This window comes from Pseudomonas sp. TE3895, from assembly GCF_056278855.1.
Map to the genome: position 1 here is coordinate 2,276,997 of NZ_JBWBQE010000001.1, position 223,797 is coordinate 2,500,793.

Below are 223,797 nucleotides of genomic sequence, written 5' to 3' on the forward strand. Positions count from 1 at the left end.
GTGGCAGGAAACCACCTTGTTGGCAGAAGCGCTGAAGGCCAGCTATGGGGCCGACAAGATGAACGTGGCTACCTTGGGCAACGTGGTCAGCCAGTTGCACATGCATGTGATCGTGCGCCAGCGCGACGACGCCGCGTGGCCGGCACCGGTATGGGGCAAGTGTGCGCCTGTGGGCTACACCGATGATCAACTGCAAGCCGTTCGCCAGCGCCTGCGCGGGCTACAACTTGCTGGTTACCAAGAGGCCTGAGATGACACTGGAAATGCGGATGGTCGAACTGGAAACCCGTCAGGCGTTTCAGGATGACGCTATCCAGGCGCTGAATGACGTGGTGGTGGAGCAAGCGCGTGTGATCGAGCGGCTGCAATTGCAGATGGCCGAGCTGATCAGGCGCCATGAAGAGATGGTTGGCCAGTATGGCAGCGAAGGGGAAGAGGCCCCGCCTCCTCATTATTGAGTTGTTCCCGGCTGCTATCGCCGGCAAGCCAGCCCCCACAGGTATGATGCTGCCTTCAGTCGTGCAGCACAGCCCTTGTGGGCGTTGGCTTGCCGTCGATAGCGTCGGCCGGTCAGCCGTTGGTCAGCGGCGGGTTACTGCAACCACGTCTTCGGCCTGCAGGCCCTTGTCGCGGTGCATCACCGAAAACTCCACGCGCTGGCCTTCGACCAGAATGCGGTGGCCCTCGCCGCGGATGGCCCGAAAGTGCACGAAAATGTCATCACCCGAGTCTCGGGAGATAAAACCAAAGCCTTTCGATGTGTTGAACCATTTGACGGTGCCGGTATCACGGTTGCCGGCATCTTGTGCCACGTGTTGACTGCCGCGTGCCTTGCGCGGGCTGCGGGCAAAGCCCACGGCCAGATGCAGGGCCACGGCCAGCGCCGCACACACCAGGGCTGCCAGGTTGCCCATTTCCGGGCGGGCCAGTAGCGTCAGGGTCTGCAGCACGACGGCGACCACCAGCAGGGCGCAGGCCAGGTGCTGCAGTTGTTGCCGCGCGCCGCGATGATACAGCGGCACGACCGGGGCCAGCACCAGATTGAGCAGGCCGAGAAGGGCCAGGTAGACCGCGTCGGGTTGCTGCAGGAAGGGTGTCGCATCGGTTTTCAGGCTGGGTATGAGCGATAGCAGCAAAGCTGCGACGCCCGTCACCAGATGGACGATCTTGAACATGGGGTTGGCTCACTGTTGATAAGGCCGATCACAGGAAGAGCTGGCAGCACGGTGCGCATGAGATATAGAGCGCGAACACGTGGCAGGCCAGCCTATGCACCCGGCAATGACAGTCCGCACGGGTGGCACAGTGCCTATTTAACAGTAAAGCCACAGCCTACTCAAACCGCGGGCCGCCCAGTGGCGATGTATTGCGCCATGTCACATGCGGGATGCGACAAGTGTTGCTACAGTGGTCGGCGCCCGCTTGAGTCTCAAGCCTTATGGAAAGGGGAGCTTCATGGCAATCGATATCGGTATCAGTGAAGAAGATCGCAAGTCCATCGTCGATGGGCTGTCCCGCCTGTTGTCGGATACCTACGTGCTGTATCTGAAAACCCATAACTTTCACTGGAACGTCACCGGCCCGTCGTTCCGCACCCTGCACCTGATGTTCGAAGAGCAGTACAACGAACTGGCGCTGGCAGTCGATTCGATCGCCGAGCGCATCCGTGCCTTGGGCTTCCCGGCACCGGGTTCGTATGCATTTTATGCACGGCACTCGTCGATCAAGGAGGAGGAAGGCGTCCCCCCGGCAGACGAGATGATCCGCCAGTTGGTTCAGGGGCAGGAGGCCGTGGTACGCACTGCGCGCAGCATTTTCCCTGTGGTGGACAAGGTCAGTGACGAGCCGACCGCCGACCTGCTGACACAGCGCATGCAGGTACACGAGAAAACCGCCTGGATGCTGCGGGTACTGCTCGACGGCAAGTAACCGTTGCTCAAGGCGGAAAGCTTGCGCAACCTCTGTGGGAGCGGGCACGCCCGCGAACACCGGCGCAGCCGGTGCCCACCATTCATCGGCAGCCGCCTGCCAGGTGCAGTGCGTTATACCTTGGTCGACGGGCACCTCTGCCACAAGGCCTGAGTAACCCCTGTGGGAGCGGCCTTGTGTCGCGATAGGGCCGCAAAGCGGCCCCAGCAATCTATGCATGATGCCGAGATCCTGGGGCCGCTGCGCGGCCCTTTCGCGACGCAAGGCCGCTCCCACAGGCTCCGCCTGGCAATCCGGTATTTGCGAAGGAACATTTTGCCGCTGCTTTAAGCTCGCCCGTCAGCGCTTCATAGGCCACCTGGTACCTGTGACGAGGAAGTGTGGCGCATGATGCAAGCGAGCAAACGTATGGCTGGCCAGGGCAGCTGGCCAGGAAAACAGTGCATCGACCCGTTCAAGGCGGACTTCGACATGTTGCAGACGCAGCCGGTGTCACGTTCGGTGCGGCTCAACGGCTTTTCTACCTGTTTGCGCCTGGAGGCTGTCTACTGGGGTATCCTTGAGCGCATCGCTGCCGCCAACCGTTGTTCGGTCAGTGCGGTGTTGTCCTACGTGGACCGTGAAGTGCACCTGCGCCAGGGCGGAGTGCGCAACTTCAGCGGGCTGATCCGGGTAATCTGCGTGGCGTGGCTGCAGGACCCGCCAAGTGTGCGCTGATCGCCAGGCGGGCTGCGCAGTGCTTGCTAACCATATATAATCCCGCTTTTTGCTGCCCCCCGGCAGCCAGCGTTATGGTTGACGAGAGACACCCATGCCCCTTTATGACTATCAATGTGCGTCCTGCGAGCACCGCATGGAAGTGCTGCAGAAGATCAGCGCCGCGCCGCTGACCGATTGCCCGGCCTGTCAGGCGCCGGCACTGAAAAAGCTGCTGTCGGTGCCAGGCTTTCGCCTGAGCGGTAACGGTTGGTACGAAACCGACTTCAAGACCGGGGCGAAAAAGAATCTGGCAGGCGGCGACAAGGCCGACTGAGTTGAATGCTGTGACCGGGTCTTGCAGTATTAGCCCTCCGGGCGGCCAAGGCCTCCACCGAATACACGAATCACGAGAAGCGAAACCACCATCATGATGCGCAGCCATTATTGCGGCCAACTGAACGAGAGCCTGGACGGCCAGGAAGTCACCCTTTGCGGCTGGGTCCATCGTCGCCGCGACCACGGCGGGGTGATCTTCCTCGACATCCGTGACCGCGAAGGCATGGCCCAGGTCGTGTTCGACCCGGATCGCGCCGAAACCTTCGCTGCTGCCGACCGTGTGCGCAGCGAATACGTCGTGCAGATCACCGGCAAGGTCCGCAAGCGTCCTGAAGGTGCAGTGAATGCCAACATGGCATCCGGTGCCATCGAGATCCTCGGCTACCAGCTGAACGTGCTCAACGAAGCGGAAACCCCGCCGTTCCCCCTGAACGAATACTCCGACGTCGGCGAGGAAACCCGCCTGCGTTACCGCTTCATCGATCTGCGTCGCCCGGAAATGGCCGACAAGCTGCGCCTGCGCTCGCGCATCACCAGCAGCATCCGTCGCTTCCTCGACGAAAACGGCTTCCTCGACGTCGAAACCCCGATCCTCACCCGAGCCACGCCGGAAGGCGCGCGCGACTACCTGGTGCCAAGCCGTACCCACGCCGGTAGCTTCTTCGCCCTGCCGCAATCGCCACAGCTGTTCAAGCAGCTGCTGATGGTCGCTGGCTTCGACCGTTACTACCAGATCGCCAAGTGCTTCCGTGACGAAGACCTGCGTGCCGACCGTCAGCCGGAATTCACCCAGATCGACATCGAGACCAGTTTCCTCGATGAAAGCGAGATCATGGGCCTGACCGAAAGCATGATCCGCAAGCTGTTCAAGGAAGTGCTCGACCTGGAATTCGGCGAATTCCCGCACATGACCTTCGAAGAGGCCATGCGCCGCTACGGCTCCGACAAGCCAGACCTGCGTATTCCGCTGGAGCTGGTTGACGTTGCTGACCAGCTGAAGGATGTCGACTTCAAGGTGTTCGCCGGCCCGGCCAACGATCCGAAGTGCCGCGTTACCGCCCTGCGTCTGCCAGGTGGTGCCAGCATGCCGCGCAGCAAAATCGACGAGTACACCAAGTTCGTCGGTATCTACGGTGCCAAGGGGCTGGCCTACATCAAGGTCAACGAGCGCGCCAAGGGCGTCGAAGGCCTGCAGTCGCCGATCGTCAAGAACATCCCTGAGGCCAACCTCAACAACATCCTCGATCGCGTTGGCGCCGTAGACGGTGACATCGTGTTCTTCGGTGCCGACAAGTTCAAGGTGGTCAGCGAAGCCCTGGGTGCGCTGCGTATTCGTCTGGGTCACGACTTCGAGCTGCTGACCTGCGAGTGGGCGCCGATGTGGGTCGTCGACTTCCCGATGTTCGAAGAGAACGAAGACGGCAGCTTCACTGCATTGCACCACCCGTTCACCGCGCCGAAGTGCACCCCGGAAGAGCTCGAGGCCAACCCGGCCACGGCCCTGTCTCGTGCCTACGACATGGTGCTGAACGGTACCGAGCTGGGTGGCGGTTCGATCCGTATCCACCGTAAAGAGATGCAACAGGCGGTATTCCGTCTGTTGGGTATCGAGGCAGAAGAACAGGAAGAGAAGTTTGGCTTCCTGCTCGACGCTCTGAAGTTCGGGGCACCGCCTCACGGTGGCCTGGCGTTCGGCTTGGACCGTCTGGTCATGCTGATGACCGGCGCTCAGTCGATCCGTGAAGTGATCGCGTTCCCGAAAACCCAGAGCGCCGCATGCGTCATGACCCAGGCCCCTGGCATGGTCGACGCCAAGGCCCTGCGCGAGCTGCACATCCGACTGCGCGAACAGACCAAGGTCGAGTAAGCAGTCCCCGGGCGCATCCACATGGATGCGCCTTTGCGTTTCGACGCAGGTATTTTCCCGTCCCGCCCCGTCATGGGGCGGGGCTGTTTGTGATTCAAAGGATTCGGAGTCGTTATGGCTGGTCATTCCAAGTGGGCGAACATCAAGCACCGCAAAGAGCGCCAGGATGCCAAGAGGGGCAAGGTCTTCACCAAGTGGATCCGCGAACTGACGGTCGCTGCCAAGCAGGGTGGCCCTGATCCGGCATCCAACCCGCGCCTTCGCCTGGCGCTGGACAAGGCGTTGGGCGCCAACATGAGCCGCGACATCATCGATCGTGCCGTGGCCCGTGGTGCTGGCACCAATGAAAGCGACAATGTCGAAGAGCTTAGCTACGAAGGTTACGGCCCGGGTGGCGTGGCGATCATGGTCGAAGCCATGACCGACAACCGCAACCGTACCGCCGCGGCCGTGCGCCATGCCTTCACCAAGTGTGGCGGCAACCTGGGTACTGACGGTTCTGTGGCCTACCTGTTCGAACGCAAAGGCCAGATCAGCTTTGCTCCGGGCGTGGAAGAGGACGCGTTGATGGAAGCGGCAATGGAAGCCGATGCCGACGACGTGGTCGCCAACGACGACGGCTCCTTCGACGTGTTCACCTCGTTCAACAGCTTCTATGCCGTGCGTAATGCCTTGGAAGAGGCTGGCTTCAAGGCCGCTGACGCGGAAATCGTCATGCAGCCGACCACCAGCGCCGAACTCGACCAGGACGGTGCCGAAAAGGTGCTCAAGCTGATCGACATGCTCGAAGACCTGGATGACGTGCAGAACGTTTACTCCAACGCCCAGATTTCCGATGAGATCATGGAAAACCTCGGCTAAGGTGATTTGGCATTTTGTGCCAACTCTGAGCGTTTGATAGCGCCTGTGCCGGCCCTTTCGCGGGTAAACCCGCTCCTACAGGTATTACGCCCATTTCAAATGTGGTGCAGTACCTGTAGGAGCGGGTTTACCCGCGAAAGGGCCGGCGCAGTTTGTAGAGATGCATCATTTTTTCGACGGGCTTTATGACTCTGATTCTAGGTATCGACCCCGGCTCGCGCATCACCGGCTATGGCGTGGTACGCCAGACCGCCCGTGGTTGCGAGTACGTGGCGTCGGGCTGCATCCGCACCGGCAGCGGTGAGCTGCACGAGCGGCTGCAGATTGTTTTTCGTGGTGTCAGTGAAATCATTGCCCAGCACGGCCCGGTGACCATGGGCATCGAACGGGTGTTCATGGCCCGCAACGCCGATTCGGCGCTCAAGCTTGGCCAGGCACGTGGCGCGGCTATCGTCGCCGCCGCCGAGGCCGGCCTGGAGATCGCCGAGTACAGCGCCACCCAGGTCAAGCAGGCCGTGGCCGGCACGGGGGGGGCCAACAAGGAGCAGGTGATGATGATGGTCATGCACCTGCTGAAATTGACGCAAAAACCGCAGATCGACGCTTCCGATGCCCTGGCCATCGCCCTGTGCCACGCCCACACCCGCTCCAGCCTGGTGCCGCATGGCTTGAGCACAGCGCGGCGACGCGGCGGGCGCTTGCGTCTGTAAGCGCTTCATGCGCTGATACACATTTTGTTCGGGTGATGCATTCACCTGCTGCATTTGCTGATAGGGTTGAGCGGTCTTTGACCGGCTCCCCGAGAGGAAGGATCGGAACGTGATTGGACGTTTGCGCGGCACCCTGGCGGAAAAACAACCGCCTCACCTGATTATCGACGTCAACGGCGTGGGTTACGAACTGGAAGTTCCCATGACCACGCTGTACCGTCTGCCCAAAGTGGGTGAAACCGTCACGGTGCATACCCACCTGGTCGTGCGCGAAGATGCCCACTTGCTCTACGGCTTTGCCGAAAAACGTGAGCGCGAGTTGTTCCGCGAGCTGATCCGCCTGAACGGCGTAGGGCCTAAGCTGGCCCTGGCGCTGATGTCCGGCCTGGAAGTGGATGAACTGGTGCGCTGCGTGCAGGCCCAGGACACCTCAGCCCTGGTGCGCGTGCCGGGCGTCGGCAAGAAAACCGCCGAGCGCTTGCTGGTCGAGCTCAAGGACCGTTTCAAGGCCTGGGAAACCTCGCCGGCCATGTTCACCCTGGTGTCCGATGGGCCTTTGCCGGTTGCCAGCGAGTCCAGTGCCGAGGCCGATGCAGTCAGTGCCTTGGTCTCGCTGGGCTACAAGCCGCAGGAAGCCAGCAAGGCAATTGCCGCGATCAAGGACAAGGCCGGCCTGAGCAGTGAAGAGCTGATCCGCCGCAGCCTGAAAGGGATGATTTCCAAGTGATCGAAGCCGACCGCCTGATCGCCGCCAGTGGCCGCGACCGCGAAGAAGTCCAGGACCGTGCGATTCGCCCGCTGAGCCTGGACGAGTACATTGGCCAGCCGGTGGTGCGCGAGCAGATGGCGCTGTTCATCCAGGCCGCCCGCGGCCGCGGCGAATCGCTTGACCACACGCTGATCTTCGGCCCGCCCGGCCTGGGCAAGACCACCCTGGCCAACATCATCGCCCATGAAATGGGCGTGTCGGTGAAGAGCACTTCGGGGCCGATTCTCGAGCGCCCCGGCGACCTGGCAGCCATGCTGACCAACCTCGAGCCGCACGACGTGCTGTTCATCGACGAAATCCACCGGCTGTCGCCTGTGGTCGAAGAAGTGCTTTACCCGGCCATGGAGGACTTCCAGCTCGACATCATGATCGGCGAAGGCCCGGCAGCCCGTTCTATCAAGCTCGATCTGCCACCCTTCACCCTGGTGGGGGCTACTACCCGTGCCGGCATGCTGACCAACCCGCTGCGTGACCGCTTCGGTATCGTGCAGCGCTTGGAGTTCTACAACGACAAGGATCTGAGCACCATCGTCAGCCGCTCGGCCAACATCCTTGGCCTTGCCATCGAAGACCAGGGGGCCTACGAGATCGCCCGTCGTGCCCGTGGCACGCCGCGCATCGCCAACCGCCTGCTGCGCCGCGTGCGTGACTACGCCGAGGTGCGCGGCAAGGGCCAGATCACCAAGGCCGTGGCTGACATGGCGCTGAACCTGCTGGATGTCGACGAGCGTGGTTTCGACCATTCGGACCGTCGCCTGCTGCTGACCATGATCGAGAAGTTCGACGGCGGCCCGGTGGGCGTGGACAACCTGGCTGCAGCCATCAGCGAAGAGCGTCATACCATCGAAGATGTGCTTGAGCCGTACCTGATTCAGCAGGGCTACATCATGCGCACGCCACGCGGCCGCGTGGTCACCCGGCATGCCTACCTGCACTTTGGGCTGAATATTCCCGGGCGCTTGGGGGAGGGGGGCGATTTTTCCGAGCCAGGCGATGAATGACAGATCAAAAGCGACTTTTCGTGGTCCTACCGCTGGCATGCCCTGGGTGCGCTGGCAATAAGACATTAATGAAGAAAAAACAGTTGCCACAGCGGATTGGCAAGCTGAGGAGTAAGCACTAGAGTATGCGCGCGCAAAATCAGCTCGAACCGTTCGCACACCGGTGTCGCGTCTATTACGAAGATACCGATGCGGGCGGCGTGGTGTATTACGTCAACTACCTGAAATTCATGGAGCGCGCGCGCACCGAACGCCTGCGGCACCTGGGCTTTTCCCAGTCGCAGCTGGCTGAAGACAACCTGCTGTTCGTGGTCCATTCCAGCGAAGCGCGCTATCACGCGCCGGCGCGGCTGGATGACGAATTGCGGGTGACCGCGCAAGTACTTGAACTCAATCGCGCCAGCTTGCGTTTCGTACAGCAGGTCTGGCGGGAAAAGGATGAAACGCTGCTTTGCGAAGGGCAGTTCCTGGTGGCTGCCGTGCGCGCCGACACTTTCAAACCCCGAGCCCTACCCCCCCAGCTGCGCGACGCCTTTGCGGCGGACGGCTCGGGTAATCAATCGAATGCAGGAGAATAAGCGTGGAAGCTAACGTCGTCGACCATACCTCCATGTGGAGTCTGGTCAGCAATGCCAGCGTGGTGGTACAGCTGGTAATGCTGACCCTGGTGGCCGCCTCGGTCACCTCATGGATCATGATCTTCCAGCGCAGCACCATGCTGCGCGCCGGTCGTCGTGCGCTGGATGCCTTCGAAGAGCGTTTCTGGTCAGGCATCGACCTGTCCAAGCTGTACCGCCAGGCAGGCAGCAACCCTGACCCGGACTCCGGCGTGGAGCAGGTGTTCCGTGCCGGTTTCAAGGAGTTCTCGCGCCTGCGCCAGCAGCCGGGTGTTGATCCGGACGCTGTCATGGAAGGTGTTGGCCGTGCCATGCGTGTGGCCATCTCGCGCGAGGAAGAAAAACTCGAGCAGAGCTTGCCGTTCCTGGCCACCGTTGGTTCGACCAGCCCGTACATCGGCCTGTTCGGCACCGTATGGGGCATCATGAACTCCTTCCGCGGCCTGGCCAGCGCCCAGCAGGCCACCCTGGCCACCGTTGCGCCGGGCATCGCCGAAGCACTGATCGCTACCGCCATCGGCCTGTTCGCGGCAATCCCGGCTGTCATTGCCTACAACCGTTTCGCCGCGCGCAGTGAAGTACTGATCGGCCGTTACTACACCTTCGCCGACGAGTTCCAGGCGATCCTGCACCGCAAAGTGCACACCAGCGAAGAGTAATCAGGTAGAAGCCCATGGCCCGAGTTCGCCACAAACGCAAGCCCGTCGCCGAGATGAACGTGGTGCCCTACATCGACGTGATGCTGGTGCTGCTGGTCATCTTCATGGTGACGGCGCCCATGCTCAACCAGGGCGTGAAGGTCGACCTGCCCAAGGTTTCCAGCGAAGCCTTGCCGCAGGACAACAACGTCCAGATCCTCACCATCTCCATCAAGGCCGATAAAACCTATTACTGGAACCTCGGCAGTGAAGTCGATACCGACAAGCAGATGGACAAGGCCATGACCTTGCCGGCCATGACCGACGCCGTCACCAAGATCATTGCTGCCGGCCGTGACCAGGGCAAGCAGACCCAGGTGTTCATTCGTGGCGACAAGGCTGTCGACTATGGCGCGGTCATGGGTGCCATGGGCGGGTTGCAGAAGGCCGGTGTCGGTAACGTTGGCCTGATTACCGAGGCGCCCTGATGCAACAGCGAGAGCCATCCGCCTCGGAAAGCTACTTCTGGCCCAGTGTCTGGGCCATCGGCCTGCATGTGCTGGTGTTCGCCCTGCTGTTCGTCAGTTTTGCCATGACGCCGGAGCTGCCGCCTTCCAAGCCGATCGTTCAGGCTACCCTGTACCAGCTCAAGTCCAAGAGCCAGGCAACCACCCAGACCAATCAGAAGATTGCCGGGGAGGCGAAGAAAACCGCTTCGCGCCAGACCGAAGTCGAGCAGCTGGAACAGAAGAAGGTCGAGCAGGAGGCCGTGAAGGCCGCGGAACAAAAGAAAGCTGACGCCGCTCAAAAGGCCGAAGAGGCCCGCGAAGCCGCCGAGGCGAAAAAAGCCGAGGATGCTGCCAAGGCCGCTGAAGCCGCCAAGGCTGCCGAGGCCAAGAAAGCTGCCGAAGCCAAGAAAGCCGACGAGGCGAAGAAAGCCGCCGAGAAACAGCAGGCCGACATCGCCAAGAAGAAGGCCGAGGACGAAGCCAAGAAAAAAGCCGAAGAAGAGGCCAAGAAAGAGGCCGCTGAAGAGGCGAAGAAGCAAGCCGCCGAGGAAGCCAAGAAAAAGGCAGCCGAAGAGGCCAAGAAGAAAGCAGCCGAGGACGCCAAGAAGAAAGCGGCGGCCGAGGACGCGAAGAAGAAGGCAGCTGAAGAGGCCAAGAAAAAGGCCGCTGCAGATGCCCAGAAGAAGAAGGCACAGGAAGCGGCCCGCAAGGCGGCAGAAGACAAGAAAGCCCAGGCACTGGCCGAGCTGTTGTCCGATACCACCGAGCGGCAGCAGGCGCTGGCCGACGAGCAGGGTGACCAGGTGGCCGGCGACTTCGACGACCTGATCCGCATGCGCGCGGCCGAGGGCTGGGCACGTCCGCCTTCCGCGCGCAAGGGCATGACGGTGGTCCTGCAGATCAACATGTTGCCGGACGGTACCATCACCAGTGTCAGCGTGGCCCGGTCCAGTGGTGACGGCCCGTATGACAGTTCGGCGGTGGCTGCGGTGAAGAACATTGGTCGTTTGACCGAGATGCAGGGTATGAAGCCGAGCGATTTCAACCAATATCGTTCGTTCAAGATGACATTTACACCTGAGGATCTAGCGTTGTGATTAAACGTCTGAGAGGACTGCTGGTCATGCTCTGCTGCGTGGCAGGCATGGCGGTGGCAGAAGAAAAGAACATCCTGGTTACCAGCGGCAGTGATCGGGCCACGCCCATCGCGGTAGTGCCGTTCGGTCTGCAGGGCGGCAGCGTGCTGCCAGAAGACATCGCCGACATCATCGGCAATGACCTGCGCAACTCTGGCTACTACTCGCCAATTCCGCGGCAGAACATGATCAGCCAGCCGTCGCAGGCCAGCGAAGTGATCTTCCGTGACTGGAAAGCGCTGGGTGCACAATACGTGATGGTCGGCAGCATCGTGCCGTCGGGCGGTCGCCTGCAGGTGCAGTACGCGCTGTTCAACGTCGCCACCGAGCAGCAAGTGCTGACCGGCAGCGTGGCGGGCAGCACCGACCAACTGCGCGACATGGCGCACTACATTGCCGACCAGTCGTTCGAGAAGCTGACCGGCATCAAGGGCGCGTTCTCTACGCGCATGCTGTACGTGACGGCTGAGCGTTTTTCCACCAACAACACCCGCTACACCCTCCAGCGTTCGGACTACGACGGTGCGCGTGCGGTGACCCTGCTGCAATCGCGTGAGCCGATCCTGTCGCCGCGCTTTGCGCCAGATGGCAAACGGATCGCCTACGTTTCGTTCGAGCAGAAGCGCCCACGTATCTTCGTGCAGAACATCGATACTGGCCGCCGCGAGCAGGTGACCAACTTCGAAGGCCTGAACGGTGCGCCAGCCTGGTCGCCAGACGGTTCGCGCCTGGCGTTCGTGCTGTCCAAGGACGGCAACCCGGACATCTACGTGATGAATGTGGCCTCGCGCCAGATCAGCCGTGTTACTGCAGGCCCGGGTATCAATACCGAGCCGTTCTGGGGTAAAGATGGCAACACCCTTTACTTCACTTCCGACCGTGGCGGCAAACCGCAGATCTATAAACAGTCGGTCAGTGGTGGTGGTGCCGAGCGCGTAACGTTCGTGGGTAACTACAACGCCAACCCGAAACTTTCGGCGGACGAAAAGACCCTGGTAATGATCCATCGCCAACAGGGCTTTACCAACTTCAAAGTGGCGGCACAGGACTTGCAGCGCGGAAGTGTAAAGATTCTGTCTGAAACAAGTCTTGATGAGTCTCCCACTGTTGCGCCAAACGGCACCATGCTAATCTACGCCACCCGCCAGCAGGGCCGGGGAGTCTTGATGCTCGTGTCGCTTAATGGCCGCGTGAGGCTCCCACTTCCTACCGCTCAAGGCGAAGTCAGAGAACCGTCCTGGTCCCCTTACCTGAACTGATTGCGGCGTAATACATTTTGCTTAACACACTGGGGTTTCATTAGGAGTTTCACGATGGAAATGCTGAAGTTTGGTAAATTTGCTGCGCTGGCCCTGGCCATGGCCGTAGCTGTAGGTTGCTCCTCGAAGGGCGGTGATAACGCAGGCGAAGGCGCTGCTGTAGATCCTAACGCTGGCTACGGTGCCAACACTGGCGCTGTTGACGGCTCCCTGAGCGAAGAAGCCGCCCTGCGCGCAATCACCACCTTCTACTTCGAATACGACAGCTCGGACCTGAAGCCAGAAGCCATGCGCGCTCTGGACGTTCACGCCAAGGACCTGAAAGCCAACGGCAACCGTGTTGTTCTGGAAGGTAACACCGACGAGCGCGGCACCCGCGAGTACAACATGGCTCTGGGTGAGCGTCGTGCGAAAGCCGTTCAGCGCTACCTGGTTCTGCAGGGCGTTTCCCCTGCTCAGCTGGAACTGGTTTCCTACGGCGAAGAGCGTCCAGTTGCTACCGGCAACGACGAGCAGTCCTGGGCTCAGAACCGTCGCGTAGAACTGCGTAAGTAAGTTCTTATGCGTATGTGCCGCCGTGTAGTAACCGTCCTCGCACTCAGCCTGCCGCTTGCGGCCTGGGCTGAGGTCCCTGTAGTAGATGACAACGCAGGCAGCTATCCGCCTGCGGGTTATGGCACGAGCGGCGCCTATGCCGGGTCAGGGGCTTCGGCCCCTGCCTCTGCACAGGGCCAGCTGTTCATGCAGCTGCAACAGATGCAGGATCAGCTTTCCCGCCAGCAAGGCATCATCGAAGAGCTGCAAAACGATGTGTCGCGCATGAAGCAGGAAAACCTGGAGCGTTACCAGGACCTGGACCGTCGCATCAACAGTGGCGCTGCGCCTGCCGCAACCCCTGATAATTCCTCCGGTGGTGGTGCGTCCAATGCCGCCCCCGATGCCGCAGCAGGTGCTGCTGCGCAACAACCGGCCGGCAGTAGCCAGCCCGGTGATCCGGCGAAAGAGAAGCTCTATTACGACGCAGCTTTCGACCTGATCAAACAGAAAGACTTCGACAAGGCCAGCCAGGCGTTCAACGCCTTCCTGCGCAAGTACCCCAACAGCCAGTACGCCGGTAATGCCCAGTACTGGTTGGGTGAAGTGAACCTGGCCAAGGGTGACCTGCAAGGCGCCAGCCAGGCCTTTGCCCAGGTCAGCCAAAAGTACCCGAAGCACAGCAAGGTGCCAGATTCGCTGTACAAACTGGCTGATGTCGAGCGCCGTATGGGCCATACCGACAAGGTAAAAGGCATCCTCCAGCAGGTCGTCACCCAGTACCCCGGCACCTCTGCCGCTCAACTGGCCCAGCGTGACCTGCAGAAGCTCTAGGCGTTGTCGCTGTACCGCTCGAAAGAAACCCGCGCCAGTCGCGGGTTTTTTCGTTAGAATCACTGCCCTTTTTTCGTAAACACGCTGCTGCGGATAACGCGATGTCGAGTCCGCGACAGTGCCTGACGGAGGCGGACAGCCTGTTTAGCTGTCACGCCCGTGGCGAGCATGCAAGACACATTACGCATCACCGAAGTCTTTTACTCTTTGCAGGGTGAGACGCGAACGGCCGGGCTGCCTACGGTATTTGTGCGCCTCACCGGTTGCCCCCTGCGTTGCCAGTACTGCGACAGTGCCTATGCCTTCAGTGGCGGTACCGTTCGCACCCTTGATTCGATCCTTGAGCAAGTGGCCGGCTTCAAGCCGCGCTACGTCTGTGTCACCGGTGGCGAACCGCTGGCCCAGCCCAACGCCTTGCCATTGCTGCAGCGGCTGTGTGACGCCGGTTACGAGGTGTCGCTGGAGACCAGCGGCGCGCTGGATATTGCCGGCACCGACACCCGCGTCAGCCGTGTGGTCGACCTGAAAACCCCAGGCTCCGAAGAGTCGCACCGTAACCGCTACGAGAACATCGAGCAGCTGACGCGCAACGACCAGGTCAAGTTCGTCATTTGTTCCCGTGAGGATTATGACTGGGCGGTATCCAAGCTGATCCAGTACAACCTGGCAGAGCGTGCCGGTGAGGTGTTGTTCTCACCCAGCCATCATCAGGTGAACGCCAGTGACCTGGCTGACTGGATCGTTGCTGACAACCTGCCCGTACGCTTCCAACTTCAGCTGCACAAGCTGCTGTGGAACGACGAGCCCGGACGTTGATTGAGGAGCACGTACACATGACAGAAAAACGCGCAGTAATCCTGTTGTCCGGCGGCCTGGACTCGGCCACCGTGGTTGCCATGGCCAAGGCCGAAGGCTACAGCTGCTACACCATGAGCTTTGACTACGGCCAGCGTCATCGCGCCGAGCTGAACGCCGCTGCCCGCGTGGCCCGCGACCTGGGTGTGGTCGAGCACAAGGTGATTGGGCTGAACCTCGACGGCATCGGCGGTTCGGCATTGACCGACAGCAGCATCGACGTGCCGGAAGCCCCGGGTGAAGGCATTCCGGTCACTTATGTGCCGGCGCGCAACACCGTGTTCCTTTCGCTGGCGCTGGGTTGGGCAGAAGTGCTGGAAGCGCGCGACATTTTCATTGGCGTCAATGCCGTGGATTACTCCGGCTACCCGGATTGCCGTCCCGAGTTTGTCGAGGCCTTCGAGCGCATGGCCAACCTGGCGACCAAGGCTGGCGTAGAAGGGCAGGGTTTCCGCATCCAGGCGCCGCTGCAGAACATGAGCAAGGCGCAGATCGTGCAGGCCGGTATGGCCCGTGGTGTGGACTACAGCCTGACCGTTTCCTGCTACCAGGCCGACGATGACGGCCGCGCCTGTGGCAAATGCGACAGCTGCCGCCTGCGCGCCGACGGTTTCAAGGCCGCCGGTATCGAAGACCCGACTCGGTATTTTTGAAAAAATCGTGATGGGGTGTTGAATTCTCGTTAGAAATCAGTATTATACGCGCCATCAAATGGGTCGTTAGCTCAGTTGGTAGAGCAGTTGGCTTTTAACCAATTGGTCGTAGGTTCGAATCCTACACGACCCACCATACGCAGTCCGTGAAAGCCCGCTACCAGAAATGGTCGCGGGCTTTTTCGTTTGCGCTACGGGTTTCGGAAAAAGGGCGCAGAGCGCCCACACATTACTCGGCCCATTCCGGGTCGCCAGTGAACACCACTGTCAGCCAGCGGTCCGGCCCTTCGCCGCCTACCGCGTCGCCAATCTCGTTGCGCCAGGCATCCCATTCATCGATGGTCTTCGCCGCCATGGTTTTGGGCACGATGAAATACAGCTCAATCTCCCGCGAACGCCCGACCTTGGCGACATAGGCGCGGTAAGACTGCAGGCCGTGGCGAGCGACGAAGGCCTTGGCCACCTCATCTACGTGCAGCTTGAGGTCGCCAGGGGTGACCAGGAAGATTTCAGACAGCGCCTGACGCACCACCGACATCGGCAACGGCACGATCACCAGGCACACCAGCGCCAGCACCGCCGGGTCAATATAGGGTGATACCCATTCCAGCGCAGTGCCTTGCACGGCATAGCCAAAGCAGAAGGCGATCAGCAGTGCGGCCGTGATGCTGGCTGACATTACCCAGCCCTTGACGTCCATGCGCACGAAGTCTGACTTTAGTTTGCGGTTGGCGCGGGCCTCGATGACGGCGATGGTCACGCAGGTGATCACCGTCAGCGCCGCGTAGACCATGGCAATGCCGAACTCCAGGTGGCGCCCGCCTTGCAGCAGGCTGCTGACGGCATTGATCAGCGCGTAGATGGCCACGCCGCCGAGCAGAATGCCGTTGAGCGCCAGTACCATGGGCTCCAGGTGCCAGAAACCCATGGTGAAGCGCTCGCGCAGCTTGCGTGACATCTGCACGCTGGTGGTGTGCGAAGTGATCAGCTTGACCACCACCAGCGACAGCCCGCTCATGCTGGCGTCGACCAGCGAGTACACACCGTCGAAGACGATGGAGAACGAGCCGGAGGCAAGGCCGAAGGCGATGCCGATAGTGGCGATGAATAGGGTGGCGGCGATCGAGGTGCGTAAAAGCCCTTGTTCGCTGGTGATGTCGAAGAAGGTGGATCGGGTTGCGGTTTGCATGAGTAGTGCTCAGTAAAAACGATGATGCTGTTGTGTCTGTGCCGGCCTCTTCGCGGGCAAGCCCGCTCCTACAGGGGCTGGCGCCGCCTACAAGAGCAGTGCAAATCCCGTGTAGGAGCGGGTTTACCCGCGAAGAGGCCCTCACAGGCTAGACGCGAAACTGCTCCATCAGCGCTTGCTGCTGGTTGGCCAGCCGGTTCACGGCTTGGCTGATGCGTGCCGATTCATCGGCCTGCCCGGCCAACGATTCTGTCACGTCTCGAATGCCGGCCACGTTACGGTTCACTTCCTCGGCCACCGCACTCTGCTCTTCCGCCGCCGAGGCAATCTGCAAGTTCATGTCGCTGATCACCGCCACGGCCTCGCCAATACGCTGCAGTGCCGGTAATGCCTGCTCCATGCGTGCGGCGCTGTCCTGGGCCTGGCGTTGGCCTGCATGCATGGCCCCGACCACGTCCTGGGTGCCTTGCTGAAGGCCTTCGATGACCTGGCGAATTTCCTCCACCGAAACCTGCGTGCGCTGGGCCAGGCCGCGCACCTCATCGGCAACCACGGCGAAGCCGCGCCCGGCTTCGCCTGCGCGGGCCGCTTCGATGGCGGCATTCAGTGCCAGCAGGTTGGTTTGCTCGGCAATGGTGCGGATCACTTCAAGCACTGAGCCGATTTGCCCGCTGCGGTCTTCCAGTGCACGGGCCTCGTCCATGGCAGTGTTCATGCCTGCGGCCAGGCGGTCGATGCCCTGGCGCGTGCTGTCCACCAGTTGCAAGCCTTCCTGGCTGGCCTGATCCGCGGCGCGTGCGGCCTGGGCCGCCTGCGAGGCGTTGTGGGCGACATCTAGAGCGGTGGCGCTCATTTCATTGGCCGCTGTGGCCACCTGTTCGATTTCGCGATGCTGCTGCTGCATGCCGTTGCTGGTCTGGCTGGCGATGGCGGCCGATTGGTCGGCGGTGTCGCGGGCCTCCTGCAGCGACCCTTTGACCTGAGCAATGACCGGTTGCAACTTGTCGAGGAAGCGGTTGAACCAGCCGGTGAGTAGGCCCAGTTCATCCTGGCGGGCGTAGTCCAGGCGACGGGTAAGGTCGCCTTCGCCACTGGCAATGTCTTCCAGGCGTGCAGCCACGGCCAGGATTGGCCGGGTAACGCCGCGCGCGGTCAGCCACACCAGCAGCAAACCGGCGATGGCCGTGCCAAGGCCTATCAGCAGGCTGGTGAGGTTGGCGTTTTGGTTATGGGCATCAAGGCGCTGGTTGAGGGCTACGGCAGGGGCCTGCAGCACGCTTTCCGGCAGTTCCAGCAATACCTGCCACGGGGCTGTGTCAGGGATTGGCGTGAAGGGGTGGGCCACGCGCAGCATGCCGTCGGCTACCGCCTTGTCCATTGGCTTGCCGAGCGCGCTGTCGTCGCGGCTGTTGCCCGCCAGCAGGCCGGCGGCGGTGGCGATACTCACCTGGCCCTGGCCGTCGAACAGGTCGCGGCGGCCGTCCACACTCAGTTGCTGCAGGTTGGCCAGGCCGATGTCCAGGCCGACCACGCCGACTACCTTGCCGTGTTCCAGCAATGGCAGAGCGATGCTGGTCATCAGCACCTGACGGCCGTTGACCTCGTCGAGGTACGGTTCGAGCATGCAGGTCCTGGCGGTGTCCTGCGGGCAGGTCAGCCAGCGGTTCTTCGCCGCGCCGTTGCTGCCGATGCTGGTGTCGCCGAGCATCGTTTCCGGCATGGCTTCAAGTTCCAGGGTGCCGGGGCTTGGTTGGGACCAGTACAGCGAGAAACGCCCGCTCTCATTGCTGCCCATGGCGTCCTGCCCGAGGTAGTGGCTGTCCTGCTGGTCCAGGGCATTGGGTTGGAACACCAGGTACAGGCCAATCACATCCGGGTTGCCGGCCAGGCTGGCACGCGCCTGGCGGGTCAGTTCGGCGCGCAGGTCGCTACCACCACGGTCCTTCAGCACCTGTACCAGGCGGGCAAAGCCATTGCCGTACTGGTAGGCGTCCATGAAGTAGCGCTGGATACGCAAGGCCTGGGTTTCGGCGTGGGCCTGCAGGCGCTGGCGGGCGCTGTCTTCGAGCATGGCAGTGTTGGCCTGGTTGACCAGGGCGGCGCTGCGATGGGCCTGGGTCAGCGAGGTGGCTACCAGCAAGGCGACAATGGCCAGCAGGCACAGGCCGGCGAGGAGTGTGATCTTCCACTGGATGGAGAGGCGACGCAGCGGCATGAGGGCTTTCCTTTTCAAACAAATACAACGCCCGCGATCAGGCGCGGGCGTTGTTGTCAGCGTGGGTCATTCGGCGACGTAGTTGGGCGGTGCCGCACGGAAGGCTTTGGTCAGCCAGCCCAGGTAGACCAGCCCGAGCGCAGCCCAGATGCCGCCAAACATCAGCGAATGTGCGTTCAGGTCCAGCCACAGCGAGACGATGATGCAGAAGCCGATGGTAGGCAGAACCAGGTACTTAAACTGGTTGCTCAGGCCTTTGCGATTGCCTTCACGCAGGTAGCAGTGGTTGATGACCGACAGGTTGACGAAGCTGAACGCGACCAGGGCGCCGAAGTTGATGATGGAAGTGGCGGTAACCAGGTCGAAGAAGATCGCCGATAGCGAAATCAGCCCTACGACTGCAATGTTCAGCACTGGCGTCTTGTAGCGCGAATGCAGGCGGGCGAAGACGCTGGCCGGGATCACGTTGTCGCGGCCCATTACATACAGCAGGCGTGACACGCTGGTTTGCGAGGCCAGGCCCGAGGCGATGGTGTTGATCACGGTGCAGGCAATGAAGATCGACTGGAAGAGCTTGCCGCCAACGTACAGGGCAATTTCCGGCAGGGCTGCTTCATGGTCGTGGAAGCGGGCCATGGTCGGGAAGTAGGCCTGGATGAAGTAGGACACGGTGATGAACACCACACCGCCAATCAGTGCGGTGAGGAAGATCGCCCGGGGAATGGTCTTGGCCGGATCGCGGGTTTCCTCGGACAGGCAGGTGACCGCGTCAAAGCCCAGGAACGAGAAGCACAGGATGGTCGCACCGGCGGCCAAGGCGCTGAACTGGGTCTGGCTGTCGGCGAACGGTATCAGGCTCCAGGTGGTACCCAGCCCTTCACCCTGGTCCAGGCCGCGCACGCACAGGTAGATGAACACGGCGATGATCGCCACCTGTACACCCACGAACAGCAGGTTGAAGTGGGCCACCAGGTTTACGCTGCGCATGTTGATCAGGCTGATCAGGGTGACGAAGCCGGCGACCCACATCCACTCAGGTACTTCCGGGAACATGGCCGAAAGGTACAGCTTGGCCAGTAGCGCGTTGACCATCGGCAGCAGCAGGTAGTCCAGCAGTGAAGACCAGCCCACCAGGAAGCCCACGTGCGGGTTGATCGCGCGCTGGGTGTAGGTGTAGGCCGAGCCCGACTGCGGGAAGCGTTTTACCAGGGTGCCATAGCTCACCGCGGTGAACAGGATGCCGGCCAATGCCAGGATGTAGGCGCTGGGTACATGGCCAGCGGTGATCCCGCTGACGATGCCGAAGGTGTCGAACACGGTCATCGGGGTCAGGTAAGCCAGGCCGATGATGATCACGTGCCAGAGGCGCAGGGTCTTGCGAAGTTGGCCGTTGCCGGAAGCGCTGTGGTCAGGCTGCATGCTGGCATGGCTCCTGCTGCTGGGCGTAAACGACAGGCACGGTGTATTGCGCATGCGGCAAGGGCGAGCGGGTGGGCTCCATATTGTTCACCTTTTATGTTGGAGCGGCGGAAGGCGCGGTGGGGCGCGCAAAGTGGTGAAAATAAAAAACGATGGGTAGGTGGGTGTCAAGTTAAACATGACAAGATGTTGCAAAATTGAAATATTTATCGATTAAATACGGGATTTGTTCGGTTGTTGCGCGTTTTTTTGCGATTCTGATCAGTTTGAGTGTTCGTAAAAATTAACGAGTCCTTTGCTTGTTTCACCTGGCTGTCGGATGTGTCCGAAAAATGGCATTTCTCGAGCTGGGCCAGCACTCGGCCCAATCGGGGGTGGTACTCTTCGATTTCTGCGTGGCCTCTGGCCGCCTTCGAAGCCCTTACGGACAGCAATCGGTTCTATTCATGAAGAAATCAGTTGGCATCCTTTCCGGCCTGGCTATCGCCATTGCCGTCGCAACCACCGCAGGCGCCTGGTACACCGGCAAGCAGCTGCCGGCGGAGCTGGACAACGCCCTTGCACGCAGCAACGCCGAACTCAAAAAGGCCCTGGTCAGTACCGGTGGTAGCATGAGCATCGAGCGTGTGTCGCTGGAGCAGCATCTCTTCAGCAGCACTGCCCAGTACCGGCTCAAGGCTCGCGACATCAACGTGGGGCAGGGCGAGGTGATCAATTTTGACGTGGGCGTGACCGACCAGATCGAGCACGGCCCGTTTCCCTGGTCGAGGGTCAGGGCACTGAAGCTGATGCCGGTAATGGCGGTCAGCAACAGCACGCTGCAGAAGGATGAAGCCGTCGCGCCATTGTTCGCCGCTGCGGGTGAAAAGGCCCCGATCAGCGCACAGACCAGCCTGGGTTACGGCGGCAGCGTGGTCAGCCAGGTTCAGCTGGCGCCGCTCAAGATTGACGAAGCGGATGGCAACACCTTCGACTTTTCGGGCATGCAGTTCGAAGTCAGTGGGGACAAGGAGGGCAAGGCCTCCAAGTTCCGCGGCCAGGCCGACAGGCTGGTGATGAAGCGTGTGCATGACGACCAGCCGCCGGCCACCTTCGAGCTCAAAGGGCTGACGTTTGGCGGTAACCTCGCAGCCACCGCGCACGATGCCATCTATGTCGGCAACGTCGATCTGGCGTTGGCCGAAACCAAGGTCACCCTTGGGCCGAAACAGCAGGTGCTGCTGATCAAGGGCCTGGAACAGAACGCCTTGCAAACCCTCGACGGCACGGACACCGTAGGTGGCCGCGCGGCGTACAAGGTCGGTGACATCAGCTGGGATGGCCGCGCGGTAGGCAAGGCGCAGATGGCGGTGAGCGTGACTTCGGTAAACGCCCCGGCGCTGCAGGCCTTGTCGAAGTGGTACCAGTCGCACTTGCCGGAGTTCGAGGCCGCCAGTGCTGCTGGCCAGCCGGTGCCGCAGATCCAGATGGACGACGCCGAAAAGGCCCGCTTCCAGGGTGACTTGCAGAAATTGCTGGCCGCCAAGCCCAAGCTGGCGGTGGAAAACCTGTCGTTCAAGACCGCCAATGGCGAGAGCCGCTTCAACCTGTCGATGGACCTCGCCGCGCCGGCCAGCTTCGACCTGCCGCCGGACCAGCTGAGCAAGCAGATTATCACTGAGGTGAAAGGCAAGCTGTCGCTGTCCAAGCCGATGATCGGTGACCTGGCGACCTTGCAGGCCTTGCTGGATGGCCAGACCGATGCGCAAGCGATTGCCATGCAGTCGAGCCAGGCGGGGGAGATGGTCGGCATGATGGCGCTGCAGAGCGGCATGGCCACCGTGCAGGGCGATGATGTGGTCAGCAGCCTGCACTATGCCGATGGCATGGTCGATTTCAATGGCCGAAAAATGACCGTGGAAGAATTTGCCATGTTCATGGCGGCGCATCTGGCGGCCCTGTCGCCGCAGGGGTGACGGTTTCTCCTGTTGCAGCCTCTTCGCGGGTGAACCCGCTCCTACCAGGATTTCACAGTGTAGGAGCGGGTTTACCCGCGAAGAGGCCAGCACAGGCAACACAAAAACCCCTTTAGTAATCGCTGGATTGTCTGTAGCCTTCGGCCTCCGATAATAATCCGCGCCCGCAGAGGGCCGTGGCGGTCACCATGCCGTCCGGCACCCTTAGCCGATCTGCCAGGGCCGGGTGATACACTCGATTTGACGCGCAAGCGCGCCTGCAGGTCCAGCGATCATGACCCAGATTTCCGAACGCCTTTTGGTTCAGGCCCACCTCGACGCCAAGCAGCCCAACCCGCTGACAGCCGAGCAGGAGGCCGAATACCGTGCGGCCATCGCTGCCGAGCTCAAAGCCCAGAATGCCGTGCTGGTTGCCCATTACTACTGCGACCCGGTCATCCAGGCGCTGGCTGAAGAAACCGGCGGCTGCGTGTCCGACTCGTTGGAAATGGCCCGTTTCGGCAAGAACCACCCGGCCGAAACAGTCATCGTGGCCGGTGTGCGCTTCATGGGCGAGACGGCAAAAATCCTCACCCCGGAAAAGCGCGTGCTAATGCCGACACTGGAGGCCACCTGCTCGCTCGACCTGGGTTGCCCGGTGGAAGAGTTCTCGGCCTTCTGCGACCAGCACCCAGAGCGCACCGTGGTGGTCTACGCCAACACGTCCGCAGCGGTGAAGGCGCGCGCCGATTGGGTGGTGACTTCGAGCTGCGCGCTGGAAATTGTCGAAAGCCTGATGGACAACGGCGAAACCATCATCTGGGGCCCGGACCAGCACCTGGGCCGTTACATCCAGAAGCAGACCGGTGCCGACATGCTGCTGTGGGACGGTGCCTGCATCGTTCACGAAGAGTTCAAGTCGCGCCAGTTGGCTGACATGAAGGCGCTGTACCCGGATGCTGCGATCCTGGTGCACCCCGAGTCGCCGGAAGCGGTGATCGAGTTGGCCGACGCGGTGGGTTCCACCAGCCAGCTGATCAAGGCTGCCCAGACCCTGCCGAACAAAACCTTCATCGTCGCCACCGACCGCGGCATCTTTTACAAGATGCAGCAGCTGTGCCCGGACAAGGAATTCGTCGAAGCCCCCACCGCCGGCAACGGCGCGGCATGCCGCAGCTGTGCGCATTGCCCGTGGATGGCGATGAACACCCTGGAGCGGGTGCTGGATTGCCTGCGTAACGGCACCAACGAAATTTTCGTTGACCCGGCGCTGGTGCCCAAGGCGATCAAGCCGCTTAATCGCATGCTGGACTTTACCCAGGCGGCGCGGCTGAAGCTTTCCGGTAACGCTTGAGGTTGCCGGGGCCGCGTTGCGGCCCTATCGCGACACAAGGCCGCTCCCACAGGGATCGCGCCAGCTTTTAGAAATTGAGCAAGACAGCTGCTCCCACATGGCCCTGCAGACGCCTGTGGGAGCGGCCTTGTGTCGCGATTGGGGCGCAAAGCGCCCCCAAAATCCTCAGCGCCCCATCATTTCCTGAACCATGCGCCGTTGCTCCATGATCTCGCGCTGGCGCTGGTCAATCTGTGAGGCCAGCGGGAAGTTACCGCCCGCCCGACGCTTGGCGTAATCCAGCTGCTGGATTGCCTGATCAAAGTCGCCGACCAGCGTGAAGTACTCGGCACGCGCCCGGTGCAAGCCAATGGTATTGCCCGACAAGCCACGCACCTCGGCCATGTCGTACCACACATCCGGGTCATCCGGCCGACTCTTCACCAGCTCGTTCAACACCTTCTCGGCCTCAGCCGGCTTGTTCTGTTTCACCAGCAGATCGGCACGCACCTGTTTCAACGGGTAGTTGCCTGGGTACAGCCCCTGCATCCGTTCGGCGCGCTGCTGGGCGTCGGCAAGACGGTTGTTGGTGATGTCCAGGTCGATCTGCGCCAGGTTGTAGGTGATGTCGTTGGGCGCCTTGGCCAGCAGCGGCTTGAGCATTTCACGGGCCTCGTTCAATTGCCCGCCCTTGATCTGTGCCAAGGCCAGGCCATAACGTGCGGCATCCAGTTTTGGGTCTTCGTCCAGCTGGGCGCGGAAGCGCTTGGCGGCAAGCCCCGGCGTGCCTTCGTAGGTCAGTGCCACCCGGGCGCGGATCAGCTGGTAGCGCATGCTGTCTTCAATACCACCCTGGGGCGCCTGGTCGGCGCGGTTACGGGTGTCGGCAATACGTGATTCGGTCACCGGGTGGGTCAGCAGGAACTCCGGCGGTTTTGCGTCATAGCGATACTGGCGTGCCAGGCGCTCGAACATGGTCGGCATGTTGCGCGGATCGTAGCCGGCCTTTTCCAGGTTCTGGATACCGATGCGGTCAGCTTCCTGTTCATTCTGGCGCGAGAAGCGCCGTTGCTCCTGAATGGCCGCCGCCTGGGTGCCGGCAATCATGCCGATGCCCGCATCGCCGGCGCCACCTGCGGCCAGCACGATGCCGGCCAGCAGCGCTGCCATCATCGGCAACTGCATACGCTGCTGGGCCTCGACACCCCGCGCGAAGTGGCGTTGCGACAAGTGCGCCAGTTCGTGGGCCAGTACCGAGGCATATTCACCCTCGGTCTGGGCGTTGAGGAACAGCCCGCCGTTGACCCCGACAATGCCACCCGGGGCGGCAAAGGCGTTCAGCTCGCGGCTGTCGATCAAGATGAACTCCAGGCGCCGGTCCTGCAGCTGGCTGGTTTCGGCCAGCTTGTACACGCTGGTTTCGACGTAGTCCTTGAGCTGTGGGTCGTTGAGCTGATTGACCTGGCCGCGCAGCAGGCTGAGCCAGGCACGGCCCAGTTGGTGCTCCTGTTGCGGCGAGACGATCGCAGAACTGGCATCACCCAGTGATGGCAGGTCGTCAGCATGGCCGGGAAGGGCCATCAGGCAGGCCAGCGTCAGCAGGGTAGGGCGCAGTAGATTCATGCATGAAGCTCGCGTCGGATCAAAGATACCTACTGTAGCGGGCTCACACGTTGACGACCAGTGGCGCTATCCTAGCCAGCCATGCCAAGAAGCACCCTGGCGATGCCTTTGGAGACCCTGCGATGAGTAACACCCTGACCTGCGACGCCGAACTGGACGCCAGCGGGCTGAATTGCCCTTTGCCACTGCTCAAGGCCAAGATGGAGCTCAATCGCCTGGCCAGTGGTGCGGTGCTCAAGGTAATCGCCACGGACGCAGGCTCCCAGCGCGATTTCCGCACTTTCGCCCAGTTGGCCGGTCATACCCTGCTGCAAGAAACGGCCGAGGCCGGTACCTACACTTACTGGCTGCGCAAGGCCTGAGTCTTTTCCAAGGATCGTCAATGTTCAAAGTGCTTCGCGACTGGGTGCAGCGCTACTTCTCCGATGAGGAAGCGGTGGTGCTGGCGGTCCTGTTGTTCCTGGCTTTTACCGCCGTGCTCACCCTGGGCGGCATGCTCGCGCCGGTGCTGGCGGGCATGGTGCTGGCGTTTCTGATGCAGGGGCTGGTCAACGCCCTGGAGCGCGTGCGCGTACCTACACGGCTGGCGGTGATGCTGGTGTTCGCCTTGTTCATGGGCGCACTGGCGGTGTTCATGCTGGTGCTGGTACCGCTGCTATGGCACCAGCTGATCACGCTGTTCAACGAGCTGCCGGGCATGCTCGGCAAGTGGCAGTCGTTGTTGCTGCTGCTGCCGGAGCGCTATCCGCACCTGGTGTCGGACGAGCAGGTATTGCACGCCATCGAGTCGGTGCGCGGTGAAATTGGCAAGTTTGGTCAATGGGCGCTGACCTTCTCGCTGTCCAGCCTGCCACTGCTGGTCAATGCCATGATCTATCTGGTGCTGGTGCCGATTCTGGTGTTCTTCTTCTTGAAGGATCGCGAACTCATTGGCCGCTGGGTCAGCGGCTACTTGCCGCGCCAGCGCACCTTGCTGAACCGGGTGGGCAGCGAGATGAACCGGCAGATCGCCAACTACATCCGCGGCAAGGGTATCGAGATTCTGATCTGCGGCATTGCCACTTACATCGCCTTCATCAGCCTGGGGCTCAATTACGCAGCGCTATTGGCGTTGCTGGTGGGGCTGTCGGTGGTGGTGCCTTACGTGGGCGCGGTGGTCGTGACCGTGCCGGTGACCCTGATTGCGCTGTTCCAGTGGGGCTGGGGCGACCAGTTCATCTACCTGATGACGGTGTACGCGATCATCCAGGCGCTGGATGGCAATGTGCTGGTACCGCTGCTGTTCTCCGAAGCGGTGAGCCTGCACCCGGTGGCGATTATCTGCGCGGTGCTGCTGTTTGGCGGGCTATGGGGGTTTTGGGGGATATTCTTCGCCATCCCCCTGGCGACGCTGATCAAGGCCGTGCTGGATGCGTGGCCCAAGCAGGAGCCTAGCGTTTCACCGATGCTTTGAATGTAATTGGGGCCGCAGAGCGGCCCCATTCAATTTCAAGCCTTGTTCAAGGCTTGGGCGGCCGCCAATACGGCATCCACATGCCCGGGCACTTTCACGCCACGCCATTCCTGGCGCAGCACCCCGTCCTTGTCGATCAGGAAGGTGCTGCGGTCAACGCCCATGTACTCCTTGCCATACAGCTTCTTCAGCTTGATCACGTCGAACAGCTGGCACAGGGCCTCGTCCTTGTCGCTGATCAGCTCGAACGGGAAGCCTTGCTTGGCCTTGAAGTTCTCGTGCGACTTGATGCCATCACGCGACACACCGAACACCACGGTGTTGGCCGCGGCGAAGGCGTCGTGCTGGTCGCGGAAGCCCTGGCCCTCGGTGGTGCAGCCTGGGGTGCTGTCCTTGGGGTAGAAGTACACCACCACCTGCTGGCCCTTGAGTGCGGCAAGGCTGACGGTTTGCCCACTGGTGGCCTGGGCCTGGAAGTCGGCGACAGGTTGGTCGAGTGCTACAGCCATGATCGGTTTCCTTACATTGGGTTCTGGGGACGCCATGGCTCGATCAGTGCGTCGAGGTTCAGGGCATCGGCAAAGTCCAGGAACTGGTCGCGTAGCCAGCTGATCTGCGTGCCGGCCGGCAGAATCACGGTGAACTGGGCGTTGAGCATGCTGCTACCGGTTTGCGGCGCCAGGTAGGTGTCGCAGGTCATGGCTTCCAGCTCGACGCGGTGGTCAAGGAAGAACTGGCACAGCTCGTTGATGATGTCCGGGCGGTAGGCAGCGCTGACGTAGGCTACATACGGAAGGGCCTGCGGGCGCACTTCCTGGTCCGCGCTGCGGACCACGTCGAGGGTCAGACCGTGCTTCTTGCCCAAGCCTGGCAGGGTGGACTCGAGACGTGCCAGGGCGTCCCAGCTGCCGCCCACCTGCAGCACCAGGGCGCTGGTCTCGCCGTGGCGGCTCAGGCGCGAGGTGACCACCGCGCAGCGGTTTTCGAAGGCAGCGCGGCTGAGGACGTTGGCCAGCTCCATGGGGTTCGGGCCCAGGGCACTGATGACAAGGAATTGTTCGCGGACGGTGGGGGTGGACATGCAGCATTCCTAAAGCGATGAGCGGTCGGCACAGGACGGGCAAAAGCCTCCTGTCGGCAGGGCCCGGGGCTCGCATGCGAGGTCTTGGACGCTGGCGGGGAGCAAGGTCGACGGCCCGGCGGGCCGCGCTGCACCGATCAAAGGGCCAAGGGTAGCGAAATAAGCCGCCGAGGGGAATGCTCCACCCGCCTGCTTCGCTTGTGCAAGGTCGATGCCCCCAGTACCATTACCGCTCTCTTTTTCCGGCAGGAGCAGTTACATGATTGCGGGCAGTATGGTGGCATTGGTCACACCCATGGATGCACAAGGGCGTGTTGACTGGGGCAGCCTCGACAAACTTGTAGACTTCCACCTGGAAAACGGCACCCATGCGATCGTCGCTGTCGGCACCACCGGTGAGTCGGCCACGCTGGATGTCGAAGAACACATCCTGGTCATCAAGCACGTGGTCGAGCGCGTCAAACGCAGCGCCAAGCCGATTCCGGTCATCGCCGGCACCGGTGCCAACTCCACCGCCGAAGCTGTGCACCTGACCCAGAACGCCAAGAATGCTGGCGCCGACGCCTGCCTGCTGGTTGTGCCGTACTACAACAAGCCAACGCAAGAAGGCCTGTACCAGCACTTCAAGCACATTGCCGAAGCCGTCGACATCCCGCAGATCCTCTACAACGTTCCCGGCCGTACCTCCTGCGACATGCAGGCCGAGACCGTGATCCGCCTGTCGACCGTGCCGAACATCATCGGCATCAAGGAAGCCACGGGCGACCTGGCCCGCGCCAAGGCCATTCTCGATGGCGTCAGCAAGGACTTCATCGTCATGTCTGGCGACGACCCGACTGCCGTCGAGCTGATCCTGATGGGCGGCAAGGGCAACATCTCCGTCACCGCCAACGTCGCTCCGCGCGAAATGGCGGACCTGTGCGAGGCCGCCCTTGAGGGCAATGCCGAGAAGGCCCGCGCAATCAACGAAAAACTCATGCCGCTGCACAAAGACCTGTTCTGCGAGTCCAACCCGATCCCGGTGAAATGGGCGCTCGTCGAAATGGGCCTGATGCAAAAAGGTATTCGCCTGCCACTGACCTGGCTGAGCGAAGGCTGCCACGAAAAAGTCCGTACTGCCTTGCGCCAGTCCGGCGTACTGGTTTAAGAGGAAGTACACCGCATGAAGCGACTGGCTGGTCTTTCCGCCCTTGCCCTGATTATCTCCACCACCAGTGGGTGTGGCTGGCTGTGGGGCGAGGATGGCTATTTCCGCGACCGCGGCAGTGACTACCTGCAGGCGCACCCGACCGCGCCGATGCAGCTGCCGCCGGACGCCAGCAACGTCAAACGCCTTGACCCGCTGCTGCCGATTCCGCGTAACGTCGCTGACGATACCGTCAAGGGTGAGTTTGAAGTGCCTCGCCCGCAACCGTTGACGGGCGGTGCCGCCCAGGTCACCGACTACAGCCTGCAGCGCAGCGGCAGCAGCCGTTGGGTGCTGGCCCAGCATTCGCCAGCCGAAGTGTGGCCGGTAGCCCGGCAGTTCTTCGAGGATAACGGCTTCCGCATTGCTGAAGAGCGCCCGCAGACGGGCGAGTTCAACACCACCTGGCAGCGTTTCGACGAACTGTCGGCATCGCTTGGCCAGCGTCTGGCCAGCACTGCCAGCAGCGGCGACAGCGAGGTGCGTGTCCGTGTGCGCATGGAGCCTGGCGTGCAGCGCAACACCTCCGAAGTGTATGTGGTCAGCGTCGAGCGCCCGGCCGGCAGCACTGCCGAGCCTGCGTTCCCGTCCAGCTCCAGCAATACCGGCACCGATGCCCTGCTGGTCGACGAAATGCTTGCCAGCATGAACCGCAGCGCCGAGAAGGGCGGTTCGGTGTCGCTGCTGGCCGCGCGCGATTTCGACGCCCCAAGCCGCGTCAGCCTGAGCGAAGACGGCAGCGGCAACCCGGTGCTGTACCTGGGCTCCGACCTGGACCGCGCCTGGTCTGGCGTGGGCCGTGCGCTGGAGCAGGGTGGCGAATGGCGTGTTGAAGACATCAACCGCAGCCTGGGCCTGTACTACATCAACCTGTCCGAAAAGCCTGACGACAAGCAGAACGAGCCTGGCTTCTTCAGCCGTCTGTTCGGCAGCGAACCGACCAAGGAAGAGCGTGAAGCCCGTGCCGAGCGTTATCAGGTTCGCCTGAGCAAGGTGGGTGAGAGCGTGCAGGTCACGGTCGAGAAAAACATCAACACCGTGGCTCCGGCCGATGTCGCCCGCCGCGTGCTGAGCGCCATTCAGGACCACCTGGGCTAAGTGCGCTTCGCGGTACTCGGAAGCGGCAGCCAAGGGAACGGCACGCTGATCGCCAGTGGTGACACGTTCATCCTGGTCGATTGCGGCTTTTCCCTGCGTGAAACCGAGCGGCGCCTGGCGCTGCTCGGGGTTTCTGCCGCTCAGCTCAGTGCAGTGCTGGTCACCCACGAACATGCCGACCACGTGCATGGGGTCGGCTTGCTGTCACGGCGCTACAATGTACCGGTCTACCTCAGCCAAGGGACTTTGCGCGGCATGCGCAAGCCGGTGGAGGTGGCCGGTTTTCTCGCGTGTGGCCAAAGCCTGCGTATCGGCAGCCTGGAAGTAACCGCAGCGCGGGTCGAGCACGACGCCTACGAGCCGTTGCAGTACGTGGTCAGCGACGGCAAGCGGCGCTTTGGCATGCTGACCGACCTGGGCTCTTACGACGCGCTGTTGCTGGAGCGTTATCAGGGCCTGGATGCACTGCTGATCGAGGCCAACCACTGTCGCGACCTGCTGGCACGTGGTCACTACCCGGCTTTTCTGAAGCAGCGGGTGGGTGGCATGCAAGGGCATTTGAACAACCACCAGGCTGCGCGCCTGGTGCACGAGTTGGGCTGGAACAACCTGCAACACCTGGTGCTGGCCCACCTCAGCAGCAAGAACAACCTGCCACACTTGGCCCGCCAGTGCTTTGTCGACACCCTCGGGTGTGACCCGGACTGGCTCCAGGTGGCGAATCAGGAACACGGGCTCGACTGGCGCGAAATCGCCTAGCCCAACACCTCAAGCAAGCGGAGCCCAATCATGGAAAAACGCGAAGAACTTTACCGCGGCAAGGCCAAATCGGTTTACAAGACCGATGACGCCGACCGCTTGATCCTGCTGTTCCGTAACGACACTTCGGCGTTCGACGGCAAGCGTATCGAACAACTCGACCGCAAAGGCATGGTGAACAACAAGTTCAACGCCTTCATCATGCAGAAACTGGAAGAAGCCGGCGTGCCGACCCAGTTCGACAAGCTGCTGGGCGACAACGAGTGCCTGGTGAAGAAGCTGGACATGATTCCGGTCGAGTGCGTGGTGCGTAACTACGCTGCCGGCAGCCTGGTCAAGCGCCTGGGCGTGGAGGAGGGCATCAAGCTGGAGCCGTCCACCTTCGAGCTGTTCCTGAAGAACGACGAGAAGGGCGACCCCTTCATCAACGAATCTCACGTTGTCGCGTTCGGCTGGGGCACCGCCGAGCAACTGGTGGAAATGAAGAAGCTGTCGTTGAAGGTCAACGAAGTGCTGAGCAAGCTGTTCGATGACGCCGGCCTGCTGCTGGTCGACTTCAAGCTGGAGTTCGGCGTATTCCACGGCCAGATCGTGCTGGGCGACGAGTTCAGCCCGGACGGCTGCCGCCTGTGGGACAAAGAAACCCGCAAGAAGATGGACAAGGACCGCTTCCGCCAGGGCCTGGGCGACGTGATCGAAGCCTACGAAGAAGTTGCCAAGCGCCTGGGCGTGCCGCTGTAAGCGGCACGTTCACGCAAGCGCCTGATACCACGCGATTTTTTTGAAAAAAAGATTTGCGTTTTAAAAGAACGCTGGTATGATGCGCGGCATTGGAGAGATGCCGGAGTGGTCGAACGGGACGGATTCGAAATCCGTTGTACTGGCAACAGTACCTAGGGTTCAAATCCCTATCTCTCCGCCATACGCGAAGTAGTCGAAGCCCCCGAAAACGTTGATGTTTTCGGGGGCTTCGTCGTTTCAGGGGTTTCAGTTAGAGCAGATTTGGGGCAGATTTGCGACCTTTCTTGACATTCAAACCTTCGGTTCAGAGAGCTGGTAGAGCTGGAACCAAACCTGAGTCTTCAAGTGGCACTCAGTCGTGCTCAAATCGTACACGTCGGATTTTAAGTCCGGACGCCTTCCACCCCTCGAGTTTTTTCAGGTGGCTTTTGACGTAGGCCAAGGTGTCAAAAGGCGTTAGATAATGACCGCTTTCGTTATTTAGCTGAATAACCCCGTCCTTTATTGTAAGCATGCCAGCAGAAATCGTTGTGGGATGCGAAATTTTAGATTTTGCAGCAATGGCCACTATGCTTGAGTGCGACGGGTCAGTACCTGAGGCATCATCGTAGCTGCCGATAATGAATTTATTATCCTCTGTCATTACCCATTTATGCTTCTGCTCCGGGCGGATGTCATTTTTGAAAAAATTCACATGCGTAGGCATATTAATCTGTGCCTTGTTATCGTCCATATAGCCTTTCATTAGCTCGACCTCACTGCTGAGTTTTCCTTGTTTAACATCTATCAATGGACGAGGTTTTTTGGGGCTGCCCCAGCTATAGCCGCTAGGGTCAGTTCTGTTCACCGGGTCACAAGCGCAATAGGCATATGCATTTAAGCCGCCACGATGAAATGGGCTGAGCGGGTCTGGATTTAGAAAGCGCATCAGAACGGGGCTGTAGGCTCGCTTGCCATTGCCGAGTAGATAACAATTGATCCTTGTCAGTATATGTTCGCTATTAAATGCAAGCTGCGTTGAAATTCCAGGCGCCAGTGTGTGGTATCCGTAGGGGCTGTAGGTCCGGCGCAGTAAAAACGACGCTTCCGTGCTGCTTCGAGTGTTGCTCATAACGGATGGCCCCTTTCGATTTTCGTCACTGACGGTTGCTGAGGTTATTATGTGTTATCTCTAGTGACTTGCTGAACTGGCAGAAATACCAGGGTTTAGCTGCTTCGGGGTGGGTCCGCTATGCCCCCTAAGGCCAGCATCAACTGCTGCACCGTGGAGCCGCCTGTTTTATCCATTCCCGATTACCGGCTGCACCTTGCGCAAGATATTCATGCCTTGGCTTTCACCTCTTCACCCAAAGCAAACACTAAGGTTTGAGCGTCATTAGCCTTCGTTGTATCTGCCAGAAAAGCCCCGATGGCCTCGGAGCTGTCGAGAAAGCGGCAAGCCTCGAAGCGCTTGGTATTGCTCAAGTCCAGTTCAAGGATGGGCATATCCTGGGGGGCATGTGTCGCTCTTAGTTGTTTGCCTCGTAACGCATCAAGAATTTCCTTGGGTCGGTTAGGGGCTCCGATTCGATCCGATTTATCGCTACGCTTGAGCATCAGGTAGCCAGTCAAGCCCGTTCGTACGAAGTATTTCCGATATTCGGCGCAACAAACGGGCTATTGGGTTGACCTTACTTTTTCATCATCCCCAACTCAGCATCATCCAGCAGCGCCTTGGCCATCGCGCTCAGGTAATGCGAGGCCCAGATCAGTTTCTGGTCGCCGTCCATCAGGCCGGTGATGATCAGGTCGCGCACGTAACCCATCAGTTCGGAAGCCTGTTCGCGGGCGTCCTGGCAGGGGATGCCGGGTTCGATGCGGAACAGCGGGTGAGTGTTGTTTTCGCCTTGGTAGAAGCAGGTCTTGCCGACTGTGGTGGGTTCTGTTGTGTTGTCGGTGGGCATTGTTTTGTTTCCCTGGATTCTGGGTTGCCTGGGCTGGCCTGTTCGCGGGCTCGCCCGCGAAGAGGCCTGACCTGCTAATGCAAGGTGTAAGGCTCTGTGGGTAAATGCGGCCGCATCTGCAACTGCATCAATGCCGACTCGACCAGCCCCTGTACCGCTTCCATTTCATGGATCACGGCCTGCATCACGATCGAGCTGTGGGCGGTAGGTTTGAGTTGCACGGATTGACGCGCGACGGACAGGGCGCAGAGCACGTACTCTGAGGACTGGACCAGGGTGTCTTGCAGGATCTGGGTGGAATGGGGGGAGTAGGGTGGATCGGGGACTGTCTTGCGCATGTAAGCTCCTTGGGTAGTGGAGCCGCCTGGCAACGCTGTCAAACGAATGGAGGCAGCTATACATGGGTTGACAGACCGGTACCCAAGGACCCGGCGCACACGAATGTGCCCCATGCACAGCTGCCATTAAGCGCTGCAACGGAAACTTGAGTAGTCGGCCTGTCAAAGCCGGTCGCTGATTTCACAACGACGAGCCGAGACTAGAGCGCGACCGAATCCGTCGCAACCGTTTGAGCGGGTTGGCAGTATGTTTGGGAAACGCCCTACAAGGAAGGGGATAATTCTGAGTACAAGCTGTAGGACGGATTTCTACTAATCAATCAGACAGGCTTCCTGCAACATTTTGTCTTGAACTGCCAATGGCACCTTGGGCTACAATGCGGCCCTCTGATACGCCACTCACGCCCAGGCCACACGCCGTAATGATTACGCGCGCTGGGCGATGAACTCTTCCTGACATGGATTCGTTGGATGCTTTGCGCCGTACTGGTCTCCCCCTGCGCCCCTCGCTGGACGGCTGAATTGTCGTCTGCGGCCAGTGCTGCACACTTTCTGAAAACCCCGCACAAACTCGAATGCTGCCGCCAACCATTGGCTGCGGTACGCGGCTGTGCGCCCCACCGAAAATGGAGTGCTCCACTTGCGTAAGAAATTCGTCGCGTCCCTTCTGGCGGTCGCCATCGCCTCTACCACGGCCTGTGCACAGCTCGGGATCAGCAAAGAGCAAGCGGGCACCGTGATCGGTGGCCTGGCCGGTGTGGCCATCGGCTCGACCATGGGCAGTGGCAACGGCAAGATCGCCGCGGCGCTGATCGCAGGTGGCATTGGCGCCTACGTGGGCAACCGCATCGGCCACATGCTCGATGAAAAGGACCAGCAAGCCCTGGCGCTGCGTACGCAGGAAGTGCTGAGCCAGCAGCAAACCACTGCCAGTGCCCAGCCAGTGACCTGGAAGTCCGACCATTCCGGCGCCACCGCGCAGATCGTGCCGGGCAAGGAATACACCAAGACCAAGCAGGTCGAGGTCAAGCGCGCGCCGAAGATCCAGGCGGTGCCGTCGATGAAGCTGATCAACGAGCCGTATGTGACCATCAGCGACAACCTCAACGTGCGTGCTGCGCCTAACCAGGCTGGCGAGAAGGTCGGCAGCCTGAAGAACCACACCGAATTCACCGCCGTGGGCTCCACCGGTGACTGGATTCTGGTCGGCCGCAAGGGTGTGACCGTGGGCTATGTGCACAAGAACTACGTCGAGCCCAAGGCACAAGCGGTTGCCAAGCGTGTAACGCCAGCCGTCAACCTGGACGAGCTGGACGTTGCCGCCAGCAAGGAAACCCAAGGCTTCGACCTGGACTCGGTGCAGTCGCTGCCAACCCAGACAGTTGCCGCCGAAGCGGCCTGCCGCCCGGTCACCGTCAGCCTGAAATCGCAAAGCGGCCAGACCGAACAAGAGCAGAACACCTTCTGCAAACAAGCCAACGGCACCTGGGAACTGATCTGAGGAACTCCATGAAAAAGCACGCGCTCGCGCTGGCTGTGATCGGCGCTTGTGGTCTGGTACCGCAGGCGTTCGCCCACGAGCTGGCCTTTTCCAAGAAAGACAACATCAAGGTCGAAGTGCCCGGGGATGCCACCACCTGGTGCAAACCCCAGGTCGACCTGACCATTACCCGCCCGGCCTGGGATAACCAGGAACTGCTGGCGGGCCTGCTGACCAAGCTGCCGTTCGTGTTCGCCAAGGACTGCTCGACCGCCAAGGTGAGCTGGAAGGCGGTCGATGCCAAGGGCAACCTGTACGCCAGCGGCTCGGGCAATGCCAGCAACCTGGGGCTGGTGACCCTGGCTGCTGCGCCTGCCACTGCCGCCCCGGCGCCGGCTGCAGCAGCTGCACCCGCTGCACCCGCTCCGGCACCTGCGCAGCCAGAAGCACCGGCTGCTGCTGCACCGACACCGACACCTGCTCCGGCCCCAGCCCAAGCCCCTGCTGCTGCAGCGGCGCCGGCAGTGGTCGAAGCCGCACCTGCGCAGGCAAAACCCGCTCCGGCCCCCGCGCCGGCGCCAGCCGTAGCTGCAGAGCCAGCCCCAACCCCCGAAGCCCCGGCAGCCGCCCCTGTTGTGCCGCCCGTCCCGGCACCTGCCACAGCAGTCGCCGCAGCCCCCACTTCGGACTTCGGTCGCTCGGTGGTCCTGGAAAACCGCAACCTGATGCAGGTAACGGACGGCACCGGCTGCAAATGGGTGCTCAGTACCTCGATCATCGGCGATGGCGACACCCTGTCGTTCGGCACCACCCCGGCCATGCCGTGCCCGGCGTCCGGCTTTGGTGAAGGCAGCTTCGACAAAATCAGCTGGAAGGCTGTGGGTACCTACCGGGGTGATAACTGGACCCGCGTTTATGCTCACCCGAGTGGTTTGATCTTCAACAAGAACCTTGAGCCTGCGGTAAAGGACAAGGCCGTTTCTTATCTCACGCCGCAAGCTGACCAGGCCGCGTTCCTGGTCGGCGAGATCCCAGGCCGGCAGATGAAGGTGTACCTGACGTTCACCCGCTCCAGCTACGGCGTGCTCCGCCCGTTCGGCAGCGACCCTTACTACGTCGCGGTCACCCCGGACGAGTCGTTTGCCCTGGACGCGACCAAGTACAAGGAAGCTGCGCTGGAAATCTTCGACTTGATCAAGACCACCTCGCCGACCACCACCGATGTGGCCAACCTGTTCATCGTCAAAGACCTGTCGGCGATCTCGAACAACATCTGGGGCAACGACGCGCAGAAAATCACTCGCAACCGCATCGGCATCAACCGCCAAGGCCTGTTCTTCGATGTGCGCGACGGAGCCAACTGGGCGGTACAGCGCGAGCAGCAGCGTGTGCGTGAGCAGCGTCAGCGCCAACAGGAACTGGCCCGCGTGCACACCCGTGTGCTGGAACGTTACCAGCAGTTGCAGGACGGCATGAGCGACTTCAAGGGGCGCGAAACCGAGGCGTTGGCGCAGATGGCCGGTATCAAGGTGCGCTTCGCTTCGCCACTGGAGCAGCAAAACCCTGCGACCTCGGCCAGCGTAGTGCCGATGATGGTGCACGTTACCGGCAAGAAAGGTGACTTCTACAGCATCGACTTCCCGAGCAACGGCCGCCTGGTTGCGGACGAGGAATACAGCGAAGGCTGGTACGTGACCCAGGTGGCCAACGCCACGCCGTACTACCCGCTGGACGACGGCCGCGCCGTGCCTACCTACCGTGCCTACAGCGCCGGTGAACCCGAGGCCTGCAAACAGGACCACTGTGCCGACCGCGTGTCGTTCGGCGCCGTGCTGGCCAAGGAATTCCCCAACGCCGGTATCGATTTCAGCTGGACCCCCGAGGTCTCCCAACAGTACGTGAACGACTGGAACAACGCTTCCGCCATGGTCCAGTGAGGCAAACACCATGATCAAACAGATGAACAAGAAGCAGCTGCTGATTGGCGGTGTGGCCGCAGCGGTGCTGGTGCTCGGTGGTGGCTATGCGATGGTCGCCAGCTCGGGCAAGAAGGCTGCGCTGGCCTACTACGACGACTTCAAGGAGCGCTATTTCCTTGAGGATGTGCTGTCGGAGGGGGACATTTCCTACTCGGCGTTTTCCGGCAACCTGACGGTAGCCGACCCGGAGATCCGCGTGGCGGCGGCGCAGACCAATGGCGCCCAGCAGTTCATGCGCGGCCTGTCGGGCTTGATGGAGTCCGTACAGGGTGGTTCGGCTGAAGAAGGCCTGGCGGGCTGGGCCAAGTACCAGCTCAATGTCAGCCGCAATGTGGCCGGGGTGTACCTGAAGGCTGATGCGCTGAAGCTGGCCCATGACGGAGACAGCAAGGATGGCAGCATTCATATCCAGTTGCTGGGCATGCAGATGGCCAACCCTTACGTTGCCAGCAAGGGGGCTGAAGTCGTGCTGGTGGCGGATGTCAGCGACGAAGTCCAGCCACGTGCCGAGCTGGCCGCCAATGGTCGGGCCGCCCCGTCGAACTTCACCTGGGGCGCCAACATGGCGGTGCGCCAGCCAGTAACCGGCGCGTTTCTGGTCAGCAGCACCGGTGACTTTGGTACCACGGTCGACCTGGACTTCACCATCAAGCGCTCCAGCGATGGCGAAGGCTCGATGGCGTTCGTGGTCACCCACCGCAACGACGGCTCCAAGGTGGGGGAGATCGTGCGCAAGGCCGACTTCCAGTCGCTGCCGGAACTGGACGATGTCGAAACCCAGCTCAAGAGTGCCCTGAGCGCGATGCTGATTGGCGCGTACAGCTCGTACACCGGCCAGGCGGTGTTGGCTGAAGCGGTCAGCGGCTTTGCCCGCAAGGCCAAGGTCGAGAACTACTCGGTGAGCTACAGTGGCTTCAAATCGCTGAAAGAGGCTTTCAGCGATTACCAGCAGCAAGTCCCCAAGGCGAAGTTCGCGGCCTTCTGCCAGGAGGTTGGGCTGTCGTCGTGGAGCAGTGACTTTGGCGCCAAGGCCAAGAACCACAGCGATTCGGAATGCGCCATCGGGCAGAAGCTGGTCGAAGACGGCAGTTTCGAAGAGCAGTACACCTTCAAGGAAGGCAAGAGCCTGTTTGCAGCGTTGTTCGTGAGCAAGGCGTATCAGCTGGAAACCAATTGATTGGGTAATGGCTGAGTGAACAAGCCCCCGGGAACCCTGAGTTGCCGGGGGCTTTTTTTGCTGTCAGGTGTGCCCGGACCCTGTCGGGCTTGGGATCAGCGCATCGCCGCCAGTTTGATGCCGAATCCCACCAGGCAAGCCCCCGCCAGCCGCTCGAACATATTGGCAATCCGCGGGCTGGCGCGCATGCGCTCGGCCAGTTGATGGGTCAGCACCACGGCAATCAGCCCATACAGGAAGGTCACCACCGCCACTGTCGCCGCCATGAAACCGAACGTCACCAGCCCTTGGTGTTTCACCGGGTCGACGAACAGTGGGAAAAACGCCATGTAGAACATGATCGCCTTGGGGTTGAGCAGGGTGATCATCATGGTCTGGCGCAGGTACTGGCCGTTGTCCATGCGGCAGGTGTGTGCTGCACCACCGGGTTTGCTCAGCAGCATGCGCAGGCCCAGGTAGGCCAGGTATGCAGCCCCCGCCCACTGCACCATATGAAAGGCGGCAGGGTAGGTGGCCAGCAGGGTGGCGACGCCGGCTACCGCCAGCCACAGCAGCACCTGGTCACCCACGATCACGCCACAGGTCGCGGCCAGGCCTGCCTTGATACCGCCCTTGCCGGTGGCGGTGATCAGGGCGAAATTGCCCGGGCCGGGGATGGCCAGAAGAATAAGGAAGGCGATGACGAATGCGCCGTAGTCGGTGACGCCAAGCATGGTGAGTTCCTGTTGGGCATTGCGAAGGCAGTGCTCTGAACTATCGTCGCCAAAGGCGCGCTTTTCAACCTGTTGTTGCACAGTTGCAAAGAACCTGTGCCAAGCGCGGCTTGGATCCAATGCCTGGAGTCTGTATGATTCCGCGGCCATCAGACGATGGTCGAAGATGATTCATTTAAAGGATTGAGTAATGAAAAAGCTGTTCAAGGCCACCGTAGCCGTTGCCGTCGTTTCGGGTGTTGCCCTGCTGTCGGGTTGCACTGGCCAGGTTTACAACCAACCGAAAAACTGCACCTACGACTACCTGTTCCACCCTTCGGTTTCCATCTCCAAGATCATCGGTGGCTGCGGCCCGATCGATAAACTGCCTCAGCAGCAGTAATCTTGGCGGTACCCTGATCGCGACGCTTGCGGCGTGATCCAAGGCCCCCGGTCATGCACATGGCCGGGGGTTTTTGTTTGTGACGTGACAAACTGCCGCTGGGGCAACCGGTCGCCTTGACGCTCCGGCCTGCAATTTGTTTGTGCTGGCATTTCAGATACAATCGGAAAAACGATTCAGCCTTGTCGGTCAATTCGACCAAAGGCCGAGCCGTTTTCTGGTTCTCTGGCTGCTGAACAATGATCAACAAAAAGCCTGCGCTGAAGAACACGCTTTACCGGGGCCAGCCACAGGCCCTCCCTCTGTTCTCCTGACTGGAATTGATCAATGTTCAAGAAAGCTGGCAAGACCTTGCTGGGTCTGGCGGTCGCTGCAAGCGTCATGCAAGCGCACGCTGCAGAAACCAAGAAAGTAGACGTGCTGCTGGTCGGCGGCGGCATCATGAGCTCCACCCTGGCTGTGTGGCTGCACGAGCTGGAGCCAAGCTGGTCGATGGAAATGGTCGAGCGCCTGGATGGCGTGGCCGAAGAAAGCTCCAACGGCTGGAACAACGCCGGTACCGGCCACTCCGCGCTGGCCGAGCTGAACTACACCCCGGAAGACAAAGACGGCAACGTCAACATCGCCAAGGCCATCGAAATCAACGAAGCCTTCCAGATTTCCCGCCAGTTCTGGTCGTGGCAAGTACGCCAGGGCGTGCTGAAGAACCCGCACTCGTTCATCAACACCACCCCGCACATGAGCTTCGTGTGGGGCGATGACAACATCAAGTTCCTCAAGAAACGCTACGACGCACTGCAGGCCAGCCCGCTGTTCCGTCCGATGCAGTACTCCGAGGACCACGCGCAGATCGCCAAGTGGGTCCCGCTGATGATGGAGGGCCGCGACCCGAACCAGAAGCTGGCCGTGACCTGGACGCCGATCGGCACCGACGTCAACTTTGGCGAGATCACCCGCCAGTTCGTTGGCCACCTGCAGACCCAGAAAGGCTTCGAGCTGAAGCTGTCCAGCGAAGTGCAGGACATCACCCGCAACAAGGACGGCTCCTGGCACGTCGAGTACAAGAACCTGAAGGACGGTACCGAGTCGGCCACCGACGCCAAGTTCCTGTTCATCGGTGCCGGCGGCGGCGCGCTGAAGCTGCTGCAGAAGTCGGGTATTCCGGAAGCCAAGGAATACGCAGGCTTCCCGGTGGGTGGCTCGTTCCTGGTGACCGAGAACCCGACCGTGGCCATGCAGCACATGGCCAAGGCCTACGGCATTGCCTCGACCGGTGCGCCACCCATGTCGGTCCCGCACCTGGACACCCGCGTGCTGGACGGCAAGCGCGTCATCCTGTTTGGCCCGTTCGCTACCTTCTCGACCAAGTTCCTGAAGAACGGTTCTTACCTGGACCTGCTGAGCAGCACCACCACCCACAACGTGTGGCCGATGACCAAGGTGGGTGTCGACCAGTATCCGCTGGTCGAGTACCTCGCTGGCCAGCTGATGCTGTCTGACGATGACCGCTTCGAAGCCCTGCGCACCTACTTCCCGAATGCCAAGAAGGAAGACTGGCGCCTGTGGCAGGCCGGCCAGCGTGTGCAGATCATCAAGCGTGATGCCGACAAGGGCGGCGTGCTGAAGCTGGGTACCGAAGTGGTGGCTTCCGAAGACCGCACCATCGCGGGTCTGCTGGGTGCCTCGCCAGGTGCTTCGACCGCTGCGCCGATCATGCTGAACGTGCTGGAGACGGTGTTCAAGGAGAAGGTCGCTACCCCAGAGTGGCAGGCCAAGATCAAGGAAATCGTGCCGAGCTACGGCACCAAGCTGAACGACTCGGCAGCGGCCACCCAGAAAGAGTGGAACTACACCGCTGAAGTGCTGCAACTGGGTAAACCACCTGTGATCGACGCCAGCGTTGAATTCGGTGGCGCGGCAAGCAAGCCGGTTGAGAGCAAGCCTGAGAACGACATGGCGCTGTAACCGGCCATTGTTGTGAAAGAAAGCCACGGGGGAGACCTCGTGGCTTTTTTGTTGCCAAGCCCAGCGCAGCCCTCAGGCTTATCGCCATCCCTGGTAGGAGCGGGTTCACCCGCGAAGAGGCCTGCACAGGTATCACTGCTGGCGCAGTATGCACTCCAGCAGCCCGGGAAACCGCTCGCCCAGCATCTCGCTGCGCAGCGAATTCATATGGGTAGTCCCCACATTGCGGGTTTGCACCAGCCCTGCATCACGCAACACACGGAAGTGGTGGGACATGCTCGACTTCGGCCGGCCTCCGTCCAGCTCGCCACAGCTGGCCTCGGCCACGCCGGCCAGGTGGCGGACGATTTCCAGGCGCACGGGGTCGCTGAGCGCATAGAGCAGGCGTTCAAGGATGAGGTCGTCGGGGTTGGGATGTTTATAGGCTCGCATGGTTGACATGATAACGGGGGTTTCATTAATTGCCATAGTTCGATTATGATCGAACAACAGTATTCAAATGAACCCGGAGTTTCCCATGTCCGCACTGTTCGAGCCCTACACCCTCAAAGACGTCACCCTGCGTAACCGTATCGCCATTCCGCCGATGTGCCAGTACATGGCCGAAGACGGCATGATCAACGACTGGCACCACGTTCACCTGGCCGGCTTGGCCCGTGGTGGTGCCGGCTTGCTGGTGGTCGAGGCCACTGCTGTGGCGCCGGAAGGGCGTATCACCCCCGGTTGCGCCGGTATCTGGAGCGATGCCCACGCTCAGGCGTTCGTACCGGTGGTGCAGGCCATCAAGGTTGCCGGCTCCGTGCCGGGTATCCAGATCGCCCACGCCGGGCGCAAGGCCAGCGCCAACCGCCCGTGGGAGGGTGATGAGCACATTGCCGCCGACGACGCGCGCGGCTGGGAGACCATTGCCCCGTCTGCCATTGCCTTTGGCGCGCACCTGCCGAAAGTGCCACGCGAAATGACGCTGGACGATATCGCCCGGGTCAAGCAGGACTTCGTCGATGCCGCCCGCCGTGCGCGTGATGCCGGCTTCGAGTGGATAGAACTGCACTTTGCCCATGGCTACCTGGGCCAGAGCTTCTTCTCCGAGCACTCCAACAAGCGCACCGATGCCTACGGTGGCAGCTTCGAAAATCGCAGCCGCTTCCTGCTGGAAACACTGGCCGCCGTGCGCGAAGTGTGGCCGGAGAACCTGCCGCTGACCGCGCGCTTTGGTGTGTTGGAATACGATGGCCGCGATGAGCAGACCCTGGAAGAGTCGATCGAGCTGGCCCGCCGCTTCAAGGCCGGTGGGCTCGACCTGCTGAGCGTGAGTGTCGGCTTCACCATTCCCGACACCCACATCCCCTGGGGGCCAGCGTTCATGGGGCCGATTGCCGAGCGCGTGCGCCGCGAAGCGAAGCTGCCCGTGACGTCGGCGTGGGGCTTTGGTACGCCGCAGTTGGCGGAGGCCGCATTGCAGGCCAACCAGCTGGATCTGGTTTCGGTAGGGCGCGCGCACCTGGCCGACCCGCACTGGGCTTACTTCGCGGCCAAGGAGCTGGGGGTGGAAAAAGCGTCCTGGACCTTGCCAGCGCCTTATGCGCACTGGCTCGAGCGTTACCGCTGAGGCTTGGAGGGGCTGCTTTGCAGCCCATTCGCGGGCAAGCCCGTCCCCACAGAGACACCACAGGTGTCAGATACTGCACCCTCTCTGTGGGAGTGGGCTTGCCCGCGAATGGGCCGGTAGAGGCTAAAACCGGTCCAGTCGGTATGCGCCCATCTCAGGCCCACCAGCCTGCTCAGCCAACCGCCCCACCCATTCCGCCGTCACCGCCGCCTGGGTCAACCCCAGGTGCTGATGCCCAAACGCCAACAGCACCCGCCCATCGCACACCCTGTCGATCACGGGCAATGAGTCCGGCAACGAAGGCCTGAAACCCATCCACGGCGTTGCCCCTTCGACGCTCAAGTCGTGCCGGAACAACCCCTTGCTCAACCGGTGCAACTGCCACGCCCGCTGCATGCTCGGCGGTGCCTGCAGCCCGGCAAACTCCACTGTGCCCGCCAGGCGCAAGCCTTCGGCCATGGGCGTCATGATGAATTTGCGCTCAAGCGAGGTGACTGCAAACGGCAGGCGCTGGTGCTCACCCGGCAACATCAGGTGGTAGCCGCGTTCGGTATCCAGCGGCACTCGCGTGCCTGTCAGCGCGGCAGTCAGTTTTGCAGAATGGGCGCCACAGCTGACAAGCACCTGGCGGGCATTGAGCATGCCTTGGTCGCTGGCAAGGCTCACGCCGGCACTGTGCAACTGCCCGCCATCGACCTGCGCCTGGACAAAGCGCACCCCACTGGCCTTGGCCGCTTCGAACAATTCGCACACCACCCGATAAGGGTCGATGAAGTGCCCGGTGCGCGGGAAGAACAGCCCGCCCAACAGTGACGGGCTGAGTTGCGGCGCCGCTTCGCGCACGGTTTCGGCCGACCAGAAGTCCACCGGCACCGCCTGCTGTTGCATGCGTGTGCGCAACGCCTCCAGCGCTTGGCGTGACTCCGGCTTCTCGAACACCAGCAACGAACCATCCTCTTGAAACAATTCGCTGCGCCCGATCGAGCCCAACAGCCGTTGCCAGGCGCCTAGGCTGCCTTCGTTCAGCGTGCGAATGCCCGCCACGCTGCGCTGGAACGGCGCCGGGCGCAGGTTGAGCAGCAGCCGGGTGAACCACGGCATGGCCTTGGGCAGGTACTTCCAGTCCAGGCGCAGCGGGCCCATCGGGTCGAGCAGCATGCGAGGCAGGCGCTTGAGGATCGACAGGTCGGCAATGGGGAACACTTGCTCGGTTGCCAGGTGCCCGGCATTGCCGAAGGACGCGCCCAGGCCGGGCGCCTGGCGGTCGACCAGGGTTACCCGACGGCCCTGGCGGGCCAGTTGCAAGGCACAGGCGACGCCGACGATGCCTGCGCCGACCACGGCGATATCGGTTTCAGCGGTTTCGACCATGCTCAGTCTTCCCGTTTACCATCAAGCAGGCGCCGCAGTTGCAGCGGGTTGTCGTGTTTCAATGCCTGCGGCAGCAGCGCATCGGGGACGTCCTGATAGCAAACCGGGCGCAGGAAACGCAGGATCGCCGCGGTGCCCACCGAGGTGGTGCGGGCATCGGAAGTGGCCGGGAACGGCCCGCCGTGGACCATGGCATCGCACACCTCGACGCCCGTCGGCCAGCCATTGACCAGAATGCGCCCGGCCTTGCGCTCAAGGGTGGGGAGCAGGGCGCGAGCGCTGTCGATGTCGGCCTCGTCCAGTTGCAGGGTAGCGGTCAGCTGACCTTCCAGGTGTTCGGCTACCTGGCGGACCTGCTCAGCGTCGGTGCAGGCAACGACCAGCGACGCTGCACCGAACACTTCAGCCTGCAACGCCGGGTCGGCGAGAAACGCTTCGGCCTGGGTCACGAACAACTGTGCCTGGCACTGGTTGGGGCCCTGATCGGTTTGGCCACTGGCGATGGTTTGGGCGCAGGGGTTGTCTGCCAGGGCTGCGATACCGGCCTGGTAGGCACTGAAAATGCCGGGGGTGAGCATGGTTTGGGCGGGGGCCTGCTGCACGTAACCGGCGGCTGCAGTGATGAACCGCTGCAGGGCCGGCCCCTGCCGGGCGATTACCAGGCCAGGGTTGGTGCAGAACTGGCCGGCGCCCTGGGTCAGCGAGGCGACGAAACCTTGTGCCAGTGCTTCGGCACGGGCTTGCAGGGCGGCGTCGAACAGGAACACCGGGTTGATCGAACTCATTTCGGCATACACCGGGATGGGCTCCGGGCGCGCCTGGGCGGCTTGGCACAGCGCCATGCCACCGCTGCGCGAGCCGGTGAAACCAACGGCCTTGATACGTGGGTCGCTGACCAGGGCAATGCCCACTTCGCGGCCCGAGCCATAAAGCAGCGAGAACACACCCTCCGGTAAGCCGCACTGCTTCACCGCTTGCGCCACTGCCTGGCCGACCAGCTCACTGGTGCCGGGGTGGGCACTGTGGGCCTTGACCACCACGGGGCAGCCAGCGGCCAATGCCGACGCGGTGTCACCACCGGCCACCGAGAAGGCCAGCGGGAAATTGCTGGCGCCGAACACGGCGACTGGCCCCAGGGCCACCTGGCGCTGGCGCAGATCAGCGCGGGGGAGGGGCTGGCGCTCAGGCAGGGCGCTGTCGACCCGCACGTCCAGCCATTCGCCGGCCCGCACTGTACGGGCAAAGGTGCGTAGCTGGGTGCAGGTACGGCCACGCTCGCCCTGAATGCGCGCCTTGGGCAGGCCGGTTTCGGCCACGGCGCGGTCGATCAGGGCATCGCCGAGGGCCTCGATCTGTGTGGCGATGGCTTCAAGAAAGTCTGCTCGTTGTTCGAGCGAGGTTTCGCGGTAGGCGTCGAATGCCGCCCAGGCCAGCGCGCAGGCCTGGGTCACGTGTTCGCCGGTGCCGCCGAGGTAGGCCGGCTCCAACGTCTGACCGGTGGCTGGGTCGATGGCACGGATGGCGTCGCGGCTGCCGGTTACCGGCCTTTGGCCGATCAGCAGGTTGCCTGTGAGGGGCATGTAGCCTCCTTGGAAATCGAATGCAGATGCATGGGGGATTACGACCCCTGTAGGAGCGGGTTCACCCGCGAACACCGGCGAAGCCGGTGCCATGCACCGGGACGCCTGATTCGCGGGCACGCCCGCCCCCACAGGGAGAGCGGTGGCTGCTCAGGCGATGTTCTGCTCAGCCGACCAGCTGGCGTACCAGCTGCGGAACAGCGCGTACTGCTGTTCGGCATAGTTGCGCTGGGCGTCGGTCAGGACGTCGGTCTCGTTGAAGTGCAGGCTGTACTCGGTGTCGCCGTTGAGCACCATCAAGTGCTTGTAATACAACACCAGGTCGCAGCCTTCATCGAACGACGACAGCACCGCCAGCGCCGCTTCCAGCTCGCGCGCCAGGCGGCGGGCACGGGCGTCGCCTTTGGCGGCCTGTTTGCTCAGGCTCACCAGTTGCAGCACTTCGCGCGGCAGCGCATTGCCGATGCCGGTGATGGCGCCGGTGGCGTTGCAGTTGACGAAGCCATGCACCACCTGGGTGTCGACACCGACCATCAGGGTGACATCGTCATCCTTGGAGGTGATGTGCTCGGCGGCATAGCGCAGGTCGGCGCCACCGCCGAACTCCTTGAAACCGATCAGGTTGGGGAACGCGCTACGCAGTTCGAAGAACAGGTCGGCGCGGGTGGCAAAACCGTAGTAGGGGCTGTTGTAGATCACCGCCGGCAGCTTCGGCGCGGCAGCCAGGATGGCCGAGAAGTGATGCTTCTGGGCGATCAGCGAGGCGCCGCGGCTGAGCACGCGAGGGATGACCATCAGGCCGGCGGCACCGACCTTGGCGGCGTGGGCGGCATGCGACACTGCCTCACGGGTGTTGACTGCGCCCGTGCCGACGATGGTCGGGATACCGGCCGCCACCAGGCGCGCCACGCCTTCCTGGCGCTCGGCCTCGGTCAGCAGCGGCCAGTCGCCCATCGAGCCGCAGTACACCACGGCGCTCATGCCGGCTTCGATCAGTTCGCGGCCCTTGCGCACCAAGGCGTCGAAGTCCGGCTTGCGCTCGGCGGTGCATGGGGTCATCAGGGCGGGCATGGTGCCGGTGAAAATGTTGTTGGTCATTGTTGTTACTCCTGGCGAAATTGGGTTTGGTCAAAAGGCCGTGGGCTCAGATGCCCCAGGCGAACGGGTCCTGTTCGTCGATCAGCAGGGTGCTGTCGGCGGTCATGTGGGCACGGCCGGTGATGAACGGTCGAATACGCTCGCCGTCGCGCTCGTAACGGCCGTGAAACTGGCTGCCGGTGATGCTGGCCTGCACCCAGGTCTGGCCTTCGGCAAGCTTGCCGTCGGCGGCCAGGCAGGCCAGCTTGGCGCTGGTGCCTGTGCCGCATGGGGAGCGGTCGTAGGCCTTGCCGGGGCACATCACGAAGTTGCGGCTGTCGGCGTTGGGGTCGTCGGCGAACAGCTCGACATGGTCGATGGGCGCGCCGTTTTCGCCGGTGATGCCTTGGGCTTCGAGCGCCTTGAGCATGGCCCAGGTGTACTCGGTCAACACCTCGCGGTTATCCAGCTCGATGCGCTGGCCGTGTTCGGCAACGAGGAAGAACCAGTTGCCGCCCCAGGCGATGTCGCCGTGCACCACGCCATGGCCGGGCACATTCACCGCCACATGCTGGCGGTAGCGGTAGGAGGGCACGTTGGCGACGGTGATGGCGCCGTCTTCATGCAGGGTGGCGCTGACCTGGCCGACCGGGGTGTCGATCTTGTGCACACCCGGTGCGATCAGGCCCAGGTGCTGTAGCGAGGCGACCAGGCCGATGGTGCCGTGGCCGCACATGTTCAGGTAACCGGCGTTGTTGAAGAAGATCACCCCGCAGGTGGCGTCGGCCGACACTGGCGGGCAGTACAGTGCGCCAACCAGCACATCGTTGCCGCGTGGCTCCAGCAGGCAGGCGCGGCGCCACCGGTCGTGCAGCTCGCGCAGTTCGTCGCGCTGTTCGGCCATGCTGCGGCCGTGCAGTTGCGGAAAGCCCTTCATCACCAGGCGGGTCGGTTCGCCGCCAGTGTGGGAGTCGATGACGTGAATCTGTTTCATGGGCTTGTCCCTTGCGTAAAAGATCAGGAAGCGACGGCAGCAGGGCGGCCGGTATAGGTTTCAGCGCAGGCTTCGCTTTCGTCCTCGCCTTCCAGGCGCACCAGGTGGGCAGGCACGCCAGTGGCCGCGCCCCAGTAGTAGATGCCCAGCGCGCAGGCCGCCACGACCACGGTGTCGAATGGGTGGCCGATGACGCCCAGGCCGCCGAAGCTGCCCAGCCACGACAGCAGGATGGTCAGCGCATAGAACCCGATCAGCCACGCCGACGAGCGAACTTGCTGGGCCAGCGAAAGGTGCTGGGTGGGTACGAAACGGCTGCACAGCAGGTACAGCACGAACATCACGATCTGCAGGGCCAGCAGCCACGACACGGTGTTCCAGCCCGACCAGTACACGATCAGCGCGGCGATGATGAACGACAGCGGGCCGAGCACAGCCATGCCCTTGACCCGGAACGGGCGCGGCATGTGTGGTGCATTGCGGCGCAGGGCGGCAACACTGACCGGGGCCACGGCGTAGCTCAGTACCAGAGCGGCGGATACCACGTTGATCAGCGCTTCCCACGACGGGAAGGGCAGGGTCCAGAACACCGACAGGCCGAACGTCAGCCACAGGGCCGGGCGCGGGATGCCGGACTCTGCATCGATGCGGGTGAAGTACTTGAAGAAGGTGCCGGTCTGCGCCCAGCCATAGATCACGCGCGGGGTGGCGTTCATGTAGATGTTGCCGCAGCCGCTTGGCGAGATCACTGCGTCGGCCACCACCAGGTAGGCCAGCCAGCCCACACCCAGCGCCAGGGCGATGTCACGGTAGGGCAGGGCCAGTTCCTTGGTCACGCTGGCCCAGCCGTTGGCCAACATTTCGGTCGGCACGCTGCCGAGGAAGGCCAGTTGCAGCAAAGCGTAGATCGCGGTGGACAGCAACACCGAAAGAATCAGCGCAATCGGGATGGTGCGCTGCGGGTTCTTGACCTCGCTGGCCACCGAAATGATCGGCGTCAGGCCCAGGTAGGCGAAGATGATGCCGCCGGCGGATACGGCCATTTCCACCCCGGACAGGCCGAACGGGGCAAAGCCCTGGACCTCGAAGTTTTCCGGTTTGAAGAAGGTGAACAGCACGCCTATCACCAGCAGCGGCACGATGAACTTGAACACGCTGACCAGGTTGTTGGCCTTGGCGAAGGTTTTCACGCTGCGGTAGTTGAGGAAGAAGAACAGCCCCAGCAAGGCGAACTGCACCAGCCAGCCGAGCACGGTCGGGTCGCTGGAGCCGGCCTTGGTCAGCCCGGGAAACCAGGCGGCGGCGTATTGGCGTGAGGCAACCACTTCGATGGCGATCAGGCTGGAAAAGGCGATCAGGGTGATGAAACCCATCAGGTAGCCGAGCAGTGGGCCGTGCGAGTAAACCGGGTAGCGCACCACGCCGCCGGCACGTGGCAGGGCGGCGCCCAGCTCGCAGTAGACGATACCCAGCAGCAGTACGGCGAACCCGCCGAGAAACCAGGAGAGGATGCCGGCCGGGCCGGCGATGGCCGACACGTGGCTGGCGGCGAACAGCCAGCCGGAGCCGAAAATGGCCCCTAGGCCGATGAAGGTGAGGTCCAGCAGTGATAACTGTTTTTTGAATTTGCCTGACATGGGTTCGCCTTTTTGTTGGTTATTGGATAGGCAGGTCTGATGTCACGAGATGCGGCTTTTTGGGCCGCGCTCTTGTAGGACTTGGGCGGCTTGCGTGGGGCATAGAGTGAACCGGTCGGGGCGGCGGTTCTTGATGGTTTTCTGCAAGGGGGATGACGAAATCGGCACAGTTGCAGAAAAACAGTGGTAAGGCGCAAAGCGGGGGGATAGGCTCAAAGCCATACCGGATAAGGGTTTGAGAGATGCAGTGCTAGTGCCGGCCCTTTCGCGGGTGAACCCGCTCCTACAGGTACGGCGCAGAATTCAAAATCTGTGGGGGCCCTGTAGGAGCGGGTTCACCCGCGAAGAGGCCGGCCCAGCCAGCAGAGAACCGACAGATGACCGACACCCCCCTGGCAACCCTCTACCAGTCCCTCGACCAGCACCGCCCCGCCACCCTCGAGGCCCTGCTCGCCGGTGTATCGCTGTTGCTGCCGATGCTCGACGCCATCCCCAACGCCGCAATCTTCATCAAGGACCCGGCCGCCCGCTACGTGCTGGCCAACAACACCTTGGTCCAGCGCTGCGGCCTCAAGCGCTTGCAACCGCTGCTGGGCAAGACCAGCGCCGAAGTGTTCCCGGCACAGCTGGGCCCCGGCTACACCGAGCAGGACCGCCGGGTGCTCAAGGAAGGGATGGTGCTGGAGGACCAACTGGAGCTGCACCTGTACGGCAGCCGTGAACCCGGCTGGTGCCTGACCCACAAGCGCCCGCTGTACAACCAGGCGGGCGAAATCATCGGCCTGGTCGGTATTTCGGTCGACCTGCAGTCAGCCGCCGACAGCCACCCCGCTTACCAGCGCCTGGCTGCGGTGGACGAGCACATTCGCCAGCATTTTCACCAGCCGATCAGCATGGGCGAGCTAACCCGCATCGCCGGTATTTCCGTGGCCCAGCTGGAGCGCTATTGCAAGCGGGTGTTCCACCTCACGCCCCGGCAGATGATCCACAAGGCACGCCTGGAGCACGCACATCGCCTGCTGCATTCGGAGCTGCCGATCACTGAAGTGGCGATGCGCTGCGGCTACACTGACCACAGCGCTTTCAGCCGCCAGTTCAAGCAACTGACCGGTTTTACGCCACGCCAGTATCGCCAGGCTACCGCCGATCAGGTGGCCTGAAACAGCCCCCGCGCCTCGGCAAAGCATTGCTCGGCAATCGCCGAGCGCGGCTCGCTGCGGCGCAGCAGCAGGCCGACCGGGCTGTGGATGGCGGCGTCTGCCACCGGTACGATGCGCAGGTGCTCGCTGAGGTCTTCCAGGCCGCAGTCCAGTGGCATGATCGCGCAGCATATGCCGGTGTTGATGGCCTGGATAAGCTGGAAGCTCGAGTCGCTCTCAAGCACCGCATTGGGCTCCAGGCCACGGCTGCGGAAGCTCAGGTCCAGCGACTGGCGGTAGTGCATGCCTTTGCTCAGCAGCCCCAGCGGAATATCGCCAAGCTCGTCCCAGCGCAGCCGGTCGCTGGCGAACTGGAAGTGCCGTGTATCGTGCAGCAGGCCCATGGTGGTGGTGCCGAGTTCGATCACTTCGAAGAAGCTGGTGTTGACCTGGTCCAGGTAGCAGATACCCAGGTCGAGCTGGTTGCGGCTGAGGCCGTCGATGACCTGTTCCGAACTCAGCGAGCTGAGCTGAAAGTGCAGTTCGGGGTATTTTTCGCGCAGGGGCAGCAGCAGGTGCATGGGGTTGAAACTGGCCAGCGGCACCGTGCCCAGGCGCAGGCTGCCGACCACCTGGCCACGGCAACTGGCAGCCTCGGCCTGCAGGCCGTCATGGGCGGCGAGCAGGGTACGGGCCCAGGCCAGGATGCGCTCGCCGGCCTCGGTGAAACCTTCGAAGCGCTGGCCCCGCTTGACCAGCACCAGGTCCAGTTCGTCTTCCAGGTTGCGCAGGCGCATGGACAGCGTCGGTTGGGTGATATGGCACAGCGCCGCCGCCTGGCCGAAGTGGCGGGTCTGGTCGAGGGCGATGAGGAACTTGAGCTGCTTGATGTCCATGGAAGTGCCTGGCGTCTGGTTATGCAGACCTTAACCCACGTCTGCGATAGATGTCATTGATCGGCCGGTACGTCATATCGATTGGACGCCTCTGGGGGTATGCCTCTAGCGTGGTGAAAATGCCCTTCAAGGAGCTTCACCGTGCGCGTCCAACTTGATGCGGTCTTCGTACCGCTGAACATCGCCGTGCTGACTGTCAGCGACACCCGTACCTACGACAACGATACTTCCGGCGCGCTGCTGGCCAACCGCTCGGTCGAGGTCGGTCACCGGCTGGTGGCGCGAGCGCTGCTCAAGGACGACCTGTACAAGATCCGCGCTCAGGTGGCCAGCTGGATTGCCGATGAACAGGTGCAGGTGGTGCTGATCACTGGCGGGACCGGCTTTACCGGGCGCGACAGCACACCCGAAGCGGTCGAGTGCCTGCTGGACAAGCGTATCGATGGGTTTGGCGAGTTGTTCCGGGCATTGTCGATTCTCGATATTGGCAGCTCGACCGTGCAGAGCCGGGCGTTGGCCGGGTTGTCCAACCGCACGTTGGTATGTTGCCTGCCGGGCTCGACCGGAGCCTGCCGCACCGCCTGGGAAGGCATTCTGGCCGAGCAGCTGGATGCACGGCACCGGCCATGCAACTTCGTCAAACACCTGTTGCCGGTGTAGGAGCGGGTTTACCCGCGAAGAGGCCAGAACAGGCAACCACCCACCGTCAGCTCAACACATACCCCACCGGCAACAAGGCAGGAGGCAGCTGCTGTTCCCCCAGCCCGGCCAGCACATCGCGCTCCACAGTCCGCACCATGGCATCGGTCGGCAGATCGTTCTCATCGCGCCCGAACGGGTCTTCTAGCTCGTTGCCTATCGCATCCAGCCCGAAGAACGTGTACCCCACGATGGTGGTGAAAAGTGGTGCCAGCCAGCCCAGCGGCTCGGCCAGGGCAAACGGCAGCAGCAGGCAGAAAATGTAGATGGTACGGTGCAGCAGCAGCGTGTAGGGGAACGGCAAGGGTGTGCCCTTGATCCGCTCGCAGGTGGCTTGCACTTCGGTCAGGCCCGCCAGGCGTTGCTCCAGCAGGTTGTAGCGCCATTCGCTGATCTGTTGCTGTGCGGCCAACCGTGAACAGTGGTCGCCGATTTCACGCAGGATGCCGTCGCACACATTGTGCGGGCTGATCGCATCGGCCCTGGCCAGCCACGGTCTGGCAGCTGCCCGTTCGTCCTCGTTACGCAGCCGGGCATTGAGTGCATGGGCGAAACCACACAGGTTGCGCAGCAGTTCGGTGCGCAGTGTTTCGTCGGTAATCGCCACGCTTTCCCGCACGAACGAGCGGGTTTCGATAATCAGTTTGCCCCAGGCCTTGCGCCCCTCCCACCAACGGTCATAGCACGCGTTGTTGCGAAAGCTCATGAAGATCGACAGCGACAGGCCCAGCAAGGTGAACGGCGTGGCGCTGACCGGGTAGAAATACGTCGGGAAATGTCGCTCGACCAGCACGATCAGCGCGGCCAGCAGTGTCACCATCAGGCAACGCAGGGCAATGCGTTTGACGATCGACCCCTTGAGGGTGAACAACACGCGCAACACATCGGTGGAGGGGGGGACGATCATGGAAATCCAGAGACGGCTGCTCAGCCGCCGGTCATGTTCATGAAGCGCAGGATCTGCACATCGCCACCGACTTCGAAGTGATGGCGATAGGGCTTGAGGTGCAGCGAATCGCGAATGGCCTTTTCCAGGCGTTCGGGGTTGCCAGGGTGGGCGCGCAGCACGTGCTTGAGGTCGACCGAGTGTTCGTTGCCCAGGCACAGCAGCAGGCGGCCTTCGACGGTAAGGCGCACGCGGTTGCAGGTGGCGCAGAAGTTGTGGCTGTGCGGGGAAATGAAGCCGACCCGGGTGTTCGCGGCTTCGGCCAGGCGCCAGTAGCGGGCCGGCCCCATGGACGACTCGGTCGATTCGACCAGCGTGAACTGCTCGGCCAGGCGTGCCCGTACTTCATCACTGGAGCAGAACGATTCGCCACGTTCATGCTCGCTTATCACCCCCAGCGGCATTTCCTCGATGAAGGTGATGTCCAGCTCGCGTTCGATGGCAAAGCGCACCAGATCGACCAGTTCATGGTCGTTGCGGCCTTTGAGTACCACGCAGTTGAGCTTGGTGCGCTTGAAACCGGCCTGGCGTGCGGCGTCGATGCCGGCGATTACCTGGGCAAGGTCGCCGGTACGGGTCAGCTGCTTGAAACGGTCGGCATCCAGGCTATCCAGGCTGATGTTCAGGCGTGTCACCCCGGCGTCGAACAGCGGCTGAGCCAGGCGCCCAAGTTGCGAGCCGTTGCTGGTCAGGCACAGCTCGCGCAGGCCGGGCAGGGCGGCGATGCGCCCGCACAGGTCGACGATGCCCTGGCGTACCAGTGGCTCGCCACCCGTCAGGCGGATCTTTCGGGTGCCCAGCGCGACGAAGCGTTCGGCCACCTGGAACAGTTCTTCGAGGCTGAGGATTTGCTGGCGCGGCAGAAACTGCATGTCTTCGGCCATGCAGTACACGCAACGGAAGTCACAGCGGTCGGTGACCGACATCCGCAGGTAGTCGATTTTCCGGTTGAAGCCGTCGATCAGGGCCCGGCTGTTCTGTTCCACGTTCGCACTCGAATGGGTTGGGACATGACTCCAAGCTATAACCTGGCCGCAAGGCCGTCAAATTGCTTTGCCTGACCGGTTGATCGATGGCCTCTATCGCTTGGTATAGCCTCTGGCAGCCATGATCGAAACCGCTTATCACGCCGTAAGATCTTTCGATTGGACGCCCCTTCCCACGCTCCATAGGCTGGAAAAAAGCATCGAAGCGTGAGGATTCATCGCATGAGCCAGGACGAACATATCAGGGACTACAAGGGCGCCGCTGCCGGCTGGGGGGCGCTCAAAAGCGTGACCAAGAGCTGGCTGGGCAGCGACAACGCCTTCAAGAACCTGCGGGCCATGCTCAAGACCAACCAGAACGGCGGTTTCGACTGCCCCGGCTGTGCCTGGGGCGAGTCGCCGGAAAGCGACATGGTCAAGTTCTGCGAAAACGGCGCCAAGGCGGTCAACTGGGAAGCCACCGGCCGCTCGGTCGACCCGGCTTTCTTCGCCAAATACAGCGTCAGCGCGTTGAAGGAGCAGACCGACTACTGGCTTGAATACCAGGGCCGCCTCACCCACCCGATGCGCTACGATGCCGCCACCGACCACTATGTCGAAACCACCTGGCAGGAGGCCTTCGAGCTGGTCGCCAGGCACCTGCGTGCGCTGCAGTCGCCGGATGAGGCCGAATTCTATACCTCGGGCCGGGCCAGCAACGAAGCGGCGTTCCTTTACCAGCTGTTCGTGCGTGCCTACGGCACCAACAACTTCCCGGATTGCTCGAACATGTGCCACGAAGCCAGCGGCGCGGGCATGTCGGAAACCCTCGGGGTGGGCAAGGGCACCGTGGTGTTCCACGATCTGGAGCTGGCCGACGCGATATTCGTCATCGGGCAGAACCCCGGCACCAACCACCCGCGCATGCTCGAACCCCTGCGCGAAGCGGTCAAGCGTGGCGCTCAGGTCGTCTGCTTCAACCCGCTGAAAGAGCGAGGCCTCGAGCGCTTCCAGCACCCGCAGCACCCGTTCGAAATGCTCAGCAACGGCTCCGAGCCGACCTCCAGCGCCTACTTCCGCCCGGCCTTGGGTGGAGACATGGCGGCAATGCGCGGTATTGCCAAGTACTTGTTGCAATGGGAGCGCGAGGCACAGGCCAAGGGCGAGCCGGCGGTATTCGACCATGCCTTCATCGCCGAGCACACCAGCGGCGTCGACGATTACCTGGCGGCGGTGGATGCCACGTCCTGGGAGCACATCGTCAAACAGTCGGGCTTGACCTTGGCCGAGATCGAGCTGGCCGCACGCATGTATCGCAAGGCCGAGCGGGTCATCATGTGCTGGGCCATGGGCGTCACCCAGCACCGCCATTCGGTGCCGACCGTGCAGGAAATCGTCAACCTGCAGCTGCTGCGCGGCAACGTCGGCAAACCCGGCGCAGGCCTGTCGCCGGTGCGTGGCCACAGCAACGTGCAGGGGGACCGTACCATGGGCATTGACGAGAAGCCGTCGGCGGCGCTACTCGATGCCATCGAACAACGCTTCCAGTTCAGTGTGCCGCGTACCCATGGGCACAACGCGGTGTTGGCCATCAAGGCTATGGAAGAGGGGCGGGCCAAGGTGTTCATCGGCCTGGGCGGCAACTTTGCCCAAGCCACCCCGGACACCGCGCGCACCCACGCGGCGCTGCAGAACTGCGCGTTGACCGTGCAGATTTCCACCAAGCTCAACCGCTCGCACCTGGTCACCGGCCGCGATGCGCTGATCCTGCCGTGCCTGGGCCGTACCGAAATCGACCTGCAGGCCGAAGGGCCGCAAGGCGTGACCGTGGAGGACACCTTCAGCATGGTGCACATCTCCAACGGCCAGTTGCGCCCGCGCTCGCCGCATATGCGCTCGGAACCGTGGATCATTGCCGGCATGGCGAAGGCCACGCTGGGCAACCAGCCGATCGACTGGGAGTACGCGGTGGCCGATTACAACCGCATTCGCGACATGATCGCTGACGTGATTCCGGGCTTTACCGGTTTCAATGAACGCTTGAACAGCCCCGGCGGGTTCCACCTTGGCAACAATGCCGCCGATCGCAACTTCCGCACGGCCACGGGCAAGGCCCGCTTCATGCCCCACGCGCTGCCCGAGGAACTGGTCAACGCCAAGGTACTGGCCCGTGGTGACAAGCCCGACCTGATTTTGCAGACCCTGCGTTCGCACGACCAGTACAACACCACCCTGTATGGCCTGGACGACCGCTACCGTGGGGTGTTCGGCCTGCGTGAAGTGGTGTTTGTCAACGAAGCCGACATCCGCCGCCTGGGCTTCGAACCGGGTGAACAGGTAGACCTTGTGTCGCTGTGGGAGGATGGCGTGGAGCGGCGGGTGTCGGGGTTCCGCCTGGTGGCGTATGACGTGCCTGAGGGGCAGGCGGCGGCGTATTACCCGGAAACCAACCCGTTGGTACCGCTTGAAAGTTATGGCGAGGGGACCTATACCCCGACCTCGAAATTCGTGGCGATCAAGGTCGTGAAAGCCAAGGCGGGGAACCGCATTGCGGCGGTGTTGGCCTCGGATTGATGGGGTGCCTGTGCTGGCCTCTTCGCGGGTGAACCCGCTCCTACGGGACCCCACAGCGCTTGAGGTTGAGGTGATCCTGTGGGTTTGCCCGCGAAGAATCCAGCACCAGTCAGGCGCGATGCACCGGGTAAGCCGTGGTGTACTTCATCTGCTCCATGGCAAAACTGGAGGTGATGTTCGATAGCCCATCGGTACGGGTAATCAGCTTTTTGTAGAACCGGTCATACGCCGCAATATCACCCACCACCACCCGCAGCATGTAGTCCCAGTCCCCGGACATGCGGTAGCACTCCATCACTTCCTCGAACCCGGTCACGGTCGCAGCAAACTGCTCCAGCCAGGCGCTGTCGTGGCGCTGGGTCTTGAGCTGGACGAACACGGTAAGCCCCAACCCCAGCCGTTCGGGGTCCAGCAGGGCGACGCGGCCGAGGATGTAGCCGTCTTCCTCCAGGCGCTTGACCCGCTTCCAGCACGGTGTGGTGGACAGGTTGACGGCCTCGGCCAGGTCCTTCAGCGAGATCGAGGCATCACGCTGTAGCAGGGTAAGAATGTGCTGGTCAAAACTGTCCATATCGCGCGCTGGCCGTACAGGAAAATATTTCACAGATTACCCCAAGGCCAGACGATTTGGGTTGTGCGATAGTTGCAGCTTTCACTCTGCCAATGGGCCTGACCATGTCTGACAAGCCGCGCAATTTCGCCACCCGTACCATTCACGCCGGCGAGCAGTTCAGCGTTGCCGATAACGCCATTTTTCCGGCCATCGTCACCGCCAGTTCGTTCACCAAGCGCAGCCTGGACGATAAGCCGGAATATTCCTACAGCCGCGTCGGCAACCCCACCCGGCATGCCTACGAAACCTGTGTCGCTGCCCTGGAAGAAGGCGTGGGCGCTGTGGCCTGCGCCTCGGGAGTCAATGCCACCGCAACCGTGCTTGAGCTGCTGCCCAAGGATGCCCACGTGGTGGTGATGAACGGCGTGTACGGTGGCACGTTCCGCATCATGGAAGATTACCGCAGCCGCACCTCGGGGCTGACCACCACCTATGTCGATCTCAACGACCTTGAAGCCGTAGCGGCTGCGATCAAGCCGGAAACCCAGCTGATCTGGATCGAGTCGCCGACCAACCCGTTGCTGCACCTGGTCGACATCAAGGCGGTGTGCGACCTGGCCAAGGCCAAGGGCATCCTCACCTGCATCGACAACACCTTCTGCTCGCCGTGGAACCAGCGTCCGATCACCCTGGGTGTGGACCTGGTGATGCACTCGGCCAGCAAGTACATCGGTGGCCACTCCGACCTCACCGGCGGTGTGGTGGTGGCGGCCAATGATGCGTTGCTGGCACGCCTGCGCCGTATCAGCATGGCGATTGGGGCGGTGCAGGGGCCGTTCGACTGCTACCTGGCCCTGCGCGGTCTGAAGACCCTGGATGTGCGCATGGAGCGCCAGTGTGCCAATGCCCTGCAGGTGGCGCGCTTCCTGGAAGGTCACGCGCAGGTCGAGCAGGTGTATTACCCAGGGCTGGAAAGCCACCCTCAGCATGAGCTGTGCAAACGCCAGATGCGCAGTGGCGGGGCGGTGGTGGCGATGAAAGTGAAAGGCGACCGCGCCGCGCTCAACCGCCTGGTGGAGGCGCTGCAGATCTTTGTCCTGGCCGACTCGCTGGGTGGGGTGGAAAGCATGATCAACCATTCCTGGAGCATGTCGCACTGCTCGCTGAGCCCAGAACAGAAATGGGTGATGGGGATCAGCGAGAACCTGCTGCGGTTGTCGGTAGGGATCGAGGATTACCGTGACCTGGTCGAGGACCTGGATGGAGCGTTGAAAGCGCTGGTTGCTGTGTAGGGCTGCAGGCCTCTTCGCGGGCTCGCCCGCTCCTGCAGGTGGTAGGAGCGGGTTTACCCGCGAATACGGTAGCGGCGAGAACGGTGAACGGCCAGGGGCATTGGCCAGCAGGCCCGGCCCTTTCGCGGGTAAACCCGCTCCTACGACGGTCTGCACATTGGCGTAGGAGCGGGTTTACCCGCGAATACGGTAGCGGCGGCAACGGTGAACGGCCAGGGATACTGGCCAGCAGGCCCGGCCCTTTCGCGGGTAAACCCGCTCCTACGACGGTCTGCACATTGGCGTAGGAGCGGGTTTACCCGCGAATACGGTGGCGACGGCAACGGTGAGCGACCAGGGACATTGGCCAGCAGGCCCGGCCCTTTCGCGGGTGAACCCGCTCCTACGACGGTCTGCGCATTGGCGTAGGAGCGGGTTTACCCGCGAATACGGAGGCGACGGCAACGGTGAGTGGCCAGGGACATTGGCCAGCAGGCCCGGCCCTTTCGCGGGTGAACCTGTTTCTACGACGGTCTGCGCGTAGGGGGGTACCCGCGAATACGGTAGCGACGGCAACGGTGAACGGCCAGGGATACTGGCCAGCAGGCCCGGCCCTTTCGCGGGTGAACCCGCTCCTACGACGGTCTGCACATCGGTGTAGGAGCGGGTTCACCCGCGAAGAGGCCGGTGGATTCAATAAATGCCTGTCAGGATTTGGGCGGATGAATGATCCGTTCGATCTTGTCCTTGATCAGCAACCTTTCCTTGCGCAGGCGGTTGACGGCCTCGTCGTTGGTGCCGTTGCCTTCGGCGGCTACCACCTCCTTGTCCTTGGCGTTGTACTCCTTGTGCAGTTTGTGCAGGTCCTGATCCTTCTCTATGAGTGCCTGGAATGCATCAGCGGTAACGTGCAGGTCAGCGAGCAGATCGTGCGGAACTGGCATTTCTTCACCTCTGTCAGGGTTGTCGGTAAGGTCCTGACCATTGAGGATAGCTGTCTTTGCGCAGGCTTGTGACGGCGGTTCAGGCTGAATGGCAGCTGAATGGTTTTGAGATAATTGGTAAAAGACGCACCCTCACGAAATTGTTACCGACTTTTTCACAAAAAATTGATGACGTGCTTTCTAGAGTTCGCCCAACTTTCCCACAGTGCCATTTGGCCTGGGGGTGATAATCACTCTTGATTGCGAACGCTAATGCTCAACTTCAAATCCCTGCGGACTGAATGGGTCACGCTGCTGGCCAGTCTTTACCTGCTGATCGGCTTCAACATGTTCCTCTGGGAGCATCTGCAAGCGGCGGTTCCTGCCGGCCTGTCGGGGTTGTGGCTGAGTCTGGCGTTTGCTGTGCTGATGCTGTTCGCCTTCAATCTCATACTCACGTTACTTGCCTTCCGGTATGTATTGAAGCCGGTACTTATTGTGTTGTTCATCAGTGGCGCGGGCGTGGCTTACTTCATGAACCAGTACGGCGTACTTATTGACGCCGCGATGTTCCGCAATATGGCCGAGACCAATGTTGCGGAAGTGCGCGACTTGATGTCGTTCAAGTTTGCCGCGTATATCCTGCTGCTGGGCGTGCTGCCATCGGTGCTGCTGTGGAAGGCGCAGATCGCCTACCGCCCCTGGCACCGCGAGCTGCTGGGCAAGTTGGTGGTCAGTGGTGCCTGTGTGGTGACCATCGGTTCGGTCGCGTTGGTCAACTATCAAGGGCTGTCGTCGCTGTTTCGCAATCACCATGAATTGCGCCTGATGCTCACCCCCAGCAATATCGTCGGGGCCTCCATTGGTTATGTCGGCGAGCGTGTCGGTACGGCCTCGCGCCCGTTCCAGCATTATGGCGAAGATGCCAAGCGTGATGCGGCCTGGCAAAAACATGAGCGCAAGTCGCTGACCGTGCTGGTGGTCGGGGAAAGTGCCCGGGCAGACCATTTCGGCGTGCTGGGCTATGACCGCGATACCACGCCCAATCTCGCCAAAGAGCAGGGCCTGCTGGCGTTTTCCGACGTGCACTCGTGCGGTACGGAAACGGCGGTTTCGGTGCCTTGCATGTTCTCGGGCATGAAGCGCAAGGACTACGACGCCCGCGTAGCGAAGAACCGCGAAGGGCTGTTGGACATCCTGCAGCGTGCCGGCCTGGCCGTGCAGTGGCGTGACAACCAGTCGGGCTGCAAAGGCACCTGCGATCGCGTGCAGTTCATCGACGTCAGCAACCTCAAGGACCCGCAGCTGTGCGCCGATGGCGAATGCCATGACCAGATCCTGCTGCAAGGCCTGGACGCGTTGATCGACAACCTCGACAAGGACACCGTGCTGGTGCTGCACCAGATGGGCAGCCACGGCCCCGAGTACTTCAAGCGCTACCCCAGTGATGGCGAGCGCTTCACCCCGGTGTGCCAGAGCAACGCGTTGAACCAGTGCAGCGAGGAGGAAATCATCAACGGGTACGACAACACCCTGGCCTATACCGATAAGGTGCTGGCCTCGCTGATCGATACCCTGCGCGGCAAGCAAGACAAGGTCGATACCGCGATGATCTACCTGTCCGACCACGGCGAGTCGCTGGGCGAGTACAACCTGTTCCTGCACGGCACGCCCTACGCCATCGCTCCCGAGCCGCAGAAGCACGTGCCGCTGCTGACCTGGTTCTCCGACAGCTACAAGGAGGACTTCGGCGTCGATACCGACTGCCTGGCACGGCTCAGCGATGCCCCGCTGTCCCAGGACAACCTGTTCCACTCGATGCTTGGCCTGTTGCAGGTACATACCGAGCTCTACCAGCAGTCGCTGGACATGTTCGCCAGTTGCCGGCCCTGGCTGGCGGCCAAGCGCTGAAGCCCTGTGGGAGCGGGCAAGCCCGCGAACCCGGGCAAGCCCGGGTCTTACACCGTATTGCCTTCATTCGCGGGTGCGCCGGCTCCCTCAGGGTGGACTGCCCCCGAAAAGCGGGACAGTTTCACCCGCAGTGCCCGCGCCGTATATACTGCGCGCCAATGTTAGTGGGAGAGCCTTGTGGCCATCGAAATTCACTGGATCCGTGACGACCAGAGCCTGGCCGAACACTGCCGCGACTGGCACCAGCTGCCCTTCGTCGCCGTCGACACCGAATTCATGCGGGTCGACACCTTCTACCCGAAAGCCGGGCTGATTCAGATTGGCGACGGCCAACGCGCCTTTCTGATCGACCCGCTGCTGATCGGCAACTGGCAACCCTTGGCCGACCTGCTGGAAGACAGCGGTGTGGTCAAGGTGCTGCACGCCTGCAGCGAAGACCTTGAAGTGCTGCTGCGCCTGACCGGCAAGCTGCCTCAGCCGCTGTTCGACACTCAGCTGGCCGCCGGTTACCTGAACCTGGGCTTCTCCATGGGCTATTCGCGCCTGGTGCAGGAAGTGCTGGGCATCGAATTGCCCAAAGGCGAAACCCGCTCCGACTGGCTGCAACGCCCGCTCTCGGAAACCCAGGTCAGCTACGCTGCCGAAGATGCCGTGCACCTGGCCGAGCTGTTCAGCGTGCTGCGCCCGCGGCTGAGTGACGACAAGTATGCCTGGGTGCTGGAAGACGGCGCCGAGCTGGTAGCTGCGTTGCGCCGTGAAGTCGAGCCTGAAAGCCTGTACCGCGACGTCAAGCTGGCCTGGAAGCTGGCGCCTCAACAACTGGCAGTGCTACGTGAGCTGTGCGCCTGGCGCGAACGCGAAGCGCGCAACCGCGATGTGCCGCGTAATCGTATCCTCAAGGAGCACTCGCTGTGGCCCATGGCCAAAAGCCAGCCGAACAACCTGTCGGCCTTGGCCAAGATCGACGAGATGCACCCGCGCACCATTCGTCAGGACGGTGAGTGCCTCATCCAGCTGATCAAGCACGCCGCCAGCCTGCCGGCCGAGCAATGGCCAGCGCCCTTGCCCGAGCCGCTGCCGATCGAGGCTGCTGGCCTTCTCAAGCAGCTGCGTGCCATCGGCCAGGCCGAAGGCGAGCGCCTGGGGATTGCGCCCGAGTTGATGCTGCGCAAGAAAGCCCTGGAGGCGCTGCTCAAGAGCGGATACCCCAATGGCCCTTATCAACTGCCCGATTCGCTGCGCGGCTGGCGCCGTGAGCGCATGGGCCAGGCCCTGCTGGACAACCTGGCAGGTGCCGGAGAAACCCGATGAAACGCATTTGCTCGATCTACAAGAGCCCACGCAAGAACGAAATGTACCTGTACGTACTCAAGGCTGACGGCCTGGAACGCGTGCCTGAAGGGCTGCTGCCGTTCTTCGGCACCCCCGTGCACGCTTTTGACCTGGTGCTCAGCCCTGAGCGCAAGCTGGCCCGCGAGGACATCACCAAGGTGCTGGAGAACCTCGAAAGCCAAGGCTACCACCTGCAGATGCCGCCGCTGGAAGATGAGTACATCGAGCACCTGCCCGAAGAGCTGCTGCGCCGAAACGACCCCGTCTGACCATGCGTGTACTGATCGCTGAGCATGACCATGCTCGATACGCCGGGCTTTTGCGCGCCGCCGCGCCAGAAGTGGAAGTGTTGACCAGCGGCGACTCTGCCGAACTGGCCCGCCAGGCACCGCAGTGTCCGGTGTGGCTGGGCCAGCCGGACTTGCTGGCCAGTCTGCTGCGCCAAGGCCACAAGCCTGGCTGGATACAGTCGACATGGGCGGGTATCACGCCGTTGCTGGCCGACGGCCTGCCGCGTGATTACCGCCTGAGCCGCGCAGTAGGCATCTTCGGGCAGGTGATGGCCGAGTACATGCTCACCTATATGCTAGGCCATGAGCGTGAGGTGCTGTCGCGCCTGGTCAGCCAGGTTGAGCGGCGCTGGGATGACCGCCCGGGGCGCAGCCTGGAAGGGCGCAAGGTCCTCATTGTGGGTGTAGGCGACATTGGTCAGCGTGTGGCCGAGTTCCTGCAGCCGTTTGGTGTGGCGCTGTACGGCGTTGCCAGCAGCGCCCGTGAGCAGGCACCGTTCGTCGAGGTGGCGGCGCTGGCCGACCTGCCGCGCTTGGTTGGCCAGGTCGACTACGTGCTGAACCTGCTGCCGGATACCCCGGCGACTCATGACCTGTATGACGCCGCGCTGTTCAAGTGCTTCCAGCCCTCGGCCTTGTTCATCAATGCCGGACGTGGTGTGGCGGTGGTTGATGCCGACCTGGTCGAGGCGTTGAAGGAGGGCCATCTGGCCGGTGCGGTGATCGATGTGTGCCGCCAGGAGCCGCTGCCCAAGCAACACCCGTTCTGGACCGCCTGGGGCTTGCTGCTGACCGGGCACAGCTCGGCGCCCACCTCGCCGGCGGCGATGGTGCGCTTGTTTGCGGAGAATGTGCGAGCGTATGCGGCGGGGCAGGGGTTGCGTGGCGAAGTCGATTTCGCCCGGGGCTACTGATTGCTGTGGCCTGTACCGGCCTCTTCGCGGGTAAACCCCTCCAGCACAGGGTGGTGATATCCCCGTAGGAGCGGGCTTGCCCGCGAAGAGGCCAGCACGGCCAACACAAACCTTACAGGCTGAAATCGCCTTCAGCAGCCAGCTCGCTCAGCGGCTTGCGCGGGCTTGGCACTTCACGCGCCTGCAGGGCTTCATCCAGGCTGGCCTTGTCCCCCAGCTTGCCGATCGCCACCATGGCATGCAGTGCGTAACCTTCGGGAATCTTCAGTTCCTGACGTGCCAGGTCCTGATCGAAGCCGGCCATGCCATGGGTATGCCAGCCGCTGATGCTGGCCTGCAGGGCCAGGTGCCCCCAGGCAGAGCCCGTGTCGAAGGTGTGCCACAGGGCCGGTTTTTCTTCCGTAGCGCCCGGGGCCGCGAAGGTAGTCTTCGAAATGACCAGCACCAGCGCCGACGCTTGTTGCGCCCAGCTGCGATTGAAGGGCACCAGCAGGCTCAGGTAACGCTCCCAGTTCGGCGTGTCGCGGCGGGCATAAAGGAAGCGCCAAGGCTGCGAGTTATAGGCCGAAGGTGCCCAGCGGGCGGCCTCGAGGAAGCTCAGCAGGGTTTCTTCGCTGATCGGCTCGGCGGTGAAGGCGCGTGGTGACCAGCGGTTGATGAACTGCTCGTTGATGGCGTAATCGGCAATGCGGGGGTTGGCGCTCATGGCGGCTCCTGCAAACGGACGGGAAAAGCGCACGCTACTGCGTGCCGTCGCGACTGACAAGCGGTCTGGCTTTGCCGAAGGCCAGGCTCTAGACTGGCGCCGCCGCGCGCCGTGGCCCCCAAGATGAAGGCAGGAACCCTGTGTGATGATCGCTGAAAACGCGCCGTTCTGGCGGCGCAAGACCCTCGAACAACTCAGCCAGCAAGAGTGGGAGTCGCTGTGCGATGGCTGCGGCCTGTGCTGCCTGCAAAAGCTCGAGGACGAAGACGACAACAGCGTCTATTACACGCGCATCGCCTGCAAATTGCTGGACCTGGATACGTGCCAGTGCAGCGACTACCCCAACCGCTTCGCCCACGTGCCAGACTGCATCCAGCTTACCCCGGGCAAGGCCGACCAGTTCAAGTGGCTGCCGAGTACCTGCGGTTACCGTCTGGTCAGTGAGGGCAAGGACTTGCCTGCCTGGCACCACCTGGTCTGTGGCGACCGGCAACAGGTTCATGAACAGCGCATTTCCCAGTCGGGGCGTATGCTCAGTGAACACGATGTGCACGAAGACGACTGGGAAGACCACCTGATCTTTCGCGCCAGCTGACCGGCGCGGCCCGCTGCCTCGGGGAAACAAGGAGTTTCTGTATGCGTTGCCAGCTGTTGTTGCTGTTGGGCCTGATGGCCAGTTCGCCGGCCTGGGCGAAGAAGGTCGACCTCCACTACCAGGTGCGCTTGCTGCCTGCCAGCGGCCAGGCCGAGGTCCGCGTGACATTGGCCGAAGGCAGCGCCGTGCGCAGCCTGGACTTCGACTTGGGCAAGGCTGGGGCCTACAGCGGCTTCCAGGCCGATGGGCAATGGCAGCTGAAGGGGCAGCGTGGTATCTGGCAGCCAGCGGCCGGCAAGACCAGCCTCAGCTACCGTGTGCAACTGGACCAGAAGCTGGCCAGCGGCGCCTATTCATCACGCATCACCCCACACTGGGCACTGTTCCTCGGCGACCAGCTGATACCCCCTGCGCGCCTCGACCAGCAGGATGGTACCGAGCTGGTGGCGCGCCTGGCTTTCGACCTGCCCGAGGGCTGGAAGAGCATCGAAACGTCCTGGCCGCGTATCGGCAAGGGGAAGTTTCGCATCGACAACGTGTCGCGCTTGTTCGATCGCCCGACCGGCTGGATGCTTGCCGGCGACCTGGGCAGCCGCCGCGCTCGCCTGGGCGAGACCGAAGTGACCGTGGCCGCGCCGGTGGGGCAGGGCATGCGGCGCATGGACAGCCTGACCTTGCTCACATTCGTCTGGCCACAACTACAAGCTGTGTTCCCGCGTAACCCGCCCAAGCTGCTCTTGGTCGGGGCGCGTGACGGCATGTGGCGAGGGGCTATGGCTGCGCAGGGCTCGTTGTACCTGAACAGTGCCCGGCCCATGGTCAGCGAAAACGGCAATAGCCCGTTGCTGCGCGAATTGGTGCAACTGTTCGCGCAGATTCACGGGCGTGACGGCAGTGACTGGCTGGTAGAGAGCCTGACCGATTATTACGCCAACGAGTTGCTACGCCGCTCGGGCGGGATGAGTGATGACCGTTACCAGGTCTGGCAGGCGCGTCTGAGCAAGCAGGGCGCCAAGGTCAACCGGCTCAAGGGTGAACGCGCAAGCCCGGCCCAGGTGGCCCGCGGCGTGATGCTGTTGCAGGCGCTGGACAAGGAAATCCGCATTCACACCCAGGCCAAACGTTCGTTGGACGATGTGGTGCGGGGGCTGATGCGCCTGCCCAGCGTCAGTACCGAAGACTTTGTGCAGATCAGCGAGAACGTGCTGGGGCGGCGTTCCGATGTGTTGCAGAGCAAGGTGCTGCACTAGGCATCCCTGCGCCTGACAATCGGCAGGGCGGCATCGTCTGCAAGTCGCATTTCAAGCGTATCAAGTCGTACCTGGAATACACCGCCGAGCAGAAACTCAGCATTGTTCACGGGGCGAAACCGAGGTTGGGGAGCGTGCAGCCAACCATCGTCGGCAGCGTTGATCGCGACAACCCATGGTTTGTCGAGGCAATGTTCGGCCCGGTTTCGGTGCTGTTCTGACGGAGCTCAGCACTCGGTCGCCCTGTGTTGGCAGGTCTGTCCTGCCGCCGCAGTGGCGGCCTTTTTATTTGAACTTGGGCCCCGAGCGGGTATTCAGCCCCTTGGCCAAGCGGTCGTACAGCACCACATTCACCGTTGCCGCCAGGTTCATACAGCCCTCGGTCGGGATGTAGATAGTCTCTTCACACCATCCCCGCACCTCTTCGCTTAACGAGCCATCCTCTGGCCCGAAGATGTAAATGGCCCGATCCGGATGGGTGTAATCCGGCAATGGCCGCGCACCCTCCACCAGTTCTACCGCTACTGGCGTGCAGCCCAGCGGGATAATGCGCTGCAGGTCGTCGATGCCGATCAACGGGATGTCGTAGTGCACGCGCTTGGTGTCGGTGACGAAGTCACGTGCGCGTTCATAGCGTTTGCCCGTGTAGAACACCGAATTGACGCCATAGCAGCCCGCTGCGCGCATCACAGAGCCGACGTTTTCTGCCGACTTGGGGTTGAACAGGCCGATGCAGCTGTATCGTTTGTTTGCCACGTACCGGGGCCCTTCGCGAAAAAAAGTGCGATTATACGGGCTGCCCGGTAGCAGCGGGGGGCGAATCGATGGTCAGTCTTTCTTCAGCATGCCCGCCAGCCCGGCAAACGGGTTGTGCGTAGCCTTGGCAATGCTCGGGGTGCTGGTGGAGCCTTCGCTGAAGTACTGCTGGTCGGTGTAGCGCGAGTGTTCGTTGTCGTGGCAGTACAGGCACAGCAGCTCCCAGTTGGAGCCGTCCTGAGGATTGTTGTCGTGGTTGTGGTCACGGTGATGCACGGTCAGCTCGCTCAGGCGCTTGCCGGCGAACTCGCGGGCGCAGCGGCCGCATACGTGCGGGTACATTCTCAGGGCCTTGTCGCGGTAGCCCATTTCCTTGTCGCGCTTGGCATCGGCCAGGATGCGGTCGAGGCGCGCGGTGGCGGCGGCAGAAGAGGTGGAGCTCATGGTGTTTCCTTTGTTCTGATCAGGCAAGTGACGGTTATGCCATTGAGTCTAGCGCGCTTGCAGGTCAGGCGGACAGGCGAAAGCGTTGAATTAGGCGTAGCCTGTAGAAAGGTTCCCGACAGGAGGTTGCTGATGTTTCACGCGATCCTCGCCGCGCTGTTGATGGCTGGCCTGCCCTTGGCAGAAGCTGCCAGTACGCCACCCAGGCTCACGCCGCCAGTACCCGGCGCGCCCGGTACGCCGACGCCTACGCCATACCCGCAGATTACCCCGAGTACGCCGCCCAAGGCTTATGACAGCCAGCCGGGGGCGCCCTTGTTGCCGCCGATGCCAGTGCCCGGCCCGCCGAAGGATCAGCCATTGCCCGGGTTGCGACAGGACCCGCCAAAGCCGGTTGTGGAGGATGATTGACGGGCGGGAGCTGAGGGCGTCTGGGGCTGGACTGCCCCCCAAAAGTTGGACAGTTTTAAGCTGCAGCCTGAGCCCTGTACTCCACAGGGCTCAGGCCATTGAGCCTCAGCTTGATGCGATCATGGTTGTAGTAGTGAATGTACTCATCCAGACCCGCTCTCAGCTCATCAATGCTCTCGAAACGCTTCAGGTAGAAAAACTCAGACTTGAGCGTGCCGAAGAAGCTTTCCATGGCCGCGTTGTCCAGGCAATTGCCTTTTCGAGACATGCTCTGCTTTACCCCACATTCGCTTAGCTTACGGCGGTATTGCGCCTGCTGGTAATGCCATCCCTGATCCGAATGCAGCACGAGCTTCGGTTTCTCTCCCAGGCAATCGAGCGCTTTGCCAAGCATGTTCCCAACCAGGCTATAGCACGGGCGGCTGGCCATTTCGTAGGCCACGATTTCGCCGTTGTACAAATCCATCACGGGCGACAGATAGAGCTTCTGCTGAGCTACTTTGAACTCGGTTACGTCAGTCACCCACTTTTGGTTTGGGCGTTGAGCGATAAAATTTCGCTCCAGTACATTCGCTGCCACTTTACCGACGGTACCTCGATAGGAGCGATATTTCTTGGGGCGCACTACTGATTTCAATCCCTGCTCAGCCATCAGCCGTTCAATGACCTTCTTGTTCACCCGCTTTTCCTTCCTGATTACGAGTGCGATACGGCGATAACCATAAAGCCCTTTCTGCTCGTGGTAGACGCGATGCACCAATGCCTTGAGCTCAGCATGCCGATCTGGCTTCTGCTGAGCTTTGAGCTGGTAGTAGAAGGTGCTGCGCGCCAGCTCGACCAGTTGAAGGAGGTCAGGCAAAGGAAATCTGCGCTTGAGTTTGGAAACGATCAGGGCTTTTTCCCGCGTGTTCGTTCCTTTTCCTCGCGCAGAGCCTTGAGCTCCTTTAGGACAGCATTCTCCATGCGTAGGTACTCAAGTTCAGCCATCAGCTGATCTCGAGACTTCTGATCATCATTGGTATCGGTGGGTTTGGCAGGCTTGATCTTCTTCGACACGTCGATTGGCTTTCTTGGCTTGATGGCAGTAGAGGGTGCAGGACTGCCACTGTAGTACTGCCGCTGCCAAATGCCTATCTGAGAGGACTGCCCAAGACCAAAGTGGGCAGCGGTCTGGCGCAGCGAAAGCCGATGCTCGTGCATATAGCTAAGCACCTGCTGTTTGAAATCACTGGTATAGCGCCGCCCATGCGAGCCTGGACCAATGCCATTATTGGCCTGATAACTGGCCACCCAGCGTCGAAGCAGGCTGAAATCGATACCTAAGTGTTGAGCCACCTTTCGGAAACCGTTGCTGCCATCCAGGTAGGCTGTGATCGCTGTGAGCTTGAATTGCTCGGTGTACTTACCCATAGATCCCCCAAGGGTTGGATTGGTGTCCAACTTCTTGGGGGCAGTCCATCCTGTGGGAGCGGCCTTGTGTCGCGAAAGGGGCGCAACGCGCCCCCCGCTCTCTCAAAGGATACCCAGCTCGCCAAACACGAACGCATACTCCAGGGCCACATCCTTCAACCCTTGGTACCGCCCGCTCATCCCGCCATGCCCAGCCCCCATCTCGGTCTTGAGCAGCAGCAGGTTGCTGTCGGTCTTGAGTGTGCGCAACTTCGCCACCCATTTGGCTGCCTCCCAATACTGCACGCGGCTGTCGTTGTAGCCCGCCACCACCAGCATCGCCGGGTAGGCCTGCGCTTTCAGGTTCTCGTACGGCGCATAAGCCTTGATCCGTTCATACACCTCCGGCTCCTCAGGGTTGCCCCATTCGTCGTACTCGGTCACGGTCAGCGGCAGCTCCGGGTCGAGCATGGTGTTAAGCACGTCGACGAACGGCACTTCGGCAATGGCGCAGCGGAACAGCTCAGGGCGCAGGTTGAGCACCGCGCCGATCAACAGGCCGCCAGCGCTGCCACCACTGATGGCCAGGCGGTCGGCGGCCGTCACGCCCTGGCTGATCAGGTGCTCGGCGCAGGCGATGAAGTCGCTGAACGTGTTGTGCTTGTACTCCTGCTTGCCGGCACGGTACCAGGCCTCCCCCAGTTCGCCACCACCACGCACGTGGGCGATGGCAAAGGCCACGCCGCGCTCCAGCAGGCTCAGGCGCGCATGTGAGAACCAGGGGTCGAGGCTTTCGCCATAGGCACCATAGCCGTACAGGTACAGTGGCACGGTCTTGCCCAGGTCCTGGCGGCGGCGTACCAGGCTGATCGGCACCTGGGTGCCGTCCGCTGCGGTTGCCCACAGGCGCTCACTGACATAGTCATCGGCATCGAATGCACCGAGCACCGGGGTTTGCTTGAGCACCACCTGGGCGCCCGTGGACAACGCCAGCTGGCGCACCTGGGCCGGGCGGTTGAGTGCTTCGTAGCGCAAGCGTATGCGAGTGCTGGCAAATTCCAGGCTGTCCTGCACGTACAGGCTGTAGGCGGCGTCTGGCAGTTCGACGCGGTAGGCCGGCAAGCCCTGCGGGCGTACTTCGATGATCGGCAGGCCGCCTTCGCGCAGGCTCAGGGTGAGGGCACCGGTGTTCAGGCTGAGGCCTTCGAGCATGACCGCGTCGCGGTGCGCCACCAGCACCTGCCACTGTTCGCGGCTTGGCACTGGAGCGGCTGGCGCGTGGTACAGGGCGAAGTTGATGCCATCCTGGTTGGTGCGGATGAACCAGCGCCACTGGCCGTCGAGTTGGCCATGGTCGGGGAAGTATTCGTGGCCTTCGACGCGCGGCGCCAGGCAGGTGAACGGCGCCTGCGGGGTTTCGGCGTCCAGCACCCAGGCCTCGCTGGTGGTCTTGCTGTTCAGCAGCAGCACCAGCTGACGCTCGGAACTGGTGCGGTAGCAGTGCAGGAAGAAACGCCCGTCTGGCTCTTCGAACACGGTGTGCGCGGCGTCGGTGCCCAAGGTGTGGCGACGCAGGCGCCATGGGCGGTGGGTGTCGTCCAACTCTGCGAAGAATAGCGTCTGGCTGTCGTTGGCCCAGGTCAGGCTACCGTCGCAGTCGTCGAAAGGCAGGGCAGTGACACGGCCACTGGCCAAGTCTTTGACGTACAGGGTATAGATTTCGTCGCCGCTGGTGTCGAGGCTGTAGGCCAGCAGGCGGTGGTCGGGGCTGATGTTGAACGCGCCGAGGGAGAGGAAACCGCCGTTGGCCAGGGCGTTGGGGTCGAGCAGCAGTTGCTCCTGGCTTTCATCGACGGTGTTCGAATCGTGGGCCGGACGTGGGCAGCGGTAGTGACGCGGGTATTCGTCGCCGGCGGTGGTACGGGTGTAGTACAGGTAGGGGCCCCAGGGCGCCGGCAACGAGAGGTCGGTCTCCAGGATGCGGCCTTTGATCTCTTCGAACAGTTGCTCACGCAACGGTGCCTGGTCGGCCAGGCAGGCTTCCTGGTAGGCGTTTTCAGCGTGCAGGTAAGCGAGTACCTCGGGGGTATCGCGCTGTTGCAGCCAGGCATACGGGTCGGTGGCCTGGTCGGCTTGGGCAATCGGGGGTTGGGGCTTGGCTGGCATTGAAGATCTCTTGATTGGGGTTGTCTGTGCCGGCCTCTTCGCGGGTAAACCCGCTCCTACCTCGGTGCGATCCCGGTAGGAGCGGGTTTACCCGCGAAGAGGCCGGCACAGGCAAACACTGTCTGCGCCCGGAAAAGTGTTTATCATAGGCATCTCTTTGCCTGGCTTGCACGAACACCATGACCGAGAACGACTACACCTTCGCCTGGGGCTTGTACGCAGTAGCCGCCTTAGGGTGCCTGCTGGTGGGCTTCAAGCTCACCGGCTGGATGTGGCGCTGGCTGCGCGAACCGCTACGGGTGGTGCTGGCGGTGCTGCTGCTGACCCCGACCATCGTCGACCCGGTCAAGGACAGCTTCGCCCCTGCAATCGCCATCACTGCGCTGGATGTCGCTTTCAAGGTCGGCAACAACGCCTGGCGCGCTGTGTCCGACTTCGCCATGTACGGCATGATCGCCTTCGGCCTGTACTTCCTCTTCGTGCTGCTGCGCTGGCCGCTCGAAAAGCGCGCGCACGCACGCCGTGAGCAGGCCGAAGCCGCCGCCAGGCGTCAGCGGGCCGAGGATGACCAGCTCGGCACCCAGGCGCCGCTGGCTGCCGAGCGCAGCGACCGTTACCGTGACGACTTGCCGCCAGCCGCTACGCGTGGCGCAGGCCGGGTCGAGCCTCGTCTGTAAACGGAGACACGCCTATGTGCGAACTGCTGGGCATGAGTGCCAACGTCCCTACCGACATCGTTTTCAGCTTCACCGGCCTGATGCAGCGGGGCGGGCGTACCGGCCCGCACCGTGACGGCTGGGGTATCGGCTTTTACGAAGGCCGCGGCCTGCGCCTGTTCCAGGACCCGGCCGCGAGCAGCGAGTCGGAAGTGGCCAACCTCGTGCAGCGCTACCCGATCAAAAGCGAAGTGGTGATCGGTCATATCCGTCAGGCCAACGTCGGCAAGGTGTGCCTGTCCAACACCCACCCGTTCGTGCGGGAAATGTGGGGCCGCAACTGGTGCTTCGCGCACAACGGCCAGCTGGGTGACTTCAAGGGCCTGGCCAGTTTCTACCGGCCAGTGGGCGACACCGACAGCGAAGCGGCCTTCTGCGACTTGCTCAACCGCATCCGCAGCGCCTTCCCCGAACCGGTGCCGGTGGAACAGCTGCTGCCCGTGCTGGTCGAAGCCTGTGCCGGCTACCGTGGTCAGGGCGTGTTCAACTGCATGCTCAGCGACGGCGACTGGCTGTTCTGCTTCTGCTCGACCAAGCTGGTGCACATCACCCGCCGTGCGCCATTCGGTGCCGCACGGTTGAAGGATGTCGACCTGATCGTCGATTTTCATACCGAAACCACCCCCAACGACGTGGTCACGGTGATTGCCACCGAGGCCCTGACCGAGAACGAGACCTGGCACCGCTACGCGCCGGGTCAGTGGGCCCTGTGGCGGCACGGCGAGTGCGTGGCGCACGGCCAGAGCTAAGGACGCTGCATGTTCAGAAGTTACCTGCGATTGCTGTTGTTCACCTTCGGCCTGCTGGCCGGTATCCAGGTCCCGGGGCTGGTCAAGGACTATAGCCAGCGGGTCGAGGCGCACCTGTTCGAATCGCGCGAGGCACTCGATGGGTTCCGGCAAACGGCCGAGCGCTTTTTCAAGGGCGACTTGCAGGCACTGCTGCAGCACTACCGCAGCAGCGACGACCCGGTATTCAACAGTGATGCCAACAGCATCGAAAGCCTGATGATCCGCAACGAACTGCTGGAAAACGAATGGCAGGTGCTGCAAGGGTCATGGGCTGAGCGTACCTGGCATGTGCTGGTACAGGCCGACCCGCAGTTGCGTGAAGAAACCCTCAATGGCTACAGCTACCAGATTCTGCTGGTGCCCGAGGCGATTGGCTGGGGTGTGGGTGCCGGTTTTGTGCTGGCCTTTGTGGTCGAAAGCCTGTTGCTGGGGATTGGCTGGCTGATCCTGGGCGGGCGGCGCAGGGTGGTGAAAGAGAGCTGGCGCTAAGTTCTGCTGTACCTGTACCGGCCCTTTCGCGGGCAAGCCCGCGAAAGGGCCGGTACAGGCAGAGACTGTTGTTCAGACCAGCACGATCCGCTGCCCCCCCACATCCCGCGCATACCGCTCCAACACCTGCCGGCAAACCCCAACCACCTCATCGACCAACGCCACCCCGGTCTGCCACGCCACCACCAGCTCAAGGCTCGGCGGCGGCTGTAACCCTTCCAGCAGCACCAGCTCGCCCCGGCCCAACTCGGCATCCACCAGCGCCGGCGGTAGCGCGCCAATGCCAAAACCGTCGCGCAACAGCCGGGTAATCGCCGCCACCGAGTTCACACAATTCAACCGCGGCGCCTCTGCCCCCGCAGCCTGCAGCAAGCTCAGCACCTCCTGGTGTGGCCGTGAATTCTTCGAGAAGGTGATGATGCGCTCGCGCCCAAGTTCGGCCAGCGACGCATAGTCCCGGTGCTGGTGGGCGCCTGCGGCCACCACCCAGCCCATTGGGTAGCGCGCCAGGTCGAGGCTGCGGATCGATTGCTCGCGCAGCAAGTCGGTCTGCAAGATCACGTCAAGAAAGCCCTTCTGCAGCTGCTCGCGCAAGTTCAGCGCGGTGTCGGCCACCAGTTCGATTTCCACCTGCGGGTAGCGCTCGGTCAGCTCCGCCACCAGCGCGCTCATCCAAGTGTGGATCACAGTATCCATTACCCCGATGCGAATGCGCCCGACCTTGGTCCGGTCGCTGTCCAGCGACTGCTTCATGGCCTTGGCGGTTTCCAGCATGCGTTCGGCGTATTCCAGTACCTTGCCGCCCTCCGGGGTCAGGCTGACGCCGCGGGAGTCGCGCAGCAGCAGCTTCACGCCCAGGTCAGCCTCCAGTGCGGCAATACGGCTGGATACCGAAGCCTGGGTGGTGAACAGCTTTTCTGCCGTCAGGCGGAAGCTCTTGAGCCGGGCGACCCAGACGAAGGTTTCGAGGAAGCGAAGGTTCATGATCAGTTTTTCTTGTTCCAGACCGGCGGTTTTTTTCGTTGGACGCAGGCGAGGTGGCCTCTGAACAATGGCGCCCAGGCCGCGACGCTTCATGTCGCCCATAAAACAATACCAACAAGCCGAGGCATCCATGAACCCCACCGGCGTGCAACAGCAGGTCAGTTCCCTCCGTTCGTCCGGGCCTTTCGCCTGGTACCGCGACATCGACAAACAGCAACGACGTACCTTCTGGAGCTGCAAGATTGGCTATGGCCTGGACGGCATGGACACACAGATGCTCAGTTTCGTCATCCCTACGCTGATCATGCTGTGGGGTATCACCACCACTGAAGCCGGGTTGATCCACACCAGCACGCTGATCGCCTCGGCTGTAGGAGGCTGGGTGGCCGGTATCCTGTCCGACCGCATCGGCCGGGTGCGTACCCTGCAACTGACGGTGTTGTGGTTCGCCTTCTTCACCTTCCTGTGCGGCTTCGCTCAGAACTACGAGCAATTGCTGATTGCCCGAACCCTGATGGGCTTTGGCTTCGGTGGCGAGTGGACCGCCGGTGCGGTGTTGATCGGCGAGGTGATCCGCGCCCAGGACCGCGGCAAGGCGGTGGGCATGGTGCAGTCCGGCTGGGCAATCGGCTGGGGCCTCACAGCCATCCTCTATGCGCTGCTGTTCTCTTGGCTGCCGGCAGAGCAGGCTTGGCGTGCGTTGTTCCTGCTGGGGCTGGTACCGGCAATCTTCGTGATCTTCGTTCGCCGCCTGGTCAAGGACCCTGAGGTCTATCGTAAGGCCAAGGCAGTGGAAAACGCCGAGGCACCCTCGCGCTTCTACGAAATCTTCGCGCCGGGCATGCTCTGGACCACCGTGCGGGCATCCTTGCTGACCACCGGCGCGCTCGGCGGTTACTACGCCATCACCTCGTGGCTGCCAACCTTCCTGAAGAACGAACGCGGCCTGAGTGTGCTGGGCACGGGTGGCTATCTGGCCATGGTGATCGTCGGCTCGTACGTGGGCTATGTGGTCAGTGCTTATCTGTCCGACCTGCTGGGGCGCAAGAAGAACTTCATCCTGTTCGCCGTGGGCTCTTTCGTCATTGTGCTGTTGTACACGCAGATGCCGGTCAGCGATGGCGTGATGCTGTGGCTGGGCCTCCCGTTGGGCTTCTTCGCCTCGGGTATCTTCAGCGGCATGGGGGCGTTTCTGACCGAACTGTTCCCCACGCGCATTCGGGGTTCGGGGCAGGGCTTCTGTTACAACATCGGCAAGGTCATTGCCGCGCTGTTTCCGTTGATGATCGGCATGCTCGGCCAGAATGTTCCGCTGGGCCTGGGTATCGGCGTGTTTTCTGCGGTGTCCTACGGCATTGTGATCGTGGCGGCCTTGAGCTTGCCTGAAACCCGCGGCAAACAGCTGCAGGCGCGGTAAGGTAGGCCTATGCACAACGACAAGGGAGACCGCGTGGTGGAACGCCTGCTACTCAATTGCGACATGGGTGAGAGTTTCGGCAGCTGGCGCATGGGCCTGGACGCCGAGGTCATGCCTTACATCGATTGCGCCAATATCGCCTGCGGCTACCACGCTGGCGACCCCGGTATCATGCGTCGCACGGTGACGTTGGCGCTGGAGCACGGGGTGATTATCGGCGCGCATCCGGCCTACCCGGACCTGGTCGGCTTCGGCCGCCGTTCCATGGCCTGCAGCCCGGAAGAAATCCGCGACCTGCTGCATTACCAGATCGGTGCGCTGGATGGCATCTGCAAAGTGCTGGGTGGTCGTGTGGCCTATGTGAAGCCCCATGGCGCGCTGTACAACGACATGATGGCCGACCCGCTCAAGCTGCGTACCGTGCTGGAGGCCGTAGCGGCCTATGACAGCAACCTGCCATTGATGCTGATGGCCACCGCCGACAACCGTGCCGCCCAGGCACTGGGCGATGAAATCGGCGTGCCGCTGTGGTTCGAGGCGTTCGCAGACCGCGCCTACACCGCCAGCGGCCATCTGCTGTCGCGGCGCCTGCCGGGCGCGGTGCATCACGACCCGGCGCGGGTGGTGGAGCAGGCGGTGCGTCTGGCCCGAGGCGAAGCGCTGTTGGCTGACGATGGCAGTGCCTTGCAGCTTGCCGCCCGCACCCTCTGTGTGCATGGCGACAACGACAGTTCGGTGGCGGCGGTGCGGCAGATTCGCCAGGCCCTCGATGGGCTGGAGGTGTGATGAAGCCGCGAATTGAAGTGGTCGCCATCGACAGCCTGATGGTACGCCTGTTCGACCGTATCGATGAGGCCAACATGCCATGGATGCTCGCCGCCAGCCGGCGCTTGAGCGCGGCGTTCGGCGAGCACCTGCTGGACCTGGTGCCGTCCTACACCACGCTGATGGTGCAGTCTGCCCTGCCGCCGGGCGAGGCCAGGGCGCGAATCGCTCAGGCGCTGGACGGCTTGCAGCCTGACACCGGCAGTGGCGGCCGCCGACACGAGATCCCGGTGTGGTACGACGCCAGTGTCGGCCCCGAGCTGCCTGTGCTGGCGGCCCGCAGCGGCTTGAGTGAAGCGGAGATTGTTCGGTTGCACGGCGAACGTGATTACCCGGTGTTTGCCCTGGGCTTCGCGCCTGGTTTCGGCTTTATGGGCCTGGTCGACGAGCGCCTGGCCAGCCCTCGTCTGAGTACCCCGCGCAAGCGCGTGGCAGCGGGCAGCGTGGGTATTGCCGAGCGCCAGACGGCGGCCTACCCGGCAGTATCGCCGGGTGGCTGGAACCTGATCGGGCGCACCCCGGTGCGGTTGTTCGACCGTGAGCGTGAGGGTTACAGCCTTTTGCAACCCGGTGACCGGGTGCGCTTCGTGCCGGTTTCGCGCAGCGAATTCCTGGCCATGGGTGGTGATGTGGAGGCGCAGGGATGAAGCAGTTGATGATTGAGGCCAGTACGCCGTTGTGCCAGTTACAGGATGCCGGGCGCTTCGGCGTGCGCCACCTTGGCGTGACCCAGGGCGGGGCGCTGGACTGGGTGGCGATGCACTGGGCCAACTGGCTGCTGGGCAACCCGTTGGGGGCGCCGGTGGTCGAGGTGGCACTGGGTGGTTTTTGCGTGGTGGCTGAACAGGATTGCGTGCTGGCCCTGGCCGGTGCCGACCTGGATGCGTGTGTCGATGATCAGCCGCTGGCGCCATGGCGCAGCTTTGCCCTGGCCAAGGGGCAGCGCTTGACCCTGAAGCAGCCCAAAGTGGGTGTGCGGGCGTATCTGGCGGCACCGGGTGGGTTCCTGGGCGAGGAGGTGCTGGGCAGTTGTGCCACCGTGGTACGTGAAGCACTGGGTGGCATCGATGGCCTGGGTGCTGCGCTGGCTAAACACCAGGCATTGGCTTTTACCGGTAGCAATGCCCCCCTGCGCGAAGTGCCGCAAGCGTTGTGCCCGCAGTTCGCCCAAAAGCCGGTGCTCGACCTGGTGATGGGCGCGCAGATTGGTGAGTTCAGCGGTACCAGCCTGTTCGAGGCATTCAACCGGGAGTGGACGCTGGACAGCCGGGCCGACCGCATGGGCATCCGGTTGTTGGGGCCGCAGCTGGTGTACCAAGGGGCGCCGATGATCTCCGAAGGGATCCCGCTGGGGGCGGTACAGGTGCCGCCGGATGGGCAGCCGATCGTGTTGCTCAATGACCGGCAGACCATTGGTGGTTACCCGCGGCTGGGCGCGCTGACGCCGCTGGCGCTGGCGCAACTGGCGCAGTGTATGCCGGGGGCGGTGGTGCGGTTCAGGGCGGTGGTGCAGGACGAGGCCTGGCGAGAGCAGCAGGATTACCTGAACCGTTGGCGGTAGAGCGGGCGGCCTCTTCGCGGGTAAACCCGCTCCTACACACGTGCTGTGCATGCCTTGACGGCGATGTTGGAGCAGGCAACCTCACTTGGACAGGTAGCGCATCCCGTCCTCCAACCCTTGCAGGGTCAGCGGATACATCTTGTCCTCGATCAGGTCGCGCACCAAATGGGTCGAGGCGGTGTACTCCCAGGCCTGCTTGGGGTACGGGTTGATCCAGATGACCTTCCTGAATTTTTCCATGAAGCGCTGGATCCACACATACCCGGCTTCTTCGTTCCAGTGCTCTACGCTGCCACCCGGCTGGGTGATCTCGTAGGGCGCCATGGCCGCGTCACCGACGAACACCACCTTGTAGTCATCGCCGTACTTGTGCAGCAGGTCGAAGGTGGAAAAACGTTCGGACGTGCGGCGCAGGTTGTTCTTCCACACCGACTCATAAACGCAATTGTGGAAGTAGTAATACTCCAGGTGCTTGAACTCGGTCTTGCAGGCCGAGAACAGCTCTTCGCAGACTTTGACGTGGGCATCCATCGAACCGCCAATGTCGAGCAGCAACAGCAGCTTCACGGTGTTGCGCCGCTCGGGGCGCATCTGGATATTCAGCAACCCGGCATCACGCGCGGTGTGGTCGATGGTGCCGTCGATGTCCAGCTCTTCGGCGGCGCCTTCGCGGGCGAACTTGCGTAGCCGGCGCAGGGCCAGCTTGATGTTGCGGGTGCCAAGCTCGACCTGGTCGTCGAGGTTTTTGTATTCGCGTTGGTCCCAGACTTTTACTGCCTTGCCCTGGCGCTTGCCGGCCTCACCGACGCGGATGCCCTCGGGGTTGAAGCCACCCGAGCCGAATGGGCTGGTGCCGCCGGTGCCAATCCACTTGTTGCCGCCAGCGTGGCGTTCCTTTTGCTCTTCGAGGCGCTGCTTGAATGCCTCGATAAGCTTGTCCAGGCCGCCCAGCGACTGGATCTGTGCACGTTCTTCATCGGTCAGCGTGCGCTCGAATTCCTTGCGCAGCCAGTCTTCGGGGATCAGCGCCTCGATGTGCCGGTCGAGGTTTTCCAGGCCCTTGAAGTAGGCTGCGAAGGCACGGTCGAACTTGTCGAAGTGGCGTTCGTCCTTCACCAGGATGGCGCGGGCGAGGTAGTAGAACGCGTCCATGTCGGCGAACACCACGCGCTTTTGCAAGGCCTGGTGCAGGTCGAGCAGTTCACGCACCGAAACCGGCACCTTGGCCGCACGCATCTCATTGAACAGATTGAGCAGCATGGCCCTGCTCCTGTCAGCGGTTGCCGCGCCGGCTCATGAAGGCCAGGCGCTCGAGCAGTTGTACATCCTGCTCGTTTTTTACCAGCGCACCGGCCAGCGGCGGGATGGCCTTGGTCGGGTCGCGTTCGCGCAGCACCGCTTCACCGATGTTGTCAGCCATCAGCAGCTTGAGCCAGTCGACCAGCTCGGAGGTGGACGGCTTTTTCTTCAGGCCCGGCACCTTGCGCACGTCGAAGAACACATCCAGCGCCTCGCTGACCAGCGACTGGCTGATGTTCGGGTAGTGCACGTCGACAATCTGCTGCAGGGTAGTGCGGTCGGGGAAGGCGATGTAGTGGAAGAAGCAGCGGCGCAGGAAGGCATCCGGCAGCTCTTTTTCGTTGTTCGAGGTAATGATGATGATCGGACGCTGTTTGGCCTTGATGGTCTCGTCGATTTCGTAAACGTAGAACTCCATCTTGTCGAGTTCTTGCAACAGGTCGTTGGGGAATTCGATATCGGCCTTGTCGATTTCGTCGATCAGCAGGATGACCCGTTCGTCGGCCTCGAAGGCCTCCCAGAGTTTGCCCTTTTTCAGGTAGTTGCGCACATCGTGCACCTTGTCCACGCCCAGCTGCGAATCGCGCAGGCGGCTGACCGCGTCGTACTCGTAGAGCCCCTGGTGGGCCTTGGTGGTGGATTTGATGTGCCAGGTGATCAGGCGCGCCCCGAACGAGGCTGCCAACTGCTCGGCGAGCATGGTTTTGCCGGTGCCCGGTTCGCCCTTGACCAACAGCGGGCGTTCGAGGGTAATGGCCGCGTTTACCGCCAGTTTCAGGTCGTCTGTGGCGACGTAGTCGCGGGTGCCTTCGAACTTCATGGGGGTTTGTCCTCTATTTAGGGCTTTGCGGGCCTCTTCGCGGGTAAACCCGCGCCTAATAACGTTGTAGGAGCGGGTTTACCCGCGAAGAGGCCCGAACAGGCAGCACATAATCCGGATTTGTTTCCGACTATAACGCGGGGCCAGGCGGCTGCAAACGCAGACCAGGTATTCAGTCCCTGAATGCCCCGTCACGCTGTCTCAGTCAGACTTCGGCGCTGGTTGCTCATAGCGCGCATTGAATGCCTGGACAAACCCGTTGCGCAGGATCTGCAGGAACGCCTCGAAGGCACTGACATCCTGCTTGCGCACACTGCCGCTGAGTTCCACCCGAGTGGCGAACTGGTTTTTCGGCTGGTTCTTCAGCACCGTCTCGGTCGCACCCACCAGGGCCTCCCACACCGAGCGGAAGAAACCCTTGTCCTTTTCCTCGACGTCCTGTTGCCAGTCGAACACGTCGACATCGCGCAGCAGCGGTTTTATATAGCCGTTCAGCCGGCCGTTTTTCTGCCTGGGCCTCGATGACCACGTCACCGTGCCCGGCATTGAAGTCGAATTTGCCGTAGGCGCTGGCAAAGTCATTTAGTTTTCGCAGCTCGATGCCGGTGGCGCGAAGCCTGAATTCGAAGTCGTCGAAATCACTGAAGGGGTCGAAGGTGGCACGGCTTTCTACCTTCGCATCCCCCGCGATGAGCGCCGTACCTTCGAAACTTGCGTCACGACGGCCTTGCTGGTCGCGCACGTTGGTCAGGTTGCGGATGCTGGCGTTCAACCGGGTGGCCTTGAGGTCGACCGGTGGCTTGGAATTGAAGTTGCGGAACGTCAGCACGCCCTTGTCGATACGCACTTCGTTGAGGGTGATGGGCAGGAGTTTTTCCAGCTGCTGGCGCCAGTCGGTACCTTGGCCGGTCTGCGATGCCTGTTTGCTACCACCGTCGACAAAGTTCAGCTCGGGGTGCACGAAGGTCACCTCCGCCACCACCGCCTTGTCGTACCACAACGAATGCCAGCTCACCGAGAGGTCGATCAGTGGTGCGTCGAGAAACGGTACGGGCACCTTGCCGGTGGTCTTGACGATTTTCAGCCCATTTATCTGATAGGCACCGCGCCACCAGGCCAGGTCCACGTCGGCTACCTGGCCGCGGTAGTCACCCATATCGGCCAGCTTGTCGTTGAGGTAGTCGCGCACCAGGTAGGGCAGGGCCAGGTGCAGCGCCACCAGCAGCACAATCAGGCTGGCCAGGCCGACCAGCGGCCAGCGATAGCGGGCTTTCATGAGGCTGTCTCCAAGGCGGGATGTGCGGTTGACCGCAACGTGCCGGGCTGAGTTCGAACAGGCTTTACGGGCCACCGCAGCAGGCTTACCCTTGAGGCATTTCCCTGCTTTTTCATGCCAAGGACCCCTGCCATGAGCCGTATCTTTGCAGACAACGCCCACTCCATCGGTAACACGCCGCTGGTGCAGATCAACCGCATCGCCCCGCGCGGTGTGACCATCCTGGCCAAGATCGAAGGGCGCAACCCCGGGTACTCGGTCAAGTGCCGCATCGGCGCGAACATGGTCTGGGACGCCGAGAGCAGCGGCAAGCTCAAACCGGGCATGACCATCGTCGAGCCCACCTCGGGCAACACCGGTATCGGCCTGGCCTTCGTCGCCGCCGCCCGCGGCTACAAGCTGATGCTGACCATGCCCGCCTCGATGAGCCTGGAGCGCCGCAAGGTGCTGAAGGCACTGGGCGCCGAGCTGGTATTGACTGATCCGGCCAAGGGCATGAAGGGCGCCATCGAGAAGGCCAACGAAATCGTCGCCTCCGACCCGGAGCAGTACTTCCTGCCGGGCCAGTTCGAAAACCCGGCGAACCCGGCCATTCACGAGAAAACCACCGGCCCTGAGATCTGGAACGACACGGACGGCGCCATCGACGTGCTGGTGGCGGGCGTGGGTACTGGCGGCACCATCACCGGCGTGTCGCGTTACATCAAACATACCCAGGGCAAGGCCATCCTGTCGGTGGCAGTGGAGCCCGTGGCATCGCCGCTGATCAGCCAGACCCTGGCCGGCGAAGAACTGAAGCCAAGCCCGCACAAAATCCAGGGCATCGGCGCCGGCTTCGTGCCGAAAAACCTCGACCTGTCGATCGTCGACCAAGTGGTGACGGTGACCGACGAAGAGTCCAAGGCCATGGCGATTCGTCTGATGCAGGAAGAGGGCATCCTTTGTGGTATTTCCTGCGGTGCGGCAATGGCGGCAGCGGTGCGCCTGGCCGAAAAACCGGAAATGCAGGGTAAGACCATCGTCGTAATCCTGCCCGATTCGGGCGAGCGATATTTGTCGAGCATGCTGTTCAGCGACATGTTCAGCGAGCAGGAAAACCAGCAGTAATCGGCCTTCCCGCTGATCCGGCGCAACGATCGGCGGCCTGGTTTATTGCAAAATCTTCATGAATGCGATCCCGCCCGGGTTGTTTTTACCGCGGCGGGATCGGTTTATGATGGCAGGATGATTTTCTGGAGAGCAGGCAGCGCAGCCCTGACTCTTCCTCAAGGAGTGAAAGCATGACCTTTTCCTTTGCAGCCAAGGCGGGTGTCTTGCTGGTGTTTTTCGGCAGCGTGCTGTTCGTGCACTTGCGCGGCAAGGCCCGCCTGCCGGTGTTGCGCCAGTTCGTCAACCATTCGGCGCTGTTCGCCCCCTACAACGCGTTGATGTACCTGTTTTCCGGCGTGCCGTCCAAGCCCTACCTGGATCGCCAGCGCTTCCCCGAGCTGGACGTGTTGAAGGACAACTGGCAGGAAATCCGCGAAGAGGCCATGCGCCTGTTCGACGAAGGCTATATCCGTGCCGCTGAGAAAGATAACGACGCCGGCTTCGGTTCGTTCTTCAAGAAGGGCTGGAAGCGCTTTTACCTGAAGTGGTACGACAAACCGCTGCCTTCGGCGCAAACCCTGTGCCCGCGCACTGTCGAGCTGGTCAGCCGCATCCCCAATGTCAAAGGCGCAATGTTTGCCCTGCTGCCCGGCGGCAGCCACCTGAACCCGCACCGCGACCCGTTCGCAGGCTCGCTGCGTTATCACCTGGGGCTGTCCACGCCCAACTCCGACGCATGCCGCATCTACGTGGACGGTGAGCAGTACGCCTGGCGTGATGGCGAAGACGTGATGTTCGACGAAACCTACGTGCACTGGGTCAAGAACGAAACCGACGTAACCCGCGTGATCCTGTTCTGTGACATCGAGCGCCCGCTGAGTAGCCCGCTGATGACGCGCATCAACCGTAAGGTCAGTGCCTTCCTCGGCCGCGCCACCGCGCCGCAGAACACCGACGACGAGCGCGTGGGCGGGATCAACCAGGCGTACGCCTGGAGCAAGCGCTTCAGCAACAGGATCAGCAGCCATGTGAAGCAGTTCAAGCGCGCCAACCCCAAGGCTTACCGCGTGCTGCGGCCGGTACTGGCGGTGGTGGTGGCGTATCTGTTGTATCGCTGGTTGTTCTGATTTTTTCTGCTCTAACCGGCCTCTTTGCGGGGCAATCCCGCTGCCACCGGTGCGCCTGATCCTTCAAGGACGAGGGTGCGCTTGTGGCAGCGGGGTTGTGCCGCGAAGAATCACTCGCTATATTCCAGAACATTCACTTCCTCAAAGACCCCGTTCATGCCAGCCATCCCTTCCACCACACGCTTTGCCATCGCGCCAGTCGCGGGCTTGGTCGTGCGTGGTAGCCAGCAGCCGGTCATGATCTGTCACTCCCCACCACCTGTCAGTGGCGTCGTAGGCGGCGTAGCTCCGCCTCATTGCGTGGTTGTGCTGGGCTGATCGGCTTCGTGCCGCAACCCTTCGCACGCGCAACGTACTGAACACGGTCGGCTACTGCTCACGTTGAAGCGCACGCCGTCCGTTTGGCTTATCTGCCTACTATCAGGTGGCAATTCATGTCTGTCTTTACCAAAACGTCCGTGGCCTCGGCGGCCACTACCTGCTTGTTCGTCCTGCTGTGGAGCAGCGGGGCGATCGTCTCCAAGCTCGGCCTGGCGCATGCCAGCCCGTTCGCCTTCCTGCTGTTGCGCTCGGCGCTGGCCCTGGCTGGCCTGTTGCTGATCGGCCCGTTGCTAGGGCTGCGCTGGCCGCGTACTCGCGGGAGCATTCTGCGGGCCCTGGGTACAGGGTGTGTGTTGCTCGGTGCCTATCAGATCTTCTATCTGTTGGCGCTTGATACCCATGTCACCCCCGGCGTCATGGCCACGGTGATGGGGGTACAACCGATCCTCACCGTGGTGCTGATGGAACGCCAGCGTTCCTGGAACCGTTTGTTCGGCCTGGGGTTGGGGTTGGGCGGCTTGATCATGGTGGTCTACCAGGGCATCAACCTGGGCGGGGTATCGCTGGCGGGCATGCTGTTCGCCCTGCTGGCGCTGGTCAGCATGACCTTTGGCTCGATCCTGCAGAAGCGCATTACCGACAACCCCATGGGCACGCTGCCGCTGCAGTACCTGGCCGGCTTTGCCATGTGCGCGCTGTTCGCACCTCTGCAACCGCTTCATGTCGAGTGGACCGGCAGCTTCGTCGGTGCGCTGCTGTGGATGGGCCTGGTGGTCTCGCTGCTGGCAACCTTGCTGCTGTACCGGCTGATCGCCAAGGGCAACCTGGTCAATGTCACCAGCCTGTTCTACCTGGTGCCGGCAGTGACTGCGGTGATGGACTTGCTGATCTTCGGTAACCGCCTGGCACCGCTCAGCCTGCTGGGCATGGGGCTGATCGTGGTAGGGCTGCTGTTCGTGTTTCGCAAGCCCGCCGCGCGCCTGGCCGAGGCGTAGGCCCTAGCGGAATTCTTCGGGGATGGCGTGGCGCAGCACGCCTTCCTCGAAGTCCAGCAGGCCGGCTTCGCGCTGGGTGAGCAGGTAGTAGAGCAGGGTATCGAGCGAGCGTTGCGGCGGGACCTCGACCGCCAACATCTTCACTGCTTGCTCGGTTTCACAGGCGCAGCCGAAATCCAGCAATGCTGCGCGTACCTGGTCGAGGGTTTCCGGTGGTTTGACGACCACCCGGAACACCGAGCTGCCGCTGCTGTGGCGCAGTTGTGCGAACCAGGTTTCGCCTGCTTCCTCGCGGGTGTCGATCACGTCGCCCGGGGCGATGCCATAGACATGGAAGGGTATGTTGTCGATGGCATAGCCGCCTTCCACGGCCTTGGCCCACAGGCCCTCGACCGAGGCCGGTGGGTAGCCGTTCTCGTCCTGTTCCAGGCGGAACAGGACCTTTTTGTACGCGCTGTTCATGCCGTACTCCGCTTCAGCTGCGCGCTGGGCGCAGCACCAGCCACAAGGCCAGGCCAATCAGCAGGCCGCCGTATAGGTGCGCCATCGACAACGGCTCATTCAGCAGCCATGCCCCCCACAATACGCCGAATACCGGGATCAGGAAGGTCACGGTGCTGGCTTTTACCGGGCCGATTTCCTCGAGCAGGCGGAAGTACAGGATGTAGGCAAAGGCGGTGCACAGCAAACCCAGCCCCAGCAACGACAACCACACCTCCCAGCCCCCCCAGCTGGCGGGTGGTTGGGTGAGTGCGCTCCAGCCGAACAGCGGGGTCAGCATGAGCGTTGCGCCGAGCATGCTGCCCAGCGCGGAAAGACGGCTGTCCAGGCCACTGATCCAGCGGCGGGCGAGGAACCCGGCAAAGCCGTAGCAGGTGGTGGCCGCCAGGCAGGCGAGGGCGCCTTGCAGCAGGGCCATGTCCAGTGCCACCGGGCCGGCGCCGCTAAGGATGCCGACGCCGAACAGGCCAAGGAAGATGCCGCAGAGTTTGGCCAGGGTCATTGGCTCGCGGAAGAACAGTACGCCGACCAGCACGCCCATCAGCGGGGTGGTGGCGTTGAAGATCGCCGAATAGCCGGCCGGCAGCACCTGGGCCGCCACCGAGTAGAAGGTGGCGGGGATGCCGGAGTTGATCATGCCCAGCACCAGGCACGCGCCGAGCTTGCCCTGGAAGTCCCAGCGCACGCGGGCGGCGGCCAGAAGCACGATCAGGCCCAGGCAGGCGATCGAAACCCGGAAGAACGCGGTCGGCACCGTGCCCAGTTCGGGGGCGATGATGCGCATGAACAGGAAACTCGCTCCCCAGACGGCGGCAAGGGTCAGCAGGCGGGCTAGGGCGATGGGGCTCACAACGGTCTCCGGAGGTAAGGCAGGGGCGCGAGTGTACGCCAGGGGGCGGGGGGATTCTTGTGCTTTCTTGCTGTGTAATTCCTCTTGGGCTGCGGGGCTCTGGGCAAGGCAGCTGCAACTACAGCTCGGGCCTTCAATGGCAGTAACCCATGAAGCCAAGGGCGGCTAAGCTCTGTACTCAATCCCAGTTCCGAGGCCCCACGCATGTCCCAGCCCTGGCCCGCTGTCGAAATCGCCCGGATGATCCTCGCCGGCTTCGACGACTACCGCGATCATTTCCAGCGCATCACCCTGGGTGCTCGCCAGCGCTTCGAGCAGGCGCGCTGGCAGGATATTCAGCAGGCCGCCGCCGCCCGCATCAATCTCTACGAAGAGAAAGTCGCCGAAGTCAATGGCTGGCTGCGCCAGGCCTTTGCCGCAGAGGTGTTGCTGGACGTGGAACAGTGGCCGCTGGTGAAAAACGCCTATATCCACCTGATTGACCCCCGCCTGGACGACGAGCTGGCAGAGACCTGGTACAACTCGCTGTTTTGCAGCCTGTTCAGCCATGACCTGATCAGCGACGGCTGCATGTTCATCCACACGACCCGGCCTTCCATGCGCGGCCGCGAGCGCGCCGCGCAAACCCGTACCTATCGGCTTGATGGCAGTCTCAGGAACTTGCTGCGCGCGGTGTTCGCCGATTACCCGTTCGACATGCCCTATGGCGACCTGGAAGGCGACCTGGCGCGGCTGGAAGAACAACTGCGCGAATGCCTGCCCGACTGGGTGTGCAAGGACCCGACGCTGGCCGTGGAGCTGTTTGTACCCGTGCTTTACCGCAACAAGGGGGCCTATCTGGTCGGCCGCCTGTACAACAGCGATGAGCAGTGGCCGTTGGTGATTCCCTTGCTGCACCGCGAGGGCCACGGCATCGAGGCCGATGCGTTGATTACCGACGAGGCCGAGGTGTCGATCATCTTTTCGTTCACCCGCTCTTACTTCATGGCCGATGTCCCGGTGCCCGCCGAGTTCGTCAATTTCCTCAAGCGTATCCTGCCGGGCAAGCACATTGCCGAGCTGTATACCTCGATCGGGTTCTACAAGCAGGGCAAGTCGGAGTTCTACCGCGCGCTGATCAACCACCTGGCCAGCAGTGATGACCGCTTTGTCATGGCGCCAGGGGTACGGGGCATGGTCATGAGCGTGTTCACCTTGCCCGGCTTCAATACGGTGTTCAAGATCATCAAGGACCGCTTCTCGCCATCGAAAACCGTGGACCGCGCCACGGTGATCGACAAGTACCGGCTGGTGAAGAGCGTCGACCGGGTGGGGCGTATGGCCGACACCCAGGAGTTTGCCGATTTTCGCTTTCCGCGCAGCAAGTTCGAGCCGGATTGCCTGGCCGAGTTGCTGGAGGTGGCACCGTCGACGGTGGCGCTGGAGGGCGACACGGTGCTGATTCGCCACTGTTGGACCGAGCGGCGCATGACGCCGTTGAACCTGTACCTGGAGCATGCCACCGAGGGCCAGGTGCTGGAGGCGCTGGAGGACTACGGCCTGGCCATCAAGCAATTGGCGGCGGCGAACATCTTCCCCGGCGACATGCTGCTGAAGAACTTCGGCGTGACCCGCCATGGCCGGGTAGTGTTCTACGACTATGACGAAATCAGCTTCCTGACCGAGGTGAATTTCCGCCACATTCCGCCACCGCGATACCCGGAGGACGAAATGTCGGGCGAGCCGTGGTACTCGATCGGGCCGCATGATGTGTTCCCCGAAGAGTTTCCGCCGTTTCTGTTTGCCGATATGGGCCAGCGGCGGTTGTTCAGCCGCTTGCATGGGGAACTGTATGACGCGGATTACTGGAAGGGGCTGCAGGCGGCGATACGTGAAGGGAAAGTGATCGATGTGTTTCCGTATCGGCGTAAAGCCCGGTGAATCAGCTCGAACAGGCCTGTCACCCCTTCAAACACTTCATCTCACTCAAATGGGTACGCACCTTGCCCAACCGTTCCTGCAGGAACCTCCGTTGCTGCGGGGTGCTTAGCTGCACCAGGTCCACCAGCAGGCTGCGTGCCTGCTGCTCGCTATTCTGATACGCCGCCCGGTACTCGGGTGTCCACAAACTCTCCTTGCGTTGCAACAAGGTCGCCAGGCGCGGTTCGAAGCTGTAGTCGTTGCGCTGGTTCATCGCCAACAGCAGTTGCTGTTGCCAGTGGGCACGGTTGGCGATCCATTCACGGTTCTGGTCACCCAGCGCTTGAGACCAGGTCTGGATGCGTTGCTTCTGTCCCGCCGTCAACTCGCCAAACCATGGTGTCAGGCGTTTTTCCATGCGTTCGCTACGGCGGGCCATCTGCTTCGGCAATGGCGTATCCACATACCGCTTCTGCCGTTCACTGATGTCTTCGCGGAAGGCTTCACGCATCTGCGCTACCTGGTTGTCGCTCATGCCGCGCAGCAGTTCGGTGGCCGAAGGGGTGATTTCCTCGGCCACCCGACCAATTGCCTCACGGACCTCGCGGGTGCTTTGCAGCAGGGCCTGGTCGGTGACCTGGTCGTCGGCGACCATGTCACGTAGCCGGTCGAGCCAGTCGAGGTAGCCGGGCAGTTGAGTCTTGCAATGCCAGGCCAGGTGCTCGCGCAACCGATCGTCCAGCAGCGCCCTTTGCTCGCGGTTCATGTCCAGGTAGTCGCTCAGCGACCACGGCACCAGGCGGTCGAGGTTGCGATAGGCCAGGTCGATGCGGCTGCAGGCGGCCAAGGCCAGGGCGAAGCCGATGGCGATAAGCAGGGCTTTGGGCAGGCGTAGCGGCATGTGCTGTTCCTTCCTCAGGCTGGCCAGAAGGTAGATGCAAGTGCGGCCTGGCGGTTCCACTGCATGAGTGGTCGGGCCATGTGGTGGCTTCAGGTGTAGAATAGCCGCCTTGTCTTGAGGATCATCGGAAATGGCTCTGCTTGGGCGTTACAACAGTTTGCAAATCGTGAAACACGTGGACTTCGGTCTGTACCTGGACGGCGGCGCCGATGGCGAAATCCTGCTGCCCGGGCGCTACATCCCGAAAAACGCCGAGACCGAGGTCGATGACTGGTTGAACGTGTTCATCTACCTGGACAGCGAAGACCAGCTGATCGCCACCACCGAGAAGCCCAAGGTGCAGGTTGGCGAGTTCGCCAGCCTGAAGGTCAAGGACATCAACGGTGCCGGTATCTTCCTGGACTGGGGCCTGTCCAAGGACCTGCTGATGCCGTACTCGGAAGAGGCACGGCCACTGAAGATCGGCGATTATTGCGTGGTGCACGTGTACCTCGACAAGCGCACCCGCCGGATCACTGCCACGTCGCGCCTGGACCGCTACCTCGATGTCACCCCGGCCGACTACAAGGTTGGCCAGCCGGTCGAGCTGCTGGTAGCCGGCGAAACGCCGATGGGCTTCAAGGCCATCATCAACAACCGCCACTGGGGCCTGATCCACAAGAACGAGGTGTTCAAGTTCTTGCGCTCGGGCATGCACGAGAAGGGCTTCATCAAGGAAGTGCGCCAGGACGGCAAGATTTCGTTGAGCCTGCAGCCGGTAGGCGCCGCCCTGGCGGACACCCTTCAAGAGCAGATCATGGCGCGCCTGGAAGCCGAAGGCGGGGTGTTGGGGGTGTGCGACAAGAGTGACCCTGCGTTGATCAGCAAGCTGTTCAACGTCAGCAAGGGCAACTTCAAGAAGGCCATTGGCGGGTTGTTCAAGCAGGGCCTGATCGTCATCCATGACGATCGCATCGAGAAAGCCTGACGGCCTTAAGCCTGTACGAAGTTGCGGAAGTCCAGCTGCTCGCCACCCGGACGGGTGTCGCGCAGCAGCGAGTCACGGTCGGCGCTGAGGGCCAGGCTGATGGTGGAGCGGCGCTTGCCAGGCTTGCGCACTTCCATTTGCTCCAGGTGAGCCTTGAGGAAATTGGTGGGCACCTTCAGGTGCTGCAGTTCATCGCTTTCTGGCGTGTGCAGCAGCAGGTTGACCCAGTCGGCCTGGCCCTTACCCAGCAGTGCCACTGGCACTTCGAACCACCACAGGTTGCGTTTGTTGTCCAGGATGGCGAACAGGGTATTGCTGCTGGTCAGCACCGGCCGGGCCAGTGCTTCGTTGCGCCGGGCGATGGCGGCGGGTTTGTCGAGTTTCATGCAGGTTCCTGCGAGTTGACGCTATGAAGGCCTGCATTGTGAGGGGTGGCACGGGGCGGGGCAAGGTTTGTGACTTGCGGTGCCTGTGCCGGCCTCTTCGCGGGCTTGGGCGGTATTCGCCTGCCGTTTTACCGTTCGGCTTCTGGCCGGGAGATCCGTTGAAACTCCTGGCCCAGGCGTTGGGTCAACCTACTGTCGACACGGTTCACGTGTCTCCATTTGCAGGAGTTTTGCCATGAGCGGTACTAAAGACAAAGCGAAAGGCTTGGCCAACGAAGCGATCGGCAACGTGAAACAGGGTGTTGGCAAGGTGACCGACAACGACAAGCTGCGGGCCGAAGGCAAGGCGCAGGAGCTTAAAGGCGAGGCGCAACAGATCAAGGGCAATGTGAAGGATGCGGTGAAGAAGCCTTGACTTGAGGCGGCCTGTGCCGGCCTCTGGCGGGTAATGCCGCGAAGAGGCCGGCACACTCTACGTAAGCAAATTCTTCAATCACGGCCGGGAGCAGCACAGCTCGGGCACGGTCTATTAGACTTGCCTGTGTAACGATCAAGCGGCGAAAGGAGACGCTATGATTTTCCCCGACCTGCGCGGCTTGCCCCTGCACCGCGTGCTGGTTCGCACCGTCAAGGAATTCCTCGACGACGAGATGTCCACCTATGCCTCAGCGCTGGCCTACCAGGCGCTGTTCTCGCTATTCCCCTTCCTGTTGTTCCTGATTGCCCTGATCGGTTTCCTGCACTTGCCGGACTTTTTCTCCTGGCTGCGTCTGCAGTCGGAACTGGTGTTGCCGCCCCAGGCGCTGGAGCAGGTGAACCCGGTGATCGACCAGTTGCAACAATCCAAGGGCGGGCTGCTGTCGGTGGGTATCGTGATCGCCCTGTGGACCGCCTCCGCCGGCGTGCGCCTGATGATGAGCGCCATGAACGCCGCTTACGATGTGCCCGAAGGGCGCCCGGTGTGGAAGCGTATCCCGCTTTCCATTTTCTACACCGTGGGCCTGGCTGGCATGCTGCTGGCGGCCGCAGCGCTGATGGTGCTGGGCCCGCAGGTGATGGAATGGATAGCCGCCCAGATCGGCATGCAGGAGTTCATCGTCACACTGTGGACCATCCTGCGCTGGCCGGTGATCATCATTCTGCTGATGGTGGCAGTGGCCCTGATCTATTACGTGATGCCTGATGTGAAACAGCAGTTTCGCTTCATCACCCCGGGCTCGGTGCTGGCGGTTGTGGTGTGGATCGTGGCCTCACTGGGCTTTGCCTACTACGTGAAGACCTTTGCCGACTACAACGCCATGTACGGCAGCATTGGTGCAATCATCGTGCTGTTGCTGTATTTCTATATTTCGGCTGCCGTGCTGCTGCTCGGCGCCGAAATGAATGCGGTGATCGAGCACATGTCAGCCGAAGGCAAGAACCCGGGCGAGAAAGAATTCAACGGGGAAAAGCCCAAGGAAACCTTGACTGTACTGGGTCACGAGCACCCGAACCCGAGCAAGCCTCATAGCGTCGAGCCGAACCCCTGATGATCCGTGACATTCTCAAGATGGGCGACGAACGCCTGCTGCGCATCGCTCCGCCAGTGCCCGAGCACATGCTTGGCAGTGCCGAGCTGCAGCAACTGATCGACGACATGTTCGAAACCATGCGTCACGTAGGCGGTGTGGGCCTGGCCGCCCCGCAGATCGGCATCGACCTGCAGTTGGTGATCTTCGGCTTCGAGCGCAGCGAGCGATACCCCGATGCCGAGGCGGTGCCGCAGACCATTCTGCTGAATCCGGTCATCACCCCGACCTCAAGCGAGATCGAGGACGGCTGGGAAGGTTGTCTGTCGGTGCCTGGCTTGCGCGGCGTGGTGCCGCGCTTCAAGCATATCTGCTACCAAGGGATCGACCCCCAGGGCAGCCCGATCAACCGCTTCGCCGATGGCTTCCATGCACGGGTGGTGCAACACGAGTGCGACCACTTGATCGGCCGGCTATACCCCTCGCGCATCCAGGACTTTGCCAGGTTCGGCTACACCGAGGTGCTGTTCCCTGGGCTTGAGGTCAGCGAGGACTGACCTCGCTGCAGGGCTACCAGGCGTTTGTTGCGCTGATAGCGAAGCAGGCGGCTGGCCAGGGCTTCTGGCAGCTGTTGGGCCAGGTCGAAACCCAGGCGCTGGTAGAACGGCGTCAGGTCGGGATGACAGAACAACCAGACGGGCCCATCAACCTGCGCCAGTGCTGCCTCGATCAACTTCGCGGCCACCCCTTGGTTGCGCCGCTGCGGGGCGACGAACAGGCCCGTCAGCCAGAATCCCTCACCCACAGCACTCAGGCTCAGCCCGGCGATGATGCCAGGGGCCCGTGCTACCCACAGTTCGGCGTCGCTTGCAGCGCGCATGCGTGAGCTGTGCTGGCGGTAGAAGTGGTCCAGCAAACGGCGTTCTGTGTCCGAAAGCGTCGAACAGGACAATTTTTCAGAAATGGTGAGCCCTACCCTGAAACGTGGCCAGAGGCTCTGGCCTGATGATTTGCGGCCACTTTGTCGCAGATTGTTGCAAAACCGGCAAGGGTGAATATCCGACTCCGGGGTTCAACTATTACTGGCCGGGAGTAGAATTTTCTTCATCCCCCCTGGCAGTACGAAGCGGGATCGGTACTTCGTGCCATCTAGACCCTAGATGACAACTTCTCCGCGCCGGATACGGCAATAGAAGTCAATCGATCAGCTTGAACGTTCTAAAGGCAAAACCACATGAAACCATTACTGATTCTTGCATTGGTCGGTATGTCCTCGTTCGCCCTCGCCGATGAGGCCAAACCCGTCTCCAGTGAGCCTGTGGCTCAGCAGTACGACTACTCGATGAACCTGGACATCAAGCGGGTGATCAACCTGTCGACCATCCCCAATGTCTGCGAAGTGGTACCTGCGACCATGACCTATGAAGACCATCAGGGCCAGGTGCACACCATCCAGTACCGGGCCATGGGTGAAGGTTGCCAGCAGGGTTGACTGGCGGTGCCCGCCACAGGGGCTGAAAACGCTGTGGCGGGCACTTGCTGGCCCTGATGCGATCTCCCAGGTGCTCCGCCAATACAGAATAATTTCCCCCGCCTGTCGAATCCTCCGCTTACCGTTCGACCATAGCTGAAGGCACGCTTCACGCCGTGCCCCACCCCCTATGATCTGTCGGAGGTACCCCCGATGAGCACCGCAGCCGAATCCGAAATCCGCCAATTGATCGAGCGCTGGATGCAAGCCGTGCGCGATCGCGACATCCCGGGCATCATCGCCCCCTACGCCGACGATATCGTCGCCTTCGATGCCATCCAGGCTCTGCAATTCAAAGGCAAGTCGGCCTACACGGCGCACTGGGAAATGTGCATGGGCATGTGCACCGGCCCCATGGTGTTCGAACTTGCCCAACTCACCGTGCACGCCGCTGGCGATCTGGCTCTGGCCCATTGGCTGAACCGCTGCGGCCCAGGCGACGACGAAAGCCAGTGCGGCTTCATGCGCGCCACGGTGGGCTATCGTCGTCAAGGCGGCCAGTGGCAGGTCATCCACGAACACTGGTCGGCGCCTTTCGACATGGAAACGCAAAAAGCCCTGTTCGATCTCAAGCCCTGAGCCGTTATCGCCAAACGCACTTTGCCAATACCCTGGAGGCGACCATGAAATACCTGTGCCTGGTCTATTGTGACGAGGGGCTGTTGCACAGCCTGCCCGACAGCCCGGCAGACGCCGAATGCATGGCCTACGCCGAAGCCATTCAGGGTTCCGGGCGCATGCTGGCGGCCGAGGCGCTGAAGTCGGTGCAGACGGCCACCACGGTGCGTATGCGTAACGGGCGCATGAGCCTGACTGACGGCCCGTTCGCCGAAACCAAGGAGCAACTGGCGGGCTTTTACCTGGTGGAGGCCCGCGACCTCAACGAAGCGCTGAATATCGCCAAGGGCATCCCCGCCGCGCGGGTCGGCAGTGTCGAGGTGCGACCAGTGCGCGAGCTGCAACCCTGACAGCCAAGGAGAACCATCAGCATGAGCCTTGCACCCATTGCCCAGGCGCAACACGAGTTGTCCATCAGCCGCCTGATCGACGCACCACCGGCCAAAGTATTTCGCGCCTGGACCGAACCCCAGTGGCTGATGCAGTGGTGGGGGCCGCACGGCATGACCACCCCGGAGTGTGAAATGCAGTTGTGGGCCGGTGGCCTGTTTCGCACCCTGATGCGCGCGCCGGATGGTAGCGAGTACCCCAACCAGGGCGTCTTTCTGGAAATTGCCGCGCCACGCCGGCTGGTGTTCACCGATGCCTTCGGCCCCGGTTGGGTGCCGTCGGACAAGGCCTTCATGACCGCCGTGATCAGCTTTGACGAGGAACAGGGCAAAACCCGCTACACCGCCCGTGCCTGGCACTGGAATGCCACCGACTGCCGTGCCCATGAAGAAATGGGCTTCCACCAAGGCTGGGGAGAAAGCCTTGACCGCCTGGTGGAGGTGGTGACCCAGCGGATGCCCGACTGATGGCCGCGATGGCCCAGGTGAGCGCCGAAGTCGAGGCCGTGTACCGGCAGGAGTCACGGCGCATACTGGCGACACTGATCCGCTTGCTGGGTGATTTTGACCTGGCCGAGGAGGCCATGCATGACGCCTTCTTCATTGCCGTCGAGCGCTGGCAACGCGACGGTATCCCCGCCAACCCGCGAGCGTGGCTGGTCTCTGTCGGGCGCTTCAAGGCCATCGACGCGCTGCGCCGGCGCGTCCGCTTCGACCGCTCCCAGGCGGACTTGAGCATGCTGCTGGATGGTCAGGCGCAGGACCCCAGTGAAGAAGAACTGCTGGCGGATGATCGCCTGCGGCTGATCTTCACCTGTTGCCATCCGGCCCTGTCGGCCGACGCTCAGGTGCCATTGACGCTTCGCGAAGTCTGCGACCTGACCACCGAGCAGATCGCCCGCGCCTTTCTGCAAAGCCCGACAACCATCGCCCAGCGGATCGTGCGTGCAAAGGCCAAGATCCGTGACGCGGGCATACCGTACCAGGTACCCGAGCACAATGAGCTGCCCGAGCGCCTGGAAAGCGTGTTGCGGGTGATCTACCTGGTGTTCAATGAGGGCTATTCGGCGTCATCGGGCGAAACACTGCTGCAGCAGGAATTGAGCGATGAAGCCATTCGCCTGGCGCGGTTGCTGGTGCAGTTGCTGCCCGACCCGGAGGCAGTCGGCCTGCTGGCGTTGATGTTGCTGCAGGCGTCCCGGCAGCGGGCGCGCATCGATGGCCAAGGCGATTTGGTGGTTCTGGAGCAGCAGGACCGTAGCTTGTGGGACCGGCAGTTCATTGCCGAGGGCTGTGCTCTGGTGCGCCAGGCCCTGCAGAGCCGTGCATTCGGGGCCTATACCGTTCAGGCGGCGATTGCTGCCGTGCATGCCGAAGCGGCGACGGCTGAAGAGACGGACTGGGGAGAGATCGTCGGGCTGTATGACGTGTTGCAGCGGTATTGGCCATCAGCGGTGGTGGCGCTGAACCGGGCGGTGGCGCTGGCGAAGCGGGATGGGCCGGAGATTGGCTTGCGGGAAGTCGAAGGGATTCTGGCGCGGGGGGAGTTGCTGGACTATCACCTGGCACATGCGGCGCGCGCCGAGTTGCATTGCCAGCTGGGACAGGTAGAAGAGGCGCGAGCGGCCTGGCAGCAGGCGCTGGCCTTGACCCGACAGGCACCTGAGCGGCGGCATATCGAGCGGCGTTTGCAGGCTATCGAATGATGTGGGGGTGCCGGCTCTTTGCGGGCCAGCCCATATCCCACAGGATGCCCGCTAAATCAACGAATTAGCGGGTTACCCAGGAGAGCAGCCTTGAAGTAGGTGCTGGCTGCATCACACCTCAGCTCGCCACAAAATTCGGCGGCGACACCAGCTCGACGGTCTGCTGCTTGCGCGGCGCCAGGATCTCGGCTTCACCCGCGACCACCAGCTCGTCGTTCTGGTTGTAGACGTTGGTGGCGATGCGCACCTTGAACTTGGGCAGTTTCTCGAGGATTTCCAGGCGCACGGTCAGGGTGTCGCCGATTTTCACCGGTTTCTGGAAGCTCATCTGCTGGCCCAGGTAGATGGTGCCAGGGCCAGGCAGGGTGCAGGCCACTGCCGCACTGATCAGCGCGCCGCTGAACATGCCATGGGCAATACGTTCGCGGAACATGCTCTTGGCGGCGAACTCGGCATCCAGGTGAACCGGGTTGTGGTCACCGGACATCGCAGCGAACAGTTGGATGTCGCGTTCTTCAACGGACTTCTTGTACTCGGCCTTCTGGCCGACTTCGAGGGCTTCGTAAGGCGTGTTGGTGACCTGGGACATCGATGCTTCCTTAAGCGTTGGGCGAGGGCGGCTATCATTCACTGCGCGCAGGGCGGCCAAGGGCCAGCGCCTGTTCAAGCCAGCCGAGAATATCGGCGATGACCTCGCCACGGTTGGTTTCGTTGAGTACTTCATGCCGCGCCTCAGGATAGACGCGCAGCTGTACATGTCGGTTGCCGGTCGCGCGCAGGGCGTCGGCCAGATGGGTGAGACGCTTGCCGGCACTGACCGGATCACATTCACCGCCGATCACCAGCATCGGCAGGTTGGGATCGATCTGCGCGAGGTTACCCGGCTGACTGATCTGCGCCAAGCCTTGCAGCAGGTCGAGCCACAACTGGTTGGTGCAGCGAAAGCCGCACAACGGGTCATTCACGTACTGATCGACCTCGCCCGGGTCGCGGCTGAGCCAGTCGAAGGCTGTGCGGTTGGGCTTGAAGGCGTTGTTGAACGAACCGAAGGACAACCATTCGATCAGTGCACTCTTGCCCAGTGGCCCCTGGCGCCAGGACTCCAGCCGGGCAATCAGCCGCGCAAAGCGGTACAGCACGGCCGGTTGGTAGTTGGAACCGCTGAGGATCGCCCCGTGCAGGCTGCCACTGTGATGCAGCAGGTAAGCCTGGGCGATGTAGCTGCCCATGCTGTGGCCGAACAGGAACAGCGGCGTACACGGGAACTGCTGGCCGATGTGCTGGGCCACACACCCCAGGTCATTGACCACGGCATTCCAGCCATGATGGCGGGCGAACAGGCCGAGGTTGCCCAGTTCGGCAGTGCGCCCGTGGCCACGCTGATCGGCAGCGAACAGGGCAAAGCCGGCCTCGCTCAGAGCCTGGCCCAGGCGCTGGTAGCGCCCGGCATGCTCGGCCATGCCATGGGCCAGCAGCACCACGGCCTTTACCGGTGTGGCCGGCAGCCATTGGTGTACGTACAGGCTGCAGTGCTCACTGGCGGGCAGCCAGAAGGCGTCGTGAGGCATGGCGGGTCCTTGTGCGCGCGGTTACCCGAACAGTGTATGCACAACCGGCCGGATTGCAGGAGGGGCACAAATAAGATTCACAATGTTAATGGCGGCACTTGGCGTATATGCCACCTTGGGTTTACCTGCTAACGTCGAATCAACGCCTTTTCGCCGGCAGGCGGTCAGGTAAAGGACTAAAGGACGCAGTGCAGGTCCAGGCAGAGGAACAATAATAAATGCAAGCCGACTTCTGGAATGACAAGCGCCCGGCAGGCGTGCCTTCCACCATCGACATCAATGCCTACGCCTCGGTCGTTGAGGTGTTCGAGCGCTCCTGCAAGCGCTTTGCCGACCGCCCGGCGTTCAGCAACCTGGGCGTGACCCTCAGCTACGCGGAACTGGAGCGCCATTCGGCAGCCTTCGCTGCCTGGTTGCAGCAGCACACCGACCTCAAACCGGGTGAGCGCATCGCCGTGCAGATGCCCAATGTGCTGCAGTACCCCATCGCCGTATTCGGTGCCATGCGCGCCGGGCTGATCGTGGTCAATACCAACCCGCTGTACACCGAGCGCGAGATGCGCCACCAGTTCAAGGACAGTGGCGCGCGTGCGCTGGTGTACCTGAACATGTTCGGCAAGCGCGTGCAGGAGGTGCTGCCCGATACCGGTATCGAGTACCTGATCGAGGCAAAGATGGGCGACCTGCTGCCAGCCGCCAAGGGCTGGCTGGTCAACACCGTGGTCGACAAGTTGAAGAAGATGGTGCCGGCCTACCGGTTGCCTCAGGCGGTGCCGTTCAAGCAGGTGCTGCGCGAGGGCCGCGGGCTGTCGCCCAAACCGGTGTCGCTGAACCTCGATGACATCGCTGTGCTGCAGTACACCGGCGGTACCACCGGCCTGGCCAAGGGCGCCATGCTCACCCATGGCAACCTGGTGGCCAACATGCTGCAGGTGCTGGCCTGCTTCTCGCAGCACGGCCCCGATGGGCAGAAGCTGCTGAAGGACGGCCAGGAGGTGATGATCGCGCCGCTGCCGCTGTACCACATCTATGCCTTCACCGCGAATTGCATGTGCATGATGGTCACCGGCAACCATAACGTGCTGATTACCAACCCGCGGGATATTCCCGGCTTCATCAAGGAGCTGGGCAAGTGGCGTTTCTCTGCCTTGCTGGGCCTCAATACCCTGTTTGTCGCACTGATGGACCACCCGGGCTTCCGCCAGCTGGACTTCTCGGCGCTGAAGGTCACCAACTCTGGTGGCACAGCGCTGGTCAAGGCCACCGCCGAGCGCTGGGAAGACCTTACCGGGTGCCGCATCGTAGAAGGCTATGGCCTGACAGAGACCTCGCCGGTGGCCAGCACCAACCCCTACGGTCAGCTGGCGCGTCTGGGTACCGTGGGCATCCCCGTGGCGGGTACTGCGTTCAAGGTCATCGATGATGATGGCAACGAACTGCCGCTGGGCGAGCGGGGCGAGCTTTGCATCAAAGGCCCGCAGGTCATGAAGGGTTACTGGCAGCAACCCGAGGCAACGGCCCAGGCACTGGATGCAGAAGGCTGGTTCAAGACCGGTGATATCGCGGTGATCGACCCGGACGGCTTCACCCGCATTGTCGACCGCAAGAAGGACATGATCATCGTCTCGGGCTTCAATGTGTACCCCAACGAAATCGAGGATGTGGTGATGGGGCATCCCAAGGTCGCCAATTGTGCGGCTATCGGCGTGCCGGACGAGCGTTCCGGCGAGGCGGTCAAGCTGTTCGTGGTGCCGCGCGAGGGGGGGCTGAGCGTTGATGAGCTGAAGGCCTACTGCAAGGCCAACTTCACTGGCTACAAAGTACCCAAGCACATCGTGCTGCGCGAATCGTTGCCCATGACGCCGGTGGGCAAGATTTTGCGGCGGGAGTTGCGCGATATAGCGTGATACCGGGATGGCGTCTTCGCGGGTAAACCCGCTCCTGCACCGCTCAATGTAGGAGCGGGTTTACCCGCGAATGCCTCTAAACCGCTCTAAAAGGCTGTATACAGCCTTAATCTGCGACATTTTGGATAATTACTCTAAAAATGACCTGTATTGTTCATTGAGTCATTTTTGTGACCGTAAGGCCTGTTTTGGCCTCTAGGCGACCCCAGGCAAAGCTGTTACTCTCGGCCCGCTTCCAGATGATCCGGTTTGCAACGAACCGTCATCTCATATCAATAATAAGCGCATCGACGCGTGAATCGAACTTCGCTGTTGCTGAAGGAGTGGGCTTCCATGATCGAAAATTTTTGGAAGGATAAGTACCCAGCCGGGATTACGGCGGAAATCAATCCTGACGAATTCCCCAATATCCAGGCAGTACTCAAGCAATCCTGCCAACGCTTTGCCGACAAACCGGCCTTTAGCAACCTGGGCAAGACTATCACTTATGGCGAGTTGTATGCGTTGTCGGGGGCGTTTGCCGCCTGGCTGCAGCAGCATACCGACCTCAAGCCGGGTGACCGCATTGCCGTGCAACTGCCCAATGTCCTGCAATACCCGGTCGCGGTCTTCGGTGCCATGCGTGCCGGGCTGATCGTGGTCAATACCAACCCGCTGTACACCGCGCGGGAGATGGAACACCAGTTCAACGACTCGGGTGCCAAGGCCTTGGTGTGTCTGGCCAACATGGCCCACCTGGCCGAAAAAGTGGTGCCCAAAACCCAGGTCAGGCACGTTATCGTCACCGAAGTGGCCGACCTGCTGCCACCACTCAAGCGCCTGCTGATCAACAGCGTGATCAAGTACGTGAAGAAGATGGTGCCGGCCTACAACCTGCCGCAGGCCGTGCGTTTCAATGACGCCCTGGCGCTGGGCAAGGGCCAGCCAGTGACCGAAGCCAACCCGCAGGCCAACGACGTGGCGGTGCTGCAGTACACCGGCGGTACCACCGGCGTGGCCAAAGGCGCCATGCTGACCCACCGCAACCTGGTGGCCAACATGCTGCAGTGCCGCGCACTGATGGGCGCCAACTTGCACGAAGGCTGCGAAATCCTCATCACCCCCCTGCCGCTGTACCACATCTATGCGTTTACCTTCCATTGCATGGCGATGATGCTGATCGGCAACCACAACGTGCTGATCAGCAACCCGCGAGACTTGCCGGCGATGGTCAAGGAACTGGGCAAGTGGAAGTTCAGCGGCTTTGTGGGCCTCAACACCCTGTTCGTTGCCCTGTGCAACAACGAGGCGTTCCGAGCCCTGGATTTCTCGGCGCTGAAAATCACCCTGTCGGGCGGTATGGCCTTGCAGCTAAGCGTGGCCGAGCGCTGGAAGGCCGTTACCGGTTGCGCCATCTGCGAAGGCTACGGCATGACCGAAACCAGCCCGGTGGCGGCGGTGAACCCGTCGGAAGCGAACCAGGTGGGCACCATCGGTATTCCGGTGCCGTCGACCCTGTGCAAGGTCATCGACGATGCCGGCAATGAGTTGCCGCTTGGCGAAGTGGGCGAGCTGTGTGTCAAGGGCCCGCAGGTGATGAAGGGCTACTGGCAGCGTGAAGACGCCACGGCCGAGATTCTCGACAGCGAAGGCTGGCTGAAGACCGGCGACATCGCCGTGATCCAGGCGGACGGCTACATGCGCATCGTCGACCGCAAGAAAGACATGATCCTGGTCTCGGGCTTCAACGTGTACCCCAACGAGCTGGAAGACGTGTTGGCGGCCTTGCCGGGCGTGCTGCAGTGCGCAGCCATCGGTGTGCCGGACGAGAAGTCGGGTGAAGTGATCAAGGTCTTCATCGTGGTCAAGCCGGGCATGACCGTGACCAAGGAGCAGGTGATGGAGCACATGCGTGCCAACGTTACCGGCTACAAGGTACCGCGCCACATCGAGTTCCGCGATTCGCTGCCGACCACCAACGTGGGCAAGATCCTGCGCCGCGAACTGCGTGATGAAGAGCTCAAGAAGCAAGGCTTGAAGAAGATCGCCTGACCACAAGCCTGCACGCTCAGTGTGGGGGCGGCCTCGTGTCGCGAAAAGGGCCGCGACGCGGCCCTGGCATTTCGGCTGTGATGCAACGATGGCTGGGGGCGCTTTGCGCCCCTTTCGCGACACAAGGCCCCACAATAAGATGCGGCGCCGTCTTCAGACATTGTGAGCCCCTGTAGGCGCGGGTTTACCCGCGAATACGGTAGTGGCGACAACGGTGAACGGCGGGTGGAAATCGGTCAGCAGGGCCGGCCCTTTCGCGGGTAAACCCGCGCCTACATCCGCGCAACTCAGCGCAGCTTCTCGAGCATCTGGTAATACCACATCCCCGCCGCCAGCAGCGGGTTCCCCAGCAAGTCCCCCATCGGCACCCGCACATGCTTGCACTGGGCGAAGGTGTCGAACTTCTCCAGCGTCCCGGTCAACGCTTCGGCCATGATCTCGCCCATGATGTGGCTGGTGGCAATGCCGTGCCCCGAGTAACCCTGGCAGTACCACACGTTGTCCGACAGCTTGCCCAGCTGCGGGATGCGGTTGACCACGATGCCCATGGCGCAGCTCCACTGGAACTCGATCGGCACCCCCTTCAATGCCGGGAAGGTGCGTTCGATGCAGGGGCGCAATTCGCCTTCGATGTCGCGTGAATCCTTGCCCGAGTAGTTGGCGCCGCCGCCGAACAGCAGGCGCTTGTCGGCCGTCAGGCGGTAGTAGTCGAGGACGAAGCGGCAGTCGTACACCGCCAGGTCCTGCGGGTTGATCTGCTCGGCCAGCTCACCCAGCGGCGCGGTGGTGACGATACCGCCCATGGCTGGGAAGATCTTGCCCTTGAGCTGGCGCTTTTCGAGCTTGTGATACACATCGCCGGCCAACATCACCTGGCGTGCCTCCACCCGACCGTGGGCGGTAAGCACCGCCGGGCGCGGGCCATGGACGATGTCCAGCACTTCGGAATTTTCGAATATCAGTGCACCCAGGCCATGCGCGGCACGGGCTTCGCCCAGGCACAGGTTGAGTGGGTGCAGGTGCAGGTTGCGCAGGTTCTTCAACGCACCCAGATAAAGCGGGCTTTGCAGATGCTCGGCCACTGCAGCGCGATCGAGCAATTGCACCTGATCGCCCATGCCACGGCGCCGCGCTTCGGCCTCGAACGCACGCAGTTCGTTCATGTGCGAAGGTTTCATCGCGGCATGCAAATGGCCACGCTTGAGGTCGCAATCGATGCCATAGCGCGCCACGCGCTGCTCGATCACCTGGTGCCCGCGCCAGCGCAAGTGCCAGATGAAATCGTCCACTTCGGCGCCCAGGTGGTTGCGCATCTGCGAGCGCATGGCCTCGTCGCCCGACAGGCTGCCGGTGACCTGGCCGCCGTTGCGACCGCTGGCGCCCCAGCCGATACGGTTGGTTTCGACGATGGCGACCTTCAGGCCGCGCTCGGCCAGTTCAACCGCCGTGGCCACGCCCGTAAAGCCACCGCCGATGATCGCCACATCCACTTGCACCGTGCCTTTGAGTTGCGGGTACTCGCTGTGGTCGTTGAGGGTGGCGCTGTAATAGGACGGCGCGCGCTGCGCCGGGCCGTTGTTCAATGCTGCGTTCATGGGTGTTCCTTGTTTTGTAGGGGCTCAGGCCTGGTGCAGGTACCAGCGCCAGTCCTGTTCGCTGACTTCAGCCATGAACTGGCGGTACTCGGCGCGCTTGACCTTCAGGTACACGCCAAGGAAGTCTTCGCCCAATGCTTCACGGGCCCAATCGGAATGTTGCAGGGCGTCGAGGGCGGTCAGCCAGTCAGTGGGCAGGTGTTCGGTGGCCTGGGCATAGCCGTTGCCTTCAACGGGCGCACCTGGGTCAAGCTGTTCGCGGATGCCCCAGTGGCTGGCAGCAAGGATCGCCGCTGCAGCCAGGTAAGGGTTGGCATCCGCGCCACAGATGCGGTGCTCCACATGCCGGCTGTTGGCCGGGCCACCTGGCACGCGCAGGCTCACGGTGCGGTTGTCCACGCCCCAGGTTGGCGCCAGGGGTGCATAGCTGTTGGCCTGGAAACGTCGGTACGAGTTGGCGTTGGGGCAGAACAGCAGCAGCGAGTCGCGCAGGTGGCGCAGCATGCCGGCCACGGCCTGGCGCAGCAGCGGGGTGCCGGCCTTGTCTTCGCTGGCGAACAGGTTGTTGCCGGCGCTGTCGGCCAGGCTCAGGTGCATGTGCATGCCGGTGCCGGCCAGTTGGGCAAATGGCTTGGCCATGAAGCAGGCCTGCATGCCGTGGGCATGGGCCACACCTTTTACCAGGCGCTTGTAGCGCACCGCCTGGTCCATCGCCTGCAGCGCATCGCCATGCTCCAGGGTGATTTCCACCTGGCCCGGGGCGTACTCGGAAATGGCCGTGCGCGCCGGGATGCCTTGGGCCTTGCAGGCAGCGTACAGGTCGGCGAGGAACGGTTCGATCTGCTCCAGTTCGCGCAGGCCATAGACCTGGGTGCTGCGGGGGCGGCCGCCATCGTTGTCCAGTGCCGGTTGTGGGCGGCCCTGGGCATCACGCTGCTGGTCAAGCAGGTAGAACTCCAGCTCGCAGGCCATCACCGGGTGATAACCATCGGCCTTCAACGCTTCGATGGTGTGCAGCAGCACATGGCGTGGGTCCGCGATGCTGGCCGGCAGCCCCTCGCTGGGGTGCATGCTCACCTGCACTGCGGCGGTGGGCACCCGGCGCCAGGGCAGGCGCACCAGGCTGCCGTCAAGCGGGTAGGCACGGCAGTCGATGTCGCCGACGTCCCACACCAGGCCGGAGTTTTCCACGTCGTCGCCATTGAGGGTCAGGCCAAGGATGGTGCTGGGCAGTGGCCGGCCAGTCTGGTACACGGCCAGCAGTTCCTCGCGGTGCAACAGCTTGCCGCGTGGCACACCGTTGGCGTCGAGGATGAACAGTTCGAACAGCTCGATATCGGGGTTGTCGGCCAGAAAACGGGTAGCCTGCTCTACAGGGGCAAAGTGCATGATCAATTCGCTCATAGGCGCGCAGGGCCGCCGCGCAAGCAGGCGGCCCAGTTGAGTCAAACGGCCAGACGCTGGCCGGGTTTGGTCACAATGGCGTGAGCGAGGTGTCCGGTGGGCGCGCGTGACGGCAGTGCCACAAGGCCCAGAAGGCGAGGATGATGTGGACCAGCGGATTTTCCCCGGCACGGCTCCGGGCCTTCGGTAGCGAAGGGCGGGACGACGGTGGGGCGATAGGCTGGGCGGGAGTCATGCCTTTGATACTCACATGCGGCGTAAGGTTGATTAAAGCAGTGAATGGCAACCTTTACATCGCACTTGGCTAAACAATCGTGTTGAAAGCATCACGGTCAATGTGGGAGCGGGCTTGCGTCGCGAAAGGGCCGCGTAGCGGGCCCCGACCATCAGCGACCATTCAGAAGTTGCTGGGGCCGCTTTGCAGCCCTATCGCGACACAAGGCCGCGCCCACAGGGAGCGTGCAAGCAGCAGAGAATCCGCAAATCTGCGACAATCGCCCGACTTTCCGAATGCCGATCATGAAAAAGCAGGCTCACCTGCATCACTAAAAAGCCCCATGACTGACCACGCCATCGACAAACTGCTGCAAAACCTCGACCACGCCATGATTGCCGACCGCCATCGCCTGCGCCGGCAACTGCACGAACTGCGCAAGCGCCCCGACGAGGCGAAGCTGGCGCAGTGGGTGGAGAAGGTCCAGGCCTCCTGCGCTCAGGTCACCGCGCGTCAGCAGAGCGTGCCGACCGTACGCTACGACGACAACCTGCCCATCGCCGCCAAGCGTGACGAAATCAAGAAGGCCTTGGCCGAAAACCAGGTATTGGTGATCGCCGGCGAAACCGGCTCTGGCAAGACGACCCAGTTGCCGAAAATCTGCCTGGAGCTTGGCCGTGGCAGCCATGGGTTGATCGCCCATACCCAGCCACGCAGGATCGCAGCGCGTAGCGTGGCCGCGCGAGTCGCCGAAGAGCTGGGCACGCCCTTGGGCGCGCTGGTCGGCTACCAGGTGCGTTTCGAAGACCAGAGCGATTCCAACACCTTGGTCAAGCTGATGACCGACGGCATCCTCCTGGCCGAAACCCAGCATGACCGCTTCCTTGAACGCTATGACACGATCATCGTCGACGAAGCGCACGAGCGCAGCCTGAACATCGACTTCCTGCTCGGCTACCTGAAAACGTTGCTGCATCGCCGACCGGACCTGAAACTGATCATCACCTCGGCCACCATCGACCTGGAGCGCTTCTCCAGGCACTTCGACGGTGCGCCGATCATCGAGGTGTCCGGGCGCACCTTCCCGGTGGACACCTGGTACCGCCCGCTGACCAGCGAGCAGGACGAAGAGGGCAACCAGATCGAGGATGACCTCACTGTCGATCAGGCCATCCTTGCCACCCTCGACGAGCTGGCGCACCACGAACGCAGCGAAGGCAAGGGCCCGGGCGATGTGCTGATCTTCTTGCCGGGCGAGCGGGAAATCCGTGATGCCGCCGAGATTCTGCGCAAGGCGCAACTGCGCCATACCGAGATTTTGCCGCTGTACGCGCGCCTGTCGCCGGCCGAGCAGCAGCGTATCTTCCAACCGCACACCGGGCGCCGGGTGGTGCTGGCCACCAACGTCGCCGAAACCTCGCTGACCGTGCCTGGCATCCGCTATGTGATCGACACCGGTACCGCGCGCATCAGCCGCTACAGCTACCGCGCCAAGGTCCAGCGCCTGCCGATCGAGGCGGTGTCACAGGCCAGTGCCAACCAGCGTAAAGGCCGTTGCGGCCGGGTCGAGCCGGGCATTTGCGTGCGTCTCTACAGCGAAGAGGACTTCAACAGCCGGCCAGCGTTTACCGACCCGGAGATTCTGCGCACCAACCTGGCGGCGGTGATCCTGCAGATGTTGCACCTGCGCCTGGGCGCAATCGATGCTTTCCCGTTCATCGAGCCGCCGGATGGCAAAGCCATCAGCGACGGCTTCAACCTGTTGCAGGAGCTTTCGGCGGTTAACCGCGAGAACCAGCTGACGCCAATTGGCCGCCAGCTGGCGCGCTTGCCGATCGACCCGCGGCTGGGCCGCATGCTGCTTGAAGGCGCGCGCCTGGGCAGCCTGCAGGAAGTGCTGATTGTCACCAGTGCGCTGTCGGTGCAGGACCCGCGTGAACGCCCTCCAGAACGCCAGCAGGCCGCCGACCAGGCGCACGCACAGTGGAAGGACGTGGACTCGGACTTCGCTGCGCTGGTCAACCTGTGGCGCGGCTTCGAGGAACAACGCCAGGCGCTGACTGCCAACCCGCTGCGCAACTGGTGCCGCAAGCAGTTCCTGAACTACTTGCGGCTGCGCGAGTGGCGCGATGCTCATCGTCAGTTGGCGCTGATTTGCCGTGACCTGCAGTTGACGGTGAACAAGGAACCGACCGATTACCAGAAGATGCACAAGGCAATCCTCAGCGGGCTGCTCAGCCAGATCGGCCAGAAGACCGAAGAGGGCGACTACCAGGGCGCCCGCCAGCGGCGCTTCTGGGTGCATCCATCGTCGGGCCTGGGGCGTAAGCGCCCGCAGTGGGTCATGGCTGCCGAGCTGGTCGAAACCACCAAGCTGTATGCGCGCATGGTGGCCAAGATCGAGCCGGACTGGATCGAGCCGCTGGCCGGCCACCTGATCAAGAAAAACCATTTCGAGCCGCACTGGGAGAAGAAGCGCGGGCAGGTGGTGGCCTACGAGCAGATCACGCTCTACGGGCTGATCCTGGTCGGCCGTCGGCCGGTGCACTACGGCCCGATCGACCCGGCGACCTCGCGCGAGCTGTTCATCCGTGAAGGCCTGGTGGGTGGCGAAATCCAGTCGCGGGCCAAGTGCCTGGCGGCCAACAAACGCCTGCTTGAAGCGCTGGACGAGCTGGAAGCCAAGGCTCGCCGGCGTGACATTCTGGCTGACGAAGAAACGCTGTACGCTTTCTACGAAGCGCGCCTGCCGGCGGAAATCCACCAGACGGCGACCTTCGACAGTTGGTACCGCATGGGCAGCCAGAAGGACGCCAACCTGCTGATCATGCGCGAGGAGGACGTGCTGGCCCGCGAGGCCAGCGAAGTGACCGCCGCACAGTACCCCGACAGTATGCAGGTGGGCGATTTGCGCCTGCCGCTGAGCTACCACTTCGAGCCCGGCCACCCCCGCGATGGTGTGACGGTGCGGGTGCCGGCGCCGCTGTTGCCGAGCCTGCCGGGCGAGCGCCTGGAGTGGCTGGTGCCGGGCCTGCTGGAGGCCAAGTGCGTGGCGCTGGTGCGCAACCTGCCCAAGGCCCTGCGCAAGAACTTTGTCCCGGTACCTGACTTTGTCAAGGCTTCGCTGGCGCGCATGACCTTCGGCCAAGGGGCGCTCCCGCAGGCCCTGGGCCAGGAGCTGCTGCGCATGACCGGTGCACGTGTGTCGGATGAGGCCTGGGACGAGTCGGTCAACCAGGTCGAAGGCCACCTGCGCATGAACATCGAAGTGGTCGATGGCCAGGGCAAGTTCCTTGGCGAAGGCCGCGACCTGGCGGAACTGACCGCGCGCTTTGCTGCCGCCAGCCAGGCTGCCCTGGCCGTGCCGCGTGACGCCAAGAGTGAGCAGCCGGTGCAGGCCAAGGCCTTCAGCGAAGTGAAGCAGACCGCCCAGCAGAAGATCGCCGGCCTGTCGATGACCGTGTACCCGGCGCTGGTGGAAGACAACGGCACTGTGCGTGAAGGGCGTTTCTCGACCCAGGCCGAAGCCGAGTTTCAGCACCGCCGCGCCTTGCAACGGCTGTTGCTGCAGCAACTGGCCGAGCCGGCCAAGTTCCTGCGCGGCAAGCTGCCGGGGCTGACCGAGCTGGGCCTGCTGTACCGTGAAATGGGGCGGGTCGAGGCGCTGGTCGAAGACATTCTGCTGGCCAGCCTGGACAGTTGCATCCTTGAAGGCGAACAACCGTTGCCACGTGATGGTGCGGCCTTGGCCGCGCTGGCTGAACGCAAGCGCGGCAGCTGGGCCGAGCATGCCGAGCGCCTGGCAAGGCAGACCCTGGAAGTGCTGAAGCTGTGGCATGGGCTGCAGAAGCGCTTCAAGGGCAAGATCGACCTGAGCCAAGCGGTGGCACTGAACGACATCAAGCAGCAGCTAGCCAACCTGGTGTACCCGGGCTTCGTACGCGAAACGCCTGGGGTGTGGTTCAAGGAGTTGCCGCGTTACCTCAAGGCGGTTGAGTTGCGCCTCGAGAAACTCGGCTCGCAAGTACAGAAGGACCGGGTGTGGAGCGGCGAGCTGGCCAATTTGTGGGCGCAGTACAAGGCCCGTGCCGACAAGCATGCCCAGGAAGGCAAGCGCGATGAGCAACTGACTGTGTACCGTTGGTGGCTGGAAGAATATCGCGTGTCGCTGTTTGCCCAGCAGTTGGGGACCAAGGTGCCGATTTCTGACAAGCGATTGAGCAAACAATGGAGTCAGGTGGAAGGCTAACCTCCATTATTTGTGGCAAACTTTGGGGCGTTTGGGGCCGCTTTGCGGCCCTTGGCGGATAAGCCCGCCGCGCGGGGGTAAACGTAGGCCCCTGAATTGGCACTAAAGTGCCATTAACCTGTCATGTTTCCAGCCAGCGCCCTGTGGCGGTGGCCTTTGACCAGAGGAACGACCGTGCATAACGTCGTGATCAGCGGCACCGGCCTGTACACCCCGGCCCAGAGCATTTCCAACGAAGAGCTGGTGGCTTCCTTCAACGCCTGGTCGCAGCAGTTCAACCAGGACAACGCTGCCGCCATCGAGCGCGGTGAAGTCGAGGCGGCGCCGCTCTCCGACGCGGCGTTTATCGAAAAGGCCTCGGGCATCAAGAGCCGCTTTGTCATGGACAAGGCCGGTATCCTCGACCCGCAGCGCATGAAGCCGCGCTTGCCCGAGCGCAGCAACGATGAACCGTCGGTGCTGTGTGAAATGGCCGTGGCCGCTGCCCGCCAGGCCCTGGAGCGCGCAGGCCGAACGGCGGCCGATGTCGACGGGGTGATCGTCGCCTGCTCCAACTTGCAGCGCCCGTACCCGGCCATCGCCATCGAAGTGCAACAGGCACTGGGTGTCCAGGGCTTTGCCTTCGACATGAACGTGGCCTGCTCGTCGGCCACCTTCGGTATCCAGACCGCCGCCAACAGCGTAGCGCTGGGCCAGGCGCGGGCGGTGCTGATGGTCAACCCCGAAGTGTGCACCGGCCACCTCAACTTCCGTGACCGCGACAGCCATTTCATTTTCGGCGATGCCGCCACCGCCGTGTTGCTGGAGCGTGCCGACCAGGCCACTTCGGCGCACCAGTTCGACATCGTCAGCAGCAAGCTCTGGACTGAGTTCTCCAACAACATCCGCAACAACTTCGGCTTCCTCAACCGTGCGGCGGAAGAGGGTGAAGGCGCTGCGGACAAGCTGTTCATCCAGGAAGGCCGCAAGGTGTTCCGCGAGGTGTGCCCGAAGGTGGCCGAGCTGATCGGGGAGCACCTGCAGGAGAATGGGCTGCAACCGGGCGACGTGAAGCGCTTCTGGCTGCACCAGGCCAACCTCAGCATGAACCAGCTGATCGTCAAGAAGCTGTTGGGGCGTGAAGTGGCCGAGGAAGAAGCACCGGTGATTCTGGACCGTTACGCCAATACCAGCTCGGCGGGGTCGGTGATTGCCTTCCACCTGTACCAGGATGACCTGGCCAAAGGCTCGTTGGGCGTGTTGAGCTCGTTTGGTGCGGGGTATTCGATTGGTAGTGTGATTCTGCGCAAGCGCTGATTCATCAGGCGCCTGTTACGGCCTCTTCGCGGGCTTGCCCGCTCCCACAGGTACAGCACAGTTCTCAAGGTCTGTGGTGATTCTGTGGGAGCGGGCAAGCCCGCGAAGGGGCCGGCGCATTTCACACAGGCAAAAAGAAGCGGGAAACGCCGGATGGGGTCGGCGTTTCCCGCTTCAAGTGAAGCAGAGCAGGGTGTTGCTTAGAACTTGGCTTCCAGGTCTACCTGCAGGGTGTCGACGTCAGCATTGCTGTTCGGCAGCTGCGACAGGTCGGTCTTGGCCATCAGGTAGGCAGCACCCAGGGAGAAGTTCTTGTCGATTTCGTAACCGACCTTGAACTTATGACCGCGCGAACCGGTGTAGCCGTTGCCGAAGTCCGAATCGGTGAACAGGCTGACTACCGCGTTACGCTGCACATCGCGGTAGTTGTAGTCCAGGCTCCAGGCACCCATTTTGGTTTTCAGGCCAGCCAGCCAGGCCTGATCTTCGCCGTCGGTGCTGTCGGTGTTCTTCACGTACTGGCCATAGGCCGACAACGGAATGGCCAAGCCAGTGAAGTCGATCTGGCCAAAGCCTTCCACCAGATTGAACTCGTTGGTGGTGTTGCCGAACGACTGCAGGATGGCGGCTTCCTTGTCGTTGTCGTAACCATAGATGCTGGCACCCACGGTGAGCTTGAGCACGTCGGCCGGCGCGAACTTGGCGCCCAACTGGCCGTGGTAGACCTGCGCATCGTGCTTGTACTGGACGCCGTCACCATCGACGTTGTCCTTCAAGGTGTACTGACCGGCGCTGGCAAACACTTCGGCCCCGCCCAGGTCAGCCTTGTAAGTGGCCGCCACACCTTCCGGGTTGATGTCGCTATCCCAGATGATGTCGCCCATGCTCACCCAAGGCTGTTGCATCTTGCCGCCAATCAGGTGCAGGTTAGGGACTGCAGTCGGGTGCCAGTCGAGGTAGGCCAGGTCGACCCACAGCGACTTCTTGTCGAAGTAGTTGTCGAAGCTCTGGTTGGTCGAACGTCGGTCAGCGCTGCTGCCAGTGGCGATACGAACCCCAGCGTCAACCTGCGGGTTGATCTCGCTGTAGAAGCCGACACGGGCACGTACTCGCTGGCGGTCCTGGTTGCCGCTGCTGCTGTTCGGATCGTCGACGTTGACGTCTTCGTAACGCAGGCGCACGTCACCCTTGATCTGGGTCTTGGCGGCCCATGCCACTTTTTGTTCAAAGGAGCTCATACGTTCGGACTGAGCTTTCTGGTCGGCCTTTTCCTTGGTTTCTTTTGCCAGGTCGCCCTGCAGTTCGTTGTACTGCGCCTGGTTGATCGAGCCATTGGCGCGGAGCATTTCGAGCAGCTTGGCGTCGACAGCAGCACTGGCCGGGGCACTCAGGGCCAGCATCATGCCGGTGAGGCTTACTCCGGTAAGTGTGGAAACAAGACGCATAAGGTTCTCCCTACTGAAAAAAATGGGGGAGGCTCAAGCGCCTGCCCCTGCGTTGGCATGTCTTCGGAAAGGGCCTGAATAGACAGGTTCTAGGGTTCCGGAAAACAGGCGCAAGTATTGCGGGGGCCAATGACAGATTAATGTCTGATTAGTGGCACTGTTGTTAAGTAATTGAGTATTAAAGGACCCACCCGGCGTTCGTCATTTGAGCGACGGGCCTTCCTTGGGGATACTGACGGTCTTCAGACAGCGAGCCAAAAACGTGACCAGCCTGTACAGCCTTGCCCACCTGCGTGATCTGCCGACGGCCACCTGGGATGCCCTTGTGCCAGCCGGCCAACCCTTCCTGCGCCATGCTTTTCTCAGTGCAATGGAGGACAGCGGCAGCGTGGCGCGCAACACTGGCTGGGCCGCCGAGCACCTGGTGCTGGAGCGAGGCGGGCAGGTGCGGGCGCTGTTGCCCGCGTACCGCAAATGGCACTCGTTTGGCGAGTATGTGTTCGATCATGGTTGGGCCGATGCGTGTGAGCGGGCCGGTATCGCCTACTACCCAAAACTGCTTGGCGCTGTGCCGTTCAGTCCGGTCAGCGGCCCACGGCTGCTGGCGGCCGATCCGGCTGACGGCTTGTTGATGCTGCAGGCCCTGCCGGAGTATCTGGGCAAGGGTGGGCTGTCCGGAGCGCACATCAACTTCACCGACCCGGCGCTGGACGCGCAGTTGGCGGGCCTGCCTGGGTGGATGGAACGCCTGGGTTGCCAGTTTCACTGGCAAAACCGGGGGTATCGCGACTTCCAGGACTTTCTCGACAGCCTCAGCTCGCGCAAGCGCAAGCAGATGCGCAAGGAGCGCGAGCAGGTGGCGGGGCAGGGTATCGACTTCCGCTGGTACCGCGGTGATGAACTGGACGAGGCACAGTGGGATTTCGTCTTTCTGTGCTATGCCAACACCTATGCGGTGCGCCGTCGTGCCCCCTACCTGACGCGCGAATTTTTCAGTCTGCTGGCCGAGCGGATGCCCGAGGCGGTGCGCGTGGTGATGGCCCGCCAGGGTGGGCGTGATGTGGCCATGGCCTTGAGCCTGGTGGGCGGCGACAGCCTGTTTGGCCGCTACTGGGGCTGCCTGGATGAGTTCGACCGGCTGCATTTCGAGACGTGTTTCTACCAGGGCATGGACTTTGCCATTGCCGAGGGTTACCAGCGTTTCGATGCCGGGGCACAGGGCGAGCACAAATTGATACGCGGGTTCGAGCCGGTGTTGACGCGGTCGTGGCATTACCTGCTGCACCCGGGGTTGCGGCGGGCGGTGGAGGATTTTCTGCTGCAGGAACGGGAAGGGGTCAAGGGGTATGCCGAGGAGGCGCGTGGGATGTTGCCCTACCGCCGGGACTGAGAGATCTGTGTTGCCTGTGCCGGCCTTTTCGCGGGTAAACCCGCTCCTACAACGATAGCGAACCTGTGTAGGAGCGGGTTTACCCGCGAAAAGGCCGCACAGGTGTCAATCGACCCCGACAAAACCTCCGGTCTGGTGGTGCCACAACCGGGCATACAGCCCTTGCTGCTCCAGCAACTCACTGTGGCTGCCACTCTCCACAATTCGCCCCTTGTCCAGCACCACCAGCCGGTCCATACGGGCAATGGTGGAAAGCCGGTGGGCAATGGCGATTACCGTCTTGCCCTGCATCAGCGTCTCCAGGCTTTCCTGGATCGCCGCTTCCACTTCCGAATCCAGCGCCGAGGTGGCCTCGTCCATGATCAGGATCGGCGCGTTCTTCAGCAGCACCCGTGCAATGGCGATACGCTGGCGCTGGCCACCCGACAGCTTGACCCCGCGTTCGCCCACATGGGCATCGAAACCGGTGCGGCCCTGGGCATCCGAAAGCTGTGGGATGAACTCGTCAGCCCGCGCGCGGCGCACAGCTTCGTGCAGTTCTGCATCGCTGGCACCGGGGCGGCCGTACAGCAGGTTTTCGCGGATCGAGCGGTGCAGCAGCGAGGTATCCTGGGTGATCATGCCGATCTGTGCACGCAGGCTGGCCTGGCTCACCTTGGCAATGTCCTGGCCGTCGATGAGGATGCGCCCACCCTGTACGTCGTACAGGCGCAACAGCAGGTTGACCAGGGTCGACTTGCCTGCCCCGGACGGGCCAATCAAACCGATTTTCTCGCCCGGGCGGATGTCCAGGTTGAGCCCTTCTATGACATTGGTGGCCTTGCCGTAATGGAAGTCGACGTCATCGAAACGCACCGCGCCGCGGCTGACCTTCAGTGCCGGCGCATTGGGCAGGTCGGTGACGGTGACTGGCTGGGCGATGGTCTGCAGGCCGTCCTGCACCATGCCGATGTTCTCGAAAATGCCGTTGACCACCCACATGATCCAACCCGACATGTTGACGATGCGGATCACCAGGCCAGTGGCCAGGGCGATGGCACCCACGGTGATCAGCGATTGGCTCCACAGCCACAGGGCAAGGCCGGTGGTGGCGACCACCAGTAAGCCATTGAGGGTGGTGATGACCACGTCCATGCTGGTGATCACCCGGGAGGCCAGCTGGGTTTTCTCGGTCTGCTCGCGGATTGCCTCACGCGCATACTGCTGTTCGTAGTCGGTATGGGCAAACAGCTTCAGCGTTGCGATGTTGGTGTAGCCGTCGACGATACGCCCCATCAGCTTGGAGCGTGCGTCCGAAGACACCACCGAGCGCTCCTTGACCCGTGGCACGAAGTAGAACAGCGCGGCAATGTAGCTGACGATCCACGCCAGCAGCGGCAGCATCAGGCGCCAGTCGGCCTCGGCGAACAGCACCAGCGAGGTGATGGCGTAGATCAGCACATGCCATAGCGCGTCCACCGCCTGCACGGCGGAATCGCGCAGCGAGTTGCCGGTCTGCATGATGCGCTGGGCAATACGCCCGGCGAAGTCGCTCTGAAAGAAGTTCAGGCTCTGCTTGAGCACATAGGTATGGTTTTGCCAGCGGATCAGGCTGGTCATGCCGGGGTTGATGGTCTGGTGCACCAGCAGGTCGTGCAGGCCGAAGAACAATGGCCGCAGCAGCAGAATCACCACCAGCATCCAGATCAGCTCGCCGCTGTGCTGGCTGAAGAAGTTGGCATTGGGCGTACCCTGGGCCAGGTCGATGATGCGGCTGAGGTAGCTGAACATCGCCACCTCGATCAGCGAGGCGACCAGGCCGACCACCAGCAGGGCCACGAAGCTGGGCCACACCTGGCGCAGGGTAATACAGGTAGAACGGCCACACCGTGCTCGGGGGGGCTTCGCTCGGTGCCTCGCGGAAAATATCGATCAGTCTTTCGAAACGGCGGTACAGCATGGGCGACAACACTCCTGTTCGTCCGACCTTCAGGCGGTTTCACATCCTTGTGAAGCCTGCGGTCAGTCGATACGTTTGGCGGACTTGATATAGACCGGATCGGCCGGTACGTCGCGCATGCCTTTTTTGATCGTGGTCGGCGAGTTGACGATCTGGTCGACCACCTCCATGCCCTTGGTCACTTTGCCGAACACGGCATAACCGGCGTCGCGGCCCGGGTTGAGGAAGTCGTTGTCGGCGACGTTGATGAAGAACTGGCTGGTGGCCGAGTTCGGGTTGGACGTGCGCGCCATCGACAGGGTGCCGCGGGTGTTCTGCAGGCCGTTGCTGGCCTCGTTCTTGATCGGGTCGTTGGTGTTCTTCTGCACCATCTGGTCAGTGAAACCGCCGCCCTGGACCATGAAGCCCGGGATCACGCGGTGGAAGATGGTGTTGTTGTAGAAGCCGCTGTCCACGTACTCCAGGAAGTTCTTGGTACTGAGCGGCGCCTTCTCGGCGTTCAGTTCGATTTCGACCTGGCCGAAGCTGGTGTCCAGCAGGACGTGCGGGGTCTTGTCGGACGCCATGACACTGGTGGCAAAGGCGACCGAGCAGGCGGTGAGCAGGAGTTTTTTCAGCATGGGCTCAAAGATCCTTGAGAGGTGGAAGCGGCTGCGAGGAACTGCAGCAGGGTCTGGTTGAAGACCTCGGGTTGATCGAGGGGTGTAGCGTGCCGGGAATCGTCGACGACGACCAGCCTGGCGTTGGGTATGAGGGCGACGTAGCGCTGTTTCAGTTGTATCGGCGTGTAATCGTGGTCGGCGGCGATCACCAGGGTAGGACAGTGAATCTGCCCGATGCGTTCCTGCACGCCCCAGTCGACGATGGCGTCGAAGCTTTTCAGGTAGGCGCGTTTGTCATTGCGCGCCCAGCGCTGGGCCATCTTCTGCCGCAGGTCTGCTTGTTGTGGTTTGGGGAACAGCCGCTCGGCCAGCCCCTTGCCGACGGTTTCGACTCTGAGCACGCGCGCCAGGCTCCAGCGTTTGAACCACCATAGCCAGTCACTGCGGGTGCGACGCTTGACCTCGGGGGCGCTGTTGACGATGCACAGGCTGCGCAACCATTGAGGGTGGTCGACGGCAAACTGGAAGCCGACCATGCCGCCCATGGACAGGCCGACGAAGTGCACCGGGCCTGTGTGCAAGTGTTCGAGCAGGGCCAGCAGGTCGGCACTGAAGGTGGCGATCTGGTAACCGTCAGCGGGTTTGTCGGAGCGACCGTGGCCGCGGATGTCCATGAGTATCACCCGGTAGTGGCCGCTGAGCACCGGCACCTGCAACTCCCAGTCCTGGCAACTGGAGCCCAGGCCGTGCAGCAGCACCAAGGGTTCGCCCTGGCCATATTCCTCGTAATGCAGCGTGCATCCTTCGTGTTCGAAATAGGCCATGGGCGCGGTCCTCTCAGGCTTGTGGGGGGGCTGCGAAGGGCACGTCCAGTGGCGCGGTGTCGAAATTGCGCAACAGGTCGATGAGAATCTGCGTGGCCGGGCCCAGGGTCTTCTCTTTGCTCGAATAAAGGTAGAACAGTGGGTGGCGGCTGCCACCCTGATCCAGCGGCAATGGCTTGAGCACGCCTTCGCGCAGCTCGCGCTCGATCATGTGACGGGGCAGCCAGGCAAAACCCAGGCCGCTGCTGACGAAGGTGGCGGCGGTGCCCAGGCTGCCGACGGTCCAGCGCTGCTCGGCGCCCAGCCAGCCGACGTCGCGCGGTTGGGCGCGGCCGGAGTCGCGGATCACCACCTGCAGCTGGCTTTCCAGGTCCTGGAAGGTCAGTTCGCGTCCCAGGCGGTGCAGGCTGTGCTCGGGGTGGGCGACGGCGATGAACTCCACGGCGCTCAATTCGGCGCCCAGGTAGCCGCCGATGCTGTAGCTGCTGATGGCCAGGTCGGCGATGCCTTCGTGCATCACTTCCTCCACGCCAGACAGCACTTCTTCACGCAGGCGCACCCGGCAGCCGCGGCTTTGTGGCATGAACGCAGCCAGCGCGCGTACCAGGCGGGCGCTGGGGTAGGCGGCATCGACCACCAGGCGCACCTCGGCTTCCCAGCCCTGTTCCATGTGGTGGGCCAGGTCTTCGAGCTGGCTGGCCTGCTTGACCAGGTGGCGCGAGCGGCGCAGCAGCACATTGCCGGCCTCGGTCAGCACCGCCTTGCGGCCATCGATGCGCAACAGCGGGACGCCCAGCTGCTCCTGCATGCGGGCCACGGTGTAGCTGACCGATGACTGCGAGCGGTGCAAGGCCTCGGCGGCCTGGGCAAACCCGCCGTGATCGACCACTGCTTGCAGGGTTCGCCACTGGTCAAGGGTTACGCGCGGCGCTTTCATCTTTCGCTCCTGTTGTCCTAAGCTGCGCTCTTTCAAGGAGAGCGGCCCATGAAGAAATGTTGTGCGGCAATACTGATGTGCCTGCCCCTCGGGGCCATGGCTTATCCCATCGATGTGGAGAAGGAGCTGACCGGGGTCAAGCTCGACTACACCGCCTATGACACGGCCTATGACATTGGCGCCATCACCCTCAACAACTATGGGCAGGTCCCGGCGGCGTGCAAGGTGACCTTCCGCAATGGCCCGGAGGCACCGCGGGTGCGCCGTGTGAACGTACCGGCAGGTAAAAGCGTCGATGTCACTGCCAAATTCAATCGGCAAATCATCAAACTGCGGATCGCCTTGAACTGCAGTGCGGAATAAACTGATTAATCGATAGATTGGACCCACTTTTTACGCTTTTTTATCGATAGGTCAAGCCTTAATCTCACCTCCATCGAATCGCACCCTTTTTTGCCGATGGAGGCACCCCATGTCCCGCGTACTGATCATCGAAAGCAGCGCCCGCCAGCAGGATTCCGTTTCCCGTCAGCTGACCAAGGACTTCATCCAGCAATGGCAGGCTGCCCACCCGGCCGATCAGATCACTGTGCGCGACCTGGCAGTAAGCCCGGTACCCCACCTGGACGCGAACCTGCTGGGCGGCTGGATGAAACCCGAAGAACAGCGCAGCGCCGCCGAACTGGAGGCCCTGGCCCGTTCCAACGAACTGACGGATGAGTTGTTGGCTGCCGACGTGCTGGTGATGGCTGCGCCCATGTACAACTTCACCATCCCCAGCACCCTGAAAGCCTGGCTGGACCATGTGCTGCGTGCCGGCATCACCTTCAAATACACCCCGACCGGCCCGCAAGGCCTGCTGACCGGCAAGCGCGCCATCGTCCTGACTGCGCGCGGCGGCATCCATGCGGGTGCCAGCAGTGACCATCAGGAACCGTACCTGCGCCAGGTAATGGCTTTCATCGGCATCCACGATGTCGACTTCATCCATGCCGAAGGCCTGAACATGAGCGGCGAGTTCCACGAGAAGGGCGTCAACCAGGCCAAGGCCAAGTTGGCAGCGGTGGCCTGAGGCTTCACGAATTCCCAAACCTGACACCTGTTTTTGCTCCTTTGGGTGTACCTGCCCGGCTTGTATGGCCGGGCTTTTTTATGCCTGGGGTTTTTAGGTGGTCAGTGCCGGCCTCTTCGCGGGTAAACCCGCTCCTACAAAGGCCATTGCAGATAACTGCGCGCAGGCGAGCCGCGAAGAGGCCGGTACAGCCCCTACATTCCTCATGGTTGAACTCATTCGCTGCAACCCGCTAAGGTCGCGGCCTTGATTCAAGAGAGGCAACCATGGGCTACCTGATAATCGTCGCGCTGATCCAGGCGTTTTCCTTCAGCTTGATCGGCGAGTACCTGGCCGGGCACGTCGACAGCTATTTCGCAGTGCTCGCCAGGGTGCTGCTGGCCGGCCTGGTGTTCCTGCCGTTGACCCGCTGGCGTCACGTCGAGCCGCGCTTCATGCGCTGGATGCTGCTGATCGGCGCGTTGCAGTACGGCATCACCTACGTCTGCCTGTACCTGAGTTTCCGCGTGCTCACGGTGCCAGAAGTGCTGCTGTTCACCATCCTCACGCCGCTGCACGTGACGCTGATCGAAGACGCCCTGAACCGTCGCTTCAACCCGTGGGCGCTGCTGGCCGCGCTGGTTGCGGTAGCGGGCGCCGCCGTGATCCGCTTCGACAGCATCAGCGGCGAGTTCTTCATCGGCTTCCTGCTGCTGCAACTGGCCAACTTTACCTACGCCGCTGGCCAGGTGCTGTACCGTCACCTGGTCGCTCGCCATCCCAGCGACCTGCCACACTACGCGCGCTTTGGGTACTTTTACCTCGGCGCGTTGCTGGTGGTGCTTCCGGCCTTCCTGCTGTTCGGCAACACTCAGCACCTGCCGAGCACTGATGTGCAATGGCTGGTGCTGTTGTTCCTGGGGCTGTGTCCGACGGCGCTGGGGCTGTACTGGTGGAACAAAGGTGCATGCCTGGTTTCTGGCGGTACGCTGGCGGTGATGAACAACCTGCATGTGCCGGTAGGGCTGCTGCTGAACCTGCTGATCTGGAACCAGCACGAGCCGCTAGGGCGGCTGTTCATCGGCGGGGGGATCATCCTGGCGTCGGTGTGGCTGAGCCGCCTGGGTGGTCGCGCGCAAGCACCGCTGGCCGGCAAGGCCTGACGCGCCCGTTGATCCGGGGCTGCAGGGCAGCCCCGGCAATCTCAAGCCTCGCTCATATCTTCAATGCGACGCGGCATCGGCTCTGCCGCCGTACGCCCGGCCAACCCCACGCGCATGTCATTGCCACTCGGCTGCTGATACAGGCTCAAGCCGAACTCCGGCAACACCGCCAGCAGGTAGTCGAAGATATCCCCCTGGATCCGTTCGTAATCCGCCCACACCGTGGTGGTGGTGAAGCAGTAGAAACATCGCTGTGAACACGCTGAAAAAAGGGTGCTGGCTTTACACATTTGTTTTTGGATGCAATCTCCATGGGAGCTGAAGTTTAGCGTCTATGCCTGGCCTCAATAACCACAATATTCTTTGCCGCCGAATCCAGAATAGCATTGAAGCGGCTAATGTTATCTAAATCTAAGTTGGCATCCCATTCGTCTAGCATTACGATTGGCGGTGGTGCGGACAAAACTTTCTCAATTTGTAATAGCCTTCGCTCACCCGTGGAAAGATTGTTTTCCAGCTTAACAAATTGCGCCTCGGGCGTCATCAGGAGAGCGTCATGTACAGCAGCTTTAATTCGTTTAAGGTAGGAGGATTTTCCTGATCCGTTATTTCCGCTAAGTAGATAGCGACCCACTGTTGTTGAACCGTTTTTTAGTTGGTCTAACAGTTCGGAAGGCGTAATGCTCTGAGAGGAGTTGCATTCTTCAATCTTGATGTTGCTCAAGTTCATGGAAGAAAGGTTTTCATGCTTTTCAAGTTCGGAAGCGAAACGGTAAAGATTTCTCATTTTAGTACGAACCAAGAGGAGTTGACTAAAATAAATGCTCAAGGAGTGAATGTTCCCGAATACCTGCAAGCTTCTTGGTAGCATTGCCACCAAAGCGCCTATGTTTGCGGCAGTGATGATGTTTGGAGTCTGAATGGTCGCGGCTACAATAATGGTTGCAAGAGCAATAGGCAAACATGCAATGAACTGTTCTAGTAAAACGTATCTATTTACTTCGCCAAAATACGAACGCGCTTTTTTTTCTAAAGACTCAAAGCTATCTGCTTTCATTTTTCGGCTGCCTAAGGTCGCTGAGTCCCAAGTGAGTTCAATGGACAATAGCGCATCAAGTCGCTTTCGCTGCATGTTTCCGGCAGTATGCTTGATTCTGTTTTTTAAGATGCTCACTAATGCGGCAGATATTAAAAGTGAGATCGAAATGGCTATCGTAATCTCTAGACCGGTCGTGAAATAAAACACAGCTAGCGTCATGATCACATTCAGGCATGTCGATATTAACCCAACGTAAAAACCACAAGCATGTGTAATAGTAGAAGACGCCTCCCCGCTGATCCACTGCGCTAGACTTTTTTTGTTTTTATCTGATGCGTATCGCATGTCACTAGAGGCTTCACGTAGCACAGACTTCGTGTATTTGAGCCATATGGCGTTTGCCGCTTTAGTAACATATATTGAAGATATGGAGCTCACAATATACGCAGCAAGCGCAAATCCAAAAAAAAGAGAAATGTAGCGTAAAATCAGCGTTAAATTACCATCGGCTAGCGTAGCTCCGGCCTTGGCAATGAAGTACGTGGAAAACGCAAGTAAGGTTTGCTGTGCAACAGCAAAAAAAATAGCAAGAACAAAGCTTCTATCTTTCATGCTCAATTAATTCCTAATGCGAGCAAGGCACATAAAGCAACCGAGGCGCTCAACATGACTAAGGCTACAGTATTTTTCATTCTGGTTTTTGCGTAAGCGTTCCTCAAAGCTTTTGCTTGAGCGAGCTGCTTGCCTGTGAAGCCCTTGCCATCATGGGGGCTGAATTTATTTATGAACGAGTCCAAAAACCCTATCTTTTGTTTGATGTTATAGTGATCAGGATTGAGAAATAATAAATCCTGGGACGTGAGATCTCTAAGCACCAACGTGGGGGTGGTAGTTCTAAGGGGGAAATAGCTATTGGAATGCAAGCTTGGAGCTGGGCTGTCTTTGTATAGTGCGCCTATCATCAACTCGCTTTTTATACAAATCGGCTTCGCCTCGATGTGTATGCGAAGAAGGCGGCTAATATCTAGATCTGGCTCAAAGAGAATTATAATGGCGCCCGGGGTTTTTCTTGCTCGCGCCTTATAGAATGTGATGCAGTTCTCAATCAGTGAGATAATTTCTTGATCTGATCGGCGCTTTTCAATGCAAGAAAAATAAATCTCATTTGACAATAAAGCCTTTGGCATGAACGGGCACATTACCCCATTTCTATAAGGATGGGGCCCAGTTAGAAAGGTTTCTAAATAAGGCTTGATATTGTTATAGGCTTCAATTACGAATTCGGGTGCCTCAGCGGGAGGTGGCTGCTGGATCGTCCATAAAAATGTCATATCTTCTTCCTTGAAGCAATGAAACCCCTTTCAACTTGGAAAGGGGTCTACTGTAGCCGATCAGTATCCTGACTCAAATTCAGTGAATTTGAGTTACAGGTAATCTAACTGCTTAGAGCTTGTTTACCAATTCCAGCCACCACTACCGCAGATATGAGCCCAACCTGGGGAGCATGGCGGATTAGCAAGGTTAAAAAGAGCAGATTTGAGTTTCTTGAGTAGGGTCTTTGGGCTTGCGTCGGCAAGCGTCATCCCCTTGTGCTCCGTTGTAAAAGCTTTAGACAAGGGATTTGAATAGTCGATTTTCATAAACACTCCATGTGAATGATAACTGAGTGCATCACGTAATGATGCGCATTCAGTATATAGGTGTTCAATCTGGTTTTTGGATCTTAAATTTCGATATATTTTTGATATTAAACATTTAAAGCATCAGAAAAATCGATATATAGTGGGGTGAGAGGTATTTTCTTGAAGCAAGCACGTTAGGAATAGTTGTAAGAATGCAGATGGATGAGCATCAACATGGGTTGCAATCAAGACGAATACGCCAATGACGTCACGTTCGATTCACGGCACTCAATTTCGGGGCAAGCGCTTGCTGAGAATGGCTGCGCGGGAGGAACTTTTTTATTCCTGGATTTTGTGGGAGCAGCCGAGCCCGCGAACACACCGGCCCAGCCCTGACATTCCTCATGAACCCGCTGGCCATTTCGGTGCTGGCGGGGGCTGGCTGAGCTGTGAGCGGGCTGGGGCTGGCCGAGCCGGTGCTGCATTTTCTTGACATGCTGGTGCTTGCCACCACGCCGTGCGGCCTTGGTATTGCAGGGTGCATTCCTGGCAGAAAGCGTGCGGGTGCGCAAGCCAGCTCGTGACCACTGGTGGGCTTGAAGCTGGTGGGGCAGCCGGCGCTGACCTGGGTGCTGGCATACAAGGTATTCAGCCTGCCGACCGGCACCGGGCCGTTCATGCTGGCGGAGAATTCCAACCTTGAGGCGGAGTTGATTTCGCGGATGATTCTGTTGTCCCCCATGGCCTCGCTGGTGACCTTGACGGGGTTGTTGTACCTGCTGGGTTATGCGGAGTAGCTGCCGGCCCATTCGCGGGTCAACCCGCTCCCACAGGATGGCAGCACGGCTGGTGCTGTGAAGTCCCTGTAGGAGCGGGTTGACCCGCGAATGGGCTGCAGGGCAGCCCCGGCAATCTCAAGCCTCGCTCATTTCTTCCAGGCGACGAGGCAATGGCTCTTGGGCTGAACGCCCCGCCAAACCCACGCGCATATCATTGCCACTCGGCTGCTGATACAGGCTCAAGCCGAACTCCGGCAACACCGCCAGCAGGTAGTCGAAGATATCCCCCTGGATGCGCTCGTAATCCGCCCACACCGTGGTGGTGGTGAAGCAGTAGATCTCCAGCGGCACGCCTTCGGCGGTGGCCTGCATCTGCCGCACCATGCAGGTCATGTTCGGGTGCACGTTGGGGTGGTTCTTCAGATAGGCCAGGGCAAACGCGCGGAAGGTGCCGATGTTGGTCAGCTTGCGGCGGTTGGCCGACAGGTCCGCCACCGGCCCCAGCGCCTCGTTCCAGTTTTGCAGTTCCTGGCGCTTGCCCGCCAGGTAGTCACTCAGTAGCTGCACCTGGCTCAGGCGCTGTTCTTCTTCGCGGGTGAGGAAGCGCACGCCGGCGGCGTCGATGAACAGGCTGCGCTTGATGCGCCGGCCACCGGACTGCTGCATGCCGCGGTAATTGCGGAATGACTCGCTCATCAGGCGCCAGGTGGGGATGGAAACGAGGGTCTTGTCGAAGTTCTGCACTTTCACCGTGTGCAAGGTGATGTCCACCACGTCGCCATCGGCGCCTACCTGCGGCATTTCGATCCAGTCCCCAACATGCAGCATGTCGTTGCTGGTCAGTTGCACGCTGGCGACGAATGACAGCAGGGTGTCCTTGTACACCAACAGCAATACCGCCGACATCGCACCCAGGCCGGACAGCAGCAACAGCGGCGAGCGGTCGATCAGGGTGGCGACGATGATGATCGAGGCGAAGATCCACAACATCATCTTGGCCAGTTGCACGTAGCCCTTGATCGAGCGGGTGCGGGCGTGTTCGGTGCGGGCATAGATGTCGAGCAGGGCATCCAGCAGGCATGACAGCGCCATGGTCATGAACAACAGGGTAAAGGCCAGGGCGACATTGCCGAGGAAGTGCTGAGCGGTGTCGGACAGCTCAGGCACCAGCTTCAGGCCGAACTGCAGCACCAGGGACGGGGTCGTTTGCGCCAGGCGGTGGAACACCTTGTTGTGGCGCAGGTCGTCCAGCCACTTCAGTGCAGGCTGGCGGGCCAGCAGGCGCGCGCCGTGCAGTATCAGGAAGCGCGCCAGGCGGCCGACTGCCAGGGAGATGAGCAGCAGTACTGCCAGACCGATGGCAGCGTGCAGCATGGGATGTTGGTCGAGGGTGCCCCACAGGTCGAGGGAGTCACGCCAGATTCGTTGGATATCCATGGGCTTGCATACAGTCTTGTTGCGAAACGAAGCCGTATTAGAGCGCGGATAGCGACAAAGTTGCCAAAAGAAATTCGGCTAAGGCTGCAGAAAACGTTACCCTATGCAACTGAATTTCCCGCACTTGTCTGAGGTTACCTCCGTGTTCTCCCAATTCGCCCTGCATGAACGCCTGCTTAAAGCCGTGGCCGAGCTTAAATTTGTCGAGCCAACCCCGGTGCAGGCCGCGGCCATCCCCCTGGCCCTGCAAGGGCGGGATCTGCGTGTGACTGCGCAGACCGGCAGCGGCAAGACGGCGGCCTTCGTACTGCCACTGCTCAACCGTCTGGTCGACCTCAGCGGTCCGCGTGTCGAGATTCGCGCGTTGATCCTGCTGCCGACCCGTGAACTGGCCCAGCAAACCCTCAAGCAGGTGCAGCTGTTCTCGCAGTTCACCTACATCAAGTCGGGCCTGGTGACTGGCGGCGAAGACTTCAAGGAACAGGCCGCCATGCTGCGCAAGGTGCCCGACGTGCTGATCGGCACCCCGGGTCGCCTGCTCGAGCAGCTCAATGCCGGCAACCTCGACCTGTCCCACGTGCAGGTCCTGATCCTGGACGAAGCCGACCGCATGCTCGACATGGGCTTTGCCGAAGACATGGAGCGCCTGTGCAAAGAGTGCGAGAACCGCGAGCAGACCTTGCTGTTCTCGGCTACCACCGGTGGCGCGGCCCTGCGCGACATCATCGGCAAGGTGCTGAAAGACCCTGAGCACCTGATGCTCAACAGTGTCTCGCAACTGGCTGAAGGCACCCGCCAGCAGATCATCACCGCCGACCACGACCAGCATAAAGAGCAGATCGCGCAGTGGTTGCTGGCCAACGAAACCTTCGACAAGGCGATCATCTTCACCAACACCCGCGCCATGGCCGACCGCATCTACGGTCACCTGGTGGCCAAGGACGTGAAGGCTTTCGTGCTGCATGGCGAAAAGGACCAGAAGGACCGCAAGCTGGCCATCGAGCGCTTCAAGCAGGGCAGCTCCAAAGTGCTGGTAGCGACCGACGTGGCAGCCCGTGGCCTGGATATCGACGGCCTGGACCTGGTGATCAACTTCGACATGCCACGCAGCGGTGACGAGTACGTCCACCGTGTGGGCCGTACCGGCCGTGCCGGTGGCGAAGGCCTGGCGATCTCGCTGATCACCCACAACGACTGGAACCTGATGTCGAGCATCGAGCGCTACCTCAAGCAGCAGTTCGAGCGCCGGGTCATCAAGGAAGTGAAGGGCACCTACAACGGGCCGAAGAAGGTCAAGGCCTCGGGCAAGGCGGCCGGCAGCAAGAAGAAAAAGGTCGAGAAGAAGACCGGCGACAAGAAAGCTGCCGCCAAGCGCAAGCCTACTGCCAAGCCGAAGGCCAACGCGCCTCTGGCCAGTGCAGATGGCCTGGCGCCACTGAAGAAGCGCAAGCCTGCTGCTGAATAAGACTCACGCAGGCCCTTTGCAGAAGCGACGCAAGTTCGCATCTGCGAAGGGCGTGCGCAGGCGACGAACGATCACTCCGCTTTTTTCTCTGCCTGTTTCAACTCCTTGATCCGCTGGTCGATCAGCTGACACTTGTCGGGCAAGTCCTTGCTCGCCGTCCCCAGATCCATCCCCTGAAGCTCATCATTGATCTCCTTGGCCTTTTGCGGGTTCTGCTCAGTCAACTGAGTGACCAGCCCCGCCAGCTCCTCACGTTTTTGCGTTGCTTCTTCAGGTGTGCAGGCCCAAGCGGGCAGGGCGCAAAGCAGGGCAGCGGCACAGGCTATGGGCAGTAGCGGTTTCATCCTTCCAACCTCCGGCGGTGGTGATGCCCGGTGGAGGGCTGTGGGGGCAGGGAAGTTCAGGGCTTGCGACCGATGGAAGATTTCTTTGGTGGTGGTCCTTGGGAGACCGAGCGCCGCGCGGGCGGCGCTCGATTTGCGCAATCTCCCCACACACAATCCGCAGCCCTTCTTCCCCAGTATCGCGTGCAGAGATTTCTTGTCGTCACAACGGTCTTGGTCGAGATCTAAAAATTTGCTCGAACACTTTGAGAGCGGGCTGACTTCATCGGCAAATCTGTAAGCAATTTCCCAAAGTAGCCTTGTTTGCTCGCGTTCTATTGCCCCGCCGGGTGTGGGGAGCTAGGGTCAATCGCACCTGAGGGCACGCAGCGCAATCCGCCCTTCGCCTTCGGGGCGATCTCGAAATGCCGTCGTTATCAGCCCAATCCTTACCAAGGAGAGGTGAGCATGGCCTTCGATGCTTATATTCAAATCGCAGAGATCACTGGCGAAGCACTGGACGAGCAGTACGCCAACTGGATCGAGATCATCGGCTACAAGTTCGGCGCCAACCAGAGCACCTCTGCCACCGCAAGCTCCGCGGGCGGCGCATCTTCCGGGCGGGCCACGCTCACCAACTTCACCTTTACCAAGTATCTGGACAGCGCCAGCTGCAAGCTGCTTGAGGCCAGCTGTGCCGGCCAGCACCTGAAGGAAGTGAAGCTGGTGGTGTGCCGGGCCGGTACCGAAAAGCTCAAGTACTACGAAGTCATTCTCGAAGAAGTGATCATCGCCGATTACGCCCAGAGCGCCAGCGCCGGAGTGCCGATAGAAGTGATTCAATTGAACTACGGCCGCATCAAGACCACCTATACGCGGCAGAAGCGCCGCGACGGCAGCGCGGGCGGCAACGTGACCGGCGGCTGGGACCGCATCGCCAACAAGAAGTATGCGTGAGGTGCGACCATGTCCGAGGCACGCAGCTTTATCAATCCTCAGGCGCAATCGTTTGAGTCGCTGAAGGCCGGCACGCCCATGTCGGCCCATCAGCGGGCCAAGTTTGATGTGCTAAATGCGCATATCGCCCATGGCGTGGTTGTTGGAGGGGAACTGGTGATTGTTGGTGACCCCAGTACGCCATCGTGTACGAGCCATGAGGCTTTTTTAATGGCGAAGGCAGCGGGAATACATCATCAGCTGGAGGTCAATGGTGCTGGGGTGGATGACTTCTTTCTGGACAACTACGAGATGCTGAAAAGTTTCCTCACCCACGCCTCCATGGGGGCTGGCGCTGTAAGCGATGGCTGGAGTAGGCACCTTGAGTCGCTCAAGAAGACCCTGGAAGATATTGAGGTCTTACATCGTCAATATTTGAGAGATGGCACAATTAAGGGGCGTAATGAGTTTTATGCCAGGCGAATGACCTTATTCATGAAGCTAGAAGAGCAGCTGAATAAATTGGCTGCGTACGGTTCAGGCCTGCGAAATAGAGGTTCGGTGAAGAGAGTCCTCGAGATATCAACCAAAAGCTACCTGCATACCGGTGAGATTGCTGGGTACGCCGAGAAGATCGCAGGAATCTCGAGAGCAGCCAATCTGATAAAGAAGGGTACTTATATCGGCTTGGGGCTCGACGTGGCTTCAACAGGGCTGAGTATCCATCATGCATGTACCTTTGGACGCCCTGAAGACTGCAGAAAGGCTAAATATGTGGAAGGCGTCTCTCTGGTTGGCAGTACGGGGGGATCGATCACTGGCGGGGCGATTGGTGGATTTCTAGGGGGAACTGGTTGCGTACTTTTCCTTGGAGTGACGACAGGCGGTCCGGGGGCTCTCGCGTGCACTGTCATTGGCGGTGCCGTGGGTGGCGCTACAGGCGGTTCGGTCGTAGGTGGTATCGGTGAAATGCTTGGTGAGTTGATATATGAGGTGGCGCAATGATTGGGTTCGACGCCAGGTGGTTAGGCCTTCCCTTGATGGTGGCTATGTTCATAGTCATATTTATATGGGTTTATGTTTCGGTTCGCTATGTGAGTCAAATAGAGTCGTTGCTATCTAATAGTTTGATGGTTTCTGGTAATAAAAAGATTTTTGGTCATGCAGGTTTGGTGGGTAAAGTGATGCGTACCGGCTCTGCATCCGTGATGTTGTCGATGAGGGCGATTTGCGTTCGTAAAGGCCTTCTAGACGTTCAGGATGTAAAAAAATTTCCTGGTGGATTGCGCCGCATGCTGGTTAGCTTGTGGTTTCTTCATATCGCTATTTTCTTGTCGCTCATTGGCCTTTGGAGCTGGTTGAAATTGGGGGGTTATTAAATTTCGTGTCTGGACAGGAAAATTTGCGCCTATCGTAGTGTTTTCAGCGCCTGGGAGACCGGGCGCCGCCCGCGCGGCGCGCAACAACGCAAGCGCTAAGCGCTTCGGAACGCTTGGCAACCTTGGCGGGTCCCAACCTGTGTACCCCTTTCGTCCACAGCAGGAGCCCGTAGCCATGAGCATCGCCTACGACTGGGACCTGATCGAACGCTTGCTGCACGAAGTGCAGAACGGCGCCGGTCACAGCTTCACGCCCCGCCCTTATGCCGAACAGCATGCTGCTGCACTGGCCGCCAAGGGTGAGCCGGTGGGTGACGTGGATCACCTGAAAACCCGTGCATGCGAGTATGAAAAGCTGCTATTTGAGCGCGGATTCATTGAATGCCGGCCTGAAGAGGACGGCGGCAATGGCGAAAACTTCGTCCTGACCGAACGCGGCTCGCGCTTGATGAGCCTGATCGACAGCAGCATCCCCGGCTTCGAGCACCCGCGCCAGGTGCTGGATGAGCAGGAAGATGCGCTGGACGAAACGACGTTCGAACAGGTATCTGCGAAGGCACAGATTGCTTGAGGTCGTTTTAAGGCTGGCAAGTGCAGCGTTCAAAACCCGATAATCGGTAGCTTCTGAACGCTGCCGAGCCTTGCCCATGCCTACGACCACCCCAGAGGCCCGCTTATGAGCGCGGTCCGCAAGAACCCTGACGCCTTTGCCTTCCAGGTAATGCTGGGCCTTTGCCTGATCTGGGGCTGCCAGCAGGTACTGATCAAGACCGCCGCCGTCGACATCGCGCCGGTGATGCAGGCAGCACTGCGCAATGGCATTGCCGCTGTGCTGGTAGGCCTGATGCTGTGCTGGCGGGGTGGCTGGGAGCAGGTCGGCAGCACCTGGCGCGCAGGGCTGGTGGCGGGCGGGCTGTTCGGGGTGGAGTTTCTGTTCATTGCCGAAGGGCTGAAACTGACCTCGGCGGCGCACATGTCGGTATTCCTCTATACCGCGCCGGTATTTACCGCCTTGGGCCTGCATTTTCGGCTACCCAGTGAACGCTTGCGGCTGCTGCAGTGGCTGGGCATTCTGCTGGCCTTCGGCGGCATTGCCATGGCCTTTGCCGGTGGCACTTCGTTCGAGCACATGGACAGCCGCACCTTGCTGGGAGATGCCTTTGGCGTGATCGCCGGGCTGGCCTGGGGCGCGACCACAGTGGTGGTGCGTTGTTCACGGCTATCGGAGGCGCCGGCGACCTTGACCCTGTTCTATCAGCTGGCGGTCGGTTTTGCCGGGCTGCTGCTGATCGCCCTGCTCAGCGGGCAGCTCGGCGCGGTGTCGCTGACGCCGCTGGCGATGGGCAGTGTATTGTTCCAGGGGATTGTGGTGTCGTTCATCAGCTACCTCACCTGGTTCTGGTTGTTGCGCAAGTACCTGGCGTCGAACCTCGCGGTGTTTTCCTTCATTACCCCATTGTTCGGGGTGACCTTTGGCGTTTTGCTGCTGGATGAGCCGCTCAGTGCGAATTTCGTGGTGGGCGCGTTGATGGTGTTGCTGGGTGTGATCCTGGTAAGTGCCGAGCCTTGGGTGAAACAACAATTGCGGCGGTTGGTAGGGTGATGTGTTGCCTCTACCGGCCCCTTCGCGGGCAAGCCCGCGCCTGCACAGCCGTTGTAGGCGCGGTCTTGCCCGCGAAGAGCCCGGTACAGACTGCATCGACTCAGGATGCAGCCTTGGCCTGACAGGCGCTTCCCTGCTGTGCGTTACCCGGCAACTGGACCAATACGCCCGCCACCGCCAACCCGCCCGCCGCCAGCATCAATGCCGGTTGCAGCCCGCCACTGTAATGGCTGCTGAGCGCCGCCAGCAGCGGCCCACTCAACTGCCCCAAGGCAAAGCACGCGGTCAGCAGCCCGGCATTGCGCTGTGTGGCATGTGGCGCCAACTCGCGAGAGCGCTGCATGACCAGTTGCATGCAGGCCAGGAACGGCCCGCCACACAGCGCAACACCCAGCGCCAGCCCGATACCCCCACCCAACAGGCAGGCCAGCACACCCAGCCCTTGCAACCACAGGGTGGCGGTCAACCAGGTTGAAGTGCGGCCACCACGGCGCACGCTCACCAGCAAGACGCCCAGCGCCGCCGCCAGGCCAAACGCCGGCCAGAACAGGTCAGCCAGCCACTGCCCGCGAAACTGCTGATTGGCCATCTGTGACAGAAAGGTGGCTGGCAGGATGTAGCCCATGCCATACAGGCCATACACCAACCCCAGGCGGCCAGTGCCGACACTGCGCGTCGCGCCTGGTCGTACTGGCGACTGAGCCGGTGCCGCTTGCAATGCCCGTGGCAACCACGGCCGCACGGCCAGCAGCATCACCAAGGCAGCCACGGCATAAATCAGCCACAGGGCTGCCGAGCCAAGCCCCAGCACATGCGCAACCAGTGCCAGTAGCCCGGTCACGGCAATACCGAGGCCGGGCCCGGCGAATACCAGCGCTCCCAGGCGCTGGCGGTTGTGCGCATTGGCGACTTGCTGGCTGAGGCTGGTGATCATCACCAGCACCCAGGCGCTGGCTACGCCTGTGCCAAAGCGCAGCAGCAGGTGGCCCCAAAAGCCGTTGGCAGCCCAGGAGGCCAGGGTCAGCAGCACACACAGCCACAGCCCCCCGTGCAGGCGCAGCCGTACCTGGCCTGGCGAGCGGGCGAACATGGCGTCCACCGCACCCACGAAATAGCCCAGGTAATTGGCCGCCGCGACCAGCCCGGCGACTGTCAGGTCGAACTGGCCTTCGGCAATCAGTTGTGGCAGTTGCGGGGTGAGGGCGAAACGACCGATGCCCATGGCCATCATCAGCGCCACGGCGCTGGCGAGCAGTTGAATGAGTGGCGACATGACAGGTCTCCTGCGCGGATATAAGTGATGGCTGGCAGGTTAGGGTGCTTTTATTTTCAATAAAATTGAATAATGATGATCAAGTTGTTCTGTTTTGGAGAATGCCGTGGAATTCAGCCAACTGCGTATCTTTCAGGCCGTGGCCGAGGAAGGCTCGGTTACCCGCGCCGCAGAGCGCCTGCACCGGGTGCCATCAAACCTCTCCACGCGGCTGCGCCAACTCGAGGAGCAACTGGGCGTCGAACTGTTCCTGCGCGAACGTCAGCGCCTGCAACTGTCGCCAGCAGGCAAGGTGCTGCTGGACTATGCCAACCGTATGTCCGCCTTGCGCGACGAAGCGCTGGGCGCCGTGCGTGGCGGTCAGCCGGCTGGGGACTTCGTGCTGGGGACCATGTACAGCACGGCGGCGACCCACCTGCCGGCGTTGCTGGCGCGCTATCACCAGGCTTACCCGCAGGTGAACCTGCAAGTGCGTGCAGCACCCAGCGGCGAGTTGCTTGAAGGGCTGTTGAACCACACCCTGGATGCTGCTCTTGTGGACGGGCCACCGAGCCTTGCCGGGCTGGATGGCGTGCCGCTGTGCGATGAGCAACTGGTACTGATCACCAGCCCCGAGCACCCGGCGGTACTCACCGCCAAGGACGTGGCGGGCAAGGCGGTGTTCACCTTCCGCCAGGGCTGCTCGTACCGCATGCGCCTGGAGGCCTGGTATGCCCATGCCCATACGCCAATGGGGCGGGTGATGGAGATCGAGTCGTACCAGAGCATGCTGGCCTGTGTGATCGCGGGTGCGGGTGTGGCGATGATGGCCCAGTCGATGCTCGACAGCCTGCCTGGACGTGATCGGGTGAGGGTGCACCCGCTGCAGGCACCTTTCGATCAGGCGGTCACCTGGCTGATGTGGCGCCAGGGTATGCGCGGGGCTAATCTGCAGGCATGGATCGACCTGCAACAAAGCGAAACGATTAACCAGTCGTCGGAATGCGCCGCCACGGCTTGATCCGAGTCAAAATCGCCCTTATCTGTAGGAACAGAGGCATGCGTAATACAGGACATCGGGCTATGATCTGTATGAAACATCGCAGGATTGATTTGCCGTGAGGCTGACCCGTCAAGGGGGCATTATGAATAAACCACTGTCAAACTGGCTCCACGACCTGGCCGTCGCCTTGGGGCTGATTCCACCACCCTTGCAGCCGGTGCCGATCCCGACTGATGAAGAGCAGCGCAAACGTCAACCGCGTCGGCGCTGATTAACGACAAAGGCCGCTTCACCCAAGTGGGTGCAGCGGCCTTTTTGTGTCTGCTGATTGTCTAATGCCTGTACTGGCCCTTTCGCGGGCAAGCCCGCTGCTACAAGCGAAAGGGCCGGTACAGCAGTCAGGCCAGCTTTACCGCCGCCACCGACTTGCGCGACACCAGGCTCACGCCCACAAAGCTCACCAGCCCTACTGCCAGGCTGTAGTAGATCGGCGTATTAGCCTCCAGCCCGTCCAGGAACATGAACAGCAGGGCGGTGGCAAAGCCCAGCGACATGCTGGCAATCGCGCCTGCGGTGGTCGCACGCTTCCAGAAGATCGCCCCGATCAGCGGGATCAGCATGCCGCCGACCAGCAGGTTGTAAGCCAGGGTCAGGGCGTTGATCACATCATTCACCACCAGCGCGATGCCCAGCACCACCAGGCCGGTGAGCAGGGTGAACAGGCGGCTGGTACCCAGGCTCGACTGCTTGCCGCCACGCAGCTTGGGCAGCAGGTCTTCGGTCACGGTGGTCGAGGCAGCCAGCAGACCGGCGCTGGCGGTGGACATCATGGCCGCCAGAGCCGCAGCCATCAGCAGGCCACGGATGCCATCGGGCAGGGTGGTCTTGATCATCTCGGCAAAGGCGTTGTTCGGGTTCGCCAGGTCGGGCATCAGCACATGCGCAGCCATGCCGATCGCCGCACAGGCCAGGCCATACAGCACGCAGTACACACCGGCGGTGGTGCCGGCTCGCTGACAGACCTTTTCGTCACGGGCGGTGAACACTCGCTGCCAGATGTCCTGGCCGATGAGGATGCCGAAGAAGTAGATCAGGAAGTAAGTGATGATGGTGTCCCAGCCAATGGTAGTCAGCTGGAAGCTGGCCGCTGGCAGTTTGGCCACCAGGGTGTCCCAACCACCGGCCTTGTACAGGCACACTGGCAGCAGGATGAACATCAGGCCGACGGTCTTGATCACAAACTGGACGATATCGGTCAGGGTCAGCGACCACATGCCGCCGATGGTCGAGTACAGCACTACCACGCCGCCGCCGAGCATCAGCGAAGCCCAGAACGGCAGGTCCAGCAGCACCTGCAGGACGGTGGCCATGGCCAGGGTCGAGGTGACCCCGATCATCAGCGCGTAAGCCAGCATGATGACGGCGCTGGCCTGGCGTGCGGTGGGGTTGTAGCGCTGTTCCAGTACCTGGGTCACGGTGAAGATGCGCAGGCGCAGCAGCGGTTTGGCGAGGAACAGGTTGATGGCGATGATGCCCAGGCCCAGGGCTGCGCACAGCCAGAAGCCGGAAATGCCGTGGACGTAGCCCAGGCGCACGGTGCCGACGGTGGAAGCGCCACCGAGTACGGTGGTGGCCATGGTGCCCATGTACAGCACCGGGCCGAGGTTGCGCCCGGCTACCAGGTAGTCTTCATGGGTTTTCGCGCGGCGCATGCCATACCAGCCAAGCCCGAGCATGCCGGCGGTGTAGATCATTACAACAATGATGTCCAAGGCCATTGGGGGTCTCCCGATTATCTTTATTATGGCGAGATCGACCGCGCGGGCGTTTGCACGGCGCCCGGCGGTCTTTTCTTGTGTTGGCGGGCCTCAGTGGCCCTCCCTCATGGCTCCTGCCGGGGTAGAGCGGTATTAGCGACGCACCACGCCAGGTAGCACGCACAGCATCTCGAACAGCAGGTTGGCACCGAGCAGCGAGGTGTTGCCGGTGGTGTCGTAAGGCGGGGAGACTTCGACAAGGTCACAGCCGATCAGGTCCAGGCCGTGGCAGCCGCGAATGATCTCCATCGCCTGGATGGTGGTCAAGCCGCCGATCTCCGGGGTTCCGGTACCGGGTGCCCAGGCCGGGTCGATGCCATCGATGTCGAAAGACAGGTAAACCGGGCCACCGCCGACCTTTTCCCGCACTTCGGCCATCAGTGGCTCCAGTGACTTGTGCCAGCACTCTTCGGCCTGGACCACGCGGAAGCCCTGGCGACGGCTCCAGTTGAAGTCATCGGCGGTGTAGCCCTGGGCGCGCAGGCCGATCTGCACCACGCGGTCACAGTCGAGCAGGCCTTCTTCCACGGCGCGGCGGAAGGTGGTGCCGTGGGCGATCTTCTCGCCGAACATGTGGTCGTTGACGTCGGCGTGGGCATCGATATGTACCAGGCCGATTTTGCCGTGTTTCTTGTGCAGCGCACGCAGGATCGGCAGGGTGATGGTGTGATCGGCCCCCCAGGGTCATGGGGATGACGTTGTGCTCGACGATCTCGTCATACGCTTCTTCGATGATGCGCACGGCGTCCAGCAGATTGAAGGTGTTGATTGCCACATCGCCGATATCGGCGACCGACAGCGAGTCGAACGGGGCGGCACCGGTCGCCATGTTGTACGGGCGGATCATCACCGATTCGGCGCGGATCTGCCGCGGGCCGAAGCGGGTGCCGGAGCGTAGCGAGGTACCGATATCCAGCGGTACGCCAATGAAGGCGGCATCCAGGCCTTCGGCGCTTTGCAGGTGGGGGAGGCGGAGCATGGTGGCGATGCCGCCGAAACGCGGCATTTCGTTGCCGCCCAGTGGTTGGTGGAGAGTCTTGTCCACGGTGGGCCTCATCAGTCGGTCGATTGTTGTGTTTGTTCGAACCTGTGCCGCCGCGCGCCATTCACGTGTGGTTTGCCGGCGGGCAGGGACATTTCGGCCAAGTCTGCTCAAGGGAGTACCGGGGAAGAATCGCTACCGACAAATACTTAGTTCAGGATTTTCTGAACTAAAGGCGGGTAGAGCAGTTAGACTGCGCGCACATACCCTTGTGGAACCGTTGCACCATGGCCTCGACCTTGCCCGACCTGAAACTGCTGCGCATCTTCATCAGTGTGGTGCGCCACCAGGGCTTTGCCAACGCCCAGCGCGAGCTGAACCTGTCGACCTCGGCCATCAGTACCTACATGAGCCAGCTGGAGGGCGCCTTGGGTATCGTGCTGTGCCACCGGGGTCGGGGTGGCTTCAGCCTGACCAGCAAGGGCGAGCTGTTCCATCAGGAAACCCTGCGCCTGCTGGCCGAGCTGGACGGTTTCGAGCAGTATGCCGCCGCCCTCAAGGGCGAATTGCGTGGCACCCTCAACCTTGGGGTGATCGACTCCACCGTCGGTGACCGCGCCTTGCCGCTGGCCGAAGCCATCGGCGCCTACAGCCAGGAGCACCCGGCGGTGCACCTGCATCTATCGGTGTCCAGCCCCTACGAGCTGCAACTGGGTGTGCAGGACAACCGCCTGGACCTGGCCATCGGCGCGTTTTCTTCGCGGATGAGCGGTCTGCTCTACCAGCCGTTGTACCGCGAACAGCACTGGCTGTACTGCAGCAGCCGCCACCCGTTGTATGCCGAGCGGCGCATTCCCGAGCAGGTAGTGACCCAGCAGCGCATGGTCGGCCGTGGTTATTGGAGCCAGGCCGAACTGGCCCGGCATGGCTTCAAGCACAGTGCGGCGACGGTTGAAAGCATGGAGGCGCAGCTGATCCTGATCCTTTCCGGGGCCTATATCGGCTACTTGCCTGAACACTACGCCCAGGCCTGGGTCGACAAAGGTGACTTGCGCGTGCTGTCGCCGTCGACCTTTGGTTACCAGGCCCCGTTCTCGCTGATCATTCGCCGCGGGCGCAGCCGCGAACCGTTGATCCAGACCTTCCGTGACCTGTTGAAAAGCCAGCTCAACGTGGGCTGAGATGCGACGCATTCATGCATTCCGTCGGGAGCGGGTTAAATTCCGCTAAACGCTGGCCGCTAACCTGATAGCGCTCTGCTACATATCAACTTGCGCTGATGATTTCCCCTTATTTCATCCTGCAAGGATCGCCCAAGATGCGCATGAATTTGCCCGTCACTGAGCACGAAAGAACCTTCCCCGGCGATCAACGCCTTATTTCCACGACTGACCTCGGCAGCCGAATCACCTACTGCAACGACGCCTTTGTGGCAATCAGCGGCTTTACCTATGACGAGCTGGTCGGCCAACCACACAACCTGGTGCGCCACCCGGACATGCCGCCGGCGGTGTTTGGCCATATGTGGGAAACCATCAAGCAGGGCAAACCGTGGATGGGCATCGTCAAGAACCGGGCGAAGAACGGCGATTACTACTGGGTAAGCGCCTACGTCACGGCGATATACGAACAGGGCCGGATCAGTGGCTACGAGTCGGTGCGCTCGGTGCCCACGCGTGAGCAGATCCGCCGTGCCGAGGCACTGTATGCGCGTTTGCGTGATGGTCGCGGCCCAGTGCCGTGGGCTGCTCGCCTGGGGCACGGCCTGGGCCATGGCTGGCCGCTGATCGGCGCCGGCCTGCTGTCGGCGGCGGGTTATCTTTGGCTGCCTCCCTATGCGGCGCTCGCGGTGCTGATGGCAAGTCTGCTGCTGGCTTGGTACTGGGTCGAGCACCGGCAGAACCAGGCCATTCGCCGCACCTTGGCTGAGCATCCCAAGGCCTTTACCAGTCCGTTGGTGGCGCTGACCTACAGCGACAACCCAGGCCTGCAGGGCCAGCTCGACCTGGCCATCATCAGCGAAGAGGCCCGCCTGCAAACGGCCCTGACCCGGCTGGTGGATGCCGGTGTCGGGGTAAAGTCGCGGGCGGCGCAGTCTTCCGACCTGTCCGATGCCCAGGCGCAGATGCTCGACCGGCAGCGCAGCGAGACCGACCAGTCCGCCACGGCGATCGCGCAGATGGCGGCAACCATCCAGCAGGTCACCCACAACGTGCAGAGCACGGCACACGCGGCAGGTGATGCCGACCAACTGGCGCAGCAGGGCAGCGAGCTGGCCCTGAAGAGCCTGCAAGCCATGGGCAGCATGAGCGACGCGGTCAATGACATTGGTCAGGCGGTCAACGCCTTGGCCGAGCAGACCCAGTCGATTGGCAGCGTGGTCGACGTGATCACTTCGATTGCCGAGCAGACCAACCTGCTGGCGCTTAACGCCGCCATTGAAGCGGCGCGCGCCGGTGAGCAAGGTCGGGGGTTCGCCGTGGTGGCTGATGAGGTGCGGTCATTGGCGCAGCGTACCCGCGCGTCGACCGAAGAGATCCACCATATCATTGCCTCGTTGAGGGCCGGGGCGGAGCGAGCGGTGAGCACTGCCAGCCGGGGCGAGCAGATTTCCCGGGACAGTGTGCACAGTGTCGAGGCGGTGCAGGCGGCACTGAGCGGGATTGCCCTGGCGGTCAGCCGCATCACTGGCATGAGCCAGCAGATGGCCACGGCATCGGAGCAACAGAGCCATGTGGCTGAAGACATCAACCAGCAGATCGTGAGAATTGCCCAGCTGTGCGACCAGAGTGCCGGGCAAGCCAGGCAAGGCGCGGAAATCAGCCAGGACCTCGAGCGCATGGCGGAGTACCTGCATAGCCTGGCGGAAAGGTTCAACCGTTGAAATCGCGGGGCCCGCAAAGCGAGCCCCGGTTATGTGGCAAACTGTCCCCGCCAAGGAGACCGTCATGCCCAGACCCCGCTGCGAGCGCTGCCAGCGCCCGCTCGACCATTGCCTATGCCCACTGATCCCCGCGCTCGACAGCCGCACCCGTGTGATCCTGCTGCAGCACCCCAGTGAAACTGCCCATGCCCTGAACACGGCGCGCCTGGCTGCCCTTGGCCTGAACAATGCCGAGCTGCGGATTGGAGAGGTGTTCGATGACCTGCCTGACCTGCTCGCCACCCCCGGATACCAGCCGGTGCTGCTGTTCCCGGGTGATGACGCCCAGGTGCTGACAGCCTATGGCGAGGCGGGCGACAAACCTTTGCTGCTGATCGTGCCCGACGGCACCTGGCGCAAGGCGCGCAAGCTGCTGTACCTGAACCCGTTGCTGGGGGGGCTGCCACGGGTGACGCTGGCCCAGGCGGCCGCTTCACGCTATCGGTTGCGCAAAGCGCCGGAGGCGGGTGCGTTGTCGACGATCGAGGCGGTGGTCGGGGCATTGAACACGCTGGAGCAACCGGCCTGCTTCGATGCACTGCTGGCGCCGTTCGAGGCGTTGATCGAGGGGCAGATCAGGGCCATGGGCGTAGAGACCTTTCAGCGTAATCATGGCCGCGAATGAGGGTTGGGGGCTGCTTTGCAGCCCATTCGCAGCACAAAGCGGCCCCGCTACCTAAAACCCGCTCAACGCATCTCAGGCAGACGCGCCTCGGTGCGGACTTCGGTGGTCGCCAGCGCCTCTGGTGGCAACGAAATATGCTGTTTGCTCAGCAATTCACCCATGGTCGCCAGTACGCGGTAGCGCGAGAACTCTTCGGTATAACGCACCTCGGTGTAGCGACGGTCTGCGTTGTACAGCTCGTTCTCACTGTCGAGGACGTCCAGCAGGGTGCGCTGGCCCAGGCCGAACTGGTCCTGGTAGGCCGCGCGCACACGTTTGGTGGTCTCGGCGTATTCGCGCGCGGTCGGCAGCTGCTTGCTGGCGTTGTTCATGGCGTTCCACGCCAGGCTCAGGTTCTCGGTCAACTCACGCAGGGCGTTGTTGCGAATGTCCAGTGCCTGGTTGATCTTGTGCGCGTCGGACTGCAGGCGAGCCTTGTCGCTGCCACCGCGGAACAGGTTGTAGTTCATCTCCACGCCAGCTTGCCAGTCGTTGTTGTTGTGGCCTTTCTCGCCGCCGGTGTTGTTGTTGGCACCGGTTGCCAGAATGGCGTCGAAGCGCGGGTAGAAGGTCGACTTGCCCACTTCGTACTGCTGCTCGGCGGCGTTGACGTCAGCCTGGGCAGACTTGATGTACGGGTTATTCTGGCGCATGCCGTCGCGGGCTTCGTCGAGGGTGCCTGGCACCTCGCCCTTGATGCTCTGCGGGCTTTCCAGCTCGTCCGGGGCGCGACCGATCACGCTGAAGAAATTGGCCTCGGCATCGGCCAGGTCGACTTCGGCGGTGTCCAGGTTGTTTTCCGCCAGGGCGCGACGTGCGCGGGACTGGTCGAGGTCGGCGGTGCTGCCGACGCCGCGCTCGTTGCGCAGGCCAATCTGGTCGTTGACGCGCAGGTGAGCTTGCAGGTTGTTCTTGGCCAGCGTCACCAGTTCACGGCGTTTGAGCACTTCCAGGTAGACCTCGACTGCACGCAGGGCGACATCCTGGGCAACGGCCTGGGTGTAATAGGCGCGCGAGGTAGAGACCGCCTCGGTGCGGCCTACTTCATTCGCGGTGTTGAAGCCGTCGAAGATCATCTGCCGCAGGCGCAGTTCGGACTGGGTGTAGTTGAGGGTTTCCTTGTTGTGGTTACCCTCGGCACGGGTCGTGGTGTTGTCCGAGCGCTGGCGGCCGTAACCGGCAACCAGGTCCACGGAAGGGTAGTAGCCACCACGCGCGAACTTCACGTCTTCATCGGCCGACAGCTTGCTGTTACGGTTGGAGCTGACTTGTGGGTGGTAGTCCACGGCGCTTTGGACAGCCTCGGTAATCGACATCGCCTGTACGTTGGCACTCGCCAGGGCCAACAGTAAAGCACTGGTGATGGGGTTCAAAACGCGCATGGTACATCTCCCTGATCCTGGAATTGATCCTGCTGTTCGCCAAAAAAATGACGATAAACGTATCGCGTATAGTGTTGCAGGTTTTTAACAACACAGCTAAGTACATTCAACGCGATAGATAAGAAGATTTATTCATATCAAATTGCCATATAAGATCGTTGTTGTCTAATAAGTGTGTATTCAAGGGCACGGAACGAAGGCGGGAAATGCCTTGAAAACCCATGGATACAAGGCCTATGCGCAGTTCCAGAACTAATTCGGATAAAGAGGGTGTTGATTAGGCGAAAGCGATATTTGGCGACAAAATATTGTCACTTTGGCTTGTGCAGGGTTTTCAGGCTGAGAATGTACAGGGTGACCAATGCGGCACTGGTCAACATGAAGGTGCGCGCCCAGAACAGCGGCACCAGGTAGCACGACAGGCCAATGCTGGCCCACATGAGGCCGATGGCGTAGACCTTGCCCTTGAGGGGGATGCCTTCACCACTGAGGTAGTCACGGATCCATGGCCCCAGCTTGGGATGATGGACCAGCCAGTGATGGAAGCGCGGCGAGCTGCGGGCAAAGCAGGCCGCCGCCAAAAGCAGGAATGGGGTGGTGGGCAATACCGGCAGGAATATCCCCAGCACCCCCAGCGCGACGCTGAGCCAGCCAGTGGCCAGCAGCAGGTAGCGCACAGGTAGCTCAGTGGTGGCGTGGCTTGAGCAGCGCCGGTTTTTCGTCAGGGGCGTGCAGCAGCAGGAACAGTGCGCTCAGTGCCTCGGGGATTTGCACGATCATGTCATCCTGCAGGTTGGCGTTGCTGGCGATGTCGGCGAACTCTGGTTGTTCGTCGAACAAGCCCGAACCCACCATGATCGGCAGCAGCATTTCGCTGACTTCTTCCTCGGCGTTTTCGAACCACGCCTCTTCCCGCAGGAACACGCCTTCCATGAAACCGATGCACCAGCCGCGCAGGTCGGAATCGTCCGGCTCATCGGTCAGGTCGAGGTCGCAGGGCAGGTCGAATTCTTCGTCACTGGCCAGCTGGCGGGCAATGTGCGCCTTGAGCGCCACCAGGGTGGCCTCGATCTCGGTGCGCTGGGCTTCGCTGGCGTAGTGCGGCTCCTCGGCGAACAGGGCGTCGATCCACTCGCGCTCGGGCACGTCCTCGGCGTTGATCGAAAGAGCGGTGAGGTAGCCGTGTGCGGCGACATAGTCCAGCGCTTCTTCGTGCAGCTCGTCGGCGTCGAGGAAGGCTTGCAGGCGGGTCAGTTGCTCGGCGAAGGACATTACAGGGCTACCTTGGGGAATAAACGATAACGAATTCTAGCACCTTGCAGCGGCAGCGGGGCAAAGGGAACGTCTATCGCCGCGGTGCATGTGCAGCGCGGTGCTGCGGTATACTCCGCGATTTTTCATCCAGGGGCAGGTTTTAACGGCTGCCTGGCAAAAACCGCTTACGCATTTGGCGTGTGCGGGGCGGGTTTTTCGTCCAGCCTTTATCCAGGATGGTACGGCGATTTGGAGTTGCACATGCTCGAACAGGCTCAGCGCGTTCTCAAGGACATCTTCGGCTACGACAGTTTCCGTGGGCGCCAGGCAGCGATCATCGAATGCGTGGCCAATGGCGGCGATGCCTTGGTACTGATGCCCACCGGTGGCGGCAAATCGCTGTGTTTCCAGGTGCCGGGGCTGCTGCGCCCGGGCTTGACGGTGGTGGTATCGCCACTGATCGCGCTGATGGACGACCAGGTCGCCACCCTTGACGAGCTGGGTGTGTCTGCGGCCGCCCTGAACTCTACCCTGACGGCGGAGCAGCAGCGTGAACTGGCCGGGCGCCTGCGCCGTGGTGAAGTCAAGATGCTGTACCTGGCGCCGGAACGCCTGGTGCAGCCGCGCATGCTCGACTTCCTGCGCGATCTGGACATCTCGCTGTTCGCCATTGACGAGGCCCACTGCGTTTCGCAATGGGGTCACGATTTCCGCCCCGAGTACCTGCAGCTGGGTCAGCTGGCCGAACTGTTTCCGCATGTGCCGCGCATTGCGCTTACCGCTACGGCCGACATGCGAACCCGCGAGGAGATCGTTCAGCGCCTGCACCTGCAGGGCGCCGAGCGCTTCCTGTCGAGTTTCGACCGGCCCAACATCTTCTACCGCATCGTGCCCAAGGAGGCACCGCGCAAGCAGTTGATGGCCTTTCTCGGCGAGCGTCGTGGCAACGCTGGCATCGTCTACTGCCTGTCGCGCAAGAAGGTCGACGAAACCGCCGCCTTCCTCTGCAGTCAGGGGTTCCCTGCGCTGCCGTATCACGCCGGCCTTGCCGCCGAGACACGTGCGGCCAACCAGCACCGCTTTCTCAACGAGGAAGGGCTGATCATGGTCGCTACCATTGCTTTCGGCATGGGTATCGACAAGCCCAACGTGCGCTTCGTTGCTCACCTCGACCTGCCCAAATCGCTTGAGGCCTACTACCAGGAAACCGGCCGGGCCGGCCGTGACGGCCTGCCCTCCGATGCCTGGATGGCCTACGGGCTGCAGGACATGGTGATGCTCAAGCAGATGCTGCAGAACTCCGAAGGCGACGAGCGCCACAAGCGTATCGAGCAGCACAAGCTGGACGCCATGCTGGCGCTGTGCGAAGAAACGCGCTGCCGCCGCCAGTCGCTGCTGGCCTACTTCGACGAGACCCTCGAACAACCGTGCGGGCACTGCGACAACTGTGTCGACAACATCCAGACCTGGGACGCCACCGAGCCGGCCCGCCAGGCGCTGTCGGCGGTGTTCCGCACCGGCCAGCGCTATGGTGTTGGCCACCTGGTCGATGTGCTGTTGGGCAAGGACACCGAGAAGGTGCGCAATTTCGGCCACGAGAAGCTGTCGGTATTCGGCGTTGGCAAAGGCTTGGCCGAGGTGGAGTGGCGTTCACTGTTCCGTCAGCTGGTGGCGCGCGGCCTGGTCGATATCGACCTGGAAGGCTACGGCGGTCTGCGCCTGTCCGACAGCTGCCGGCCGCTGCTGCGCGGCGAGGTGACCTTGCAACTGCGCCGTGATCTCAAACCGCAGACCACGGCCAAAACCTCGTCGTCCAGCGGCGGCAGCCCGGCCAGCCAGCTGGTGCGTGCCGAAGAGCGCGATCTGTGGGAAGCGCTGCGTACCCTGCGCCGCAAGCTGGCCGAAGAACACAGTGTGCCACCCTACGTCATCTTCCCCGACTCGACACTGCTGGAGATGCTGCGCAGCCAGCCGGTCAGCCTCAGCGACATGGCCCAGGTCAGCGGTGTGGGGGCGCGCAAGCTGGAGCGCTACGGCCAGGCGTTCCTTGAAGTGCTGAACAGCAGCGGTGGCACCGACGAGGCACCGAAAGTGGTGCTCGACCTGCGCCACGAACTGGTCAGCCTGGCCCGTGCCGGCATGACCCCGGCGCAGATCGCCGGGCAGCTCAACTGCAGCGAGAAGAACGTGTATAGCCTGCTGGCCGAGGCGTTGGGCCGCCAGGAGCTGAGTCTGGACCAGGCCATCGACCTGCCGGAAGACCTGATGATGGAGGTGCAGGACGCCTTTCTTGACGGCGAGGGTGAGCTGCCACCGGTGTCGGCCATTGCCCCGCAGTTCGGGGCGCGGGTGCCGGAGGGCGTACTCTATTGCGTGCGCGCAGCACTGGCGGCGGAATTCGAATTGTAAACGCATGCAGGATCGAAGGCAGAAGCGCCATCTGCTGACCTTTGTCATGCTTTTTGACGATTATCGAACGCGTAACCATGGCCGAGCCTTGCCTCGTGGGGCAGGGCATGGTTAGCTGCCTAATAATTAGATCTACTCCAATGAGTTCCTTATGCCCCTGAACGACAACCAACACCGCTTTGGCATGCAACTGGCCCAGATGTCCCGAGGTTGGCGTGCCGAGTTGGACCGCCGCCTGGCCGGGCTCAACCTGTCCCAGGCGCGCTGGCTGGTGTTGCTGCACCTGGCGCGCTTCGAAGACGCCCCGACCCAGCGTGAGCTGGCCCAGAGCGTAGGTGTCGAGGGCCCGACCCTGGCGCGTCTGCTCGACAGCCTGGAAGCGCAAGGGCTGGTGCGCCGGCAGGCGGTGCTGGAGGACCGGCGGGCGAAGAAGATCGTGCTGTGCCCGCCGGCCAAGCCGTTGATCGATCAGATCGAGACCATCGCCAACCAACTGCGGGTAGAGCTGTTTACCGGCGTGGACGAGGCGGACTTGCAGGTCTGTATGCGCGTGCATGCCAAGATCCTGGCCAACCTCGAAAAGTCCTGAGCTCCCCCCATCGTTGCAGGTGCAGTGCAAGCCTCAGAAGGTGTGCCCAAGGTTCAGGTACACCGCCTGCTCATGCGCACTGTTGGCGCCGTAGCTGAAGTTCAGCGGCCCTAGAGGCGTCTCCAGCCCCAGGAAGATGCTCGCCGCATTGATGTACCCACTGTCGAATTCGTTGTCATTGTTCCACGCCCGCCCACGCTCCAGCGAGCCGCCGATGTACAGCGGGAAGTCCAGCGGCACATAGGCCCGTGGCGTCAGCCGGCGGTAATAGACCATGCGCAGCAGGCTCACGTTCTGCCCCGATACCGAGTCCTGGCGGAAGCCTGACAGCTCTCGCGCCCCGCCCATCACAAAGCTCGACGTCACCACTTCGGTGTCGTCCAGCGTGCGCCCGTAGCGCCCACCCAGTACGAACGTGTTCGGCCCGCTGCTGATGGCCTTGTCCAGGGTGAACAGCCACTGCCGGTAATCCTGGTCGGAGTCCAGCGACTTGTCGTATTTGCGCAAGGTCAGGCCGATATCCTCGCCATGGTGCGGGAAGTACACGTTATCGAGGGTGTCGAACGAGTACTTCAGCTCGTAGAAACCTTCGTTGAAACTGACTTTGGGCAGGTCCTGGTCGCCGATGCGCACCTCGGCTTCGCCCCAGGCCTTGCCCACGCCCAGGCGCACTTCACCGCTGTTGCCGATCTGCCGGCCTACGTTCAGGCCAAAGCCATAGCGTTCCAGGCGATACTCGGCGACCGGGTCGTTGTCCAGGGTGGCTTCGATGTTCTGCGAGCCCAGGTCCAGGTACGGCGCGATGAAGTAGCGTGAGCCCACATCCAGGGGTTGGTAGAACTCGCTGTACAGCGCTTGCTGGTCACCGATCTGGCCGCGGGTCAGCCATTCGGCGCCAAGGCTGTTGATGCCGTTGACCCGGTAGCTGGCGCCCAGGTTGAAAGCGCTGTCGCCGCGCAGGTCATCGGACAGGTTCAGGCCCAGGCGCAGGTAGTCCGTGCCGCCGCGTCGGCCCCGGGCGTTGATCACCAGGGTATTGTCGTTGCCCTTGTGCACCACGCGGTACTGCACCCTGTCGAAGTAGTCCAGGCCATACAGCGTACCCATGTCGGTCTGCAGGCGGCCCAGTTCCAGCGGCGCGTCGATTGGCTGGCGGATGTACGAGCGGATTACATCATCGCTGACCTTGGAGTCGTTTTCGATCCGGATTGCGGTGATTACCGGCGTGCGCTGGCGCGGCGAGCGGGCCACGGCCAGGCTGGCGTCGCCCTCGAGCTGGCGCAGGGTGGCCAGGCGTGGGTCAAGCAGGCGAGTGGCGCGGTAACCGGCGTCGATCATGTCGCGGGCACGGCCGAAGTCAGTCACGCCGAAGGCGGTCAGCGATGGCTGGATGAGGATGTCGTCGCGGTGCAGACTGGCCAGTTGTTCTTCGGAGTTGCGTCGGGTCATCAAAGTGATCGACTGATTCAGCACGTCGACCACCGTCAGTAATTGCTTGCGATCGCGCAGCGGGGTGCCGATGTCGACCACGATGGCCAGGTCCACGCCCATTTCGCGGGCCACATCCACCGGAATGTTGTCGACCATCCCGCCGTCCACCAGCAGGCGGCCGTCCAGTTCGACCGGGGCGAACACGGCGGGGATCGACATGCTGGCGCGGATTACCTGGGGCAGGTGACCCCGGCGGAACACGACTTTTTCGCCACTGGCGATGTCGGTAGCCACGGCGCGGAAAGGAATGGGCAGCTTATCGAAGTCGCGGGTGTCGGCGGTATGCGCCAGTTTGCTTTCCAGTAGCAGTGACAAGTTCTGGCCCTGAATCACACCCAGCGGCAGGCCCATGCTGCCGTCGTCGCGAAAGCTGAGCTTCTGCTTGACCAGGAAGTCACGGTCATCCTGCTTGCGCCGGAACGGCACATCCTTGCGCGGCGGGGCATCGGAGAGCGCCTGTTGCCAGTCAAGGGTGGTCGCGAGTTTTTCCAGCTCTTCGACACTGTAGCCCGAGGCGTACAGGCCGCCGACCACCGCGCCCATGCTGGTGCCGGCGATGGCGTCGATGCGCACACCCTGTTCCTCCAGTGCTTTGAGCACGCCGATGTGGGCCAGGCCACGGGCAGCACCGCCAGACAACACCAGGCCGACCTTGGGCCTGGCGGGTTCCGCAGCGATTGCCGTAAGCGAGGTGAGTGCGAGCAGAAAACAGAACAGCAGACGGCGCATCGTGACTCTCAAACCGTGGGCTAAAGACCGCTAGTATAAGCGGCCCCTTACCTGGAGATGTTTCACCATGGCTGACAACAAGCCGGAAATCGTCATCACCTATTGCACCCAGTGCCAGTGGCTGCTGCGTGCGGCCTGGCTGGCTCAGGAACTGCTCAGCACCTTTGCCGACGACCTAGGCCGGGTTGCGCTGGAGCCGGGCACCGGGGGTGTCTTCCGCATCACCTGCAATGGCGTGCAGATCTGGGAGCGCAAGGCCGACGGCGGTTTCCCCGAGGCGAAGGCACTGAAGCAGCGGGTGCGCGACCTGGTTGACCCGCAGCGTGACCTTGGTCACAACGACCGCTGATCAGGCGCCCTCGGTCAGTGGCCGCTGCCTGGGCGGCTGCTCGGCAGCCAGGCGGCTGGACAGCACGATGGCGAAGATGATCAGCGCGCCGCCCAGCAGCATGCGCACGGTAGGGGTTTCGGCGAACACTGCCCAGGCCACGGCAATGCCGTAGACCGGCTCCATGCCGAACACGACCGCAGCGGTGCGCGCCTTGATCACTGCCAGGCTGGCGACGAACAGGCTGTGCGCCACCCCCGTGCAGAAAATGCCGAGCAGGGCGATCCATAGCCAGTCCAGGGCCGCAACGTCGGCCAGGCCGGGCGCCGCGAACGGTAGCAAGCACAGGCCCACCACCAGGTTTTGCCACAGTGCGGCCTGCACTGCAGGCAAACGTCCGGAGCCGGCCCGGTTGGTCAGTGACAGCAGCGAGAACAGCAGGCCCGAGAGCAGTGCCCAGAGCAGGCCGCCGGTGGCTTCGCTGGCCAGGTCGAATGCCGGTGTGACCAGTATCAGGCCAATGCTGACCAGCACGACCAAGACGGCTTCGTTACGGTGGATACGCTCGCGGAACAGCAGGCTTTCGAGGATCACCGTAAAGGCCGGGAAGCTGGCGAACCCGAGGGTGGCGATGGCTACGCCGCCCACTTTGACGGCGATGAAGAAGCTGACCCAGTGGCCGGCCAGCAGCACACCACCGAGCAGCAGGCGGCGCGTATCCTGGCGGCTCACGCGTTGCCAGCCCGGGCCGGCCAGGCTGGCGAACAGGGCCAGGGCGAGTACGGCGAAGGCGGCGCGACCGAAGACAATGATCGCCGGGCTGGCGCTGGCGGCCAGTTTGCCGAAGACGCCGGTAAGGCCGAAGAACAGCGCGCCAATGTGCAGTGCGCCGAGGGCGGTGCGGTGGTTCATGATGGGTCCTTGATGAAGATCTCTACAGGCAGTGCCGGCCCTTTCGCGGGTAAACCCGCTCCTACAGGTGTGCACAACCTTCAGGCGGGGGGCATCCTGTAGGAGCGGGTTTACCCGCGAAGGGGCCGGCAAAGGCAAAGTGTAAAGCCTCAGGCAAACACATTCTGTCGCAAGACTGCTGTCAGTTATCGCCAGACTCTCGCCGCAAAGCCAAAGGTGTACACCCGAACGCCCGTAGCATCGCCGCTGAAAAGGCACTTTGCGAGCTATACCCCACCTGCGCCGCAATTTCGCCCATCGGCAGCACGGTCTGCACGATTAGCCGCCGCGCCTTGAGCAAACGCCGCTGGCGAATGTAGTCCATCGGAGTCATGCCGCACTCAGTGGTAAAGCGCGCATGCAGCCGGGCACTGGACAGCCCGGCGATGCGCGCCAGGTCAGCTACCTGCAGCGGGTAAGCCGCATGCTGCTCGATATGCGCATCGAAGGCGCTGTAGGGCAGGCGCTGGCTGGCGTGCACGCTGGCTGCCGCTGTGGCGTTGAGGCTGGCCAGCAGCAGTGCCGCGCCTTGACGGGCAATCAGCGGGTCGTGCACGGGGCTGCTCGCCAGCCAGTCCACCAGTTGCTGCTGGCGCTCATCCAGGCTCACGGCGGCGGGGCGGTCGAGCAGGCGGCGGCTGGCATCGGCATGCTCGCCCAGGTGCTCGCGCAGCCAAGGTTCCCCAGGCACATCAAGCACCAGGCAATCACTGCCGGCATCGCTGGCGCACGTGTGATGAGCACCCGCCGGGACCACGATCAGCCCCTGACGATCGATGCCGGCGCCATGCCCCTGGACCTCGAACTCCAGGCGGCCGCGCAGGCCGAACACCAGTTGCGGGTGTTCGTGGCTGTGGGCGATCAGGCTGTCGCGGTAATGGCGCAGCGAGAGGATCGGGCCGGCGGTCATGGGGGCTTCCTCGCAGGGCAGGCGCCCATTGTGCCTCAATCCCTGCACGCCATCACTCGTCACTGTTTTGCCATGGCGCTGTCATGCGCGCCTGCCAGTCTCCAGCAAACTGCGCCGGAGCCTGCCCATGAGCCATGCCGAACTGTCCCGCCCCTCGCGCAAGCAACGCGTGCGTACCCTGTGGATCTCCGACGTGCACCTGGGTACCCGCGACTGCCAGGCCGAACACCTGTCGCAATTCCTCAAGGGCTACCAGGCTGACCGCGTCTACCTGGTGGGCGATATCATCGATGGCTGGAAACTGCGCGGCGGGATCTATTGGCCGCAAGCTCACACCAACGTGATCCGCCGGCTGCTGACCATGAGCAAGCGCGGTACCGAGGTGATCTACGTCACCGGCAACCATGACGAATTCCTTCGCCGCTACTCAAAGTTGATTCTGGGCAACATTCAGCTGGTAGACGAGGCCGAGCACCTGACAGCCGATGGCCGCCGACTGCTGGTGGTCCATGGCGATCAGTTCGATGTGATTACCCGTTACCACCGCTGGCTGGCGTTTCTGGGTGATCGCGCCTACGAATTCACCTTGGTGCTCAACCGCTGGCTCAACCACTGGCGAGCGCGGTATGGCTATGGTTACTGGTCGCTGTCGGCGTACCTCAAGCACAAGGTGAAAGGCGCGGTGAACTTCATCAGCGACTTCGAGAATGCCATTGCCCATGAATGCACCCGTCGTGGGTTTCATGGAGTGGTGTGCGGGCATATCCATCATGCCGAGATCCGCAAGGTGGGTGAGGTGGACTACCTCAATTGCGGGGACTGGGTGGAGTCGTGCACGGCCCTGATCGAGCATTGGGATGGCAGCGTCGAACTGTATCGGCTGGCCGAAGCGCAGGCCGTGGCGGCGTTGCGCGAGCCGGCTTAGGGGCCGAGGGCAGAGTGCCGCCAAGCGGCCTCGGACGCTTACAGCCTGAGCTTGCCCAGCAGGATATCCCGGAACATCACGAAATCCCCGGCCAGGCTGTACAGCGGATAGGTAAAGGTCGCTGGCCGATTCTTCTCGAAAAAAAAGTGCCCAACCCAGGCAAAGCCATAGCCGAACACCGGCACGGCCAGCAGCAGCAACCATTTGCCACTGCCAATGGTGTAGGCCAGCAGCGCTATCACCAGGCTGGTGCCGACGAAGTGCAGGCGGCGGCAGGTGGGGTTGCTGTGCTCCCCCAGATAGTACGGATAGAACTCGGCAAAACTGCGAAACTGCGCTGTGCTGTTCATGGCAGTGCTCCGGGATTAATACTTCTGGACAAGATACACGGCGTGGAGCCTGATTCGAGTCTAGAGTGACTGACGGGGCCTACCAGTGACAATAGGCGCCAAATGAGTATCCTTGGGGTTCACCGCAGGAGCGGTTGGTAAAAGAAGCCTGTCATGAGCGAAAGAACAACGTCAGCCAGTTGGGCATCAGGGATCGTGAAGGCACTTGAACTGGAAGGGCTGGATTGCAGAGCCATGTTCAAGCAATTGGGGTTGGACTTTGCCGCCCTCGACGACCCCGATGCACGTTTTCCGCAAGACTCCATGACCCGCCTCTGGCAGCTGGCGGTGGAGCTGTCGGGCAATGAGGCCATCGGCCTGAACATGGCACGGGTGGTCCGCCCGGCGTCGTTCCATGTGGTGGGCTATGCGTTGATGTCCAGCCGCACCCTGGCCGAGGGCTTCGAGCGCCTGGTGCGCTACCAGCGCATCATCGCCGAAAGCTCCGACCTCAGTTTCGTCCTCGGTCCCGAGGGTTATTCGCTGATTCTGACCGTGCACGGTGACCACCTGCCGCCAACCCGGCACAGCGCCGAAGCGTCGCTGGCCTGTGCGTTGGCGCTGTGCAAATGGCTCAGTGGCCGGCCGGTCCAGCCGCGGCGGGTACTGGTGCAGGGGCCGCAGCCGAAGAATGTCGAGCCTTACAAGGTGGCGTTCCATTCGCCGCTGGTGTTCGGCGCCCCACATGATGCACTGGTGTTCGAGCGGGCCGACATGGAGGCGCCGCTGCCGACCGCGAACGAGGCCATGGCGGTGCTGCACGACCGGTTTGCCGGCGAGTACCTGGCACGCTTCTCCGAAAGCCGGGTTAGCCACCGCGTACGCCAGGTGTTGTGCCGCATCCTGCCGCAGGGTGAGCCCAAGCGCGAAACCCTGGCCCAGGCCCTGCACCTGTCGCAGCGCACCTTGCAACGGCGGCTGCAGGAGGAAGGCACCAGCTTCCAGACCTTGCTTGACGACACCCGCCGCGAACTGGCCGAACAATACCTGGCCCAGCCGGGCATGACCTTGCTGGAAACCGCCTACCTGCTGGGCTTTGCCGACCCCAGCAACTTCTATCGGGCGTTCCGCCGCTGGTTCGATGCCACGCCCAGCGAGTACCGCGCCCGCCTGGGCGCGGAAGGCGAAGTGCTCAGTGACGCCAGAACGCCGGCATGCACAACACCAGCACCGTGATGATTTCCAGGCGACCCAGCAGCATGCCGGCCGCCAGAATCCATTTGGCCGCGTCAGGCAGCGTGGCGTAGTTGCCCGACGGGCCGATCACTTCACCCAGGCCTGGGCCTACACCCGAAACCGTGCCGGCGGCACCGGTCAGCGCAGTCATCCAGTCCACGCCCAGCAGCGACAGCAGCAGCGCCAAGACACAAATGGTGATGGCGAAGAAGAACGAGAACGTCAGGATCGAACGCACGATGTCTTCATCGAGGCGATGACCGTTGTATTTTTGCTTGATCACCGCGCGCGGGTGAATCAGCTGGTTGAGGCTGGCCTTCAGCAGGATGTAGGCCACCTGGAAACGGAAAATCTTGATACCGCCGGCGGTCGAGCCAGAGCAGCCGCCAACGAAGCCCAGGTAGAAGAACAGCATCAGCGAGAAGTTGCCCCACAGGCTGTAGTCCCCCAGGGCGAAACCGGTGGTGGTGACCACAGAGGTCACATTCAGCGCCACGTGGCGCAGGGCGTCGAGCCAGTGCAGGTTGGTGCTGTACCAGTACCAGGTGCCCAGTACCAGCCAGGTGACCACCAGCATGCCCAGCAAGCCTTGTACCTGCTGGTCACGAATCAGCGCCTTGCGGTTGCCGCGCAGGGTGGCTACGTAAAGGGTGAACGGCAGGCTGCCCATGATCATCACCACCACCGCCACCCAGTGCACGGCCGGGATATCCCATTTTGCCAACGACTGGTCGGAGGTGGAGAACCCACCCGTAGAGATAGCCGACATGGCGTGGTTGATCGCATCGAACGGGCTCATGCCTGCCCACCAGAAGGCCAGCGCGCCGAGTATCGAGAAACCGACGTAAACCGCCACGATCGACTTGGCGACCATGTGCGAGCGCGGCATGACTTTTTCCGAGCGGTCGGACGATTCGGTCTGGAACAGGCGCATGCCGCCGATGCGCAGCAGCGGCAGGATCGCCACCGCCATGGCGATGAAGCCGATACCGCCGAGCCAGTGCAGCATCGAGCGCCACATGAGGATGCCCGGTGACATGTTATCGAGCCCGCTGAGTACGGTAGCGCCAGTGGCGGTGATGCCTGACATGCTTTCGAAGAAGGCGTCGGTGTAGCTGATGTGCTGGGTCAGCAGGAACGGTAGCGCGGCGAATACGCACACCACCAGCCAGCTGCTGACGGTCAGCAGGTACATGTCGCGTGGGCGTAGGTGTACATGCTCCGGGCGCCCCTGCACCACCAGGGCCAGGCCGGCGATGAAGGTGATCAGGCTCGACCAGAGAAACGACGGCATGTCACCGGTGCGCTCGAAGATCACCAGGGTCGCCATGGGCACGGCCATGCCGACGGCCAGGGTAATCAGGAAGATGCCGATGATGAAACCAATAATCCTTAAGGTCGGCAACGCCATGTGATCTGCTCAGACTCGAAACGGAAGGGCGCCATTCTACCTATGGGTCTGGTGATGTAAACGCTAGAATGGCCGCACATTCAACTGCCAGGAGGGTAGCCGATGGAGGCTCTCGACGCATTGCTCAACCGTGTTTCCGTGCCACGCCTGACCGACCCGGCGCCCAATGCCGCCCAGCGCGAGGCGCTGTTCCAGGCTGCCCTGCGCGCCCCGGATCACGGCCAGCTGCGGCCGTGGCGTTTTCTTACCATCGAAGGCCAGGGCCGCGAGAAGCTGGGTGAGCTGTTCGCCGAAGCCGTGCAGCACAAGGGCGATGCCAGCCAGGCTGCACTGGACAAGGCCCGTGCGATGCCGCTGCGGGCGCCGTTGCTGATCGTGGTGGTGGCCAGGTTGCAGGACCACTTCAAGGTGCCCAAGTCCGAGCAGCGCCTGGCGGCGGGCTGTGCGGCGCACGGTATTCTGATTGCTGCGCACGCGCAGGGGATCGGCGCGGTGTGGCGTACCGGTGACATGGCCTTCGATGCCCATGTGCACAAGGGGTTGGGGTTGGCCGAGAACGAGGAGCTGATCGGCTACCTGTACGTCGGCACGCCGCTGACCGAGCCGCGGACAGCGCCGGTGCTGGAAACGGCTGATTTCGTCAGTGGCTGGGGTGAGTAACCTGGCCTTGGGCTGATTCAGGTATCAAGGCTTCCGGCCTTTTCGCGGGTGAACCCGCTCCTACAACAGCATCCACATCCCCTGTAGGAGCGGGTTTACCCGCGAAGAGGCCAGGTACCTTTACACCCCATCAACTGCCTGTCGCTTCAGCCAGGGGCAACTCCAGCCTGGCCAAAAACCCACCCTGTGGATGATTCTCCAGCACCAGGCTACCGCCATGGCGCTCCGCGGCCTTGCGCGCAATCGCCAGGCCCAGGCCATGCCCCGGTGCTTCTTGCCCTGGCGCGCGGAAGAACGGCTCACCCAGTTGCGCCAGGTGCTCCGCTGCCGCCCCAGGCCCATGGTCACGCACGCTGATCACGATGCGGTCCTGCTCGCGTGCGGCGCTGACCTCGACCGGCTGGCCCGCCGGGTTGAAGCGCAGGGCATTGCGCAGCAGGTTGTCCACGGCACGCTCGATCAGCGTTGGCCAACCCTGCAAGCTCAACCCCGGCTGCGCCTCCAGGCGCACGTCCTGCTCCGGTGCGCTCAGCAGGGCGTCCTTGCGTACGCTGCCGAGCAAGGCATTGATGTCGACGGGTTCGGCATGAGCCTGTTCGGCATCCACTCGGGCCAGGGCGAGGATTTCGCTGATCAGGTCTTCCAGGCGGTCGCACTCGCGGGTCAGGCGTGGCCACAGCGCTTGCCGCTGCTCAGGCTCGGCGCGTTCGGCCAGGGCCAGGGCAATACGCAGCCTGGCCAGCGGCGAGCGCAGTTCGTGGGACACATCGCGTAGCAGCTGGCGCTGGCTGCCAATGGTGCTTTGCAGGCGCGCGCCCATCTTGTTGAAGTCCTTGGCCAGCACGCCAAACTCGTCGCGCCGCGCTGCCAGCCGTGCCAGGCTGTTCTGCTGATAGGTGGTCTGGCCCAGATCGTGTACGGCGCTGCGCAGGCGGCTTAACGGGCGGGTGATGGACAGCGTCACCAGCAGGCTGAACAGGGTCAGCACGACCAAGGCAATGCCCAGGGCGCTGAGTGGCCACAGCAGGCTTTCACGGTGCCAGGCATCCAGCGCCGGGTGGGGGATGCGGTAGATCAGCAAGTAGGTTTCGCCGGTGTCGGGGCTGGTGTATTCCTCGGTCAGCCGGCGCCATGGCAAGCGCCGCTGGTCGTTGTGCTGGCGCGCTTCGAAGGCTGCCGCACGGCGTGGAAAGGTACCGGGCACCACGGCCTCACCGCTATCGTCGAGCACCTGCACGTCGATCTTGTAGCGGTCCTTGCGTCGTTCCAGAAAGTGCTGGGCCGCCTCCAGGCCTTCCTGCTCATAGTGCTTGGCCCACTTGCTGGCCAGGGTATTCAGGCCCGGGTGGCGGCTGAGGATCCAGGCGTCCTGGTTGAGCATGTGCCCCAGCAGGATCGACAGGCCTGCGACCAGGGTGATGGCCAGCCAGAAACTGGCCAGGATGCGCCAGAACAGTGAACGCAAGTGCACCTCCTAAACGGGAAAAGCCCGGCCCGCAGTGATGCGGGCCGGGCACGGGGCGGACAGCTTACTGGGCCTTGGCGCCTTTTTCAGCTTTCCAGGCCTGGAACTCCTGCCACTCGGCTTTCTTGGCGGCGCGTTCTTTTTGCAGTTCGTCAAACTTCTTCTGCTGGTCAGCCGTGAGCAACTTGCGCACTGCGCTGTCGGTCTTGTCGCGGTTGGCTTGCAGTTCATCCTTCATGGCTTTCTGGTCGGCGGCCGGCAGCTTGGACAGGTAGCGCTCGGTAATGTCGCGGCGCTGCTGCATCTGCTCGCCCATCAGCTTGCCGATCTGCTGGCGCTGATCGCGGCTCAGGTCCAGTTGGTGGAAAGGCGCATCACCGCGATGATGCGGGCCGTCGTGGCGCGGGCCGCCGTCAGGCATGGCCATGGCTACGGTCGGCAAAGCGGCAGCGAACATCAGGGCGATAAGGGTCTTGCGCATGGTGTCTCTCCTTTCATAGGCCGGTGATTACCGGATGAGCACAGTCTAGGGAGATCACCGTCAAGCGCAGTCAGGGGATGGTAAAGGCAAAGTAAAGATGATTGGCCCGTGCAGGCCCCGCCTTGTGCCGCCAATGGGGCGCGCAGCGGCCCCGGCGTTTTTACAGGCAGTAGTAATAGCCACGGCTACGCAACGCCACAATGCGTGGCCGGCCATCGGCGTGGGGGCCGATCTTCTTGCGCAGGTTGCTGACATGCATGTCCAGGCTGCGGTCGTACAGGGTCAGCTTGCGGCCCAGGCCGATCTGCGCCAGTTCCTGTTTGTCCAGCGGCTCGCCGGGCTGGCGCAGCAGCGCTTCAAGAATACGGCTTTCGGACAGGGTCAGGGTCATTTCGCGGCCATCGATGCTGGCCACGCCCCGCGCAGGGCTGTAGACCAGGTCACCCAGCTCCATCTGGCTGGTTGTGGCGGTGGGGTGGCTGCGGCGCAGCACCGCGCGCAGGCGGGCAGTGAGCTCGCGCGGGTCGCAGGGTTTGGCCAGGTAGTCGTCGGCACCCAGTTCCAGGCCGAGAATGCGGTCCAGCGGCTCGCCGCGGGCTGACAGCATCAGCACCGGTAGCTCGGCATGCTCGCTGCGCAGCTGCTTGAGAAGCTCCAGGCCACTGCCGTCGGGCAACATCACATCCAGTACCACAGCAGCAGGGGCATGCTCGGCCAGGGCCAGGCGTGCGCTCTGCCCATCGTGGCAGGCACGCACGGAAAACCCTTCCTGGGTCAGCCAGCTGCCGAGCAGCTCGCACAGTTCCTGGTCATCATCAATCAGTAACAGCTCGCTCATGACTCACTCAATTCAACCATTGACGGCGGTTATTCGGCCCGCCAGTGGCAAAGATACCGCAGACTGATGGCCTGAGTATAACTGCTGGTGCCGCGTGGCCCTCTTCGCGGGTAAACCCGCTCCTACAGCGGGCTGTGTCCAACCACCGAGATGTGTCCACCACCAATCTGTGTAGGAGCGGGTTTACCCGCGAATACGGTAGCGGCGGCAACGGTAAACGGCGGATGGAGATTGGCCAGCAGGCCTGGCCCTTTCGCGGGTGAACCCGCTCCTACAAAGGGCTGTGTCCAACCGCCGACGTGTGTCCACCACCAATCTGTGTAGGAGCGGGTTTACCCGCGAATACGGTAGCGGCAGCAACGGTGAACAGCGTGTGGAGATTGGCCAGCAGGCCCGGCCCTTTCGCGGGTGAACCCGCTCCTACAAAGGGCTGTGTCCAACCGCCGACGTGTGTCCACCACCAATCTGTGTAGGAGCGGGTTTACCCGCGAATACGGTAGCGGCGGCAACGGTGAACGGCGGATGGAGATTGGCCAGCAGGCCCAGCCTCTTAGCGGGTGAACCCGCTCCTACGGGCGATGGCACAGATCCGAAGGTTTGTGTAGCGAAGAAGGCCGTGCCGTCTCAGGTCAAGGCAGCACTTGCTTGAACGGCTTGACCACAACCTTGTCGTACACGCCGGCAGCGATGTACGGGTCGGCATCGGCCCAGGCCTGCGCCGCCGCCAGCGATTCGAATTCGGCAACGATCAGGCTACCGCTGAAACCCGCTTCGCCCGGGTCGTTGCTGTCGATGGCCGGGTGCGGGCCGGCCAACACCACGCGGCCTTCGGCCTTGAGCTGCTGCAGGCGTTCGATGTGCGCCGGGCGGGCAGCCAGGCGCTTTTCCAGGGAGTTTGCGACGTCGCTGGCGATAATGGCGTAGAGCATGTCAATCCTTGGGTTTGGAGGTAGAAGGGTCATCGTGCAGGTGGCGCGACAGGTACACGCCTTGCGCCACCAGGAAGATCACGGTCATGCCCAGGCTGCCGAACACCTTGAAGTCCACCCAGAAGTCCTGGAAGGTAAAGGCGACGAACAGGTTGGCCGCGCCGCAGAACAGGAAGAAAGCGATCCAGGCCAGGTTCAGGCGCGTCCAGATGGCATCAGGCAGGGTCAGGGCGTGGCCCATGATGCGCTTGATCAGCACCCGATCGCCGATGAAGTGGCTGCCGGCAAAACCCAGGGCGAACAGCCAGTTCACGACAGGAGCCTTCCACTTGAGAAAGGTCTCGCTGTGAAAGGTCAGGGTCAGGCCACCGAACACCAGGCAGGCGATCAGCGTCAGCCACTGGCCCTTTTCCAGCTTGCGCTGGCGCAGGAACAATACGCCGTACACGACCAGCGAGCTGATGATCAGCATGGCTGTGGCGCTGTAGATGCCGCCAAATTCGAAGTGATGGCCGGCGACTTCCATGGGGCGTGGGTCGAGCTTGTAGACGATGAAGAACAGCAGCAGCGGGATGAAATCGATGAATTGTTTCACAATGGCAGCCAGAATCGGGATGTGACGGCATAATAACAAACATCGATTCCAGCGAAAGCGCTCCTCCATGAATGTTGATCTGCACTGTCACAGCACGGCCTCCGACGGCGCCCTGTCGCCTTCGGTACTGGTTGCCCGGGCCCATGAACACGGGGTGCAAGCGCTGGCACTGACCGACCATGACACCCTCGAAGGCCTGCCCGAAGCGCGCCAGGCCTGCCTTGACCTGGGTATGCGCTGGGTCAGCGGGGTGGAGCTGTCCTGCACGTGGGGCGGCGCGACCATCCATGTGCTGGGTTATGATTTCCCGCTCGACGCACCGCCATTGCTTGCGGCGATTCAAGCGTTGCACCACGGCCGCTGGCTGCGTGCCGAAGAAATCGACAAACGGCTGGCGGCCAAGGGCATGCCCGGCACGCTTGAAGGCGCGCGCGCCGTGCAGCACGAGCTGGGTGACAGCGGCAACGCCCCGGCGCGCCCGCATTTTGCCGAATATCTGGTGCGTGCCGGGCACGTCAAGGACCGTGGTGAAGCGTTTCGCAAGTGGCTGGGTGCCGGCAAGCTGGGCGACGTCAAGCAGCACTGGCCGACGCTCGACGAAACCGTTGCCACGCTGAGGCAGTCCAACGCCTGGGTGAGCCTGGCGCATCCCATGCACTACGACCTGACCCGCAGCAAGCGCAGGCGGCTGATTGCCGACTATATTCAGGCAGGAGGGCAGGCGCTTGAAGTGGTCAACGGGATGATGCCTGCCGAGCAAGTGGGCACTATGTCCATTCTTGCCCGTGAGTTCGGCCTGCTGGCAAGCGCTGGCAGTGACTTCCACGGCCCCGGCACCTGGGGCGAGATCGGTGCCTATCGGCCTTTGCCCGAGGATCTGCCACCTTTGTGGCGTCGATTCAGCCATGAACAGCCTTTGGCGCTATGAACAGGACGATTACGTGAGCCAATTTTTCCAGATTCATCCGGAGAACCCACAGGCGCGCCTGATAAAACAGGCCGTCGAGATCATCCGCAAGGGGGGCGTGGTGGTGTATCCGACGGATTCGGCCTATGCGCTGGGTTGCCAGATAGGCGACAAGTCGGCAATCGAGCGGGTGCGGCGCCTGCGCGGGCTGGACAAGACGCACAACTTCACCCTGATGTGCTGCGACATGTCGCAACTGGGGTTGTATGCCAAGGTCGACACCGGCACCTTCCGCATGCTGAAGGCGCATGTACCGGGGCCTTACACATTCATTCTCAACGGCACGCGTGAAGTGCCGCGTCTGCTGTTGCACGATAAGCGTCGCACCATCGGGCTGCGTGTACCGGACCACGCCATCACCCTGGCCTTGCTGGCCGAGTTGGGCGAGCCACTGATGAGCGTCAGCCTGATCCTGCCGGGCGACAGCGAGCCGATGACCGACCCTTACGAGATCCGTGAACGGCTGGAGCACCATGTTGACCTGGTGATCGATGGCGGGTTCGGCGACCTCAAGGCGTCGACCATCATCGACCTGTCCGGCGACGAACCGGAACTGATCCGCGAAGGTTGTGGCGACCCCACGCCGTTCCTGGTCAACGCGTGAGCCAGCTGGAAGCGCCTGAGGCGCCAGCCGAACGGGTCGAGGCGCCTCGGCAACTGCAGTTGGCGCTGGTCTATGGTGAAGCCCTGACCGAGCTGCCGCTGGACCTGTACATCCCGCCGGACGCCCTTGAAGTCATCCTCGAAGCGTTCGAAGGCCCGCTGGACCTGTTGCTGTACCTGATCCGCAAGCAGAATATCGATATCCTCGACATCCCTGTGGCCGAGATCACCCGGCAGTACATGGGCTATGTGGAGCTGATGAAAAGCGTGCGCCTTGAACTGGCTGCCGAATACCTGGTGATGGCTGCCATGCTTGCCGAGATCAAGTCACGCATGCTGCTGCCGCGTTCCGCCGACGTCGAGGAGGAGGAGGGTGACCCACGCGCCGAACTGATCCGCCGCCTGCAGGAGTACGAGCGTTTCAAGGCCGCCGCCGAGGGCATCGACGAATTGCCACGGGTCGGGCGCGAGGTGGTGGTGCCGCGCCTGGAAGCGCCGCAGGCCAAGGTACGCAAGCTGTTGCCTCAGGTCAGCCTGGAAGAGCTGCTGATGTCCATGGCCGAGGTGATGCGCCGCAACGACCTGTTCGAAAGCCATCAGATCACCCGTGAGACCTTGTCCACCCGCGAGCGCATGAGCCAGGTGCTGGAGCGTCTCAAGGGCGGTGCCTTTGTGCCGTTCATCGCGCTGTTCGCTGCCGAGGAGGGCAAGCTGGGCGTGGTGGTGACCTTCATGGCCGTTCTCGAACTGGTGAAGGAATCGCTGATCGAACTTGTGCAGAATGAACCTTTCGCCGCCATTCACGTGCGGCTTCGCCCGGCGCCAGTTGAAGAACCCGATGAACCTGAATGAACCCCGCGACCTGGCGTCGCTGATCGAAGCCTTCTTGCTCGCTTCGGGCAAGCCGCAATCCCTTGAGCGCCTGTACGAGCTGTTCGAGGAAACCGAGCGCCCCGAGCCCAAGGTGTTCAGGCAGGCTCTGGAGGTGCTGGGCAAGTCGTGCAATGGGCGTGCCTTCGAGCTCAAGGAGGTGGCCAGCGGCTATCGCCTGCAGATTCGCGAGGTTTATGCCCCTTGGGTCGGGCGCCTGTGGGAAGAGCGCCCTCAGCGCTATTCGCGAGCGCTGCTTGAGACACTGGCCCTGATTGCCTACCGCCAGCCGATCACCCGTGGTGAAATCGAGGACGTGCGGGGCGTTGCGGTGAACAGCAATATCATCAAAACCATGATGGAGCGCGAGTGGATTCGCGTGGTCGGCTACCGCGAAGTACCCGGGCGGCCGGCGATGTTCGCCACCACCAAGGCGTTTCTCGATCATTTCAACCTCAAGAGCCTTGAAGACCTGCCAGCTTTGGCCGAGCTGCGCGAAATGGAACCAGCGCCGCAACTTGACCCGGATGATGCGCCGGTGCCTGCGCACCTGCAGGCGTTGGCGGATGCCAGCCTTGGGGACGAGGAGGTTGGTGAGCCGAAAGAGGAGACCAGCTTCCGTAGCCTGTTGGTGGAGCTGGATGCCATGGAAGACGGTTTGAAAACCGATTTTGATGATCTGCGGGGAGAAGAGCCTGAGCCTCCGATGGAGGAGGAGATCAAGGCGCAGCCCTGATTGATCTGTTGCCTGTGCTGCCCGCGAAGAGGCCAGCACAAAGCCCATTGGGCAGAAAATCATGCCCAGCCCCACAAAACCCTCTACCCTCCAGTGCGTTCCCCTGATGAACCGCGTATGATGCGCGGCCTTTTGGCGCGTTCGTCGCCAGAAACCTGTTTTCATTCCTACACCGGGAGGTGCCCAGATGAGTGAGCAAGACCTGAAAGAAACCGAAATCACCCCGCCATCCGGCGAAAAGCTGCAGAAAGTGCTGGCGCGCATTGGCGTGGGCTCGCGGCGTGATGTCGAGGCCTGGATCAGCCAGGGTCGCATCAAGGTCAACGGCGTCGAGGCCACCCTTGGCCAGCGCGTCGACCTGCACGACGCCATCGCCGTCGACGGCAAGCTGATCAAGCGCGAGGAGGCCGCCGAGGCCACCCGCCGGGTGATCATGTACAACAAACCCGACGGCGAAATCTGCACCCGTGACGACCCGGAAGGCCGTCCGACCGTGTTCGATCGCTTGCCACGGCCAAAAGAAGGCCGCTGGATCAACATCGGCCGCCTCGACATCAATACCACTGGCTTGCTGCTGTTCACCACCGACGGTGAACTGGCCAACCGCCTGATGCACCCGTCCTACGAGATGGACCGTGAGTACGCGGTACGTGTACGTGGTGAAGTCGACGACGAGATGATCGAGCGCCTGAAAGCCGGCGTAATGCTGGAAGACGGCCCGGCCAAGTTCACCGATATCCAGAAGGCACCGGGTGGCGAAGGCTTCAACCACTGGTACCACTGCGTGGTGATGGAAGGTCGTAACCGTGAGGTGCGTCGCCTGTGGGAATCCCAGGGCATGGTGGTCAGCCGCCTGAAGCGTGTGCGTTTCGGCCCGGTGTTCCTCAACTCCGACCTGCCGATGGGCCGCTGGCGCGAAATGACCCAGGGCGAAATCGACATCCTCGCCGCCGAAGTGGGCCTGCAGCCGGTCGCGCTGCCAGCCATGAAACTCAAGGCCAAGGACAAGATGGAGCGCCTGCAGCGCAAGTCGACCCGCCCGCTGGGCCGTGGCGAGCGCGTGCGCAACCTGCGCCCGGCCCACGAAGGTGCCGCTACTGGCGAACGCCCGGCGCGTCAGCCGCGTGAAGAAGCGCCGCGTAAACCCACCCGTGGCAGCACGGTGGCTGAGCGCCCGAGCGAGATGCGCAAGCGTCCGGGCAAGCCTGATGGCGACAAGCCGGCAGGCCGTGGTCGCGGCAAGCCGCGTGGCTGATAAGCCAGTGTGGTTATCAAGGAACCAGCCTTCGGGCTGGTTTTTTTATGCCTGCGGGAATGTGGGCCAAGCCCAAGATATTGAACAAAAAGAATTTTTCGGACGACTGGCAAGTTCTTGAACCGCCTTGTAAAGAAATCTGTACGAATGTAGCCGTTTTCAGTCCGCATTTCAGATCAAGCCCGATCGTGTAAACAAACCTTGCCGGCGCCCCTGTGCCAAAGCCGTCGCCATGGCGCCAGCCACCCTTGCCCAAACCCCCGTCCCCACGGTGTTATAGCCGCCATTGCCTTGTGCAGGAGCCCGTCCAAAGAGCCGGGCTGACAAAACAACAAATGGAGGCGCCATGTACGCCGATCACTTCGCCTTTGAAGGCCTGTACCACAGGAACGCTGCGTTTTTTCCCGAGGAAACGATGCAACGCGTTGACGCCTGCGCGTTTGCAGGGGTATACAGTGCGCCGCGTTTTACCTGTGACCCTCTTGCGTACCGCGCACTCTTGATCACGCCTGGTTGACCCGCTCCGGCGGCACCTGAGGTCAAGAAACCCAAGGTAACCACCTTGCCCATTCCGCTGCGCCACGAGCGCGGTGGGTCCGATTCCGTCACAGATAAAAACAATGCAGGTGACTTCGTTCATGAGTGGACAAAACATGCATTCAGGCGAGCTAAAGCGGGGCCTGAAGAACCGCCATATCCAGTTGATTGCCCTCGGCGGTGCGATTGGTACCGGCCTGTTCCTCGGCTCGGCAGGCGTGATGAAATCCGCCGGCCCGTCGATGATTCTTGGCTACGCCATCTGCGGCTTCATCGCCTTCATGATCATGCGCCAGCTGGGTGAAATGATCGTCGAAGAGCCGGTGGCCGGCTCGTTCAGCCATTTCGCCCACACCTACTGGGGTGGGTTCGCCGGCTTCCTGTCGGGCTGGAACTGCTGGGTGCTGTATATCCTGGTGGGCATGTCGGAGCTTTCGGCGGTCGGCAAGTATGTTCACTACTGGTGGCCGGAGATCCCCACCTGGGTCACGGCGGCAGCCTTCTTCGTGCTGATCAACGCCATCAACCTGATGAACGTGAAGTTCTTCGGTGAAGCCGAATTCTGGTTCGCCATCATCAAAGTGGTCGCCATCGTCAGCATGATCGGCCTGGGTGCCTACCTGCTGACCAGCGGCAGCGGCGGCCCTGAAGCCACCGTGGCCAACCTGTGGACACACGGCGGCTTCTTCCCCAACGGTGTCAGCGGGCTGGTAATGGCCTTGGCTTTCATCATGTTTTCCTTTGGTGGCCTGGAAATGCTCGGCTTCACCGCCGCCGAGGCCGACAAGCCAAAGACCGTGATCCCCAAAGCGATCAATCAGGTCATCTACCGCATCCTGATTTTCTATGTCGGTGCGTTGGTGGTGCTGCTGTCGCTGACCCCGTGGGACAACCTGGTCGCCAGCATCGACGCCTCGGGTGGCAGCTACGGCAGCAGCCCGTTCGTGCAAGTGTTCTCGCTGCTGGGCAGTGACGTGGCTGCCAACCTGCTGAACTTCGTGGTGCTGACTGCGGCGCTGTCGGTGTACAACAGCGGCACCTACTGCAACGCCCGCATGCTGCTGGGTATGGCCGAGCAGGGCGATGCCCCGGCGTCGCTGGCCAAGGTCGACAAGCGGGGCGTGCCAGTGCGTTCGATCCTGGTGTCGGCTGCCGTGACCTTCGTCGCCGTGCTGCTGAACTACCTGATGCCGCAAAACGCGCTGGAACTGCTGATGTCGCTGGTCGTGGCCACCCTGGTGATCAACTGGGCGATGATCAGCTACTCGCACCTGAAGTTCCGTCAGCACCTCGACCGTACCGGCCAGAAGCCGCTGTTCAAGGCACTGTGGTACCCGTACGGCAACTATGTGGTGCTGGCCTTCGTGGTGCTGATTCTGGGCATCATGCTGATGATCCCGGGCATCCAGGTGTCGGTGTATGCGATCCCGGTGTGGCTGCTTGCGATGTTGGCGGTGTACATGGTCAAGTCGCGTCGCCAGGTGAATGCGGGCGGTGCTGTTGAGACTGTGGCCAAGTAAGGCGCCATAAGCGGTATGCGAAAACCCGGAGTCAGGTGGCTGGCTTCGGGTTTTTTGTTGCCTGTACGGGCCCTTTCGCGGGTGAACCCGCTCCTACAACGACCTGGTATGCCTGAGGCTTGCGTAACCCTTGTAGGAGCGGGTTTACCCGCGAATACGGTAGCGGCGGCAACGGTGAGCGGCAGGTGAAGATTGGCCAGCAGGCCCGGCCCTTTCGCGGGTGAACCCGCTCCTACAGGTGCAGCGTTGCCCTCAGGTCAGGTGATCCCGCCAACAATCAGATCTGCTCCAGCAACCACCCCCTGAATGCCCGCAGCGACGGCAGTGCCTCATTCCTCGGCGGGTAGATCAGGTAATAACTACGCTGGCTGGCAAACGCCACACCCGGGCTGTACAGCTCGCCCTTGGCCAGTTCCTCCTCCACCAATATGCGCGGCACCAGCCCGATCCCGATCCCGGCACGTACCGCCTGGATCAGGTGCGAGGTCAGCTCGAAACTCGGCCCCAGCCGCATCGCCCGATGCGGCAAGCCATGATGGGAAAACCACTCGCCCCACGCATGCGGGTTGTTGGCCACATTCAGCAGCACCTCTTCACTGATCCGCGCCGGGCTCCAGCCTTGGCTGCCGACGCCGGCCTCCGGCGGCAAGATCACCACCAGCTCCTCGGCATGCAGGCGATGGCAGACAAGCCCCGGCAAGTCGTGGCTGGCCACGCCGATGGCGGCATCGATTTCGCTGGTGTCGAAGTTGATGGTTTCAATGCGTGAATGAATGTGCACCAGCATGCCTGGGTGAGCGCTGTAGAACGCATGCAGCCTCGGCAACAGCCATTTCGAGCCGAAGGTTGGCAGGGTAGCCAGGCGCAAGGTGCCTACCCCCGACTGATAGGCCAGTGCCTGCAAGGTGGCGCTGCGGATGCGCCCCAGTGCCTCGCTCAGCTCGCGCTGGTACAGGCGGCCGACATCGGTCAGCTGCACCTGGCGCCCCTCGCGGCGGAACAGGGTCAGGCCCAACTGCTGCTCCAAGGCTTGCACCTGGCGGCTGACCGCGCTTTGGGTCAGCGACAGTTCGGCGGCGGCACGGGTGTAGCTTTCATGCCGGGCGGCGGCCTCGAAAGCCAGCAGCAGTGACATGGATGGGGTCAGGTGGCGGTAATTCATTCATAAAAGTCATTGATAGCGGCAGGATTATCCGTTTGCCCCTGACGCGAAACTACAGGAACATTGGCCTATACGTCATCCCTGCATGCCTCAACCCATGCCGGGGCGACAGGGATCCCGTGATTTAGCCAATATCAAGAGGCCATCCTTCGATGATCGCCCAGCTGTCCACCGTTGCACCGAGCGCCAATTACCCCGAATTCCTCGAAGCCCTGCGCAACAGCGGCTTCCGTGGCCAGATCAGTGCCGACTACGCAACCCGCACGGTACTGGCCACCGACAACTCGATCTACCAGCGCTTGCCGCAGGCGGCGGTGTTCCCGCTGGATGCCGACGATGTGGCGCGGGTCGCCACGCTAATGGGTGAACCGCGCTTCCAGCAGGTCAAGCTGACCCCCCGCGGTGGTGGCACCGGCACCAACGGCCAGTCGCTGACCGACGGTATCGTCGTCGACCTGTCGCGGCACATGAACAACATTCTCGAAATCAACGTGCAAGAGCGCTGGGTGCGGGTACAGGCCGGCACGGTCAAGGACCAGCTCAATGCTGCGCTCAAGCCGCATGGGCTGTTCTTCGCCCCTGAGCTGTCCACCTCCAACCGCGCCACGGTCGGCGGCATGATCAACACGGATGCCAGTGGCCAGGGCAGTTGCACCTACGGCAAAACCCGCGACCATGTGCTGGAGCTGCACAGCGTGCTGCTCGGTGGCGAACGCCTGCACAGCCTGCCGATCGACGATGCTGCGCTGGAGCAGGCCTGCGCAGCGCCGGGCCGGGTCGGCGAGGTGTACCGCATGGCCCGGGAAATTCAGGAAACCCAGGCCGAACTGATTGAAACCACCTTTCCCAAGCTCAACCGTTGCCTGACCGGCTACGACCTGGCGCACCTGCGCGACGAGCAGGGCCGCTTCAACCTCAACAGCGTGCTGTGCGGCGCCGAGGGCTCGCTGGGCTACGTGGTCGAAGCCAAGCTCAACGTGCTGCCGATTCCCAAATATGCGGTGCTGGTCAACGTACGCTACACCAGCTTCATGGATGCGCTGCGTGATGCCAACGCGCTGATGGCGCACAAGCCGCTGTCGATCGAGACGGTCGACTCCAAGGTGCTGATGCTGGCGATGAAAGACATCGTTTGGCACAGCGTTGCCGAGTATTTCCCGGCGGACCCCGAACGCCCCACGCTGGGCATCAACCTGGTGGAGTTCTGCGGCGACGAGCCGGCCGAGGTCAACGCCAAGGTGCAGGCGTTCATCCAGCACCTGCAAAGCGACACCAGCGTCGAGCGCCTGGGCCACACCTTGGCCGAAGGCGCCGAGGCAGTCACCCGCGTCTATACCATGCGCAAGCGTTCGGTGGGCCTGCTAGGCAACGTCGAAGGCGAAGTGCGCCCGCAGCCGTTCGTGGAGGACACCGCGGTACCGCCAGAGCAGTTGGCCGACTACATCGCCGACTTCCGCGCACTGCTCGATGGCTACGGCCTGGCCTACGGCATGTTTGGCCACGTCGATGCCGGCGTGCTGCACGTGCGCCCGGCACTGGACATGAAAGACCCGGCGCAGGCCGCGCTGGTCAAGCCGATTTCCGACGCCGTTGCCGCGCTGACCAAGCGCTATGGCGGCCTGCTGTGGGGTGAGCACGGCAAGGGCCTGCGCTCGGAATACGTGCCCGAGTACTTCGGTGAGCTGTACCCGGCGTTGCAGCGCCTGAAGGGCGCCTTTGACCCGCACAACCAGCTCAACCCGGGCAAGATCTGCACGCCACTGGGCAGCGCCGAGGGCCTGACCCCGGTCGATGGCGTGACCCTGCGCGGCGACCTTGACCGTACCATTGACGAGCGCGTATGGCAGGACTTCCCCAGCGCCGTGCACTGCAACGGCAATGGCGCCTGTTACAACTATGACCCCAACGACGCCATGTGCCCGTCGTGGAAGGCTACCCGCGAACGCCAGCATTCGCCCAAGGGCCGCGCCTCGCTGATGCGCGAGTGGCTGCGCCTGCAGGGCGAGGCGAACATCGATGTGCTGGCTGCGGCGCGCAACAAGGTGTCGTGGCTCAAGGGCCTGCCGGCGCGTCTGCGCAACAACCGCGCGCGCAACCAGGGCCAGGAGGACTTCTCCCATGAAGTGTACGACGCCATGGCTGGCTGCCTGGCGTGCAAATCGTGCGCCGGGCAGTGCCCGATCAAGGTCAATGTGCCGGACTTCCGCTCGCGCTTCCTCGAGCTGTACCACGGTCGCTACCAGCGCCCGCTGCGTGACTACCTGATCGGCTCGCTTGAGTTCACTATCCCCTACCTGGCGCACGCGCCGGGGCTGTACAACGCGGTGATGGGTTCGAAGTGGGTGAGCCAACTGCTGGCCGACAAGGTGGGCATGGTCGACAGCCCGCTGATCAGCCGCTTCAACTTCCAGGCTACCCTGACCCGTTGCCGCGTTGGCATGGCCACGGTGCCGGCCCTGCGCGAGCTGACCCCGGCCCAGCGCGAGCGCAGCATCGTGCTGGTGCAGGACGCCTTCACCCGCTACTTCGAAACACCGCTGCTGTCAGCCTTCATCGACCTTGCCCACCGCCTGGGCCACCGGGTATTCCTGGCGCCGTACAGCGCCAACGGCAAGCCGTTGCACGTACAGGGTTTCCTTGGCGCGTTTGCCAAGGCAGCGATCCGCAACGCCACGCAGCTCAAGGCCCTGGCCGATTGCGGTGTGCCGCTGGTGGGGCTGGACCCGGCGATGACGCTGGTGTATCGCCAGGAGTACCAGAAGGTGCCAGGCCTGGAGGGTTGCCCGCAGGTGCTGCTGCCGCAGGAATGGTTGATGGATGTGCTGCCCGAGCAGGCGCCTACCGCACCGGGCAGCTTCCGCCTGATGGCGCACTGCACCGAGAAGACCAACGTGCCGGCCAGCACCCGGCAGTGGGAGCAGGTGTTCGCCCGTCTGGGGCTGAAGCTGGTGACCGAGGCCACGGGTTGCTGCGGCATGTCCGGTACCTATGGGCACGAAGCTCGCAACCAGGAAACCTCGCGGACCATATTCGAGCAGAGCTGGGCGACCAAGCTGGACAAGGACGGGGAGCCGCTGGCGACCGGTTATTCGTGCCGTAGCCAGGTCAAGCGCATGACCGAGCGGAAGATGCGTCACCCGCTTGAGGTGGTGTTGCAGTACGCTCAGCGCTAAGTTTGAGGCCTTTTGGGGCTGCTTTGCAGCCCTTCGCGGGTGAACCCGCTCCTACGGGGGGATCGTGCACGCCAGGCTGGCGCGTCAACCCTGCAGGGTTGGGGTGGGCCGCGAAGAGGCCGGCACCGGCTTTCAGGCTGCTGTTGTACGGTCCCTGTCCCGACGCCCCTGGCGGTACAAATAGAGGCTCAATACCAACCCACACGCTGCCGCAGCCGCCGCGAACAGAAACATCGAAGCGAAGCCGAACCCCGCCGCCACCGCACCGACCAATGGCCCGGTCACCCCCAGTGACAAGTCGATGAACAGCGAATACGCCCCCACCGCTGCCCCGCGGTTAGCTGCCGACACTTGGTTCACCGCCTCCACGCCCAATGCCGGAAACACCAGCGAGAAACCAAACCCACTCAGTGCAGCCCCCGCCAAGGCCAGTTCGGCGTTGGGTGCCAGCCACAGCATCAACAGCCCAAGCGTTTCCACCGACAGGCAGGCGATCGCCACCCTGAAGCCACCGATGCGATTGATCAGGTTGCCAAAGAGCAGCCGTGCGCTGATGAAACTGGCGCCGAACAGGCTCAGGGTCAGCGCCGCATTGGCCCAGCCACGGCTTGCGTAGTAAAGGGTGATGAAGGTGGCGATGGTGCCAAAGCCGATCGAGCCCAGGGCAAGCCCTGAGCCATGCGGGAATACCTTGCCCAGCACCCGCAGGAACGGCAGGCGTACACCGCTGACGATGGGTGCGGCTTGCTTGGGCCAGGCCAGCAGCAAACCGAGTACGCACAGCAGGATGATGCTCACACCCATGCTCCACAGCCCGAGGCCTTTGACCATCAGCACGCCCAGTGGGGCGCCGATGGCCAGCGCACCATAGCTGGCGATGCCGTTCCAGGAAATGACCTTGGCCGTGTTTGCGGCACCCACCCGGCCAATGCCCCAGCCGATCGCCCCCGAGCCTACCAGGCTTTCGGCGCTGCCCAGCACCAGGCGACCGGCCAGCAGGCAAGCCAGGCTCAACCAGGGTAGGTGAGTGAGGAAGGCGCAGGCCAGCATGAATACCCCGCTGAGCCCGCAGCCAGCCAGTCCGTACATGACCGCCTTCTTGCTGCCGTGGTTGTCGATGATGCGGCTGGAGCCAGGGCGGCTGAGCAGCGTCGCGAGGTACTGCACGCTGATCACCAGGCCGGCGACCACGGCACTGAAACCCAGGTCGTTGTGCACATAGCCGGGCAGCACGGCCAAGGGGATGCCGATGTTCAGGTAGCCGATGAAGGTGAACAGGACGATGGAGACGACTTGCCCAGTGACGGCAAGTGATGTGGGACTGCGTGCTGGCATTGGGGACCCGTTGCTGCGGTAAGGATGGCAGTGTGTGCCGCCATCTTAACCACAGCAAGGGTGTTTGCGGGCGAAGCTGTCAGGCTGTAGTCAGTTGGTGTAATCGAGCATCCAGGTCACACTGAACTCGGCTTGCGGGTAATCCAGCCGCAAGCGCGGCAGGACGAAGCCGCCACAGGAGCGACAGGAGTCGAGCATTGTGAAGACATCGATACGCTCGACCTCGGTGTGGCGGTGAAGCAGTCTGCGGTTCAGCGCGCTGGCGATGTGTCGTTCGGCATCGAGATGTCGCTTATGGACGCGCGTCCACAGGAAATCTGCGCGCCGCAGGATTGGCAGCTCGGTAAACCGCGGGTCTGGCGGGAAAAACTGGTTAATCTGACGTGCATCGACGTAGTCCACTGCCGGTGTGAGGCGGGGCGTCGGGATGATATGCAATGCGCGCCGGCCAGGGCTGCCTGACAGGGCGAAGAACACCACGCGGCTATGGTCCTTCAGCGTGACGCTGGCAAAGGCCAGGTTGACTGGGTAGAGGTGCTGACGCAAGGCGGCCATCGCGTTGTCGTCGAGCGACTGAGCACCTGCTGCCGGTGTGTAAGGGGTAGTGGCGCCGCGCGCAGGTAGCAGATCGTCCAGTACGCCAAGGATGTGTTGGCGGTCTGCGGCGCTGGTGCTGTGGAACTGCCTCCAGATCGGGACTATCTCCCGGTTCAATGCTGCGATGCCGCGACTGGCAGGGCCCGCCAAAGCGTCCTGGGCCGCGCTCTGCGTGAGGATGTTGCGCGCGTATTCCGGGAGCAGGCGCGACTCCATGGCTTCGATGAACTGCAGGAATCGCGAGGGGTGGCGGAGTTGCCATGTTCGCCCTTGTTCTATCCAGTCGCGCAGCAATCTGACCACGTTATCGACATCGCGCTGCAGGTTGGGGCGCTCGGCGACGATGCGGTAGGTTTCGCTGATTTCCAGGTACCGCTCGATGGCCTCGTGGTCGGTGATTCTCTCGAACCTGCGACGCAGCCCTCTGGGCGGATGTGGCAGCGAAGCTGGCAGTGCCGGGGCATCCAGCAGCCTTGTCTGCCACGCCCAGGGCTGATGAGGGGCTCCATAAAAAACTCCCAGATCGGCCTCGACGATCAACCACTGCTCACCGCGCCAGTCGATCAATGCGCCGCGCAGGGTGCGGCGGTCGGGGATGGTCCGTGCCAGCCCGCCCAGGCGCACGGGAGGGCAGTACTCGGTAATCTGTCTGACTTGCTCGATCGGCATGTCCGCAGGCAAGCCGAAGCGTAGTTCGGGCGATGGGTCGACCACGATGCGCCTGTGGTACACGGGAGGCGAGATGACGCCAAGGCGTAACTGGGTTTCTTCGACGGGCAAGGGCTTCAATCGCCTGGGGTGATTAGGGGCGTGCACGACGACCTTGCCCTCGCGCACCATGACCTGCGCCCAGATGTCGAAGCGCGTGTGCTGGGGGCGGTAACGAATCGGTACCGGCTCGATCCGCACGGTTTGGAAGGCGTGACTGACGTGTTGTCCGAATACGGGTGTGCCGGCGTCATTGGGCAAGGGCGAGAAGCTCAGGGCCATTCGCGCTTCGCCGCCGGGGTAAGGCGGCCGCACCTCGGTGGGTGGCTGGCCGAGTAGCGGCTCATGGGCAACCCGACGTACCAGTCCCGAGGTGTTCGGTGGTTGAAGGCGATAGGCGGCGCCATGAATGATTGCATCGACCGTGGCATTGTCGCGTGGGATCAGTGTGGCTGTCTCGGGCAGCTCGTGTGGCACCGGACCATGGCTGCCGGGTATTTGGTCGAGTAGCACGGCATCGGGCGTCTGGCCCGGCAGTACCCTTCGCTGCGTCATGAGTTCCCGGGATTCGGGGGCGACCGTCGTCAGTTCGGGCGCGCTGCGCCAGCGCTTGGGCGGGGTAAGGCGCTCGCTGAAGTCGGGCGTGACGGGGATGCTGCTCCAGCGTCGGGCGGCGCGCGCGGCGTTCAGGCGTGCGGTGTTGGCGCTTTGGCCCAGCACGCCGGGAAGCTTGGCCAATGGTTTGAAGGCCCGTCCACCAAGCGTGACTGCCGCGCCTTTCAGCGCGGCGATGTCCAGGACACAAGCCAGTGCATCGCTGCCATCCTCTGGGTTCAGGCAACTCAAGCCCGGTATCAGGTTGGAAAACAACCGTTGCAAGTAGCGCCCAGTGCTCACGGACTGGCGCCTGGCCAGGAATTGTTCATGCGGGGTAGCGCCTTTGCCCAGTGCATGCAAAGCATCCCGATTGCCCAGGGCGATATCGCTGGCGTAATGCCTGGCCAGTGAGTCGAGGCGATCTTGCGTGGGGGCGATGAGCACTTGTCGCAAGGCGGGAAAGTCGGCAGCGATCCACGGCAGTTGTGATTGGTTGTATTCGCTGTAGAGCAGCGTCAGTTGCTCGGCCAGGCGCGTCGGCGCTGTGCGGGCAATGAAGTGCGCTTGCCAGTGCAGCCGTTCGGGGAACAGCTCGTAAAGCCAATCGCCCTCTGTGCCGGGGGCATGTACGACGAAACCCTGGGTGGCCGTCTGCATGTGCCAGTCCGCTCTGGGGCTGGAGCCGTACTCAGGTCGGTTATCGGGACCCACGTAGATCGGCCAGGTCACGGCATAGGCGGTCCAGGGGCCATCACGCAGGCGGTCCTTGATATCTTCCGGCAGGTGGCTCAAGCAGCGGTGCAGGATAGCCTGATAGACGTTGATGGCACGCTGCTCCCAAACGCCGAAGGCCACTTCATACCAGGCGGTCACGTCCGGCAAGCGGGGATTGCTTCGGTAGCCTGCGCCATGGTCAAGGTACATCAGTAGGTGCACTTGGCCATCAGCATTACGCGACTCTGGCGCTATCCGGCTCTGGAGCAACTGACGACGCGCCTCCTCGAAGCGGTCCGGGAGATCGTTGAGGCTTTCAACGTCCCTGACCGCCAGGTAGCGATGCAACGCCAATTGCCATTGCTGGTGCGACCAGGGCGGGGGGAGTTCGAATGATCCGCGCAAGGGGGCCCACACCGCCAGCGTCTGGCGCAGTGCTTCTTCGGGAACGGGGTCATTCTCTAGCAGGGCCTGGCGCATGACCTCTTCTGCGTTGTCGAAGGTCATCGGTTGCTGGCGGGCGCTGAGTATCAGGGCTCCCTGGCGGATGCTGGCCCAGCGCAGGTCGGGTTCGAAGTTGAAATCGGCCGGGTAGCCACTGAGCAGTAGTTCGGGGGCGAAGCGGCGCATCAGCAGCTCACCGGCCAGTTGCGCAATCGCCGGGGTGCAGGCGAGACGGATTTGCACGCTGTTGATCAGGTCGAGGCGGATCTCCTCCACGGGGAGCGTGGCATTGTCCGGGCTGAACAGATCGAAAGCCATGATCAGCCCCGGCTGGCGGTCATCGGGTGGGTACAACACGTCGATCAAGGTTTGTTCGGCCAAGGCCAAGTGATCGGAGCTGGCGTCCCATTCTGCCGAGGCGGCCAGTTCGCCGGCCCATTGGGTGAACATGGACGAATGCAGCAGGGCGTCGAGCGCTTGAGCTGCTGGCGCATTCAATGCCGGGCCTGGCAGAAACGCCTTTCCATTTTGATCAGGGGTTACGCCTGCTTCCCGTTCGCGGGCAGTGGGTGGGCGGTAACGCCTGCCTTGTGCATAGACGGTGGCACCGAGAGAGGTGAACAGGTGTACGGCAAGGTGAACGCCGGCTGGAGGCTTCAGCAGGTGTTCGGCCAGTGTGGGCAGGTCCAGGTAGTTGTCCAGCACCAGTGGACGGGATGGCGATCGTGGAGGCCGGGGGGTAGTTGGCAAACTGGGGTACAGCAGCAAGGCGGCCGCCACGAAGCAGTCACGCTGGGTCAGGCACACCCGGCGAGCCCAGAGTGCCTGGGCAAGGCTGCAACTGGCATAGGGCCATGGATAGGGCAGGCCTTCGCTCAGCTCGGCGATCAGTGAGGCATCGGTTGCCGTGATCACGATATGGGCCAGTTTTGCCTGCAAGGTCGCCACCAGGTTCGCCTCTACTTGGCTGCCGGCGGGGCGTCGCAGGGTGCGGTTGAAGTGCTCACGCGCCGGTTCACGGGCGAAAGCTTCGGTCAGCTGCTGGTGCAGGTCATGATCGCTCAGGTCGACGGGGAACAGGTCTGTGAAGCCCAGTGCCTGGTTGAAATGTTCGCGCAGCGATGTGGCCAGGTCCATTGGACCGGACAGGTCGCTGTGCAGGCGCACGCTTTCGGCGTCCAGGGTGTCTATCCGGGCGAGTAGGTCGGCGGCGTCAGTGATGGATGACATGGCTCTGCCTCTTTGCGGTTGGAGGCACGAGTCTGTGTAGGGAAGGGGCGGGGCAGGTGGTAGTGGGTTGTTACAACGTTGATTTTAGACGGTGTGAAAACGTGATGACGGGGGTAGCCCGCAGGTCAGCCGTTTTCACACAGTCGGGGATGCGCAGTTATTCCTGGTCAGCGCTGGATTGATCGTCACCATCCTGCTCGGCGGCAGCTGCCGGTTCGGCGTGAACGGTCACGGATGGCTCTTCTGGGTTCAGGCTTGGGAAGGGAAGATTCGGGATTTCATGCATCTCGTCGTTCCTCGCAAGTGTGAGTGAAAAGTCTGCGCCAGGCGCGTTTGTGGCTTCAAAAAGCTGGGGCAGGATACACAAGTCTGGATGACAGTTTGGTTTTTTTCCCGGTCGTTTGTCGGTTTTGCGGGCGAACAGCGCACAGATGCCCCATGAAAAAAGGGGCCTCTGGCCCCTTCGTTCTGGTGATTACTTCCGGCCTTCAGCCGTTTCCGCCACCTTGTCAGTGCGTGCGCACATGATGAAGTCGTTGCGGTGCAGGCCTTTGATCGAGTGGCTCCACCAGGTCACGGTGACCTTGCCCCATTCAGTCAGCAGCCCTGGGTGGTGGCCTTCGGCCTCGGCGATTTCGCCCACGGCATTGGTGAATGCCAGGGCGTGCTTGAAGTTCTTGAACAGGAACACGCGCTCCAGCTCCATGTGGCCGTCACGTACTTCGATGTTCCAGTCCGGGATTTCGCGGATCAGCTCAGCCAGCTCTTCGTCGGTGACTTTCGGTGCGTCGGCGCGGCAGGCTTCGCAATGGGCTTGGTTCAAGGCATTCATGAGGTGTTTTCCGGTTCGAGTTGTTATCGGCAAGGTCGCTCAGGCAGCGACCTTGGGTGGAAACTTCGGTGCATGCAGACCCAGCTGCATGGCTTTGTGGACCATGCCCATGATGTCCTCGTGGGCCAGGTCGAACAGGCGCTTCATGTTCGGCAGTACGAAATACACCGGTTGCAGAATGTCGATGCGGTAGGGCGTACGCATGGCCTCGATCGGGTCGAAGGCCTGGTGCTCAGGCTCGTCAGACAGACTGTAGACGGTCTCTTTCGGCGACGAGAGGATGCCGCCACCATAGATTTTGCGGCCTTGCGCGGTTTCCATCAGGCCAAACTCGATGGTCATCCAGTACAAGCGTGCCAGGTACACACGTTGTTCCTTGGTCGCGGCCAGGCCGAGCTTGCCGTAGGTGTGGGTGAACTCGGCGAACCAGGGATTGGTCAGCAGCGGGCAGTGGCCGAAGATCTCGTGGAAGATATCCGGCTCTTGCAGGTAGTCCAGCTCTTCCGGGGTGCGGATGAAGGTGGCGACCGGAAAGCGCTTGCTGGCCAGCAATTCGAAGAAGGTCTGGAAGGGGATCAGCGCCGGCACCCGGGCAACCTGCCAGCCGGTGGTGGCACCCAGCACCTTGTTGATCTCGCCCAGTTGCGGAATGCGGTCATGCGGCAATTTCAGCTGGTCGATGCCGTCCAGGTATTCCTGGCACGCACGGCCTTCGATCACTTTCAGCTGGCGGGTGATCAGGGTGTTCCACACCGCATGCTCTTGCTGCGGGTAATCGATAAAACCATGCGCATCGGGCTCGCGTGCCACGTATTGCGTCTGTTTCATGAGGCTCTCCTGGTGAGGGCTTTTCTTGTTATGTGCAGGACATGCCTAAAGGAATATCCCTTCGCCAGCGGTTTTGCACGGGGGTGGGCCTCGGCCGCGAAGGGTGCTGACGTGGGTTTTCGTAACGATAATTTTACAAAACTCGGCAAGTGTCGGAAAATTCGAGGCATCTGGTTGATGGAAACGCGGTTTTTGTCAGCTTATCTTTACGACTTTTCCGCGCGGTGTTGAAAAACATCAGCGCTTCGAGAGCCCTCATGCGTATCAAAGTCCATTGCCAGAACCGCATTGGCATCCTGCGCGACATCCTCAACCTGCTGGTGGAGTACGGCATCAACGTGCTGCGCGGCGAGGTGGGCGGTGATCATGGCAACGCCATCTACCTGCACTGCCCGAACCTAATCAACCTGCAATTCCAGGCCCTGCGGCCGAAGTTCGAGGCAATTGCCGGGGTATTCGGCGTGAAGCGTGTGGGCCTGATGCCCAGCGAACGCCGGCACATGGAGCTGAATGCGTTGCTGGGGGCGCTGGATTTTCCGGTGTTGTCGATCGACATGGGCGGCAGCATCGTTGCGGCCAACCGTGCAGCCGCGCAGTTGCTTGGCGTGCGGGTTGATGAGGTGCCGGGCATGCCGCTGGCGCGCTACGTAGAAGACTTCGATCTACCGGAGCTGGTGCGGGCCAACAAGTCGCGCATCAACGGCTTGCGCATCAAAGTCAAAGGCGATGTGTTCCTGGCCGATATCGCACCGCTGCAGTCCGAGCACGATGACAGCGAGGCGCTGGCCGGCGCGGTGCTTACCCTGCACCGCGCCGACCGAATCGGCGAGCGTATCTACAATGTGCGCAAGCAAGAGCTGCGTGGCTTCGACAGCATCTTCCAGAGCTCGCGGGTGATGGCTGCCGTGGTGCGTGAAGCGCGGCGCATGGCGCCGCTGGATGCACCGTTGCTGATCGAGGGCGAAACCGGTACGGGCAAGGAGTTGCTGGCGCGTGCCTGCCATTTGGCCAGCCCGCGTGGACAGTCGCCGCTGATGGCGCTCAACTGCGCCGGGTTGCCCGAGTCGATGGCTGAGACCGAGCTGTTCGGTTACGGCCCTGGGGCATTCGAAGGGGCACGGGCCGAAGGCAAGCTGGGGCTGCTGGAGTTGACTGCAGGCGGCACGCTGTTCCTTGATGGGGTAGGGGAGATGAGCCCGCGCTTGCAGGTAAAGCTGCTGCGCTTTCTGCAGGACGGCTGCTTCCGTCGGGTAGGTAGCGATGAAGAGGTCTATCTGGATGTGCGGGTGATTTGTGCAACCCAGGTGGATTTGTCCGAGTTGTGTGCCCGTGGCGAGTTTCGCCAGGACCTGTATCACCGGCTCAATGTACTGTCGCTGCACATTCCGCCTTTGCGCGAATGCATGGATGGTCTGGAGGGGTTGGTGCAGCATTTTCTCGATCAGGCCAGTCGGCAGATTGGCTGCGCCATGCCGCGCCTGGCACCGGCGGCAATGGATAAACTTGGGCAGTACCACTGGCCAGGTAATGTAAGGCAGTTGGAAAACGTTTTGTTCCAGGCAGTTTCTTTATGTGAAGGCGGCGTGGTCAAAAGCGAGCATATTCGCTTGCCGGATTATGGCGCGCGGCAACCGTTGGGTGAGTTTTCGCTGGAAGGGGATCTTTCGCAGATTGTCGGGCGCTTTGAAAAGGCGGTACTGGAAAGTTTGATGGGGGAGTTTCCCAGTAGTCGGGCCTTGGGCAAAAGACTGGGTGTTTCGCATACCACGATTGCCAACAAGTTGAGGGATTATTCGTTGGGCAAATCGACTGATTAAATGGCTGTAAGTTAATAGCCTGTTAATCAGGTGGTGAATGCTTCGCGGGTGAACCCGCTCCTACAGGTACCGCGCCGCATTCATGGTGTGCGAGGTACCCGTAGGAGCGGGTTCACCCGCGAAGGGGCCCGCAGGGCCCCCAATTCACAAGGTATCAGCCGTTGGAGCAGCCGTTCCCCATCACGCGGTATTCGAGAATGTGCTTCTGGCCCTGGGAGTCCTCGTAGGTCATGCGGGCTGGCACGACTTCGCACACATTGGGCACTTCGCTCATGGAAATAACGCGGGCAATGTCCAGGTGCTGCGAGTAACTGTACTGTTCAACCGGAATCTGCTCGGCATCTTTGGCTTCGCCGGCCATCGCCGCGCCGCAAAGACTGCCAAGTACCAATACCAGTAAAGCTTTCATTTTCTATTTACCTGTCTAAGGTCGTGAGGGGGCACGCGGCGCTTATGGCGCCGCGAGTATTGCTAGTTTTAACTATCGGGATTAGATGGAGATTAACGCTTGCCTTCGTGGGGGCTGTTACCAGTTGTTAATCGCCTTGCCGTTGCTGGCGAGGTGAATTTTATGGCGCTGGCCAAGGCCGAAACAGTGGGTCTTTTGATAAAGTGTTTTGACAGAATCTGTAACAATCCCGTGTTAACCCCTTCTTTTTTTGCCCCCATGGGCTGTAATGCCCGCGCTAGAGGGCTTTGCCGGAACGGGTGTACCAAATTACTACCAACGTCGAATGGCTTTTGTCGCTCTGGTACAGTTACAAACGGTTCCATACAAAAACAACTATTACACCGAGGTAACACAGATGAGTGCGGCTCCACTGTATCCCGTTCGTCCCGAGGTTGCGGCCACTACCCTGACCGACGAGGCCACCTACAAGGCCATGTACCAGCAATCGGTGATCAACCCGGACGGCTTCTGGCGCGAGCAGGCCCAGCGTATCGACTGGATCAAGCCGTTCACCAAGGTCAAGCAGACCTCCTTCGACGACCACCATGTCGATATCAAATGGTTCGCCGACGGCACTCTGAACGTTTCCTCCAACTGCCTGGACCGCCACCTTGAAGAGCGCGGTGACCAGTTGGCCATCATCTGGGAAGGTGACGACCCTTCCGAGCACCGCAACATCACTTACCGCGAGTTGCACGAGCAGGTCTGCAAGTTCGCCAACGCCCTGCGTGGCCAGGATGTGCACCGCGGTGACGTGGTCACCATCTATATGCCGATGATCCCCGAAGCGGTGGTCGCCATGCTGGCCTGTGCACGCATTGGTGCGATTCACTCGGTGGTGTTCGGCGGCTTCTCGCCCGAGGCGCTGGCTGGCCGTATCATCGACTGCAAGTCCAAGGTGGTGATCACGGCCGACGAAGGCGTGCGTGGTGGCCGCCGCACACCGCTCAAGGCCAACGTCGACCTGGCGCTGACCAACCCTGAAACCAGCAGCGTGCAGAAAATCATCGTGTGCAAGCGCACCGGTGGCGACATTGCCTGGCACCAGCACCGCGACATCTGGTACGAAGACCTGATGAAAGTCGCCTCCAGCCACTGCGCACCCAAGGAAATGGGCGCTGAAGAGGCGCTGTTCATCCTTTATACCTCCGGCTCCACCGGCAAGCCGAAGGGCGTGCTGCACACCACGGGCGGTTACCTGGTTTACGCCGCGCTGACCCATGAACGCGTATTCGATTACCGCCCGGGCGAGGTGTACTGGTGCACCGCCGACGTCGGTTGGGTCACAGGCCACAGCTATATCGTCTACGGCCCGCTGGCCAACGGCGCTACCACCTTGCTGTTCGAGGGCGTGCCGAACTACCCGGACATTACCCGCGTATCGAAGATCGTCGACAAGCACAAGGTCAACATCCTCTACACAGCGCCAACTGCCATTCGCGCCATGATGGCTGAAGGGCAGGCAGCTGTTGAGGGCGCCGACGGTTCCAGCCTGCGTCTGCTGGGGTCGGTGGGTGAGCCAATCAACCCTGAGGCCTGGAACTGGTATTACAAGACCGTCGGCAAGGAGCGTTGCCCGATCGTCGACACCTGGTGGCAGACCGAGACCGGCGGCATCCTGATCAGCCCGCTGCCTGGCGCCACCGGCCTCAAGCCGGGTTCGGCAACCCGTCCGTTCTTCGGTGTGGTGCCTGCCCTGGTCGATAACCTGGGCAACCTGATCGACGGTGCTGCCGAAGGCAACCTGGTAATCCTCGACTCCTGGCCGGGTCAGTCGCGTTCGCTGTACGGCGACCATGACCGCTTCGTCGACACCTACTTCAAGACCTTCCGTGGCATGTACTTTACCGGCGACGGTGCGCGCCGCGACGAGGACGGCTACTACTGGATCACCGGCCGCGTGGATGACGTGCTCAACGTGTCCGGCCACCGCATGGGTACTGCCGAGATCGAAAGCGCCATGGTCGCGCACTCGAAGGTTGCCGAGGCTGCAGTGGTTGGCGTGCCGCATGACATCAAAGGGCAGGGCATTTATGTGTATGTCACCCTCAATGCCGGCATCGAGGCCAGCGAGCAATTGCGCCTGGAACTGAAGAACTGGGTGCGCAAGGAGATCGGCCCGATTGCTTCGCCGGATGTGATCCAGTGGGCGCCGGGGCTGCCGAAGACCCGCTCGGGCAAGATCATGCGCCGCATCCTGCGCAAGATCGCCACCGGTGAATACGACGCCCTGGGCGATATCTCGACCTTGGCCGACCCGGGTGTGGTGCAGCACCTGATCGATACCCACAAGGCGATGAACCTGGCTTCGGCCTAATTCCCTCCCCGGCAATACCCCCTGTAGGAGCGGGCTTGCCCGCGAATGCGTCAGTTCAGGCTAAGCTGTCCCCTGACCTCACGCATTCGCGGGCAAGCCCGCTCTTGCATTGTTACCCGACAATCATCGGTTACTGTTCTGTCACCGGCCCCGCACAGGTTCGGGGCGCCAGGAAACAATTCCGGCCCGTTTCGGTGCATCGGGGTCAGCATTTTGTGCATCAAGGCACGCTGCACTTGCCGTCGTACAAGGGTTTGCCAATAATAGGCCCAGGAATTGCTAGGTCTATAGGTTCTATTTCTTGCGCCATTGCATATTCTGCACTGGCTGTCAACATCGCCCGCGGCGGTTTCAAGCGCTTCTATAAGTAGTTGTCGCTTTGAAGAAATATCGACTACCGGGCTGTCGTTAAAATGCCACTCACTCGCTCGTGGTATGCGGCCTTGGTCGAACCCTGCGCGGCTCGCGTTGTACTCATTCGCATATCGGGCAGCCGTTACCTGCCTTGTATTGCCCCGTACCGATGGAGTTACCTGATGAAGAAGCTCGCACTGCTTGGCGCCCTGGCGCTGTCTGTGTTTTCCCTGGTGTCGCAGGCTGCTGAAAAACCGCTGAAAATCGGCATCGAAGCGGCCTACCCACCCTTCGCCTTCAAGCAACCTGACGGCAGCATTGCCGGCTTTGACTACGATATCGGCAACGCGCTGTGCGAAGAGATGAAAACCAAGTGTACCTGGGTCGAGCAGGAGTTCGACGGCCTGATCCCGGCGCTGAAAGTGCGCAAGATCGACGCCATCCTGTCGTCCATGTCGATCACCGATGACCGCAAGAAGTCGGTCGACTTCACCAAACGTTACTACCTGACTCCGGCGCGCCTGGTCATGAAGGACGGCACCACCGTCAGCGACAGCCTGGACGAACTGAAAGGCAAGAAGATCGGCGTGCAGCGCGGCTCCATTCACGACCGCTTCGCCAAGGAAGTGCTGGGCGCCAAAGGTGCCACCGTGGTGCCTTACGGCACCCAGAACGAAATCTACCTGGACGTCGCAGCTGGCCGCCTCGACGGCACCGTGGCTGACGCCACCCTGCTGGAAGACGGCTTCCTCAAGACTGACGCCGGCAAGGGCTTCGCGTTCGTAGGCCCGGCCTTCACCGACGCCAAGTACTTTGGTGACGGTATCGGTATCGCCGTACGCAAGGGTGACAAGGCCAATGTCGACCGCATCAACGCGGCGATCGACGCCATCCGTGCCAATGGCAAGTACAAAGAAATCGAAAGTAAGTACTTCAATTTCGACATCTACGGTCCAGACTCGAAGTAAGACGTCGGGTTTCACCTGTGCAATGGTGCAAACAGCAGAGGCTCTGAGGTTTGCACCATTTTTCATTCTCTAGGTCGAGGACCTCATCATGTTGAAAGGCTACGGGGCAGTCATCCTCGACGGGGCGTGGCTGACGCTACAGCTCGCCCTGTCGTCGATGGCCCTGGCCATCGTGCTCGGCCTGATCGGTGTGGCGCTGCGTTTGTCGCCAGTGCGCTGGCTGGCCTGGCTGGGCGATCTGTATTCCACGGTGATCCGTGGTATTCCGGACCTGGTCCTGATCCTGCTGATCTTCTACGGCGGGCAAGACATCATCAACCGGGTGGCGCCGCTGCTCGGTTATGAAGACTATATCGATCTGAATCCGCTGGTTGCGGGTATCGGTACCCTGGGCTTCATCTTTGGCGCCTACCTCTCAGAAACCTTCCGTGGGGCCTTCCTGGGCATTCCCAAAGGCCAGGCTGAGGCGGGCGTGGCGTATGGCATGAGCCCCCGCCAAGTGTTCTTCCGCATCCAGGTGCCGCAAATGATTCGCCTGGCCATTCCGGGCTTCACCAACAACTGGCTGGTGCTGACCAAGGCCACTGCGCTGATTTCGGTCGTCGGCCTGCAGGACATGATGTTCAAGGCCAAGCAGGCGGCTGACGCCACCCGCGAACCCTTCACCTTCTTCCTGGCAGTGGCGGCGCTGTACCTGGTGCTGACCAGTGTTTCGCTGCTGGCCCTGAAGTATCTGGAGCGCCGCTACTCGGTGGGCGTCAAGGTGGCTGAACTATGATCTTCGACTACAACGTCGTCTGGGAAGCGCTGCCGATGTACTTCGGCGGCCTGCTGACCACCCTGAAACTGCTGGCGATTTCGCTTTTCTTCGGCCTGTTGGCAGCCATTCCGCTGGGCCTGATGCGGGTATCCAGGCAGCCGGTGGTCAACCTTGCTGCATGGCTGTACACCTACGTCATCCGTGGCACGCCGATGCTGGTGCAGCTGTTCCTGATCTACTACGGCCTGGCCCAGTTCGAGGCGGTGCGCGAGAGTATCTTCTGGCCGCTGCTGTCCAGCGCTACCTTCTGCGCCTGCCTGGCGTTCGGCATCAATACCAGTGCCTATACCGCCGAAATCATTGCCGGCAGCCTCAAGGCGACGCCGCATGGCGAGATCGAAGCTGCCAAGGCCATGGGGATGTCGCGCATGAAAATGTACCGCCGCATCCTGCTGCCTTCGGCACTGCGTCGGGCACTGCCGCAGTACAGCAATGAAGTGATCATGATGCTGCAGACCACCAGCCTGGCGTCGATCGTCACCCTGATCGACATCACCGGTGCTGCGCGCACGGTCAATGCCCAGTACTACCTGCCTTTCGAGGCTTATATCACGGCGGGCGTGTTCTACCTGTGCCTGACCTTCATCCTGGTGCGCCTGTTCAAGATGGCCGAACGCCGCTGGCTCGGCTACCTGGCGCCGCGCAAGCACTGACCGCTTTGTGAGAATCGACAGCATGTACAAACTCGAAGTCCAAGACCTGCACAAGCGCTACGGCAGCCACGAAGTGCTCAAGGGCGTGTCGCTGGCGGCCAAGGCCGGCGACGTCATCAGCATCATCGGCTCCAGCGGTTCGGGCAAGTCGACCTTCCTGCGCTGCATCAACCTGCTGGAGCAGCCGCACGCCGGCAAGATCCTGCTCAACAACGAAGAACTGAAACTGGTCCCTGGCAAGGATGGTGCGTTGAAGGCCGCCGACCCGCGTCAATTGCAACGCATGCGCTCGCGCCTGTCGATGGTGTTCCAGCACTTCAACCTGTGGTCGCACATGACTGCGCTTGAGAACATCATCGAAGCGCCAGTGCACGTGCTGGGCGTGAACAAGAAGGAAGCCCTGGAAAAGGCCGAGCACTACCTGGCCAAGGTGGGGGTTGCCCATCGCAAGGATGCCTTCCCCGGGCATATGTCGGGGGGTGAGCAACAACGTGTGGCAATTGCCCGGGCATTGGCCATGGAGCCGGAGGTTATGCTGTTCGACGAGCCGACCTCGGCGCTTGACCCTGAGCTGGTGGGTGATGTGCTGAAGGTGATGCAGGCGCTGGCCCAGGAAGGTCGGACCATGGTGGTGGTGACCCACGAAATGGGCTTTGCCCGCGAGGTGTCCAACCAGTTGGTGTTCCTGCACAAAGGCCTGGTGGAAGAAACCGGCTGCCCACGTGAAGTGCTGGCCAACCCGCAGTCGGAGCGCTTGAAGCAGTTCCTCTCCGGCAGCCTGAAGTAAAAACTGCATTTTTGCACCAGAATAGGGCATGCTGCGCGGCGAGCGCAGCCTGACCCGGCGCACAGACTCGAACGACCTCAGGTTTCGGACCGTACCCTATGACCACCCAGCGAATCGGTTTTCTCATCTGGCCCAGCACCAGGCCTTTGACCCTGGCGTTGGCCGAGGAAGTGTTGCTGGTGGCGCAGCGTGTGCATCCGGATGTGGTCTACGAGTTGGTCTTCCTACAGGCCGAACCTGCGCAGGAAGGCGCCTGGCGGCTGCCGGGCGAGCCGTGGACCGGCCGCCTGGAGGGCTGCCACAAGCTCTTTCTGCTGGCCGACGAGCCGCCTGCGGCGATGGGGGCTGCCTTTTCAGCGGCGCTCAAGCAACTGGCGCGCAGTGGTTGCCTGATCGGTGGCTTGTCGGCCGGTGTGTATCCGCTGGCCATGCTGGGCCTGCTCGATGGGTACCGGGCAGCCGTGCACTGGCGCTGGCAGGATGACTTTGCCGAACGCTTCCCCAAGGTGATTGCCACCAGCCACCTGTTCGACTGGGATCGCGACCGACTGACCGCCTGCGGCGGTATGGCCGTGACCGACCTGCTGCTGGCGGTGCTGGCGCGCGATCACGGGGCGGAGCTGGCCGGGGCGGTATCGGAAGAGCTGGTGGTAGAACGCATCCGCGAGGGTGGCGAGCGCCAGCGTATTCCGCTGCAGAACCGCCTGGGCTCGAGTCACCCCAAGCTGACTCAGGCCGTGTTGCTGATGGAAGCCAACATCGAAGAGCCGCTGACCACCGACGAAATTGCCCAGCATGTGTGTGTGTCGCGTCGGCAGTTGGAGCGTATCTTCAAGCAGTACCTGAACCGCGTGCCCAGCCAGTACTACCTGGAGTTACGGTTGAACAAGGCGCGGCAGATGCTGATGCAGACCAGCAAGTCGATCATCCAGATCGGGCTGTCTTGTGGTTTCTCGTCGGGGCCGCATTTTTCCAGTGCCTACCGTAACTTCTTTGGTGCAACGCCGCGGGAAGACCGGAACCAGCGTCGCAGCAGCAGCCCGTTCGAATTGAGCTCGGCGCCGGCTGAAAAGGGCTGAGATTTTGGTTGGGTTCGGGGTGTATGCCTTGGGGTTGGTGTTGGGGCGCAAATCGAGCGCCGCCCACGCGGCGCTTCGCGGGTAAACCCGCTCCTACGTTTGTTTCGGGCCAGTTATGCCTGTGGCATTTGCGTGCGAACGCCTTGGCGCACACCTCGATATCCCGTCGAACAAACAAGGCGGTCGCGCGCGCCAGGCACAGGAGGGACTGGCCCGAAACAAACGTAGGAGCGGGTTTACCCGCGAAGCGCCGCGCGGGCGGCGCTCGATCTCCCCGTCAACACATCAACATCGCCGTACATCCTGCCCCCTCACAATCCTGTGTGAACACCCGTACATCCCGTCCCCTCACAAACCTGTGTGAACACCCGTTCACCCAGCTCCCTCTCTCCCGTACACTGCGCGATTGCGACAGTGTTTGTCGCATTGCCGAAAGCCTTGTCAAAACTGGGTTTTGCGCTGTAACAAGTTGTCGCTTGGCCGCAAGGACAGGCGCGGATCAGTCCTTACAATCCCCCCATCGCTCGCCACTTCCAGGCCAGCGTTCCTCTTCAGGAGACTCAGATGTCCGTTGAGCAAGCCCCGGTGCAACGTGCCGATTTCGACCAGGTGATGGTCCCCAACTATTCTCCGGCGGCCTTCATTCCTGTGCGAGGCGAGGGTTCCCGCGTCTGGGACCAGTCGGGTCGCGAGTTGATCGACTTTGCCGGCGGCATCGCGGTCAATGCCCTGGGCCACTGCCACCCGGCACTGGTCAAGGCCCTGACTGAACAGGCCAACACCCTCTGGCACGTCTCCAACGTGTTCACCAACGAGCCGGCCCTGCGCCTGGCCCACAAACTGGTGGACGCCACCTTTGCCGACCGCGCGTTCTTCTGCAACTCCGGCGCGGAGGCCAACGAGGCCGCTTTCAAGCTGGCCCGTCGTGTGGCGCATGACCGCTTCGGTCCGCAAAAGCACGAAATCATCGCCACCGTGAACAGCTTCCACGGTCGCACCCTGTTTACCGTCAGCGTGGGTGGCCAGCCGAAGTACTCCGATGGCTTTGGCCCGAAGATCACCGGTATCAGCCATGTGCCGTACAACGACCTGGAAGCGTTGAAGGCACAGATTTCCGACAAGACCTGTGCCGTGGTGATCGAGCCGATCCAGGGCGAGAGCGGCGTGGTGCCGGCCGACAAGGCCTACCTGGAAGGCGCGCGCAAGCTGTGTGACGAGCACAACGCGCTGCTGATCTTCGACGAAGTGCAGACGGGCGTGGGCCGTACCGGCTCGCTGTATGCCTACCAGCACTACGGCGTGACCCCGGACATTCTGACCAGTGCCAAGAGCCTGGGCGGCGGCTTCCCGATTGGCGCCATGCTGACCACCACCGAGCTGGCCAAGCACCTGGCCGTTGGCACCCACGGCACCACTTATGGCGGCAACCCGCTGGGCTGCGCCGTTGCCTGCGCGGTGCTGGATGTGGTCAATACCCCGGAAACCCTGGCCGGTATCAAGGCTAAGCACGAGCGCTTCAAAACCCGCCTGGAACAGATCGGCCAGCAGTACAACCTGTTCAGACAGGTGCGTGGCGTCGGCTTGCTGCTGGGCTGTGTCTTGACCGAGGCCTGGCAAGGCAAGGCCAAGGACGTGCTCAATGCTGCCGAGAAAGAAGGCGTGATGGTGCTGCAGGCCGGCCCGGACGTGGTCCGCTTCGCGCCAAGCCTGGTGGTTGAAGACGCTGACATCGACGAAGGCCTGGACCGCTTCGAACGCGCTGTGGCCACACTGACCAAAGGCTGATCCGCCAGCGGTCCTTTCGCCGGTCCCGGCGCAGCCTCAACCCGAGGCTACGCCGGGCCGGCGATACCCGATTCCAGTGCAGGTGCCTGGGTGCCTGCCGTTTTTCCGTGCCGACGTGAATGGCCCGTATTCCAAAGGAGTGACACCATGCTGGTGATGCGCCCCGCGCAAATGGCTGATCTGAACGACGTGCAGCGCATGGCTGCAGACAGCCCCATTGGTGTCACCTCGCTGCCGGACGACACTGCTCGTTTGGGCGACAAGATTGCCGCCTCTGAGACATCCTTCGCCGCCGAGGTCAGCTTCAACGGTGAAGAGAGTTACTTTTTCGTGCTCGAAGACAGCGAAACAGGCAAGTTGGCCGGTTGCTCGGCCATTGTCGCTTCGGCCGGCTACTCCGAGCCGTTCTACAGTTTTCGTAACGAAACATTCGTGCACGCCTCACGCGAGCTGAAGATACACAACAAGATCCATGTGCTGTCGCTGTGCCACGATCTGACCGGCAACAGCCTGCTGACCAGTTTCTATGTGGCGCCGGAGTTGGTGAACAGTGGCTGGGCCGAGCTCAACTCGCGCGGCCGGCTGCTGTTCATGGCTGCGCACCCGGAGCGCTTTGCCGATTCGGTGGTAACCGAAATCGTCGGCTTCAGCGACGAGCAGGGTGAATCGCCGTTCTGGGATGCCATCGGCCGCAACTTCTTCGACCTCAACTACGCCGACGCCGAGCGCCTGTGCGGCCTGAAGAGCCGTACCTTTCTCGCCGAGCTGATGCCGCATTACCCGATCTACGTGCCGTTGTTGCCAGACCTGGCGCAGGAAGCCATGGGCCAGGTACATCCGCGGGCGCAGATCACCTTCGACATACTCATGCGCGAAGGCTTCGAGACCGAGCACTACATCGACATCTTCGACGGTGGCCCGACCCTGCATGCGCGCACCTCTGGCATCCGCTCGATCGCCCAGAGCCGGGTGGTACCGGTGAAGATCGAAGAGGCCCCGGTCAAAGGCGGGCGCCCGTACCTGGTGTGCAACGGTCTGTTGCAGGACTACCGCGCGGTGTTGCTGGACCTGGACTGGGTGCCTGGCAAGCCGGTCAGCCTGAGCGTGGCAGCAGCCGACGCGCTGGGCGTGGGCGAGGGCGCCAGCGTGCGCCTGGTCGCGGTTTGAGGTCTGGCAACAGACGTTTCGGGATTGATGCGTTAGCAGAGTTTCGCGCCGGCCGATGCCGCCGCACAAGGAGATAGCATGATCGTTCGTCCTGTACGCAGCAGCGATTTGCCTGCGTTGATCGAATTGGCACGCAGCACCGGCACCACCGGGCTGACCACGCTGCCGGCCAACGAAGAGCGCCTGGGGCATCGCGTTGGTTGGGCGGAAAAAAGCTTTCGTGGCGAAGCCGAGCGTGGCGACACCGATTACCTGTTCGTGCTGGAAAACGACGAAGGTCTGGTGGTGGGTATCAGTGCCATCGCCGGCGCCGTCGGCCTGCGTGAGCCTTGGTACAACTACCGGGTCGGCCTGACTGTCAGCGCCTCGCAGGAGCTGAAGATCTACCGCGAAATCCCGACGCTGTTCCTGGCCAACGACCTGACCGGCAACTCCGAGCTGTGCTCGCTGTTCCTGCGTAGCGACTACCGCTCGGGCCTCAATGGCCGCCTGCTGTCGCGTGCGCGCATGCTGTTCATTGCCGAGTTCCCCGAGCTGTTCGGCAAGAAGATCATTGCCGAAATGCGCGGCATGTCTGACGAGCAGGGCCGTTCGCCGTTCTGGGAAAGCCTGGGCCGGCATTTTTTCAAGATGGAGTTCAGCCAGGCCGATTACCTCACTGGCGTGGGCAACAAGTCGTTCATCGCCGAACTGATGCCCAAGTTCCCGCTGTACACCTGCTTCCTGTCCGAAGCGGCGCGCAGTGTGATCGGCCGTGTGCACAAAGACACCGAGCCGGCGCTGGCCATGCTCAAGCAGGAAGGCTTCAACTACCAGGGCTACGTCGACATCTTCGATGCCGGCCCGGCCATCGAGTGTGACACTGCCAAGATCCGCGCCGTGCGCGAGAGCCAGACCCTGGTGCTGGCGGTAGGTACGCCAGGCGATGACGCGACCCCTTTCATCATCCACAACCGCAAGCGCGACGATTGCCGCATCACTGCTGCACCTGCACGGTTGGCCGCCGGCACCCTGGTGGTCGACCCATTGACCGCCAAGCGCCTGCGCATGGGCGTCGGCGACAATGTCCGCGCGGTGCCGCTGTCGGCCAGCCGGGAGGCCCAGTAAATGACCACGCATTACATCGCAGGCAATTGGCAGGCCGGCCAGGGCGAAACCCTGCAGTCGCTCAACCCGGTGACCCAGGCCGTGATCTGGCAAGGGCAGGGCGCTGACGCCAGCCAGGTCGACGCTGCCGTGCAGGCCGCGCGGCAGGCCTTTCCGGCCTGGGCGCAATTGAGCCTGGAGGCACGTATCGATGTGCTGGAGAAGTTTGCCGCGCAGCTGAAAGTGCATGCCGAAGCCATGGCCCAGTGCATTGGCGAGGAAACCGGGAAGCCGCTGTGGGAATCTGCGACTGAAGTCACCAGTATGATCAACAAGGTGGCGATTTCAGTACAGAGCTACCGCGAGCGCACCGGCGAAAAGAGTGGTCCGCTGGCCGATGCCACGGCTGTTTTGCGGCACAAGCCTCACGGCGTCGTGGCGGTGTTCGGCCCTTACAACTTCCCCGGGCACCTGCCCAATGGCCATATCGTGCCGGCGCTGCTGGCAGGCAACTGCGTGGTGTTCAAGCCCAGCGAGCTCACCCCCAAGGTCGCTGAGCTTACCGTCAACTGCTGGATTGCTGCCGGCCTGCCGGCGGGTGTGCTGAACCTGGTGCAGGGCGCACGGGAGACCGGTGTGGCGCTGGCCGCCAACCCAGGTATCGATGGCCTGTTCTTCACCGGCTCCAGCCGCACCGGCAACTTGCTGCATCAACAGTTCGCGGGCCGCCCAGACAAGATCCTGGCCCTGGAAATGGGGGGTAACAACCCGCTGGTGGTGGACGAGGTCAAGGACCTCGATGCGGCGGTGTATACCATTGTCCAGTCGGCGTTCATTTCCGCCGGCCAGCGTTGCACCTGCGCGCGGCGCCTGCTGGTGCCGCAAGGCGCCTGGGGTGATGCGCTGATCGCGCGCCTGGTCGAAGTGTGCAAAACCATCACGGTGGGGGCGTTCGATGAACAGCCGGCGCCTTTCATGGGGTCGGTGATTTCGCTGCAGGCGGCTCGGGCGCTGCTTGCCGCCCAGGTTGAACTGGCCGCCAAAGGTGGCGTGAAACTGCTGGAAATGACTCAGCCGCAGGCCGATGCCGCACTGCTGACCCCGGGCATTGTCGATGTCACCGCCGTGGCTGACCGCCCGGACGAAGAGTTTTTCGGCCCGCTGTTGCAGGTGATCCGCTACGCCGACTTCGATGCTGCCATCGATGAAGCCAATAACACCCAGTATGGCCTGGCCGCCGGCTTACTGTCTGATTCGCGGGCCCGCTACCAGTACTTCTGGCTGCGCAGTCGCGCGGGCATCGTCAACTGGAACAAGCAGCTGACGGGGGCTGCCAGCAGCGCGCCGTTCGGTGGTGTGGGTGCCAGTGGCAACCATCGCGCCAGCGCCTATTACGCGGCCGACTACTGCGCTTACCCCGTGGCTTCGCTGGAGACCGCCAGCCTTGCCTTGCCGGCGACCCTGACGCCGGGCGTCACCCTATAACAACAGGTCACGGAGCCTAGCCGATGAAATCCTATGAAGTGAATTTTGATGGCCTGGTGGGGCCTACCCACAACTATGGCGGCCTGTCTTACGGTAACGTGGCTTCGCAGAGCAACAGCCAGCAGGCGTCCAACCCGCGTGAGGCCGCGCGCCAGGGCCTGGCGAAGATGAAAGCGCTGGCCGACATGGGCTTCAAGCAGGGTGTGTTGGCGCCACAAGAGCGCCCGGACGTGGCGGCGCTGCGCCGCCTGGGGTTCAGTGGTAGCGATGCCGACGTTATCCAGCGCGCCGCCCGCGAGGCCATGCCGTTGCTGGTGGCCAGTTGCTCGGCCTCGAGCATGTGGGTGGCCAACGCCGCGACAGTCAGCCCGAGTGCCGACACTGCTGACGGTCGCGTGCACTTCACTGCCGCCAACCTCAACTGCAAATATCACCGCAGCATCGAACACCCGACCACCAGCCGCGTGCTGGGCGCCATGTTCAACAACGAGAAACACTTTGCCCACCACGCTGCGCTGCCTGCCGTGGCACAGTTCGGTGACGAGGGCGCGGCCAACCACACGCGCTTCTGCCGCGCCTATGGCGAGGCTGGCGTGGAATTTTTTGTCTACGGCCGCAGTGCCTTCGACAGCCGTTACCCCGCGCCACAGAAGTACCCGGCCCGACAAACCCTGGAGGCCTCGCAAGCTGTGGCCCGGCTGCACGGCCTGAGCGATGACGGTGTGGTCTACGCTCAACAGAACCCGGCGGTGATCGACCAGGGTGTGTTCCACAATGATGTGATTTCGGTCGGTAACGGCGAGGTGCTGTTCTACCACGAGGACGCGTTTCTCGAGACCGACGCGGTACTTGGGCAACTGCGAGCTAAACTGGCCAGCAAGGGTGGCAACTTCCAGGCCATCTGCGTGCCCAGGGCCGCGGTGGCGGTGGAGGACGCGGTGCGTTCCTACCTGTTCAACAGCCAGTTGCTCAGCCGCGACGATGGTTCCATGGTGTTGGTCGTGCCGGAAGAGTGCCGCAACAACGAGCGGGTCTGGGCCTATCTGGGCCAGCTGACCAGCCAGGGAGGCCCGGTGAAGGAGGTCAAGGTATTCGACCTCAAGCAAAGCATGCAAAACGGCGGCGGCCCGGCCTGCCTGCGTTTGCGCGTGGCTTTGAAAGAAGCGGAACTGGCAGCCGTCAACCAAGGCGTTATCATGACGGCCCCGCTGTATGACACGCTGCTGCAGTGGGTCGACAGGCACTACCGCGATCGCCTTGGCGAAGCAGACCTGGCTGACCCGCAACTGCTGGTGGAATGCCGTACGGCACTGGACGAATTGACCCAGATCCTGAAGTTGGGCTCGGTGTATCCGTTCCAACGCCAACCTTGAAGAGAGACTCTGTAATGACCGACGCCTTGCGCCTGATCCTTGAAGATGAAGACGGCACCCAGCTGGAAACTTCCTGCACCCGCTTTGCTGTGGTCTGGCAAGGCAAGGAAGTGTGGATTCAGCAGGATGGCCGTGGCCAGTTGCTGATCGGCGTGGATGTCGAGGAAGACGACACCGAGTATGCCAACTTGCTGCTGCGCCCGATGGCCACCAATCTGGTCAGCCTGCAGCTGGAAATGGAACCGGCAGAACTTGGCGAAGACGACGATCACGTTCATGGCCCTGACTGCGGTCACCACCACTAAGGAAGCACCTATGCTCGCCCTTGGCAAATTGCTTGAGCTGACCCTCACCGCTCACGAACCGGCTGAGAAGACCCAAGTGACACCCGGGGGCGCGCGTTTGCGATGGCTGGGGGAGGGCGCGCTCGAAGTGCGTCCGGCCGAAAGCGAAGATTGCGGGCTGGACTTGCTGTTGTCCGCCGGCATTCATGGCAACGAAACAGCGCCGATCGAATTGCTCGAACGGCTGCTGCACGGCGTGGCCAACGGCAAGATCAAACCCAGGGCACGGGTGCTGTTCCTGTTCGGCAACCCGGCGGCGATCCGCAAGGGCGAGCGCTTTATCGAACAGGACATCAACCGCTTGTTCAATGGTCGCCATGAGCTGTCCAGCGGGTTCGAAGCACTGCGTGCTGCCGAGCTTGAACAGTTCGCCCGGGTGTTCTTCAGCAAGCCGGGGCGCAACCGCCTGCATTACGACCTGCATACTGCCATCCGCGGTTCGAAGATCGAGCAATTCGCCTTGTACCCTTATAAAGAGGGGCGCAAGCACTCCCGTCGTGAGCTGGCGCGCCTGGCGGCGGCAGGTATGGAGGCGGTGCTGCTGCAAAGCAAGTCGTCCATCACCTTCAGTGCTTTCACCTACGAACAGCTTGAGGCTGAAGCTTTCACCCTGGAGTTGGGCAAGGCCCGACCGTTCGGCCAGAACGAGCAGGTGAACCTCGACAAGCTCGAAGAGCGGCTGATCCGCATCATCGAGGCTACCGAGCCCGAAAACGAAAGTTCGCTGGATGGCCTGCAGCTGTTCAGTGTTTCCCGCGAAATCATCAAGCACAGCGACAGCTTCCACCTGCACCTGCCGGCGGACATCGAAAACTTCTCCGAGCTGAGCAAGGGTTACCTGCTGGCTGAAGACCTGGCCGAGATGCGCTGGGTAGTCGAGGAGGAGGGCGCGCGCATCATCTTCCCCAATCCCAAGGTCAGGAACGGCCTGCGCGCCGGCATTCTGATCGTGCCGGATTCGGGGCAGCGGCTGGGGTGAGAGCGGTGTCGCCTGTTTCGCGGGTGAACCCGCTCCTACGGGCACGGCGCCACATTAAGGCCTTGCACATACCTTGTAGGAGCGGGTTTACCCGCGAACCAGGCGACACAGTTTCGGATCCTATCCATGATGAAAACCTTTTAATTCACCGCCTGTTCCCTTTTCCCCTCCCTTAAGCGGTAATTGGCTTGCCAGTGGCGAAACACAGGATTTAGCATCCGGTCATGTCGTTTTCGTTTGCATAGCCCGAAAAACCGTCCAAACGATGGCTTCTATCGTATAAACACACTGCATCAAGACTGCAGGACCGATATAATGCGGCCCTTTGCCGTCGTTTCGTCGACGCGTTTGCCCAACAGGGCCGCCGTTTCCGTGGAAGAACCTATGAAAAGCGCAGAAATCCGTGAAGCCTTCCTTCGCTTCTTCGAAGAGCAGGGACATACCCGAGTCGCCTCCAGTTCGCTGATCCCGAACAACGACCCGACCCTGCTGTTCACCAACGCAGGCATGAACCAGTTCAAGGACTGCTTCCTCGGTGCGGAGAAGCGCGCCTACACGCGTGCTGTCAGTAGCCAGAAGTGCGTGCGTGCCGGTGGCAAGCACAACGACCTGGAAAACGTCGGTTACACCGCGCGTCACCACACCTTCTTCGAAATGCTGGGCAACTTCAGCTTCGGCGACTATTTCAAGCGCGATGCCATTACCTTCGCCTGGACCTTCCTGACGTCTGAGCAGTGGCTGAACCTGCCCAAGGAAAAGCTCTGGGTCACCGTCTACGCCACCGACGACGAAGCCTACGACATCTGGACCAAGGAAGTCGGCGTGCCGGCCGAGCGCATGGTGCGCATCGGCGATAACAAGGGCGCCCCGTACGCCTCCGACAACTTCTGGACCATGGGCGATACCGGCCCGTGCGGCCCATGCACCGAGATTTTCTACGATCACGGCCCGGATATCTGGGGTGGCCCACCTGGCTCGCCAGAAGAAGACGGTGACCGCTACATCGAGATCTGGAACAACGTCTTCATGCAGTTCAACCGCACAGCCGACGGTGTGTTGCACCCGCTGCCAGCGCCGTCGGTGGACACCGGCATGGGCCTGGAGCGCGTCAGCGCCGTGCTGCAGCACGTGCATTCGAACTACGAGATCGACCTGTTCCAGAACCTGCTGGCTGCCGCAGCCCAGGCCATCGGTTGCAGCAATGACGGCCAGGCCTCGCTGAAAGTGGTCGCCGACCACATCCGTTCGTGCGGCTTCCTGATTGCCGACGGCGTGCTGCCGTCCAACGAAGGCCGTGGCTACGTGCTGCGCCGCATCATTCGCCGCGCTTGCCGTCACGGCAACAAGCTGGGTGCCAAGGGCAGCTTCTTCTACCAGATCGTTGCCGCACTGGCCGCTGAAATGGGCGAAGCCTTCCCGGAGCTGAAGAGCCAGCAAGCGCACATCGAGCGCGTGCTCAAGGCCGAAGAAGAGCAGTTCGCCAAGACCCTGGAGCAGGGCCTGCGCATCCTCGAGCAAGACCTGGCCCAGCTGAAAGGCGACGTGGTACCGGGCGACGTGGTGTTCAAGCTGTACGACACCTATGGCTTCCCGATGGACCTGACTGCCGACATCGCCCGTGAGCGTGAGCTGACTATCGACGAAGCCGGCTTCGAGCGTGAAATGGACGCCCAGCGTGAGCGTGCCCGTTCCGCCAGCGCCTTCGGCATGGATTACAACAGCCTGGTCAAGGTCGACAGCGCCACCGAGTTCCTCGGTTACGACACCACCGAGGGCCAGGGCAAGATCATCGCCCTGTACAAGGACGGCCAATCCGTTGACCAGCTGGGTGAAGGCGAGCAGGGCGTTGTGGTGCTCGACCGCACGCCGTTCTACGCCGAGTCCGGTGGCCAGGTCGGTGACAGCGGCTTCCTGCAGGCGGGTGCTGCACGCTTCGACGTGCGTGATACCACCAAGACCGGCGGCGCCTTCCTGCACCACGGCGTGGTGGCCAGCGGTGCGCTGCTGATCGGTTCGCCCGTCGAGGCCAAGGTCGATGCCGACGTACAGCACGCCACCTCGTTGAATCACTCCGCCACCCACCTGCTGCACGAAGCATTGCGCCAGGTACTGGGCGAGCATGTACAGCAGAAGGGCTCGCTGGTCGACAGCCAGCGCCTGCGTTTCGACTTCAGCCACTTCGAAGCGGTGAAGCCGGAGCAGATCAAGCAGCTGGAAGACATCGTCAACCGCGAGATTCGCAAGAACACCCCGGTTGAAACCGAACTGACCGACATCGAAACTGCCAAGGCCAAAGGCGCAATGGCGCTGTTCGGCGAGAAATACGGCGACACCGTGCGTGTGCTGAGCATGGGCGGTGATTTTTCGGTGGAATTGTGCGGCGGTATCCACGCCAAGCGCACCGGTGACATCAGCCTGTTCAAGATCATCAGCGAAGGCGGCGTAGCCTCTGGCGTGCGCCGTATCGAAGCCGTAACCGGTGCCGCTGCGCTGGCTTACCTGAACGCTGCCGAAGAGCAGGTCAAGGAAGCCGCACAACTGGTCAAGGGTAACCGCGACAACCTGATCGACAAGCTGTCGGCTGTGCTCGAGCGCAACCGCCAGCTGGAGAAGCAGCTGGAACAGCTGCAGGCCAAGGCCGCCAGCGCCGCCGGGGACGATCTCTCCAACGCGGCCGTTGAGGTCAAGGGTGCCAAGGTCCTCGCCGCCCGCCTGGATGGGCAGGATGGCAAGGCCCTGCTGGCCCTGGTCGATCAGCTGAAGAACAAGCTCGGCCACGCAGTGATCCTGCTGGGCAGCGAGCATGAGGGCAAGGTTGTGCTGGTGGCCGGCGTGACCAAGGACCTCTCCAGCCAACTCAAGGCTGGCGATCTGATGAAACAAGCCGCTGCGGCGGTGGGTGGCAAGGGCGGCGGCCGTCCGGACATGGCTCAGGGTGGTGGCGTCGACGTCGCTGCCCTGGACCAGGCCCTGGCGCTGGCCGTGCCATTCGCAGAGCAGGGACTTTGAGATGAGGGGGTGGAGGGTCTAGTGGCCACACAGGCCACTCCCGTCCACCCCTTCATGTTGGATTGTTTTTTGGGGCCCTGTATGGGCTGAGGCACCATTGAAATGGCGTTGATCGTACAGAAATTTGGCGGCACCTCTGTCGGTTCCATCGAGCGGATCGAGCAGGTAGCCGAAAAGGTCAAGAAACACCGTGAAGCGGGCGACGACCTGGTGGTTGTGCTGTCGGCCATGAGCGGTGAAACCAATCGCCTGATCGACTTGGCCAAGCAGATCACCGATCAGCCGGTTCCTCGTGAACTGGACGTGATCGTGTCGACGGGTGAGCAGGTCACCATTGCCCTGCTGACCATGGCCTTGATCAAGCGTGGTGTGCCAGCGGTGTCCTACACCGGCAACCAGGTGCGTATTCTCACCGACAGCTCGCACAACAAGGCGCGCATTCTGCAAATCGACGACCAGAAGATTCGTGCCGACCTCAAGGAAGGTCGCGTGGTCGTGGTTGCAGGCTTCCAGGGTGTCGACGAGCACGGCAGCATCACTACCCTGGGTCGTGGTGGCTCTGATACCACCGGCGTGGCTCTGGCGGCGGCGCTGAAGGCTGATGAGTGCCAGATCTACACTGATGTTGATGGCGTCTACACCACCGACCCGCGCGTCGTGCCACAGGCCCGTCGCCTGGAGAAGATCACCTTCGAAGAGATGCTGGAAATGGCCAGCCTTGGTTCCAAGGTGCTGCAGATCCGTTCGGTGGAGTTCGCCGGCAAGTACAACGTTCCGCTGCGCGTGCTGCACAGCTTCAAGGAGGGTCCGGGTACCCTCATTACCATTGATGAAGAGGAATCCATGGAACAGCCGATCATTTCCGGTATCGCCTTCAACCGTGATGAAGCAAAGCTGACCATTCGCGGCGTGCCGGATACCCCGGGCGTGGCCTTCAAGATCCTCGGCCCGATCAGCGCTTCGAACATCGAAGTCGACATGATCGTGCAGAACGTTGCTCACGATAACACCACCGACTTCACCTTCACCGTGCACCGCAATGAGTACGAGAAGGCGCAGAGCGTGCTGGAAAACACTGCGCGCGAAATCGGTGCCCGTGAAGTGATCGGCGACACCAAGATCGCCAAGGTCTCGATCGTTGGCGTCGGCATGCGTTCGCACGCCGGTGTTGCCAGCTGCATGTTCGAAGCCCTGGCCAAGGAGAGCATCAACATCCAGATGATCTCCACTTCCGAGATCAAGGTTTCGGTGGTGCTCGAAGAGAAGTACCTGGAGCTGGCCGTGCGCGCGCTGCATACCGCGTTCGATCTGGATGCTCCTGCCCGACAGGGCGAGTAAGGCGCTGCCTGGAAGGGCGCGGCTTGCCGCGCCCTTCGCGTTTCTGCTCGCCGCGCAGGCCCTGTCCTGCCCTGTGCGGCGAGTAACCGGGGCCATGGTCGTTGTCCGCGACCCGGCCCGATATCCAAGACTGTTACCCCTGAATGTTTTGCGTAAGGAGAAAGCTATGTTGATTCTGACTCGTCGGTGCGCCGAGAGCCTGATCATTGGAGACGGCGAGATCACCGTGACGGTGCTTGGCGTCAAAGGCAACCAGGTGCGTATTGGCGTGAGCGCCCCGAAAGAAGTGGCAGTTCACCGCGAGGAAATCTACCTGCGGATCAAGAAGGAGAAGGATGAAGAGCCAAGCCTTTAATTTTTTTGAAGTTTTTTTCAAAAAAAGGGTTGCAAAGGTGAAAGAGGTTCTTTAATATTCGCCTCGTGTTGCGGTGAGGTGGCCGAGTGGCCGAAGGCGCTCCCCTGCTAAGGGAGTATACCTCATAAGGGTATCGGGGGTTCGAATCCCCCCTTCACCGCCATTATTTGCGTAGGGCGCTGTAAACGGTAGGAACGCTAAGTAGTTGTTTTATAACGAAAAGCTTCTTGCAAAAATGTTTCAGCGACCTATAATGCGCGGCAAGACACGGACTCATAGCTCAGCTGGATAGAGTACTCGGCTACGAACCGAGCGGTCGCAGGTTCGAATCCTGCTGAGTCCGCCACTTTTGAAGTGGCTTTGTTTGCAAGGCTGCTTCAATCAACCAGCGGTATCTGGTCTAAAACTGCCAATTGCGGACTCATAGCTCAGCTGGATAGAGTACTCGGCTACGAACCGAGCGGTCGCAGGTTCGAATCCTGCTGAGTCCGCCACTTTCTTGAAGTGGTTCTGCTTGCAAAGCCATTTCAGTCAACCAGCGGTAATCTGGTTTAAAACTGCCAATCGCGGACTCATAGCTCAGCTGGATAGAGTACTCGGCTACGAACCGAGCGGTCGCAGGTTCGAATCCTGCTGAGTCCGCCACTTTCTTGAAGTGGTTCTGCTTGCAAAGCTACTTCAGTCAGCCAGTGGTAATCTGGTCTAAAACTACCACCACGGACTCATAGCTCAGCTGGATAGAGTACTCGGCTACGAACCGAGCGGTCGCAGGTTCGAATCCTGCTGAGTCCGCCACACCCCATCAGAAAGCCCGCTCAATAGAGCGGGCTTTTTGTTTGTGCGCCAATGAATTCTTGAGCCTGTCGATCTACGCTCTTCTGTAATGATTGCGGTGTAGTCTTGAGCCGCTGAGCGGCCTCAAAAATCAAATGTGCTTTCTCATCCACAACAACCGTCGCACTGATAGCTTCGAGTGTTGTCCCAGCTTTATCACGCAAACGATTGTTCTGGCCAAAAATTTAAGCGATCTGACAGCTTTAGCAGTGTATGATTGCGCCCGTCAGCCCCGCCGGGGCTTGTGGAAAACCACCATGGACTTACCCAGTAGTTACTCGCTAACACGATTCATACAGAAAGATCTGACCGATTGATTCCCTCGGCGTGCTCCGCTGCTGGGAGTGGAGTTCGCCTATGACCGAAGTAGAAGTTAAAAAAGCGCAAGAAAGCCTGCAGGATCGCCTGGCCCAGGTGGTCGAACTGCTGCAGCGTCAGCGCATGGTCGAAGACCTGACCCATCGCCAGGAAGGCGCGCACAATGACCTGGTGGAAAACCTGGTCCACCGCCAGAACCTCGTCGAGCTGCAGCGCAAGCTCGATGACCTGCACCCCGCCGACATCGCCTACATCCTCGAAGCCTTGCCCCTGGAAGATCGCCTGACGGTCTGGCAGCTGGTGCGCTCGGAGCGCGATGGCGACATCCTGCTGGAAGTTTCCGATTCGGTTCGCCAATCGCTGATCGCCGACATGGACGATCACGAGCTGCTGGCTGCCGCCAAGGAGATGGACGCCGACGAACTGGCCGACCTCGCCCCAGAGCTGCCGCGTGACGTTGTTCACGAGCTGATGGAAACCCTCGATGCCCAGCAACGCGAGCGGGTGCGTTCGGCGCTGAGCTACGACGAGGAGCAGGTCGGTGCGCTGATGGACTTCGAGATGGTCACCATCCGCGAAGACGTCAGCCTGGAAGTGGTGCTGCGCTACCTGCGCCGCCTGAAAGAATTGCCGAACCACACCGACAAGTTGTTCGTGGTCGATTACGACGGCATCCTCAAGGGGGTATTGCCGATCAAGCGCCTGCTGGTCAACGACCCGGAGAAGAAGGTGGCGGAGGTCATGGCGACCGACCCTGTCTCCTTCCAGCCAGAGGAAGATGCCTACGATGCAGCGCAGGCTTTCGAGCGTTATGACCTGGTATCCGCCCCGGTGGTGGACAAGAGCGAACGCCTGATCGGCCGTCTGACCATCGACGAAATGGTTGACCTGATTCGTGAGGAAAGCGAGAGCGAAGTCCTCAACATGGCGGGTCTGCGTGAAGAGGAAGATATTTTCGCCTCGGTCTGGCGTTCGTTCCGCAACCGTTGGGCGTGGCTGGCCATCAACCTGATTACCGCGTTCGTTGCTTCGCGAGTGATCGGGTTGTTCGAAGGTTCGATTGAAAAGCTGGTGGCGTTGGCTGCGTTGATGCCGATCGTTGCGGGTATTGGTGGCAACTCTGGTAACCAGACCATCACCATGATCGTCCGCGCCATGGCCCTGGACCAAGTGTCGCCAGGCAATACCAGTCGCTTGATGCGCAAGGAGTTGGCGGTGTCGCTGATCAACGGCCTGGTTTGGGGCGGAGTGATTGGTGCGGTGGCTTTCTGGCTGTATGGCAGCTGGTCGCTGGGGGTGGTGATGACCGCGGCGATGACCTTGAACTTGTTATTGGCGGCGCTGATGGGCGTGCTGATCCCGATGACCTTGGCCCGCTTGGGGCGCGACCCTGCGATGGGGGCGAGTGTGATGATCACTGCTGTGACCGACAGCGGTGGTTTCTTCATCTTCCTTGGGCTGGCCACGCTGTTCCTGTTGTAAGCCAATCCTCCCTGTGGGAACAATCCCGCAGGGAAATGGCCTTGCTGCCAGTCAGGCGCCCACAAAAAAGCCAGCTTACGCTGGCTTTTTCGTGTTCGCTGCAGCCCTCAGGAGGCGTCTGCGGCCATTTCCACATCGTGAGCGATGAGGGCGACCAGAGCGTTCTGCTGGCGGTGGGACAGTTGGCGGAAACGCTGCAGCAACTCGCGCTCATGCAGGGACAGTTCAGGGCTGTCCAGGCGCATGCTCAGTTCGTCACCCAGCGCACCTTCCTGGATAAGGCTCTGTTCCAGGCGTGCAATGATCTCGGAGTTCATGCTGCGGTGGTGGTTGCGCGCTACCTCGGCAATGCGCTCACGCATTCCGTCAGGCAGGCGGACGACGAACTTGTCAGCAGTGCGGCTCGAATAAATAGCCTGTTTCATTGGGCGCATATAAATTGACCAGAGTTTGGTTCAGGGGAAGCGGTTCTCAAATTGGCCGCACGGGATGGAAGTACGACCGTGGCGACGACAAAATGTTCAACCGCCAGTGAAAAATGGATGCTCATCTTGCCTCATGGTCGCCGTTTGCTTGGCGTCAATTATGTGACAAATAGTGATCCGGATAAAGGCTTTATGCCAGTACCAATTATCAGAAATGAGCACTGGTTTGAAAAGTTTTACATGCTCTGGCTAGCCTGGCCGTCAGTCTTTTGCCGTCAACAATCGGTAAAACGCAGAAAAATGCCCAGAAAAGCCCTAGAATGCGCCGGTTCCCTCCATAGAGCATAGTGGCTATGCAACATGACGCAAGTGACCGCCGATCAGGGGCGGGCCGGTTGATATTTTTGGTTGGGCCGTCGGGTTCCGGGAAAGATTCCCTGATCGACGCTTCGCGTGAGCAACTGGCCCTCGCCGGGGTAGAAATTGCCCGCCGTGTCATCACCCGTTCGGCTGAAGCCAAGGGCGAAGCTGCCCAAGGGGTCACGCCCGAGCAGTTTGATACCTTGCGTGCGCAGGGTGCGTTTGCCATGCACTGGCGGGCCAATGGCCTGGACTATGGCATACCCCGGCAGGTGGACCAGTGGTTGGCGGCGGGGAGGGCAGTGCTGGTGAATGGCTCGCGGGCTTATCTGCCAGAAGCCCGTCAGCGCTACCCGGATATGTTGGCCGTGTTGGTCGAGGTCAAGCCTGAGGTGCTGCGCCAGCGCTTGCTGGCCCGGGGCCGGGAAAGCGCAGAAGAAGTGGAGCAGCGCCTGGCGCGCAGTGCACGCTTGCAAGCTGCAGCCGACCCGTCGGTGCATGTGCTGGATAATTCTTCCACACTGGAGGCGGCGGTCGCCGCATTTGTTTCGCTGCTTCGCCATCAGGGCGTGCTACCGCGGGGATAGCAGCCGCAGAAAAGGATTACGCGAAAAAGCCCAGTTGAGGCATGACAAACGCCAGCATGCTGGTTAACATGCTGGCCATCCCGCTGTGCAGCGCTCGCTGCCGGTCGTAGCGTCTCAGTAGCTCAATTGGATAGAGCATCCCCCTCCTAAGGGGAAGGTTGCAGGTTCAATTCCTGCCTGGGACGCCATTCTCGTCATTCCCATTATTGTCTTCGTCGCCTTTGTCGCCGTCGTGCTGCTGTTGACAGCACCTGCGCTTGGCCAGCGCTGTCATGCATCACGTCCGTGGGCTAACGCCGCGCTTGGGGCCAGCCGCTGACGCATCAGGAAGTACCCCGCCACCACCAGCAGTACCGTCAGCACCGTGAACCAGAATTGGAAACGCGATGCCGGGTCGAACGCCTGGGTGCCGATGACTGCCAGCAAGGCGAACAGCGCAATGATATTGGTGTAGGGGAACAGCCAGGCACGGAAGGCGTTTGGGGCGACCGCTTCGTGGCGGGTTTTCCTGCGCATCGCCACGTGGGCGATGATGATGAAGATCCATACGACCATGACCAGGCTGCCGGTACTCTTGGCCAAGGTCATGAACAGGTCGCCGCCACTGACAAAGTGTACGGTCAGGATCATCGTGCAGATCGACAGGCTCAGCAGCAGTGCATTGATCGGTACGCCCTTGGCACTGGTGCGTGAGAACAGCTTGGGCGCGTGACCGCGCTGGCTCAGCGAGAACAGCATGCGCGAGTTGGAGAACATGAACGAGTTCATCACCGACATGAACGAGACGAACAGCACCAGTTTCATGGCCACTGCAGCACCACCGAACCCGGCCAGGCTGAACAGCGAAACATAGGGCGAGGCCAGGTTGGCCTTGTCGGTCCAGGGCAGGCAAAGGATCAGGATCGACACAGAGCCTACGTAGAACAGCATCACCCGCAGGATCACGCTCTTGATCGCACGGATCACGTTCTGTCGCGGGTTCTCTGACTCACCCGCGGCCACAGCGGCAATTTCGCTGCCGCCCAGGGAGAAAATCACCACGATAACGCCGGCCATCACCGGTGACAGGCCGTTGGGCATGAAGCCGTCATGGGCGGTGAGGTTGATCAGGCCGGGGGCGGGAATCTCACTGTGCAGGCCGAGCAGGATCGAGACGCCCAGCAGCATGAAGATGAGGATGGTGGCGACCTTCATCGCGGCCAGCCAATACTCGACTTCGGCAAACGAACGCACCGAGTAGGCGTTGCTGGCCATGAGTGTCACCAGCATCAGGAAGGCACCTGCCCAGATCGGTAGCCAGGGCAGGAAGTCATGCAGGATGGCGCCCAGCAGTACCGCTTCCAGGGTGATGGTCATCATCGACTTGAACCAGTACAGCCAGCCGACCGCAAACCCTGCCCAGTCACCGAGGTAGGTGTTGGCGTAGGTCGAGAACGACCCTGCATCCGGGTTGCGGCAGGCCATTTCGCCCAGCATGAACATGACCAGGGTGACCACCAGGCCACCAATGAAATACGACAGTATGGCCGCGGGCCCTGCCGATGCGATCAGTGAGCCCGAGCCCATGAACAGCCCTGCACCGATCACCCCGCCCAGCGCGATCATGGTGATATGCCGCTGCTTGAGGCTTTGCTTCAAACCGTGTGATTGCATTTCCTTGTCCTCTCTTATTTTAGGAGGGATCCGACACCGTCCCCCTACGCAGGCATCGTCATGCGCCTGCGTCCACGCGTGGCAAATAGCTACCAGCCTGCCACCCTGGACAATAAGGCCAAGGACCTCAAACGAATTCTCTGCACAACATCCTGCCGATTTTTCCTGAGACCGGTGATGGCCCCGTTAGCGTTGCAGTTGACGAAGCCATGCACCACCTGAACATCGACGCCACTGCACGCCTTCAAACCGCTCAGGCTGGGGCACCTTGGACGAACCGCGGCGCTCTCCTTACCGGCCGCTGGCATTCCCTCACACCGGGCTTGCCGCTTGTTGCTCTTCATCCACGCCGCCGTCCACCTTGGCGACCTGCTCTTGCGCTTTCTCCTCGATCTTGCGCTTGATGTCTTCTTTCATACGCTGTGCGATCAACTCGTCGACCTTTGCTTTCATTTCGGGCGGCAGGGCGTCGTACTCTTCTTCGGTCAAGCCTATTTCACGCAGCAGTTTTTCCTTGATCATCTCGCCGGGCGACTTGGACATGAAGTCGTGAAATTCCTGCCGGGCAGTCTTGGACGGCAGGGGTTCTCCGATGACCGGCTCGGTGGTCGCAGAACTCAGGTTTTGCAGCATCACCTTGAATTTGGCAAAGGCTTCTGCACGAGCATCCTCTGCGTTTTGCTGAGCGGTGCTGCCTCCATTCTGCTGTTGGCTCGCCGTGTTGGCGGTGGATATTGGCGTGCGGACCGGTGCAATCTGGGCCACTGCCTGCTCATCGCTGGTGGACCGAGGCTGATGGAGCGTGGGCTGCCAGCTGACGCCGTTAGGGGCGATTATCATGTTTCCTCCTTGGAAATCTCGTTGGCAGGTACCAAGCGCAAAAGCCATGCCAGCGCTTTGCCGGTCGAAATCAGGGCGTTGGCACTATTTCGGTTGCACGCGGGTGGGCATATGCTTGCCCGTGATAGGCATCATCTTGCCGCTCGCGGCAATCAACACCACTGTCGGCAGCCCCTTGATCGGAGCGCAGTTGCTGGGCATCAGGGAGAGCGTCCATGAGTCAAGACACCAAGCCGGTACCTGCCGGCTTCAGTGAACAGCAGTTGCACACCTTGTTCGATTTGATCAGCGATGGCATCTGGGACTGGAATGCCAATACCGGCTACGTTTATCGCAACCCGGGCTGGTACAACATGCTGGGTTATGCCAGCCACTCCATGGCCAACTCGGTATTTACCTGGGAAAGCGTGATCCATCCCGAAGACTACCCCCGGGTAATGGCCCATTTCGAGGCCTATATCAATCAGCGCAACGAGCGCTACCGCATTGAATACCGTTGCCGTTGTCAGGACGGCAGCTACATCTGGATCGAAGACAGCGGCTACGTCATCGCGCATAACGAGGACGGTTCCGTGGCACGCATGCTGGGTGCGCACCGCAATATCGACGCTGGCAAGCGTTTAGTGACTCAACTGGAACAGAAGAACCAGTCGCTGGAGTTTCAGGTGGCCGAACGCACCCGTGAGTTGTCCTGGGTGAACCAGCAGTTGCAGCGGCAACTGGACGAAAACCGTGAATTGGCCGAACGCGATGCGTTGACCCGTGTTGCCAACCGTTACCGGCTGGAGAGCGCGTTGCAGCGGGAGTGCCAGCGCGCCCAGCGCTTCCGCCAGCCGTTGTCGCTGATCGCCATGGACATGGATGATTTCAAACCGATCAATGACCGCTACGGTCACGCCCGTGGCGATGCGGCGCTGGTCCGGGTGGCCGAAAGCCTGCGCACCTGCTTGCGCGAACTGGACCTGCTGGCGCGCTGGGGCGGCGACGAGTTCGTCATCGTGCTGCCGCAGACCGCGTTGGGGGAGGCGCTGGATGTGGCGGCGCGCTTGCGCCAGGTGCTGGAGCAGGTGGAGCCGGTGGGTGATTGCCGGCTGACCATGAGCTATGGCGTGGTGCAATGGCTGGAAGGGGAGGACCAGCACGCGCTGCTGGCGCGTGCCGACAAGGCGCTCTACAGGGCCAAGGGTACAGGCAAGAACGCAATTGCCGAGTAGCTAGTGTGGTGTTTCACAAATAACGACCATAACTCGCGGCGCTTTTTGCGCTCATGCGGCGTTGTCGCTCCTCGCCGTAGCTGGGCTACGACTCGTCGCGACGCCTTGCCTGAGCGCAAAAATCGCTCGCGAGTTATTGGCCGTATTTGCAAAACACCACACTAGCCCCTCAAAGAGCGCGCTGTTTTCTGGAGGCTTGGATGGCCTGAATGAAAAAAGACCCGCAGCGCCTCTCGGCGCAGCGGGCCAAATCGGCCTCGGCCGCTTCAGTGTCAGATATGCAAGGCGTGGCCCAACGCGCGCAGGGCGGCTTCTTGCACCGCTTCACCCAACGTGGGGTGGGCATGAATGGTGCCGGCCACATCTTCCAGGCACGCGCCCATCTCCAGCGATTGGGCAAACGCGGTGGATAGCTCGGAGACCGCCACGCCAACCGCCTGCCAACCCACGATCAGGTGGTTGTCACGGCGCGCCACCACCCGCACGAAACCGCTTTTCGACTCCAGGCTCATGGCCCGGCCATTGGCGGCAAACGGGAACTGCGCGACGATGCAGTCCAGGCCCTGCTGGCTGGCTTGTTCCGGGGTTTTGCCGACCACCACCACTTCCGGGTCGGTAAAGCACACGGCGGCAATCGCTGCCGGCTCGAAGCGTCGGGCCTTGCCGGCGATGATTTCGGCGACCATCTCGCCCTGGGCCATGGCCCGGTGCGCCAGCATTGGTTCGCCAGCGACGTCGCCGATGGCCCAGACGTTGTGCATGCTGGTATGACAGCGCTCGTCGATGGCAATGGCGGCGCCGTTCATCTTCAGGTCCAGGCATTCCAGGTTGAAGCCCTTGGTGCGTGGCCGGCGGCCAACGGCCACCAGTACCTGGTCGGCCTCCAGGCGCAGTTGCCCACCCTTGCCGTCGCTGGCCAGCAGGCAGCCATTTTCGTAGCCCTCGACGCTGTGGCCCAGGTGCAAAGCGATGCCCAGTTTCTTCAGCGACTCGGCCACCGGGGCGGTCAATTCGCTGTCGTAGGTCGGCAGGATGCGCTCACGTGCTTCCACCACACTCACCTGTGCACCCAGCTTGCGATAGGCAATGCCCAGCTCCAGGCCGATATAGCCACCGCCAACCACTACCAGGTGTTGCGGCAGGGCTTTCGGCGCCAGGGCTTCGGTCGAGGAAATCACCGGGCCACCCAGCGGCAGCATCGGCAGTTCGACACTGCTGGAACCGGTCGCCAGCAACAGATGCTCGCACTGGATACGCTGGCCATCGACCTCGACCTGCTTGCCGTCCAGTACCTTGGCCCAGCCATGCATCACTTTCACCCCGTGCTTTTTCAGCAGGGCGGCAACACCGGTGGTCAGACGGTCGACAATGCCGTCCTTCCAGGTGACGCTCTGGCCGATGTCCAGGCGCGGCGAAGCCACGCTGATGCCCAGCGGCGAGGGTTCGGTAAAGCGCGAGGCCTGGTGAAACTGCTCGGCCACGTGGATCAGCGCCTTGGACGGGATGCAGCCGATGTTCAGGCAGGTGCCGCCCAGTGCCTGGCCTTCCACCAGTACGGTAGGAATGCCCAGTTGCCCGGCGCGGATGGCTGCTACATAGCCGCCAGGGCCGCCGCCGATGATCAACAGGGTAGTCTGGATAATCTGTTGCATGCTCACTCCACGAACAGGCAGGCGGGTTGTTCGAGCAGGCCACGCACGGCCTGGATGAACAGGGCGGCGTCCATGCCATCGACCACGCGATGGTCGAACGAACTGGACAGGTTCATCATCTTGCGCACGACGATCTGGCCGTCGATCACCACTGGCCGTTCGACCATGCGGTTGACCCCGACGATTGCCACTTCCGGGGTGTTGACCACCGGCGTGCTGACAATGCCACCCAAGGCGCCGAGGCTGGTCAGGGTGATGGTCGAACCGGACAGCTCCTCGCGGCTGGCCTTGTTGTTACGTGCAGCGTTGGCCAGGCGCGAAATCTCGCCGGCATTGGCCCACAGGCTGCCCGCTTCGGCGTGGCGCAACACGGGCACCATCAGGCCGTTGTCACCTTGGGTGGCAATGCCCACATGCACCGCGCCATGGCGGGTGATGATCTGCGCTTCGTCGTCGTAGGTCGCGTTGATCTGCGGGAAGTCACGCAGCGCTACGACCAGGGCGCGCACCAGGAATGGCAGCAAGGTCAGCTTGCCGCGGCTGTCGCCGTGCTTGCTGTTGAGTTGCTGGCGCAGGGCTTCCAGGGCGGTGACGTCGATTTCCTCGACATAACTGAAGTGCGCGACCCGGCGTTTGGCGTCCTGCATGCGCTGGGCGATCTTGCGGCGCAGGCCGATCACCGGCACCTGTTCACTGTCAGTGCGCTTGGCATAACCACCAGGTGCTTGCCCGGCATTGCTTTGCGGCTTGCTCATGAAGGCGTCGAGGTCTTCGTGCAGAATGCGCCCGGCCGGGCCGCTACCATGCACATAACGCAGTTCGATACCGGCGTCCAGGGCGCGTTTGCGCACGACAGGCGAGGCCAGCGGCTTGTCGCCCGGCTGGCGCGGCACGATGGGCGCAGCTTCGTGGTTGGTGGGCGCCTGGTACACGGCGGGTTTTAGGTCTTTCTGCGGTTCCGGCTTGGCTGCAATGGGGGCCGCCGGGGCCTCTACCGGTTTTGGCTGAGGCACATCCACATGGTTGCCACTGCCTTCCACTTCGATGCGGATCAGTTCGCTACCGACCGCCATCACTTCCCCGGGCTGGCCACCCAGGGCCAACACCTTGCCGCTGACCGGCGAGGGGATTTCCACGGTGGCCTTGTCGGTCATGACGTCGGCCACCACCTGGTCCTCGGCGATGATGTCGCCGACCTTGACGAACCATTCCACCAACTCGACCTGCGCGATGCCTTCGCCAATGTCCGGCATCTTGATGACGTGCGTGCCCATTCAGACCTCCATGACCTTTTTCAGTGCCGCCCCTACCCGCGAAGGGCCTGGGAAGTAAGCCCATTCCTGTGCGTGAGGGTAGGGGGTGTCCCAGCCGGTGACGCGCTCGATCGGCGCCTCCAGGTGGTGGAAGCAGTGCTCCTGCACCAGCGACACCAGCTCGGCACCGAAGCCGCAGGTGCGGGTGGCCTCGTGCACCACCACGCAACGGCCGGTCTTTTTCACCGACTCGACGATGGTGTCCAGGTCCAGCGGCCACAGGCTGCGCAGGTCGATCACTTCGGCATCGACGCCGCTTTCTTCGGCGGCCACCTGGGCCACGTACACCGTGGTGCCGTAGGTCAGCACGGTCACGTCATTGCCAGGGCGGGTAATGGCGGCCTTGTCCAGCGGTACGGTGTAATAGCCGTCGGGCACGGCGCTGTGCGGGTGCTTCGACCACGGTGTTACCGGGCGGTCGTGGTGGCCATCGAACGGGCCGTTGTACAGGCGTTTGGGCTCCAGGAAGATTACCGGGTCGTCGCATTCGATCGAGGCAATCAGCAGGCCTTTGGCGTCATAAGGGTTGGACGGCATCACGGTGCGCAGGCCGCAGACCTGGGTGAACATCGCTTCCGGGCTCTGGCTGTGAGTCTGGCCGCCATAGATGCCGCCGCCGCAAGGCATGCGCAGGGTCAGCGGGGCAATGAACTCGCCGGCCGACCGGTAACGCAGGCGTGCCAGCTCGGAGACGATCTGGTCGGAGGCCGGGTAGAAGTAGTCGGCGAACTGGATCTCCACCACCGGGCGCAGGCCATAGGCACCCATGCCCACGGCGGTACCGACGATGCCGCTCTCGGAGATTGGCGCGTCGAACACGCGCGATTTGCCGTACTTGTTCTGCAGGCCTTCGGTGCAGCGGAACACGCCGCCGAAGTAACCGACGTCCTGGCCGTACACCACCACATTGTCGTCGCGCTCAAGCATGACATCCATGGCCGAGCGCAGGGCCTGGATCATGGTCATGGTAGTGGTGGCCATGGCGGTTTCCGGGTTGATGCTGTTGTTGTGGTCGTTCATCTCAAACCCCCAGTTCCTGGCGTTGACGGCGCAGGTGTTCGGGCATCTCCTTGTACACATCCTCGAACATCGAGGCGGCGCTCGGGATGTGCCCGTTGGCCAGGGTGCCGTACTGCTCGGCTTCTTTCTGTGCGGCAATCACCGCAGCTTCGAGCTCGGCCGTGACGGCCTGGTGTTCTTCCTCGGACCAGTGGCCGATCTTGATCAGGTGCTGCTTCAGGCGGGCGATCGGGTCACCCAGCGGGAAGTGGCTCCAGTCGTCGGCAGGGCGGTACTTGGAGGGGTCGTCCGACGTCGAGTGCGGGCCGGCACGGTAGGTGACCCACTCGATCAGGCTTGGGCCCAGGCCGCGGCGGGCGCGCTCGGCCGCCCAGCGCGAGGCGGCGTACACGGCGACGAAGTCGTTGCCGTCAACCCGCAGCGAAGCAATACCGCAACCCACGCCACGGCCGGCAAAGGTGGTTGACTCGCCACCGGCGATGGCCTGGAAGGTGGAAATGGCCCACTGGTTGTTGACCACGTTGAGGATGACCGGGGCGCGGTATACGTGGGCAAAGGTAAGGGCGGTGTGGAAGTCTGACTCGGCAGTAGCGCCGTCACCGATCCACGCCGAGGCGATCTTGGTATCGCCCTTGATCGCCGATGCCATGGCCCAGCCGACCGCCTGTACGAACTGGGTCGCCAGGTTGCCGCTGATGGTGAAGAAGCCGGCTTCGCGCACCGAGTACATGATCGGCAACTGGCGGCCCTTGAGGGGGTCGCGCTCGTTGGACAGCAGTTGGCAGATCATCTCGACCAGCGACACGTCGCGGGCCATCAGGATGCTTTGCTGGCGGTAGGTCGGGAAGCACATGTCGGTGCGGTTCAGCGCCAGCGCCTGGCCGCTGCCGATGGCTTCTTCGCCCAGGCTTTGCATGTAGAAGGACATCTTCTTCTGGCGCTGGGCAACCACCATGCGGCTGTCGAAGATCCGCGTCTTGAGCATGGCGCGCATGCCTTGACGAAGGATCTGCGGGTCGATGTCTTCGGCCCAGGGGCCTTGCGCATCGCCTTGCTCGTCGAGCACGCGGACCAGGCTGTAGGACAGGTCGGCAGTGTCGGCAGCATCGACATCGATCGCGGGTTTACGGGCTTGACCTGCATCGTTGAGGCGCAGGTAGGAAAAATCGGTCTGGCAGCCTGGCCGGCCGGTGGGCTCGGGCACATGCAAACGCAGGGGGGCGTACTCGTTCATGCTTTTTACGCTCGCTCGGGTATTTGTTTTTGTGAGCTCTGAAGCGGCCGCCGCTGAGTACCGGCTTGTGACTGGTAAGTCAGCGTCACCTACATCTTAGTGGCCCGGCAGGAGAATTTTTCTCTCAAGTTGATTGCCTTTGCTGAGCGGGGCAGATAAACATTCCGCATAAACACAAAAAACCGGTGATTTTGTCTTATGCGCAAACTCGATCGTACTGATATCGGCATTCTCAACAGCCTGCAAGAGAACGCCCGCATCACCAATGCCGAGCTGGCACGCTCGGTGAACCTGTCGCCCACGCCTTGTTTCAACCGGGTGCGGGCCATGGAAGAACTGGGGGTGATCCGCCAGCAGGTGACCTTGCTGTCGCCTGAGGTGCTGGGGCTGGATGTGAATGTGTTTATCCATGTCAGCCTGGAAAAGCAGGTGGAGCAGTCGTTGCATCGCTTTGAAGAGGAGATCGCCGAGCGGCCTGAGGTGATGGAGTGCTACCTGATGACCGGCGACCCGGATTACCTGTTGCGGGTGCTGCTGCCGAGCATCCAGGCGCTGGAGCGGTTTCTCGATTACCTGACGCGCTTGCCGGGGGTGGCCAATATTCGTTCGAGTTTTGCCCTGAAGCAGGTGCGCTACAAGACGGCGTTGCCGTTGCCGGCCAATGGCATGACCTTGCGGGAGTAGGGGGCTGTGCCGGCCTCTTCGCGGGTGAACCCGCGCCTACACGGGTCGCACCCACCTGTAGGCGCGGGATCACCCGCGAAGAGGCCGACACAGGCACCTATATAGGCTGCTTGATATTTTAAACACCCGCAGCCTATGTTGTTGTCAGCCTACAACAACAAGGACAAGCGTCATGAGCACCGCTCAGCTCCAGGGCATCGATGAAATCGAATGCGTCACCCCCGACCTCAACGGCGTCCCGCGCGGCAAGGTGATGACCGCCGAAGGCTTCCTCGAAGGCCGTCGCCTGCAGATGGCCCGGGGAGTGCTGCTGCAGTGCATTATGGGCGGCTACCCAGCGGCGAAATTCTACGGCAGTGACGACGGCGACCTGGCACTGGTGGCCGAACCCAGTCAGGTCCACCGTCTGCCCTGGAGCCATGACGGCCGCGCCTTGGCCATCTGCGATGCCAACGAGCTGGATGGCCGGCCCTCTGCACTGTCCACCCGGGGCCAGCTAAAAGCCGTGATAGCCCGCTATGCGGCACTGGGCCTGGCGCCGGTAGTGGCAACCGAGCTGGAGTTCTTCGTCTTTGCCCCCAACACCGACCCGCAGCAACCGTTCCTGCCGCCTGTAGGCAGCGATGGCCGCCGCGAGCTGGGCCATTCGGCGTTCAGTGTCAGTTCCAACAATGGCCTGCGCCCGTTCTTCAAGGAGGTGTACCACTGCATGGCCGCGCTCGGCCTGCCACGTGACACCTTCATGCACGAAATGGGTGTCAGCCAGTTCGAGATCAACCTGCTGCACGGCGACCCGCTGCTGTTGGCCGACCAGACCTTCCTGTTCAAGCACCTGCTCAAGGAAGTGGCGCTCAAGCACGGGCTGACCGTAGTCTGCATGGCCAAGCCGCTGGCGCGTACGCCCGGCAGTTCCATGCACATTCACCAGAGCCTGGTCGAGGCCGGCAGCGGGCGTAACGTGTTCAGTGACGAGCAGGGCCTGCCGACAGACACCTTCCACCACTTCATCGGTGGGTTGCAGGCGTGCATGGCCGACTTCACCGCCCTGTTCGCGCCCAACGTCAATTCCTACCAGCGCCTGTGCCACCCCTATGCCTCGCCGAACAATGCGTGCTGGTCCGAGGACAATCGCGCTGCTGGCTTGCGCATTCCGGCCAGTGCACCGGTCGCCCGACGGGTGGAGAACCGCCTGCCGGGCGCCGATGCCAACCCGTACCTGGCCATTGCTGCCAGCCTGGCCGCCGGGCTGCATGGCATCGAGCAGCGCTTGCAACCATCGCCAGCCATCCAGGGCGAATTCGAAGTGCCCGAGCACCTGAGCCTGCCGTGCACGCTGCACGCGGCCCTTGAAAGGCTCAAGCGCAGCGCGCTGGCGCGGGAACTGTTCGGCAGCGAGTTCATCGAAGGCTACATTGCCAGCAAGACCCTTGAGCTGAGCGATTTCTTCGACGAGATCACGCCGTGGGAGCGCCGGGTCCTGGCGGCACAGGCCTGAGCGCGACACAACCTGCACCGGGCACGCCCCCGCAATGCCAAATAGCTGTCGGGGGGCCTGCGCCAGGCGGTTTTTGCCTTTATGCTGCTAGCACCCAAAACTGCCACCTGACCAGGGAGCTCCACGGGACGTATGCGAAATGTATGGAAGCCGTTTCAGTCGTTGTATTTCGCCGCGCTGATGATGTTGATCGGCTCGGGCCTGCTCAGCACCTACCTGGCCCTGCGCCTGGCTGCCGACCACGTCGACAGCCTGTGGGTGGGTGCGTTGATGGCGGCCAACTACTTTGGTCTGGCGGTTGGCGGCAAGGTTGGTCACCGGCTGATAGGACGGGTAGGGCACATACGCGCCTATGCCACCTGTGCCGGTATCGTCGGCGCTGCGGTGCTCGGTCATGGCCTGACCAGTTGGCTGCCGGCCTGGGTCGGGCTGCGCATGATCGTCGGCCTGGGGATGATGTGCCAATACATGGTCATCGAGAGCTGGCTCAATGAGCAGGCCGATGTGAAACACCGGGGCGCGGTGTTCAGCGGCTACATGATTGCCTCGTACCTGGGGCTGGTGCTTGGCCAGTTGATTCTGGTGGTGCACCCGCAGCTCGGCCCTGAGTTGCTGATGCTGGTGGCGATGTGCTTTGCCCTGTGCCTGGTGCCCGTGGCGATGACCCGGCGTATTCACCCGGCGCCCTTGCGCCCGGCACCGATGGAGCCGAAGTTCTTCATCAAGCGCGTGCCGCAGTCGCTCAGTACGGTTTTGGGCTCGGGGCTGATTGTCGGCTCGTTCTACGGTCTGGCGCCTTTATATGCGTCAAGCCAGGGGATGAGTACCGAGCAGATCGGTCTGTTCATGGGTAGCTGCATTTTTGCCGGCCTGCTGGTGCAGTGGCCGCTGGGCTGGTTGTCTGACCGTTATGACCGGGCGGTGCTGATTCGGAGTGTGGCAGTGGGGCTGGCGCTGGCTGCTGCGCCATTGGCAATACTGCCCAGTGTGCCGCTGGAGTTGCTGTTCGGTATCGGCTTCCTGATCTCGTTGCTGCAGTTTTGCCTGTACCCGCTGGCGGTTGCCTTTTCCAATGACCACGTGGAAAGCGAGCGCCGGGTATCGCTGACGGCGATGCTGTTGGTGACCTACGGTGTGGGTGCATGCGTCGGCCCGCTGGCGGCAGGGGTTCTGATGAAAGTGCTGGGCGCGCAGATGCTGTATGCCTTCTTCGTTTTCTTTGCCCTGGTGCTGGTCTGGCGTATTCGGCCGAAAGCGGTTACCGGCCTGCATCAGGTGCAGGACGCACCGCTGGGCCACGTGGCGATGCCGGCGGCCGGTTCGCCGTTGTCGGCGGCGCTGGACCCGCGGGTGGATGAGCAGACGGTGCAGGACGTGATGCAGGCGCCGGTGGCGGCTGAAGATACCGAGGATGAAGAGAAGGGCGCGCAGCAACAGGCGCCTGAACCTGAAGAGGTCAGCAAGTCGGTGTAGGAGCGGGTTTACCCGCGAAGAGGCCAGCCCAGCAGAAACACAAATGAAAACGCCACCTCAGCAGGTGGCGTTTTCTGTTTTACCGACCGACGATCAATAATCGTCCTTGTCGAACCGCCGCGCCTCACGCTGCAGCTGGTACACGAAACTCTCGATCTTGCGTTGAGCCTGCCCGCTCAGGTTGTGGAAGCGCACGCCGGCAAAGGTGGTGTTGATGCGCTCTTCATAGTGCAGATGACGCAGCTCGACCATGGTGTCCACCAGGCCCAGTGGGTTGCCTGCCTTGAAACGCTCATACACCTGGCCCAGTTGCAAGCGGTCTTCGACATTGCCTTCAAAGCGCAGTTTGCAGCCGGTGGCCGAGATATCCAGCAGCTTGCCTCGCATGGCGCCGTTGCCCTTGAGGTGAGCGCCGTCGAGGATGATATCGACCAGTTGCGATAGCTTCAGTGCGGCGCGGAAGGCGTTGCGGCGCTGGTGATAGGTCATCTCTTGCGGCAGGGCGCCGCTGTAGCAACGGTGGCCGTCGACTTCGCTGATTTTCAGTGCGTGATCGCATTCCCAGGCGATGCGTACACCATCGTGGAAGCCTTCGACACGGAAGTGCTCGCCGTTCTCGATGAATTTCTCGCCGTCACGGGGGATCATCTCATCCAGTGCCAGGGTGTTGCTTTCGCGGTCCACGTGCACCACATAGCTCTGGAAGCGCTGGCTGCGGTCATGGAAGGTGATGATCAGGGGGTCGTGGCTTTCCTGCAGCTGCCGCAAGTTGGCCGCAATCTCCAAGGGGGTGCTCAACACCTTGGGTGGTTGCGGGGCATCGGATTCATTGAACACAGCTTATCGTTCTCCAGGCAAAAGCGACACACGCAAGTAACGGCATTTTGCCACTATGTTCTGTGCCTTGATAGAAAAATCACACTTGGCTGAGCGCGCGCGGCTTGGCCAGAGGCGAGGTGCTGCCACGGCTGTCGTAGAGCGAAGGCGAGTCGCCGCCCATGAGGATCCGGATCTGGTTGTTGGTGACGTGTTGCTGCACCTGGATGATCCGGCCATTGGTTTCGTTAAGCTGTTGGCAGGCTTGCATCAACTGGCTGATCACGTCCAGTTGTTGTAGGATCAATTCACCGTTAGGCGATTGGGCCGCCACAGCCTCCACGCCGGCGCGATCTGCGCTCAGGCCAAGGCTGGTGAGCAGGTTGTTGCGCCGCAGGCCTTGCTGCTCCAGCAACACGATCAAAGACTGCTTGCGGGCCAGGATATTTTCCAGTGGCGCCATATCGCGGCCATGCAGGGCTACCGACTCCTTCTGCAGAAGGTCGAGCAGTTCCTGCATCGGGGCAATGTCATCTTCGATCAGTTGCAGCAAGGTGGTGTCGTGCATGGCTAACTCTTGGCTTTTCAGGCGTCCGTGAAGTCAGCGCGCCGTACGGTCAGCGCTGGGCTTCGAAATCGAGCAGTTTGCTGGCGACCCGGCCGGCATCGACCTGGTAGCTGCCGTCGGCGATTGCCTGCTTCAACTGGGCCACACGGGCGCTGTTGACCACGGGCTCGTCGCGCAGCTTGTCGCTGATCTTCTGCAACTGCTGTGCCTCTTGGCTGAGGTGTACCGCCTCTCCGCTGGCGCTGGTGTCTTTCACCGCTTCCTGGCTGGCTGCCGGTTTTTCGGCGCTGCCGGACGCGGTGTTGCCGCGCACGCCGCCCGTGACGGACGGAGAGTTATTTAAACGACTGAAGTCGATGACCATGATCAGAAACCTCTGGGTATTTGGACGCTTGCCTTGTTTTCGGCCAACCCGATATAAACTTTAGGCACAAATGCATTGCCGCCTGTCGGCAAGCCCGCGAACCCGTGTTCTGACACAGTTTAGGAAAAGCGGTTCCTCACTGCCAGCGCAATCTGGTAGCCAGCCTACATACTGACCTCGACCTGGCCCGGGCCGGTCACCCTGGCCTTGACCACGCGTTTTGAATTGAGGTTGCGTACCCGGATCTGCTCGCTCAGGCCGCCCTTGCTCAGGGCTTCGCCCGGCATGCGCACACTCAGGCTGCCACTGCGGGCGATGATCACCACCTGGTCACCCTTGCGCACCACCTCGGCCTGTTCCAGGTGTTGCGGGGTGAGCACCTGGTCGATCACCGTGGGGCGCAGCATCTTCATGCCCACCGCCTGGTCCAGCTCGGTCAGAAAGCCCTGGCCCAGGGTGCCGACATCGCGCTCGCGCAGGGCCACGTCACCTTCGCCGACCGTGTTGTCGCGCTTGAGCGGACGGGTCACCACCACCACGTCGCGGAAAAGTCGCACGGTGGCCGGCACAAATACCGTCCACGGTGCTGCGCCGTTGCAACGTATCCGTACCGTCACCCGGCCCAGCGGCTGTGCCGGGCTTTCCAGTGAGGCGTCCAGCTGCTGGCTGCACAGCGGCATGCGCAGGCGTGGGTCCAGCGGGTTGACCTGGATTTCATAGCGGCCGGCAGTCTGGGTGGTGGACAGATAATCTTCAACGGTGAATTCAAGAAACCCTTGGGTGACACCGATAAGCTGTTCAGGCAAGGTGAACGCGTTCGCCACCGTGCGAACGCCGGGCATCAGCAGGCACAGCGTGGCCAGCGGGCCAGTCAGCAGGCGTGTCAATCGTCGGGAAAATGTCGTTTTCGTGTGCATGACACTCAAAAAAGCAAAGCCCGTGCCGACTCGCTACCTGAGTTGCAACGAAAGGCTGAAACGTTAAGGAGTCTGGCATGGCGGGTGTTATGGATTCGGTCAACCAGCGCACGCAGCTGGTGGGGCAGAATCGCCTGGAATTGCTGCTGTTCCGCCTCAATGGCGAACAGCTTTACGGCATCAATGTGTTCAAGGTCAGGGAAGTACTGCAATGCCCTGCGCTGACCCTGCTGCCCAAGGCGCACCCTGTGGTGCGTGGCGTTGCCAATATTCGCGGGGCGACCATCCCGATCCTCGACTTGTCGATGGCCACCGGGTTGCGGCCGCTGCAGGAAGACACACGCAACAGCTTCGTGATCATCACCGAGTACAACACCAAGACCCAAGGCTTCCTGGTGCATTCGGTGGAGCGCATCGTCAACATGAACTGGGAAGAGATCCATCCGCCACCCAAGGGGACCGGCCGTGATCACTACCTCACCGCGGTCACCCGGGTGGACAACCGCATGGTCGAGATCATCGACGTGGAGAAGGTGCTGGCCGAAGTGTCGCCGTCGTCCGAGTCGGTATCGGCCGGTGTGATCGATGCCGAAGTGCAGGACAAGGCGGTGTTGATGCGGGTGCTGACCGTCGATGACTCGTCGGTGGCGCGCAAGCAGGTCAGCCGTTGTCTGCAGACCGTAGGGGTCGAGGTGGTGGCGCTCAATGATGGCCGTCAGGCGCTGAACTACCTGCGTCAGCTGGTGGATGAGGGCAAAAAACCGGAAGAAGAGTTCCTGATGATGATCTCGGACATTGAAATGCCCGAAATGGACGGTTATACGCTAACCGCAGAGATTCGCAGCGATCCGCGCATGCAAAAATTGCACATCTGCCTGCATACTTCGCTTTCCGGGGTGTTCAACCAGGCAATGGTCAAGAAGGTCGGCGCCGATGACTTCCTGGCCAAGTTCAAGCCGGACGACTTGGCCCAACGGGTGGTCGACCGGATCAAGGCAGCGCATTGAAGCAGCCGGGGGCATGCCCCCGGCACCAGTGATTGAAAAGAGGCGGCAGTAGTGTCTACGGGTAATTTGGATTTCGAACAGTTCCGGGTCTTCCTGGAGAAAGCCTGTGGCATCCTGCTGGGCGAGAATAAGCAGTACCTGGTTTCCAGCCGTCTCAACAAGCTGATGGAACAACAGGGCATCAAGAGCCTGGGTGAGCTGGTGCAGCGCATCCAGGCCCAGCCGCGCGGCGGTTTGCGCGAGCAGGTGGTCGATGCCATGACCACCAACGAGACCCTGTGGTTTCGCGACACCTACCCCTTTGAGGTGTTGAAGAACAAGGTGATCCCCGAGTTCATCCGCAACAACCCCGGCCAGCGCCTGCGCATGTGGTCGGCGGCCTGTTCGTCGGGGCAGGAGCCGTATTCCATCTCGATGGCGATCGACGAGTTCGAGCGCAGCAACCTCGGCCAGTTGAAGATGGGGGCGCAGATCGTCGCCACCGACCTCTCCGGCACCATGCTGACCAACTGCAAGACCGGCGAATACGACAGCCTGGCGATTGCCCGCGGCCTGTCCCAGGAACGCCTGCAGCGCTACTTCGACCCCAAAGGGCCGGGGCGTTGGGCGGTCAAGCCAGCGATTCGCAGCCGTGTCGAATTCCGCTCGTTCAACCTGCTCGACAGCTATGCCAGCCTGGGCAAGTTCGACATCGTGTTCTGCCGCAATGTGCTGATCTATTTCTCGGCGCAGGTGAAGAAGGACATCCTGCTGCGCATTCACAGTACCCTCAAGCCCGGTGGCTACCTGTTCCTCGGCGCCTCGGAAGCGCTGAACGGCTTGCCGGACCATTACCAGATGGTGCAGTGCAGCCCGGGGATCATCTACCAGGCCAAGTAAGCACGAAGGCCGGTATCGAGAGATGCCGGTCTTTTTGTTTGCCTATCCGCTGTTCCTGCCGAGCTCCCCGTAGGACCGGGTTTACCCGCGAAGAGGTCGGCCCTGCTGGCCAATCTCCACCCGCCGTTCACCGTTGCTGCCGCTACCGTATTCGCGGGTAAACCCGCTCCTACGACGGATCGGGGGTGGACATAGGTCGGTGGTTGGGCACAGGCCGCGTGTAGGAGCGGGTTTACCCGCGAAGAGGCCCGCACAGGAAAACACTGACGTCAATTTTTTGTTTTGCCGCTTTTGCCGCCCATCAATTGCCGCTTTTGTCACCTCAGGCGGAAGGCCTTTGCCGCTTTTCTGGCATCAACCTGACAGTACTGCGCCGCAATCCTCCCTAAACACGGGCTTTTCAGTGGTTGGCACAGCCCTTGCTATACCTTGCTCAACGAAATTCCGGTCAACCTCTGAAGGTTTCCCCGACATGAGCATCAGTTTCGACAAGGCGCTTGGTATCCACGAAAAGGCCCTGGGCTTCCGCGCTCAGCGCGCCGAGGTGCTGGCCAACAATATCGCCAACGCCGACACGCCCAATTACAAGGCGCGTGACATGGACTTTTCTTCGGTGCTCGCCGCCGAGACCAGCAAGCAGCAAGGCGGCCGCTTCGCCATGGACCGTACCAACAGCCGGCACATCGAAGCCGAAGGCCTCGCCATCGCGGCTGACGATACCCTCAAGTACCGTACACCGCTGCAGCCGTCGATCGACCAGAACACCGTGGACGCGCAGATCGAGCAATCGAACTACACCGAAAACGCGATTGGCTTCCAGGCAAGCTTCACCTTGCTCAACAGTAAATTCAAAGGGCTGGTTTCCGCCCTGCGGGGAGAATGACCATGTCCCTTTCCAGTGTCTTCAACATTGCCGGTAGCGGCATGAGCGCACAGAACACGCGTCTGAACACCGTGGCGTCCAACATCGCCAACGCCGAGACCGTGTCTTCGAGCATCGACCAGACGTACCGCGCCCGTCACCCGGTGTTCGCCACCACTTTCCAGAATGCACAGGCCGGCAGCAGCCAGTCGCTGTTCGAAGACCAGGGCGAGGCAGGGCAGGGCGTGCAGGTAAAAGGCATCGTCGAAGACCAGAGCACGCTGGAAGCACGCTACGAGCCGAACCACCCGGCGGCGAACAAGGACGGCTACGTCTACTACCCGAACGTCAATGTGGTCGAGGAGATGGCTGACATGATCTCCGCCAGTCGCGCGTTTCAGACCAACGCCGAACTGATGAATACGGCCAAGAGCATGATGCAGAAAGTGCTGACCCTGGGGCAGTGATAAGGAATTCAGACCATGGCAATCGATACTAACGGTGTAAACCTCAATGACGTGCTGTCGGCGTCGGGCGTGGGCACCAGCACCAAAAAGACCACGGACACTGCATCCAAGACCGGCAACGATTCGCTTGGCAAAGATGCCTTTCTGCAGCTGCTGGTCACCCAGATGCAACACCAGAACCCGCTGGACCCGCAGGATAACAGCGAGTTCGTTGCCCAGTTGGCGCAGTTCAGCAGCCTGGAAGGTATTACCTCGCTGAACGATTCGGTCAGCTCCATCACCAGTGCAATGGCCTCGTCCCAGGCGCTTCAGGCGTCGTCGCTGGTAGGGCGCTCGGTGGTGGTTCAGAACGACAAGGCTGTGGTTGATACCGCTGAAAGCTTCAATGCCCAGTTCGTTGTGCCTCAGGCAATCAGTGAAGCGAAGATCACTATCAAGGACAAGGATGGCAACACGGTCAAGACCATCGAGTTGGGTGAGCAGAAAGCCGGTTACGCCGACTTCATCTGGGACGGTACCAACAACAGTGGCGAGAAAGTCGACCCGGGCACTTACACCTTCACCGCTAGCACCACAGTCGATGGCGAGGCGGTGCAAATGAGCACGCTGTTGCCGGCCAAGGTAACCAGCGTCAGCTTCAGTGCCTCAGGAGAAATGGTGCTCAACCTTGCCGGTGTAGGCAAGGTCTCCCTCTCCGACGTGCAAACCATCGGTATCTAAGGCCCGCTAGCGCGGCAAAAGGAGCGAATTCATGTCTTTCAATATCGGCCTTAGCGGTCTGTACGCAGCCAACAAACAACTGGATGTCACCGGCAACAACATCGCCAACGTCAATACCACGGGGTTCAAGGCCTCGCGTGCCGAGTTCGCGGATGTCTATGCGGGCGCCAACCGTCTGGGTGTGGGCAAGAACCAGGTGGGCAATGGTGTGCGACTGGCAGCCATTTCCCAGCAATTCACCCAGGGTGATGTAAACACTACGGGCAACGCGCTGGACATGGGTATCCAGGGCCAGGGCTTCTTCGTGCTGTCTGACAACGGCTCGAAGGTTTACACGCGGGCGGGTTCTTTCCAGCCTAGCAAGGACAACTTCGTCGAGACCTCCGATGGCCTGCGCCTGCAAGGTTACATGGCGGATGCCACCGGCAAGATCCAGAAAAGCGGCCTGACCGACCTGAAAATCGACACATCGGCATTGCAGCCCAAGCCGACCTCGTTGATCGATCAGGGTATCAACCTGAACTCCTCGGCGGCCTCGATTCCTTTCCAGGTGTATGACAACACCAAGCCGCCAGCCATGGCTGCATTCGACCCTGCGGACCCAAGCACTTATCAGCGCTCTAGCACCAGTACCGTGCTGGATGCTGACGGCGTTCAGCACGAAGTGCAGCAGTACTACCGCAAGACCGATACCAACGAATGGACCATGTACACGCTGGTCGATGGTCGAAACCCGTTCGATCCAGCCAGTACCACCCCGCTGGCCGGCACCATCAACTACAACAGTGATGGCACCATCAGCTCCATGCTGGCCGACACCACGGGTGTGCCAAGTGGGGCGTCGTTCACTGTCAGCAATGGTGCATTTGCCATGACTGGCTGGGTGCCGGCCGCTCAGGATGCGAATGGCGACTGGGTTGCCAGTGGCGCGGCAGGTACTGACCAGGCGCTGGGTGTTACCTCGCCTGCCTTGGTGGCGAACAAGCCGTTCGACCCTTCTGACGATACGACCTATACCCGCTCGTTCCCGACCAAGGTGTATGACAGCCAGGGCAACGAACACACCATGGAGCAGTTCTACCGTAAGACGGGCACCAACGAGTGGACCATGTACACGCTCGTTGATGGGCGTAACCCGTTCAATCCGGGGAGTACGGAGCCACTGGTGGGCACGATCGCATTCAACAGTGATGGTTCGGTCAACTCGATGACGGCCGACAATACGGGGCATCCGGTGGGCACCTCGTTCACGGTCGTCAACAATACCTTCAGCATGATTGGCTGGGTGCCGGCAGCCGAAGATGCTTCAGGTAACTGGAGTGCCAATGGCGCGGTGGGCGATGCTGCCGGCATGAAAATGTCGATGGCCAGCACCACCTCCTACAACACTGAAACTGCGCGCATGTCCCAGTCTCAGGACGGTTATGCCACGGGCATTCTGTCCAACCTGAGTATCGACGCGACAGGTGTATTGTTCGCCTCCTTCAGCAATGGCCAGTCGCGCGCCATTGGCCAGGTAGCGCTGGCGAGTTTTGCCAACGAGCAGGGGCTGCAGCAAATCGGCAGTACCCGTTGGACCGAGACCTACAACTCTGGCATTCCGGGTATCGATTCGCCGAAAACCGGTACTTTGGGTGCGATCGAGTCCAACTCCCTGGAAGGTTCCAACGTCAACCTGACGCAAGAGCTGGTTGATCTGATCAAGGCGCAAAGCTACTACCAGGCGAATGCCAAGACCATTTCGACCGAAAGCACCGTGATGCAGACCATCATTCAGATGACTTGATCGTCATCGTTTGAGTGAGTGCAGGCGAACCCCTTTCTCGTGAAGGGGTTCGTTGTTTTTGCAGGAGGGGTGATGAAAAGGCTGTTTGTCGGAATGCTGCTCGCCTGCTGTCTTGGTCAGGTGCAGGCGGCGCCAGCGCCTTACTGGCGATGGGAAAGCCTGGTAGATGGGCGTCTGGTGTGTTCCCAGTGGTCGCCAGGTGAAGGCTGGAGACGCTTTGCC

The 223,797-nt window shown here is 61.8% G+C and carries 210 protein-coding genes, 8 tRNA genes and 6 pseudogenes (2 of these 224 running past the window's edge); 137 read left to right on the top strand and 87 right to left on the bottom strand.

Translation table 11 applies throughout. The features are described 5' to 3' along the window. Both ACZ889_RS10245 and ACZ889_RS10250 read left to right on the top strand, forming a co-directional pair. On the top strand, positions 1-250 hold the 3' portion of the coding sequence (locus ACZ889_RS10245) for an HIT family protein (protein WP_003254786.1). It extends 170 nt beyond the left edge of the window; the window shows 250 of its 420 coding nt (coding positions 171-420); the start codon falls outside the window, past its left edge; the stop codon is at positions 248-250. A 1-nt stretch (position 251) separates the two neighbouring features. Continuing rightward, positions 252-458, top strand: coding sequence for a SlyX family protein (locus ACZ889_RS10250; RefSeq protein ID WP_003254785.1), 207 nt, complete (start codon positions 252-254; stop codon positions 456-458). 123 nt (positions 459-581) lie between these two features. Here ACZ889_RS10250 and ACZ889_RS10255 read toward each other — a convergent pair whose 3' ends face one another. Beyond that, positions 582-1,175: a cold-shock protein gene (locus ACZ889_RS10255; protein ID WP_003254784.1), complete on the bottom strand. Its 594-nt coding sequence runs from the start codon at positions 1,173-1,175 to the stop codon at positions 582-584. Positions 1,176-1,455: 280 nt separating this feature from the next. Here ACZ889_RS10255 and ACZ889_RS10260 point away from each other — a divergent pair, with 280 nt between their 5' ends. From ACZ889_RS10260 to ACZ889_RS10350, 19 genes and pseudogenes are all read left to right on the top strand, one after another. Then, the gene (locus tag ACZ889_RS10260) at positions 1,456-1,929 is read left to right on the top strand and encodes a Dps family protein (RefSeq protein WP_003254783.1); all 474 of its coding nucleotides are present in this window, start codon (positions 1,456-1,458) and stop codon (positions 1,927-1,929) included. A 78-nt stretch (positions 1,930-2,007) separates the two neighbouring features. Next, a pseudogene (locus tag ACZ889_RS10265) lies at positions 2,008-2,082 on the top strand (dihydroorotase); the annotation flags it as partial. A gap of 234 nt (positions 2,083-2,316) precedes the next feature. After that, entirely contained in the window at positions 2,317-2,646 is a 330-nt protein-coding gene (locus ACZ889_RS10270; protein WP_003254778.1) for a ribbon-helix-helix domain-containing protein, read from the top strand. Positions 2,647-2,740: 94 nt separating this feature from the next. Further along, complete coding sequence (locus tag ACZ889_RS10275; RefSeq protein WP_003254776.1) at positions 2,741-2,962, top strand: FmdB family zinc ribbon protein; 222 nt, start codon at positions 2,741-2,743, stop codon at positions 2,960-2,962. Positions 2,963-3,055: 93 nt separating this feature from the next. Beyond that, positions 3,056-4,831, top strand: a complete 1,776-nt coding sequence (gene aspS / locus ACZ889_RS10280; protein ID WP_004575741.1) for an aspartate--tRNA ligase — start codon at positions 3,056-3,058, stop codon at positions 4,829-4,831. A gap of 114 nt (positions 4,832-4,945) precedes the next feature. Beyond that, the gene (locus ACZ889_RS10285; protein ID WP_003254770.1) at positions 4,946-5,692 is read left to right on the top strand and encodes a YebC/PmpR family DNA-binding transcriptional regulator; all 747 of its coding nucleotides are present in this window, start codon (positions 4,946-4,948) and stop codon (positions 5,690-5,692) included. Positions 5,693-5,877: 185 nt separating this feature from the next. After that, positions 5,878-6,402: a crossover junction endodeoxyribonuclease RuvC gene (gene ruvC, locus ACZ889_RS10290; protein ID WP_003254769.1), complete on the top strand. Its 525-nt coding sequence runs from the start codon at positions 5,878-5,880 to the stop codon at positions 6,400-6,402. A 109-nt stretch (positions 6,403-6,511) separates the two neighbouring features. Beyond that, on the top strand, positions 6,512-7,129 hold the full coding sequence (ruvA, locus tag ACZ889_RS10295) for a Holliday junction branch migration protein RuvA (RefSeq protein ID WP_003254768.1): 618 nt from the start codon (positions 6,512-6,514) through the stop codon (positions 7,127-7,129). Next, positions 7,126-8,172, top strand: coding sequence for a Holliday junction branch migration DNA helicase RuvB (gene ruvB / locus ACZ889_RS10300; RefSeq protein WP_003254766.1), 1,047 nt, complete (start codon positions 7,126-7,128; stop codon positions 8,170-8,172). Before ruvA ends, ruvB begins: the two co-directional genes overlap by 4 nt. A gap of 125 nt (positions 8,173-8,297) precedes the next feature. Beyond that, the gene (gene ybgC / locus ACZ889_RS10305; protein ID WP_003254764.1) at positions 8,298-8,750 is read left to right on the top strand and encodes a tol-pal system-associated acyl-CoA thioesterase; all 453 of its coding nucleotides are present in this window, start codon (positions 8,298-8,300) and stop codon (positions 8,748-8,750) included. 2 nt (positions 8,751-8,752) lie between these two features. Beyond that, positions 8,753-9,448, top strand: a complete 696-nt coding sequence (gene tolQ / locus ACZ889_RS10310; protein ID WP_010952367.1) for a protein TolQ — start codon at positions 8,753-8,755, stop codon at positions 9,446-9,448. Positions 9,449-9,462: 14 nt separating this feature from the next. Further along, positions 9,463-9,915, top strand: a complete 453-nt coding sequence (gene tolR / locus ACZ889_RS10315) for a protein TolR (RefSeq protein ID WP_003254760.1) — start codon at positions 9,463-9,465, stop codon at positions 9,913-9,915. Further along, positions 9,915-11,033: a cell envelope integrity protein TolA gene (gene tolA, locus ACZ889_RS10320; protein WP_012051476.1), complete on the top strand. Its 1,119-nt coding sequence runs from the start codon at positions 9,915-9,917 to the stop codon at positions 11,031-11,033. The genes tolR and tolA overlap by 1 nt, the downstream gene beginning before the upstream one ends. 26 nt (positions 11,034-11,059) lie before the next feature. After that, complete coding sequence (gene tolB / locus ACZ889_RS10325) at positions 11,060-12,331, top strand: Tol-Pal system beta propeller repeat protein TolB (RefSeq protein WP_012051477.1); 1,272 nt, start codon at positions 11,060-11,062, stop codon at positions 12,329-12,331. A 54-nt stretch (positions 12,332-12,385) separates the two neighbouring features. Next, complete coding sequence (gene pal, locus ACZ889_RS10330; protein WP_003254755.1) at positions 12,386-12,886, top strand: peptidoglycan-associated lipoprotein Pal; 501 nt, start codon at positions 12,386-12,388, stop codon at positions 12,884-12,886. A 6-nt stretch (positions 12,887-12,892) separates the two neighbouring features. Next, positions 12,893-13,699: a tol-pal system protein YbgF gene (gene ybgF, locus ACZ889_RS10335; RefSeq protein WP_003254754.1), complete on the top strand. Its 807-nt coding sequence runs from the start codon at positions 12,893-12,895 to the stop codon at positions 13,697-13,699. Between the two features lie 168 nt (positions 13,700-13,867). Then, positions 13,868-14,515: a 7-carboxy-7-deazaguanine synthase QueE gene (gene queE, locus ACZ889_RS10340; protein ID WP_003254753.1), complete on the top strand. Its 648-nt coding sequence runs from the start codon at positions 13,868-13,870 to the stop codon at positions 14,513-14,515. Further along, positions 14,515-15,207 carry a 7-cyano-7-deazaguanine synthase QueC gene (queC, locus tag ACZ889_RS10345; protein ID WP_076403786.1) on the top strand — a complete coding sequence of 231 codons (693 nt, stop codon included), beginning with the start codon at positions 14,515-14,517 and terminating at the stop codon, positions 15,205-15,207. Before queE ends, queC begins: the two co-directional genes overlap by 1 nt. 60 nt (positions 15,208-15,267) lie before the next feature. After that, positions 15,268-15,343: transfer RNA gene (locus ACZ889_RS10350), tRNA-Lys, on the top strand. 93 nt (positions 15,344-15,436) lie between these two features. Here the strand turns inward: ACZ889_RS10350 and ACZ889_RS10355 are convergent. The 3 genes from ACZ889_RS10355 to ACZ889_RS10365 form a co-directional block, all read right to left on the bottom strand. Further along, on the bottom strand, positions 15,437-16,396 hold the full coding sequence (locus ACZ889_RS10355) for a cation diffusion facilitator family transporter (RefSeq protein WP_180688701.1): 960 nt from the start codon (positions 16,394-16,396) through the stop codon (positions 15,437-15,439). 148 nt (positions 16,397-16,544) lie between these two features. Next, positions 16,545-18,611 (bottom strand): methyl-accepting chemotaxis protein McpU, encoded by a 2,067-nt coding sequence (gene mcpU / locus ACZ889_RS10360; RefSeq protein ID WP_476257354.1) that lies wholly within the window; start codon positions 18,609-18,611, stop codon positions 16,545-16,547. Positions 18,612-18,677: 66 nt separating this feature from the next. Then, positions 18,678-20,030 carry an APC family permease gene (locus tag ACZ889_RS10365; RefSeq protein ID WP_014862073.1) on the bottom strand — a complete coding sequence of 451 codons (1,353 nt, stop codon included), beginning with the start codon at positions 20,028-20,030 and terminating at the stop codon, positions 18,678-18,680. A gap of 446 nt (positions 20,031-20,476) precedes the next feature. Here ACZ889_RS10365 and ACZ889_RS10370 point away from each other — a divergent pair, with 446 nt between their 5' ends. Both ACZ889_RS10370 and nadA read left to right on the top strand, forming a co-directional pair. Next, on the top strand, positions 20,477-21,985 hold the full coding sequence (locus ACZ889_RS10370) for a YdgA family protein (RefSeq protein WP_476257355.1): 1,509 nt from the start codon (positions 20,477-20,479) through the stop codon (positions 21,983-21,985). Between the two features lie 274 nt (positions 21,986-22,259). After that, positions 22,260-23,318, top strand: coding sequence for a quinolinate synthase NadA (nadA, locus tag ACZ889_RS10375; RefSeq protein ID WP_003254747.1), 1,059 nt, complete (start codon positions 22,260-22,262; stop codon positions 23,316-23,318). 165 nt (positions 23,319-23,483) lie between these two features. Here the strand turns inward: nadA and ACZ889_RS10380 are convergent, their stop codons facing one another. Further along, on the bottom strand, positions 23,484-24,920 hold the full coding sequence (locus ACZ889_RS10380) for a M48 family metalloprotease (protein WP_003254746.1): 1,437 nt from the start codon (positions 24,918-24,920) through the stop codon (positions 23,484-23,486). A gap of 122 nt (positions 24,921-25,042) precedes the next feature. Here ACZ889_RS10380 and ACZ889_RS10385 point away from each other — a divergent pair, with 122 nt between their 5' ends. Both ACZ889_RS10385 and ACZ889_RS10390 read left to right on the top strand, forming a co-directional pair. Next, a complete protein-coding gene (locus ACZ889_RS10385) occupies positions 25,043-25,282 on the top strand; it encodes a sulfurtransferase TusA family protein (protein WP_003254745.1) in 240 nt (79 codons plus the stop codon). 20 nt (positions 25,283-25,302) lie between these two features. Next, the gene (locus tag ACZ889_RS10390; RefSeq protein ID WP_003254744.1) at positions 25,303-26,373 is read left to right on the top strand and encodes an AI-2E family transporter; all 1,071 of its coding nucleotides are present in this window, start codon (positions 25,303-25,305) and stop codon (positions 26,371-26,373) included. A gap of 35 nt (positions 26,374-26,408) precedes the next feature. Here ACZ889_RS10390 and ACZ889_RS10395 read toward each other — a convergent pair whose 3' ends face one another. Both ACZ889_RS10395 and ACZ889_RS10400 read right to left on the bottom strand, forming a co-directional pair. Beyond that, positions 26,409-26,882 (bottom strand): peroxiredoxin, encoded by a 474-nt coding sequence (locus ACZ889_RS10395; protein WP_180688699.1) that lies wholly within the window; start codon positions 26,880-26,882, stop codon positions 26,409-26,411. Between the two features lie 11 nt (positions 26,883-26,893). Further along, a complete protein-coding gene (locus ACZ889_RS10400) occupies positions 26,894-27,454 on the bottom strand; it encodes a glycine cleavage system transcriptional repressor (RefSeq protein WP_003254741.1) in 561 nt (186 codons plus the stop codon). A 259-nt stretch (positions 27,455-27,713) separates the two neighbouring features. Here ACZ889_RS10400 and dapA point away from each other — a divergent pair, with 259 nt between their 5' ends. From dapA to ACZ889_RS10425, 5 genes are all read left to right on the top strand, one after another. Further along, the gene (gene dapA / locus ACZ889_RS10405; protein ID WP_003254739.1) at positions 27,714-28,601 is read left to right on the top strand and encodes a 4-hydroxy-tetrahydrodipicolinate synthase; all 888 of its coding nucleotides are present in this window, start codon (positions 27,714-27,716) and stop codon (positions 28,599-28,601) included. 15 nt (positions 28,602-28,616) lie between these two features. Beyond that, entirely contained in the window at positions 28,617-29,738 is a 1,122-nt protein-coding gene (gene bamC, locus ACZ889_RS10410) for an outer membrane protein assembly factor BamC (RefSeq protein WP_476257356.1), read from the top strand. Beyond that, complete coding sequence (locus ACZ889_RS10415; protein ID WP_003254735.1) at positions 29,739-30,497, top strand: MBL fold metallo-hydrolase; 759 nt, start codon at positions 29,739-29,741, stop codon at positions 30,495-30,497. Between the two features lie 30 nt (positions 30,498-30,527). Continuing rightward, positions 30,528-31,238, top strand: coding sequence for a phosphoribosylaminoimidazolesuccinocarboxamide synthase (gene purC / locus ACZ889_RS10420; protein ID WP_003254733.1), 711 nt, complete (start codon positions 30,528-30,530; stop codon positions 31,236-31,238). A 91-nt stretch (positions 31,239-31,329) separates the two neighbouring features. Beyond that, a tRNA-Ser gene (locus tag ACZ889_RS10425) sits at positions 31,330-31,419 on the top strand. Between the two features lie 171 nt (positions 31,420-31,590). Here the strand turns inward: ACZ889_RS10425 and ACZ889_RS10430 are convergent. The 4 genes and pseudogenes from ACZ889_RS10430 to ACZ889_RS10445 all read right to left on the bottom strand — a co-directional run bounded on the left by ACZ889_RS10430 (position 31,591) and on the right by ACZ889_RS10445 (position 33,519). After that, positions 31,591-32,349: an RHS repeat-associated core domain-containing protein gene (locus ACZ889_RS10430; protein ID WP_180688698.1), complete on the bottom strand. Its 759-nt coding sequence runs from the start codon at positions 32,347-32,349 to the stop codon at positions 31,591-31,593. A 95-nt stretch (positions 32,350-32,444) separates the two neighbouring features. Next, positions 32,445-32,723, bottom strand: a pseudogene (locus ACZ889_RS10435) (helix-turn-helix domain-containing protein). Positions 32,724-32,908: 185 nt separating this feature from the next. After that, entirely contained in the window at positions 32,909-33,181 is a 273-nt protein-coding gene (locus ACZ889_RS10440) for a DUF3077 domain-containing protein (protein ID WP_012051485.1), read from the bottom strand. Between the two features lie 74 nt (positions 33,182-33,255). Further along, complete coding sequence (locus ACZ889_RS10445) at positions 33,256-33,519, bottom strand: hypothetical protein (protein WP_108190684.1); 264 nt, start codon at positions 33,517-33,519, stop codon at positions 33,256-33,258. Positions 33,520-34,159: 640 nt separating this feature from the next. On the opposite strand from ACZ889_RS10445, the gene ACZ889_RS10450 reads away from it, so the two are divergent. From ACZ889_RS10450 to ACZ889_RS10460, 3 genes are read left to right on the top strand one after another with little or no spacing between them, the layout of a single operon-like run. Then, positions 34,160-35,020 (top strand): SH3 domain-containing protein, encoded by an 861-nt coding sequence (locus ACZ889_RS10450; RefSeq protein WP_003254727.1) that lies wholly within the window; start codon positions 34,160-34,162, stop codon positions 35,018-35,020. Positions 35,021-35,028: 8 nt separating this feature from the next. Continuing rightward, complete coding sequence (locus tag ACZ889_RS10455; RefSeq protein WP_476257357.1) at positions 35,029-36,936, top strand: hypothetical protein; 1,908 nt, start codon at positions 35,029-35,031, stop codon at positions 36,934-36,936. A 10-nt stretch (positions 36,937-36,946) separates the two neighbouring features. Continuing rightward, positions 36,947-38,155, top strand: coding sequence for a hypothetical protein (locus tag ACZ889_RS10460; protein ID WP_047604281.1), 1,209 nt, complete (start codon positions 36,947-36,949; stop codon positions 38,153-38,155). Positions 38,156-38,250: 95 nt separating this feature from the next. Here ACZ889_RS10460 and ACZ889_RS10465 read toward each other — a convergent pair whose 3' ends face one another. Then, positions 38,251-38,868 carry a LysE family transporter gene (locus ACZ889_RS10465; protein ID WP_049587971.1) on the bottom strand — a complete coding sequence of 206 codons (618 nt, stop codon included), beginning with the start codon at positions 38,866-38,868 and terminating at the stop codon, positions 38,251-38,253. A gap of 190 nt (positions 38,869-39,058) precedes the next feature. Here ACZ889_RS10465 and ACZ889_RS10470 point away from each other — a divergent pair, with 190 nt between their 5' ends. Together ACZ889_RS10470 and mqo are read left to right on the top strand one after the other, a co-directional pair. Beyond that, positions 39,059-39,250: a YhfL family protein gene (locus ACZ889_RS10470; protein WP_003254720.1), complete on the top strand. Its 192-nt coding sequence runs from the start codon at positions 39,059-39,061 to the stop codon at positions 39,248-39,250. 327 nt (positions 39,251-39,577) lie between these two features. Continuing rightward, positions 39,578-41,215: a malate dehydrogenase (quinone) gene (gene mqo / locus ACZ889_RS10475; protein ID WP_476257358.1), complete on the top strand. Its 1,638-nt coding sequence runs from the start codon at positions 39,578-39,580 to the stop codon at positions 41,213-41,215. 132 nt (positions 41,216-41,347) lie between these two features. On the opposite strand, the gene ACZ889_RS10480 is transcribed toward mqo, so the two are convergent. Further along, positions 41,348-41,683 (bottom strand): ArsR/SmtB family transcription factor, encoded by a 336-nt coding sequence (locus ACZ889_RS10480; RefSeq protein WP_003254716.1) that lies wholly within the window; start codon positions 41,681-41,683, stop codon positions 41,348-41,350. A gap of 49 nt (positions 41,684-41,732) precedes the next feature. Between ACZ889_RS10480 and xenA the strand changes: the two genes are divergently transcribed. After that, on the top strand, positions 41,733-42,824 hold the full coding sequence (gene xenA / locus ACZ889_RS10485) for a xenobiotic reductase XenA (protein WP_476257359.1): 1,092 nt from the start codon (positions 41,733-41,735) through the stop codon (positions 42,822-42,824). 123 nt (positions 42,825-42,947) lie between these two features. Here the strand turns inward: xenA and ACZ889_RS10490 are convergent, their stop codons facing one another. The 5 genes from ACZ889_RS10490 to ACZ889_RS10510 form a co-directional block, all read right to left on the bottom strand. Next, positions 42,948-44,195: an NAD(P)/FAD-dependent oxidoreductase gene (locus ACZ889_RS10490; RefSeq protein ID WP_476257360.1), complete on the bottom strand. Its 1,248-nt coding sequence runs from the start codon at positions 44,193-44,195 to the stop codon at positions 42,948-42,950. Positions 44,196-44,197: 2 nt separating this feature from the next. Continuing rightward, the gene (locus tag ACZ889_RS10495) at positions 44,198-45,775 is read right to left on the bottom strand and encodes an aldehyde dehydrogenase (NADP(+)) (protein WP_476257361.1); all 1,578 of its coding nucleotides are present in this window, start codon (positions 45,773-45,775) and stop codon (positions 44,198-44,200) included. A 150-nt stretch (positions 45,776-45,925) separates the two neighbouring features. After that, positions 45,926-46,873, bottom strand: coding sequence for a dihydrodipicolinate synthase family protein (locus ACZ889_RS10500; protein ID WP_003254709.1), 948 nt, complete (start codon positions 46,871-46,873; stop codon positions 45,926-45,928). Between the two features lie 46 nt (positions 46,874-46,919). Continuing rightward, positions 46,920-47,846 carry a 4-hydroxyproline epimerase gene (locus tag ACZ889_RS10505; RefSeq protein ID WP_476257362.1) on the bottom strand — a complete coding sequence of 309 codons (927 nt, stop codon included), beginning with the start codon at positions 47,844-47,846 and terminating at the stop codon, positions 46,920-46,922. A 23-nt stretch (positions 47,847-47,869) separates the two neighbouring features. Next, positions 47,870-49,483: an APC family permease gene (locus tag ACZ889_RS10510; RefSeq protein ID WP_012051492.1), complete on the bottom strand. Its 1,614-nt coding sequence runs from the start codon at positions 49,481-49,483 to the stop codon at positions 47,870-47,872. A gap of 377 nt (positions 49,484-49,860) precedes the next feature. On the opposite strand from ACZ889_RS10510, the gene ACZ889_RS10515 reads away from it, so the two are divergent. Next, entirely contained in the window at positions 49,861-50,643 is a 783-nt protein-coding gene (locus ACZ889_RS10515) for a PAS domain-containing protein (RefSeq protein WP_476257363.1), read from the top strand. Here ACZ889_RS10515 and ACZ889_RS10520 read toward each other — a convergent pair. Further along, complete coding sequence (locus tag ACZ889_RS10520) at positions 50,631-51,518, bottom strand: LysR family transcriptional regulator (RefSeq protein ID WP_003254701.1); 888 nt, start codon at positions 51,516-51,518, stop codon at positions 50,631-50,633. The genes ACZ889_RS10515 and ACZ889_RS10520 overlap by 13 nt on opposite strands. A gap of 141 nt (positions 51,519-51,659) precedes the next feature. Between ACZ889_RS10520 and moaB the strand changes: the two genes are divergently transcribed. Continuing rightward, a complete protein-coding gene (moaB, locus tag ACZ889_RS10525; RefSeq protein WP_098091224.1) occupies positions 51,660-52,178 on the top strand; it encodes a molybdenum cofactor biosynthesis protein B in 519 nt (172 codons plus the stop codon). A 46-nt stretch (positions 52,179-52,224) separates the two neighbouring features. Here the strand turns inward: moaB and ACZ889_RS10530 are convergent, their stop codons facing one another. Continuing rightward, the gene (locus tag ACZ889_RS10530; RefSeq protein ID WP_180688691.1) at positions 52,225-53,124 is read right to left on the bottom strand and encodes a bestrophin family protein; all 900 of its coding nucleotides are present in this window, start codon (positions 53,122-53,124) and stop codon (positions 52,225-52,227) included. Positions 53,125-53,144: 20 nt separating this feature from the next. Next, on the bottom strand, positions 53,145-54,149 hold the full coding sequence (gene moaA, locus ACZ889_RS10535) for a GTP 3',8-cyclase MoaA (RefSeq protein WP_003254695.1): 1,005 nt from the start codon (positions 54,147-54,149) through the stop codon (positions 53,145-53,147). A 222-nt stretch (positions 54,150-54,371) separates the two neighbouring features. On the opposite strand from moaA, the gene ACZ889_RS10540 reads away from it, so the two are divergent. Continuing rightward, positions 54,372-56,702 (top strand): FdhF/YdeP family oxidoreductase, encoded by a 2,331-nt coding sequence (locus ACZ889_RS10540; protein WP_180688690.1) that lies wholly within the window; start codon positions 54,372-54,374, stop codon positions 56,700-56,702. 109 nt (positions 56,703-56,811) lie between these two features. Here ACZ889_RS10540 and ACZ889_RS10545 read toward each other — a convergent pair whose 3' ends face one another. Next, a complete protein-coding gene (locus tag ACZ889_RS10545; RefSeq protein WP_003254691.1) occupies positions 56,812-57,273 on the bottom strand; it encodes an Lrp/AsnC family transcriptional regulator in 462 nt (153 codons plus the stop codon). 92 nt (positions 57,274-57,365) lie between these two features. On the opposite strand from ACZ889_RS10545, the gene ACZ889_RS10550 reads away from it, so the two are divergent. Beyond that, positions 57,366-58,547, top strand: a complete 1,182-nt coding sequence (locus ACZ889_RS10550) for a trans-sulfuration enzyme family protein (protein WP_476257364.1) — start codon at positions 57,366-57,368, stop codon at positions 58,545-58,547. Positions 58,548-59,233: 686 nt separating this feature from the next. Here ACZ889_RS10550 and ACZ889_RS10555 read toward each other — a convergent pair. Next, positions 59,234-59,470: an HP1242/YdcH family protein gene (locus ACZ889_RS10555; RefSeq protein WP_003254689.1), complete on the bottom strand. Its 237-nt coding sequence runs from the start codon at positions 59,468-59,470 to the stop codon at positions 59,234-59,236. A 252-nt stretch (positions 59,471-59,722) separates the two neighbouring features. On the opposite strand from ACZ889_RS10555, the gene ACZ889_RS10560 reads away from it, so the two are divergent. The 4 genes from ACZ889_RS10560 to ACZ889_RS10575 all read left to right on the top strand — a co-directional run bounded on the left by ACZ889_RS10560 (position 59,723) and on the right by ACZ889_RS10575 (position 63,896). Continuing rightward, on the top strand, positions 59,723-61,360 hold the full coding sequence (locus tag ACZ889_RS10560) for a phosphoethanolamine transferase (RefSeq protein ID WP_476257365.1): 1,638 nt from the start codon (positions 59,723-59,725) through the stop codon (positions 61,358-61,360). Positions 61,361-61,537: 177 nt separating this feature from the next. Continuing rightward, the gene (gene rnd / locus ACZ889_RS10565) at positions 61,538-62,671 is read left to right on the top strand and encodes a ribonuclease D (protein WP_476257366.1); all 1,134 of its coding nucleotides are present in this window, start codon (positions 61,538-61,540) and stop codon (positions 62,669-62,671) included. Next, complete coding sequence (locus ACZ889_RS10570) at positions 62,668-62,961, top strand: YcgL domain-containing protein (protein WP_003254683.1); 294 nt, start codon at positions 62,668-62,670, stop codon at positions 62,959-62,961. The genes rnd and ACZ889_RS10570 overlap by 4 nt, the downstream gene beginning before the upstream one ends. 2 nt (positions 62,962-62,963) lie before the next feature. After that, entirely contained in the window at positions 62,964-63,896 is a 933-nt protein-coding gene (locus ACZ889_RS10575; RefSeq protein ID WP_004575888.1) for a D-2-hydroxyacid dehydrogenase, read from the top strand. 112 nt (positions 63,897-64,008) lie between these two features. Here ACZ889_RS10575 and ACZ889_RS10580 read toward each other — a convergent pair whose 3' ends face one another. After that, positions 64,009-64,602, bottom strand: a complete 594-nt coding sequence (locus ACZ889_RS10580) for a nitroreductase family protein (protein ID WP_003254681.1) — start codon at positions 64,600-64,602, stop codon at positions 64,009-64,011. 145 nt (positions 64,603-64,747) lie between these two features. Here ACZ889_RS10580 and ACZ889_RS10585 point away from each other — a divergent pair, with 145 nt between their 5' ends. From ACZ889_RS10585 to ACZ889_RS10595, 3 genes are read left to right on the top strand one after another with little or no spacing between them, the layout of a single operon-like run. After that, positions 64,748-65,197, top strand: coding sequence for a YcgN family cysteine cluster protein (locus tag ACZ889_RS10585; protein WP_004575890.1), 450 nt, complete (start codon positions 64,748-64,750; stop codon positions 65,195-65,197). 41 nt (positions 65,198-65,238) lie between these two features. Then, positions 65,239-66,447 (top strand): hypothetical protein, encoded by a 1,209-nt coding sequence (locus ACZ889_RS10590; protein WP_003254679.1) that lies wholly within the window; start codon positions 65,239-65,241, stop codon positions 66,445-66,447. Positions 66,448-66,449: 2 nt separating this feature from the next. Then, positions 66,450-66,668, top strand: a complete 219-nt coding sequence (locus ACZ889_RS10595) for an aldehyde dehydrogenase family protein (protein WP_108078912.1) — start codon at positions 66,450-66,452, stop codon at positions 66,666-66,668. 64 nt (positions 66,669-66,732) lie between these two features. Here the strand turns inward: ACZ889_RS10595 and ACZ889_RS10600 are convergent, their stop codons facing one another. Together ACZ889_RS10600 and ACZ889_RS10605 are read right to left on the bottom strand one after the other, a co-directional pair. Next, positions 66,733-67,203: an RNA methyltransferase gene (locus ACZ889_RS10600; RefSeq protein ID WP_003254677.1), complete on the bottom strand. Its 471-nt coding sequence runs from the start codon at positions 67,201-67,203 to the stop codon at positions 66,733-66,735. Between the two features lie 72 nt (positions 67,204-67,275). Continuing rightward, entirely contained in the window at positions 67,276-67,647 is a 372-nt protein-coding gene (locus ACZ889_RS10605; protein WP_003254676.1) for a YajD family HNH nuclease, read from the bottom strand. 132 nt (positions 67,648-67,779) lie between these two features. Here ACZ889_RS10605 and ACZ889_RS10610 point away from each other — a divergent pair, with 132 nt between their 5' ends. Then, positions 67,780-68,058: a hypothetical protein gene (locus ACZ889_RS10610; protein WP_003254675.1), complete on the top strand. Its 279-nt coding sequence runs from the start codon at positions 67,780-67,782 to the stop codon at positions 68,056-68,058. A 55-nt stretch (positions 68,059-68,113) separates the two neighbouring features. Here the strand turns inward: ACZ889_RS10610 and ACZ889_RS10615 are convergent. Beyond that, a protein-coding gene (locus ACZ889_RS10615) for an IS3 family transposase (RefSeq protein ID WP_476257367.1) occupies positions 68,114-69,468 on the bottom strand; the annotation gives its coding sequence in 2 pieces (ribosomal slippage) (positions 68,114-68,992 and positions 68,995-69,468; 1,353 coding nt in all). Positions 69,469-69,570: 102 nt separating this feature from the next. Then, positions 69,571-71,613, bottom strand: coding sequence for a S9 family peptidase (locus ACZ889_RS10620; protein ID WP_476257368.1), 2,043 nt, complete (start codon positions 71,611-71,613; stop codon positions 69,571-69,573). A 179-nt stretch (positions 71,614-71,792) separates the two neighbouring features. On the opposite strand from ACZ889_RS10620, the gene ACZ889_RS10625 reads away from it, so the two are divergent. From ACZ889_RS10625 to ACZ889_RS10635, 3 genes are read left to right on the top strand one after another with little or no spacing between them, the layout of a single operon-like run. Beyond that, positions 71,793-72,290: a hypothetical protein gene (locus ACZ889_RS10625; protein ID WP_003254673.1), complete on the top strand. Its 498-nt coding sequence runs from the start codon at positions 71,793-71,795 to the stop codon at positions 72,288-72,290. 14 nt (positions 72,291-72,304) lie between these two features. Then, entirely contained in the window at positions 72,305-73,078 is a 774-nt protein-coding gene (locus tag ACZ889_RS10630) for a class II glutamine amidotransferase (RefSeq protein ID WP_180688686.1), read from the top strand. A 9-nt stretch (positions 73,079-73,087) separates the two neighbouring features. Continuing rightward, positions 73,088-73,609 carry a DUF2937 family protein gene (locus ACZ889_RS10635; RefSeq protein WP_003254669.1) on the top strand — a complete coding sequence of 174 codons (522 nt, stop codon included), beginning with the start codon at positions 73,088-73,090 and terminating at the stop codon, positions 73,607-73,609. Positions 73,610-73,681: 72 nt separating this feature from the next. On the opposite strand, the gene ACZ889_RS10640 is transcribed toward ACZ889_RS10635, so the two are convergent. After that, complete coding sequence (locus ACZ889_RS10640) at positions 73,682-74,593, bottom strand: LysR family transcriptional regulator (RefSeq protein WP_180688685.1); 912 nt, start codon at positions 74,591-74,593, stop codon at positions 73,682-73,684. Between the two features lie 130 nt (positions 74,594-74,723). Here ACZ889_RS10640 and ACZ889_RS10645 point away from each other — a divergent pair, with 130 nt between their 5' ends. Genes ACZ889_RS10645 through ACZ889_RS10660 form a run of 4 tightly spaced genes read left to right on the top strand, consistent with a single transcriptional unit; the run spans position 74,724 to position 78,396 of the window. Then, positions 74,724-76,010 carry an MFS transporter gene (locus tag ACZ889_RS10645; RefSeq protein ID WP_180688684.1) on the top strand — a complete coding sequence of 429 codons (1,287 nt, stop codon included), beginning with the start codon at positions 74,724-74,726 and terminating at the stop codon, positions 76,008-76,010. A gap of 9 nt (positions 76,011-76,019) precedes the next feature. Next, a complete protein-coding gene (locus ACZ889_RS10650; protein ID WP_180688683.1) occupies positions 76,020-76,796 on the top strand; it encodes a 5-oxoprolinase subunit PxpA in 777 nt (258 codons plus the stop codon). Beyond that, entirely contained in the window at positions 76,796-77,482 is a 687-nt protein-coding gene (gene pxpB, locus ACZ889_RS10655; protein ID WP_003254664.1) for a 5-oxoprolinase subunit PxpB, read from the top strand. The genes ACZ889_RS10650 and pxpB overlap by 1 nt, the downstream gene beginning before the upstream one ends. Continuing rightward, complete coding sequence (locus ACZ889_RS10660) at positions 77,479-78,396, top strand: 5-oxoprolinase subunit C family protein (protein WP_180688681.1); 918 nt, start codon at positions 77,479-77,481, stop codon at positions 78,394-78,396. The genes pxpB and ACZ889_RS10660 overlap by 4 nt, the downstream gene beginning before the upstream one ends. Positions 78,397-78,477: 81 nt before the next feature. Here ACZ889_RS10660 and ACZ889_RS10665 read toward each other — a convergent pair whose 3' ends face one another. The 3 genes and pseudogenes from ACZ889_RS10665 to ACZ889_RS10675 all read right to left on the bottom strand — a co-directional run bounded on the left by ACZ889_RS10665 (position 78,478) and on the right by ACZ889_RS10675 (position 81,791). Then, positions 78,478-79,656 carry a vWA domain-containing protein gene (locus tag ACZ889_RS10665; protein WP_476257369.1) on the bottom strand — a complete coding sequence of 393 codons (1,179 nt, stop codon included), beginning with the start codon at positions 79,654-79,656 and terminating at the stop codon, positions 78,478-78,480. 13 nt (positions 79,657-79,669) lie between these two features. Continuing rightward, positions 79,670-80,515 (bottom strand): AAA family ATPase, encoded by an 846-nt coding sequence (locus tag ACZ889_RS10670; RefSeq protein WP_003254658.1) that lies wholly within the window; start codon positions 80,513-80,515, stop codon positions 79,670-79,672. 201 nt (positions 80,516-80,716) lie between these two features. Continuing rightward, a pseudogene (locus tag ACZ889_RS10675) lies at positions 80,717-81,791 on the bottom strand (DUF748 domain-containing protein). 132 nt (positions 81,792-81,923) lie between these two features. On the opposite strand from ACZ889_RS10675, the gene cysK reads away from it, so the two are divergent. The 3 genes from cysK to ACZ889_RS10690 all read left to right on the top strand — a co-directional run bounded on the left by cysK (position 81,924) and on the right by ACZ889_RS10690 (position 85,323). Further along, entirely contained in the window at positions 81,924-82,898 is a 975-nt protein-coding gene (cysK, locus tag ACZ889_RS10680; protein ID WP_003254654.1) for a cysteine synthase A, read from the top strand. A gap of 173 nt (positions 82,899-83,071) precedes the next feature. Beyond that, complete coding sequence (locus tag ACZ889_RS10685) at positions 83,072-84,007, top strand: aspartyl/asparaginyl beta-hydroxylase domain-containing protein (protein WP_010955240.1); 936 nt, start codon at positions 83,072-83,074, stop codon at positions 84,005-84,007. A 434-nt stretch (positions 84,008-84,441) separates the two neighbouring features. Further along, entirely contained in the window at positions 84,442-85,323 is an 882-nt protein-coding gene (locus ACZ889_RS10690) for a DMT family transporter (RefSeq protein WP_476257370.1), read from the top strand. 3 nt (positions 85,324-85,326) lie between these two features. On the opposite strand, the gene ACZ889_RS10695 is transcribed toward ACZ889_RS10690, so the two are convergent. After that, complete coding sequence (locus tag ACZ889_RS10695) at positions 85,327-85,785, bottom strand: DUF4265 domain-containing protein (protein WP_049586995.1); 459 nt, start codon at positions 85,783-85,785, stop codon at positions 85,327-85,329. 13 nt (positions 85,786-85,798) lie between these two features. Beyond that, positions 85,799-86,674 (bottom strand): DMT family transporter, encoded by an 876-nt coding sequence (locus ACZ889_RS10700; RefSeq protein ID WP_004576045.1) that lies wholly within the window; start codon positions 86,672-86,674, stop codon positions 85,799-85,801. A 204-nt stretch (positions 86,675-86,878) separates the two neighbouring features. On the opposite strand from ACZ889_RS10700, the gene aceK reads away from it, so the two are divergent. Then, on the top strand, positions 86,879-88,594 hold the full coding sequence (gene aceK / locus ACZ889_RS10705) for a bifunctional isocitrate dehydrogenase kinase/phosphatase (protein ID WP_060545090.1): 1,716 nt from the start codon (positions 86,879-86,881) through the stop codon (positions 88,592-88,594). Positions 88,595-88,613: 19 nt separating this feature from the next. On the opposite strand, the gene ACZ889_RS10710 is transcribed toward aceK, so the two are convergent. Beyond that, complete coding sequence (locus ACZ889_RS10710) at positions 88,614-89,474, bottom strand: DUF6279 family lipoprotein (RefSeq protein WP_476257371.1); 861 nt, start codon at positions 89,472-89,474, stop codon at positions 88,614-88,616. A gap of 130 nt (positions 89,475-89,604) precedes the next feature. Here ACZ889_RS10710 and ACZ889_RS10715 point away from each other — a divergent pair, with 130 nt between their 5' ends. After that, the gene (locus ACZ889_RS10715) at positions 89,605-90,441 is read left to right on the top strand and encodes a CvfB family protein (RefSeq protein WP_010955234.1); all 837 of its coding nucleotides are present in this window, start codon (positions 89,605-89,607) and stop codon (positions 90,439-90,441) included. 5 nt (positions 90,442-90,446) lie between these two features. Here the strand turns inward: ACZ889_RS10715 and ACZ889_RS10720 are convergent, their stop codons facing one another. Then, positions 90,447-90,827, bottom strand: coding sequence for a hypothetical protein (locus ACZ889_RS10720; RefSeq protein ID WP_003254641.1), 381 nt, complete (start codon positions 90,825-90,827; stop codon positions 90,447-90,449). A 235-nt stretch (positions 90,828-91,062) separates the two neighbouring features. Between ACZ889_RS10720 and ACZ889_RS10725 the strand changes: the two genes are divergently transcribed. From ACZ889_RS10725 to def, 3 genes are all read left to right on the top strand, one after another. Beyond that, positions 91,063-91,242, top strand: coding sequence for a CsbD family protein (locus ACZ889_RS10725; protein WP_003254639.1), 180 nt, complete (start codon positions 91,063-91,065; stop codon positions 91,240-91,242). A 157-nt stretch (positions 91,243-91,399) separates the two neighbouring features. Then, a complete protein-coding gene (locus tag ACZ889_RS10730) occupies positions 91,400-92,356 on the top strand; it encodes a YihY/virulence factor BrkB family protein (protein WP_476257372.1) in 957 nt (318 codons plus the stop codon). Further along, complete coding sequence (gene def / locus ACZ889_RS10735) at positions 92,356-92,892, top strand: peptide deformylase (RefSeq protein ID WP_180688676.1); 537 nt, start codon at positions 92,356-92,358, stop codon at positions 92,890-92,892. Before ACZ889_RS10730 ends, def begins: the two co-directional genes overlap by 1 nt. Here the strand turns inward: def and ACZ889_RS10740 are convergent. Further along, positions 92,847-93,251 carry a GNAT family N-acetyltransferase gene (locus ACZ889_RS10740; RefSeq protein ID WP_476257373.1) on the bottom strand — a complete coding sequence of 135 codons (405 nt, stop codon included), beginning with the start codon at positions 93,249-93,251 and terminating at the stop codon, positions 92,847-92,849. The two genes, def and ACZ889_RS10740, sit on opposite strands and share 46 nt — an antisense overlap. Before the next feature lie 318 nt (positions 93,252-93,569). Here ACZ889_RS10740 and ACZ889_RS10745 point away from each other — a divergent pair, with 318 nt between their 5' ends. The 5 genes from ACZ889_RS10745 to ACZ889_RS10765 all read left to right on the top strand — a co-directional run bounded on the left by ACZ889_RS10745 (position 93,570) and on the right by ACZ889_RS10765 (position 96,579). After that, positions 93,570-93,827, top strand: coding sequence for a DUF2790 domain-containing protein (locus ACZ889_RS10745; RefSeq protein ID WP_003254632.1), 258 nt, complete (start codon positions 93,570-93,572; stop codon positions 93,825-93,827). Between the two features lie 192 nt (positions 93,828-94,019). Further along, on the top strand, positions 94,020-94,445 hold the full coding sequence (locus ACZ889_RS10750; RefSeq protein WP_010955229.1) for a YybH family protein: 426 nt from the start codon (positions 94,020-94,022) through the stop codon (positions 94,443-94,445). A gap of 44 nt (positions 94,446-94,489) precedes the next feature. Beyond that, positions 94,490-94,834 carry a YciI family protein gene (locus ACZ889_RS10755; RefSeq protein ID WP_180688675.1) on the top strand — a complete coding sequence of 115 codons (345 nt, stop codon included), beginning with the start codon at positions 94,490-94,492 and terminating at the stop codon, positions 94,832-94,834. 21 nt (positions 94,835-94,855) lie between these two features. Further along, a complete protein-coding gene (locus ACZ889_RS10760) occupies positions 94,856-95,341 on the top strand; it encodes an SRPBCC family protein (RefSeq protein ID WP_014590053.1) in 486 nt (161 codons plus the stop codon). Then, a complete protein-coding gene (locus ACZ889_RS10765; RefSeq protein ID WP_180688674.1) occupies positions 95,341-96,579 on the top strand; it encodes an RNA polymerase sigma factor in 1,239 nt (412 codons plus the stop codon). The genes ACZ889_RS10760 and ACZ889_RS10765 overlap by 1 nt, the downstream gene beginning before the upstream one ends. 118 nt (positions 96,580-96,697) lie before the next feature. Here ACZ889_RS10765 and ACZ889_RS10770 read toward each other — a convergent pair whose 3' ends face one another. Next, entirely contained in the window at positions 96,698-97,168 is a 471-nt protein-coding gene (locus tag ACZ889_RS10770; protein WP_003254624.1) for a MaoC family dehydratase, read from the bottom strand. Positions 97,169-97,202: 34 nt separating this feature from the next. Then, on the bottom strand, positions 97,203-98,147 hold the full coding sequence (locus ACZ889_RS10775; protein WP_010955225.1) for an alpha/beta hydrolase: 945 nt from the start codon (positions 98,145-98,147) through the stop codon (positions 97,203-97,205). Between the two features lie 218 nt (positions 98,148-98,365). Between ACZ889_RS10775 and fadD2 the strand changes: the two genes are divergently transcribed. Both fadD2 and fadD1 read left to right on the top strand, forming a co-directional pair. Continuing rightward, a complete protein-coding gene (gene fadD2 / locus ACZ889_RS10780; RefSeq protein ID WP_010955224.1) occupies positions 98,366-100,054 on the top strand; it encodes a long-chain-fatty-acid--CoA ligase FadD2 in 1,689 nt (562 codons plus the stop codon). A gap of 333 nt (positions 100,055-100,387) precedes the next feature. Continuing rightward, positions 100,388-102,085, top strand: coding sequence for a long-chain-fatty-acid--CoA ligase FadD1 (gene fadD1 / locus ACZ889_RS10785; RefSeq protein ID WP_003254620.1), 1,698 nt, complete (start codon positions 100,388-100,390; stop codon positions 102,083-102,085). A gap of 287 nt (positions 102,086-102,372) precedes the next feature. Here fadD1 and ACZ889_RS10790 read toward each other — a convergent pair whose 3' ends face one another. Continuing rightward, complete coding sequence (locus ACZ889_RS10790) at positions 102,373-103,680, bottom strand: NAD(P)/FAD-dependent oxidoreductase (RefSeq protein ID WP_180688673.1); 1,308 nt, start codon at positions 103,678-103,680, stop codon at positions 102,373-102,375. A 24-nt stretch (positions 103,681-103,704) separates the two neighbouring features. Then, on the bottom strand, positions 103,705-105,069 hold the full coding sequence (locus ACZ889_RS10795; protein ID WP_180690152.1) for a glutamine synthetase family protein: 1,365 nt from the start codon (positions 105,067-105,069) through the stop codon (positions 103,705-103,707). Between the two features lie 572 nt (positions 105,070-105,641). Between ACZ889_RS10795 and hrpA the strand changes: the two genes are divergently transcribed. Next, entirely contained in the window at positions 105,642-109,547 is a 3,906-nt protein-coding gene (hrpA, locus tag ACZ889_RS10800; RefSeq protein ID WP_476257374.1) for an ATP-dependent RNA helicase HrpA, read from the top strand. 174 nt (positions 109,548-109,721) lie between these two features. After that, entirely contained in the window at positions 109,722-110,843 is a 1,122-nt protein-coding gene (locus tag ACZ889_RS10805) for a beta-ketoacyl-ACP synthase III (RefSeq protein WP_049587008.1), read from the top strand. Positions 110,844-111,043: 200 nt separating this feature from the next. On the opposite strand, the gene ACZ889_RS10810 is transcribed toward ACZ889_RS10805, so the two are convergent. Next, complete coding sequence (locus tag ACZ889_RS10810) at positions 111,044-112,288, bottom strand: putative porin (protein ID WP_003254615.1); 1,245 nt, start codon at positions 112,286-112,288, stop codon at positions 111,044-111,046. Between the two features lie 262 nt (positions 112,289-112,550). On the opposite strand from ACZ889_RS10810, the gene ACZ889_RS10815 reads away from it, so the two are divergent. Then, positions 112,551-113,678, top strand: a complete 1,128-nt coding sequence (locus ACZ889_RS10815; protein WP_014859466.1) for a GNAT family N-acetyltransferase — start codon at positions 112,551-112,553, stop codon at positions 113,676-113,678. A gap of 105 nt (positions 113,679-113,783) precedes the next feature. Here the strand turns inward: ACZ889_RS10815 and ACZ889_RS10820 are convergent. The 4 genes and pseudogenes from ACZ889_RS10820 to ACZ889_RS10835 form a co-directional block, all read right to left on the bottom strand. Then, positions 113,784-115,617: pseudogene (locus tag ACZ889_RS10820) on the bottom strand (ABC transporter ATP-binding protein). A 62-nt stretch (positions 115,618-115,679) separates the two neighbouring features. Continuing rightward, entirely contained in the window at positions 115,680-116,237 is a 558-nt protein-coding gene (locus ACZ889_RS10825; RefSeq protein ID WP_047604243.1) for a peptidylprolyl isomerase, read from the bottom strand. Then, positions 116,231-117,043: an alpha/beta fold hydrolase gene (locus ACZ889_RS10830; protein WP_047604241.1), complete on the bottom strand. Its 813-nt coding sequence runs from the start codon at positions 117,041-117,043 to the stop codon at positions 116,231-116,233. Before ACZ889_RS10830 ends, ACZ889_RS10825 begins: the two co-directional genes overlap by 7 nt. A gap of 13 nt (positions 117,044-117,056) precedes the next feature. Then, positions 117,057-117,980 carry a LysR family transcriptional regulator gene (locus ACZ889_RS10835; RefSeq protein WP_003254610.1) on the bottom strand — a complete coding sequence of 308 codons (924 nt, stop codon included), beginning with the start codon at positions 117,978-117,980 and terminating at the stop codon, positions 117,057-117,059. Between the two features lie 48 nt (positions 117,981-118,028). On the opposite strand from ACZ889_RS10835, the gene ACZ889_RS10840 reads away from it, so the two are divergent. From ACZ889_RS10840 to ACZ889_RS10850, 3 genes are all read left to right on the top strand, one after another. Further along, entirely contained in the window at positions 118,029-118,343 is a 315-nt protein-coding gene (locus ACZ889_RS10840) for a hypothetical protein (RefSeq protein WP_012051530.1), read from the top strand. Positions 118,344-118,452: 109 nt separating this feature from the next. Beyond that, positions 118,453-119,052, top strand: coding sequence for an FMN-dependent NADH-azoreductase (locus ACZ889_RS10845; protein WP_003254608.1), 600 nt, complete (start codon positions 118,453-118,455; stop codon positions 119,050-119,052). Between the two features lie 266 nt (positions 119,053-119,318). Continuing rightward, complete coding sequence (locus ACZ889_RS10850; protein ID WP_047604239.1) at positions 119,319-120,194, top strand: carboxylate/amino acid/amine transporter; 876 nt, start codon at positions 119,319-119,321, stop codon at positions 120,192-120,194. A 41-nt stretch (positions 120,195-120,235) separates the two neighbouring features. Here ACZ889_RS10850 and ACZ889_RS10855 read toward each other — a convergent pair. From ACZ889_RS10855 to ACZ889_RS10870, 4 genes and pseudogenes are all read right to left on the bottom strand, one after another. Continuing rightward, positions 120,236-120,436 (bottom strand): annotated as a pseudogene (locus ACZ889_RS10855) (mechanosensitive ion channel family protein); the annotation flags it as partial. Positions 120,437-120,519: 83 nt separating this feature from the next. Then, a complete protein-coding gene (locus ACZ889_RS10860; protein WP_223817404.1) occupies positions 120,520-121,845 on the bottom strand; it encodes an ATP-binding cassette domain-containing protein in 1,326 nt (441 codons plus the stop codon). 2 nt (positions 121,846-121,847) lie between these two features. Beyond that, on the bottom strand, positions 121,848-122,564 hold the full coding sequence (locus ACZ889_RS10865) for a DUF6875 domain-containing protein (RefSeq protein ID WP_180688670.1): 717 nt from the start codon (positions 122,562-122,564) through the stop codon (positions 121,848-121,850). 123 nt (positions 122,565-122,687) lie between these two features. Continuing rightward, entirely contained in the window at positions 122,688-122,873 is a 186-nt protein-coding gene (locus ACZ889_RS10870; RefSeq protein ID WP_139139796.1) for a hypothetical protein, read from the bottom strand. A 572-nt stretch (positions 122,874-123,445) separates the two neighbouring features. Between ACZ889_RS10870 and ACZ889_RS10875 the strand changes: the two genes are divergently transcribed. Beyond that, the gene (locus tag ACZ889_RS10875; protein WP_476257375.1) at positions 123,446-123,652 is read left to right on the top strand and encodes a hypothetical protein; all 207 of its coding nucleotides are present in this window, start codon (positions 123,446-123,448) and stop codon (positions 123,650-123,652) included. A gap of 117 nt (positions 123,653-123,769) precedes the next feature. On the opposite strand, the gene ACZ889_RS10880 is transcribed toward ACZ889_RS10875, so the two are convergent. Continuing rightward, positions 123,770-125,071 carry a mechanosensitive ion channel family protein gene (locus ACZ889_RS10880; RefSeq protein WP_144000364.1) on the bottom strand — a complete coding sequence of 434 codons (1,302 nt, stop codon included), beginning with the start codon at positions 125,069-125,071 and terminating at the stop codon, positions 123,770-123,772. Positions 125,072-125,174: 103 nt separating this feature from the next. Here ACZ889_RS10880 and ACZ889_RS10885 point away from each other — a divergent pair, with 103 nt between their 5' ends. After that, on the top strand, positions 125,175-126,536 hold the full coding sequence (locus ACZ889_RS10885) for a DEAD/DEAH box helicase (protein WP_012051553.1): 1,362 nt from the start codon (positions 125,175-125,177) through the stop codon (positions 126,534-126,536). Positions 126,537-126,607: 71 nt separating this feature from the next. On the opposite strand, the gene ACZ889_RS10890 is transcribed toward ACZ889_RS10885, so the two are convergent. Then, positions 126,608-126,880 (bottom strand): hypothetical protein, encoded by a 273-nt coding sequence (locus ACZ889_RS10890; RefSeq protein WP_003254599.1) that lies wholly within the window; start codon positions 126,878-126,880, stop codon positions 126,608-126,610. A gap of 447 nt (positions 126,881-127,327) precedes the next feature. Here ACZ889_RS10890 and ACZ889_RS10895 point away from each other — a divergent pair, with 447 nt between their 5' ends. From ACZ889_RS10895 to ACZ889_RS10915, 5 genes are all read left to right on the top strand, one after another. Further along, positions 127,328-127,816, top strand: a complete 489-nt coding sequence (locus ACZ889_RS10895) for an Hcp family type VI secretion system effector (RefSeq protein WP_047604233.1) — start codon at positions 127,328-127,330, stop codon at positions 127,814-127,816. Positions 127,817-127,825: 9 nt separating this feature from the next. Continuing rightward, positions 127,826-128,800 (top strand): hypothetical protein, encoded by a 975-nt coding sequence (locus ACZ889_RS10900; protein ID WP_476257376.1) that lies wholly within the window; start codon positions 127,826-127,828, stop codon positions 128,798-128,800. After that, positions 128,797-129,174 (top strand): hypothetical protein, encoded by a 378-nt coding sequence (locus tag ACZ889_RS10905; RefSeq protein ID WP_047604231.1) that lies wholly within the window; start codon positions 128,797-128,799, stop codon positions 129,172-129,174. Before ACZ889_RS10900 ends, ACZ889_RS10905 begins: the two co-directional genes overlap by 4 nt. Before the next feature lie 175 nt (positions 129,175-129,349). Beyond that, the gene (locus tag ACZ889_RS10910) at positions 129,350-129,745 is read left to right on the top strand and encodes a hypothetical protein (RefSeq protein WP_003254595.1); all 396 of its coding nucleotides are present in this window, start codon (positions 129,350-129,352) and stop codon (positions 129,743-129,745) included. A gap of 105 nt (positions 129,746-129,850) precedes the next feature. Further along, positions 129,851-130,777 (top strand): DMT family transporter, encoded by a 927-nt coding sequence (locus tag ACZ889_RS10915; protein WP_476257377.1) that lies wholly within the window; start codon positions 129,851-129,853, stop codon positions 130,775-130,777. A gap of 100 nt (positions 130,778-130,877) precedes the next feature. Here ACZ889_RS10915 and ACZ889_RS10920 read toward each other — a convergent pair whose 3' ends face one another. Continuing rightward, positions 130,878-132,050, bottom strand: coding sequence for an MFS transporter (locus ACZ889_RS10920; RefSeq protein WP_476257378.1), 1,173 nt, complete (start codon positions 132,048-132,050; stop codon positions 130,878-130,880). A 106-nt stretch (positions 132,051-132,156) separates the two neighbouring features. Here ACZ889_RS10920 and ptrR point away from each other — a divergent pair, with 106 nt between their 5' ends. Together ptrR and ACZ889_RS10930 are read left to right on the top strand one after the other, a co-directional pair. Further along, on the top strand, positions 132,157-133,050 hold the full coding sequence (ptrR, locus tag ACZ889_RS10925) for a putrescine utilization regulator PtrR (RefSeq protein ID WP_180688665.1): 894 nt from the start codon (positions 132,157-132,159) through the stop codon (positions 133,048-133,050). A 124-nt stretch (positions 133,051-133,174) separates the two neighbouring features. Beyond that, positions 133,175-133,303, top strand: coding sequence for a PA1414 family protein (locus ACZ889_RS10930; protein WP_009683677.1), 129 nt, complete (start codon positions 133,175-133,177; stop codon positions 133,301-133,303). Between the two features lie 127 nt (positions 133,304-133,430). Here the strand turns inward: ACZ889_RS10930 and ACZ889_RS10935 are convergent, their stop codons facing one another. Then, positions 133,431-134,810 carry a sodium:solute symporter family protein gene (locus ACZ889_RS10935; RefSeq protein WP_003254587.1) on the bottom strand — a complete coding sequence of 460 codons (1,380 nt, stop codon included), beginning with the start codon at positions 134,808-134,810 and terminating at the stop codon, positions 133,431-133,433. 132 nt (positions 134,811-134,942) lie between these two features. Continuing rightward, positions 134,943-135,894 (bottom strand): annotated as a pseudogene (gene speB, locus ACZ889_RS10940) (agmatinase). Between the two features lie 224 nt (positions 135,895-136,118). On the opposite strand from speB, the gene ACZ889_RS10945 reads away from it, so the two are divergent. From ACZ889_RS10945 to ACZ889_RS10955, 3 genes are all read left to right on the top strand, one after another. Continuing rightward, on the top strand, positions 136,119-137,012 hold the full coding sequence (locus tag ACZ889_RS10945; protein WP_003254585.1) for a LysR family transcriptional regulator: 894 nt from the start codon (positions 136,119-136,121) through the stop codon (positions 137,010-137,012). A 137-nt stretch (positions 137,013-137,149) separates the two neighbouring features. Next, on the top strand, positions 137,150-138,715 hold the full coding sequence (locus tag ACZ889_RS10950; RefSeq protein ID WP_070096451.1) for a methyl-accepting chemotaxis protein: 1,566 nt from the start codon (positions 137,150-137,152) through the stop codon (positions 138,713-138,715). A 64-nt stretch (positions 138,716-138,779) separates the two neighbouring features. Next, positions 138,780-139,379 carry a tRNA-uridine aminocarboxypropyltransferase gene (locus ACZ889_RS10955; protein WP_017148157.1) on the top strand — a complete coding sequence of 200 codons (600 nt, stop codon included), beginning with the start codon at positions 138,780-138,782 and terminating at the stop codon, positions 139,377-139,379. Positions 139,380-139,441: 62 nt separating this feature from the next. On the opposite strand, the gene ACZ889_RS10960 is transcribed toward ACZ889_RS10955, so the two are convergent. The 3 genes from ACZ889_RS10960 to ACZ889_RS10970 all read right to left on the bottom strand — a co-directional run bounded on the left by ACZ889_RS10960 (position 139,442) and on the right by ACZ889_RS10970 (position 142,072). Then, complete coding sequence (locus ACZ889_RS10960) at positions 139,442-140,800, bottom strand: TolC family outer membrane protein (RefSeq protein WP_014861219.1); 1,359 nt, start codon at positions 140,798-140,800, stop codon at positions 139,442-139,444. 311 nt (positions 140,801-141,111) lie between these two features. Further along, positions 141,112-141,477, bottom strand: coding sequence for a YbaN family protein (locus ACZ889_RS10965; protein ID WP_010955201.1), 366 nt, complete (start codon positions 141,475-141,477; stop codon positions 141,112-141,114). A gap of 7 nt (positions 141,478-141,484) precedes the next feature. Continuing rightward, on the bottom strand, positions 141,485-142,072 hold the full coding sequence (locus ACZ889_RS10970) for a YecA/YgfB family protein (protein ID WP_010955200.1): 588 nt from the start codon (positions 142,070-142,072) through the stop codon (positions 141,485-141,487). A gap of 243 nt (positions 142,073-142,315) precedes the next feature. Here ACZ889_RS10970 and recQ point away from each other — a divergent pair, with 243 nt between their 5' ends. Both recQ and ACZ889_RS10980 read left to right on the top strand, forming a co-directional pair. Continuing rightward, positions 142,316-144,463, top strand: a complete 2,148-nt coding sequence (gene recQ, locus ACZ889_RS10975; RefSeq protein WP_003254576.1) for a DNA helicase RecQ — start codon at positions 142,316-142,318, stop codon at positions 144,461-144,463. 151 nt (positions 144,464-144,614) lie between these two features. Beyond that, positions 144,615-145,052, top strand: a complete 438-nt coding sequence (locus tag ACZ889_RS10980; RefSeq protein WP_003254575.1) for a MarR family transcriptional regulator — start codon at positions 144,615-144,617, stop codon at positions 145,050-145,052. A 33-nt stretch (positions 145,053-145,085) separates the two neighbouring features. Here ACZ889_RS10980 and ACZ889_RS10985 read toward each other — a convergent pair whose 3' ends face one another. Further along, positions 145,086-147,272: a patatin-like phospholipase family protein gene (locus ACZ889_RS10985; protein WP_003254573.1), complete on the bottom strand. Its 2,187-nt coding sequence runs from the start codon at positions 147,270-147,272 to the stop codon at positions 145,086-145,088. Positions 147,273-147,339: 67 nt separating this feature from the next. Here ACZ889_RS10985 and ACZ889_RS10990 point away from each other — a divergent pair, with 67 nt between their 5' ends. Then, entirely contained in the window at positions 147,340-147,621 is a 282-nt protein-coding gene (locus ACZ889_RS10990; RefSeq protein WP_003254571.1) for an Rdx family protein, read from the top strand. On the opposite strand, the gene ACZ889_RS10995 is transcribed toward ACZ889_RS10990, so the two are convergent. Together ACZ889_RS10995 and ACZ889_RS11000 are read right to left on the bottom strand one after the other, a co-directional pair. Then, entirely contained in the window at positions 147,622-148,512 is an 891-nt protein-coding gene (locus tag ACZ889_RS10995) for a DMT family transporter (protein WP_121783046.1), read from the bottom strand. It lies immediately after the preceding gene. Positions 148,513-148,693: 181 nt separating this feature from the next. Continuing rightward, a complete protein-coding gene (locus tag ACZ889_RS11000) occupies positions 148,694-149,461 on the bottom strand; it encodes a helix-turn-helix transcriptional regulator (RefSeq protein WP_014861214.1) in 768 nt (255 codons plus the stop codon). A gap of 127 nt (positions 149,462-149,588) precedes the next feature. Here ACZ889_RS11000 and ACZ889_RS11005 point away from each other — a divergent pair, with 127 nt between their 5' ends. Beyond that, a complete protein-coding gene (locus ACZ889_RS11005) occupies positions 149,589-150,386 on the top strand; it encodes a UDP-2,3-diacylglucosamine diphosphatase (protein WP_003254566.1) in 798 nt (265 codons plus the stop codon). A gap of 38 nt (positions 150,387-150,424) precedes the next feature. Here ACZ889_RS11005 and ACZ889_RS11010 read toward each other — a convergent pair whose 3' ends face one another. Beyond that, positions 150,425-150,736, bottom strand: a complete 312-nt coding sequence (locus ACZ889_RS11010; RefSeq protein ID WP_003254563.1) for an Mpo1-like protein — start codon at positions 150,734-150,736, stop codon at positions 150,425-150,427. 153 nt (positions 150,737-150,889) lie between these two features. Here ACZ889_RS11010 and ACZ889_RS11015 point away from each other — a divergent pair, with 153 nt between their 5' ends. After that, the gene (locus ACZ889_RS11015) at positions 150,890-151,951 is read left to right on the top strand and encodes an AraC family transcriptional regulator (protein WP_104961021.1); all 1,062 of its coding nucleotides are present in this window, start codon (positions 150,890-150,892) and stop codon (positions 151,949-151,951) included. On the opposite strand, the gene ACZ889_RS11020 is transcribed toward ACZ889_RS11015, so the two are convergent. After that, the gene (locus ACZ889_RS11020; RefSeq protein ID WP_004576878.1) at positions 151,908-153,362 is read right to left on the bottom strand and encodes a TrkH family potassium uptake protein; all 1,455 of its coding nucleotides are present in this window, start codon (positions 153,360-153,362) and stop codon (positions 151,908-151,910) included. The genes ACZ889_RS11015 and ACZ889_RS11020 overlap by 44 nt on opposite strands. Before the next feature lie 102 nt (positions 153,363-153,464). Here ACZ889_RS11020 and ACZ889_RS11025 point away from each other — a divergent pair, with 102 nt between their 5' ends. Continuing rightward, positions 153,465-154,022, top strand: a complete 558-nt coding sequence (locus ACZ889_RS11025) for an NAD(P)H nitroreductase (protein ID WP_003254557.1) — start codon at positions 153,465-153,467, stop codon at positions 154,020-154,022. 130 nt (positions 154,023-154,152) lie between these two features. Here ACZ889_RS11025 and ACZ889_RS11030 read toward each other — a convergent pair whose 3' ends face one another. The 5 genes from ACZ889_RS11030 to ACZ889_RS11050 all read right to left on the bottom strand — a co-directional run bounded on the left by ACZ889_RS11030 (position 154,153) and on the right by ACZ889_RS11050 (position 158,330). After that, complete coding sequence (locus ACZ889_RS11030; RefSeq protein WP_180688664.1) at positions 154,153-155,493, bottom strand: sensor histidine kinase; 1,341 nt, start codon at positions 155,491-155,493, stop codon at positions 154,153-154,155. Positions 155,494-155,551: 58 nt separating this feature from the next. Next, a complete protein-coding gene (locus ACZ889_RS11035; RefSeq protein WP_003254553.1) occupies positions 155,552-155,968 on the bottom strand; it encodes a Spy/CpxP family protein refolding chaperone in 417 nt (138 codons plus the stop codon). A gap of 160 nt (positions 155,969-156,128) precedes the next feature. Further along, positions 156,129-156,806 (bottom strand): response regulator transcription factor, encoded by a 678-nt coding sequence (locus ACZ889_RS11040; RefSeq protein WP_003254551.1) that lies wholly within the window; start codon positions 156,804-156,806, stop codon positions 156,129-156,131. A 629-nt stretch (positions 156,807-157,435) separates the two neighbouring features. After that, positions 157,436-157,735 (bottom strand): YciI family protein, encoded by a 300-nt coding sequence (locus ACZ889_RS11045; RefSeq protein WP_012273585.1) that lies wholly within the window; start codon positions 157,733-157,735, stop codon positions 157,436-157,438. A gap of 1 nt (position 157,736) precedes the next feature. Next, a complete protein-coding gene (locus ACZ889_RS11050) occupies positions 157,737-158,330 on the bottom strand; it encodes a septation protein A (RefSeq protein ID WP_003254547.1) in 594 nt (197 codons plus the stop codon). A 67-nt stretch (positions 158,331-158,397) separates the two neighbouring features. Between ACZ889_RS11050 and ACZ889_RS11055 the strand changes: the two genes are divergently transcribed. The 6 genes from ACZ889_RS11055 (at position 158,398) to ACZ889_RS11080 (ending at position 164,818) form a co-directional block, all read left to right on the top strand. Further along, a complete protein-coding gene (locus ACZ889_RS11055) occupies positions 158,398-159,258 on the top strand; it encodes a PHP domain-containing protein (protein ID WP_180688663.1) in 861 nt (286 codons plus the stop codon). 13 nt (positions 159,259-159,271) lie between these two features. Then, positions 159,272-159,901, top strand: a complete 630-nt coding sequence (locus tag ACZ889_RS11060) for an L-threonylcarbamoyladenylate synthase (RefSeq protein WP_003254544.1) — start codon at positions 159,272-159,274, stop codon at positions 159,899-159,901. Positions 159,902-160,011: 110 nt separating this feature from the next. Next, entirely contained in the window at positions 160,012-160,752 is a 741-nt protein-coding gene (locus ACZ889_RS11065; protein ID WP_162182116.1) for a segregation and condensation protein A, read from the top strand. Then, positions 160,739-161,506, top strand: a complete 768-nt coding sequence (scpB, locus tag ACZ889_RS11070; protein ID WP_476257379.1) for an SMC-Scp complex subunit ScpB — start codon at positions 160,739-160,741, stop codon at positions 161,504-161,506. The genes ACZ889_RS11065 and scpB overlap by 14 nt, the downstream gene beginning before the upstream one ends. A 187-nt stretch (positions 161,507-161,693) precedes the next feature. Beyond that, on the top strand, positions 161,694-162,761 hold the full coding sequence (gene rluB / locus ACZ889_RS11075; protein WP_003254539.1) for a 23S rRNA pseudouridine(2605) synthase RluB: 1,068 nt from the start codon (positions 161,694-161,696) through the stop codon (positions 162,759-162,761). 638 nt (positions 162,762-163,399) lie between these two features. After that, positions 163,400-164,818 carry an amino acid permease gene (locus ACZ889_RS11080; protein WP_178085909.1) on the top strand — a complete coding sequence of 473 codons (1,419 nt, stop codon included), beginning with the start codon at positions 163,400-163,402 and terminating at the stop codon, positions 164,816-164,818. A 277-nt stretch (positions 164,819-165,095) separates the two neighbouring features. Here ACZ889_RS11080 and ACZ889_RS11085 read toward each other — a convergent pair whose 3' ends face one another. Further along, entirely contained in the window at positions 165,096-165,980 is an 885-nt protein-coding gene (locus ACZ889_RS11085; protein WP_003254537.1) for a LysR substrate-binding domain-containing protein, read from the bottom strand. A 152-nt stretch (positions 165,981-166,132) separates the two neighbouring features. Between ACZ889_RS11085 and ydiJ the strand changes: the two genes are divergently transcribed. Next, the gene (gene ydiJ, locus ACZ889_RS11090) at positions 166,133-169,153 is read left to right on the top strand and encodes a D-2-hydroxyglutarate dehydrogenase YdiJ (protein ID WP_004575994.1); all 3,021 of its coding nucleotides are present in this window, start codon (positions 166,133-166,135) and stop codon (positions 169,151-169,153) included. Positions 169,154-169,285: 132 nt separating this feature from the next. On the opposite strand, the gene ACZ889_RS11095 is transcribed toward ydiJ, so the two are convergent. From ACZ889_RS11095 to phhA, 5 genes are all read right to left on the bottom strand, one after another. Then, entirely contained in the window at positions 169,286-170,488 is a 1,203-nt protein-coding gene (locus tag ACZ889_RS11095; RefSeq protein WP_180688660.1) for an MFS transporter, read from the bottom strand. A gap of 90 nt (positions 170,489-170,578) precedes the next feature. Beyond that, complete coding sequence (locus ACZ889_RS11100; RefSeq protein WP_180688659.1) at positions 170,579-174,778, bottom strand: deaminase domain-containing protein; 4,200 nt, start codon at positions 174,776-174,778, stop codon at positions 170,579-170,581. Positions 174,779-174,935: 157 nt separating this feature from the next. Continuing rightward, entirely contained in the window at positions 174,936-175,064 is a 129-nt protein-coding gene (locus ACZ889_RS11105; protein WP_003254533.1) for a hypothetical protein, read from the bottom strand. 189 nt (positions 175,065-175,253) lie between these two features. Next, complete coding sequence (locus ACZ889_RS11110) at positions 175,254-175,610, bottom strand: 4a-hydroxytetrahydrobiopterin dehydratase (RefSeq protein WP_003254532.1); 357 nt, start codon at positions 175,608-175,610, stop codon at positions 175,254-175,256. A gap of 39 nt (positions 175,611-175,649) precedes the next feature. Continuing rightward, entirely contained in the window at positions 175,650-176,438 is a 789-nt protein-coding gene (gene phhA / locus ACZ889_RS11115; protein WP_003254528.1) for a phenylalanine 4-monooxygenase, read from the bottom strand. 257 nt (positions 176,439-176,695) lie between these two features. On the opposite strand from phhA, the gene ACZ889_RS11120 reads away from it, so the two are divergent. Then, a complete protein-coding gene (locus ACZ889_RS11120; protein WP_180688658.1) occupies positions 176,696-178,255 on the top strand; it encodes a sigma-54-dependent transcriptional regulator in 1,560 nt (519 codons plus the stop codon). A gap of 154 nt (positions 178,256-178,409) precedes the next feature. Here ACZ889_RS11120 and ACZ889_RS11125 read toward each other — a convergent pair whose 3' ends face one another. Continuing rightward, positions 178,410-178,664, bottom strand: coding sequence for a DUF2790 domain-containing protein (locus tag ACZ889_RS11125; RefSeq protein ID WP_003254526.1), 255 nt, complete (start codon positions 178,662-178,664; stop codon positions 178,410-178,412). A gap of 397 nt (positions 178,665-179,061) precedes the next feature. Between ACZ889_RS11125 and acs the strand changes: the two genes are divergently transcribed. The 21 genes from acs to ACZ889_RS11230 all read left to right on the top strand — a co-directional run bounded on the left by acs (position 179,062) and on the right by ACZ889_RS11230 (position 199,400). Then, entirely contained in the window at positions 179,062-181,023 is a 1,962-nt protein-coding gene (gene acs / locus ACZ889_RS11130) for an acetate--CoA ligase (protein ID WP_003254525.1), read from the top strand. 536 nt (positions 181,024-181,559) lie between these two features. Continuing rightward, positions 181,560-182,345, top strand: coding sequence for an ABC transporter substrate-binding protein (locus tag ACZ889_RS11135; protein ID WP_003254524.1), 786 nt, complete (start codon positions 181,560-181,562; stop codon positions 182,343-182,345). Positions 182,346-182,433: 88 nt separating this feature from the next. After that, positions 182,434-183,123 carry an ABC transporter permease gene (locus ACZ889_RS11140; protein WP_014861201.1) on the top strand — a complete coding sequence of 230 codons (690 nt, stop codon included), beginning with the start codon at positions 182,434-182,436 and terminating at the stop codon, positions 183,121-183,123. Further along, positions 183,120-183,818, top strand: coding sequence for an ABC transporter permease (locus tag ACZ889_RS11145; RefSeq protein ID WP_003254520.1), 699 nt, complete (start codon positions 183,120-183,122; stop codon positions 183,816-183,818). Before ACZ889_RS11140 ends, ACZ889_RS11145 begins: the two co-directional genes overlap by 4 nt. A gap of 22 nt (positions 183,819-183,840) precedes the next feature. Continuing rightward, on the top strand, positions 183,841-184,605 hold the full coding sequence (aotP, locus tag ACZ889_RS11150; RefSeq protein WP_014590100.1) for an arginine/ornithine transport ATP-binding protein AotP: 765 nt from the start codon (positions 183,841-183,843) through the stop codon (positions 184,603-184,605). Between the two features lie 98 nt (positions 184,606-184,703). Next, positions 184,704-185,684, top strand: coding sequence for a transcriptional regulator ArgR (argR, locus tag ACZ889_RS11155; protein ID WP_004576734.1), 981 nt, complete (start codon positions 184,704-184,706; stop codon positions 185,682-185,684). A gap of 564 nt (positions 185,685-186,248) precedes the next feature. Next, entirely contained in the window at positions 186,249-187,469 is a 1,221-nt protein-coding gene (locus ACZ889_RS11160; protein WP_180688657.1) for an aspartate aminotransferase family protein, read from the top strand. 147 nt (positions 187,470-187,616) lie between these two features. Then, positions 187,617-188,636, top strand: a complete 1,020-nt coding sequence (gene aruF, locus ACZ889_RS11165; RefSeq protein WP_010955177.1) for an arginine/ornithine succinyltransferase subunit alpha — start codon at positions 187,617-187,619, stop codon at positions 188,634-188,636. Between the two features lie 78 nt (positions 188,637-188,714). Beyond that, positions 188,715-189,743 carry an arginine N-succinyltransferase gene (gene astA / locus ACZ889_RS11170; RefSeq protein WP_003254513.1) on the top strand — a complete coding sequence of 343 codons (1,029 nt, stop codon included), beginning with the start codon at positions 188,715-188,717 and terminating at the stop codon, positions 189,741-189,743. After that, the gene (gene astD, locus ACZ889_RS11175) at positions 189,744-191,207 is read left to right on the top strand and encodes a succinylglutamate-semialdehyde dehydrogenase (protein ID WP_004577069.1); all 1,464 of its coding nucleotides are present in this window, start codon (positions 189,744-189,746) and stop codon (positions 191,205-191,207) included. A gap of 23 nt (positions 191,208-191,230) precedes the next feature. Beyond that, entirely contained in the window at positions 191,231-192,580 is a 1,350-nt protein-coding gene (gene astB, locus ACZ889_RS11180) for an N-succinylarginine dihydrolase (RefSeq protein ID WP_003254510.1), read from the top strand. A 14-nt stretch (positions 192,581-192,594) separates the two neighbouring features. Next, the gene (locus tag ACZ889_RS11185; RefSeq protein ID WP_003254508.1) at positions 192,595-192,885 is read left to right on the top strand and encodes a topoisomerase II; all 291 of its coding nucleotides are present in this window, start codon (positions 192,595-192,597) and stop codon (positions 192,883-192,885) included. A gap of 10 nt (positions 192,886-192,895) precedes the next feature. Next, positions 192,896-193,903 (top strand): succinylglutamate desuccinylase, encoded by a 1,008-nt coding sequence (gene astE, locus ACZ889_RS11190; RefSeq protein WP_003254507.1) that lies wholly within the window; start codon positions 192,896-192,898, stop codon positions 193,901-193,903. A gap of 384 nt (positions 193,904-194,287) precedes the next feature. After that, positions 194,288-196,912 carry an alanine--tRNA ligase gene (gene alaS / locus ACZ889_RS11195; RefSeq protein WP_003254505.1) on the top strand — a complete coding sequence of 875 codons (2,625 nt, stop codon included), beginning with the start codon at positions 194,288-194,290 and terminating at the stop codon, positions 196,910-196,912. A 102-nt stretch (positions 196,913-197,014) separates the two neighbouring features. Continuing rightward, on the top strand, positions 197,015-198,250 hold the full coding sequence (locus ACZ889_RS11200) for an aspartate kinase (RefSeq protein ID WP_003254504.1): 1,236 nt from the start codon (positions 197,015-197,017) through the stop codon (positions 198,248-198,250). A gap of 166 nt (positions 198,251-198,416) precedes the next feature. Continuing rightward, on the top strand, positions 198,417-198,605 hold the full coding sequence (csrA, locus tag ACZ889_RS11205; RefSeq protein ID WP_003254503.1) for a carbon storage regulator CsrA: 189 nt from the start codon (positions 198,417-198,419) through the stop codon (positions 198,603-198,605). 72 nt (positions 198,606-198,677) lie between these two features. Next, positions 198,678-198,768, top strand: a tRNA-Ser gene (locus tag ACZ889_RS11210). 106 nt (positions 198,769-198,874) lie between these two features. Beyond that, positions 198,875-198,951: transfer RNA gene (locus ACZ889_RS11215), tRNA-Arg, on the top strand. Positions 198,952-199,022: 71 nt separating this feature from the next. Beyond that, positions 199,023-199,099, top strand: a tRNA-Arg gene (locus ACZ889_RS11220). A gap of 74 nt (positions 199,100-199,173) precedes the next feature. Then, positions 199,174-199,250, top strand: a tRNA-Arg gene (locus ACZ889_RS11225). Between the two features lie 73 nt (positions 199,251-199,323). Continuing rightward, positions 199,324-199,400, top strand: a tRNA-Arg gene (locus tag ACZ889_RS11230). A 20-nt stretch (positions 199,401-199,420) separates the two neighbouring features. Here the strand turns inward: ACZ889_RS11230 and ACZ889_RS11235 are convergent. Next, positions 199,421-199,603, bottom strand: coding sequence for a hypothetical protein (locus tag ACZ889_RS11235; protein ID WP_127644222.1), 183 nt, complete (start codon positions 199,601-199,603; stop codon positions 199,421-199,423). A 193-nt stretch (positions 199,604-199,796) separates the two neighbouring features. On the opposite strand from ACZ889_RS11235, the gene mgtE reads away from it, so the two are divergent. Beyond that, positions 199,797-201,239, top strand: a complete 1,443-nt coding sequence (gene mgtE, locus ACZ889_RS11240) for a magnesium transporter (protein ID WP_003254500.1) — start codon at positions 199,797-199,799, stop codon at positions 201,237-201,239. A gap of 107 nt (positions 201,240-201,346) precedes the next feature. On the opposite strand, the gene ACZ889_RS11245 is transcribed toward mgtE, so the two are convergent. Then, positions 201,347-201,673 (bottom strand): Arc family DNA-binding protein, encoded by a 327-nt coding sequence (locus ACZ889_RS11245; RefSeq protein WP_003254499.1) that lies wholly within the window; start codon positions 201,671-201,673, stop codon positions 201,347-201,349. Between the two features lie 344 nt (positions 201,674-202,017). Here ACZ889_RS11245 and phnN point away from each other — a divergent pair, with 344 nt between their 5' ends. Further along, positions 202,018-202,611, top strand: coding sequence for a phosphonate metabolism protein/1,5-bisphosphokinase (PRPP-forming) PhnN (gene phnN, locus ACZ889_RS11250; protein WP_180688656.1), 594 nt, complete (start codon positions 202,018-202,020; stop codon positions 202,609-202,611). Between the two features lie 111 nt (positions 202,612-202,722). Beyond that, a tRNA-Arg gene (locus tag ACZ889_RS11255) sits at positions 202,723-202,799 on the top strand. Between the two features lie 82 nt (positions 202,800-202,881). On the opposite strand, the gene ACZ889_RS11260 is transcribed toward ACZ889_RS11255, so the two are convergent. Both ACZ889_RS11260 and ACZ889_RS11265 read right to left on the bottom strand, forming a co-directional pair. Next, entirely contained in the window at positions 202,882-204,264 is a 1,383-nt protein-coding gene (locus ACZ889_RS11260; RefSeq protein WP_003254493.1) for an amino acid permease, read from the bottom strand. 312 nt (positions 204,265-204,576) lie between these two features. Next, positions 204,577-205,104 (bottom strand): hypothetical protein, encoded by a 528-nt coding sequence (locus ACZ889_RS11265; protein ID WP_003254492.1) that lies wholly within the window; start codon positions 205,102-205,104, stop codon positions 204,577-204,579. A gap of 215 nt (positions 205,105-205,319) precedes the next feature. On the opposite strand from ACZ889_RS11265, the gene ACZ889_RS11270 reads away from it, so the two are divergent. After that, on the top strand, positions 205,320-206,318 hold the full coding sequence (locus ACZ889_RS11270; RefSeq protein ID WP_180688655.1) for a sensor domain-containing diguanylate cyclase: 999 nt from the start codon (positions 205,320-205,322) through the stop codon (positions 206,316-206,318). A 272-nt stretch (positions 206,319-206,590) separates the two neighbouring features. Here ACZ889_RS11270 and lpdA read toward each other — a convergent pair whose 3' ends face one another. From lpdA to ACZ889_RS11290, 4 genes are read right to left on the bottom strand one after another with little or no spacing between them, the layout of a single operon-like run. Continuing rightward, positions 206,591-207,970 (bottom strand): dihydrolipoyl dehydrogenase, encoded by a 1,380-nt coding sequence (gene lpdA / locus ACZ889_RS11275; protein WP_003254489.1) that lies wholly within the window; start codon positions 207,968-207,970, stop codon positions 206,591-206,593. Positions 207,971-207,972: 2 nt separating this feature from the next. Further along, positions 207,973-209,244 carry a dihydrolipoamide acetyltransferase family protein gene (locus ACZ889_RS11280; protein WP_476257380.1) on the bottom strand — a complete coding sequence of 424 codons (1,272 nt, stop codon included), beginning with the start codon at positions 209,242-209,244 and terminating at the stop codon, positions 207,973-207,975. Then, on the bottom strand, positions 209,245-210,303 hold the full coding sequence (locus ACZ889_RS11285) for an alpha-ketoacid dehydrogenase subunit beta (protein ID WP_012051588.1): 1,059 nt from the start codon (positions 210,301-210,303) through the stop codon (positions 209,245-209,247). It abuts the gene before it with no gap. 1 nt (position 210,304) lies between these two features. Further along, complete coding sequence (locus ACZ889_RS11290) at positions 210,305-211,537, bottom strand: 3-methyl-2-oxobutanoate dehydrogenase (2-methylpropanoyl-transferring) subunit alpha (protein ID WP_003254486.1); 1,233 nt, start codon at positions 211,535-211,537, stop codon at positions 210,305-210,307. A 198-nt stretch (positions 211,538-211,735) separates the two neighbouring features. On the opposite strand from ACZ889_RS11290, the gene bkdR reads away from it, so the two are divergent. The 3 genes from bkdR (at position 211,736) to ACZ889_RS11305 (ending at position 215,189) form a co-directional block, all read left to right on the top strand. After that, positions 211,736-212,221: a Bkd operon transcriptional regulator BkdR gene (bkdR, locus tag ACZ889_RS11295; protein ID WP_003254485.1), complete on the top strand. Its 486-nt coding sequence runs from the start codon at positions 211,736-211,738 to the stop codon at positions 212,219-212,221. A 253-nt stretch (positions 212,222-212,474) separates the two neighbouring features. Further along, positions 212,475-213,716, top strand: coding sequence for a glutamine synthetase family protein (locus ACZ889_RS11300; protein ID WP_180690151.1), 1,242 nt, complete (start codon positions 212,475-212,477; stop codon positions 213,714-213,716). Between the two features lie 132 nt (positions 213,717-213,848). Next, complete coding sequence (locus tag ACZ889_RS11305) at positions 213,849-215,189, top strand: MFS transporter (RefSeq protein ID WP_064614948.1); 1,341 nt, start codon at positions 213,849-213,851, stop codon at positions 215,187-215,189. Positions 215,190-215,282: 93 nt separating this feature from the next. Here the strand turns inward: ACZ889_RS11305 and ACZ889_RS11310 are convergent, their stop codons facing one another. The 4 genes from ACZ889_RS11310 to flgA form a co-directional block, all read right to left on the bottom strand. Then, complete coding sequence (locus tag ACZ889_RS11310; protein WP_012051591.1) at positions 215,283-216,026, bottom strand: flagellar brake protein; 744 nt, start codon at positions 216,024-216,026, stop codon at positions 215,283-215,285. Positions 216,027-216,105: 79 nt separating this feature from the next. Beyond that, a complete protein-coding gene (locus ACZ889_RS11315; RefSeq protein ID WP_012051592.1) occupies positions 216,106-216,573 on the bottom strand; it encodes a flagella synthesis protein FlgN in 468 nt (155 codons plus the stop codon). 49 nt (positions 216,574-216,622) lie between these two features. Continuing rightward, the gene (gene flgM, locus ACZ889_RS11320) at positions 216,623-216,937 is read right to left on the bottom strand and encodes a flagellar biosynthesis anti-sigma factor FlgM (protein WP_003254479.1); all 315 of its coding nucleotides are present in this window, start codon (positions 216,935-216,937) and stop codon (positions 216,623-216,625) included. A 164-nt stretch (positions 216,938-217,101) separates the two neighbouring features. Next, the gene (gene flgA / locus ACZ889_RS11325; protein WP_012051593.1) at positions 217,102-217,854 is read right to left on the bottom strand and encodes a flagellar basal body P-ring formation chaperone FlgA; all 753 of its coding nucleotides are present in this window, start codon (positions 217,852-217,854) and stop codon (positions 217,102-217,104) included. Between the two features lie 77 nt (positions 217,855-217,931). Between flgA and ACZ889_RS11330 the strand changes: the two genes are divergently transcribed. From ACZ889_RS11330 to ACZ889_RS11360, 7 genes are all read left to right on the top strand, one after another. Continuing rightward, entirely contained in the window at positions 217,932-218,861 is a 930-nt protein-coding gene (locus tag ACZ889_RS11330; RefSeq protein ID WP_010955104.1) for a chemotaxis protein CheV, read from the top strand. A gap of 51 nt (positions 218,862-218,912) precedes the next feature. Beyond that, the gene (gene cheR, locus ACZ889_RS11335; protein ID WP_004575768.1) at positions 218,913-219,740 is read left to right on the top strand and encodes a protein-glutamate O-methyltransferase CheR; all 828 of its coding nucleotides are present in this window, start codon (positions 218,913-218,915) and stop codon (positions 219,738-219,740) included. A gap of 472 nt (positions 219,741-220,212) precedes the next feature. Next, complete coding sequence (flgB, locus tag ACZ889_RS11340; RefSeq protein WP_012051595.1) at positions 220,213-220,623, top strand: flagellar basal body rod protein FlgB; 411 nt, start codon at positions 220,213-220,215, stop codon at positions 220,621-220,623. A 2-nt stretch (positions 220,624-220,625) separates the two neighbouring features. Next, a complete protein-coding gene (gene flgC / locus ACZ889_RS11345) occupies positions 220,626-221,069 on the top strand; it encodes a flagellar basal body rod protein FlgC (RefSeq protein WP_012051596.1) in 444 nt (147 codons plus the stop codon). Positions 221,070-221,084: 15 nt separating this feature from the next. Beyond that, positions 221,085-221,789, top strand: coding sequence for a flagellar hook assembly protein FlgD (gene flgD / locus ACZ889_RS11350; RefSeq protein WP_012051597.1), 705 nt, complete (start codon positions 221,085-221,087; stop codon positions 221,787-221,789). A 31-nt stretch (positions 221,790-221,820) separates the two neighbouring features. Beyond that, a complete protein-coding gene (locus tag ACZ889_RS11355; RefSeq protein WP_047604196.1) occupies positions 221,821-223,575 on the top strand; it encodes a flagellar hook-basal body complex protein in 1,755 nt (584 codons plus the stop codon). 72 nt (positions 223,576-223,647) lie between these two features. After that, on the top strand, positions 223,648-223,797 hold the 5' portion of the coding sequence (locus ACZ889_RS11360; protein WP_012051599.1) for a hypothetical protein. It continues 39 nt past the right edge of the window; 150 of the gene's 189 nt are visible here — the first part of the coding sequence; it begins with the start codon at positions 223,648-223,650; the stop codon falls past the right edge of the window.

Excerpts from the sequence above, each read along its gene's own strand:
- ACZ889_RS10250 (WP_003254785.1), top strand. The coding sequence starts at position 252 with ATGACACTGGAAATGCGGATGGTCGAACTGGAAACCCGTCAGGCGTTT.
- ACZ889_RS10255 (WP_003254784.1), bottom strand. The coding sequence starts at position 1,175 with ATGTTCAAGATCGTCCATCTGGTGACGGGCGTCGCAGCTTTGCTGCTA.
- ACZ889_RS10260 (WP_003254783.1), top strand. The coding sequence starts at position 1,456 with ATGGCAATCGATATCGGTATCAGTGAAGAAGATCGCAAGTCCATCGTC.
- ACZ889_RS10270 (WP_003254778.1), top strand. The coding sequence starts at position 2,317 with ATGATGCAAGCGAGCAAACGTATGGCTGGCCAGGGCAGCTGGCCAGGA.
- ACZ889_RS10275 (WP_003254776.1), top strand. The coding sequence starts at position 2,741 with ATGCCCCTTTATGACTATCAATGTGCGTCCTGCGAGCACCGCATGGAA.
- aspS (WP_004575741.1), top strand. The coding sequence starts at position 3,056 with ATGATGCGCAGCCATTATTGCGGCCAACTGAACGAGAGCCTGGACGGC.
- ACZ889_RS10285 (WP_003254770.1), top strand. The coding sequence starts at position 4,946 with ATGGCTGGTCATTCCAAGTGGGCGAACATCAAGCACCGCAAAGAGCGC.
- ruvC (WP_003254769.1), top strand. The coding sequence starts at position 5,878 with ATGACTCTGATTCTAGGTATCGACCCCGGCTCGCGCATCACCGGCTAT.
- ybgC (WP_003254764.1), top strand. The coding sequence starts at position 8,298 with ATGCGCGCGCAAAATCAGCTCGAACCGTTCGCACACCGGTGTCGCGTC.
- tolR (WP_003254760.1), top strand. The coding sequence starts at position 9,463 with ATGGCCCGAGTTCGCCACAAACGCAAGCCCGTCGCCGAGATGAACGTG.
- tolA (WP_012051476.1), top strand. The coding sequence starts at position 9,915 with ATGCAACAGCGAGAGCCATCCGCCTCGGAAAGCTACTTCTGGCCCAGT.
- tolB (WP_012051477.1), top strand. The coding sequence starts at position 11,060 with ATGCTCTGCTGCGTGGCAGGCATGGCGGTGGCAGAAGAAAAGAACATC.
- pal (WP_003254755.1), top strand. The coding sequence starts at position 12,386 with ATGGAAATGCTGAAGTTTGGTAAATTTGCTGCGCTGGCCCTGGCCATG.
- ybgF (WP_003254754.1), top strand. The coding sequence starts at position 12,893 with ATGCGTATGTGCCGCCGTGTAGTAACCGTCCTCGCACTCAGCCTGCCG.
- queE (WP_003254753.1), top strand. The coding sequence starts at position 13,868 with ATGCAAGACACATTACGCATCACCGAAGTCTTTTACTCTTTGCAGGGT.
- ACZ889_RS10355 (WP_180688701.1), bottom strand. The coding sequence starts at position 16,396 with ATGCAAACCGCAACCCGATCCACCTTCTTCGACATCACCAGCGAACAA.
- mcpU (WP_476257354.1), bottom strand. The coding sequence starts at position 18,611 with ATGCCGCTGCGTCGCCTCTCCATCCAGTGGAAGATCACACTCCTCGCC.
- ACZ889_RS10365 (WP_014862073.1), bottom strand. The coding sequence starts at position 20,030 with ATGCAGCCTGACCACAGCGCTTCCGGCAACGGCCAACTTCGCAAGACC.
- ACZ889_RS10370 (WP_476257355.1), top strand. The coding sequence starts at position 20,477 with ATGAAGAAATCAGTTGGCATCCTTTCCGGCCTGGCTATCGCCATTGCC.
- nadA (WP_003254747.1), top strand. The coding sequence starts at position 22,260 with ATGACCCAGATTTCCGAACGCCTTTTGGTTCAGGCCCACCTCGACGCC.
- ACZ889_RS10380 (WP_003254746.1), bottom strand. The coding sequence starts at position 24,920 with ATGAATCTACTGCGCCCTACCCTGCTGACGCTGGCCTGCCTGATGGCC.
- ACZ889_RS10385 (WP_003254745.1), top strand. The coding sequence starts at position 25,043 with ATGAGTAACACCCTGACCTGCGACGCCGAACTGGACGCCAGCGGGCTG.
- ACZ889_RS10390 (WP_003254744.1), top strand. The coding sequence starts at position 25,303 with ATGTTCAAAGTGCTTCGCGACTGGGTGCAGCGCTACTTCTCCGATGAG.
- ACZ889_RS10395 (WP_180688699.1), bottom strand. The coding sequence starts at position 26,882 with ATGGCTGTAGCACTCGACCAACCTGTCGCCGACTTCCAGGCCCAGGCC.
- ACZ889_RS10400 (WP_003254741.1), bottom strand. The coding sequence starts at position 27,454 with ATGTCCACCCCCACCGTCCGCGAACAATTCCTTGTCATCAGTGCCCTG.
- dapA (WP_003254739.1), top strand. The coding sequence starts at position 27,714 with ATGATTGCGGGCAGTATGGTGGCATTGGTCACACCCATGGATGCACAA.
- bamC (WP_476257356.1), top strand. The coding sequence starts at position 28,617 with ATGAAGCGACTGGCTGGTCTTTCCGCCCTTGCCCTGATTATCTCCACC.
- purC (WP_003254733.1), top strand. The coding sequence starts at position 30,528 with ATGGAAAAACGCGAAGAACTTTACCGCGGCAAGGCCAAATCGGTTTAC.
- ACZ889_RS10430 (WP_180688698.1), bottom strand. The coding sequence starts at position 32,349 with ATGAGCAACACTCGAAGCAGCACGGAAGCGTCGTTTTTACTGCGCCGG.
- ACZ889_RS10440 (WP_012051485.1), bottom strand. The coding sequence starts at position 33,181 with ATGCCCACCGACAACACAACAGAACCCACCACAGTCGGCAAGACCTGC.
- ACZ889_RS10445 (WP_108190684.1), bottom strand. The coding sequence starts at position 33,519 with ATGCGCAAGACAGTCCCCGATCCACCCTACTCCCCCCATTCCACCCAG.
- ACZ889_RS10455 (WP_476257357.1), top strand. The coding sequence starts at position 35,029 with ATGAAAAAGCACGCGCTCGCGCTGGCTGTGATCGGCGCTTGTGGTCTG.
- ACZ889_RS10460 (WP_047604281.1), top strand. The coding sequence starts at position 36,947 with ATGATCAAACAGATGAACAAGAAGCAGCTGCTGATTGGCGGTGTGGCC.
- ACZ889_RS10465 (WP_049587971.1), bottom strand. The coding sequence starts at position 38,868 with ATGCTTGGCGTCACCGACTACGGCGCATTCGTCATCGCCTTCCTTATT.
- ACZ889_RS10470 (WP_003254720.1), top strand. The coding sequence starts at position 39,059 with ATGAAAAAGCTGTTCAAGGCCACCGTAGCCGTTGCCGTCGTTTCGGGT.
- mqo (WP_476257358.1), top strand. The coding sequence starts at position 39,578 with ATGTTCAAGAAAGCTGGCAAGACCTTGCTGGGTCTGGCGGTCGCTGCA.
- ACZ889_RS10480 (WP_003254716.1), bottom strand. The coding sequence starts at position 41,683 with ATGGCAATTAATGAAACCCCCGTTATCATGTCAACCATGCGAGCCTAT.
- xenA (WP_476257359.1), top strand. The coding sequence starts at position 41,733 with ATGTCCGCACTGTTCGAGCCCTACACCCTCAAAGACGTCACCCTGCGT.
- ACZ889_RS10490 (WP_476257360.1), bottom strand. The coding sequence starts at position 44,195 with ATGGTCGAAACCGCTGAAACCGATATCGCCGTGGTCGGCGCAGGCATC.
- ACZ889_RS10495 (WP_476257361.1), bottom strand. The coding sequence starts at position 45,775 with ATGCCCCTCACAGGCAACCTGCTGATCGGCCAAAGGCCGGTAACCGGC.
- ACZ889_RS10500 (WP_003254709.1), bottom strand. The coding sequence starts at position 46,873 with ATGACCAACAACATTTTCACCGGCACCATGCCCGCCCTGATGACCCCA.
- ACZ889_RS10505 (WP_476257362.1), bottom strand. The coding sequence starts at position 47,846 with ATGAAACAGATTCACGTCATCGACTCCCACACTGGCGGCGAACCGACC.
- ACZ889_RS10510 (WP_012051492.1), bottom strand. The coding sequence starts at position 49,483 with ATGTCAGGCAAATTCAAAAAACAGTTATCACTGCTGGACCTCACCTTC.
- ACZ889_RS10515 (WP_476257363.1), top strand. The coding sequence starts at position 49,861 with ATGACCGACACCCCCCTGGCAACCCTCTACCAGTCCCTCGACCAGCAC.
- ACZ889_RS10520 (WP_003254701.1), bottom strand. The coding sequence starts at position 51,518 with ATGGACATCAAGCAGCTCAAGTTCCTCATCGCCCTCGACCAGACCCGC.
- ACZ889_RS10530 (WP_180688691.1), bottom strand. The coding sequence starts at position 53,124 with ATGATCGTCCCCCCCTCCACCGATGTGTTGCGCGTGTTGTTCACCCTC.
- ACZ889_RS10540 (WP_180688690.1), top strand. The coding sequence starts at position 54,372 with ATGAGCCAGGACGAACATATCAGGGACTACAAGGGCGCCGCTGCCGGC.
- ACZ889_RS10545 (WP_003254691.1), bottom strand. The coding sequence starts at position 57,273 with ATGGACAGTTTTGACCAGCACATTCTTACCCTGCTACAGCGTGATGCC.
- ACZ889_RS10550 (WP_476257364.1), top strand. The coding sequence starts at position 57,366 with ATGGGCCTGACCATGTCTGACAAGCCGCGCAATTTCGCCACCCGTACC.
- ACZ889_RS10555 (WP_003254689.1), bottom strand. The coding sequence starts at position 59,470 with ATGCCAGTTCCGCACGATCTGCTCGCTGACCTGCACGTTACCGCTGAT.
- ACZ889_RS10560 (WP_476257365.1), top strand. The coding sequence starts at position 59,723 with ATGCTCAACTTCAAATCCCTGCGGACTGAATGGGTCACGCTGCTGGCC.
- ACZ889_RS10570 (WP_003254683.1), top strand. The coding sequence starts at position 62,668 with ATGAAACGCATTTGCTCGATCTACAAGAGCCCACGCAAGAACGAAATG.
- ACZ889_RS10575 (WP_004575888.1), top strand. The coding sequence starts at position 62,964 with ATGCGTGTACTGATCGCTGAGCATGACCATGCTCGATACGCCGGGCTT.
- ACZ889_RS10580 (WP_003254681.1), bottom strand. The coding sequence starts at position 64,602 with ATGAGCGCCAACCCCCGCATTGCCGATTACGCCATCAACGAGCAGTTC.
- ACZ889_RS10585 (WP_004575890.1), top strand. The coding sequence starts at position 64,748 with ATGATCGCTGAAAACGCGCCGTTCTGGCGGCGCAAGACCCTCGAACAA.
- ACZ889_RS10590 (WP_003254679.1), top strand. The coding sequence starts at position 65,239 with ATGCGTTGCCAGCTGTTGTTGCTGTTGGGCCTGATGGCCAGTTCGCCG.
- ACZ889_RS10605 (WP_003254676.1), bottom strand. The coding sequence starts at position 67,647 with ATGAGCTCCACCTCTTCTGCCGCCGCCACCGCGCGCCTCGACCGCATC.
- ACZ889_RS10610 (WP_003254675.1), top strand. The coding sequence starts at position 67,780 with ATGTTTCACGCGATCCTCGCCGCGCTGTTGATGGCTGGCCTGCCCTTG.
- ACZ889_RS10620 (WP_476257368.1), bottom strand. The coding sequence starts at position 71,613 with ATGCCAGCCAAGCCCCAACCCCCGATTGCCCAAGCCGACCAGGCCACC.
- ACZ889_RS10625 (WP_003254673.1), top strand. The coding sequence starts at position 71,793 with ATGACCGAGAACGACTACACCTTCGCCTGGGGCTTGTACGCAGTAGCC.
- ACZ889_RS10630 (WP_180688686.1), top strand. The coding sequence starts at position 72,305 with ATGTGCGAACTGCTGGGCATGAGTGCCAACGTCCCTACCGACATCGTT.
- ACZ889_RS10635 (WP_003254669.1), top strand. The coding sequence starts at position 73,088 with ATGTTCAGAAGTTACCTGCGATTGCTGTTGTTCACCTTCGGCCTGCTG.
- ACZ889_RS10640 (WP_180688685.1), bottom strand. The coding sequence starts at position 74,593 with ATGAACCTTCGCTTCCTCGAAACCTTCGTCTGGGTCGCCCGGCTCAAG.
- ACZ889_RS10645 (WP_180688684.1), top strand. The coding sequence starts at position 74,724 with ATGAACCCCACCGGCGTGCAACAGCAGGTCAGTTCCCTCCGTTCGTCC.
- ACZ889_RS10650 (WP_180688683.1), top strand. The coding sequence starts at position 76,020 with ATGCACAACGACAAGGGAGACCGCGTGGTGGAACGCCTGCTACTCAAT.
- pxpB (WP_003254664.1), top strand. The coding sequence starts at position 76,796 with ATGAAGCCGCGAATTGAAGTGGTCGCCATCGACAGCCTGATGGTACGC.
- ACZ889_RS10660 (WP_180688681.1), top strand. The coding sequence starts at position 77,479 with ATGAAGCAGTTGATGATTGAGGCCAGTACGCCGTTGTGCCAGTTACAG.
- ACZ889_RS10665 (WP_476257369.1), bottom strand. The coding sequence starts at position 79,656 with ATGCTGCTCAATCTGTTCAATGAGATGCGTGCGGCCAAGGTGCCGGTT.
- ACZ889_RS10670 (WP_003254658.1), bottom strand. The coding sequence starts at position 80,515 with ATGAAGTTCGAAGGCACCCGCGACTACGTCGCCACAGACGACCTGAAA.
- cysK (WP_003254654.1), top strand. The coding sequence starts at position 81,924 with ATGAGCCGTATCTTTGCAGACAACGCCCACTCCATCGGTAACACGCCG.
- ACZ889_RS10685 (WP_010955240.1), top strand. The coding sequence starts at position 83,072 with ATGACCTTTTCCTTTGCAGCCAAGGCGGGTGTCTTGCTGGTGTTTTTC.
- ACZ889_RS10690 (WP_476257370.1), top strand. The coding sequence starts at position 84,442 with ATGTCTGTCTTTACCAAAACGTCCGTGGCCTCGGCGGCCACTACCTGC.
- ACZ889_RS10695 (WP_049586995.1), bottom strand. The coding sequence starts at position 85,785 with ATGAACAGCGCGTACAAAAAGGTCCTGTTCCGCCTGGAACAGGACGAG.
- aceK (WP_060545090.1), top strand. The coding sequence starts at position 86,879 with ATGTCCCAGCCCTGGCCCGCTGTCGAAATCGCCCGGATGATCCTCGCC.
- ACZ889_RS10710 (WP_476257371.1), bottom strand. The coding sequence starts at position 89,474 with ATGCCGCTACGCCTGCCCAAAGCCCTGCTTATCGCCATCGGCTTCGCC.
- ACZ889_RS10715 (WP_010955234.1), top strand. The coding sequence starts at position 89,605 with ATGGCTCTGCTTGGGCGTTACAACAGTTTGCAAATCGTGAAACACGTG.
- ACZ889_RS10720 (WP_003254641.1), bottom strand. The coding sequence starts at position 90,827 with ATGAAACTCGACAAACCCGCCGCCATCGCCCGGCGCAACGAAGCACTG.
- ACZ889_RS10725 (WP_003254639.1), top strand. The coding sequence starts at position 91,063 with ATGAGCGGTACTAAAGACAAAGCGAAAGGCTTGGCCAACGAAGCGATC.
- ACZ889_RS10730 (WP_476257372.1), top strand. The coding sequence starts at position 91,400 with ATGATTTTCCCCGACCTGCGCGGCTTGCCCCTGCACCGCGTGCTGGTT.
- def (WP_180688676.1), top strand. The coding sequence starts at position 92,356 with ATGATCCGTGACATTCTCAAGATGGGCGACGAACGCCTGCTGCGCATC.
- ACZ889_RS10745 (WP_003254632.1), top strand. The coding sequence starts at position 93,570 with ATGAAACCATTACTGATTCTTGCATTGGTCGGTATGTCCTCGTTCGCC.
- ACZ889_RS10750 (WP_010955229.1), top strand. The coding sequence starts at position 94,020 with ATGAGCACCGCAGCCGAATCCGAAATCCGCCAATTGATCGAGCGCTGG.
- ACZ889_RS10755 (WP_180688675.1), top strand. The coding sequence starts at position 94,490 with ATGAAATACCTGTGCCTGGTCTATTGTGACGAGGGGCTGTTGCACAGC.
- ACZ889_RS10760 (WP_014590053.1), top strand. The coding sequence starts at position 94,856 with ATGAGCCTTGCACCCATTGCCCAGGCGCAACACGAGTTGTCCATCAGC.
- ACZ889_RS10765 (WP_180688674.1), top strand. The coding sequence starts at position 95,341 with ATGGCCGCGATGGCCCAGGTGAGCGCCGAAGTCGAGGCCGTGTACCGG.
- ACZ889_RS10770 (WP_003254624.1), bottom strand. The coding sequence starts at position 97,168 with ATGTCCCAGGTCACCAACACGCCTTACGAAGCCCTCGAAGTCGGCCAG.
- ACZ889_RS10775 (WP_010955225.1), bottom strand. The coding sequence starts at position 98,147 with ATGCCTCACGACGCCTTCTGGCTGCCCGCCAGTGAGCACTGCAGCCTG.
- fadD2 (WP_010955224.1), top strand. The coding sequence starts at position 98,366 with ATGCAAGCCGACTTCTGGAATGACAAGCGCCCGGCAGGCGTGCCTTCC.
- fadD1 (WP_003254620.1), top strand. The coding sequence starts at position 100,388 with ATGATCGAAAATTTTTGGAAGGATAAGTACCCAGCCGGGATTACGGCG.
- ACZ889_RS10790 (WP_180688673.1), bottom strand. The coding sequence starts at position 103,680 with ATGAACGCAGCATTGAACAACGGCCCGGCGCAGCGCGCGCCGTCCTAT.
- ACZ889_RS10795 (WP_180690152.1), bottom strand. The coding sequence starts at position 105,069 with ATGCACTTTGCCCCTGTAGAGCAGGCTACCCGTTTTCTGGCCGACAAC.
- hrpA (WP_476257374.1), top strand. The coding sequence starts at position 105,642 with ATGACTGACCACGCCATCGACAAACTGCTGCAAAACCTCGACCACGCC.
- ACZ889_RS10810 (WP_003254615.1), bottom strand. The coding sequence starts at position 112,288 with ATGCGTCTTGTTTCCACACTTACCGGAGTAAGCCTCACCGGCATGATG.
- ACZ889_RS10825 (WP_047604243.1), bottom strand. The coding sequence starts at position 116,237 with ATGCTGAAAAAACTCCTGCTCACCGCCTGCTCGGTCGCCTTTGCCACC.
- ACZ889_RS10830 (WP_047604241.1), bottom strand. The coding sequence starts at position 117,043 with ATGGCCTATTTCGAACACGAAGGATGCACGCTGCATTACGAGGAATAT.
- ACZ889_RS10835 (WP_003254610.1), bottom strand. The coding sequence starts at position 117,980 with ATGAAAGCGCCGCGCGTAACCCTTGACCAGTGGCGAACCCTGCAAGCA.
- ACZ889_RS10840 (WP_012051530.1), top strand. The coding sequence starts at position 118,029 with ATGAAGAAATGTTGTGCGGCAATACTGATGTGCCTGCCCCTCGGGGCC.
- ACZ889_RS10845 (WP_003254608.1), top strand. The coding sequence starts at position 118,453 with ATGTCCCGCGTACTGATCATCGAAAGCAGCGCCCGCCAGCAGGATTCC.
- ACZ889_RS10850 (WP_047604239.1), top strand. The coding sequence starts at position 119,319 with ATGGGCTACCTGATAATCGTCGCGCTGATCCAGGCGTTTTCCTTCAGC.
- ACZ889_RS10860 (WP_223817404.1), bottom strand. The coding sequence starts at position 121,845 with ATGAAAGATAGAAGCTTTGTTCTTGCTATTTTTTTTGCTGTTGCACAG.
- ACZ889_RS10865 (WP_180688670.1), bottom strand. The coding sequence starts at position 122,564 with ATGACATTTTTATGGACGATCCAGCAGCCACCTCCCGCTGAGGCACCC.
- ACZ889_RS10870 (WP_139139796.1), bottom strand. The coding sequence starts at position 122,873 with ATGAAAATCGACTATTCAAATCCCTTGTCTAAAGCTTTTACAACGGAG.
- ACZ889_RS10880 (WP_144000364.1), bottom strand. The coding sequence starts at position 125,071 with ATGGATATCCAACGAATCTGGCGTGACTCCCTCGACCTGTGGGGCACC.
- ACZ889_RS10885 (WP_012051553.1), top strand. The coding sequence starts at position 125,175 with ATGCAACTGAATTTCCCGCACTTGTCTGAGGTTACCTCCGTGTTCTCC.
- ACZ889_RS10890 (WP_003254599.1), bottom strand. The coding sequence starts at position 126,880 with ATGAAACCGCTACTGCCCATAGCCTGTGCCGCTGCCCTGCTTTGCGCC.
- ACZ889_RS10895 (WP_047604233.1), top strand. The coding sequence starts at position 127,328 with ATGGCCTTCGATGCTTATATTCAAATCGCAGAGATCACTGGCGAAGCA.
- ACZ889_RS10900 (WP_476257376.1), top strand. The coding sequence starts at position 127,826 with ATGTCCGAGGCACGCAGCTTTATCAATCCTCAGGCGCAATCGTTTGAG.
- ACZ889_RS10905 (WP_047604231.1), top strand. The coding sequence starts at position 128,797 with ATGATTGGGTTCGACGCCAGGTGGTTAGGCCTTCCCTTGATGGTGGCT.
- ACZ889_RS10910 (WP_003254595.1), top strand. The coding sequence starts at position 129,350 with ATGAGCATCGCCTACGACTGGGACCTGATCGAACGCTTGCTGCACGAA.
- ACZ889_RS10915 (WP_476257377.1), top strand. The coding sequence starts at position 129,851 with ATGAGCGCGGTCCGCAAGAACCCTGACGCCTTTGCCTTCCAGGTAATG.
- ACZ889_RS10920 (WP_476257378.1), bottom strand. The coding sequence starts at position 132,050 with ATGTCGCCACTCATTCAACTGCTCGCCAGCGCCGTGGCGCTGATGATG.
- ACZ889_RS10930 (WP_009683677.1), top strand. The coding sequence starts at position 133,175 with ATGAATAAACCACTGTCAAACTGGCTCCACGACCTGGCCGTCGCCTTG.
- ACZ889_RS10935 (WP_003254587.1), bottom strand. The coding sequence starts at position 134,810 with ATGGCCTTGGACATCATTGTTGTAATGATCTACACCGCCGGCATGCTC.
- ACZ889_RS10945 (WP_003254585.1), top strand. The coding sequence starts at position 136,119 with ATGGCCTCGACCTTGCCCGACCTGAAACTGCTGCGCATCTTCATCAGT.
- ACZ889_RS10950 (WP_070096451.1), top strand. The coding sequence starts at position 137,150 with ATGCGCATGAATTTGCCCGTCACTGAGCACGAAAGAACCTTCCCCGGC.
- ACZ889_RS10955 (WP_017148157.1), top strand. The coding sequence starts at position 138,780 with ATGCCCAGACCCCGCTGCGAGCGCTGCCAGCGCCCGCTCGACCATTGC.
- ACZ889_RS10960 (WP_014861219.1), bottom strand. The coding sequence starts at position 140,800 with ATGCGCGTTTTGAACCCCATCACCAGTGCTTTACTGTTGGCCCTGGCG.
- ACZ889_RS10970 (WP_010955200.1), bottom strand. The coding sequence starts at position 142,072 with ATGTCCTTCGCCGAGCAACTGACCCGCCTGCAAGCCTTCCTCGACGCC.
- recQ (WP_003254576.1), top strand. The coding sequence starts at position 142,316 with ATGCTCGAACAGGCTCAGCGCGTTCTCAAGGACATCTTCGGCTACGAC.
- ACZ889_RS10980 (WP_003254575.1), top strand. The coding sequence starts at position 144,615 with ATGCCCCTGAACGACAACCAACACCGCTTTGGCATGCAACTGGCCCAG.
- ACZ889_RS10985 (WP_003254573.1), bottom strand. The coding sequence starts at position 147,272 with ATGCGCCGTCTGCTGTTCTGTTTTCTGCTCGCACTCACCTCGCTTACG.
- ACZ889_RS10990 (WP_003254571.1), top strand. The coding sequence starts at position 147,340 with ATGGCTGACAACAAGCCGGAAATCGTCATCACCTATTGCACCCAGTGC.
- ACZ889_RS10995 (WP_121783046.1), bottom strand. The coding sequence starts at position 148,512 with ATGAACCACCGCACCGCCCTCGGCGCACTGCACATTGGCGCGCTGTTC.
- ACZ889_RS11000 (WP_014861214.1), bottom strand. The coding sequence starts at position 149,461 with ATGACCGCCGGCCCGATCCTCTCGCTGCGCCATTACCGCGACAGCCTG.
- ACZ889_RS11005 (WP_003254566.1), top strand. The coding sequence starts at position 149,589 with ATGAGCCATGCCGAACTGTCCCGCCCCTCGCGCAAGCAACGCGTGCGT.
- ACZ889_RS11010 (WP_003254563.1), bottom strand. The coding sequence starts at position 150,736 with ATGAACAGCACAGCGCAGTTTCGCAGTTTTGCCGAGTTCTATCCGTAC.
- ACZ889_RS11015 (WP_104961021.1), top strand. The coding sequence starts at position 150,890 with ATGAGCGAAAGAACAACGTCAGCCAGTTGGGCATCAGGGATCGTGAAG.
- ACZ889_RS11020 (WP_004576878.1), bottom strand. The coding sequence starts at position 153,362 with ATGGCGTTGCCGACCTTAAGGATTATTGGTTTCATCATCGGCATCTTC.
- ACZ889_RS11025 (WP_003254557.1), top strand. The coding sequence starts at position 153,465 with ATGGAGGCTCTCGACGCATTGCTCAACCGTGTTTCCGTGCCACGCCTG.
- ACZ889_RS11035 (WP_003254553.1), bottom strand. The coding sequence starts at position 155,968 with ATGCGCAAGACCCTTATCGCCCTGATGTTCGCTGCCGCTTTGCCGACC.
- ACZ889_RS11040 (WP_003254551.1), bottom strand. The coding sequence starts at position 156,806 with ATGAGCGAGCTGTTACTGATTGATGATGACCAGGAACTGTGCGAGCTG.
- ACZ889_RS11045 (WP_012273585.1), bottom strand. The coding sequence starts at position 157,735 with ATGCTCTACGCCATTATCGCCAGCGACGTCGCAAACTCCCTGGAAAAG.
- ACZ889_RS11055 (WP_180688663.1), top strand. The coding sequence starts at position 158,398 with ATGAATGTTGATCTGCACTGTCACAGCACGGCCTCCGACGGCGCCCTG.
- scpB (WP_476257379.1), top strand. The coding sequence starts at position 160,739 with ATGAACCTGAATGAACCCCGCGACCTGGCGTCGCTGATCGAAGCCTTC.
- rluB (WP_003254539.1), top strand. The coding sequence starts at position 161,694 with ATGAGTGAGCAAGACCTGAAAGAAACCGAAATCACCCCGCCATCCGGC.
- ACZ889_RS11080 (WP_178085909.1), top strand. The coding sequence starts at position 163,400 with ATGAGTGGACAAAACATGCATTCAGGCGAGCTAAAGCGGGGCCTGAAG.
- ACZ889_RS11085 (WP_003254537.1), bottom strand. The coding sequence starts at position 165,980 with ATGAATTACCGCCACCTGACCCCATCCATGTCACTGCTGCTGGCTTTC.
- ydiJ (WP_004575994.1), top strand. The coding sequence starts at position 166,133 with ATGATCGCCCAGCTGTCCACCGTTGCACCGAGCGCCAATTACCCCGAA.
- ACZ889_RS11095 (WP_180688660.1), bottom strand. The coding sequence starts at position 170,488 with ATGCCAGCACGCAGTCCCACATCACTTGCCGTCACTGGGCAAGTCGTC.
- ACZ889_RS11100 (WP_180688659.1), bottom strand. The coding sequence starts at position 174,778 with ATGTCATCCATCACTGACGCCGCCGACCTACTCGCCCGGATAGACACC.
- ACZ889_RS11105 (WP_003254533.1), bottom strand. The coding sequence starts at position 175,064 with ATGCATGAAATCCCGAATCTTCCCTTCCCAAGCCTGAACCCAGAAGAG.
- ACZ889_RS11110 (WP_003254532.1), bottom strand. The coding sequence starts at position 175,610 with ATGAATGCCTTGAACCAAGCCCATTGCGAAGCCTGCCGCGCCGACGCA.
- phhA (WP_003254528.1), bottom strand. The coding sequence starts at position 176,438 with ATGAAACAGACGCAATACGTGGCACGCGAGCCCGATGCGCATGGTTTT.
- ACZ889_RS11120 (WP_180688658.1), top strand. The coding sequence starts at position 176,696 with ATGCGTATCAAAGTCCATTGCCAGAACCGCATTGGCATCCTGCGCGAC.
- ACZ889_RS11125 (WP_003254526.1), bottom strand. The coding sequence starts at position 178,664 with ATGAAAGCTTTACTGGTATTGGTACTTGGCAGTCTTTGCGGCGCGGCG.
- acs (WP_003254525.1), top strand. The coding sequence starts at position 179,062 with ATGAGTGCGGCTCCACTGTATCCCGTTCGTCCCGAGGTTGCGGCCACT.
- ACZ889_RS11135 (WP_003254524.1), top strand. The coding sequence starts at position 181,560 with ATGAAGAAGCTCGCACTGCTTGGCGCCCTGGCGCTGTCTGTGTTTTCC.
- ACZ889_RS11140 (WP_014861201.1), top strand. The coding sequence starts at position 182,434 with ATGTTGAAAGGCTACGGGGCAGTCATCCTCGACGGGGCGTGGCTGACG.
- ACZ889_RS11145 (WP_003254520.1), top strand. The coding sequence starts at position 183,120 with ATGATCTTCGACTACAACGTCGTCTGGGAAGCGCTGCCGATGTACTTC.
- aotP (WP_014590100.1), top strand. The coding sequence starts at position 183,841 with ATGTACAAACTCGAAGTCCAAGACCTGCACAAGCGCTACGGCAGCCAC.
- argR (WP_004576734.1), top strand. The coding sequence starts at position 184,704 with ATGACCACCCAGCGAATCGGTTTTCTCATCTGGCCCAGCACCAGGCCT.
- ACZ889_RS11160 (WP_180688657.1), top strand. The coding sequence starts at position 186,249 with ATGTCCGTTGAGCAAGCCCCGGTGCAACGTGCCGATTTCGACCAGGTG.
- aruF (WP_010955177.1), top strand. The coding sequence starts at position 187,617 with ATGCTGGTGATGCGCCCCGCGCAAATGGCTGATCTGAACGACGTGCAG.
- astA (WP_003254513.1), top strand. The coding sequence starts at position 188,715 with ATGATCGTTCGTCCTGTACGCAGCAGCGATTTGCCTGCGTTGATCGAA.
- astD (WP_004577069.1), top strand. The coding sequence starts at position 189,744 with ATGACCACGCATTACATCGCAGGCAATTGGCAGGCCGGCCAGGGCGAA.
- astB (WP_003254510.1), top strand. The coding sequence starts at position 191,231 with ATGAAATCCTATGAAGTGAATTTTGATGGCCTGGTGGGGCCTACCCAC.
- ACZ889_RS11185 (WP_003254508.1), top strand. The coding sequence starts at position 192,595 with ATGACCGACGCCTTGCGCCTGATCCTTGAAGATGAAGACGGCACCCAG.
- astE (WP_003254507.1), top strand. The coding sequence starts at position 192,896 with ATGCTCGCCCTTGGCAAATTGCTTGAGCTGACCCTCACCGCTCACGAA.
- alaS (WP_003254505.1), top strand. The coding sequence starts at position 194,288 with ATGAAAAGCGCAGAAATCCGTGAAGCCTTCCTTCGCTTCTTCGAAGAG.
- ACZ889_RS11200 (WP_003254504.1), top strand. The coding sequence starts at position 197,015 with ATGGCGTTGATCGTACAGAAATTTGGCGGCACCTCTGTCGGTTCCATC.
- csrA (WP_003254503.1), top strand. The coding sequence starts at position 198,417 with ATGTTGATTCTGACTCGTCGGTGCGCCGAGAGCCTGATCATTGGAGAC.
- mgtE (WP_003254500.1), top strand. The coding sequence starts at position 199,797 with ATGACCGAAGTAGAAGTTAAAAAAGCGCAAGAAAGCCTGCAGGATCGC.
- ACZ889_RS11245 (WP_003254499.1), bottom strand. The coding sequence starts at position 201,673 with ATGCGCCCAATGAAACAGGCTATTTATTCGAGCCGCACTGCTGACAAG.
- phnN (WP_180688656.1), top strand. The coding sequence starts at position 202,018 with ATGCAACATGACGCAAGTGACCGCCGATCAGGGGCGGGCCGGTTGATA.
- ACZ889_RS11260 (WP_003254493.1), bottom strand. The coding sequence starts at position 204,264 with ATGCAATCACACGGTTTGAAGCAAAGCCTCAAGCAGCGGCATATCACC.
- ACZ889_RS11265 (WP_003254492.1), bottom strand. The coding sequence starts at position 205,104 with ATGATAATCGCCCCTAACGGCGTCAGCTGGCAGCCCACGCTCCATCAG.
- ACZ889_RS11270 (WP_180688655.1), top strand. The coding sequence starts at position 205,320 with ATGAGTCAAGACACCAAGCCGGTACCTGCCGGCTTCAGTGAACAGCAG.
- lpdA (WP_003254489.1), bottom strand. The coding sequence starts at position 207,970 with ATGCAACAGATTATCCAGACTACCCTGTTGATCATCGGCGGCGGCCCT.
- ACZ889_RS11280 (WP_476257380.1), bottom strand. The coding sequence starts at position 209,244 with ATGGGCACGCACGTCATCAAGATGCCGGACATTGGCGAAGGCATCGCG.
- ACZ889_RS11285 (WP_012051588.1), bottom strand. The coding sequence starts at position 210,303 with ATGAACGACCACAACAACAGCATCAACCCGGAAACCGCCATGGCCACC.
- ACZ889_RS11290 (WP_003254486.1), bottom strand. The coding sequence starts at position 211,537 with ATGAACGAGTACGCCCCCCTGCGTTTGCATGTGCCCGAGCCCACCGGC.
- bkdR (WP_003254485.1), top strand. The coding sequence starts at position 211,736 with ATGCGCAAACTCGATCGTACTGATATCGGCATTCTCAACAGCCTGCAA.
- ACZ889_RS11300 (WP_180690151.1), top strand. The coding sequence starts at position 212,475 with ATGACCGCCGAAGGCTTCCTCGAAGGCCGTCGCCTGCAGATGGCCCGG.
- ACZ889_RS11305 (WP_064614948.1), top strand. The coding sequence starts at position 213,849 with ATGCGAAATGTATGGAAGCCGTTTCAGTCGTTGTATTTCGCCGCGCTG.
- ACZ889_RS11315 (WP_012051592.1), bottom strand. The coding sequence starts at position 216,573 with ATGCACGACACCACCTTGCTGCAACTGATCGAAGATGACATTGCCCCG.
- flgM (WP_003254479.1), bottom strand. The coding sequence starts at position 216,937 with ATGGTCATCGACTTCAGTCGTTTAAATAACTCTCCGTCCGTCACGGGC.
- flgA (WP_012051593.1), bottom strand. The coding sequence starts at position 217,854 with ATGCACACGAAAACGACATTTTCCCGACGATTGACACGCCTGCTGACT.
- ACZ889_RS11330 (WP_010955104.1), top strand. The coding sequence starts at position 217,932 with ATGGCGGGTGTTATGGATTCGGTCAACCAGCGCACGCAGCTGGTGGGG.
- flgB (WP_012051595.1), top strand. The coding sequence starts at position 220,213 with ATGAGCATCAGTTTCGACAAGGCGCTTGGTATCCACGAAAAGGCCCTG.
- flgC (WP_012051596.1), top strand. The coding sequence starts at position 220,626 with ATGTCCCTTTCCAGTGTCTTCAACATTGCCGGTAGCGGCATGAGCGCA.
- flgD (WP_012051597.1), top strand. The coding sequence starts at position 221,085 with ATGGCAATCGATACTAACGGTGTAAACCTCAATGACGTGCTGTCGGCG.
- ACZ889_RS11355 (WP_047604196.1), top strand. The coding sequence starts at position 221,821 with ATGTCTTTCAATATCGGCCTTAGCGGTCTGTACGCAGCCAACAAACAA.